This window comes from Streptomyces coacervatus, assembly GCF_029223485.1.
Classification (GTDB): domain Bacteria; phylum Actinomycetota; class Actinomycetes; order Streptomycetales; family Streptomycetaceae; genus Streptomyces; species Streptomyces coacervatus.
Genome location: NZ_JARHTP010000010.1, coordinates 228,587 through 395,589 on the forward strand (window position 1 = coordinate 228,587; position 167,003 = coordinate 395,589).

A 167,003-nucleotide genomic window follows, 5' to 3' on the forward strand; every position below is an offset into this window, starting at 1 on the left:
ACAAGGGCGATGTCTACCGCACGGAGAACGACCCCGGAGTCGTCTTCGAGCAGGTCACGGTCCGGGCCGCCGGGCAGACCGTCGACGGGCCGTACGGGAGGATCAAGAACGCGATCACCGTGCACGAGCTGCACATGGACGGCACGACCGAGGACAAGGTCTTCGCCCCCGGGTACGGCGAGTTCTCCACCGGCTCGGCGGGCGGCGACCTGGAGGCGGTGTCGCTCGCCGTACCGACGGACGCGACGCGTGCACCGGTCCCGGCGGGGCTGGCCGCGCTCGACCGGGCGGTCCGCACGGCCCACGCCGGCCCTGCACCCGCGACGGTCCGCGCGGTGCGCGAGGCCTGGGACGCCTACCGCGCCTCCGACGCCGTACCGGCGCTGCTGGTGCGGCAGATGACCCGGGACCTGGACGCCTGGCGGAAGGCTCCGCAGGACCGGGCGGCGGCGCTGCGGGCCGAGCAGAACACCACGGATCTGCTGCTGCGCCACGAGCCGCTGAAGACCGTCGAACGGGCCCGACTCGACATGTGGGCACGGCAGTTGGGCATCGACGCCCGGGCGCGTGACGCGGGTTCCGTCGCCGGGGACGTGACCGGCCTCGAACTCGTACGGCAGCGGGGCTCCACGCCCAAGTCGGCGGTTCTCACGGCGGACCTGGCGAAAGCCAGGGAGGCGGCGGACCGCAAGGACACGGCGGCGGCCGGACGGATCGCCCGGCAACTGACCGAGGACATCGCGGCGTTGCGGTGACGGCCGGCGCGCGCCTCCGGGGCTCAGGCTCCGATCGGGGCGAGCATCAGCGGCTCGATCCTGCCCTCCAGCATGTAGCCCAGGCCCCGCACGGCACACACGTCGGGCTGTTCGGCGATGTGCACCGGCATCCCGGTGGCCTCCCGCAGCATCTGGTCGAGGCCCGGCAGCAGCGCGCTGCCGCCCACCATCGTGATCCCGCGGTCGACGAGGTCGGCGACCAGATCGGGCGGGCACTCCCGCAGCACCCGCCCGATGCCGTCGAGCACGGCCGTCAGCGGGGTCTCGATCGCGTTGCGCACGGCGGCGGTGTCGACCTGCACGGAACGGGCGAGCCCGGTGACGACGTCCCGCCCCCGGATCTCCGTGGAGGCCGGCCCCTGGGCGGTGATCCCCATGTTGGACAGGGCGATGTGCAGGGGCCGTACGGACTGGCCGGGGAGCGTCAACTCGTGCTGATGGCGCAGATGCTGGACGATCGCATGGTCGACGGCCTCCCCGCCGACGGGAATGCGTTCGGCGGCCACGCTCGACCCGAGCGAGAGCACGGCCACCTGGGTGGTCGTGGTCCCGCACGCCATGATCATGGTGGCCTCGGGCTCCTGCACGGGCAGTCCGCACCCCACGGCGGCGGCGATCAGCGTGTCGACGAGCTCCACCCGCCGGGCACCGAGCCCGACGAGCGTCTCGGTGGCGGCCCGGCGGGCCAGCGGGTCGGCCTCGTGCGGGGTGCAGGCCGCGGCCCGCAGATAGGGCTTGCGGCGCAGGGCGCGACGGACCTTGTCGCCGAGCAGGCCACGGAGCATGCGCTGCGCCATCTCGATGTCGACGACGGTGCCGCCGGACACCGGGCGCACGACACGGATGTAGTGCGGCGTGCGGCCCTTCATCCGCTCGGCGAACTCGCCCACGGCGATGAGGGCACCGGTACGGGTGTTCACGGCGGCGACGGACGGCTGGTCGACGACCAGACCGACGCCCCTGACATAGACGCGGGTCCGGGCCGCCCCCAGGTCAACGGCAAAGTGGCAGCGCCGCAACTGCTCCAGACTTGCGGTCATGCAGGGTCCCTCCAGACAACGCCGACCGTGGGGGCCGCCGGGTGTGGCGGTCCCCACTGGCATCGTGCGGTGCGGGAGCCGGGTGGCGCCTTTTGTGGGGGGCCGGTCGGGGTGCAGGGGCCGGTCGGGGTGCGGCCGAATGGGGGTTCTGTGGTTTATGGCTGTCGGTACGGGGTGCTCTGGGCCGCGCCCTTCGCGATGACCGCGACCGTCTCCCCGCGCCGTGTGGCTTCGCCGGACTTCATTGTCGCGGACGGGCATCGAGGTGTCAGGGGTTCACCGGGCCGACGATGCCCCGGATCACCCCCAGCTCCACCAAGTCCTGCGGGCGGATGCGTAGCTGGTCCGCCGTCGCCTCGACCTGGTCGGCCGGGCGTTTGAGGATCGCGGCCGCGAGCTCCGGAGCGATCACCGAGAAGTAGCTGTCCGGCGTGGCCCAGGTGTTGCCCGCTGCGGCCAGCGCCAGCGCGCCGCCGGAGCCGCCCTCGCCGATCACCAGCGTGGTGACCGGCGTACGGGCGGCCGCCACCGCGCCGAACAGCTCCGCGATGGCGGGTCCGGCGGCCTGGCGTTCCGCCTCCGCGTCGTTGGCCGCGCCCGGTGTGTCGACCAGGGTCAGCACCGGGATGCCCAGGCGGTCGGCGAGGCGGATCAGGCGGGCGGCTGTGCGGTAGCCCGCCGGGCGGGTGGCTGTGCCCGTCTGGGCGGCGTAGGCGACGGTTCGTCCCGCGTGGTTGCCGAAGCCGCAGAGCATGCCCTTGGTGTCGGTGCCGCCTGCGCGGTCGCCGCTGATCGCTGCGCGGTGGGTGAAGTATGCCGACAGGTAGGCCTCTGCACGCGGGCGTTGAGGTGAGCGGGCGTGTTGGACTGCGTCCCAGCCGGTGGCGGGGTGGGCGGCGGTGCCGAGGGCGGCGGGGACGGGGGCGGGCGGACCGGCGCTGGGGGCAGGGGTCGCTTGCCCGCGCGTGCGGGGTGCCGCTGCGCCCACCCGTGCCGCCCCAGCGGCACGACTGCCCGCAGCTACGCCAGCGTGACCGCCCATCAGCAGGCGGAGCCATAGGCCCAGCGTCTCCCGTAGGGCTGGCAGCTGGACCACCGCGTCCGCCGAACCCGCCGTCACCTGTGCCTCTGCCGTGTACGCCGTCGGGTCCGCGTCCGGCGGTCGTACTCGCGACCCGGCGAAGCCCACCTGCGCGCCCGGCAGGGCGAGGGTTACGTCGGCCCCGGCGCCCAGGGTGGCCCAGCCGCCGCCGGTTGTCGGGTCGCGGAGGACGGCGATCTGGGGGAGGCCGGCCTCGCGGGTGAGGGCCGACTGGCGGGCCACGCGCTGGAGTTGGGTCAGGGCGAGCATGCCCTCCTGCATGCGGCTGCCGCCCGTGGCTACCAGTGGGACGACCGGGAGGCGGTGAGTGCGGGCGTGGGTGTATGCCGCTTCCAGGCGGTCGCCGGTGCGTTCGCCGAGGGAGCCGCCGAGGAAGCCGAACTCGAAGGCGATCAGCACGGCTTGCGTGCCGAGCACGCTTGCTGTCCCGCACACCACGGACTCCGACTCACCGGTTCGCTCGGCCGCTCGGGCGCGCGAGGCGTCGTAGCCCTGCCAGGCGAGGGGGCCGTCGGGCGCGGACTCCCCTGCGGGGGCGGGGAGTTCGATGAAGGTCGACGGGTCGGTGACCAGCGCCAGGATCTCGCGGGCGGAGAGGCGTCGCTCAGGCACGGTGGAGTGCCCGCTTCATGATCTTCCCCATGTCGTTGCGGGGGAGGACGGAGAGGTAGTGCACCACGCGGGGGCGCTTGTGCGGGGCGAGGCGGCTCGCCACATGGTCCGCCAACTCATCGGCGCTCGGTGGTGATTGGGGGTCCGCCGGGACCACCCATGCCACGATCCGCTCGCCCAGGTCCTCGTCCGGCTCGCCGGTGACCGCGGCCTCCCGCACCCCCGCGTGCTCCAGCAGGGCGTTCTCGATCTCACCGGCCCCGATCTTGTAACCCCCGCTCTTGATCAGGTCGGTGGCCTTGCGGCCGACGATGCGGACGTAGCCGTCGGCGTCACGCACCGCCATGTCGCCGGTGCGGAACCAGCCGTCCGCCGTGAAGGCGGCCTCGGTCGCGTCGGGGCGGTTGAGGTAGCCGGTGAAGAGGTTCGGGCCGCGTACCTGGATCTCGCCGACCGTCTCGGAGTCGTACGACGTGATCGGCGACCCGTCCTCCTCCACGAGCCGCAGCTCGACGCCCGGCAGCGGTACGCCCACCGTGCCCGCGCGCGGCTCGCCGTCCGCCCGCACGCTCGTGTTCATGAGGGTTTCCGTCATGCCGTAGCGCTCGATGACCCGCCGTCCGGTCGCCGCCGCGATGCGCTCGTGGTCGTGGACGGGGAGGGCGGCGGAACCCGAGACGAGCAGCCGCGCCCGGCCGAGGGCCTTCGCCAACTCCGGTTCCGTTGCGAGCGCTTGGGCGATTCGGTGGTACATCGTCGGAACGCCGAACATCATCGTCGCGCCCTCGTTCAGCTCGCGCGCCACGCCCTCCGTGCTGAACCGGCCCAGGTGGCGGACGGACCCGCCGCGCCGGAGCGGGCCCAGGATGCCCAGCACCAGACCGTGCACATGGAACAGCGGCAGCCCGTGCACGAGTACGTCGTCACCGGTCCACTGCCAGGCGTCGGCGAGCGCGTCCAGCGTGGTCGCGATCGCCCGGCGCGGAAGGACGGCGCCCTTGGGCGGGCCGGTGGTGCCGGAGGTGTAGACGATCAGTGCCGGGTCCTCGTCGCCGGGGGAGGGGGCGGGGGAGGGGCCGCCTCCCGTGCCGGACACGTCCACATCCACATCGATGCGCTCCAAGTCCCGTACGGGATATGGCAGTTCGTCACCGGGAGCCGCCAGCACCACCGACGGCGCGCTGTCGGACAGGATGTGCCCGAGCTCCTTCTCCCCCGACTTCGGGTTGAGCGGCACCGCGGCCGCCCCGGCCCGCAGCGCCGCCACCACGGCCACGGCCGTCTCCAGCGCCGGCGTGGCCCAGACCGCGACCCGTCCGCCGCGCGGGAGCCGGGCCGCCAGGGCGCCGGTCGCGGCGGCGAACTCGGCATACGTCAGGGACCGGTCACCGAACCGCAGGGCGATCAGCCCGCTCGGGCTCTCCAGGGCGGGGAAGAGAGAGGACACGCGATGCACTCCATCCGTAGGGGCAGGAACGTCACCACCGTTCCTACACCAGCCGCCCCGCCGGCGACGATCAGGAGGCTTCCCGCACCACGTCCGCCACCACACAGCTCACGTTGTCCGGGCCCCCGGCCTCGTTCGCCGAGTCCACCAGGGCCTGTACGGCTGCGTCCGGGGTCCCGGTGGTGAGGATCTGCCGTATGCGGGCGTCGGGCACCACGCCCGACAGGCCGTCGGAGCACAGGAGATAGCGGTCGCCGGGGGCCGCGTCATGCAGGCGCAGGTCCGGGGTTCCGATGCCGAGGGCCTTGAGGAGGAGGGCGCGTTGCGGATGCGTCGTGGCCTCCTCCTCGGTCAGGCGGCCCTCGTCGATCAGCGACTGGACCACCGTGTGGTCGTGGGTGATGCGGAACAACTCCCCGTCGCGCAGCAGGTAGGCGCGGGAGTCGCCGATGTGGACGAGGGCCAGGCGGGAGCCCGTCCAGAGCAGGGCCGTCAGGGTCGTGCCGTTCTCGTCGGCGCCGTCCGCCGCGTCCCGGACCGCCTCGGTCGCGCCCTGCACGGCGTCCTCCAGGAGGTTGAGGACGCCGCCGGCCGGCAGCTCCTCGGTGTCCAGGAAGCGCAGGGCCTCCACGGCCGCGCTGCTGACCAGTGCGCCGGCCGGGCCGCAGCCGTCGGCCACCGCCAGCAGCCTTGTGCCCGCGTACGCCGTGTCCTGGTTGGCGGGCCGGACCAGGCCGCGGTCGGAGTGGGCGAAGTAACGAAGTTCCAGCATGGTGGTGTCCTTCCTCGGATCTTCCGTCAGGTGGTCCACGAGGAACGCGGCGAGATCCCGCCGTACCGCCGTCTCGGCCTCCACCCGCGCCCAGTACGCACGGATCTCCCCGGCGGCGGCCGCCGGTTCGAGCGCGCACACCTCCCGGATACGGGCCAGCGGCATGCCCAGCCGTCGCAGCCACGCCACCAGCCGGGCCTGCTCCAGCTGCCCGCGGGCGTAGTAGCGGTAGCCGGTGTGCGGGTCGACCCAGGCGGGGCGCAGCAGCTCCAGCTCGTCGTAGAGGCGAAGGGCTTTCGGTGAGAGCCGGCAGGCCCGCGCGAAGGCACCGATCGTGAGCATGTCCATGTGCGCCTCGCTGGTCTCGTCGTGTTCCCGCCACCGATGCTGGGGCTTCCCCGAAGGGGAAGGTCAATTCGGTTGCTTTGGTTGCGGGCGCCATGTCTAGCCTGCGGAGCAATCCATCGACGTATGAGGTTACGAAACCGGAGGCCACCGTGGTCCGTGTCGCACTCGCCACCTACGACCCCGGCACGAAGCCGAGCAAGGACCGCGATCTTCCCGTGCTGGTGCAGGCGCTGCGGGACGCCGGGGCCGATGCCGTCGCGCTGCCCTGGGACGACGCCGGCACCGACTGGAGCGGGTTCGATCTTGTCGTCATCCGGTCGACCTGGGACTACAGCTGGCGGGCGGACGAATTCGTGGCCTGGGCGGAGAAGTGTGCGTCCGTCACCCGGCTCGCCAATCCGGCGTCGGTCGTGCGCTGGAACACCGACAAGCGGTACCTCGGCGAACTGGCGGAGGCGGGAGTCCCCGCCGTCCCCACCCGGTATCTCGCACCCGGCGACGCGCCCGCCCTCCCCGAGGACCACGAGTACGTCGTCAAGCCGACCTCGGGCGCGGGCGCCCGGTACGCCGCCCGCTACACACCGGGCGACCGCGACACGGCCGTACGGCACCTCGCGCGCATGCACGAGGAGGGGCTGACCGCGATGGTCCAGCCGTATCTGGCCGGCATCGACGTCAGCGGCGAGCGGGCCCTGCAGTTCTTCGGCGGCCGCTTCCTGCACGCCAGCCGGAAGGGCGCCGTGCTGGCGCCGGGCACGGCCTACGACCACGACAAGGTGGCCCACCCGGACCTGGTGCCGTGGACCCCGACCCCGGCCGAACTCGCCGTCGCGGAGCGCGCGTTGGCCGCCGTACCGGATGCACCGGAGCTGCTGTACGCGCGCGTGGACCTCGTCGACGGGGAGGACGGACAGCCGCGGCTGATGGAGCTGGAGCTGGTCGAGCCGAATCTGTTTCTCGATCTGCATCGCGGGTCGGTGGCGGTGGTGGTGGAGGCGATCCTCGCCGCTGCCGGCGGCTGACCGCCGCCCGCCGGGCAGGCAGGTGCCGGGACTGATCTGTGGTGTCGGAGGGCTGTCGGTCGGGTGTCGGGAGCTGTCGGTCGAGTGTCGGTGGCTCGTCGGTGGGGGCTGGGACCTTTGCCGGACATGGTCGGCCGGAGTTCACCGGGCGGCCCGATTCCCAAGGAGCCACCATCATGAACAGCCCTGTCACGATCATCGGCGCCGGACTCGGCGGCCTCACCCTTGCCCGCGTCCTGCACGTCCACGGAATCCCGGCCACCGTTTACGAGGCGGAGCCCTCCCCGGCGGCGCGTACGCAGGGCGGGATGCTCGACATCCACGACTACAACGGGCAGCTCGCCCTCCGGGCGGCCGGTCTGATGGACGAGTTCCGCGCCATCGTCCTGGAGGGCCGCGAGGCGATGCGGATCCTCGACCCGGACGGGAACGTCCTGTTCGACAAGGCCGACGACGGCACGGGCGGGCGCCCCGAGGCGATGCGCGGCGAGCTGCGGCAGATGCTGATCGACTCGCTCCCGGCCGGCACCGTCCGGTGGGGGCACAAGGCCGCCGAGGTCCGTGCCCTCGGCGAGGACCGCCACGAGGTGGCCTTCGCTGACGGCACCACCGTCGTCACAAGCCTGCTGGTCGGCGCGGACGGTGCGTGGTCACGGGTCCGGCCGTTGCTCTCCGACGCTGTGCCCTCGTACGCCGGTACGTCGTTCGTCGAGACCTATCTGTTCGACGCCGACACCCGGCACCCCGCCGCCGCGAAGGCGGTCGGCGGCGGGATGATGATCGCGCCCTCGCCGGGCAAGGAGATCTTCGCTCACCGGGAGAGCGGCGACACCCTGCACATGTACGTGGCGCTGTCCAGGCCGCAGGACTGGTTCGCCGCCATCGACTTCACCGACGCCGCCGCGGCGACCGCGCGGATAGCGGCGGAGTTCGAGGGCTGGGCGCCGGAACTCACCGCGCTGATCACCGACAGCGACACCCCGCCGGTCCTGCGTCCGCATTACGCCCTGCCGACCGGGCACCGGTGGGACCGGGTGCCGGGGGTGACGCTGCTCGGCGACGCGGCCCACCTCACGGCCCCGAACGGCGAAGGCGCCAACCTCGCCATGCTCGACGGCGCCGAACTCGGCGAGGCCCTCGCCCGGCACCCCGACGACACCGAGGCCGCGCTCGCCGAGTACGAGCGGGCCATGTTCCCCCGCAGCGCCGAGGCCGCCACCTTCGACGGCGCCGAGGTCCTGGGGATCGACTCCGACGACAACACAGCCCAACGCCTGATCAACATGTTCGCCGATAACAGCCGATAACAGCCGGTAACGGCCGATAAGTCGCCGCTCAAGCCCCGAAGACTTCGGCTACGGCTACGGCTACTGCTATGGCTCGGACCGCCCGTCCTGACGGGCAACCCGCTGCAGCAGCCCCCACGTGAACTCCGCGGCCACCTGCCGCCGCACCCCGTCCGCATCCGGAGCCGTGAACGCCAGCCCCCACCGTGTAGGTGCCGTCCCCTCCAACGGTCGGGCGGGCGCGAAGGCGCGGGCCGTCTCGTCGACCGTGCAGGACCAAGGGGTGAGGTCGGCGAGGGTCTTCAGGACCGGTGCCTCGGCTCCTGGGGCGCGGATCAGCCACTCGTTCCAGACGGCGCCGTTCGGGGCGAGGAGTACCTCGAAGCGGAGGTCGGGCCAGAGGGGGACGGGCCAGAGCAGGGCCTCGCAGTCCAGGTCGCCGATCTTGCGAGCGATGACCGACTCGGGGGCACCGAGGACGGATCGGTAACGGGAGGCGGCCGCACGGGAGCGCGGGGAGTGGAGCATGGCCTGCCAGCGCTTGTTGGCTTCTCTCATGTCGGCGATGGAGACGCCCAGTTGGCGGCGGGCGTCCTCCACCAGGTCCGGGTTGTGGTCGGCCATGCGGCGCAGCAGGACCAGCTGGAAGTCGAGGGGGGTGAACGGGCTAGCGGGGCGCTTGGCGGACGGCGTGGGAACCATGGGCACCATGGTCGCCCACCCCACTGACACCCGGGTGGCGGCCGTCCGGGAGGAAGAGGACGGAGTTGACGTAGCGGGGGTGCTTGCGGAAGGGCAGGACGCGGCCCAGCAGGCCCTGGGTGGCGACGTGCGAGGCGCTCGCCTGGTGGGCCTCCAAGGGGAACTTCGCAAGGGGCACCCAGCTGTCGCCGGGCAGTACCCAGCCGTCGTAGCGGAGGAGGGAGAGATAGGTGATGACGGGGGTGATCGTCTGAATCCTGGACTCCAGTTCGATGAAGAGGGCCGGGCGGTCCCGGGCCAGCAGGCCCGTTGCGCCGCGGAGCACCGCGAGCTCGTTGCCGTCCACGTCGATCTTGATGAAGCCGACGTCCTGGAGGGCGAGTTCGTCGAGGGTGACGCAGGGGACGTACAGGGCCCGGGCGTGGATGTCGCGGCGGACCAGGGAGGACACTCCCCGGTCGCCCGCGTCGTCCGGCGGGAGCCACAGGCGGGCCGTGCCGGGGCGGTCCGAGGCGGCGGCCTGGACGACGCGGACGTTCGGCGGCGCGGCGGAGGTGAGGAGGCGGGCCAGGTGGGGGACCGGTTCCACGGTCACCACCTGGTGGGCACGGGTGGCCAGGCGCCGTGTCCATGGGCCGTACCAGCCGCCGACGTCCACGGCGGTGCCGCAGCCGGGAGGGCAGAGGTCGGGCAGCCGGGCCAGCTCGGGCTCGAAGCGCGGGTAGACCGCCCGGGCGGCGGCGGCCACCAGGCGGGTGGGGAGGAAGGGGGCCAGGCGGGCGGCCAGGGTGCGGGGTGGAGTCATGGTCACTGGGCCATCCGCTTGAGCAACGCCTCGTGTTCGTCGTCCGTCACCTGCTCCCCGGACGACGGCAGCAGCTGCGGGATGCCGTCGACGATCGGGTAACGGCGGTGCAGGCGCGGGTTGTACAGGGCCTCCGGGGCCGCCGGGCCGCCCGGCTTGAGGAGGTGCAGCGGGCCCTTGTCGAGCGGGCACGCCAGGATCCGCAGCAGCGGGTCGTCGGGGTTCATGGAGGTGTCAACTCCTTGGTGGCAATGGGGGGTTGGGGAGGTGCCTGGGGTGCGGGCCGGTCGTGCTTGGGCATCACAAGCAGGACGGAGACGGCCAGGACCGTCCCCGCCAGGCGCAGGGCGAGCCGCAGCGGGTCGTGCGGGAGCGCCTCGCCGAAGGAGAGGGTGCCGAGTACGGCCGTGTAGAGGCAGGTCACCGTCGTGCACACCGGCACGATCAGCGAGGCCCGGCAGCGCTGCAGCGCCGCCTGCGACATGACCAGGCCGAATGCGCCGGTGAAGAGGAGGAGGTAGGGGTACGGGGACTTGAGCAGGTGGACCACCGCACCGACCGGCCCGCTTGTCGTCAGGTAGCTCGACACGCCCTTGATGGCGAGCGAGCTGACCCCGTAGAGCAGGCCGACCGCCACCCCGTACTCCACGCCCGTGGTCGGTGCCCGGTGCCGGTGCTTGGTGCGGCGCTCGGCGGCCCCGTAGAGCCACACCCCGCCCGCCAGGGACGGCACGCACACCAGCAGGATCAGCGGATACGGCGCGCTGCGGCTGACCGTGTCCGCGCCTGCACCGGCCTCCTTCAGCGACAGCACCACCATCAGTAGCGCGCCGAGGATCGCACCGAGCGCGTACCGCTCCCGGCCGGTCGTCTCCTCGCCCAGCAGCCGGGCCGACAGCAGGACGAGCAGCACCAGGCCGGAGACGAAGATGCCCTGGGCGGCGGCGATCGGCAGGGTGCGGTAGACGACGAGCTGTGCGCCGAAGCCGGAGGCCAGGGCGAGGGAGCCGCCGATCCACAGCGGGCTGCCCAGCACCAGCCGCAGCAGCCGGGCGGGTTGACGGATCGTCACCTCGGGAAGGGAGGTGAGCGCCCGTTTCTCCAGGACGAAACCGAGGCTGTACAGGGTGTTCGCCACCAGGGCTGCGACCACTCCCCACCACATGGTGTGCCCCCCTCTACGTCTTTGTCTTTCGCGCGTGCAGGAGAAGGATCGAGGCGAGCGACGGTCTGGAGCAGGCCAGCCGGTCGAGGGGGCGGAGGGGGCGGGGTACGCCGTGGAAGGGGGCGCCCTTGACGTCCACGATCTCGAAACCGGACGCGGCGACGAACTCCCGTAGCGCACGGGCGGTGTAGAGCCGCAGATGTCCTACGACCTCCGTGCCCGGCCTGCCGTGGATCGCCCGCAGGCTGACCTCGGAGAAGACGGGCTGTACGCCGGCCAGCAGCAGGGCGCGGTTGTACCAGGCGGCCAGGTTCGGGGTGGAGAGCATGAGGTGGCCGCCCGGGCGCAGGATGCGGCGGATCTCGTCGAGCGCCGCGTCCGGGTCGACCAGGTGCTCGATGACCTCGCTGAACAGCACGGCGTCGGCGGAGGCGGCCCGGAACGGGAGCCCGCCGCCGGTGAGTTCGCCGCGGATGGCGTACGACAGGTGGGTGCGGGCCCGTTTCAGGGCGTCCTGGGACCAGTCGACGCCGATGATGCGGTGGCCGGGGAGCAGGGGGGCCGCGGTGGCGGCCGCGGTGCCGTCGCCGCAGCCGATGTCGAGGATGGTGCGGGGCGTGCCGGTGGCGGGGCCGAGGGCGGCGGCCAGCATGCGGGCCTGGCGGAGGCTGCGGGGGGTGCCGGAGGCGACGGGGACGGAGGGGTCCTCGTAGAAGTCGCGCAGGTCGGGGTGGTGTGCGGGGGCGGTGGTGGGGGTGGAGGTCGCGTTCACGGGGTCACCTCCGTGGCGTGCAGATAGTGCTCGAACAGGTCGCGGAGGTGCGCGCCGTCGCCGTGGCTGAGCAGGGCGCGGGACCAGCGCAGGGCGAGGTGCAGGCGGCCCGCGGTGGAAGCGGTGGTGACGGTGAGACCGCGGGGCATACGGGCCGGGGCCGAGAACCAGACCGCGTGCGCGCGGCCCGCCTCCTCGCCGAAGTCCAGGGAGTACGGGATGCGGCCGATGTTGCTGAGGAGTGTGGTCGAGGTCCAGGGCGCGGCGGCTCTGCGCAGGCCGCGGGTGAGGGCGGCTCGCCAGGCTACGGGGGTGAGGGGCGCCGTGAGGAGCGCGGCTCCGTGGCCCAGTTGGGGGCGGGGGAGGGATTTCAGGGCTCGGGTGCGGGTTGCCGTGCGGCGCAGGAGGGCGGGCATGTCGGTGGGGGTGTGTGCCTCCAACTCCCTTGGGGAGAAGGGGACTTCTACCAGGCGGGTGCCGTTGCCTATCGGCATGGTGGTGTCTCGGGGGCGGTCATCGACCGGCATGGTGATGCGGAGGGGGCGGGGGGGTGCGCCGTGTTCTCTGTTCCAGTGGGTGAGGGTGAGGGCGGTGGTGACCATGAGTTGGTCGTTGACCGTGTAGGGGGAGCCCTTGGGGCGGTGGGGGAGGGGGAGTTCGGTGACCAGCAGGCCGTTGCCGGGGGAGGGTTCTGGGGTGCCGGGGGCCACCCTTGCGGGTGGGGACCAATTGGAGGGGGTGTCCTCGGGGGCTTGGGGGGTGTCGGGGGTGCGGATGGGGGGTGCCGTGGGGGAGTTGTTCTTGCCGCCGTAGATTTCGGCCGCGGTGGCCAGGACGCGGAGGCAGGCTGGGCCGTCGAGGGCTGTGTGGTTGATGGTGAGGAAGAGGACGGTGCCTTTGGCTGTTCCGGAGTTGGGGGTGGGCGTGGGGGTGGGGGTCGCTCGCCGGCGCTGGCCGGGTGCCGCTGCGCCCACCCGTGCCGCCCCAGCGGCACGACTGCCCGCAGCTAGGGCGGCTGCGGTGGCTGAGCCGACCGCATCCGTTGCCTCGCTGCCCTCCGCCGGGCCCGCCCCCTCCACCACCTCCAGTCGTATCGGCGGGGACAAGGTCAGTGGCGGTGCAGTCGTCAGGGCTCGTGTCCTCGCGTCCCGCAGTGCGTCCGGCCCCGCCGCCGGGAAGCTGACCACCTCCACGTCCGGCTCCGCCGTCAGCTCCCACTCGTAGCGTCGTCGGTACCAGTGGCCGGAGGCCTCGCGCATCAGGATGCGGGGATGGCGGCGCAGGGCCTCCACAAAGGCCGTCCGGAGCCGGTCCCTGTCCAGTTGCCCTGGCAGGTGGACCTCGATGTGAACCGTCTCCGGCTCCTCCTCTTGGAGGCAGTGGCGGGCGACCTCGTCGACGACGGGGAAGGGGATACGGGCCGGCGGTCGGGGCGGGCCGTCGGCGCGGGCGGGGTGTTCGAGTGCGGTCACGTGGGTTCGTCCCTCCCCCTGTCGGCTTCCGGCTGCGGTGGCTCCTCGGGCGGAGTCGGCCGGAACTTCGGTTTGCGGAGCGGGATCCGCGCGGTCGGCGGGTCGGGATCGGGCCCGCCGGGGCCGCGTGCCGAGACGGTCGGCCCGGCGTCGGGGCGAGGGAGAGGCGTCTTGCTCCGGCGCCGTTGCGGCAGTGGCCCGGTCGGCGGCGCCGCGGAGCCGGGCACCGGCGGCAGCACCGCCGTCGTGCTCGTCCCCTCGTCGGGCTCTCGTACGCTCACCAACGCCGCGAACAGCCCGATCAGCGCCAGGAGTTGGGCCGTGTGGCCGAATGCGCCCTCGCCCGCACCCGACGGCTCCCCGGCCCCCGTGGCCGCCGCGACCCCCGCCCCCGCGAGGGCGACGAACGCGACCGGTACGAGTACCGCGTGCCGCCGGTGTGCCAGCACCGCCAGCGCGGGCACCAGCAGCGCGAACCATCCGGCGATCAGCACACCCACCACGGTCAGTGCCACCGTGCCGAGCCACAGCCCGGGGAGCGGCGGTACCGGCTGCGGCGGGTCGGGGTTGGGCGCGCGGCGGCGCCAGCCGACCAGCCCGACCAGGACCGCCAGTCCCGCCGCGCCGCCGATCAGCCCGCCCTCGTAGGTCGTAGCGGGCTCGTACGACAGCTTGACCGTGCCGCCCGCCCCGGCCGGGATCCGCCAGCCCTGCTGCCAGCCGTCGAGGCGGAGCGGGGTCAGTTCCTTGCCGTTCAGGGTGGCTTTCCAGCCGTCGTTGTAGTTCTCGTACGTCGTCAGGTACGTGGCCGCGCCGGAGCTGACCGTCACCTCGCGGCGGTCGCCCAGCCAGTCCCGAATCGTCAACTGGCGCTCTGTGGCGGTGGGTTCGGTGACCGTGCCGCGGGTCAGTGTCATATCGGTCAGGGTGAGCGGTCCGGCGTCCCCGGCCTCGACGCGGTGGGTACCGGGGGAGAGCTCCAACTCGCCGTCGTTGCGGCCCTGCTGGCAGAGCGTCACATCGACCGTCCGGCGCTCCGTCAGGTCCCGTACGGTGCCCTTCGCGCTGGTCTGGTACAGCTTGCCGTCGACCGCCACGTCCGGCCCCTGTCCGCACGGCAGCGAGAAGGTGCGGGTGCTGCTCGGCTGCGGGGTGCGGTACTGGTCGAGTGCCGGGATGTACGCCTCGGTCAGGCCCACCGGGAGCTGCAGGTCCTCGTCGGCGACGGGGTTGTGCAGGGTCAGGGGCGCGGTCTGGGTGATCGTGATGTCCAGGCGGTCGGTGGTGATCGGGTCGAAGCGGACCACGCCGTTCTCGTCGACGCCGGCGATGGTCGCGCCGTCGGGAGAGCTGATGTCCACCTGGGTGGGACGGGTCGACAGGCCGCCCGCGGGCGCCAGCACGATCTCCCCCACCGGCTGTTTGCCGCTCCAGCTCAGATGGATCGTCGGCCGGTCGCCCGCGATCCACGCCGTCGTCAGATCGCCGTCGGTGAGGTTGCGCGCCGACAGGCCCGCGCCGAGGGTCGCCGTGGAGTCGGCGGTGGCGACGATGCGGTTCTGCTGGTCGGGTGCGACCTGGTAGAGCAGCTTGTCGAGTTCCTCGCCGTTCACCGGCACGGCGCCCGCCTTGACCTCGTACGTCCCTGCCGTGGCCGTGGTGAAGCGCCGGTGCAGGCCCGCCTCGGTGCCGGTCGCGGAGAGGCCGGTGGGGTCGGGGGTGCGGTGCAGGGAGACGAGCTCGGCGGCAGCGTCGGAGTCGTTCGCGTCCGTCGGCAGGCGCAGCAGACGGGTCACCTGTACGTGCGGGAGGGCGATCTCGGAGAAGCCGGCCCCCGTCAGACCCGAGCGGCGCTCCACCGAGCCGACGATCGTCAGCTTCATCCAACTCGTGGCGCCCGCAGGTGCCTTGACGGTCTGCGGCTGGCCGTTCGGCCGCAGGAAACTGGTCCTGGTCCCCTTCTCCGTCTCCACCTTCACCTTCGTCGCCGCAGACCGCACGCTCTCCTGCGGCAGCGGGGTCACCTTGAACGAGGACGGCATGTCGTACGAGTCCGTGAAGCCGATCCGCAGCCACTGCCCGTTCGGCGAGCCGGGCGCGCCCTCCGCCCACGCGGTGTCCGGGTTGCCGTCGAAGGCGTTCACCGGGTCGTACTGCGGGAGGTGGAAGAGCCAGTTGCCGTACGAGGAGGCCGTCACCGAGCGGGCGCCGCGCAGCTGGGCCACCGTCTGGTGGTCGAGCCCCTTGGTCGGCAGGATCTGATGCGGTCCCTTCCCCGCGTCCTGCACGGCGTCCGGTGCGTTCCGCTCCGAACCGGTGTAGGTGTACGAGGTGTTGGCGCCGACCAGCCCGAACCGGGTGTCCGCGCGGCGCAGCCCGTCGCCCACCACCTGGAGCGGCGGGGAGCCGAGCCCGGGGTGGTTGTCGCCGGTCAGCACGGTCGCGCGCCCGCGCAGCTGCGAGGCCAGCGGCAGCAGGGCCTCCGGGCCGCCGGAGACGACCGCGGTGTCGGAGACGGGCAGCAGATGGGCCTGGCCCGGCCGCGGGACGTCCTGGTTCGAGGGCTCGTAGATCTCGACCGCGCGCTGACGCGGATACAGCCCCTCGACCTGCAGCGGAGCGTCGTGCGCGATCCTGCCGCCGGTCATGACCGGCCCGAAGCCCGTCACCCGGACGTACCCCGACTGCTCCAGGGTCCGCTTCACCGTCGTGGTCGGTACGGAGCCGATCTGGTCGGGGTCGAGGTCGTTGCGGACGACGACGTAATACACACCCGCACGGCTCAAGTAGTCGGCCAGGCCCGGGACTTCACTCCCGGAGGCCAGTGCGTCCTGCACCGCGTCCATCGCGCGCCGGTTGCCGGGGGTGCCGAAGGGGACGTAGTCCCGCTGTGCCCAGCGGGACTTGGCGAGGACGTCGAGGGGCTCGTCGATGGGGGAGCCCCAGGTGTAGATGCCGTGCGAGGTGGCCGGGACGACGAGGGCGCGGGAGTCCGGGGAGTACTTCTCCAGCCAACTGGCCGTGGTCTTCCAGTACTTGGGCAATTCCTGGAAGGACCCCGGTTGGAGGATCGAGCCATTGAGATACGGCCACAACAGCCCCGGCAGGATCAGGACCGCCGCGACCAGCGGAGCGAACCGGCGCCCGCGCACCGGCCGGGCACCGCGCGGCTCAGCAGCAACCCCCACCAGATGCGCAAGCCCCAGCACCAACGCCAGAGCAAGCCCCGTCTGGAACTTGTAAATATTCCGGAAGGGGACGAGCCCCCCGTTCAGCCAGTCCTGCACGACCCCGTGGAAGGGCGCACCGAACGCGCCGCCGTACCCGGCGAGCAGCACCAGCACGCACGACACCACGGTCAGCACCAGCCACCGGCGCTCGGGCATGTCCCGTCTGGCGAGCCCCGCGAGTCCGAGCCCGGCAGCGAGCGCCGAACACACGACGACGATCACCGACGCGGCGACCGTCCACCCGGCCGGCAGCCAAGCCTCCCCGAAATGCAGATAGGCGACCCAGTTGCCGGCCCCGCGCAGCGCCTCCGTCCCTGACATGGTGGCCGTGGTGGTCTGCGAAGTCTCCACGTACGGAAGGAAGTTCTCGCCGTAGACCCCGAGCATGACCAGCGGTATCCACCACCATGCCGTGGCCACGATCAGCCCCGGCACCCACCAGCCGATCAGCTTGCGCTGCCGTGGCCCGGCCGGGCGGGACAGGAGGTACAGCCCGACCGGCAGCAGCGAGGCCAGCGTGGAGGCGCCGTTGACACCGCCCATGAACGGCACGATCAGCGCCGAGCGCAGAGCGGCGACGCGGGCGCTGTACCGCTCGTTCATCAGCGGCAGCAGCACCCACGGCAGAAAAGCACCGGGCAGTGCGGCGGCGGACGTAGAGCCGATGACGATGGTGAAGACCGGCCACAGCGCATACGCGACCCCCGCGAGCAGCCGCGATCCGCCACTGCCGATTCCCAGCCGCTCGGCCAGCCGCAGCGCCCCCCAGAAGGCGACGGACACGATGACCGACATCCACAGCCGCTCCGCCAGCCACACCGGCAGATGCACGGCATGCGCCAGCCAGTAGAACGGCAGCATCGGCCACAGATAGCCCGCGTACTGGTCCTGGATGCCCCCGAAGCTGCCCTGGTCGTGCCACAACTGCCCCAGGTCGGAGAAGAACGCCCCCGGGTCGACCGTCACACCCAGCTTGGTGTCGAAGGTCTGCCGCCCCGGGTGCACCACCAGGAACAGTACGAACGCCACGGCCCAGAACCCCGCCAGCCAGCGCCGCGACCGCGGGCCCTCCGGCGGACCCGAGGTGGCCGCGGTGGTGGGAACGGCTGCCGGAGGAGGGGCCTGGACCGTGGTCGTCATGGGGGACACCGCCGGAGGATGAGGAGAAGATTCCAGGTGGCCACCTCACGTATCCCCGGCGCTTTCACGACGGTCTCCGCGAGGAACGGCCAGTAGCGGGAGCGCGCCGAGACGACCGTGACGTCGTCGCGGGCGCGCACCTGCCGCAGGGTGGTACCGATGTGCACGGCGAAGAGGTTCTCGCCGAGGGTGTGCTTGGCGGGCTTTCCGGTACGGCGCCGGTAGCGGGCGCGGGCCCGCTCGGCCCCGAAGTAGTGCCACGGCGCCCACTCGTGACCGCCCCACGGGGACAGCCAGTTGGTGAACGACACATAGATCAGCCCGCCGGGCCGCGTGACCCGGGCGAGCTCACTCAGAAACGTCTGCGGATCGGCGACATGCTCCAGCACGTTCGACGAGAAGGTCACATCGGCGACCCCGTCGGACAGCGGCAACAGATACCCGTCCGCGATCACGGCCCCGTCGGGCGGCTTCTCACCGAGCTCGTGCACGTCCGGCTCGAAGAGGTAGGCGTTCGCGCCGCGCTTGCGGAACTCCTCGGTGAAGTACCCGCCACCACCACCGACGTCGACGACAGTGCGTCCGGAGACGGGTCCGTCGTAGGCCTCGACCTGGTCGACGGCGTCGCGGGCGAGCAGGTCGTAGCAGGTCTGCGGATCGTCCTGCTCGTGCCGAAAGGCACGGAAGAGCGCGAGGGACCGCTGAAAGGAGGGATCTTTAAAACCGCCGGGTACTGGAGCGCCCCGATAGGGGCGCGGGGAACTGCGCGACCAGCCACGACGAATCCGCAGACGAGTCACGACCCCCAGCCCCTCACCGCCTCGGCGGCCACCGCCCGAAACTGTCTGACCGTCCGGTGCCAGCGATAACGCGCCGCGCGATCACGGGCTGCCTTGCCCATGAGCTCACGGCGGTGTCCCGACAGGGCCAGCGTGCACCAGGCAGCCGCAAACGAAGACTCCCCGTGCGCAAGCACACCGGTTTCCCCATCCACGACGGAATCCCGCAACCCCGGCACATCAAAGGCAATGGTGGGCGTCTCCCGAGTCGCGGCCTCGGTGACAACCAGCCCCCACCCCTCCACGGCAGAGGGATGCAGCAACAGCCAAGCCGCGCACAGCAGCCGATGCTTCTCCGCCTCGGAGACATGACCGGCGAACTCCACTCCAGGACCGGCGAGTTGCTCAAGACGCTCGCGTTCAGGCCCGTCGCCGACGATCACCAGCCGACCCCCGGTCACGGGCCGCACCCGCTCCCAGAGCCTCAGCAGCAGATCGATCCGCTTGTACTCGACAAGCCGGCCCACCGCCACGAACAACGGCTCGGCCGACCGCTCGTCCCGCGGCCCGGGCTCCTCCACACCGTTGTGGACCACACGGATCCGGTCCCGCGAGACACCGATCGCACGCAGCGCATGGGCCGTGGACGGCGAAACGGCAACCAGCAGACTGTGACGCTGCGCACCGGTCAGCGCCCAGTGCTCAAGTCTTCGGCCGATCCGTGCGGCCGGCGCGAGGGGTCCGCCGAACCGCATCTTCCACAGGTCGGAATGGACATGGTTGACCAGGCACAGGGTGGGGCCGTGGTGCCAGAGTGGTGCGAGGTACGGCATGCCGTTGCAGACCTCGACCAGCAGATCGGTCTCGCCGACCTGACGGGCGAAGGCGGAACGGGCACGCAGATAGTGGGCGAACTCGCCGCCGGCCGATACGACGCGGTAGTCCCGGAAGGCCGCGGGACCGCCGCAGATCAGGGTGACCTGGTGGCCGAGGGCGGTCAGGCCCTCGGCGAGCCGGTCGACCAGCAGCTCCGAGCCGCCGGCCGCCGGATTGTCCAGATCCCGGTGGGCGAGAAAAACGATTCGGCGCGGTTGTGGGGGGAGCGTCGAAGGGTGCTGCGGAGCCCAGAGGTGCGCGGCGCGCAGCGGGGAGGGCACGTGCTGGGGCATGGGTGCTCCAACTCGTCTCAGGGTGCGGAACTCAGTGGTGGCTTTCTGGACTTGCTGTGGGGGGACTGAGCTCTTCATGGGCGGGAGGTGTGCAGGGGTTGTGCTTGGGTGGGGGTGGACAGTTTTCGCCCAGCCGTTCGCCACGGCTACTCACCGAGGTGACAAATTTCCGCCTTATTAGAACTGACGTCATGTCACATCGTGAGCTAAGCCTGTGAAGTCTGGGATGTCTCCGGCAAATCAGGGCGCTTACGCCCTCGCGCCACCAAAGCCCCACCCACCATCGCCAGTAGGAATCCGGCCACAGCGGCGGTAATCGGCAACGTCTGTCCCACCATGCGCAGCTGGCCACTCTCCTTCTTGGCCAGTTTCACCTGGTCCCTCTGCGTCGCAGTGGTGAACGACAGTTTCTGGCTGTCCAGCAGCACCACCGCGTCCTTCTTGGCGCCCGGCGCCCGCAGGGTGCGCCGCGGGCCGACCTGGGCGTAGAGCACCCGGCCGGTGCGCTGGTCGACGACCAGCTCGATGCCGTGGTTGGAGTACCACTCCTCGGCCAGGACCTGCGGTTTGTTCTTCTGGTCGACGATGGTGCCGGGGACCAGCCGCGTCCCGATCTTCGTCGGGGAGACGGTGCCGGTGAAGCGGTAACCCTGGTAACCCTGGATCTTCTTGGTGCCGGAGTAGTGCAGAGTGACGGTCGAGCCAAGGGAGTTGTCCCACCACTGGTAGGACTTTCGCGCCACGTCGAAGGGGAACTTCAGATAGGCGTCCCCCTCGAAGTACGGGTTCTCCTTGCAGCAGTGCACCGGCTGGTTGGTGTGGCGATCGGTCACCCACCGGTTGAGGAAGAACTCCAGCGCGTCGTGCGGATCGGCGGCCGGCAGCGACTTGTCCGTGTCGACCGTCGTCGTCACGTCCCACACCGCCCGCCCGCTCTTCTCGCTGTCCGCGACATTGCCGCGCACCTGCTGGGTGACGGTGATGCGCTTGTCGTGAACTGTCTCGATCTGATCGGTGTCGAAGTAACTTCCGGTGCCTCTGTAGACGGCTGTGGTGTCGATATCGATCGGGTTCACGGCGGCCCGCGGCTCGACGTACCAGACCAGCATCGGCGCCAGGACCAGCAGAAACGTGCCGAGTCCCAGCAGGATCAACGAAAGGGGGGAGGCTGTACGGCGCATCCGGGCACTCCAGGGGCGAAGGATGACGGAGTTCGGGCCGCTCTTGGGCCGGAGACCGTATGCGCCTCTTGACGGGGTGTCAATGCTTGTCGAGACTGGGGCCGACAGGCAGGGGTGGGGCACCGGGGTGGGACGACCTCCGGACAGAGAGGCTGACCCTGCGATGTCCAGACTGCTCGCTGCAGCGATCACCGTCGTGGCCGCCGCCGCACTTGCCGTGGGCGCCGCCCTCGGCATCGTCGCGCTGCTCGACGCGACGCCCGACCAGCCCAACACCCCGTTGATCACGTATGAGCAAGCCGGGCAAGGGAGTTGACCGGTGGGTCCGACCCGCTCACCCGCCACCGCGACCCGCTCGGCCTGGCACGACGTGCCCCGCCTCCAGGTCCGCCGGTTCGCCGCCCTCGCGATGGCCGAGGCGCCCGCGCTCGCAGAGGAGATCCTGAGCGAGATCCGCCGCGAGTACCCGCACCTGCCCGTCGTACTCGACGAGTCGGGCGAGCCGATGGCCCTGGTCGGCATCCGCCGGGCCATCGAGGTCTTCGTCCAGCACCTGGAGCAGTCGGAGGGCCGCCCGACGGTCCCGCCGGGCGTCTTCCAGGAGTTCGGCCGCGGCGAGGGCCTGCACGGCCGCTCCCTGGACTCCCTCCAGGCGATCTACCGCATGGGCGTACGCCTCGCCTGGCGCCGTTTCGCCGAGATCGGCCAGCAGGTCGAGATCCCGCCGCCCGCGATGTACGAACTCGTCGACGCGGGTTACGAGTACCTGGACGGCCTGGTCGACCAGTCGGTGCGCGGCTACGCGGAGGCGGCGGCGAGGCAGGCCGGGGAACGGCTGCGGCTCCAACGCCGCCTGATGGAGCTGTTGTTGGCCGAATACCACCGGAGCGACCCGGCCGACGCGCTGACCGAACGGGCCGCCCGGGTCGGCTGGCCGCTGCCGCGCAAGGTCGCGGTCGGCGTCCTGCTCCGCCCGGCCCGGGAGGCGGTCGCACCGGCCGTAGGACAGGGCGTCCTGCTCGACATGGAGTACGAGCAGCCCCGTATGGTCGTCCCCGAGCCGGACGCCGCCGGCCGCCCCGAGTTACTGAACCGGGCGCTGACCGGCTGGTCCGGGGCGATCGGCCCGCCCGTACCGCTCGCCGACGCGGCGAAGTCGCTGCGCTGGGCCGAGGCGGCCGTAGACCTGATGGAACGGGGGCTGCTGCCCGCCGGGGACGTCCTGTACTGCACGGAACACACCGAGGCCCTGGTCCTGCTCCAGCCCGAGGAACTGATCGACGACCTCGCCCTGCGCTGTCTGGCCCCCCTCGCCCACTGCGGCCCGACGCACGGACGCCGCCTTGCGGAAACGTTACTGGCATGGCTGGAGACCCGAGGCGGGGCACCGGAAGTGGCCACCCGCCTCGGCGTCCACCCCCAGACCGTCCGCTACCGCCTCCGTCAGATCCGCGAGCTGTGGGGCGACGAGATCGACGACCCCGACCGCCGCTTCGAGCTGGAACTGGTGCTCAGGGCACAGAGGTTGAGGGGGGTGCTGGGGGAGACGAGGCGGCAGAGGCCGTAGCAGCATCACTTCTTGCGCTGCTCGCGCCACGCTTCGTAATGGTCCAGGAGGGTCTCCTCGACGGGCCGGTAGACGATGCCCAGCTCCTTGACGGTACGGCTGTTGTCGACGCGGAACCTGATGCCGAGGTGACCCCGGATGTAGTCCTGGGTGAGCCCGAAGGCGGGGCCCAGGATCCGAACGGGCCAGTGCGGAAGGCGAGTTCGGGGGAGTCGGAGGTCCCTCGGATACCGGGTGCGGATGATGCGCGCCATGTCGTGGAAGGACGTCATCGTCTCGGCGGCGACGATGTAACGGCCGTGCGCGTCGGGCTTCTCGGCGGCGGCGATGTGTGCATCGGCCACGTCCCTCACGTCTGCCGTGGTGAAGCTGAAGTCGGGGGCGCCGTAGAAGAAATACCCCTTGAAGAGCTCTTCGAGGAGGAAGAGGCTGCCGGACTCGGAGGCAGGGGTGAGTGAGGGCCCGAGCACCAGCCCCGGATTGACGGCGACCATGCGCCACCGCGACTGCCCCTTCTCCGCCTCGCGGGCGGCCTGCTCCGCAACGGTCTTGGCGTAGTGGTACGGGTTGTTCTCGACGGTGCTGGTGGTGTTGAAGTACGCCTCGGTCAGGACCTGGCCCTCCATGGCGCGCACGTCCGCGTAGTCGCCGAATATCGCGCCGACGGTGGAGGTGAGGACGAGCCTGTGGACGCTGGGTGTCCTCTCGATGCTCGCGATCACATTGCGGGTACCGGCGAGGGCGGGCTCGACCATGTCCCGCTGCCCGTCCTTGATCTTCTCCGGCATGAAGAAGGGCGAGGCGACATGGAAGACGACCTCGCACCCCTTCACGGCCTCGTCGAAGGAGCCGTCGGAGAGGAGATCGGCCTCGAAGAGTTCGAGTCGGCCGGGGTGGTCGTCCTGCAGGGCGCGCAGGGGCGCCACCTTCGCCGTGTTCGCGGTGCTGCGGACGGTGGTGCGCACGTGATACCCGTGCTCCAGCAGCCGCCCCACCAGATGACACCCGACGAACCCACTGCCTCCGGTCACCAGCACGTCCACGCGCACTCCGATCATTCGGTCAGAACCATTGCCCGGGCAAACGCACTATGCGTAGCCTGTCTTCGTTCGTCATGCCGATCGTCTGTTGAAATTTCGAACAGACAGACTCAGATAACAAGAGAAGGGACCGGTCGTGGGACGCCTCGTACCTGCCGTGACCCGGGCTCTCGACATTCTCGAGCTCTTCCTCGACGGGGACGGGACGCTCTCCGCCCCCGACATAGTGCGCAAGCTGCAGCTGCCGCGCACCACCGTGCACGAGCTGGTCACCACGCTCGCCGCCCGGTCGTACATCGTCCAGGTGCCGGGGCAGCCCGGACGCTACCGGCTGGGTGTGCGCCCGTACCAGCTCGGCAGCCGGTACGCCGAGCAGCTGGACCTCGCGGCCGAGGGACAGCAGGTGGCCCGTTCCGTCGCCGAGACCTGCGACGAGACCGTACACGTGGCGATCCTCGAAGGCACCGATGTCATCTACATCGCCAAGGTGGATTCGACGCATGCGGTGCGGATGGTGTCCGCCGCCGGGCGCCGGCTGCCCGCGCACTGCACGTCCGTGGGGAAGATGCTGCTGGCCTCCCTTCCGGAGCCGGAGCTCACCTCGCGCATCCCGGACGATGCCGAGCTCGTCGCGATGACTCCCAACAGCATCACCGAGCCGTCCGCCCTGCGCGAGGCCCTCGCACAGATCCGTCAGCGGGGGATCGCCGTGGAGAGCCGTGAGTCCAATCCGGACGTGAGCTGTGTGGCCGCGCCCGTGCGGGACCGTACGGGGCAGGTCGTCGCCGCTCTCTCCATCTCCGTCCCCATGATCCGCTGGAGCGACGACCGCCGCGCCGAGCTGGAGCAGCTCGCCGCCAAGGGCGCCGTGGAGCTGTCGGAGCGCCTCGGCCACCGGACCGTCGCATGACGGCGTACGAGGTGGCGGTGCGCGCCGAGGCCACCCTGGGCGAGGGGCCGACCTGGGACGCGGACGCCGGGCGGCTGATCTGGATCGACATTCTGGGCGCGCGTGTATACACCTACGACCCGGTGACCGGCCGTCGCACGGTCCGCGTCACCGACCAGCACGTGGGTGCGGCGAAGCCCAGGGCCGGCGGCGGCCTGGTCCTGAACCTCCGGGACGGAGTCGGCCTCGTCGACCCCGACGGCACCTTCCGCTGGCTGCACCACGAACCCGTCCCCGGCCGCCGCGCCAATGACGCCGCAGTCGCCCCCGACGGCGCCCTGTGGGCCGGCACCATGCGTTACGACGAGGCACCCGGCGGCGGCACGCTCTCCCGGATCACGGGGGAGGGGGATGTCGAGACGGTTCTCGACGACGTCGCCGTCAGCAACGGCACCGGGTGGAGCCCCGACGGGCGGCTGATGTACTACGTCGACTCCCCGACGCGGCAGGTCGACGTCTTCCACCACGAGGACGGCCGGGTCGCCGAGCGGCGCCGGTTCGCGGAGATCGAGGAGGGCGCCGGCTTCCCCGACGGGCTGACCGTGGACGCCGACGGCTGTGTGTGGGTGGCCCTGTGGGACGGCGGTGCGGTACGCCGTTACACGCCCGACGGCGAGCTCGACCGGGTGATCGAGCTGCCGACGCCGCGCGTGACCGCCTGCGCCTTCGGCGGCGCGGACCTCACGGACCTGTACATCACCACGGCTCGGGTGGGTCTTGAGGCCCCGCATCCGACGGCGGGCTCGCTGCTGGTGGTGCCCGGCGCGGGGAAGGGACTGGCTCCACGTCCCTTCGCGGGCTGAGCGGACCGGCGACCGGCCCAGGGGGGACCGGCGACCGGCCCAGGGGCTACTGCAACCCCGCCTTCTTCAACTCCTCGGCAGTCAAAGGCGGTCCGGCCAACGCAGGCTTCAACGGCCCCACCAGCGCCGCCAGCAGAACGGACGGTGCCAGCAGCACCTCCGCCCGCCGCTCCAGGGACGTCACATCCGTCACGCGGCGGGCGATCCGCCCGTTCCCCGTGGCCGTGTGCATGAGCCGGGACACATACGCGGCCACGACCCGGTCCCGCAGCGTCGGCCCGTCCTCCGTCGCCCCCGGATAGAACACGTCCTGTCCTATGGCGAAGTCCCAGGCCGCTCCGACCGGCCGGGCGACCGCCTTCTGGACGCGCCGGGACAGGCCGGACGCACCGAAGCCGTGCCGCCGCGTCAACTCCCGCAGAAGCAGCGCGCTTTGTGCGCCCACGGCCAGCCCATGACCGTAGACGGGGTTGTACGCGGCCAGCGCGTCACCGAGGACCGTGAAGTTGTCGGGCCAGGCAGGCATCCGTTCGTAGAAGTACCGGCGGTTGACGGTGGCGCGGGTGAAGGCGACGTCGGACAGCGGCTCGGCCCGCGCGAGGAGGTCGCCGATGAGCGGGTGGCGCAGCCGCTCGCGGGCGAACGGGAGGAAGTCGTCGCCCGCGGAACTCGGTTCGCCCCCGCGGGTGCCGTTGAGGGTGACGATCCAGCGGCCGTTCTCGATGGGCAGCAGAAAGCCCGCCCGGCCGGGGTTGCCGTCCCGCGGGTCCGGCTGCACGTTGACCACGGGGAAACCGTCGCGGGCCAGGTCGGGCGCGAGGTAGAGCCGGCTGGCGTAGGCGAGACCGGTGTCGACCTGGCGGCGCTCCGGCTCGGGCAGTCCGAGGGCCGCGAGCCAGCGGGGCGCTCCGGAGCCACGGCCGGTGGCGTCCACGACCATGCCCGCATCGAGGGTCCGCTCCCGGCCGTCGCGTGCGCGCACCCGGACGCCGGTGACGGCCTCCGCGCCGCCCGCGAGCCCCAGCACCTCCGTGCCCTCCAGCACCTCGACGCGCTCGTCCGCGAGGACATGCGCCCGGACCGTCGCGTCCAGCAGGTCCCGCCCGGCCAGGACGACATGGTGCGACTCGGGCCAGCGCCGGAACCAGCCGTGCGCCGAGAGCGCGACCACGTCCGTGGTGACCGGCGCCCGGCGCGCCCCGGCGGCCAGGAGCGCCTCGGTGATGCCCGGCAGCAGTTCCTCCATCGCCCGTACCCCGCCCGACCAGAGCATGTGGGCGTGCCCGGCCTGCGGGAGTCCTTTGCGGGGCGCGGGTGCCCTGGGCAGCTCGTCGCGTTCCACGACGACGACCCGGTCGGCGAGGCCGGCCAGGGCACCGGCCGTGAGCATGCCGGTATGGGATCCCCCCAGGACGACGGCGACTCTGGCGGGGGAGGGACGTTCAGTCATGCGTGGACATGCTCTCTGCCGGGACGGCCGCGAGGGTGCGTACCGCCTTGATCTCGTCGGGGTGGCGCAGGACCTCGGAAACGGCCTGGATCTCCTGGAGGAGATACGAGGTGTCGGGCTCGCCCGTGCCGCCGTCGCCGTCCGGAGCGTGCCGTCCGGTCTCCACGGCCTGCAGGATGGTCACGGCGGCGGCGAGGGCCTGCGCCCGGCCGCGTTCGTGGCCGAGGGCGAGAGCGGCCTCGTAGGTCCGGCCGCGCAGGTCCTCGTCGAGGAACCTCGACAGCTGCAGGAGCGCGTCGCGGATGTATGTCTCGCGGCGGATCAGGCGCAGCTCCGCGGTGGCGCGCAGGGCGAGCGGTTCGCGGCTGCCCACGACGGTCCGCATCAGCCGGGCGAGCGGCTTGAGCTCCCGGTGCCGGCGGCGCACCAGCCAGCGGTCCTGAAGGTACTGGCCGGCGTGCGGGACGATGAAGCCGATCGCGACGAACGTGGCGGCGATACAGGCGGCCGACGGTGCGATGTTGGCGTTCAGCCAGTCCAGGTCGTGACCGGTCCAACGGGCCACCACCGCCGTGAACTTCGCCGCGCTGAAGAGCAGGTTCGTCGCGTAACCGATGCCCAGGAACCGCAGCCCCCAGCGCAGCCAGGCGTCGAGGCCGTCGGTGCGGATCCAGTTCCACACAAGCCGGGTCGTGATCGTGCAGGCCACGGTGTGCGCGGTGAGATAGAGCAGGATCTCCTCGCGCATGAACGGCGTACCGGCGTAGTAGGTGTCCAGGTTCCGGGTCTGTTCCACGGGCACGTCGGCGAGCGCGAACAGCACCCAGAGGGCGATGACCACGGCCGCGTAGACGCAGACCACCCAGCGGGTCGCGCGCCGCGTCTGCTCCCGGCGGTCGGTGTGGCCGTTGCGCCAGTGCACGACCAGCAGCAGCCAGGACGCGGACAGCGCGGTGAGCAGGGAGTACACCCAGGGCGCGGCGATGTTCGGCACGCCGGTGACCCGGTTGGTCCAGGCGATGGTGCCCGGAGCCGCGAAGGCGAACACCGCGCAGGCGAACAGCAGCAGGCCGCCGACGGCACGCAGCAGCGGGTCCCGCCACAGCTTGAGGATGCTGGGCAGCTTGATCGCCAGGGCGGTGGTCAGGACGGCGGCGGGGATCCAGAACGAGATGTACACCTCGCCGAGGAGGCCGGAGGGGTCGAGCGCCAGCCGAGTGCTCACCCCGTTGCCCTCCAGCCTCTGCGGTAGCCCAGCGAACGCTGCACGGGGCCGGGCTCCGGGGCCGCGCCGTGCCCCGGCAGCAGCGGCCGGAAGGCGCCGGCGAGCCGGTGCCCGAAGTCGTCGGCCTCCGCCTCGTCCGCGACGCGGGAACCGTCCCGCGCGGCCACCGACAGTGCCATGCCGGTCCACGCCCGCCGGTCGGCCAGCGCCGCGCCCGCCACATGGTGATGGTTGTGCCCGGCGTGCAGATGCCACAACTCATGGCCGAGGATGACCAGTTGCTGCACCGCCTCGGCCCGCTCCTCGACGATGACCAGGTCGAAGTCCTGGAACTCCACCCACAGCCCGGTGACTTCGAGCTCGTCGGGGAACCGCTCGAAGCGCAGCTCGACCGCCCGCCCGCCGCGCAGCACGCCCATCTCCTCGCACAGCGCCCGGCACAGCTCCCGTACGTCGGCCGGAGGGCGAGGTCTGGCCCGCATCGCCGCAGCGAGGGACTTCGTCAGCTTCCGCATCCCGGAGACCCTCCGCGAACGCCGCAGCCCGGCCGCGATGTCCATCGCTCCCCCTTCTGACGCCGCACGACAGGCCGTCCGAGCCTACGCCGTCGTTCAACCTGGAACGGTCTCGTTGGCCGGAAAGTCCTGCCCGACCCATTGACTGGCAAGCGCTTCCTGCCTACGGTCCCGTTCGAAGTTACGAGCATATTTCGATATACCGAACAGGACCCGCAGACAAATCTGAACCCTAGAAAGGAAAAAATGCGCACCGCCCGCTTCACCCTCGACCCCGCCTTCACCACCGGCAAGGTCAACCCCCGTCTCTTCGGATCCTTCGTCGAACACCTCGGCCGCTGCGTCTACACCGGCATCTTCGAACCGGACCACCCCACCGCCGACGAGGCAGGCCTCCGCCAGGATGTCCTGGACCTGGTCCGCGAACTCGGCGTCACCGCCATCCGCTACCCGGGCGGCAACTTCGTCTCCGGCTACAAGTGGGAGGACTCGGTCGGCCCCGCCGAATCACGCCCCCGTAGGCTGGACCTCGCCTGGCGCTCGACGGAGTCGAACCGCTTCGGCCTCTCCGAGTACATCGCCTTCCTGAAGAAGGTCGGCCCCCAGGCCGAGCCCATGATGGCCCTCAACCTCGGCACCCGGGGCGTCGCCGAGGCCCTCGAACTCCAGGAGTACGCCAACCATCCCGCCGGCACGGCCCTGTCCGACCTCCGTGCCGCGCACGGCGACAAGGACCCCTTCGGCATCAACCTCTGGTGCCTGGGCAACGAGATGGACGGCCCCTGGCAGACCGGCCACAAGACCGCCCAGGAGTACGGCCGGATCGCCGCCGAGACCGCCCGCGCGATGCGCCAGATCGACCCGGGCGTCGAACTCGTCGCCTGTGGCTCCTCCAGCCAGTCCATGCCGACCTTCGCCGCGTGGGAGGCGACGGTCCTGGAGGAGACGTACGACCTCGTCGACCACATCTCCCTGCACGCCTACTACCAGCCCGAGGACGGCGACGTCGACTCCTTCCTGGCCTCCGCCGTCGACATGGAGTCCTTCATCGAGAACGTGGTCGCCACCTGTGATCACGTGGGCGCCAGGCTGAAGTCCAAGAAGAAGATCAACCTCTCCTTCGACGAGTGGAACGTCTGGTACATCTCGGAGTGGCACGCGATCGAGAACTCCGGCGCGCGGGACTGGGCGGAGGCCCCCCGCCTCCTGGAGGACAACTACAGCGTCACCGACGCCGTCGTCTTCGGCTCGCTCCTCATCGCCCTGCTGCGGCACGCGGACCGCGTCACCGTCGCCTGTCTCGCCCAGCTCGTCAATGTCATCGCGCCGATCATGACCGAGCCCGGCGGCCCGGCCTGGCGCCAGACGACCTTCTTCCCCTTCGCGCAGGCCTCGCAGTACGGCCGCGGCCAGGTCCTCGACGTCCGCGTGGACTCACCGACGTACGAGACGAAGAAGTACGGCGAGGCCGACCTCCTGCACGCCACCGCCGTGCGCGCCGAGGACGGCACCGTCACCGTCTTCGCCGTCAACCGCAGCCGCACCGAGGCGCTCCTGCTCGAAGTCGCCCTGAACGGCCTGGACTTGAGCTCGGTCGTCGAGCACAGCGCCCTCGCGGACGCCGACCCGGACGCGCGGAACACCCTCGACGACCCCGAGCGGGTCGCCCCGCACACGGTCGAGGGCACCGCACTCGCGGACGGCACCCTCACCGCCGTACTGGAACCGCTGTCCTGGAACGTGATCAGGCTGGCCTAGGGCCTGTCCACCGATCGGCCGGGGGAGGCCACCGGTGCCACCGGTACTCCTCCGGCCGCGGCCCCCAGCAGCGTCAGCCGTACGTCCGAAGGCCCCGACGGTGTGGTCCCGTCGGACAGGACGGCCAGGGCGAGTGTGTTGGAACCACGTGTGCGCAGGATCCCGTTCGGGAGCGCGAAGGTGTGCTGTGGGCCTACGTCGTTGATGTACTGGCCCATGTTCCAGCCGTTCAGGAAGATCTGGACGCGGTAGGCGCGGCCCGGGTCGTCGTCGAGGACCAGCCCGATGGAGGCGTCGGTGCCGGCGTCCACCGCCAGCCGGAAGGACGTCCGGTACCAGGTCACCCCCTGTCCCCGGTCGGCCCGCGGCAGCTGCACGGCCTCCCAGCCGCCGTCGCCGTGCCCCGGCAGATGCCAGCCGCCGCGCTCCCCGTACAGCCCGCCGTTGTTCTGCGGCCCGCGCACCGGATCGGGCGCCGCCTCGCCCTGCAGCCGCCAGCTCACCTGCGGGGCGGCCCCCGCGAAGGTGACCGCCGTCAGCCCGCGTGCCGTCTTGTGCGTGTCCTGCGTCTTGCCGTCCTGGTCGCGCTGCATCCGGCGGACGAGGACGGACAGGACATGCGGTTCGTCCGTGCGCAGTGCCTCCGGGACGGAGAAGACCGCCGTGGCCGCCCAACTCCCTTTCCGTACCGTCTTGTTGTCCGGTACGGGCATCCGGTGCGTGCCCAGCGGCCGCCCGTCCAGCCATGCCATCAGCAACCCCTGCGTGCCCGTGCTGTAGGCGAGCGACACGGACTCGGCGCCGGTCGCGTCGGGGAAGCGGCCGCGGTACCAGACATCGCCGTAGTGGAAACCGTAGTCGTCGGCGAAGAGCACGGGCTGTCCGGCGGGGACGGGTGTGGTGCTGTAGGAGGTGGCCTTGTCGGCGGGCGTCCAGGAGGAGTCGTCGAAGCCGGGCGCGGACTCCGGGTTCTCCGCCTTCCGACGCCAGCCGGTGCGCAGTGCGGGCAGCGCGACCGCCCCGACACCGGCCAGCGGCTGCGCGCCCCGCAGGCTGCCGGAGGAGGTCGTGCCGGCCTTCAACTCCCGTCCGTTCCAAGTGACTTCGCCGATGCCGCGCGGCCCCCACACCTCCAGCTCGGCGGCCTGAATCGTGTCCCCGGTCAGCCGGACCGCCGTCCCGTCGACGGCCGCGGTCCGCAGCAGGGCGGGCCCGTACACCAGCACCTGGCCGGACGGGGTGTCGCGCGGCCACAGCCGTACGGAGGTCTCGTCGTCGGCGAGGAGCAGGAGGAGCGGGGTGGAGCTGCCGCCGCCGCTGACCAACACCCTTGTCAGTCCGTCCAGTTGGGCCTCGATACGCAGCAACCCGTCCTCGTACGAGTGCTCGCCCTCCCCTTCCAGCACCCTGACCGTCGGCAGGCTCGCGCACTCCAGCGCGGTCACCGTCGCCTCCCCCCGCCGCCCGGTGAGCACGGCGATCTCCTGCCGCCCGGCAGTGAGGGCCAGCATGGGCTGGGCGTTGGAGTACCGCAGCCTGCGCCGCCCCAGCCTGATCCCGGCGGCCAACAGCCGCGCGTCCTGTGCCGGGACGGCGATGGGGAGGTCGGTCCCGGCGACGGACAGGACGGAGTCGACCGGCACCTCGCCGTCATTGCGCAGGACGTACACATGGGCGCCGGTGTCGGGATTGGTCAGGTGATACACCTTCAGCCCGTCCGCCGTGACCTCCGCCCCGGCATGCCCCCCGACATGTCCCGCGGCATCCGCCGCGCGGTCCAGCTTGGCGAGGTCCGGCACATACCGCAGCAGATGCCCCAGCTGGTGCATGGGGATCAGCTTGTCGGTCGGCTGCCGGCCCTCGTCGATGGCCGCCCCGTAGTCGTACGACGTGTAGACGACCGGCGCGGGCAGCCAGCCCCACGAGGTGCCGCCGAAGGTCATGTAGACGCTGTGCAGCGTGATGCCGTTGGCGAGGTTGGTGAGGTAGAAGCGCCGCTCGTACGCCGCGTCCCGCAGCCGCCGCGACTCCGCGTACCCCTTCCCCTCGAACCAGGCGCCGCCCCATGGATCGAACCAGCCGCCCCCGAACTCCGGTACAAAACCGGGGGTTCGGGGACTCGCGGTCGCGCCGCCCTTGACCCCGCCGATGCCGAAGTGCCCCCAGTCGGGCGGGGCCAGGGTGGGCGAGGGATAGCCGTCGAAGCCGTACAGCCAACGCCCCTGCTCGCCGCCCGTGTCGAAGGAGTCGGGGATCCAGTACCCGTTTCTGCCCTTGTCGTTGTGGAAGAGCGGTACGTCGATGCCGTCGGCCCGGACCTTCTTGTACAGGTGGGCCATGTAGTCGCGGCCGGTCGGCTCGGTGACGTACGCGTCGTACTCGTTCTCGATCTGGTAGAGCAGGACCGTCCCGCCGCCCTTGGTGTACAGGTGCCGGGCGACGACGGCGTTCACCTGGGTCAGCCACTCGTCGACATGCGACAGATACGTCGGGTCCGAGGTCCGGGCCCTGCCCTCGGTGGCCGTCAGCCAGCCCGGGAAGCCGCCGCCGTCGATCTCGGCGTTGATGTAGGGACCGGGCCGGAGGATGACATACAGACCGGTCTCGCTCGCCATCCGCAGGAACAGGTCCAGATCGCGGATACCGGTGAAGTCGTACCGTCCCGGGGCGGGGGAGTGGTAGTTCCACGACACATAGATGCTGACCGTGTTGTAGCCGTGGGCCCGCATCTTCTGCAGGATGTCGCGCCACAGGGACGGGCTCGGCAGCCGGAAGGGGTGCATCTCGCCCGACCAGACGACCAGCCGTCTGCCGTCGACGACGAGCGAGTACCGGTCGAAGCCGACCGTGTGCCGCCGCCCGTCCGCGCCCGGCGTGCCCGGCGGCGGGCCCGTGGGGGCGGTCTGGGCGGCATAGGCGCAGGTCATGGCGCCGCTGCCGCCGAGTGCCAGGCCGAGGGCCGTGCTGCCGGCGAGGGCGCTGAAGGTACGTCTGCTGAGCCCCAAGGGAGCCTCCCGTCGTGACGGTCGGTCGGCGGCACGTGTGAGGTCATTGTGCGAGGCCATTGTGTACGGCCGCAGCCAGCACAATGGTCGTATGAGGATCTCGGCACGGGCGGATTACGCGGTACGGGCGGTTCTTGAACTCGCGGTCCGGGGCGACGACGGGCCGGTGAAAGCGGAGGCCATCGCGGCCACGCAGGACATTCCGCACAAGTTCCTGGAGGGGATCCTCGGCGACCTGCGGCGCGGCGGCATCGTCGACAGCCGGCGCGGGGGAGGCGGCGGCTACCGGCTGGCCCGCGAGGCCGCGAAGATCACGGTCGCGGATGTGATCCGGGCCGTCGACGGCCCCATCGTGTCCGTGCGCGGGGAGCGGCCCACGGGCCTGGAGTACACGGGGTCCGCACAGCCGCTGCTGCCGCTGTGGATCGCCCTGCGGGCCAATGTCCGCCGCATCCTGGAGGGCGTCACCATCGCCGACATCGCGGCGGACGCCCTGCCGGAGCCGGTACGGGAACTGGCGGCGGAACCGGCGGCGTGGGAGAACCCGTAGCGGTCACTGGGCTGCCAGGCAGCGGGTCGTCTGCCGGACGGGGGCGACAAGGCGGGAAAGGTCGATCAGGGCCGCGTCGGTCTGGCCCGGGCTGTCGAAGACGACCTGGGTGGCCGGGTTGCGGCCGTAGGTGACGACGACCTTCCGGCCGTGGGTGGACTGTGCCTCGTCGTAGACCCAGTCCACGCCGTCGACCGCGAAACAGGGGTTGCCGGTCAGCCCGGGCGGTGTCACTCCGCAGCGCAGGATGATGTCCCGGTCCCCCCAGACGGCGACCCCGGGCAGGCTGCTGTCCCGGCGGGAGAAGCCGCCGAGGGAGGCGGGGGCGCTGTCGGCGATGCGGTGGCAGTGCGGTGCACCGGAGGCCCTGGCGGGGGTGATGCCCGCGTCGGCGTCGGGGGCCGTGAGGACGTAGGCGGTGAGCGCGGCGCCGGCGGCGAGGACGCCTGCGCCCACTGTCAGGGCGAGTCGGGTGGGACGCAGGCGTATCGACGGCATGGACAGAACATTAGGACGGACCGCCGCCGACCCCGGACCCGGTTCCCGGAACGCCGGGGAGCACAATGATCGTGTGGCGGGCCGCAGTTGGGGCCCGCCGACGAAAGGGGGAGTGACGTGACTGTCACTTGGCGGGGTGCTGTTTCGTACGCCCTCACCGTCGTCGTTGTGTCCTGGCTGATCGGCGCGGCCGTCGACCTGGCCTGGTCGGCCGCTTCCGGAGGCCTCGGGATGTGGGCCTCGTTCTGGCTGAAGGAGCCGTGGCAGGGGGTCTTCCTGGGCGCCGCCACCGTGTCCCTCACCCTGGCCCGGCGTCTGATGGATCCCCTGCCTCGCTGGCGCGTGATGCTGGTCGACGGGTCGGTCTACCTGGCGGCGCTGCTGGTCTGCTGGGGCGTTGCGGCCTGGGTCGCCGGCGACGGGGCGCCGGTGGACGCGGCCTTCTTCATGGCGACCCTCGCACTGTTCACGCTCCAGCTGCCCGCCGCGTGGCTGCTGTGCGTATGGCGGTCGGGGAGCCTGGAGGTCGTGCTGGACGAACTGCACGGGGGGCTGGCCGCCCGATGACGAAGCAACACAACACCCGACGCATGTTCATGGTGACCGCGGCGGCCTGTGCCGCCCTCACCGGCTGTACCTCCACGGCGCCGATCAGCGACACCACTCCGGGGGATCCGCTCACGAGGACCTGGAAGGAGGGACAGCGGCCCGCCGTCCCGGACCTCTCCGGGCCCTCGCTGGAGGGCGGCAAGGTCAGCCTGTCCGACTACCGGGGCAAGCTCGTCCTGATCAACGCATGGGCCTCCACCTGCGGCCCCTGCCGGCTGGAGGCACCCGAGCTGAAGAAGATCCAGAAGAAGTACGGCGCCCGTGGGCTGCGCATACTGGGTCTCGACAACGACGGCGACCGGGCCGCGGGCCTCGCCTTCCAGAAGCAGTACAAGCTGGACTACCGGTCGCTGCACGACCCCTCGGGAAGGCAGCTGCTGAGGCTGCCGCGGGGTTTGGTGAACACGCAGGGGATTCCGTTCACCATCGTCGTCGACCGGTCCGGGAAGGTCGCGGCGGCGCGGATGGGAGCGGTGACGGAAGCGCAGCTTACGAAGACCATCGCGCCGTTGCTGTGAGGGATCCCCAGCTCAGCGGGTGCTGACGCCGATGTGAAATCCGCAACTGTGAATGGCTTGAGTTCGCCCTGACTGGTTCGTGTGCGCCTTCCTACGATTCGATCGCCTCGCGCCTTCACAGGATCCCCACTGTTTTCTCAAAGGGTTCTTCGGGTCCTTGGTCGGTCGGGGCGCGCCACCCCCCACTCACAGAACCGGAGAGACCATGCCTGGTGGACTCCTCATGAGCGGCGCGGTTGCCGCTCTGCTCACCACCGCGATACCCGCGCACACCCCGTCGGGCGGGTTCGACGACCCGCCCCCGGACAAGATCATCATCAAGGTCGCCACGGTGAACGGCTCCGGCTGCCCTCAGGGCACCACCGCGGTCGCCGTGTCCCCGGACAACACGGCCTTCACGGTCACCTACAGCGCCTACCTCGCCAAGGCGGGCGGCGGCTCCGACCCCACGGCCTTCCGCAAGAACTGCCAGCTCAACCTGATCGTCCATGTCCCGCAGGGCTTCACCTACGCCATCGCCAGCGCCGACTACCGGGGCTTCGCCTCGCTCCAGTCCGGAGCCAGCGGCACCCAGAAAGCCTCGTACTACTTCCAGGGCTCCCCGAACACGGCGCAGAGGACCCATCCCTTCAGCGGCCCCATCGACGACAACTGGCAGGCCACGGACTCCACCGACTGGGCCCAACTGGTCTGGGCCCCCTGCGGAGTCGAGCGCAACTTCAACATCAACACGGAGCTGCGGGTGGCCGCCGGCTCCACCTCCCCCGACAAGGTCAGCTTCATGACGATGGACTCGACGGACGGGGACATCAGCACGGTGTACCACCTGGCGTGGAAGGAGTGCCCCAGCCACTGACATGCGCGAATGACATGCGCGAATGACATGCGCGAAGGGGTGGCCCGCGTCAGTGCGGGCCACCCCTGTGTGGGGGGAGAGGGTGGTCAGCTCTCGTCGACGCCCAGCGTCAGCGTGCCGGTGTAGCCGGACGAGGTCGAACTGCCCAGGGCGGTGAGGGTCAGGAGGCCGGATGCGGCGCCTCCGCCGTCGTAGATCGAGTCCTGGGAGAGGGTGGTGCGGGTGACCGTGTTCGTCGAGTACGGCGAGATCGCGGCCACCTTGGTGGTGACGGTCTCGGCGAAGAAGAGCTGGCCCGTGTGGAGTTCCGTGCCGCCGGTGAACGAGCCGTCGGAGGTCAGGGTGACGCCCGTGTGCACCTTGACGTGGATGTGGATGCAGCGGCCGCGGTACCAGCCGGGGTAGATCGTGGTGATGTTGGCGACGCCCGAGGAGTTCGTCAGTACGCCGCCGCGCAGGAAGGTCCCGTCGTCCGACTCGTTGTGGCCGTTGCTGCCGACGTAGCCGGAGTACTCGCCGAGCGCGTCGGCGTGCCAGATCTCCACCAGGGCCTTCGGGATGACGGTGCAGGCGGAGTTCACGACGGTGAGGGCGAGCTTGAGGGGGATGCCCGGCTTGCTCTCCGTGATGTCGGAGCGGACGAGCGCCCCGTCGAGGTAGTAGGGGCCTTCGGTCATCTCCTTGGTGAGGGTGCAGACCGCTGCCGCGGCGACGGGGGCGGTGTCGGCCGTGTTCACGGTGGTGGGGGCGTCGTGCGCGGTGGCGGCGACGGCGAGCGTTGCGGCCGTGGCGCCCGTGGCGATGAGTACGGCTCTGCGCCCGATGACGGGCTCGGCCGGTTCTGAAGTGTCTGTCATGGACACGGCACGGTAGGGAGGGCTGCTGTTCATGAGCTGTCAGTTTGGCAAAGTGACGGGTCGTCAAGTTTCTTGCCGGTCACGTCGGCGCGGCGGATTCGATCCAGTTCGAAGGGGCGTGCGTGCAGGGTCGCCCCGGCGGCAGGGTGGTCCTCGTTCGTGCAAGCAACGGGGAAAGGACGAACACCATGACCATCCGCAAGAGCCGTATCGCCCTCGGGCTGGCCGCACTCGTCGGCAGCGCCGCCATGCTCGGCGGCGTGACCGCGCCCGCGCAGGCGGCGCCCGCCTCGGGGGACCCGGCGACCTGTCCTCGCCCGTCCGCGACCAGGTCAGCTCCGTCGAGGAGTGCTGAGACGATTTCTGCTCGACATGGCCATGGCCGGTTCCGAGGATCGGAACCGGCCATGGAACGGGTGGGCGTCAGTGGCCCAGCACGCAGGGGTGCAAGGTCTTGATGAAGTAGTCGTTGTCGCCGTTCCGGTGGATCGTCGCGGCCAGATCCACGTTCTCGCAGATCTTGCCCGTCTGCTCGTCGATCAGGAAGTGGTGGGACAGGGTGGCGTGGTACCCGGTGTTGTGCTGAATGGACAGCGAGGTGTTGTTGTCGGTCGTGGTCCGCCCCGCTCGCTGCTTGTTGCCGCAGCTGCGTGTGTACCCGACCCCGCCGAACCAGCCGGTGCCCGCCGAGAGCTGCCAGTTGTTGGAGCAGCTGTAGTTGTACCAGACCTGGCTCTGGGTGATCTTGCTGAGCTTGACGGCGTGGCTGTTCCGGCCGCAGTTGTTCCAGCTCTGGACATACATCGTCGGCTTGTCGAGCTGAACCTTGTGGACCTGGATCTCGTCGTAGCCGCCGGTCACCACCCTGCTGTAGAAGCGGATGGTCCCGTGTGCGTCGACCAGGATGCACACCCCGAGAGGCGAGGTCGCGGTGTAGTAGACCTCGTAGGGGTGGCTGTGCCACTTGAAGTCGGCGGCCTGCGCGGGTGCGGACAGCCCGGCGACCATCGCTATCGCCGCGATGAAGGGAAGAATGATCTTCTTGAGCATGTACGGAACTTTACGGAAAGCGCTTCCCAACTTCCCTGATATTGCCTCCAGTTGACCTGGGGAGAGTGAAGAAAGAGTGGAGCCCCCGGGCTGAGGGTCGGCTGTGTACGCGCCACCCCATGAACTCTGAGGATGGCAAGCGGCGCCGGACCGCCCAGCATGTGGAACATGGCGGTACGCATTCACTTCACCGACGACGACCTCGCCCGGATCCGGCTGGCACAGGCCCCCGACCCCATGTGGGAAGCGCTGCTCAGCATGCACATGCTGCAGGAGAGGGATACCGCGTCCCTCGTCTTCGGCAGCTGGCGTCATACGGTACGCCGCCAACTGCCCGCCCCCGTCGGCGAGTTGCTCCGTCTCGCGCCACCCGTCGGCTACTCGGCGGACTTCCTCACCCCGGCCGCCGGTACGGACGGACTAGATGCCGGTATCGGCGCCCTGCTGTCCACCCCGCGGCAGCGGCTCGGGCGCGATCTGGCCGAACTGGCCCTCGGTGGCCGCCCGTTGCCCTCCTGGGCTCGGCTCCTAGCTGACGGTGACATGGGCGCCGTCACCTACCTCGGGCGCTTGTACCGGCACTACTTCGCGACCGCGCTGGCCCCCTGGTGGAGCCGCGTCCGCGCCCGCTTCGACGCCGAACGCGCCGCGCACACCCGCCACTTGGCCGAGGGCGGCCTCGGCGGACTGCTCAACACCCTGCATCCTGGGCTCGTCTGGCGGCGACCGGTCCTGGAGGTCAGGGGTCTGGGTGTCGACCGTGACGTCCACCTCGAAGGGCGCGGGCTCCTCGTACTCCCGTCGTACTTCTGCTGGCGCAGGCCGACGTTGCTCAAGGACCCGACGCTGCCGTGCGTCGTCGTCTATCCCATGGTGCACGAGGGCGCGTTGAGCACGGCTCCGGGGCTACGTTCCCTGGACGCGCTCCTCGGCCGCACCCGCGCCGAGATCCTCGAATCGGTGGCCGGTCGCGGCGTGACGACGACCGAACTCGCGCAGGACACGGGCGTCGCCATGGCCACCGTCAGCCACCACGTCGGCATCCTGAGGAAGGCGGGGCTACTCAGCACGTGCCGGGCGGGGCGGGTCGTGCTGCATACGGTTACGCCGTTGGGGCTTGCCCTGCTGGACGGGCGGTGAGGTGGGTGAGGAAGCCTTCCCAGGCGGGGGAGGAGAGGGTGAGGCGGGGGCCCTGCTTGTTCTTGGAGTCGCGGATGTGGATGGTGGTGGGGCAGGTGGCCACCTCTACGCAGTCGCCGGATGCGCTGCTGCTGTAGCTGGACTTGTGCCAGGCGAGGGCCACTTCTACGCAGTCCCCGTCGCCGCTGCTGCTGTAGCTGCTCTTGAACCAGGCCAGTTCGGACGTGCTCATAGCGCTCCTCGCATCCGCTCCAACAGGCTCACGGAGTCTTCGAGGGTGAGAGCCTGCGAACGCATCCTGGCATACCGCCTCTGGAGCACGCTGATCTCTTTTGAGTCGGCGACGAACATGCCCCCGCGCTGGCCCTCGCAATAGGCGAACCACTTGTTCTCCGGAGTCTCCAGCAACTGCATGGGGCCCGCCAGACCTGCATGGGCCTCTTGCACCAACGGCATGATCTGGATCTCGACGTTCCGCAGCGCGGCGATCTCCAGTACGTGATCGATGAGTTCGCGTGTGACTTCCACGCCTCCCGTATGCCGAAGGAACAGTTGCTCTTCGAGGATGAAGCTGAACGTCGTGTTCGGCAGTTCCCGCAGCAGTCGTTGCCGTTCCGCTCGTGCCGTCCACTGTGCCTCGACCTGCTCGTCGGTCAGGGGCGGCAACTGGTTGGTGAACAGCGTCTGCGCGTAAGCCGCCGTCTGCAATAGGCCCGGAACCAACCGGCATTCGTACGTGTACAGCGTGATCGCGGTCGCCTCCAGTCGCGCCCACTGCCGAAACCATGCCGCCAGTCCGGGCTGCCGAGCCAGACACGGCGCGGCCTTCCGTAGCGCACCCGTGTTTCCGAGTACCTTCTCCGCTCGCTCCGCGAAGTCCGGATCCGGCATGCGCCGCCCCTGCTCGATCGATGCCACCGTGTGTTTGGAGAGCCCCACGAGGTCCCCGAACTCCTCCCGGCTCAACCCCTTGTGCTCCCGCAAGGCCTGGACGACAGCCCCGAACGTCCGCAGACTGTCGGAGGACTCCGGCTCGCCACCCGTTCCCACCGCACCATCGACCACCATTGGTCACCTCCCGCGCCCATGGTCACGGCCGGTGACGGGTACTGTCCAGCCCGTTACCGCGTACGCTCCCGCAGCGTACGCGCCGTCCACCTGGTGAACTGCCGTCCCCACCCGCCAAATTGGGCCTATGACAGGCCTCCCCACCCCCCAACCCCCGGTCACCGTACGTGCGTTCGCTCAACGTCTGACCGCCACCCCCCGCGCCGCCCGCCTCGCCCGGCACCTCGCCGTGAACCAGCTGCACGCCTGGGGCATCCCGCACGGCAGTGACCCCTCCGACACCGTCGCGCTGATCGTCGCCGAGCTCGCCGCCAACGCCGTCACGCACGGCCGTGTCCCCGGGCGGGACTTCGAGCTGCGGCTCTCGCTCGTCACGGGCAGCGTCCGTATCGAGGTCACGGACACACGCGCCGAACGGCACCCGCACGTCCTGCCGCCGCCCGCGCACCTCCTCGCCGAGACCGGCCGCGGACTGCTTCTCGTGGACGCGCTCGCCGACCGTTGGGAGGTGCTGGACCGCCAGCCGCCGCCAGGCAAGACCGTCCGGGCGGAGGTCGATCTGCCGGGATGGCTGTCACTTTCGAAAAGCCGCGCGGGTCATTGACGCGCAAGGGGTTCGATTCTACGGTCCGCCCGAAGCTCTGATCGGCGATCGGTATTCGAACAAATCGGACCGAACCCCCACTCAAGGAGCGTCAGCGTGAGCCCCACCTCCCGCACCTCCCGTATCTCCCGCACTCTGCGCAAGAGAACCGCTCTGCTCGCCGTCCCCGCCGCCGTGCTGCTGGCCCTGGTCCCCGGCACGGCGTCGGCGTACCCCAACCCCGGGACGGTCACGGGCGACGTCGTAGTCCACGACCCGACGATGATCCGCACCTCCGCCGGCCGCTACCTGCTCTACTCCACGGGTGGCGGCCTGGCCTACAGGACCTCCACCGACCGGACCGCGTTCACGGCGGGCAGCGACGCCTTCTCCGCCAAGCCGGGCTGGTGGTCGTCGTACGCCACGGAGGCCTGGGCGCCCGACGTCTCGTACCACGGCGGCAAGTTCCTGATGTACTACGCGGTTTCGACCTTCGGCTCCAACAGGTCGGCGATCGGGCTTGCCGGTTCGTCGACCGGTCTGCCGGGCTCCTGGGCGGACTACGGCACCGTCTACACCTCCACCACCTCAAGCGACTACAACGCCATCGACCCGAACCTGTTCGTGGACGACGACGGCAAGTGGTGGCTGTCGTTCGGGAGTTGGTGGACCGGGATCAAGATGATCCAGATCGACCCGAGCAGCGGCAAGCAGCTCGCCTCCGACGCCACCCGGTACTCCATTGCCTCCCGCCCGACGGGCACGAAGGCGATCGAGGCGCCGTACATCGTCAAGCGGAACGGCTACTACTACCTCTTCGCCTCGTACGACGTCTGCTGCCAGGGCACCAGCTCGACGTACAAGGTGAAGGTCGGGCGGGCCGCCGGCGTCACCGGGCCGTACTACGACAAGAGCGGCGTCGCGATGATGAGCAACGGCGGGACGCCGGTGCTGGAATCCCACGGCAGCATCATCGGGCCCGGCGGGCAGTCGATCATGAACGACTCCGACGGCGACCTGATCGTCTACCACTATTACGACGGCAACGACAACGGCACACCCAAGCTGGGCATCAACTTGCTGAGCTGGAGCACGGGTTGGCCTGTGGCGTACTAGACCGTCCCGGCGTATCCACCCATCCGGGGTAATCCATCTGTTTTATGTACCTTCCGTGAAGATCCGGGTGATATGAAACCCCTTGGCCGAGAGCACAACTTCAGAGGCGGGCATGGGGAAACGATTCGACCCGGGGGCACAGGTCGGGGTGGTGATCGTCGGGGCGGGCCCGGCGGGGCTGGTTCTGGGCAATCTGCTGCTCGACCGGGGTGTCGACTGCGTGATCCTGGAACGGCGCGGACGCGAGGCGGTGGAAGGGCGGGCCAGGGCAGGTTTCCTGGCCGCCCACTCCGTACGGGTGCTGACCGAGAACGGCCTGGGCGCCGGAGTGCAGGCCCGGGGCCGGGCGCACGGGACCTGTCTGTTCCGCGGCGACCGCGGGGAGTTCACCCTGGACTACGGGCGGCTGGGGCGTGGCGAGGAGCACACCGTCTACCCGCAGCAGGAGCTGGTACGGGACCTGGTGGCCGAGTATCTGCGGCGCGGCGGCGAGCTCCGGTTCGAGGCCGAGGCCGAGGAGATCTCCGGGGGCCGGGTGCGGGTGCGCGGCGGCGAAGAGGTGACGGGGCGGTACGTCGCAGGCTGCGACGGGCCCCGGGGTGTCGCCCGCCGCGCCCTTGCGGCACGCGGGACGCGAACGGCCCGCTGGGACCACGGAGTCTCCTGGCTGGCGGTGCTGGTCGCGGCCCCGCCGAGCCTCGCGGCCGTCGGATACGCCCTGCACGAGCGGGGGTTCGCGGGACATATGGCGCGTACGGAGTCGGTGACCCGGTACTACCTGCAGTGCCCGCGCAGAACCGATCCGTCCGCCTGGAGCGAGGAACGGATCTGGGCCGAGCTGGCGACGCGGATGCGCACCGCCGAGTTCGGACCCTTGCACGAGGGCGCCGTACTGGAAAGGGCAGTCGTCGACCTGCGCTCCGACGTGCTGGACACCCCCGGCGCCGGACGGTTGTGGCTGGCCGGTGACGCCGCCGGGCTCATCAGCCCGTCGGCCGCCAAGGGCGCCAACCTCGCCGTCCTCCAGGCCGAGTTGCTCGCCCGGGCCCTCGACGGGGCGCTGGCACGCGGGGACGAGCGGGACCTCGCCCGGTACGCCGCGGACTGCCTGCCCCGAGTCTGGCGGGCCCATGAGTTCTCGCACTGGATGAGCGGCCTGCTGCACGGCCCGGCCGAAGACGACGGAGCCGAAGCCCGGTACGGCCGGGCCCTCCAGTACGCCCGGCTGGAGAGCCTGCGCACCTCCCGCTCGCACCAGGACTTCTTCGCCGAGAACTACACCGGCATCTGAGCCACGGCTTCTGAGCCCAGGACCTCTCAGCCCACGACCTTTGGGAACCCCCACATGAACCTCCCCGTCGTACAAGCACGCCTGACCGAGGCCGACCTGGAACGGATCCGGGGTGCGGTCGCCCACGTCCGTGCGCACGACACGGACCAGGTCCTGGCCGACCTGCTACCCGACCTGACCGCCGAGGAACGGGCCGACGTCTCCCGCCACCTGGTGTTCGACCACACCGCCGTGCTCGTCTTCCCCGACTCCCTCGACGGGCTGTGCGAGGAACTGCGCCGGTGCGGGCTGGAGCCGGGTGACGTCACGCCGAGTGTGGTGGTGCGGGGACGGCTGGCCCGGCGCTACGGCGCGCTCATGGGCGAGACCCCGGTCGGCATCGTGCACGCACCCGTCGACGGACGGAGCGTGGAGATCTTCGCCCTGCCCGTGCCGCCGCACTCCCCGCTCCAGGCCGTCGCCGCCGACGAACGCGCCGCCGAGCACGAGGCACACCACGCCTTCGCCCTGGCCTCGCCGGGCGTGGTGGCACCGGCCGGGCTGCGGACGCTGCTCCAGGAGCGGGCCGGCGCGATGCCGGACGGCGGCGGCTACAACGGCCACGAGGACGTCACCGTCCTCTACTTCCGCACCCGACACCACCGTCGCTTCGAACTGCGTCTCCCGGGCCGCCACGAGCCCCTGCCGGACCCCACGCTCTCGCTGCTCGGCGTCATGACGGGCGCCTGGGCCACCCAAGCGATCCGGACGATGGCCGAGTTGGCGATCGCCGACCACCTCGCCGACCACCCCGGCCTGGGCACCGCCGCCCTCGCGGACCTCACCGGTACCGACCCGGACGCACTGCGCCGCCTGCTGCGCTATCTGACCACCCTGGGCCTGCTGACCTCGGCCGAGGACACCTACCACCTCACCGCCCTCGGCCAACCCCTGCGCACCGGCACCGACTTCTCCCTCCACCCGCTCGCGCTGCTGTACGGCGGCCCGTTCTACGACTCGTTCGCGGGCCTGACGCACTCCGTACGCACCGGGCAGGAAGCTTTCGCCCACCGCTACGGGCAGCACCACTTCACCTACTTCGCCGAACGCCCCGAGCTCGGCACGCTCTTCCATCGGTCGATGGCCGCCAGCGCGGAGATGTTCAAGCCGGTGCCCGCACTGGTCGACTTCTCCGGCGTACGGCGAGTGGTCGACGTCGGCGGCGGCAACGGCGCCCTGCTCGCCCGGCTGCTCCGGGCACACGACCACCTGGAGGGCGTACTGCTGGAGCGCCCGGAGGCCCTGGAGGCGGCCCGCACGGAACTGACCGCGCTGGACCTGGCCGAGCGCTGCACCTTCGTCACCGGGGACTTCACGGAGGCGGTACCGGACGGAGGCGACGTCTACCTGCTCTCCCGAGTCCTCCACGACTGGGACGACGACCGCTGCCTGACCATCCTCCGCCGCTGCGCGGAGGCCATGCGCCCCGGCGCCCAACTCCTCGTGGTGGAACGCCTGTTGCCCCAGCACACGGCAGTGGCCTGGGACGTCCACATGCTCTGCAACGTAGGCGGCAGGGAACGAGACGAACCCCACTACCGCCAACTACTGAAGAAGGCAGGCTTTGCGGTCGGGGAATGCCATGGGCTACCCCTGGGGGCGTCACTGATCCACGCCGTGAGGGCAACACCCTGCTTCTAGGGGCGCGGGGAACTGCGCGATCAGCCACAACGCACCCGCACCCGGAAACGCACCGCACCCCTACGACGATTAGCCGGCTTGTCCCATCCCAGCAGCGTTGGGCCAGCTCTGGGCGTTGGGCCACCCGGTCGCCGGGGCCGGAGTCAGCCCTGGCCCGGTGGTGCCCCGTACCTGCGCGGCTGTGAGACCCCCGCGGGCCGGGACGCCGGGTGGCGTCGGGCCGGGCGCCGGCATGGGAGCCGGTACGGGCTGCATCGGCGCCTGGGCCGCCGCCGGCATCGGCTGCGGGAACTCCTGAGGCGCCACAGGCATGGGCACAGGCATGGGCTGCGGAACCGGAACCTGCTGAGGCGCCGCCGGCATGGGCATGGGCATGCCGGTGCCGGCGGCCGGGGCGGCTGCGAGCCCCGGATATCCGCCGCCGGCACCGACGGCCTGAGCGGCAAGGCCTTGCATGCCCGCCCCGTTGGTCGCACCGACCAGTCGGTCCACGGCCGCCGTACCCGAGCTGTAGCTGGTCCCGGTGCCCAGCTCGGGTACGGCGGCTCCCCTCCTGGTCCCGTAGAGCACCTGTTCCAGGCCGGACACCAGGCGACGCACATCCACCTGGGGGCGCACCACGAGTCGCAGGAAGCGGCTGGACGAACCGATCTTGTTGCCGCACTCGCGGACCAGGATCCGGTGCTCGGTGAGCATGCGGTCCCGGACCACGGTGCCTTCGGCGCCCACGGGGAGGCGCACGAAGAGGAAATTGCCCTGGGAGGGGTAGACGGTGAGACCGGGGAGCGCCGAGAGCTGGCTCGCCATGTCCAGGCGGTCACGGCGCACCTGGTGGAGGCTCTGCGCATACTCGGCGCCGTGCTCCTTCAGCATGAACACGACGTACTCGGCGAAGGCGTTGAGGTTCCACTTGGGGAGCATGGAGCGGATCCGGCCCGCGAGCGCAGGGTTGGCGACCAGGTAGCCGAAACGTATGCCGTGCAGGCCGAAGTTCTTGCCGAGGCTGCGCAGCACGACGACGTTCGGGCGGATCATCGCCTCCTGCACCACGGACGGTTCGGCCTCGGCGTCGGCGAATTCGAGGAACGACTCGTCGATGACGACCAGGTCCAGGTCGGCCATGGCGTCCATGAACTGCACCAGCGCCTGCTTGTGCAGAAAGCCTCCGTCGGGGTTGTTCGGGTTGCAGATGACGGCGACCCGGGTGCCCCGGGCCCGGATGAACTCGGCGTACTTGGCGAGGTCCAGGGCGAAGCCGCTGGACTCCTGCAGGGGGAACATGTCGACCCGCTTGCCGGTCTCCATCGGCTGGTCGGTCCAGCGGCCGAAGGTGGGGACGGGGATGGCGAGGGACTCGCGGACCATCAGGTGGTCGATCCAGGTGATCAGTTCGGTCGAGCCGTTGCCCATCGCCACGCACTGCGGCGGCAGCTGGAGCAGGCTGCACAGCTCGGCCGTGATCGTGTCGGCGCTGCTCGGGTAGTACGTGACGATGTCGCGGAGGCGGGTCGCCATCTCCTCGAACATCGCCGGGGTGGGGAAGTACGGATTGCAGGGAATGCAGAAGTCCACGGGCCCGGTCCCGTCGCCGCCCTCACGCGTCAACGCCGCCATCGACGGGCTGTGTGCCGCGTTGCTGCGGAACAGCGAGGTGACGTTGTCGGGCATGGAACCTCCGTATGAGGCGGGCCCGGCAGGGACGACCGGGCCCGTCGTGTTTGGGTGGCCCGCGCGGGGGAGCACGGGCCGCCCTTAGATACGGAGGCTGGAGTGGCGTTGTTCAACGCATGTGAAGAAGAGGTGAGTCAGCGCCCCTTCAGGGGCGCGGGGAACTGCGCGACCAGCCACAACGGACCCGCAGTTCCCCACGACCTCAAGAGCCCACCGTCACGCGGTGAACGTGTGCACCGTACGGGTCCGGTACGTCTGCCCCGGCCGCAGCACCGTGGACGGGAAGTTCGCATGGTTCGGCGAGTCCGGGAAGTGCTGCGTCTCCAGGCACAGGGCGTCACCCTGGCGGTAGGTGCGGCCGCCCGTCCCCGTCAGCGTGCCGTCGAGGAAGTTGCCGGAGTAGAACTGCAGGCCCGGCTGGTCGGTGGCGATCTTCAGGGTGCGGCCGGAGCGCGGGTCGCGCAGGGTCGCGACGTGCTCGGGCTTGGACGTGATGCCCTTGTCCAGGACCCAGTTGTGGTCGTAGCCCTTGGCCTGCACCTGCTGGACATGGGCGGCGCGGATGTCGCGGCCGATCGGCTTGGTCTTGCGGAAGTCGAAGGGGGTGCCGTGCACCGTCGCCAGTTCGCCCGTGGGGATCAGGCCCGTGTCGGTGGGCGTGTAGCGGCCGGCGGCGATCGTGAGCTCGTGGTCCTCGATCGTGCCGCTGCCCTCGCCGGCCAGGTTCCAGTAGACATGGCTGGTGAGGTTGACGACCGTGGCCTTGTCGGTGGTGGCCTCGTAGTCGATGATCCAGGCGCCGTGCCTGGTGAGCGTGTACGTCACCTTGGCCTTCAGGGTGCCGGGGTAGCCCATCTCGCCGTCGATGCTGGTGTAGTGCAGGACCAGGCCGACGTCGGAGCCCTTGGCGAACGGCTCGACGTCCCAGATGTGCTTGTCGAAGCCCTGCTTGCCGCCGTGCAGGCTGTTGACGCCGTCGTTCACGGACAGCTGGTAGCTCTTGCCGTCCAGGGTGAACTGGCCCTTGGCTATGCGGTTGCCGTAGCGGCCGATGAGGGCGCCGAAGTACGGGGTCTTGGCGACGTAGTCGTCGATGTTGTCGAAGCCCAGGGAGACGTTGGTGTAGCGGCCGTGCCGGTCCGGGATCTCCAGGCCCTGGACGACACCGCCCCAGTTCAGGACCTTCAGCCGGGTGCCGCCGTTCTCCAGCGACCAGCGGTAGATCTTCGTACCGTCAGCGAGCTTGCCGAAGAGCTCCTTCACCGGCTTCCTGCCTCCCGAGGCGGACGGGGCGGCCTGAGCGGAGCCCGTGCCGAGGGTGGTCGCGGCGATGCCCGCGGCCGCGGCTCCTGCTCCTGCGATGACTGTGCGTCTGTTCAGTTCCATGTTGTGCGGCTCCCATAAAGGGTGGGGCCCCGCCTTTCGGACGGGGCCCAGCTGGACTTACGAACCTGACTTGCGCTTGTTCCACACGTCGAAGCCGACCGCGGCCAACAGGGCCAGGCCCTTGATGACCTGCTGCCAGTCGGTGCCGACGCTGAGGAGGTTCATGCCGTTGTTCAGCACACCGAGGACGAGACCACCGATGATCGCACCGAGGACGGTACCCACACCGCCGCTCATGGACGCACCACCGATGAACGACGAGGCAATCGCCTCGAGTTCGAAGTTCAGGCCCGCCTTCGGTGAGGCCGCGTTCAGACGGGCTGCGACCACCAGACCCGCCAGGGCCGCGAGCACGCCCATGTTCAGGAAGACAAGGAAGGTGACCTTCTTGTCCTTGACGCCGGACAGCTTGGCCGCCGGCAGGTTGCCGCCGATCGCGTAGATGTGCCGGCCGAAGACCGCGTTGCGCATGACGTAGCCGTAACCGACCACCAGCACACCGAGGACGATCAGGATGACCGGGGCGCCCTGGTAGCTGGCGAGCAGCATCGTCACCGCGATGACCGCCGCGGCGATGGCGGTCAGCTTCAGCAGGAAGGCGTTGCGCGGCAGCACGTCCAGCGAGAACTCCTGCTCGCGCTTGCGGGCGCGGACCTCCTGGAAGAGCACCGAGGCCAGCAGGACGAGGCCCAGCAGCAGCGTGAGGTTGTGGTAGTTGGTGTTCGGGCCGACCGCCGGCAGGAAGCCGTTGCCGAGCTTCTGCAGGCCGTTCGGGAACGGGCCGAGGGTCTGGCCCTGGAGCAGGATCTCCGTCAGACCGCGGAAGAGCAGCATGCCCGCCAAGGTCACGATGAAGGACGGTATGCCGAGATACGCGATCAGGAAGCCCTGCACCGAGCCGGCCACCGCGCCCATCAGCAGGCACAGCACCAACGCGAGCGGCCACGCCATATGGTGATTGACCATCAGTACGGCCGAGAACGCGCCGACGAACGCCGTGAGCGAGCCGACCGACAGGTCGATGTGCCCGGCGATGATCACCAGCATCATGCCGATGGCGAGGATCAGGATGTAGCTGTTCTGCAGTACCAGGTTGGAGACGTTGCGCGGAAGCAGCAGTTTGCCGTCGGTCCAGACCTGGAAGAGGACGACGATCAGGCCCAGCGCGAGCAGCATGCCGTGCTGCCGCATGTTGCGGCGCAGGCCGCCCAGGATCAGCTGCAGCAGGTTGCCGTCGGCGGCGGGGCCTCCGCTCTTGCCGGGCGGCGCCGAGGCCGGGACCTTGTCCGTCACATCCGTGCTCATCGGGTTACCTCTTTGTCCTTCGTCATCTGGCGCATCAGCACTTCCTGCGTGGCCTCGCCCCGCGGGACCTCACCCGTGAGCCGCCCGGCGGCCATGGTGTAGATGCGGTCGCACATTCCGAGCAGCTCCGGCAGCTCGGAGGAGATGAAGACGACCGCCTTGCCCTCGGCGGCCAGCTGGTCGATGACCGTGTAGATCTCGTACTTGGCGCCCACGTCGATACCGCGCGTCGGCTCGTCCAGGATCAGCACCTCGGGACCCGCGAAGATCCACTTGCTGAGGACGACCTTCTGCTGGTTGCCGCCGGACAGCTTGCCCACCGGCTCGAAGACGGTCGGCGCCTTGATGTTCATGGACTTGCGGAAGCGCTCGGCGACCTTGCGCTCCTCGTGCTCGTCGACCACACCGCGCTTCGCGACCTTGTCCAGCGCGGTCAGCGAGATATTGCGGTTGATGGTGTCGATGAGGTTGAGGCCGTAGTGCTTGCGGTCCTCGGTGACATAGGCGATGCCGTGGTCGACCGCCTCCGAGACGGTCTTGGTGCGGATCTCCTTGCCGTCCTTGAGGACCGTGCCGCCCGCGTGCCGGCCGTAGGTGCGCCCGAAGACGCTCATGGCCAGCTCCGTGCGGCCCGCGCCCATCAGGCCCGCGATGCCGACGATCTCCCCGCGCCGCACATGGATCGACACATCGTCGACGACCTTGCGCTGCTGGTCGATGGGGTGGTGCACGGTCCAGTTGCGGATCTCCAGCGCGGGCGCCGCGTCCACCTCGCCCTCGTACGACGTGCGTTCGGGGAAGCGGTGGTCGAGGTCGCGGCCGACCATGCCGGAGATGATGCGGTCCTCGGTGGTCTCCGGCGCCTTCACGTCCAGCGTCTCGATGGTCTTGCCGTCGCGGATGATCGTCACCGAGTCGGCGACCCGACGGATCTCGTTCATCTTGTGGGAGATGATGATCGAGGTGATGCCCTGCTTCTTCAACTCCAGGATGAGATCGAGGAGTTTGCCGCTGTCCTCGTCGTTCAGAGCCGCGGTCGGCTCGTCGAGGATGAGCAGCTTCACCTTCTTGGACAGCGCCTTGGCGATCTCGACCAGCTGTTGCTTGCCCACGCCGATGTCGGCGATCCGGGTCTCCGGGTGGTCGGTCAGACCGACCCGGCGCAGCAGCTCGGTGGCGTGCTTCAGCGTCTCGTTCCAGTTGATGAACCCGCCCGAGGCGTGTTCGTTGCCGAGGAAGATGTTCTCCGCGATCGACAGGAACGGCACCAGCGCCAGCTCCTGATGGATGATCACAATGCCGTGCTGCTCGCTCGCCCGGATGTCCTTGAACTCGACGGTCTCACCCTCGAAGAGGATGTCGCCCTCGTACGTACCGTGCGGATGGACGCCGGAGAGCACCTTCATCAAGGTGGACTTCCCGGCGCCGTTCTCACCGCAGATGGCATGGACCTCGCCCTGACGAACGGTCAGCGTGACGTCCGACAGCGCTTTGACCCCGGGAAAGGTCTTGACGATCGAGCGCATTTCCAGGACGGGTCCCGCCATGGTGTGCCCTTTCAATCCGTAGGAATGGCCAGGACTACTTCAGCTGGTCCGCCGTGTAGTAGCCGGTGTCGACCAGTTCCTTGGTGTAGTTGGTCTTGTCGACGCTCACCGGCTGCAGCAGGTAGGCGGGGACGACCTTGGTGCCGTTGTCGTACGACTTGGTGTCGTTGATCTCGGGCTTCTTGCCGTTGAGGACGTCGTCGATCATGGTCGAGGCGACCTTGGCGAGCTTGCGGATGTCCTTGTAGACGGTCTGCGTCTGCTGGCCCGCGATGATCGACTTCACCGAGGCGAGCTCGGCGTCCTGACCGGTGATGACCGGCAGCGCCTTGCTGCCGGAGCCGTAGCCGTCCGACTTCAGCGCGGCGAGGATGCCGATGGAGATGCCGTCGTACGGCGACAGGACCGCGTCGACCTTGGCGCTGCCGTATGTGGAGGTGAGGATGTCCTCCATGCGCTTCTGCGCGGTGGCACCGTCCCAGCGCAGCGTCGTGACCTGGGTGAGCTTGGTCTGGCCGGACTTGACGACGAGCTGCTTCTTGTCGATGTACGGCTGGAGCACGCTCATCGCGCCGTTGAAGAAGTACTTGGTGTTGTTGTCGTCGTTGGAGCCGGCGAACAGCTCGATGTTGAACGGGCCCTTCTTGCCGCTGTCCAGGCCGAGCTTGTGCACGATGTACGTGCCCTGGAGCTTGCCGACCTTCTCGTTGTCGAACGAGGCGTAGTAGTCGACGTTCTTCGTGCCGAGGATCAGGCGGTCGTAGGAGATCACCGGGATCTTGGCGTCCGCGGCCTGCTGCAGCACGTTGTTCAGCGACTTGTTGTCGATGGCCGCGACGATCAGGCCCTTGACGCCCTGCGTGATCAGGTTCTCGATCTGCGAGACCTGCTGGTCGGGGTCGTCCTCGCCGTAGACCAGCTTGGTCTTGTAGCCCTTGGCCTCCAGGTCCTTGACGACGTTCTTGCCGTCGGCGATCCAGCGCTCGGAGGACTTGGTGGGCATGGCGATACCGATGGTGCCGCCCTTGGCGCTGCCCGCCTTCTCCTTGCTGCCGCCTTCACCGCTCTGCCCGCAGGCGGACAGCGTGAGGGCGAGGGAGGCGGCTCCGGCTATGAGGGTGAGGGCGCTTCTACGAGTGCGCATAGTGATCGTCCCTGTTCTTCTCTTCGTTGAGATGTTTGGCGAGGTCGGTTGAAGCGCCCCGTAAGGGGCGCGGGGAACTGCGCGACCAGCCACGACGGCCCCGCAGTCCCCATTGGTCATCCAGTGGCACCTTCTGCGGGGAACCGGTTCAAAGCCCCCGGCAACCGGGACCCGAGCGGCGCCATATCGCCATCCGCCCCGTGCCGGGCAAGCAGGTCAAGAGCGAGCCGCCCGCGCCGCACCCGCTCCCGGGCGGTGTCCAGGGTCACGTCCCGCAGGTGGGTGCCCCACGGATAGATACCGGGAGCCTTGCTCAGACCGAACTTCAGATAGAGCGGCGCGCCGCGCCGAATCAGCTCGGCGACCTCGTACATCCGGATGTAGCCGCCGAGGTCGTCGGGGGCCTCGATGTACATGTCCATGGGGGCGGCGGAGACCCGCCGGATCTCGGTGAGGTGATCGAGCGTCAGATCGCTGGGCACGTTGAGCGAGTCGGCGCCGAGCTGCTCGTAGACCGCGTACGAGGCCGGGTTGACCGGCCCTATGAGCGCGGACACCTTCAGCGTGGTGTCGGCCGGGATGATGCCGCTCTGCCGCGCCCGGTGCAGCGTCCACAGCACGCCCTCGTCGGCGACGAGCAGGCACTTGACGCCCAACTCCGTTGCGCGGACGGCGTCTTCGAGGCAGCCGGCCACCGCGTCGTGGCCGCGGGCGCGCAGTCCGGCCCCCCGCGAGTCGGAGCGCACGGAGCCGCCGATGTCCCAGGTGCCGCGCGGGCCGGTGAACAGGCAGAGCTCGATGTCGCGCTCGGCGGTCGCCTCGACCATCTCGGTGATCTCGGCGTCGGTCAGCATCCACACGCCGCTGCCCTGGCTGATCCGGTGGATCGGCACATCGAGGCGCGAGGACTCCTTGAGTATGACGGCCAGCGCTTCGGGACCCTCGCACGAGGGGATCTCGGTGCGCCAGCGGCCGCCGCCGGGGAAGGTGTGCGGCGAGGCGTCGGCGGGGTCGAGGGCGGGCGCACCCAGCCCGAGCGCGGTGAGCGCCTGCTCACCCGGTCGGCGGGCCGCCGTGGCGGAAGCGTCGGTCGTCACAAGCTGTCCTTCGTGTTCGATATTTCGGACGAGGTTCGCGGCTCAAGTCATGGGGGGCTTGGGTGTACGCCGGTGCGGAGGCCGTCAGGTCGCCCCCGCACCGGCGCACGTCTAGGGGCGGAGCAGCACCTTGCCCACCTTCGGATCACCGGACCCGACCAGCTCGATGGCCTGCGGGAACTCGCCGAGCGGCAGCTCGTGCGTGACCAGCGGCAGCGGATCGAGCAGACCGGCCCCGAACACCCGCACCGTGTGCGCCCAGGCATCCGGCGGCGCCCCGAAGACGGTGTGCACCTCCAGCTGCCGTACGACGAGGTCGGTCGGGTCGAGCCCCTCGGCGCCCGCAGCCGGGATCCCCGTCAGGACCAGGCGTCCGCCGCGCCTGAGCAGGGAGGCGGCGGTGCGCGCGGCGGACGCGGACCCGGCGGTCTCGATGACGACGTCGAAGTCGTCAGGCAGCTCCTGGTCCTTGGTGCGGAAGTCGGTCGCGCCGAAAGTTCTCGAAAGCCCCGCCCGGTCGGGCCGCGTCCCTACGACGAGCAGCTCGGCGGGCGAGCCCGCCTTCAGGAACTGAACGGCGAACATCCCGAGCGTCCCGGTGCCGACCACCGCGACCCGCTCGCCCGGCAACGCGTTCGCCTTGATCGCGGCGGCCGCGATACAGGCGGCGGGCTCCAGCAGAGCGGCGGCCGTCAGATCGGCGTCGTCCGGCAGAACGTGCAGGAGGCGGGCCGGAAGGGTCAGCGTGGTGGCCATCGCCCCCGGCTGGGTGAACCCGGTCTCCTCGTACCCGGCCGTGCACAGCGTGGTCTCGCCCGCATGGCAGCGATCGCAGACCTGGCAGTTGCGGAAGCCCTCGCCGACGACCTTGCGGCCTACGAGAGTCGAAGGCACCCCGGCGCCGACCGCCGCCACCGTGCCGGACCACTCGTGGCCCGGCGTGAGCGGGTAACGGACGTACCCCTCGGGCCGGTTGCCCTGGTACACCTCGCGGTCGCTGCCGCAGATGCCGACGGCGTGGACGCGGACCAGGGCCTCGCCGGCGGCGGGCTCACGAGGGGTGTGCTCGACGAGCTCGTGCTCGCCGGGCGCCCCGATGACTACGGCGCTGCTCACTTCTGGGTGCCCTTCGGCTTGCGCTGCTCCCAGCCCTCGGCCCACAGGTCGAACCGGGCCTGCTGCTGCGGGAACTCGGCGGCCGCGTCCACGTCCAGCTCGACGCCGAGACCGGGAGCGTCCGACAGGTGGAAGTACCCGTCCACGACCTGCGGCGCGCCCTTCACCACCTTCTTGATCTCCGCGTCGGCGAAGTCGTTGAAGTGCTCCAGGATCTTGAAGTTGGGGGAGGTGAAACCGACCTGGAGGGAGGCGGCGGTCAGCACCGGCCCGCCCACGTTGTGGGGAGCGACGAGCACGTAGTGGGTCTCGGCGGTGGCGGCCAGCTTCCTGGTCTCCCAGATACCACCGATATGGCCGACGTCCGGCTGGATGATGTCGACGGCCTGGCTCTCGAACAGCTCGCGGAACTCGATGCGATCGTGAATCCGCTCACCGGTGGCGACCGGGATGTCGACCTTGGCGGCGACCTTCTCCAGCGCCTTCAGGTTCTCCGGCGGGCAGGGCTCCTCCAGCCAGGCGGGCTTGAAGGGTGCGAGCTCGTGGGCGAGCCGTACGGCGGTGGCGGGGGAGAACCGGCCGTGCATCTCCAGCATCAGCTCGGAGTCCGGCCCGATGGCGTCCCGCACGGCCTCGATCAGCGACACGGCATACAGGGTCTGCTCGTGGTCCAGCTCGAAGTGCCCGGTCCCGAAGGGGTCGATCTTCAGCGCCTTGTACCCGCGCTCCATGACCCCCTGGGCGGCCTTGTGATAGGCCTCGGGCGTCCGTTCCGTCGTGTACCAGCCATTGGCGTACGCCTTGACCTTGTCGGTCACCTTGCCGCCCAGCAGCTGCCAGACGGGCACCCCGAGGGCCTTGCCCTTGATGTCCCAGCAGGCCATCTCGATCACCGCGATGCCGGACATCACGATCTCACCGGCCCGCCCGTAGTCGCCGTACTTCATCCGGCGTACGAGGTCTTCCACGGCGAACGGGTCGGAGCCCAGAATGTGGTTGGCCTCCGCCTCCCGCAGATAGCCGACCAGCGCGTCGGTGTGGCCCAGCATCCGGGTCTCGCCGACTCCAGTGATCCCTTCGTCGGTGTGCACCTGGACGTATGTCAGGTTGCGCCACGGCGTCCCGACCACGTGTGTGCTGATTCCGGTGATGCGCACGGCAGTTGCCCCTTGCTGCGTCGTCGTCTGCTTCGTCTGCTTCGTCGGCCCGGTCGAACGTGTTCGAGATTTCGTCACACGTTCGAAATGCTGGCGTGACAGTAAGGACGGGGCGGCGGGAGTGTCAATGGGTCGAACACATAACGGTTTCGACACTGCTTTCGACGGGCTTTTCGGAGGCGGTTTCGGTGTGATCGGTAGAGATGCCCGGGAGATGCGTGCCGGTGGACTCAACTCGCCACGCCGGAACGGGTGGTTCCCTACACAACTTTCACAGCTGTGACTATGAACGTCACCTGTGCGGAACTTAGTCTTCCCGCGTCATGGACTACTGCCACCCGTGCCGACGGCACCTCAACGGCGCTCTCGCCTGCCCGGGGTGCGGCGCCTCCGTCGAAGAACTCCGCGGCTCCGCGGGGTACGCCGACGCGCCCGCGTACGAGGGCGGATACGGGTTGGCGTACGACGGCCACGGCGACGAGGGCCCCTACGACGACGAGTCCGACGACGAGGACGAGGACGACCGCGACGACGAGGCACCGGTCGGCAGGGCCGCCCGGCGTGCGCAGGAGCGCGGCCGTGGACGTGGGCGCGGCGGCCGGGCCGCCGAGGGCCCCGCGGGCGCTGCGAGCCGCCGCGATCGCAAAGCCGCCGCACACCGACGGCGCCGCCGCCGGGTGCTGCTGGTCACCGCGGCCGCCGTACTCGCGGCTGGCGGCCTCAGCCTCGCCGAACTGGGCATGGACGCCCCCTTCTCCAGCCCCAAGCCGGCCGCGGCCGGGGACGACTCGGCGGAGGGCGCGGCATCGGCGGAGGCCGGCACGAAGAAGCAGGTGGGCGACAAAACGGGTGACGGGCAAACGGGTTCCGCGACCGGCGGCCCATCGGCGTCCCCCTCGGCCTCGAAGTCCCCGAAGGACAAGAAGAAGGACGAGGACAAGCCCTCTGAAGCCGAGTCGACCAAGACGGACACGGCCCCGGGCACAACAACGGCCCCCACCCACACGACCCCCGCGTCGACCCCCACCCCCACATCAAACCCGACGACCTCCGACCCGACCCCGGACCCGTCCCCGTCGGAGTCGTGCAAGCGGTTCCTGTGGTGGTGCACCTGAGGTTCGGGTGCCGTAACCCGGTGTGCCTGGGGCGCTTTTTCGCCGCCGGTCACGACAATCCAGCCCGTCCGGCGTTTGAGGACAAGGCCCCTTAAGGGCCGATAGCGGGGGCCTGGGGGCGGCAGCCCCCAGTACGGCCACCGCAGCCGCACGGTGCAGCACACCCCCGGGCGCCAAACCTCACGCGGCAAGCATCCGCTGAAGCAAATCCCGCAAAGACAACCGCTCCTCCTCCGACAGCCCGGCCAACGGCTCCCGCGCAAAGCGCAACCCGTCCCGCAGCTCCCGAGCCACCCGCAGCCCCTCCTCCGTAGCGGCAGCAAGCTTCACGCGCCGGTCGGCCGGATCGGGGCGCCGCTCCACCAGCCCCCGTGCCTCCAGCCGGTCCACGATCCCCGTGACATTCGACGGCTCGCACTTCAGCTTCTGTGCCAGCTTCCGCATCGGCAGCGGCTCCAGCGACAGCAGACTCAGCAGCCGCGCCTGCGCCCCGGTCAGCGTGTGCTCGCCGGCCGCCTCCTCGTAGTCCGCGTAGAACCGGGCCACGACATCGCCGATGAGCTCGACGACCTCCATGGTCAGAGCGTCGGGGCGGCGGGTCTTTTCGGGTGTGGACATGGCTCCAGGATACCCCGTTACTTGACAACCTGAAATATTCAGGAGCATGGTTGTTTCAGGTACTGAAGTATTCGGTCCTGAAGTTCTTGAAGTACTACCCGCACGCTTGAAAGGCGCTCGTCATGATCAACCGCGAATGGCACCTGCTCAGCCGCCCGGTCGGCTGGCCGAAGCCCGAGGACTTCGCCCTGGTCGAGACGGAGGTCGGAGCGCCGGGCGAGGGCCAGGTGCTGGTCCGTAACAAGTACCTCTCGGTCGACCCGTACATGCGCGGCCGCATGAGCGACGCGAAGTCGTACGCCGCGCCCTTCGAGCTCGGCAAGGTCATGCAGGGCGGTGCGGTCGGCGAGGTCGTCGAGTCCAACGCCGAGGGCATCGCCGTGGGCGACCACCTGTTGCACTTCTTCGGCTGGCGCGAGTACGCGGTCCTCGACCCGAAGACCGCCGTCAAGGTCGACCCGGACGCGGCGCCGCTGAGCACGTACCTCGGCGTCCTCGGCATGACGGGCCTGACCGCCTACGCCGGCCTGCTGCGCGTCGGCGCCTTCAAGGAGGGCGACGCGGTCTTCGTGTCCGGCGCGGCCGGCGCGGTCGGCAGCCAGGTCGGCCAGATCGCCAAGCTGAAGGGTGCCTCGCGCGTCATCGGCTCGGCCGGCTCCGACGAGAAGGTCAAGCTCCTCGTCGAGGAGTACGGCTTCGACGCCGCCTTCAACTACAAGAACGGCCCGGTCCGGGAGCAGCTCAAGGAGGCCGCCCCGGACGGCATCGACGTCTACTTCGACAACGTCGGCGGCGAGCACCTGGAGGCCGCGATCGGCGCGCTCAACCTCAAGGGCCGGGCCGTGATCTGCGGCATGATCTCGGTGTACAACTCGACCGAGCCGACCCCCGGTCCGCGCAACATGGTCAAGATCGTGCAGAACCGGCTCCGCATCGAGGGCGTCCTCGTCGGCGACCACTACGACCTGCAGCAGCAGTTCGTCCAGGAGGTCGGCCCCTGGGTCGCCTCGGGGCAGCTGAAGTACCGCGAGACCGTCGTCGAGGGCATCGAGAACAACCTGGAGGCGTTCCTCGGGGTTCTGCGGGGCGACAACACCGGAAAGATGATCGTCAAGCTCTGACCTCCACGAGAGAACCTCTTCTGCCGGTTTCCGGTATGCGGTAACTTCTTTCCGAAACCGTCGTCGATCGTGGGCGCGAGTCGCGGCGGACCGAGGAGGAGAAGACACCGCATGTCCATCCAGCAGACGGACGTCCTGTACACCGCCGTCGCCACCGCCGAGAACGGTCGCGACGGCCGGGTCGCCACCGACGACGGCAAGCTCGACGTCGTCGTCAACCCGCCCAAGGAGATGGGCGGCAGCGGCGCCGGCACCAACCCGGAGCAGCTGTTCGCGGCCGGCTACAGCGCCTGCTTCCAGGGCGCGCTGGGCGTCGTCGCCCGCCAGGAGAAGGCCGACATCTCCGGCTCGACGGTCACCGCGAAGGTCGGCATCGGCAAGAACGACGACGGCTTCGGCATCATCGTCGAGATCTCGGCCGAGATCCCGAACGTCGACGCGGAGCAGGCCAAGGCCCTCCTGGAGAAGGCCCACCAGGTCTGCCCGTATTCGAAGGCGACTCGCGGCAACATCACCGTGACGCTCGTCTGACGTCGCTCGTTGCGTACGACGAGAGGCCGCACCCTAGGACGTGGGGTGCGGCCTCCGTCATGTCCAGCAAGCTGCTGGGTGGGCCTTGCGGCGCCGTTTTGTTTTTTAGGGGCGCGGGGCTGTGTCGATATGCGGCTCCGCCGCGGGGCGCGACCAGCCACAACGGACCCGCAGGCGAAGTACGGACGCCAGCGAACCGCTAGGCAGCCAGTGCAGCGCAGTGAACCGCTCTCACCAGCCGCTCGTTCTCCGGCGCCGCCCCGCCCGGAAAGGCCATCCGCCGCCGGGTGTAGCCGTACGCCAGCCCGCTGCGCGGGTCCGCGAACGCCTGCGACCCGCCCGCCCCGCTGTGCCCGAAGGTCCCGGCGCCCAGGAACGGGTACCAGGCGTCGGCCGTCGCCTGGAAGCCCAGGCCGAAGGCGCGGTGGGTGCGGGCCACCAGGTCGTAGCCGACCGAGTGGATCTGGCCGACCTCGGCGATGGTGTCCGGCTTCAGCAGCGGTGGCCGCCCGGCCACCTCGCTGATCGCCGCCGCGTACATCCCGGCGAGCCCGCGCGCCGCGGCCACGCCGCCCGCCGATGCCGGCCCCTTGGCGCGCACGGTACGGGAGTTGGGGTAGTCCACCAGCTCCCCCGGGTCGGGCACATGCGTGTTGAACGCGATCGAGGCGAGCGTGTGCGGCCCCGTCGGTGTCGCGTCCAGCAGGGCCTGCTGCGTCGCCGTCGGAGCCATCGGCTGCACCGACCGGAAGCGGGGCTCCAGCCCCTCGGGCAGCCCCAGGAAGAAGTCCAGCCCGTACGGCGCCCGCACCCGCTCCTCGTAGACCTCCTGGAGGGTGCGACCCGTGGCCCGCCGTACCACCTCACCGGTGAGCGCGCCGATGACGAGCGCGTGATAGCCGAAGGCCGTGCCCGGGCGCCAGAACGGCCGCTGGTCCGCGAGCCGTTCGGCGATCGCGCGGTCGTCGGCCAGCTCGTCCCTGGTGAACCCGGCATCGAGCCCGATCAGCCCGGCGCGGTGCGTGAGCAGGTCCCGCAGGGTCAGCGCCGCCTTGCCGTCGGTCCCGAACTCCGGCCAGTAGTAAGTCACTTTGCGGTCCAGCTCCAGCGTGCCGTCCTGCACGAGGAGCGCGACGACCAGATGGGCGGCGCCCTTGGTCGACGAGAACACGCCGTGGAGGGATTCGGCGTCATTGCCTTCCCCGGCCCACAGATCGACGACCTTCCGGCCGTGCACATACGCGCACAACTGGCCTTCGTAGTCGGGCAGTTCCCCCGCCGCGAACGCGGCGAACTCCTCGCGCACCATCTCGAAGCCGTCCGCGACGGTGCCGTGGATCTCTCGCGTCATCCGTACTCCTCGATCTCAGCCGCTGCTCGCGTGTGCCATGGTGATCAATGCCCGTCCGACCTGCGGTAATTCCGTCTGTCCGGCCGCGATAGCCGGACATCCCGAGCCGTCGTCGAGCGGCCGCCGGCGCCCGGAGACGAGCGGGTCGCCGGTCGCGTACGGCTGCTCCACCCGCACCACGCCGCCCGCGTCCCCGTTGCCCTCGACCCGTTGCACCGCCAGCAGCCCGGCCGCCGAGCCGAGCGCCGCACCGGCGAGCAGGAACGATCCGGTCAGGGCGAGGGTGGCGATCGGTGCGGGTCGCGCAAGGACGGTTCTCGTGGTGCGCACGCGTACCTCCTCCGGGGCTTCCTGAGATCCGGGGCTTCCTGAGATCGGTACGGCGAGATGTACCTGTTCGACTCAACCGCAACAACAGGGAGTTCATGTCACGGATGGCCCGGATGGCGCATCGCCGACCGAGGTACGGGGGCATGCTGAGGGCGACCGTCGGCACACAGGCTCCAGCCGAGGAGAGCCCATGGCAACGATCCCCTCACTCCCCAGCAGGGACGACGTGCTGCGCATGGCACGCAACACCACCGACATCACCGGCCAGCTCCTGGACACGGCCGGGAACATCACCAGGATCGCGATCAACACCTTCGACCCACGGGACGGCTCGGGCGCGGAGGTGCTGCGCGTGCTGCGCGAGACCACCGCGGAACTGGCGGAGGCGAGCGCGTCGCCGCAGGCGCAGGAGGCCTTCTACCGGATCGTCGACACCCTGACCCGGCTGGGCACGAGCGGGGCGCCGCTCGCCGTGCACCCGGTGAGCGAACCGGCGCAGGCGCTGCTCACCGCGCTCGGCGACAGCCTCCTGCCGGTGCTGGATGCGGTGGAACCGGCCGTGGAGGAGTTCGCCGACGCCCTCGGCGACCTGGTCGAGGCAACCTCCCCGCTGCTGCCCGCGGCGGCGGGCGTGGCCGCCGGAGCGCTGCTCGCAGTGACGCCGATACTGCGAGCAGCAGCGGACGTACTACGCGAATCCTCCCCCGAACTCCGGCGCGTGGCCGACGCGTTGACCGCGGCCCTGGCCCCGCTGATGCCCCTCCAGGTCGCCCTCGCGGAACGCGCCGCGGCCGCCGGAGCGGGCGTCGTCCGAGCAACACTGCCCCCACTGGCCGACCTCGCGGAGGCGACAGCGGCAACGGCAAAGGCGGCCCGACCGATGCTGGTAGCAGGCGAGGAACTGCTGGTCTCCGGCCTGGAACAACTCCAGCCCCTGCTGCTGGCCGCGGCGTCCCGGACGGGCCGGGTGGCGCGGGCGGCGGCGGTACGGGTGTCGGCGGCCGTTTCGCCGGCGGCGGAGCGGGGGGTTGTGGTGTCCGTTACGCCGGTGTAGTCCCAGGTGTTGGCGGTGCCGTCCGGCAAAACAGGGCCCGATAGGGTTTCGCCATGCGCGATCTCGGGGCGGGTTTCACTTACCTTCTGCAGGGTCAACGATGGGTGGCCAGGCACGGCAAGCAGTACGGCTTCGGCCTGCTCCCGGGCCTGATCACCCTCATCCTGTACGCGGCCGCGCTCGTCTCCCTGGCTGTGTGGGGCGAGGACTTCGTCGGCTGGGCCACCCCGTTCGCCGACAACTGGTCCACCCCCTGGCAAGGCCTCTTCCGCGGCTTCCTCACCGCCGTGCTCTTCGCCCTGGCCCTCCTCCTCTCCGTCCTCACCTTCACCGCGGTGACGCTGCTGATCGGCCAGCCCTTCTACGAGAACCTCTCCGAGAAGGTCGACGCGGACGTGTCGCCCGACGGCACCGCCCCCGAGTCCGGCCTCCCCCTCTGGCGGGAACTGTGGATCTCGGCCCGCGACAGCCTCCGTATCGTCGTGCGCGCACTGCTCTGGGGCGTCCTGCTCTTCGCCTGCGGCTTCATCCCGCTCGTCGGCCAGACGGTCGTCCCGGTGATCGGCTTCTTCGTCACCGGCTTCTTCCTCACCGAGGAACTGACCGCCGTCGCTCTCCAGCGCCGCGGCGTCGAACTCCGCGCCCGCCTCGCCCTGCTCCGCTCCCGCAAGACCCTGGTCTGGGGCTTCGGCACCCCGCTGGGCCTGGCCTTTCTGGTCCCGTTCGTGGCGGTGTTCCTGATGCCGGGCGCGGTCGCGGGCGCGACGCTGCTGGCACGGGAGCTGCTGGGCGAGGAGACCGGCGAGGGCGCGGAGGCGGACGAGGACGAGCAGGTCACTTTCTGAACGTCGCGTCCGCCGCCACGGTCAGGATCGCCCGCACCTGAGCGATGATGTCCACCCGGTTCCGCACGAACTCGGGATCGGTCACCGTCCCCGTCGCCGGATCCGTGTTGCCCGTCCCGAACTGCAGCACCGGCGTGTGCACATGCCCGCCCGGCAGGGTGTCGTGCAGCCCGAGCCGGTCCCGCAGCAGGGTCGCTCGGTAGGCGATCTCGTTCGACAGATAGTTCCCGCCGCCACCGGCACGGGCCGTGGACCCCGCAGTGGGCCCGTCCGGCCGTACCACCGCATCCGTACCGCCCGCCGGGATCTCGGTGACCTCGGTGTGGTCGTACACGGGGAAGCGACCGGTGTTCGCGGCGACAATCTCCTTGTACGGCAGGGTCGTCGTCGTCCACTGCGGCTGCGAGGCAGGATCGCTCACCGGGACGGTCTCGGTCCGCCCGATGTTGTCGTTGTCGGGGAACCCGCCCCGCCAGGCCCCGTTGGTCCGCTCCACGTCGAACCGCCCGACCCGCCCCTGGCTCACGGTCATGAAGAGATCGACCTTCTTCAGATACGGCCGCAGCGTCCGCTCCACGGTCCCCTCCGCGAAGTCCTGCCAACGCACCGGGAACACGACCGTCTCGACCCGGGCCGGCCCGTCCGCCGTCCGGATCACCGTGCCGTCGAGCGCGAGCGCGGTCGCCCCGGAGGGATTGGAGATCCGGATGTCCCGGTCGAGCGTGAACGGGTCGAAGCCTGTGACCAGCACGCGCCTCAAGCCCTTGCCGCCCTGCGGGTAGCGCACATCGGTCTGCCCACGTGAGGTGCGCTCCAACGCATCGATCAGCGCGGCCCGTTGCTGGTCACTCAGCCCGAACTCGGGCTCCCAGGTGCGCACTTCCCGCGTCATCCCCAGCCGGGCCCAGTACAACGGCCGGTCGTCGTCCCGGGTGAGATCCCCACCCGCCGGCCCACGCCCCTGCGCCCGCTCCACGGCCCGCCGCCACAGCGCGGACCCCTCGTGTACGACGATGCGGCGGGCCTGCGCATAGGAACGGACCCCGTCCAGCGAGCGGGCAAGCCCGGGTGCCGCATCGTCGAACCCGGACCGTTCGAGGATCTCCTGCGGCACGGCCTTGTCGAGCCGCTGCTCCTCGACGGTGGGGGAGGGCGCCGTCCCGGCGGCGGTCGCCGTGGTGGGTGCGGCGAACCCGGCCAGCAGAGCCACCGCGAGTACACCGATCCGAACGCGTATGGAATTCAAGGGAGTTCAGGTCCTTCCGTCGCCGTCGTGGGGGAGCGTGGTGCGGACGGCCGCAGTATCGCTCGACGGAAGTGGTCTACGCCATGGTGCCCGTGTGTCGGGTGTGCATCATCGGCCGATCGAAATCATGGCGGCGGCGCGGGCCGGCAGGTGATACTTCCGCTGTGAAGACAGCGAAGGCAGCGAACCTGGGCGTCCTCTTCCTCATCGAACTCGGCGCCCTCGCAGCCGTCGGCTACTGGGGCTTCACCCGGGACGTCGCGACCCCGCTCGCCTGGCTGCTGGGCCTCGGTGCCCCGGCCGTACTCATCGTGCTGTGGGCGTTGTTCGGCTCGCAGAAGGCGTCGCACAAGACGCGCGGCGCGGTCCGTGTCGGCTTCGAACTGCTGTGGTTCGGGGCCGGGGTGGCCGCGCTCCTCGCCGCCGGTGCCGCCGGATGGGCCATCGCCTTCGCCGCCGTCTGCGCCGTGAGCAAGACCCTCGCCGTCATCTGGCGGCAGTAGCGGGGGAGTTCAGACCTCCTCGCCCAGCAGCGCCAGAAAGTCCCGGAACGCCCCCGGCATGTCCACCGACTCCGGGTCCAGCAGCCACTGGTACTGCAGACCGTCCATCACCGCGACCAGCAGCGGGGCCGTGCGCTCCGGCGTCAGGCCGTTCGGCAGCCGCTCCCCGTACTCGGCGCGCAGCACCGACGCCATGCTCTCCCGCACCTGCCGGTACCGCTCGGTGAAGTACGCCCGCGCCGGATGCCCCTCCGTCACGCTCTCGCCCAGCAGCGCCGAGAAGGTCTGGATGATGCCGGGCCGCATCGCGTTGTACTCGACGAGGGAGGCCAGGAGGTCGATGCGCCACTGTGTGGCCGGGACGGCATCCCACCGGTCCCGGTCCTTCAGTACGGCGACCAGCAGCGCGTCCTTGGTCGGGAAGTAGTGCAACAGCCCCTGCTGGGTGAGCCCGACGCGCTCCGCGACCGCGGCCAGGCTCGCACCCCGGTAACCGCGCTCGGCGATCACCTCCAGCGCCGCCCGCACGATCTCCGCGCGCCGTTCCTCGCTCCTGAGCCTGGCGTTCATGGCGTCACCGTACGACATCCTCGTACAGCAAATATTACGGAATCATCACGAAACCTACCGCGTTACAGGTAGCGAGGTGCACGATTGGCGCAGGACGACAGGACTCGACGAGGAGGCACCGCGATGGCGACAACCCCGGGAAACAGCGGCGACCGGGCCCGTGAGGCAGCCGTGGAGGCGGCGCTCGGCAAGCTGGACCTGGACGCCAAGGCCCGGCTGCTGTCCGGTCAGGACATGTGGTCCCTGCCCGCCCTGCCGGAGATCGGTCTCCGGTCGATCGTCATGTCCGACGGGCCGATCGGGGTGCGCGGTGTGCGGTGGACCGCCGACGACCCGTCCATCGCCCTGCCCTCCCCGACCGCCCTCGCCGCCACCTGGGACCCGGAGCTCGCCCGCCGCGCCGGCGCGCTGCTCGCGCAGGAGGCGCGCCGCAAGGGCGTGCATGTGCTCCTCGCCCCGACCGTCAATCTCCATCGCTCCCCGCTCGGCGGACGCCACTTCGAGGCGTACAGCGAGGACCCGTATCTGACGGGCGCCATCGGCGCGGGCTATGTGCAGGGGGTCCAGTCGGGCGGCGTCGGCACCACCGTCAAGCACTTCGTCGCCAACGACGCCGAGACCGACCGCTTCACGGTGAACAACCTGGTGGGCCAACGCGCGCTGCGCGAGCTCTACCTGGCCCCCTTCGAGCTCATCGTCGAGAACGCCCACCCCTGGGGCATCATGACCGCCTACAACACGGTCAACGGCACGACGATGACCGAGCACCGGTATCTCGTGAACGAAGTCCTGCGCGGCGAATGGGGCTTCGACGGCTACAACGTCTCCGACTGGATGGCCGCCCGGTCGACGGTCGCGGCGATCGAAGGCGGCCTCGACGTCGCCATGCCCGGCCCGCGGACCGTGTACGGCCCGCCCCTCGCGGGGGCCGTCCGGGACGGCAGGGTCGAGGAAGCCGTCGTCGACGAGGCCGTCCGCAACGTCCTGCGGCTCGCCGCCCGCGTCGGCGCCCTGGAGAGCGCCGAGCCGGCCGTCACCGAACCGCCCGAGACCGTCGACGGCATCGCACTGGCCCGCGAGATCGCCCGCCGCGCCTTCGTCCTCGTGAAGAACGACAACGGTGCCCTGCCCCTCAAGCCCGGCACGGTGGCGCTGATCGGCGCCGCCGCCCGCGACGCCCGCGTCCTCGGCGGGGGTTCGGCGACGGTCTTCCCGGCCCGCATCGTCTCCCCGCTGGACGGCCTCACCGCCGCCCTCCCCGAAGACACCCTCACCTACGCCGTCGGCGCCGACCCGAACACCGAACTCGCCGTGGCGGACAAGGGCTTCGAGCTGCGGGCCGTCTGCCGGGACGCCGACGGGAACGTCATCGGCACGGGCTCCGCACCGGGCGGCCAGATCCAGTGGATGGGTTCGGACCTCCCCGAGGGCGTCACCCACGACCGCCTGCACACCGTCGAGCTGACCGGCACCTTCACCCCGCGCGACACCGGCCCGCACACCTTCGGCATCAAGGGCACCGGCCCCTTCACCCTCACCGTCGCGGGCACGACGTACTACGACGACGTCCAGCGCCCCGCCGACGACAGCGACCCCTTCGAGGCGTTCTTCGGCTCCCCGGTGCCCCGCGCCCAGCCCGAACTGACCGCCGGCGAGCCGGTCGACGTCTCCCTCACCCATGTCTTCGCGCTCCCCGAGGAGATCCCCTTCAAGGTCGTCGCCTTCGCCCTCGCCCACCAGGAACCGCAGCGCGACGGCGACGAGCTGATCGCCGAGGCCGTGGCGGCCGCCCGCGCCGCCGACACCGCCGTCGTGGTGGTCGCCACCACCGACCGCGTGGAGTCCGAGGGCTTCGACCGCAAGGACCTCACCCTCCCGGGCCGCCAGGACGAACTGGTCCGCGCCGTCGCCGCCGCCAACCCGAACACCGTCGTGGTCGTCAACTCCGGCTCGCCGGTCGAGCTCCCGTGGCGCGAGGACGTCGCCGCCGTCCTGCTCAGCTGGTTCCCCGGCCAGGAGGGCGGCGCGGCCCTCGCGGAGGTGCTGACGGGCGCGTACGAGCCGGGCGGCCGCCTCCCCACCACCTGGGGCTCCCTGTCCGACGCCCCGGTCACCCAGGTGGTCCCGGAGAACGGCCAACTCCCTTACGACGAGGGCGTCTTCATCGGTTACCGCGCCTGGGAGAGGGAGGGGCGGACCCCCTCGTACCCCTTCGGCCACGGCCTCGGCTACACCGACTGGACGTACGAGTCCGTCGAGGTGGACGGCAACGGCACCACCGCCAGGATCCGCGTCCGCAACTCCGGCGAGCGCCCGGGCCGGGAGGTGGTGCAGGTCTACCTGGCGCCGGCCGAGCCCGGCCCCGACCGCCCGGCACGCCGGCTGGCGGGTTTCGCGGGCGTCGAGGCGGGACCGGGGGAGACGGCCGAGGCCGTCGTCGACATCCCCCGCCGTGCCTTCGAGGTGTGGGACGAGGCGGTCGGCTCATGGTCATTTGTGAAGGGTTCGTACGAAATCCAGGTGAGCCGCTCGATCACCGACCGTCGTCTCACCGCGACGATTAACGTCTGATCGGGGACGAGTCGCCCCACGAACAGCCCCGGTCCGGGACCTGACCCCTGGACCGGGGCAGTGCGCTCCGCGGGTTGTGCCGTGACGGGGCGTCTGTCGTCTGCCGGTGCGTCGTGGCTGGTCGCGCAGTTCCCCGCGCCCCTTTGGGGCGCCTGCTCAGCCGGTGGTGAACCCGTACACCGTCTCCGACCGGAACACCCCGCCCGGCCGCAGCACCGTGCTCGGGAAGTCCGGCCGGTTCGGGGAGTCGGGGAAGTGCTGGGTCTCCAGCGCGATGCCGTCGCCGGGGGCGAAGGGGGCGGACAGATGGTCCGCGGTGTACAGCTGGAGGCCGGGCTCGGTGGTCGCCACGGTCAGGACGCGGCCGGACGCCGGGTCGTACAGCTCGGCGACCTCCCGGGCGGCCTCCGTCACCCCGCCGTCGAGCACGAAGTTGTGGTCGTACCCGGCGCCGACCTTCCGCGCCCGACGGAAGTCGAAGCGCGTGCCCGTCACGTCGGCGGGGTCACCGGCCGGGATCAGATCGGCGTCGACCGGGGTGCAGCGGGAGGCGGCGAGCCGCAGTTCGTGGCCGCCCGCGTTGCCCGAGCCGCCGAGGTTGAAGTAGCTGTGGTTCGTCAGGTTCACCACGGTCGGCGCGTCCGTCACCGCCTCGTACGCGATCCGCAGCGCGCCGTCGGCGTCCAGCGTGTACGTCGCCGAGACCTCCAGCCGCCCCGGGAAGCCCTCCTCCCCGTGCGGGCTCACCCGGCTCAGCCGCACCCCGTGCGCCCCGTCCGGCGTCACGTCCCACACCCGCTTGTCGAAGCCGCGCGGGCCGCCGTGCAGGGAGTTGGGCGCGTTGTTCGGCTCCAGGGCGTACGTCACCCCGTCCAGCGGGAAACGGCCGCCCGCGATCCGGTTGGCGTACCGGCCGATGAGCGCGCCCAAGTACGGCTCCGGGTGGGTGAGATAGCCGTCCAGGTCCGCGAACCCCAGCACCACGTCCCCGGTACGCCCCTCCCGGTCCGGGACCTCCACCGACTGCACGATCCCGCCGTACGACAGGATCCGCACCCGCACACCGGCCCGCTCCAGCGTCCAGCGGTGGACCTGGGTGCCGTCGGAAAGTGTGCCGAAGAGTTCGTTCATGTGCGGAACTTTAGGTCACCCCTTCTTGCCGGTGACGGCTCGGTAGGCGATCTCCGCCAGCCGCGCCTGGCCGTTCACACTCGGGTGGAACCAGTCCCAGTGGCTCAACTGGTCGGTCCCGAACCGGTAGTCGTACACCGCGCCCCCGTCGAACCGGCACCGCCGGTCCTTCGCGCACACCTCCCGAAGCACCTTGTTGTACGCCTCCACCCGCTTCTGCACCGTGTCCCGCCGCAGCGTGGCCGCCGAGTCCAGCGCGTCCGCGTCGCCCAGCATGGAGGGGCAGATGCCGAGCTTCCACACCTGCTTGCCGAGCGGGTTGGTGCGGCCCTGGGACCACAGCCGCTTCAGGTTCGGCACGCTCGCCACGTACACCTGCGTCCTGGGCAGCGACCTGCGCAGGGTGCCCAGCGCGTCCTCGAAGTCCGCGCGGAAGCTGTCCACCGAGGTCATGGCGGAGGTGCTGTCCCGGCAGGCGTCGTTCGCCCCCGCCATCACCGTCACCAACTGCGGCCTGCGCGTCGCCGCCTGCGCCATCTGGCCCGGCAGGTCCGCCATCCGAGCCCCGGTCACCGCGTAGTTCCAGCTGCGCGTCGCCGCCTGCGCCCTGCCCAGCAGCCGTACGGCGAGACTGTCCACCTTGGCGCTGCTGCCGGTCGCCCAGGACACCTCGGGGCAGTCCGACAGGACCGTACAGGCGTCGAAGCCGCGGGTGATGGAGTCACCGACCGCGGCGATCGAACGGGGGCTCACATCCCAAGTCGGTGCCGGCTTCGCGCTGTGCGCCGTGGTGCCCGTGGGCCCGGCGGAGTTGCCACCGACTGCGTCGCAGCCGGCGACGCCCAGGACGGTCACCGCCGCGGCGGCGAGAACGGCCCGTGAACGGTGGCTTGGCTTCCGCATACGCCGGCGATCCCCTCGGTCCAGTCCCACTACGTACAGATGTGTCCCCCCATAACAACGCGCGAGAGTTCCCGATCCACGCACCATGCAACGGTTCACACCCGTACAAGCGTCCTGCCGGGTGAATGGCGGACGTTTCAGCGCACCGGGACCGACGGTACGTCACACTCCTTGCGCCGCCGCACGGTAGCCTCGCCCTCAACGTGGCCGCCCGGCCACATCGTCCGCCAGTTCGCCAGATTGTCCTGCTCTGCCCGGAGGTCCCGGTGACGACACGTGGGGTTCTGTACGTGCACTCCGCACCGCGCGCGCTGTGCCCGCACGTCGAGTGGGCCGTCGCCGGGGTGCTCGGCACGCGCGTCAACCTCGACTGGATCCGGCAGCCCGCCGCGCCCGGCACCTGGCGCTCGGAGTTCTCCTGGCAGGGCGAGGTGGGCACGGCCTCCAAACTGGCCTCCGCACTGCGCGGCTGGCACCTGCTCCGCTTCGAAGTCACCGCCGAGCCCTGCCCCACCGCAGAGGGCGAACGCTACAGCTGCACCCCCGACCTCGGCATCTTCCACGCAGTCACCGGCATCCACGGCGACATCCTCATCCCCGAGGACCGGTTGAGGGCAGCCCTGGTCCGCTCACAACAGGGCGAGACGGAACTGGAGTCCGAGATCACCAAGCTGCTCGGAAAGCCGTGGGACGACGAGTTGGAGCCTTTCAGGTATGCGGGTGAGGGAGCACCGGTTCGTTGGCTCCACCAGGTCGTGTAGGTGCTTTTAGGGGCGCGGGGAACTGCGCGATCAACCCCCACCGGCCCGCAGACAAACAAACAACATGTGGCCCGCCCCCAACCCGGGGAGCGGGCCACACGCCGTTCACGGCAAAAAATCAGACCGTACGGAACGCCAGCACCACGTTGTGCCCACCGAACCCGAAGGAATCATTGAGGGCCGCAATACGGCCCTCAACGGGCAGCTTCCGGGCCTCGCCACGGACGATGTCCGCAGCCGCCTCCGCCTCCGGGTCGAGGTTCTCGACGTTGATGGTCGGCGGAGCAACCCGGTGGTACAGCGCCAGGATCGTGGCGACGGACTCGACACCGCCCGCACCACCCAGCAGATGGCCGGTCATCGACTTGGTGGCGGAAACCGCCATGTGGTCGGCCTCGTCGCCGAACACCTTCCGCAGCGCCTTGAGCTCGGCCACGTCACCGGCCGGCGTCGAGGTCGCGTGCGCGTTGACGTGCACGATCTCGGCCGGGTTCAGGTCGGTGCGCTCCAGCAGGTTCTGCAGGGCGTGCGCGATGCCGCGGCCCTCGGGCTCGGGCTGCACGATGTCGTGGGCGTCGGAGGAGACGCCCTGTCCGACCGCCTCCGCGTACACGCGGGCGCCGCGCTTGGCGGCGTGCTCGGCGGACTCCAGGACGAGAACGCCGGCGCCCTCGCCGAGGACGAAGCCGTCACGGGCGACGTCGTAGGGACGCGAGGCGCCCTCGGGGTCGTCGTTGTTCTTGGACATCGCCATCATGTTGCCGAACGCGGCGATGGGGAGGGGGTGGATGGCCGCCTCCGTGCCACCCGCGACGACGACGTCGGCGCGGCCGGTGCGGATCATCTCGATGGCGTAGCCGATGGCCTCGGCGCCCGACGCGCAGGCGGAGACCGGCGTGTGCACGCCCGCACGGGCGCCCACGAGCAGGCCCACGTTGGCGGAGGGGCTGTTCGGCATCAGCATGGGGACGGTGTGCGGGGAGACGCGGCGGACGCCCTTCTCCTTGAGCACGTCGTACTGGTCGAGGAGGGTCGTCACACCGCCGATGCCGGAGGCGATGACGGCACCGAGCCGGTCCGGGTCGATGCTGGCGTCCTCACCGGCCTTGTCGGTGAAACCGGCGTCCGCCCAGGCCTCCTTGGCCGCGATCAGCGCGAACTGCGCCGAGCGGTCCAGGCGGCGGGCCTGCGGCCGCGGGATGACCTCGGAAGGGTCCACGGCGACGGGCGCGGCAATGCGGACCGCCTGCTCGGCGGCCCACTCCTGCTCCAGGGGCTTCACACCGGACTTGCCGGCGATCAGGCCCTCCCAGGTAGAGGCTGCGTCGCCACCCAGCGGTGTGGTTGCGCCGATACCGGTGACGACCACGGTGCGATTGGTCGGGCTCACGGGAATTCTTTCTCCAACGGATCGGGATTCAGCGGCGCCACCGCCGGGTGGCGGGGCAATGCAGCCGGGCCTAAAAGGCTCAGGCCTGGTGCTTGAGGATGTAGTTGGTCGCGTCGCCGACCGTCTTGAGGTTCTTGACATCCTCGTCCGGGATCTTGACGTCGAAGCGCTCTTCAGCGGCGACGACGACCTCGACCATGGACAGCGAGTCGACGTCCAGGTCGTCGGTGAAGGACTTGTCCAGCTGGACGTCCTCAACCGGGATGCCGGCGATCTCGTTCACGATGTCGGCGAGACCGGCGACGATCTCTTCCTGAGTGGCGGCCATGTCAGGCGCTCCTTCGTAGTAATCCAGAGGGTGTGGCTGTGTTGAATCCCGTGCCGGATCCGATGATGATCCGGCACGGAGTGCCTAGGGGAGGGTAACGACCGTCGCGGCGTACACGAGACCCGCCCCGAAGCCGATGACGAGCGCGGTGTCGCCGCTCTTCGCCTCGCCGGTCGCCAGAAGCCGCTCCATCGCGAGCGGAATCGAGGCGGCCGAGGTGTTGCCGGTGGTGCGTACGTCACGCGCGACCGTGACGTGCTCCGGCAGTTTCAGCGTCTTCACCATCGAGTCGATGATCCGCTCGTTGGCCTGGTGGGGAATGAAGACGTCCAGGTCGTCCGCGGTGATTCCGGCCGCGTCCAGCGCCTGCTGGGCGACCTTCGCCATCTCGAACACGGCCCAGCGGAACACCGCCTGGCCCTCCTGCGTGATCGCAGGGAACTTGGCGACCTCGCCGTCGCGGTAGTCCGTCCACGGCACGGTCTGCTTGATCGTCTCGGACTTGTCGCCCTCGGAACCCCAGATGGTCGGGCCGATCTCGGGTTCCTGGGACGGGCCGACCACGACCGCGCCCGCGCCGTCGCCGAACAGGAAGGCCGTGGCCCGGTCCTCCAGGTCGGTGAGGTCGGACAGCCGCTCGACGCCGATGACGAGGACGTACTCCGCGGAGCCCTCGACGATCATGCCCTTGGCGAGCGTGAGGCCGTAGCCGAAGCCCGCGCAGCCCGCCGAGATGTCGAAGGCGGCGGCCTTGTTCGTGCCCAGCTTGTCGGCGATCTCCGTCGCCACGGCGGGGGTCTGCTTGAAGTGCGAGACGGTCGAGACGATCACGCCGCCGATCTGCTCGGCGGAGATGCCGGCGTCGGCGATCGCCTTGCCCGACGCCTCGATCGACATCGCGGCGACGGTCTCCTCGTCGGAGGCCCAGTGCCGGGTCTCGATGCCGGAGCGCGAACGGATCCACTCGTCGGAGGAGTCGATCGTCTCGAGGATCACCTCGTTGGGCACCACCCGGGTCGGGCGGTAACCGCCCACGCCGAGGATGCGCGCGTACGGGGCGCCCTTGCTGGGCTTGATCTTCGACATGTTCGTACGGCTCCTTGGTGTCAGGCGTTGGCGTGCTCGGCGATGAGCTCGCGGGCCGCGTCGAGGTCGTCGGGGGTCTTGAGCGCGAGGGTCTTCACGCCCGGCAGCGCGCGCTTGGCGAGGCCGACCAGCGTGCCGCCGGGGCAGACCTCGATGATCGCGGTCGCGCCGAGCTCCTTGAAGGTCTCCATGCACAGGTCCCAGCGGACCGGGTTGGCGACCTGGCCGACCAGCCGCTCCAGCACCTCGGCGCCGGTCGTGACCGTCTGCCCGTCCTTGTTGGAGACGTACGTGAACTTCGGGTCGGCGGGGGCCAGTTCGGCGGCGGCCTTCGCCAGCGCGTCGACCGCGGGCGCCATGTGGCGCGTGTGGAAGGCGCCGGCGACCTTCAGCGGGACGACCTTGCGGACGCCCTCGGGCTTGTCCTCGTTCAGCGCGGCGAGCTGCTCCAGCGTGCCCGCGGCGACGATCTGGCCCGCGCCGTTCACGTTCGCCGGGGTCAGACCCAGCTTCTCCAGGTGCGCGACGGAGACCTCCGGGTCGCCGCCGAGCAGCGCCGACATACCGGTCTCGGTGATCGCGGCGGCGTCGGCCATGGCCAGACCCCGCTTGCGTACGAGGGTCAGCGCGGCCGTGTCGTCGAGGATGCCCGCGAAGGAGGCGGCGGTGATCTCGCCGACGGAGTGGCCCGCGACGGCGCCCGGCGTGATGGCACCGAGTGCCGCGGCGGACAGGATGCCGGCGGCGACGAGCAGCGGCTGGGCCACGGCGGTGTCGCGGATCTCATCCGCGTCGGCCTGGGTGCCGTAGTGGGCGAGGTCCAGTCCGATGGCGTCCGACCACGCGGCGACGCGGTCTGCGGCACCGGGGAGGTCGAGCCAGGGAGTCAGGAAGCCGGGCGTCTGGGCGCCCTGGCCGGGAGCGACGAGTACGAGCACTCTCACACTCTCTCTTGTGGACGGCCACTGCCGCCCGTGAGGACAGGGACGAAGAACACGAAGGGGTTTTGTAGGCCCCCGACAAAACGCTAGGCCGGGAGATCTCCATCGGCCAGACGCCCCAGGATCAGCGCGATCCGCAGCGTGAACGCGGAGCGTACATCGGAAGGTGACCAGCCGGTGACGTCAGTCACACGTCGGAGCCGGTAGCGCACGGTGTTCGGGTGAACGAAGAGCATCCGGGCCGCCCCCTCCAGACTGCTCGCCTGCTCGAGATAGACGGAGAGCGTCTCCAGAAGCGCCGAGCCGGCCTCCTCCAGCGGTCTGTAGATCTCCTCCACCAGCTGCTCGCGCGCGCTCGGGTCGCCGGCGATCGCGCGCTCCGGCAGCAGATCGTCCGCGAGCACCGGCCGCGGGGCGTCCTGCCAGGCGGAACACGCCTTGAGCCCGGCGGCCGCGGCCTGCGCGGACCGGGTCGCGGCCAGCAGATCGGCCACCACGGGCCCGGCCACCACGGGCCCGGCCGCATACGGCCCGATCAGCGACTTGGCCACGGCGATCGGGTTGTCGCTGCCACCGGCGATGACGACGAGCCGGTCCCCGAGCACCCCGGTGAGCACCTGCAGCTTGGCGTGCCGGGCGGCCCGCCGGATCGCCTCGACGGTCAGCTCGGAGTCCCCGTCGGGGGCGGTCCCGAGGACGACACACACATGCTCGGGGGCGTTCCACCCCAGGGCGGCGGCCCGGCTCACCGCCCCCTCGTCGGCCTCACCGCTCAGCACGGCATTGACGACGAGGGACTCCAGCCGCGCGTCCCAGGCACCGCGTGCCTCGGCGGCCTGGGCGTACACCTGGGCGGTGGCGAAGGCGATCTCGCGGGCGTAGACGAGCAGCGCCTCGCGCAGCACTCTCTCGTCGCCGGGAGCCGCGACCTCGTCGATCGCGCTCTCCATGACCTCGATGGTAGTGCGCACCATCTCGACGGTCTGCCGCAGCGTGATCGCCCGGGTCAGCTCGCGCGGCGCGGTCCCGAACACGTCGGTCGAGATGGCCTGCGGGGCATCGGGATGCCGGAACCACTCGGTGAACGCGGCGATACCGGCCTGGGCGACCAACCCGATCCAGGAACGGTTCTCCGGGGGCATCGCCCGGTACCACGGCAGCGTCTCGTCCATGCGCGCGATGGCCTGCGCGGCGAGAGAGCCGGAGGACTTCTCCAGTCGCTTCAGGGTCGCGGCGTGCGAGTGGACGCCGGACGCGGCGGCTTCGGGCTTGCTCGTTTCGGGTTCGGGCACGGGGACAAGACTGCCTTATCCGGACGGGAGTGTGCGTCGCCGGGTACAGCCCCTCAGGTCTACCGTGGTGTTCGTGATGGACGTACGGCGCGCCGTGGAGCGCTATTCAGGGGGCGACCCGGCAGCCGGTATCGAGTCGTGGCACGCCTTCTCCTTCGGCCCGCACTACGACCCCGACAACCTCCGCTTCGGCGCGGTGATCGCCTGCAACGAGGAGCGCCTCGCCCCCGGCGCCGGCTTCGACGAACACCCGCACAGCCACACCGAGATCGTGACCTGGGTGGTCGAGGGCGAGCTGACCCACCGTGACTCCTTCGGCCACGAGACGACGGTCCGGCACGGGGACGTCCAGCGGCTGAGCTCGGCGGCGGGCGTGCGCCACGTGGAGCGCAACGACGGCCCGACCCCCCTGACCTTCGTCCAGATGTGGCTGGCCCCCCGCGAGCCCGGCGGCGACCCCGCATACGAGATCGTCCACGGCATCGCGGACTCGACGCCGTACGCGGTCCCGGAGGCGGGCGCCATGCTCCACGTGAGGCGTCTGGGGGCGGGGGAGCGGACGGCGGTGCCGGACGGGCCGTACGTCTACGTCCACGTCGTAGGCGGCGAAGTGCGGCTGGACGGCGAGGAGTTGGGGCCGGGGGATGCGGCGCGGATCACGGACGCCAAGGACGTGGAGGTCGTGGGGGTGACGGAGGCGGAGCTGCTGATCTGGGAGATGGCGGGATTTACCAGCCCGTCCGGCGTTTGAGGACGAGGCCGTTCAGGCCGAAGCGGGGGTCTGGGGGCGGCAGCCCCCAGGGACGGGAAGGGCAGGGGCGGCGGGGGCGAAAAACCCTCGGTGTCCCCGCCGACCTCAGCCCCGCAGCTCCGCCAGCACCGCATCCGTGAACACCGGCCACACCTCGACCGCCCAAGGCCCGAACGCCCGGTCCGTCAGCGCCACGCCGGCCACCCCCGCATCCGGGTCGACCCACAGGAACGTACCCGACTGACCGAAGTGCCCGAAGGTCCGCGGCGACGAGGAACTCCCCGTCCAGTGCGGGGACTTGGAGTCGCGGATCTCGAAGCCCAGGCCCCAGTCGTTCGGGTTCTGGTGGCCGTACCCCGGCAGGACGCCCTTCGTGCCCGGGTACTGGACCGTCATCGCCTCGGCGACCGTACGCGGGTCCAGCAGGCGCGGCGCCTGCACCTCGGCCGCGAAACGCAACAGGTCCTCGACCGTCGAGACGCCGTCCTTGGCGGGGGAGCCCTCCAGGGACGTGCCGGTCATCCCCAACGGCTCCAGCACCGCCTGCCGCAGATACTCCCCGAACGGGATGTCCGTCGCCTTGGCGATGTGGTCGCCGAGCTGCTCGAACCCGGCGTTGGAGTACAGCCGCCGCTCCCCGGGCGGCGCCGTCACCCGGTGCTCGTCGAACGCCAGCCCCGAGGTGTGGGCCAGCAGATGGCGGACCGTCGAGCCGGGCGGCCCGGCCGGTTCGTCGAGCTCGATCGCCCCCTCCTCGTACGCGACGAGGGCGGCGTACGCGGCGAGCGGCTTGGTGACCGAGGCGAGCGGGAAGCGGTGGCCTGCCGGGCCATGGGTGCCGAGGACCGTGCCGTCGCCACGCACCACACCCGCCGCGGCGGTGGGAACCGGCCAGTTTTCGATCAGCGCAAGGCTCTGCAAGGACATGCGGACGAGCCTAAGCGCTCACAACCTGAGCTCCAGCAAAGGGTCCGGCTTGGGCTTGAAACCGAGGGAGACGTACAGCGGCTCGGCCTCCGCGGACGCGGTCAGGTGCACCCGCGCGGCACCGCGCTCGCGGAACCAGTCCAGCAGTGTGTCCATGCACGCGCGCGCGTAGCCGCGACGGCGCGCGTCCGGGTCGGTTGCGACGCTGAACACGTAACCGACCGTCCCGTGCGGATCGCCCGCCTTCCCGATCCGGTAGTCGACCGTCCCGGCCACCAGCGCCGCCAGCGCCCCCGGCCGCTCCGGATGGTCGACGACGAACGCGGCGAAGCTCCCGTCCGCCTCGCCCAGCCGCTCCCGCAGCCCCGGCAGTGACTCCTCGTGCCAGTCCGTGGCAGGATCCGACCCCGGCATCGAATCGATCATCACCTGGCGCAGCCGCAGCACTTCCGGCGCGTCCTCGGGCACGGCCCGGCGTACAAGACTCATGACCCGCACGCTAGTCACCGCCATCGCGCCATGTCCCGCCGATTTCTTACCGGTTCCGCTTGCTTGGAGTGCACTCGAAGGCCATAGCGTTGAGGCCATGACGGTGATGGAGACCACGCCCACCAGGACCGACAGCTGCAGCGCCCCACCCCAGGCGCACCGGCGCCCCGAAGGCCAGGACAGTTACACGATCAGCGAGGTCGTCGCGTTCACCGGCCTGACCGCGCACACCCTGCGCTGGTACGAGCGCATCGGCCTGATGCCGCACGTGGACCGCTCGCACACGGGTCAGCGCCGCTACAGCAACCGCGACCTCGACTGGCTGGACCTCGTCGGCAAGCTCCGGCTCACCGGTATGCCGGTCGCCGACATGGTGCGGTACGCGGAGCTGGTGCGCGAGGGCGACCACACGTTCGGCGAACGGTTCGAGCTGCTGGAGCAGACCCGCCGGGACGTGCTGACCCGGATCGCGGAGCTGCAGGACACCCTCGCGGTGCTCGACCGGAAGATCAGTTTCTACGCGGACGCCGACCGCGCCCGTGCCTACGAGGCGGAGAAGGCGCGATGACGGACAGCAGGATCCCGACCGTACGACTCGGCGCGGACGGCCCCGAGGTCGGCGTACAGGGCCTCGGCTGCATGGGCATGAGCTTCGCCTACGGCCCCGCCGACGCGAAGGAGTCGCGGGCCGCCCTGGAGCGGGCCCTGGAGCTGGGCGTCACGCTGTACGACACGGCGGAGGGCTACGGCGACGGCGACAACGAGCGCTTCCTGTCGCCCTTCTTCAAGGCGCACCGGGACGACGTCGTCATCGCGACCAAGTTCGGCGTACGGGTCCCGGCGGGCGACCGCACCAAGCGGGTCATCCGCGGCGACGCCCCGTACGTCCGCCAGGCCGTCGAGGGCAGCCTGCGCCGCCTCGACGTCGACGTCATCGATCTCTACTACATGCACCGGCGCGATGTGAACGTGCCGATCGAGGAGACCGTCGGCGCCATGGCCGAGCTGGTCGGCGAGGGCAAGGTCAAGCACCTCGGCCTCAGCGAGGTCACCGCCGACGAACTGCGCGCCGCGCAGGCCGTGCACCCGATCGCCGCCGTCCAGTCGGAGTGGTCCCTCTTCAGCCGGGACATCGAGACCAACGTGGTGCCGGCCGCCCGCGAACTGGGCGTGGCCCTGGTCCCCTACTCCCCGCTCGGCCGCGGCTTCCTCGCCGGCTCCTTCTCCAACGCGGAGAAGGACCTGACCGACGGCGACGTCCGCCGCACGATGCCCCGCTTCCAGGGCGACAACGCGGCCACCAACGCAACCCTCCTGGAACCGATCCGCACGGTGGCCGCAGCACACGGTGCCTCGCCGGCTCAGATCGCCCTGGCCTGGGTCCAGCAACGAGCGGACGTACACGGCCTCGCGGTGGCCCAGATCCCGGGCACGACAAAGCGCCACCGGGTGGAGGAGAACGCGGCGGCGACGACGATCCTCCTGACGGAGGACGAGCTGGCTGCGCTGGAGCCAATCGCGTCAAAGGTGGCGGGAACGCGGTACCCGGACATGCGGTTCGCTTCTGCCGGGCGCGAGTAGCGGCTATTCGCTTTTAGGGGCGCGGGGAACTGCGCGACCAGCCACACTCAACCCGCACCAGCCAACGAACCGAACCCGGCAGACGCTAAAGCTCCGCCAACAACTCCGCCTTCTTAACGGAGTACTCCTCATCCGTCACCAGCCCCGCCTGATGCAGTTCCCCCAGGTGACGGATCCTTTCGGCGATGTCGGCGGGGTCGCGGCGCGGCGCGGAGGCCGATACGGCAGCCGCCGCTCCACGGCCCCGCACAGCTGCAAGCACGGCCGCCGCAAACGGCAACGACTCATGCACCGGGCCGTACCCCAGCCCGAACACCACAGCCCCCGGATCCTGATCCACCTGCGTAGCCGCCGCAGCGTCGCGTCGAAGCAACCGCAGATGCCCCTCGAACACCTCGGGTGACCGCCACTCCACCCCGCTCAGCTCACCGACCGGAAAACTCTGGTCCCCGGCCTTCCACTTCGCCGAGGACGCCCCCGTCCAGAACCACCGGAAGTGCACGGTCTTCCCGTCGAAGGACGCCTTCGCGTCGTACGCCTTGAACTGCCGGGGTGCCTCGGGCGCGGCCACCAGATACCGCTCGGCCGCCTCGCCGTCGCCTTTCAGCTGCGCCCGCAGCTCATCGGCGTAGTACTCGGCGAGAGTGTCCCGCTCGGCGGGCAGCACCAGCCGGTACGGGTCGCACCCTTCCTTGAGCTGTCCCGCCGCGGCCTCCAGCAACGGATCGGCCCCGGGCCGCACCTCGGCCCGCAGTACGACGGTGCCGCGCTTCCCGGGGGTCAGCGTCACCCCGGAGATCGCCTCCAGAGGCACTCGGCGTTCCCCCAGCGCCTGGAAGAGCTTGGGTGTTCGAATCCCCCGTTCGTAACGGATGAGCACGGAGTCGGACTCGAACTCCCAGGCGGCATGAAATCCGGCCAGTACATCACCCATGCGGCTCATCGTAGGCATGACCCGCTCCTTCGTCTCCACCCCGCGCAGACCGCAGTTTCTGCGCCTCTACGCGCGTCGGGCCGCGGTCGATCCGGACAAACCCTCCTGGCACACGCTCTCCTCGCGTGCGCAGTGCACCGACTGGTACGCGCCAACACCGATCTCCGCGAAGTTCAGCACGCTCTCCGTGCCCGGTTCGAAGTAACCGGCGTGCCCCTTCGCGCCCCGCGCGGACAGCACCCGTGCCCCGAACGCGGCCGACACCGGGTCGGCCCCGTGGCCCAGCCCGCCGACCTCCAGGTGCGGCACGTCCTGGACCCAGTCCGTGGCGTCCCGCATCGCCCACACCTGGGCGGAGGTGCGCAGATGGGAGGCCTTCTCGACGCGCATGCCGGGGCTGGCGGCCACCGCTATGTCGGCCACCCGGCGCGGCAGTGAGGGTGCGGCGATTCCGCACACCACGGAGCCGTAGCTGTGGCAGAACAGCGACACCGGCGCGCGGCCGGGCAGACCGCGCAGCATCGCGTTCAGCCGCAGCGCACCCTCGGCCGCGCGCATCGCCGTAGCCGAGTCGATGCCGAGCCCGGCGGGCGCCGTGTAGTCGGCCCAGGCGATCACGGCCGTACGCGTCGTCGGGCTCGCCGCCTTCTCCGCCGCGTACAGCGACTTGGCCATGCCCACGGGCGCCGAATACGGGCGGTTGGTCTTCTGGAAGGTGAGCAGGTCGGTGTCGACGCCGGGGACGACGACCGACACGCGCTCGGCCTGCTCCAGGTTCCCGATCACCTCCGCGACCCGCCCCGAACCCTCGGGGTCGAAGGCGAGGATGTGCCGGCCCTTGTGCAGCAGCGACTCATAGCGGTGCATACGGCGGCCCGCGTCCTGCTGCCCGACGGGCGAGAGCCGGCTGTCGTGCATGCGCCCCAGCTCGACCTTGCGCTGCTCAGCGAGTGCAACACGGTTGGCGCGGTAGCGCAGCGCGACGGGCGCGCCGTTCATGTTGCCGACCGCGAGGGGATAGCGGCGGGCGAGGTGGGCGCGTTCCTGAGCGGTGAGCGAGGCGAAGAAGCGGGCGAGGCGGGCGGGGGACGCGTCGGGGTCCGGCAGCCGGTGTCCGTGGATGCGGCCGTGCTCCCAGGAGGAGATCGAGGCCTGCAGCGGAGTCACCAAGCGGTGGCTGTGCAGGGCCGTCCACCCGGTGGTCGCCAGCATCACGAACACGACGGCCAGGGCGAGCAGTGCGCGCCAGACGTTCAATTGCGGGGAGGTGTCGAAGGAAGTCACTGGGAGGACACACTAGGAGAACGAGAGGGTCTCGCGTGAGTCGAGTGACGGGGATCACGTTTCGATAAACGTGCTGATGACCTCAGCGTGTCTCATTTGTGCCCCAGCGTGTCTCACATGTGCCTCAGCGTGTCCGCCAGCTCTCCGTGAGTGCGGGGCCCACCTGTTCGAGGTACGAAATCGTCAACGCGCGCATCGCCTCGACGCTGAAGTCCTCCCCGGTGCTCCACTGCCGTTCCGTCACCCGCATCACCCCGCCGAAGACCGCCACCGCCAGGCGTGGCCGGGGGTCGGCGGCCACGTCGAGGCCCTCGCGCTCGGCGAGCACGCGCGCGATGGTGTCCTCGGTCTCCTCGTTGCGCCGCAGATGCGCGGCGAGCAGGACGGGCGTCGACTCGATCACCCGGTACATACGCAGATACAGCTCGATCGGTACGACGGCCTCGATGACCTCGTGGAGGGTGTCCCAGCCCTCCAGGACCGCCTGGCGCAGCGCCGCCATCGGCGCCTCCTCGGCCGGCCGCTCGCGCACGGCCTCGACGAACCGCACCACCGCCAGCTCCTGCAGGGCGAGCGCGGCCTCCTCCTTGCCGGCGAAGTAGCGGAAGAAGGTGCGCTGCGAGACGTCGACGGCCTCGGCGATGTCGTCGACGGTCGTGCGGTCGTACCCGCGGGTGGTGAACAGTTCGACGGCGGCCCGCAGCAGCGCGTCCCGGGTGCGCTGTTTCTTGCGTTCGCGGAGTGTTTCCATATACGTCAGTTACTGACTTGTGAATTGGTTTGTCAATTGTCAGCGACTGTCACTAGCCTCGAACACATGACTAGTCAGACCACCATCGACACGACGGGGCCGGGGGACAAGGCGCCGGCAGCCCCGTCGGACGCGCCGCCGGCCGCCGGGCTGCGCGGCCACCCGTGGTTCACCCTCATCACCGTCGCCGTCGGGGTCATGATGGTGGCCCTCGACGGCACCATCGTGGCCATCGCCAACCCGGCCATCCAGAAGGACCTCAAGGCGAGCTTCGCCGACGTCCAGTGGATCACCAACGGGTACTTCCTCGCCCTCGCGGTCTCGCTGATCACCGCCGGCAAGCTCGGCGACCGCTTCGGCCACCGGCAGACCTTCCTGATCGGCGTGACCGGCTTCGCGGCCGCCTCCGGCGCCATCGGCCTGTCGAACAGCATCGCCGCGGTCGTCACCTTCCGCGTCTTCCAGGGCCTGTTCGGCGCGCTGCTGATGCCGGCCGCGCTCGGCCTGCTGCGTGCGACCTTCCCGGCCGAGAAGCTCAACATGGCCATCGGCATCTGGGGCATGGTCATCGGCGCCTCCACCGCCGGCGGCCCGATCCTCGGCGGCGTCCTGGTCGAGCACGTCAACTGGCAGTCGGTGTTCTTCATCAACGTGCCGGTCGGCGCGATCGCCCTGGTCCTGGGCCTGCTGATCCTGCTCGACCACCGCGCCGAGAACGCTCCGCGCTCCTTCGACCTCCTCGGCATAGCCCTGCTCTCGGGCGCGATGTTCTGCCTGGTCTGGGCCCTGATCAAGGCCCCCGCCTGGGGCTGGGGCGACGGGAAGACGTGGACGTTCATAGCCGTCTCGCTCGTCGGCTTCGTCCTCTTCTCCTTCTGGGAGACGAAGGTCAAGGAGCCGCTGATCCCGCTCGGCCTCTTCCGATCGATCCCGCTCTCGGCGGGCGTCGTGCTGATGGTGCTGATGGCCATCGCGTTCATGGGCGGCCTGTTCTTCGTGACGTTCTACCTGCAGAACGTGCACGGCATGAGCCCGATCGACGCCGGCCTGCACCTGCTGCCCCTCACCGGCATGATGATCGTCGGCTCCCCGCTCGCGGGCGCAATGATCACCAAGCTGGGCCCGCGCATCCCGCTGGCCGGCGGCATGGCGGCCACCGCGATCGCCATGTACGGCATGTCCACGCTCCAGACGGACACCGGCAGCGCAGTCATGTCGCTCTGGTTCGCCCTCCTCGGCCTCGGTCTCGCGCCGGTCATGGTCGGCGCCACGGAGGTCATCGTCGGCAACGCGCCCATGGAGCTCTCCGGCGTCGCCGGCGGCCTCCAGCAGGCGGCGATGCAGATCGGCGGCAGCCTCGGTACGGCGGTGCTGGGCGCCGTCATGGCCTCCAAGGTCGACGGCGACCTGGCCGGCAACTGGAAGGACGCCGGACTCCCGCCGCTCACGCAGCCCCAGCTGGACCAGGCCTCCGAGGCCGTCCAGGTCGGCGTGGCCCCGGTCGCCAAGGGCACCCCGGAGGCGATCGCGGCGAAGATCGCGGACGTCGCGCACGACACGTTCATCTCCGGCATGAGCCTGGCGTCCCTGGTCGCCTGCGGCGTCGCGGTCGTGGCGGTCTTCGTCGCCCTGCTCACCAAGCGCGGCGAGAATGCGGAGGCGGGTGCGGGCGCGGCCCACATCTGACGCGGGGACAACCCGGCGAACCTGACGGGTTTTCAACGGACTTCGCCTATCAGGGTGAAGACGCTAAAGATTCCTCGCATCCGGTGCGCGCCGCAGGCCACAGTGGTCAAGCCCTCAACACGGCATGTTCCTCGGGCAAGTTCGTACGGGGTGGAGGGCGACCGGTGCTGCGGCGCGCTGACGGAGGGGGTCAGCGCGCCGGCAGTCCGCCGGTCACGGTCTGCCCGACGGCTCCCGCAGCGCCGCAACCTCGGCCCGAAGCGCCCGCACCTCCTCCGTCAACGCCTCGATCGCCTCCGTCTGCCGCCGCTCCTCCACGTCGTCCTTCTCGAACCGTGCGATGAACCAGGCGGCGATGTTCGCGGTGACCACACCCAGCAGGGCGATTCCGGACAGCATCAGCCCGACGGCGATCATCCGCCCGAGTCCGGTCGTCGGCGCATGATCCCCGTACCCCACGGTCGTCATCGTCGTGAACGACCACCACAGTGCGTCACCCAGCGTGCGGATGTTCCCGTCCGGCGAGTCGCGCTCCACGGACAGCACGGCCAGCGACCCGAACATCAGCAACCCGATGACGGCGCCCGCGACATACGTCGTCAGCTGGATCTGCGACGCCATCCGCGCCCGGCGCCCGACGAGTATCAGCGTCGACACCATCCGCAGCAGCCGCAGCGGCTGAAGGACCGGCAGCACGACAGCACAGAGGTCTATCCAGTGCGTCCGCACGAACTCCCGTCGGCGCCGGGCCAGCCCCACCCGCACCAGATAGTCGACGGCAAACGTCCCCCACACCACCCACTCGACCCATGTGCACACGGCCGTCAGCAAGTGCCCCGCCGAATGATCCACGATCGGCACGGCATACGCGCCGGCGAACAACACGGCCAACGCCAGCAAGGGCCGCTGGGTGACCTGCTCCCAACGACCCTGAGCCGTTCGTTCCTTCATGCCCGCATCGTAAAGACAACGGACAGGGGCTACGCGCCCCTTAAGGGGCGCGGGGAACTGCGCGACCAGCCCCCACCGACCCGCAGACGGCTACGCGTCCCCGCCCGCAGCCCCAGGGTCCGCCGCGGAAACATCCAGCAACTGATACCGGTCAATGGCCTGCTTAAGCACCGACCGGTCGACCTTCCCCTCCTTCGCCAGCTCCGTCAGCACCGCCACCACGATCGACGCCGCGTCGATGTGGAAGAACCGCCGAGCGGCCCCCCGGGTGTCGGCGAAGCCGAACCCATCGGCACCCAGGGACTGGTAAGAACCCGGCACCCACCGCGCGATCTGGTCCGGAACCGCCCGCATCCAGTCGGACACGGCGACGAACGGCCCCTGCGCACCCGACAGCTTCTGCGTCACATACGGCACCCGCTGCTCCTCCTCCGGGTGCAGCAGGTTGTGCCGCTCGACGTCCACGGCCTCGCGCCGCAGCTCGTTCCAGGAGGTCGCCGACCAGACGTCGGCCTTGACGTTCCACTCCTCGGCGAGGATCTTCTGCGCCTCGATCGCCCACGGGACCGCGACACCGGACGCCATGATCTGCGCCGGAATCGATCCCGAACTGCCCTCGGAGAGCCGGTGGATGCCCTTGAGGATGCCCTCGACGTCCACGTTGTCCGGCTCGGCCGGGTGCTGGATGGGCTCGTTGTAGACGGTGAGGTAGTAGAAGACGTCCTCGCCGTGCGGGTGTTCGGCGTCCCCGCCGTACATCCGGCGCAGACCGTCCTGCACGATGTGCGCGATCTCGTACGAGTACGCCGGGTCGTAGGCGACACACCCCGGGTTGGTCGAGGCGAGCAGCTGCGAGTGGCCGTCGGCATGCTGCAGACCCTCACCGGTCAGGGTCGTACGGCCGGCGGTCGCACCCAGCACGAAACCGCGCGCCAGCTGGTCGGCCATCTGCCAGAACTGGTCACCGGTGCGCTGGAAACCGAACATCGAGTAGAAGACGTAGACCGGGATCAGTGGTTCGCCGTGCGTGGCGTACGCCGAACCCGCCGCGATCAGCGAGGCCGTACAGCCCGCCTCGGAGATGCCGTCGTGCAGCATCTGGCCGGTCGGCGACTCCTTGTACGCGAGCAGCAGATCGCGGTCCACGGCCTCGTACTGCTGGCCGAGCGGGTTGTAGATCTTCGCGCTCGGGAAGAAGGAGTCCATGCCGAACGTGCGGTACTCGTCCGGCGCGATCAGCACGAACCGCTTGCCGAGCTCCTTGTCCCGCATGAGGTCCTTGAGCAGTCGTACGAAGGCCATGGTCGTGGCGATCGACTGCTGACCGGAGCCCTTCTTCACGCTTGCGTACGTCTTGTCGTCCGGCAGCGCGAGCGGCTTGGAGCGCACGACGCGCGTCGGGACGTACCCGCCGCACTGCTTGCGCTGGTCGTGCATGTACTGGATCTCTTCCGAGTTCCGCCCCGGGTGGTAGTACGGCGGAACGCCGCTCTCCAGGTCCTTGTCGGAGATCGGCAGGTGCAGGCGGTCGCGGAAGCGCTTGAGGTCGTCGACCGTCAGCTTCTTCATCTGGTGCGTGGCGTTGCGGCCCTCGAAGTTCGGGCCCAGCGTCCAGCCCTTGATGGTCTTGGCCAGGATCACCGTCGGCTGGCCCTTGTGCGCCTTGGCCGCCGAGAACGCCGCGAAGATCTTCTTGTGGTCGTGACCGCCGCGGCCCAGGTGCAGGATCTGGTCGTCGGTCATGCCCTCGACCATCGCGCGCAGCCGCTGGTCGTCGCCGAAGAAGTGGTCGCGGATGTACGCGCCGGACTCGGTGGCGTACGTCTGGAACTGGCCGTCCGGCGTCGTGTTCATCTTGTTGACGAGGATGCCGTCGCGGTCCTGGGCGAGCAGCGGGTCCCAGGAGCGGTCCCAGATGAGCTTGATCACGTTCCAGCCGGCGCCGCGGAAGACCGACTCCAGCTCCTGGATGACCTTGCCGTTGCCGCGCACCGGGCCGTCCAGGCGCTGCAGGTTGCAGTTGACGACGAAGGTCAGGTTGTCCAGGCCCTCACGGGCGGCGATGGTCAGCTGGCCGAGCGACTCCGGCTCGTCCATCTCGCCGTCGCCGAGGAACGCCCACACATGGGACTTGCTCGTGTCGGCGATCCCGCGCGCGTGCATGTAGCGGTTCATCCGGGCCTGGTAGATCGCGCCGATCGGGCCGAGGCCCATCGACACGGTCGGGAACTCCCAGAAATCCGGCATCGAGCGCGGGTGCGGGTACGAGGACAGCCCGTGCGGGGCCTTCGACTTCTCCTGCCGGAAGCCGTCGAGGTTCTGCTCGCTGAGCCGGTCGAGCAGGAACGCGCGCGCGTAGATGCCCGGAGAGGCATGGCCCTGGAAGAAGACCTGGTCGCCGCCGTCGCCCTCGTCCTTGCCGCGGAAGAAGTGGTTGAAGCCGACGTCGTAGAGCGACGCGGAGGAGGCGAAGGTGGCGATGTGGCCGCCGACGCCGATGCCGGGGCGCTGGGCGCGCGAGACCATGACCGCCGCGTTCCAGCGGGTCGCGTTCAGGACCTTGCGCTCGATCTCCTCGTTGCCCGGGAAGAACGGCTCGCTCTTGGTCGGAATCGTGTTGACGTAATCCGTGCTGCGCATCTCGGGCACGGCCACGCGCTTCTCGCGGGCCCGCTCGATCAGCCGCAGCATCAGATAGCGGGCCCGCTCACGGCCGCGCTCGTCGACGGCGGCGTCCAGGGAGTCGAGCCACTCCTGGGTCTCCTCGGGATCGAAGTCAGGAACCTGACTCGGAAGGCCGCCAATGATGATCGGGTTGCGATCGGATCCGGAAGCCACGCTGTTCCTTACCTGTCAGAGGGCTGCAATGAGCTGCTTTTCGGTACGCCTGCACCGTTCCCCATCGTGTACCTCGGGGAAGCAAACGTCATCTCTACTGAGAGGTAACCGAGACCTGCGTCAGCTCCATCTGATTCCCAATGCCGCAAAGGGGGCAGAAAGGTGTGGTGTAGGTCACTTGTGGCGCGGGTCGCATGCCTGGAGTTGGGGTGACACGGCCAGGATCGTCACCGTTTCGGCGGTCTGAACGGCCGGGTACTTGCGCGATCCGCCCCGTCCGTGTGGACTACGGCCAACGCTTCGCGCACGCGCGTGGCTGAGACAATCATCAAGACATGATCAGGAGGCAACCCGTGAGCGCGACCGCGGACCACGCGGAGACGAGCCCTGCCGTGAGGCTGGGGTTCCAGCCCGAGCAGGTGGTCCAGGAGATCGGCTACGACGACGACGTAGACCAGGAACTCCGCGAGGCCATTGAGCAGGTCATCGGTACCGACCTTGTGGACGAGGAATACGACGACGTCGCCGATGCCGTGGTGCTCTGGTTCCGCGACGAGGACGGCGACCTGACCGATGTGCTGGTGGACGCCACCACGTACATCGAGGAGGGCGGCTCGATCCTGCTGCTGACGCCGAAGACCGGCCGCGACGGCTATGTGGAGCCGAGCGACATCTCCGAAGCCGCGACGACGGCGGGGCTGTCCGCCTCCAAGAGCGTCAGCGTGGGCAAGGACTGGAGCGGCAGCCGGCTGGTGACGCCGAAGGCCGCGAAGTCCAAGAGGTGACCCTCGGCTGCAGTAGCCGTCTCTGGGGGCTGTGCCCCCGGACCCCCCTTTCGGCCTGAACGGCCTCGTCCTCAAACGCCGGACGGGCTGAGTTCGCTCAGCCCGTCCGTCGGCTTTCGGTGATCGCTGCGTAGGGTGGAAGCCACCCGAACAGCCCCCACCGAAGGGACAGAAACGACCATGGCGATCCAGGTCGGCGACAAGGCCCCCGACTTCGAGCTCAAGGACAACCACGGCGCCACCGTGAAGCTCTCCGACTTCCGTGGCAGCAAGAACGTGGTCCTGCTCTTCTATCCCTTCGCCTTCACGGGCGTGTGCACCGGTGAGCTGTGCGAGGTGCGCGACAACCTGCCGCAGTTCTCCGACCGCGACACCCAGGTGCTCGCCGTCTCCAACGACTCCATCCACACCCTGCGCGTCTTCGCCGAGCAGGAGGGCCTGGAGTACCCGCTGCTGAGCGACTTCTGGCCGCACGGCGAGGTCTCCCGTGCCTACGGCGTCTTCGCCGAGGACAAGGGCTGCGCGGTGCGCGGCACTTTCGTCATCGACAAGGAGGGCGTCGTGCGCTGGGCGGTCGAGAACGCGCTGCCGGACGCCCGCGACCTGAACGAGTACGTGACGGCGCTCGACACCCTGTGATTCTTCGTCTCCAAGCCATGCGTGGTGCGGGAACCCGTCACTAGGATCGACTCGTTGATCCGGTATCAAACGCACGGCGGGGCTCCCCGCCCCTGGACACCAATGGAGGACTCGTGGGAGTCAGCCTCAGCAAGGGCGGCAACGTATCGCTGACCAAGGAGGCCCCGGGCCTGACCGCGGTCATCGTCGGTCTGGGGTGGGACGTCCGCACCACGACCGGTACCGACTTCGACCTGGACGCCAGCGCACTGCTGCTGAACTCGTCCGGCAAGGTCGGCAGCGACGCCAACTTCGTCTTCTTCAACAACCTCAAGAGCCCCGACGGCTCGGTCGAGCACACCGGTGACAACATCACCGGTGAGGGCGAGGGCGACGACGAGCAGATCAAGATCAATCTCGCCGGGGTTCCGGCCGAGATCGAGAAGATCGTGTTCCCGGTCTCGATCTACGACGCCGAGAACCGCCAGCAGTCGTTCGGCCAGGTGCGCAACGCGTTCATCCGCGTGGTGAACCAGGCGGGCGAGGCGGAGATCGCGCGCTACGACCTCTCCGAGGACGCCTCGACGGAGACCGCCATGGTCTTCGGCGAGCTGTACCGGCACGGTGCGGAGTGGAAGTTCCGCGCCATCGGCCAGGGCTACGCCTCGGGTCTGCGCGGCATCGCGCAGGACTTCGGCGTGAACGTCTGAGACGCGTCGGCACGTCTCATCAGCCGGCGCCGCACCGTTTGCGTGCGGCGCCGGTCGCGCAGGACAACCAAACAAGCACCATCTCGGGGAGGACCAGCATCATGGGCGTCACGCTCGCCAAGGGGGGCAATGTCTCCCTGTCCAAGGCCGCACCCAACCTCACGCAAGTGATGATCGGGCTCGGCTGGGACGCGCGCTCCACCACCGGAGCCCCGTTCGACCTCGACGCCAGTGCCCTGCTGTGCAACGGCGGGCGGGTGCTGGGCGACGAGTACTTCGTCTTCTACAACCAGCTCAAGAGCCCCGAGGGCTCGGTGGAGCACACGGGCGACAACCTCACCGGTGAGGGCGAGGGCGACGACGAGTCGATTCTGGTCGACCTCGGCCAGGTGCCGGCTCAGTGCGACAAGATCGTCTTTCCGGTCTCGATCCACATGGCCGACGAGCGTGGGCAGACCTTCGGCCAGGTGAGCAACGCCTTCATCCGCGTCGTCAACCAGGCCGACGGCCAGGAACTCGCCCGCTACGACCTCAGCGAGGACGCCTCCACCGAAACCGCGATGATCTTCGGCGAGCTCTACCGCTACCAGGGCGAATGGAAGTTCCGGGCGGTGGGACAGGGGTACGCGTCGGGACTGCGGGGCATCGCTCTGGACTTCGGCGTCAACGTTTCGTAAGGCCACCGGCGCGGCAGGCCAGGACCTGCGGTTTTCCGGCCCGTGGGCCCCGCCCATGCGGGCCGGGGGGTCCGCCCTCTAGACTCCGTGGTCAACAGTGAGTAAAGCCGGGTACGGCGCGGGGGAGACCCGTACACACACGGATTGGGTAGCCAGTGCTTCTGAAAACCTTCGGCTGGTCGTTCGCGATTACCGCGCTCGGCCTGGCCGCGGCGGTCTTCTACGGGGGGTGGGAGGCCTTCGGCATCGTGGCGATCCTCTCCGTCCTCGAGATCTCGCTGTCGTTCGACAACGCGGTGGTCAACGCCGGAATCCTGAAGAAGATGAATGCCTTCTGGCAGAAGATCTTCCTCACGGTCGGTGTCGTCATCGCGGTCTTCGGCATGCGGCTGGTCTTCCCGGTCGTCATCGTCGCCGTCACGGCCAAGAAGAGTCCGATCGAAGCGGTCAACCTGGCGTTGACCGACAAGGACCAGTACCAGCAGCTGGTCACCGACGCCCACCCGGCGATCGCCGCCTTCGGTGGCATGTTCCTGCTGATGATCTTCCTCGACTTCATCTTCGAGGACCGGGACATCCAGTGGCTGCGCTGGATCGAGCGCCCGCTGGCCAAGCTCGGCAAGGTCGACATGCTGGCGGTCTGCATCGCCCTGATCGTCCTGCTGATCACGTCGTTCACCTTCGCCACCCACGCCCACCAGCACGGCGGCGCGCACGTCGACAAGGCGCAGACCGTCCTGATCTCCGGCATCGCGGGTCTGATCACTTACATGGTCGTCGGCGGTCTCTCCGGCTACTTCGAGGACAAGCTCGAGGAAGAGGAAGAGCGGGAGCACGAGGAGGAGGAAGAGGCCGCGCGCAGCGGCAAGCAGCGCTCCGCGGTCGTCCTGGCCGGCCAGGCCGCGTTCTTCATGTTCCTCTACCTCGAGGTCCTCGACGCGTCCTTCTCCTTCGACGGTGTGATCGGCGCGTTCGCCATCACCAACGACATCGTGCTGATGGCGCTGGGCCTCGGTATCGGTGCCATGTACGTGCGGTCGCTGACCGTGTACCTGGTCCGCCAGGGCACCCTCGACGACTACGTCTACCTGGAGCACGGCGCGCACTACGCGATCGGCGCGCTGGCCGTGATCCTCATGGTCACCATCCAGTACCAGATCAACGAGGTCATCACCGGCCTCGTCGGCGTCGTCCTGATCGGCTGGTCCTTCTGGTCCTCCGTGCGCCGCAACAAGGCGCTCGCGGAAGCCGAGGGAAAAGCGGCGGGCTCGGACGAGAAGACTGAGATCTCGTCCGGGGTGTGACGCGCCTTCGGGCGAGGAACGCTCTGAGCGGGGCGGCCGGTCTCCGGCCGCCCCGCCGGTTTTTCAAGTGAAGCCGGGTCCAACGGGACCCGGGTGAATCTGGGGGCGGGAATGGGCTTCTTGGACGGACTCTGGCGTGGACGCGAGGCCGACTTCGACTCGGGCAGCGCCGCCACCAACTCCATCGAGCTGACCAAACGGCACCACCAGGTCTCCCTCACCAAGCAGGGCGCGGCCACCGGGCATCTGCGCGTCAACCTGAGCTGGCGGATGCGGACATCCGACATCGGCGGTTCGCAGCGGGACTCACTGTTCCGGCACCCCTTCAAGGCGCTCAAGCCCGCGGAGGTCATGGGGCACGGCCAGAGCATGGTCAATGTCGACCTCGACCTGGCGTGTCTGTACGAGCTCCAGGACGGCACGAAGGGGGTCGTACAGCCGCTCGGCAACTACTTCGGGGACGTCAACGCGCCGCCGTACGTCAAGCTCAGCGGCGACGACCGGTTCGGGTCGGCGTCCGGCGAGACGATGTACGTCAACCTCGACCACCGGGACGAGATCAAGCGGCTGCTGGTGTTCGTGTACATCTACGACCAGACGCCGGCGTTCGACCGTACGCACGCGATCGTGACGCTGTATCCGAGCAATGGGCCTCGGATCGAGATCCATCTTGATGAGCGGCATCCGCAGGCTCGGTCGTGCGCGGTGGTGATGATCGAGAATGTGAAGGGGGAGTTGGTGGTGCGGCGTGAGGTGAAGTTCGTCTACGGGTTCCAGGCGGAGTTGGATCGGTTGTACGGGTGGGGGTTGCAGTGGGGGCGGGGGTACAAGTCCCAGGTGGAGCGGTAGTCGGCGGTCGCCTATGAGCTCGGGGGGCGGGTGAGTGGGGGCTTGTCGCGCAGTTCCCCGCGCCCCTTGAGGCGTTGCCCCTACCGCCCGATGAATTGTGGCCCTTGCGGCGGCAGGCGGAAATCCGGGTTCGGGGCCGGGACCGTCACCGGAGGCGGGTAGCCGTAGCCGGACGGGGCTCCCGCTGTGGCTGCTGCTGCGGGCTGGGGGTAGCCGTAGGCGGGTTGGGTGGCGGGGGGCTGCTGGGGGTAGCCGTAGGCCGGCTGGGTGGGGACCGCGGTGGGCTGTTCCGGGGGGAGCGGCTGGGAGACCTCGGGGGCGGGTTCCGCCGCGGCCTCGGACTCGTCCACCGAGATGCCGAACTCCGTGGCCAGGCCCTTCAGGCCGTCCGAGTAGCCCTCGCCCAGGGCGCGGAACTTCCAGGCGTCGCCCCGGCGGTACAGCTCGCCGCAGATCAGGGCCGTCTCCGTGCCCGTCTGGGGCTTGATGTCGAAGAGGACGATCGGTTCGTCGCCGGCGCCCGCCGCGTCGTACAGCAGGATGCGCAGTCCCTGTACACGGTCGAAGGTGACGTCGTCCGCCGATGCGACCAGGAGAATCCGGCTGACATCGGCCTCGACTCCGGCCAGATCTGTCTGGATCGTGTCGGTGAGGCCGTCGGCGATGCGTTTCTTGCCGAGCCACCTCGCCTTCCCGGAGGGGTGCCGGGGCTGGTTGTAGAAGACGAAGTCCTCGTCGGAGCGCACACGACCGTCGGGGCCGAGGAGCAGCGCCGAGGCGTCGACGTCCGGGACCCCCTGCCCGGGGGTCCAGCGCAGCACGGCGCGCACCGTGGTGGCTTCCAGCGGGACGTTCGACCCCTTCAGCATCGCGTGCGTCATGCGGTCATCCTGCCCTCTCGGTCCTGATCACGACAACGCGGGGGTGGGGAGACCCACGGCCGTGTCGACGACTCGCCGACGGCTTGTCGAATCGCCGTCGACATGGCCGAGTTACCAGAAATTCATGCCCTGCGGGAACCCCTGACATGGGTCTCTACGTACTATTACCGGCCACCTGTTTACCGAATCCATAGCCTTACCTGGCGTCACGGGGGAGTTCTATGCGTCATTTCGGGCACATCGCCCCTGAGGTGCGGCAGCGCCTCTTCCATCAGGAGCCGTGCGAGTTCGGCACGGACTCCCCGGCCCGGGTGCTCTCCGCGGCCCTGGGCGCCACGCTCTACAGTCCGGCCACCCGGCCGCGGCTTGCCGACGACATCGTCAAGCAGGCCGGACTCGGCGTGGTCTCGATGGTGCTGTGCCTGGAGGACTCGATCGACGACGCGGACGTGGTGGCGGGGGAGGAGAACCTCGTCCGCCAGTTCGCCGACCTGGCCGGGCGGGACGGAGCCGACCTCCCGCTGCTGTTCGTCCGGGTCCGTACGCCGGAGCAGATCCCCGATCTCGTGCAGCGGCTCGGGGCGAGTGTCCGGCTGCTGTCCGGATTCGTGATGCCCAAGTTCACCGAGGAGCGCGGGATCCCCTTCCTGGAGGCTCTGTCGAGCGCCGAGACCGCGAGCGGGCACCGGCTGTTCGCCATGCCGGTGCTGGAGTCGCCCGAGCTGCTCTACCGCGAGTCGCGGGTGGAGAGCCTGGAGGGCATCGCCCGCGCCGTCGACAAGTACCGCGACCGCGTGCTCGCACTGCGCCTCGGCGTGACCGACTTCTGCTCCTCGTACGGCCTGCGCCGGGCCCCCGACATGACTGCGTACGACGTCCATGTCGTCGCCTCCGTGATCTCCGACGTGGTGAACCTGCTGGGCCGGGCCGACGGCACCGGGTTCACGGTGACCGGGCCGGTGTGGGAGTACTTCCGGGTCCCGGAGCGCATGTTCAAGCCGATGCTGCGGACCAGCCCCTTCCTCGAGGGGCAGGCCGTGGAGCTGCGCGAGAAACTGATTGAGCACGCCATGGACGGGCTGCTGCGGGAGATCTCCCTGGACCAGGCCAACGGCCTGCTGGGCAAGACCTGCATCCACCCCTCCCACGTACTGCCCGTACACGCGCTGTCCGTGGTCAGTCACGAAGAGTTCGGCGACGCCGCGGACATCCTGCGGCCCGAGCGGGGCGGCGGGGGTGTACTGAGGTCGGCGTACACGAACAAGATGAACGAGGTGAAGCCGCACCGCGCATGGGCCGAGCGGACCATGCTGCGGGCCGAGGTGTTCGGCGTCGCCCGCGAGGACGTCAGCTTTGTGGACCTGCTCGCCGCCGGAATCCCCGGCTGAACCCGGCTCACGGGGAACCACTTCACCATCTAGGGACGCATGAACAACGCAGTGAACAACCCGGTCTGGTCCGGCACGTGGGTCGCCGAGCGGCTCGGTGTCGAACTCGTGGGCGACGACAAGCTGACCGACCTGCTGGGGCTGGCCCTGCGGCGCAACCCCAAGCGGGCACATCTGCTGGTCTCCAACGTGCTGGGCAAGCATGTACCGCAGTCGCCGTCCGTGGTGTACGGCTACGGGTTCGCGCTCGGCCGCCGGGTGCGGGAGCTCCTGGGCACCGAGGAGGCGGCCTCCGCGGTCGTCCTCGGGTATGCGGAGACGGCGACGGGTCTTGGCCACTCGGTCGCCGACGGTGTGGGGCTGGCCCCCTATCTGCACTCCACCCGGCGCCCGGTCGCGGGCGTGGCGGCAGCGGGCGGCTTCGAGGAGTCGCACTCGCATGCCACGTCGCACCTGCTGCTGCCGGAGGACCCCGCGCTGCTGGTCGGTGACGGTCCGTTGGTGCTGGTCGACGACGAGTTCTCCACCGGGAACACGGTGTTGAACACCATCCGGGATCTTCATGAGCGCTATCCGCGGCGGCGGTACGTGGTGGTGGCTCTGGTCGACATGCGGTCGGCCGCGGATGCCGGACGGCTGGAGGAGTTCGCGCGAGAGATAGGTGCGAGGGTCGAACTCGTGGCGGCCGCTTCCGGGACGGTCCGGTTGCCGCCGGGGGTGCTGGAGAAGGGGCAGGAGTTGGTTGCGCGGTACGAGTCGGGTGCGGGTGAGTGGGGGCTGGTCGCGCAGTTCCCCGCGCCCCAAAAGACAAAAAACGGCGGTGCCGTAGCCGCCCCTATAGGGGTGCGGGGAACTGCGCGACCAGCCACAAACAACCCGCACCCGACCGACGGCCGCATCCGCCGCGTAGAGCTCTGCTGGCCCCGCGGCCTCCCCGACGGGGGCCGCCACGGCTTCACCCCCCAGCACCGCATACGCCTGGAGAACGCACTGCCCGCCATGGCGGCGAGGCTCGCAGAGGCACTCCCCGAAGACGCGCACCGCGTGCACATCCTCGGCTTCGAGGAGCTGATGTACGCACCCCTGCGCCTCGCCCGCGAGCTGGAGCAGGTCGTCGACGCCGAGGTGCGGTACTCGACGACCACCCGCTCACCCGTCCTCGCGGTCGACGACCCCGGTTACGCGATACGCAGCCGCATAGTCTTCCCCGCCCACGACGACCCGGCCGACGGCCCCGGCGAGCGCTACGCCTACAACGTCGCGGGCGCCGGCTTCGACGCGGTAGTCGCCGTCGTCGACTCCGCCGCCGACACCCCCGAACTGCACGCGCCGGACGGCCTGTTGGCCCAGCTGGCCGCGCACGTCCCGCAGGTCCTGCTGGCGGTCGTGCCCTCCTACGTCCCCGAGCCCCTGTACGTCCCCGAAAGGCCCGCCATGCTGCCCGAGCCCCTCCGCGGCCCCGCCTTCTCCTCGTATCCGCCCGAGGAGGTCGGCTGGCTGCTGCAGGACCTCTCGGACGTGACGCTGGAGGCGCCGACCGAGGAGCGGGAAGAGGCCATCCAGAGCGGCGGCGCGCACTACGCGGAGTCGCTGCCGGTGGAGTACCAGCCCAGCGAGCAGTACCAGGAGCTGTTCCACACGGCGCTGAAGGAGTCCGCGGCGCGTCTCGCCCTGGCGGTCGGTGCCGTGACGGAGATCGTGCTCGCCGAGCGTTCGCCGCGACCGGTGCTCGTCTCGCTGGCCCGCGCGGGCACCCCCGTCGGCGTCCTGATGCGCCGCTGGGCGCAGTTCCGGCACGGCCTCGACCTTCCCCACTACGCCGTCTCCATCGTCCGCGGCCGCGGCATCGACGCCAACGCGCTGCGCTGGCTGGCCGCCCACCACGACCCGTCCGACGTCGTGTTCGTCGACGGCTGGACCGGCAAGGGCGCCATCACCCGCGAACTCGCCGACGCCATCGAGGAGTTCGAGGCCTCCGACGGGATCACGGGCTTCGACCCGGAGATCGCGGTACTGGCCGACCCGGGCTCGTGCGTGCGGACGTACGGCACGCGAGAGGACTTCCTCATACCCTCCGCCTGCCTCAACTCGACCGTCTCCGGCCTGATTTCGCGGACCGTGCTGCGCGCCGACCTCGTCGGCCCGCACGACTTCCACGGCGCCAAGTTCTACCGCGAACTCGCCGGCACCGATGTCTCGGTGGACTTCCTGGACGCCGTCGCCGCACGCTTCCCGGAGGTCGCGGACGCCGTCACCGCGCAGGTCAAGGAGCTGCTGTCCGGCGACCGCGAGCCGACCTGGGAGGGCTGGGCGGCCGTCGAGCGGATCAGCAAGGAGTACGGCATCCACGACGTGAACCTCGTCAAGCCCGGCGTCGGCGAGACCACACGCGTGCTGCTGCGCCGGGTGCCCTGGAAGATCCTGGCGCGGCAGGGGGCGGGCGCCGACCTGGACCATGTACGCCTGCTGGCCGAACAGCGAGGAGTTCCGGTCGAAGAGGTCACCGAACTGCCTTACACCTGCGTGGGGTTGATCCACCCCCGCTTCACTCGCGGTGCGACCGGTGCCGACGGCAAGGCGGTGACGGTCTGATGCCGGTGCTGGTGGCGAGCGACCTCGACCGTACGCTCATCTACTCCTCCGCGGCCCTCGCGCTGACCATGCCGGACGCGCGGGCGCCCCGGCTGCTCTGCGTCGAGGTGCACGAGAGCAGGCCGCTGTCGTTCATGACGGAGACGGCGGCCGGGCTGCTGACCGACCTGGGCGACGCGGCGGTCTTCGTACCGACGACGACCCGGACCCGCAAGCAGTACCAGCGCATCAACCTGCCGGGCCCGGCGCCGAAGTACGCGATCTGCGCCAACGGCGGCCACCTGATGGTCGACGGCATCTCCGACCTCGACTGGCACGCACAGGTGACGGCACGGCTCGCCGAGGAGTGCGCCCCGCTGGACGAGGTGCGCGAGCATCTCCTGGCCACGGCGGACCCGGAGTGGGTACGCAAGCACCGCGTGGCCGAGGACCTCTTCGCCTACCTCGTCGTAGAACGCGAGCTGCTCCCCGAGGAATGGGTGAAGGAACTCGCGGTCTGGGCGGAGAACCGCGGCTGGACGGTCTCACTCCAGGGCCGCAAGATCTACGCCGTCCCGAAGCCCCTGACCAAGAGCGCGGCGATGCGCGAGGTGGCCCGACGCACGGGCGCCGACCTCACACTGGCAGCCGGCGACTCACTGCTGGACGCCGACCTGCTACTGGCAGCGGACCGAGGCTGGCGCCCCGGCCACGGCGAACTGGCGGACGCGGACTGGGCGGCGCCACAGATCAGCGCACTGCCGGAGCGGGGGGTACTGGCGGGCGAGCGAATCTTGCGGGAGTTCCTGAAAGCGACTCGCACGGCACCGTCTTAAGGGGCGCGGGGCTGTATCAATATGCGGCTCCGCCGCGTGGGCGCGATCAACCCCCACAAACCCGCAGCCAACAACGCACCGTGTACGGCTAGCCGCAACACCCTCCACCACAACAACCGCCCCCGCCGCCGCCCCCTCGCGGAGCGGCGGCCGGGGCGGACGCAGTACCCCCCACGGCCACCGTCGACAACAGCTTCACCGTGTCCCCATGCCCGGCAGGGCAACTCGCGGGGGCGGACGACTCCGCCATGGGCCGGCTCAGTTCAAACGCGTCGCCGCACGTCCGGCAGCGGTACTCGTAACGAGGCATGCGACCAGATTAGCCACCGCTCAGCCACCGCGTTCTTCCCGGATCTGCGCGACCACCCTCGCCACCGTCTGCCGTACCCCCTCCGTCTCCGTGAGGAAGTGCCAGTAGTCGGGGTGGCGGCCCTGCAGTGAGGCGATCGCCCGGTCCAGGCGGCCCACGGAGTCATCCAGTGGCCGGGCATGCCGCGGATCGGGCATCGACCGCCCGGTCATCGCCAGCCGCTGCGCATCCCGGATCGCGAACCGCGTGCGGTCGATCTCCTGCTGGGGATCCTTCTGCACGGCGTTCAGCCGCTGCAGCCTGTCCCGTGCGGCCGACACCGACTCGTCGGTCGTGTTCAGCAGCGCCCGCACCGTCGAGAGCAGGGAGGTCGCGTCCGGCCAGCGCTGGGCGTCCCGGGCGGCCTGCGCCTCCTTCAGCTTCAGCTCGGCCTGCCGTACGTTCTCCGCGGCCTGCTCCGGGACATGCTGCAGGTCCTGCCAGCACGCCGCCACGAACCGCCGCCGCAGCTCGCTCAGCACCGGATCGACCTGCCCGGCACGGGTGGTCAGCGCCTGCGCGCGCGTACGCAGCGAGACCAGCCGGTGATCGATCTCGGCGGCCTTCGCCGGCAGCCGCCCGGCCTCCACCCGGATGGCCTCGGCCTCCCGCGCCACCCGCTCGGCCCGCTCCAGCGTCTGCGGCACCCCGTGCTGCCCGGCGCCCTGGTTGAGCTTCGTCAGCTCGGGGCCGAGGGCGGCCAGCCGGGCGGCGAGATCGTCCGCCTTGAGTTTTGTCTCCCGTACGGCATCGAGGGCGTTCGAAGCGGCGAGCAGCCCCTGCCGAGCGCGCTCGACCGCCGGGGCCAGCCGGGCCAGCTGCGTCTCCGCCTTGCCGAGCAGCGGCCCGAGACCGTCGCCGAAACGATCCAGCTCCCGCTTGACGTTCGCCAGCTCGTCCTTGGCCCGGGTGAGCTCGGTACGCGCGTGTGCCGCGACCGACGCCTCCAGCTCGTCGCGGTCGAGATCATGGGCATCGACGGCCTCGATGTACCGCTGGCTGGCCTCGTCGATACGGCGGCCCAGCGCCGCGAAGTCGGAGACCGCGCGCCGGGCGGCCGGGGTGTCGTCGACGGCCGTGATCGTCTCGATCGAGATCCGCAGGTCGCGCTGGGCGGTGTCCAGCTCGTAGAACGCGGCCGCCGCGGCGTCCTTCGCGGCCTGCGCCTCGGCCCGCTGACTCTCGGCCCGCCCGCCGAACCAGCGCCGGGTGCCGCCGCCGGCGAACGCGGCGGGCAGCGCGAGCGCGGCGACGAGGGGCAGGGCGGCGAGGAAGAGAGCATCCCTGAGCGCCTGGCGGTGTGCACGCGGCACCGACGGCGAGTACGGCTGCGAAGGTGTCGCCGTCACATCCCTCTCCCGTGCTGTCATCCGTCCTGGCCGGTGCCCCGGTTCATTCTCCCACCGGTTAAGGACGAACACACGGGCCGGTTAGTTCGCGGTCCTGAGGGTGACTTTGCCGTCACCGGTGCGGGCCGACACCACATGCGAGCTGGAGTCGGACCGGGGCACGGACACATCCACCGAACCGTCGCCCGTCCTGGTCGTCACACGGTACGTGGCCTTGGGCAGCGCGATGGTGACGGAGCCGTCGTGACTGCGGGAGTCCACCAGGTCGGGCACGGCGCCGAGTTCGAGATGCACCGAACCGTCGCCGGTCTCGGCGCGCACCCGGCGCGAGGAGACCTCGGCCCGCACGGACCCGTCCCCGGTGTGCAGTTCCAGCGGCCCGGTCGAGTCCGTGACATGCACGGACCCATCCCCCGTACGAATACTCAGCGCATCCTCGAACCCCCGCGCCCGCACACTCCCGTCCCCGTCCTCGACCTTCACCGTGACCCCGCGCGGCACCTCGATCCGGTGCTTGGCCGAACAGTCGGCGACGACACCGGAGCACTTCATGCGCAGCGTCAGCCGGTCGTCCTTCATGGACCAGGTCACCTTCGGATCCTTCCCGATGGCGACCGACCCCTGCCACCACCGGGTGACCTCGACCTTGCCCGCCGGGTTCCCGTCCGCGGCGACGATCTCCAGCGCCGAGTCGTCGGAGTCGACGGTGAGGGTGTGCCCCTTCAGCGCGAACGACCGGTGATCGGGGTCCTTGTCGTCCCCGGCGGAGGCGCCGCAGGCGGTGACGGCCCCGACGAGAACCACGACGGCCCCGGCGGCGAGGGCGGTGCGGGCGGTGACGGGACGGGTGTGGATGCGGGCCATGTCGGTTTCCCCCTGGACGGTTGGTGAAGGCTCTTCGACCGTACGGAGGGAGGGGCTGCGGGGGGATCCGGGCCGCTCCCGGATCCGGGGTGGGGAAAACCCCCGCACGGGTCGGCTCCCGATACGGGTTTGCAGGGCACCGCCTCGGGCAAGGTACGCTGTCGACTCGTCCCGGGTGCGTAGCTCAGGGGTAGAGCGCCTGCCTTACAAGCAGGATGTCGGCGGTTCGAAACCGTCCGCGCCCACACCGGAAGAAGACCCCGGCCGATCACGGCCGGGGTCTTCTTGTGTCACGCCTCCTTGTGTCACGCCTCGCGCGTGTGCTTCAGCATCGTGCGGGCATCCACTCGCTCCCCGGCCGCGACCTCCGCCCAGAAGCGATGCGTGCTGATGAAGACGGCGAGTTCGTGCTCGCGCTGCCGGAGCTTCTCCACCTCGGCCTGTTCGTCGGCCGTCCAGCCGGGGGAGGCGGGGCGTTCCACCTTGCGCCAGCCGCCCGTGTCGCTGAAGGCGTCCAGGGGCTCGACCGACCAGGGCAGCCGCTTGAGCAGGGCCGACAGCTCGGACCGGACCTGATGCAGCTCCTCCTGACCGGCGAGGAGGTCACTCGGAAAGTCATAGGTCGTAGCCACGGCACAATGCTACGCCTGTTCGAATTTGGGATGCGAGTTCCTTCTGGGGGTTCATGCGAATGTGTGAGGCACGGTCGAGGACGCGCACACCGGCCCCGTTTGACCTTGACACGGTGACAAGGCCTTCACTGCTTGCCGAGGAGGTGGTCCCGATGACCATGACCAGGCAGGACGCGGATGCGATACGAGCGCTCCGGGGGCTGGAGGACGACCGTTCGTCCGTGCGGCTGCGGGCGGCCCTGGCGGTCGGTACGACGCCTGACCCGCGCTTCGTCGGCAAGCTCGTCGAGCGGTGCGGGATCGAGCCCGAGTTCTTCGTCCGGGACATGCTGACCTGGGCGCTCACCCGCCACCCGGTGTCCGACACGCTCCCCGAGCTGCTGCGCGAAGTCCGCTCGGAGCGTGCGCAGGCACGGAGCCAGGCGCTGCATACGCTGTCCAAGATCGGGGACCGGCAGGGGTGGCCGGCGATCACACGGGCGCTGCTGTCCGACGCCGACGACGAGGTGGCGCGGAGCGCCTGGCGGGCCGCGGTCGTGCTCGTACCGCAGGGCGAGGAGTCCGCCCTGGCCGCGGCGCTGGCGACCCAGCTCGGGCGCGGTGGGCGGGAGACGCAGCTGAGTCTCAGCCGGGCCCTGGTCGCGCTGGGTGAGGCCGTTCTGCCGGCGCTGCGTCCCGCGACGGCGGCCCCCGACCCGCGCGTGCGCGCGCACGCGCTCGCCACGCAGCGGCTGCTGCGCGACCCGGACACCGGATTCGAGTTCGCGATCGAGGAGGCGAAGCGCATCCTGGCGCTCGGCGGCTCCGCCCAAGAGGGATGACAGGAGGGACGACAGGAAGTGTTGATCGGTGAGGTGGCGCGACGGTCCGGGGTCAGTGCCCGCATGCTCAGGCATTACGAGTCGCTCGGCCTGGTGCGGCCCTCGGGCCGTACGGGCTCCGGCTATCGGGAGTACTCCGGCGAGGACATCCGGCGGGTCTTCCATATCGAGAGCCTGCGGTCGCTGGGGCTGTCGCTGCGTGAGATCGGGCGCGCGCTCGACGATCCCGGCTTCACGCCCTCGGCGCTCGTCGACGACCTCATCCGGCAGACACGCGAACGCCTGGCGGCCGAGACCGAGTTGCTCACGCGGCTCCGTCGGATCGATGCCGCCGAACCCGCCGACTGGGAGGACGTCCTCCAGGTCGTTGCGCTCCTCCAGGCACTTGGGTCGAAGAGCGCCGACGCGCGCCAGCGGGCGGCCCTTTCCTCGGCCGACGAGGTTCCGGTTCCGGTGGAGGCCCTGGTCGAGGCGGCGCTGCGCGAGACGGAGCCGAATGTCGCCGGAGCCCTTAGATGGGCGCTGGCGCGATCGGGCGACGGCGCCCCGGCCCTGCTCGCGGAGGGCCTTGCCGCACCGGTGGCCGCGGTGCGGGAACGTGCCGTTCGGTCCCTTGCCGAGCTGCCCGGTGAGGAGGCTGACGCGCGGCTGCGCGACGCCCTGGCGAACCCCGACGTCGCGGTCCGCGGGTACGCGGCTCTGGCACTCGGCACACGTGGAGTGGCCGATGTGTTCCCGACACTCATCGACATGATCGTGGACGGCAGGAACGACACCGATGCCGCCGATGCACTGAGCGTCCTGGCGAGCGACACCGCGACGGCCGACCGGATCGCGACCTGCCTCGTCGACCGCCTCGCCCGCGACACCACCGAAGCCCCTGCACGCGGACGTCTGACCCAGGCGCTGGCGGACATCCCGGGGACCACGGCCTCACGTGCCCTCGTGGAGCTGTCGCAGGACGGGGACCGTGCCGTTGCACTGACCGCGACGTACCTTCTTCGGCTGCGCGATGCACGGTGATCTGCTGGGCCGAGGGATTGTCAGACCCTCGTCCTAGTCTGAGGAACATGGACATCGCGGACGGGGACAACGACGTCGGGGCCGTTCGGCTGGAGCCTTGGGGCGAGGGGGACTTCTGGCTGTTGCGAAGGACCAACAGCCCTGAGATGACCGATCACTTGGGCGGGCCCGAGAGCGAGGCCAAGCTGAAGGCCCGGCATCGGCGGTACCTGGCGGTCGAGCCGGGGTGCACGTACCGCGTCACGCTGGCGGGCAGCGGGGAGACCGTCGGCTCGATCGGGTTCTGGGAGCGGGAGTGGCGCGGGGAGACGGTGTGGGAGACCGGGTGGGGGGTGCTGCCTGAGTTTCAGGGCCGGGGACTCGCGACCGAGGCCGCCCGCGCCGTCATCGAGGCGGCGCGGGCGTACGGGGGACACCGGTGTCTGCATGCGTTCCCGAGCGTCGATCACCCGGCGTCGAACGGGGTCTGCCGCCGGGCCGGGTTCACCCTGCTCGGGGCCGCCGACTTCGAGTACCCCAAGGGGCACTGGATGACGTCGAACGACTGGAGGGTGGAACTCACCCAGGCCGACAGCAGACGTACCGTCACCTAGTGGTCGTCTCCAACTCCCTTACCACCTCTGCCGTTACGGGCACGGGCACCCCATGCCGCTCCGCCGAGCGCAGCAACGCCCCGCCGATCGCGTCCAGTTCGAGCGGGCGCCCCGCCTCGGCGTCGCGCTGCATGGACGACTTGGTCCGGGGTGGGAAGGCGTCGTAGCGGGCAAGCGCCTGCGCGGGATCGGCAGGGCCTCCGCAGGCGCGGCTGACCGCGGCCGTCTCCGCCACCAGGGCCGTCAGTTCGTCGCGGTGCTGGGTGCGTACGTCACCCAGCGGGACCCCGTACCGGGTGGTGAGCAGCGCGAACGGTGCCAGGAACGACATCTTCGCCCACAGTGCGGACGCCTCGTCGTCGAGTACGCGGGTCTTCGGCCCGGCGGCGTCGAGGGCCGGCGCCAGCGAGTCGAGCCGGGCCCGGTCCACTCCGTCACCGGTCAGGTCGATCTCGGCGAACGGGCTGCCGTGCTCGATCACCCCCGCCGCGACGCGGGTCGACTCGACGCGGATGACGGCCGGGGCGACCAGGTCGGGGCGGTAGCGGGCGCGCAGGGCCGCCGGGTGTTCGACGCCGTTCAGGAACGGTACGAGGAGGGCGTCGCCGAGGGCCGTGGGCGGGACGCGGTCGAGGGCGGCGTCCAGGGCGGTGTGCTTGACCGCGACCAGGCACGCGTCGACCGGCTCGCGCAGGACGGTGTCCGCGTCGACGCGGGCCGTGAAGTCGCCGAACAGCCCGCTGCGGACACGGATGCCGTCCGTGCGCAGCGCCTCGGCGGTCTTCTCGCCGGACAGGCAGATCACCCGGTGACCGGCGCGCGCCAGCAGCCCGGCGAGCAGGCCGCCGATGCCGCCGGGGCCGAGCACGGCCACGGTGAGTTCGTCATTCGCCATGATTCATTTGTCCCTTCGTCGGTCGGCCCCGGGGAACGGTGGCCGCCTCGGAAAGGATCATCGCAGGCGCCGGGGAGTTGGGCGAGACTGGTCTCATGTGCCGGAGCATCAAGACACTTCGCCCGCCCGCGTTGCCCGAAGAGGCGACGGAGGAAGAGATCAGGGCCGCCGCCCTGCAGTTCGTACGGAAGGTGTCCGGGTTCCGGGCGCCCGCCGCACACAACCGGGAGGTCTTCGACCACGCCGTCGACGCGATCGCCGAGGCCACGGCGGCGCTGCTCGACGGTCTGGAGATACGGGGGCAACAGCAGGCACAGAAGGCGCCCGCCTGAAACGCCCGGCCGGCGTCAGGTCGCCCGGCCTGCGTCATCGCCCGGCCCGCGTCAGGACGTCCAGCCTGCGTTACGACGTCCAGCCTGCGTTACGACGCCTTCGCCGGGCGCCGCATCACATACGCCGCTCCCGCCCCCGCCCCGAACAGCGCCAGCACCGACACCCCCGTGGCCAGCCAGGTCGTACCCAGCCACTGTCCGCCGTAGTACCCGAGCGCCACGCTGTATGCCGCCCAGGCCAGCCCGGCGAGGGCGGACCAGGGGAGGAAGTCGCGGGCGCGGCGGTGGGCGGCGCCCGCGCCGAGGGAAACGACCGAGCGGCCGGCCGGGGCGAAGCGGGCGAGGATGACCAGGGCCCCGCCGCCGCGGGCCAGTGCCGCGCCGAGACGTTCCTGCGCGGTGGTCAGGCGGCGTGAGCGGGCGATCGCGCGGTCCAGCCGGTCGCCGCCGCGCCAGGCCAGCCGGTACGCCACCAGGTCGCCGAGGACGGAGGCGGTGGCCGCGCAGAAGGTCAGCGCCAGGATGTCGGGGACGGTGTGCCCCACCTGGCCGGTCGCCGAGCCCGCGGCCGCAGCCGTGGCGGCCGTGATCACCAGCACCCCGCTCGGCAGCACGGGCACGAACACATCAAGCAGGACCGACAGCGCCACCAAGGCGTAGATCCATGGGCCGCCGGTCAGCGACCCCACACTCTCCAGCACTGCGAACTCCCCGTGACTCCCCCGTGGGCCAGACCGTGCCGCGACGTCGCGAGGGAGCGGCAAGGGCGGCCATGACAGCCATACAGCGTACGCCTGGGGTGTGACAGGAGTTTCAAGGGGGGCGCGTGTGATCGCCACAGGACGTTCACTCGGGCGCCGGTCCCTTGGGTTCAAGGGACCGGCGCCCACGATCAGGCAGCGACCGGCGCCTGCTCCGCCGTCGTCCTGCCCTGTGCCGTCGAGCGCCTGGCGAAGAGCCGGTCCAGGCCGAAGGCGCCGGAGCCGGTGAAGACCAGCAGCAGAAGGGCCCAGCAGAACATCGCCGAGGCCTCGCCGCCGTTCTCCATCGGCCACAGGGCGCCCGGCTGGTGCACCTTGAAGTAGGCGTACGCCATCGAGCCCGAGGCTATGAAGGCCGCTACGCGCGTAGCCAGGCCGAGCAGCACGAGGACGCCGCCGACCAGCTGGATGACGGCCGCGTACCAGAACGGCCAGGTGCCGGCGGGGACCGTGCCGCCGTTGGTGCCGGCCGCACCGCCGAGGACGCCGAAGAGCGCGGCGGCGCCGTGGCAGGCGAAGAGCAGGCCGACGACGATGCGGAACAGCCCGAGCGCGTACGGCTGGGCGTTGTTGAGGCGAGCAGTCATGTGGGGGGTACTCCTTCGGTCGGGCCGGTCCGGAGCGGACCGGTCTGGGGACGAGCCGAGTGAGTCATCTACGTTAGGTCTACCTAATCGATGCTTGCAAGTTCAACATTCGGCCATCGGGCTCCCGGGCGTCGGATTCCGCTTCCGGTTCCGCTTCCAGCTCTGTTTCGCCCGCAGCCGCACGTAGCAGCGCTCTGGCCACCGCATCCGCGTCCGAAAGTGTGACCGAATCCACTCCTGGCCGGGCCCCTGCCGCGGTCACCCAGTGCACGCCCTCCGTGGGCACCCCGAAGGCGAACCGCCTTGAATGCGCGCGGCCTTGACGGTCCGTCAGACGATACGGCCGCTCTGTTACGTCCAGCCCTCCGGTTTCGTAACCGTCGACGGTGTGCGGCCGGCACTGTCCCGTCTTCAGCAGCCGGGCGAGGAGTTCATCGGCCGTGCGTCGCAGATCCGGTTCCGGAAGGCGGGCCTCTATGAGGGTTGTCACACGCACCGACGACCCCGGCACCTCGGGGGAGCGCGCCACCCACGCCCCCTGCTCGGGCCGTACCTCCAGCCGCGGCCCGAGCACCTCCACCACGCCCGCCTCCACCAGCGCGGCCAGCTCCTCGATGCGCCGCCGGGGCGGGCCGATGGAGAGGAAGGCGTTGAGCGGGGTGTACCAGCGGTCCAGGTGCTCGCGGCGGGAGGCGCCGGTGAGCCCGCCGTGGTCGACGATCAGCCGCAGCTCGTTGCGCAGGTCGCGCAGCACGTCCAGGGCCGCCTTGAGCGGACCGTCCACATTGCCCAGGGCGGCCTGCGTCGCGTCCTCGCGCAGATACGCGAGCAGCCACTCCCGCCACTGCCGGGGGCCCTCGAACTCCCCTTCCGTATACGGTCGCGAGATGCGATCCCAGCTCCAGCGCTCATCGCCCGCGACCCCGAACTCGTCGAGTACGTACGCCTCTTGGGGATCGCGATGGGGCACGGCGAGGAAGCGGTCCGCGAACTCCGGACTGCCGGTCAGCGCCGTGTAGTAGACCGTCTCCACCTCCTTCGCCACCAACGGCCATATCTCGGCCAGGAAGTCGGGCGCCTCGCCGGAGTCCGCGCGCTTGCGGAAGCCCGCGATCACCTCCGGGGTGAGGACGAGCGGGGTGTGCCGGCCGTACGGCCCCTTCGCGTTGTCGCCGCGCGCCTGGTACGGGATGCCGCGCCGGGAGCCGGCGTAGAGACGCGGTTCGCGGCCGGAGGGCACATAGCGCAGGCCGTGGCGGCCGGAGACGAACCGGCCTCCCCGGCCCGTGGTCAACAGGGCCGTGTGGTCGAAGAAGTTGAGGCCCAGGCCGCGCAGCAGCACCGGTTCGCCGGGGGCTATGGGGGAGAGGCCGACGTCGGCCGGATTGGCGGGCGGGAAGTGGAGCAGGCCGTGGCGCTCGGCGTAGTCCGCGAGGCGGCGCTGCTCCGCGTCCGCGGCGGCCGGGAGGTGGCCCTGGGCGAGGACCACAGCGGACAGGCCGGACAGGGTGCCGCCGTCGTCGAGGGTCAGGGTCTGGCGGCCGTCTTCGGCGTCGTCGAGCCGTACGGCACGCGCCCGGTGCGTCTCGACGCGTACGGCGGGCGGGGCCTCGCGCACGACCTTCGCGAACACCCACTCCAGGTACCGGCCGTACTGGGCGCGGGTCGGGTACTCGTCCGCCCCCAGCCCGCCGCCCGCCCACTCGTACAGGCTCGGGCCCGGCCGGACCGGCCCCGAGCAGTCCACGCTGTCGTCGGTGAACAGGGTCACCTGGCAGGCCACGGTGTTCATCAGCAGCTCGGGCGACTGGGCGGTGCGCCACACGTTGCCGGGGCCCGGCGGCGCGGGGTCGACGACATGGACGGTCAGTCGCCCGCCCGGCGGGAGGAGCTCCTCCGCGGAGGCGCAGAGGCGTTCCAGCACGCTCGTGCCGCGCGGTCCGGCGCCGACCACGGCAAGGCAGACGGTGGGGGTTTCCGTGGTCGGTGCAGACAAAGGGGTGACTCCCGGGCGTGTGGGGCGCTTGGCAGCAAACCGCCCGCTGGAAGCGGACGGTCCGCCTCATCATGCCGTCGGGAGTAACAGAAGCCAACGCGAGTCTCAGTCACCCCGTTTGTCACTCATGTGTCGCTCATGTGGGGGTCAGGGCGGACTCCTCCACCGTCTTCAGCACGCTGTCCGGCTGCGCCTGCTCCAGCCGTAGCCGCGCCGAACGGCCCCGCAGCGTCAGCGTCATGATCTGGTTGCCGAACCAAGGCCCGCCCTTCTTGCGCCAGTCGACCGGCGGCCGCCCGCACCGCCCGTGCCGGGCGAACCGTCGGCCGAGAGCGCGGGCCGCCGCACTCCAGCCGAAGCGGAAGCCGAGCCGTATGGACAGGGGGATGGAGTTGTGGACGGGGGAGCAGGTCAGCTGCAGCACACGGGCGTCCGGGGCGCCGGACGGCCAGGCCGGTTCGGCCACGTACGCATGGTGCACGTCTCCCGACAGGACGAGCACCGAAGCCGGCGCCTCCGCCCCCGAACCTGCCTCGGCGATCAGCTCGGTCAGCGCGGCGAAGGAGGCCGGAAAGGCCGCCCAGTGCTCCAGGTCCGCCCGCCGCCGCAGATCCTCCCCGAACCGCGCCCAGCGCGCCCCGCGCTCACCCCGGCACAGGGCCGCGTTCCACGCCTCGGCGTCGTGCACCAGGTGCGGCAGCAGCCAGGGCAGGGAGGTGCCGATGAGGAGGTGGTCGTACGACCCGCGTTCCTGGAGGGCCTGTTCGCGCAGCCACTGGGCCTCCCCCGGGTCGAGCATCGCGCGGCTCTCCTCGTCCAGGACACGGGCCGCCCGGGTGTCCACCATCAGCAGGCGTACGCGGCCGAAGTCGCGCCGGTAGCTCCAGCGCACGGAGGCCGGGTCGCCGTCGGCCTTGCAGGCGAAGGCGCGCAACTCGTCGGTGGCGTCGGGGAGTTCGCGTACGACGGCGTAGAGCGGGTCGGCGGCCAGCTCGGCCGGCGACAGGTTCCCCAGATGCTGGTGCACCCAGTACGACATCAGCCCGCTGAGCAGCCGCTCCCGCCACCAGGGGGTGGCCCGCATGTCGTCGAGCCAGGCGGCGGAGGTGTTCCAGTCGTCGATGACGTCGTGGTCGTCGAAGATCATGCAGCTCGGCACGGTGGACAGCAGCCAGCGCACCTCGGGGTCGAGCCAGGACTCGTAGTAGAGGCGGGTGTACTCCTCGTAGTCCGCGACCTCGTTGCCCGGCGGGTCGCTCAGGTCGCGGCGGGCGGCCAGCCAGCGGCGGGTCGCCTCCGAGGTCTCGTCGGCGTACACCTGGTCGCCCAACAGCAGCAGCACGTCCGGCCGTTCGCCGTCCGGGTCGGCCGCGATGCGCGCGGCGAGGGTGTCCAGGGCGTCGGGGCCGACGGGGTCGTGTTCGTCGGCGGGCGGCGCGGCCCAGCGGCAGGAGCCGAAGGTGACGCGGACGCCGTCGTCGCCGTCCGCGGTGCGGATGACGGAGGGCGGGAACCTCTCCGAGGAGCCGGGCAGCGGCCACACGCGCGTGCCGTCGAGGAGGACGTCGTACGGCGTCGTCGTGCCCGGCGTGAGGCCGCTGACCGGCACGAGGGCGTAGTGATGGCCCGCGACCTGGAAGGTGCGGGTCTCGCCGCGGGCGCCGTCCGCGCAGCGCACCTCGGCGGTGCACGGCCGGCTCGCCTCGACCCAGACGGTCGCGGACGAACCGTCGGCATACCTCAGCAGTGGACCCAGGCGCAGTTCGGCCACGGTGACGCCCTCCTCCGTCGCCCCGTACGGTACGGAACGACGGAGGTGGAGGGGGAGGTTCCTTTACAGAATCCGCCGGATCATCCGCGAGATCAGCAGCCGCTGAGGACCGAGCTCAGCTTGCTCTTCTCCGCCGAGTCGACGGAGAGGTCGTAGTAGTACTTCACCTGGACCCAGGCGCGGACGTAGGTGCAGGCGTACGAGCTGAGCGGGGGCATCCACTCGGCCGGGTCCTTGTCGCCCTTGGACTGGTTGACGTTGTCCGTGACGGCGAGGAGCTGCGGGCGGGTGATGTCGTTGGCGAAGCCCTCGCGCTCGGACGTGGTCCACTGGCTGGCGCCGGAGTCCCAGGCCTCGGCGAGCGGCACGAGGTGGTCGATGTCGACGTCGGAGGCGGCGGTCCAGGTGGCGCCGTCGTAGACCGAGTACCAGCTGCCGCTGGTGGCGGTGCAGGCGGAGTTGGTGACGACGTTCGAGCCGTCCCGCTTGAGGATCCACTCACGGGTGTTGCAGGTGCCGCTGATGGTGTCCCACGTCGGGAACAGGGACCGCTGGTAGCCCGTGCGGTCCTCGGTCGCCACGGTCAGCGAGGCGAGGTAGGTGCGGGCGGTGGCGGCGCTGACCGGGGTGGGGAGCGCGGCGGAGGCGGTCGGGCTGTTGAAAAGTCCGACGGAGGCTATGAGTCCGGTAAGAGCCGCGAGTATGCTGAGCCGTCGACGCGCGTAGAACTTCGGCATGCGAACTCCCTGGGGGTGTGGGGGCGTTGAGGTGCGGGCGATGGAATGCTCGCCGCGTCGTGTTGCCGGAAGGTGAGTGTTCGGTAAGAAGCTAGTGACGTGTTCATGACACGACAAGCTTTACGGTCGAACTTTCTCTCGCGTACCCTGGGTGGCGCAGAAGGGGAGTAGCTCTTCGCCGGACCGTCGACATACTGCTCAGCTCGTCTGAGCCGGCGCCCGGAGGCGGGTCCCTGTGGACCTCGCCAGCGAGACCTTCGGCAAGCAGTGCACCCATGTGTGCTGCCATGCCGAGGTGTCCGCGCACAGCAGTCACACTCTCGGTGGGGCAGCCCCGACCGATTGAGGAACCTTGATCAGCTTCACCGTCACGGCGCTCGTCTTCGGCGTCGTCTTCCTTGCCGAACTGCCGGACAAGACCGCGCTCGCCGGGCTGGTGCTGGGCACCCGCTACCGCGCCTCCTACGTCTTCGCCGGCGTCGCCGCCGCCTTCGCCCTGCATGTCGCACTCGCCGTCGCGGCCGGCAGTGTGCTGACGCTGCTGCCGCAGCGGATCGTGCACGCGTTGACCGGAGTGCTGTTCCTCGGGGGCGCTGCGGTGCTGCTCATGAAGAGGGGCGAGGACGAGGGGGAGATCCGGCGGCCCGAGAACCAGTCCTTCTGGAAGGTCGCCGGTACCGGATTCATGCTCATCCTGGTCGCCGAGTTCGGGGACCTGACCCAGATCATGACGGCGAACCTCGCGGCCCGTTACGACGACCCGCTCTCCGTCGGCCTGGGGGCGGTGCTGGCGCTGTGGGCCGTGGCCGGGCTCGGGATCGTCGGCGGGAAGGCGCTGATGAAGCGGGTGCCGCTGGCTCTGATCACGAAGATCGCGGCGCTGCTGATGCTGGCGCTCGGCGGGTGGAGTCTGTGGGAGGCCGTGAGCGGCTGAGCTGAACGGTCGGTGAACTGTTGCCGGATGCGGTGGCGGATGACGGCCTGGTTTTGTACCGTGTAGGAACAAAGTGGCTCCCGCCCGTTTTCCCTGACCGGCGGGCGGGGCCGCCTTGTCTCCTCATCTCTGCCCTGGAGCTGCCGATGACGGTCACCACCGTGCCCACCGTCCTCACCGCCCGCGCCCTCCTGCTGGACATGGACGGCACCCTCGTGAACTCCGACGCCGCCGTAGAGCGCATCTGGCGGCGCTGGGCCGAGCGGCACGGGCTGGACGCCGTCGAGATCATGAAGGTGGTGCACGGACGCCAGGGCTACGCCTCCATGGCGCTGCTGCTGCCCGACCGCCCCATGGAGCAGAACCTCGCCGACAACGCGCGGATGCTGGCCGAGGAGACCGCCGATCTGGACGGCGTGGTCCCGATCCCGGGTGCTCCCGAGTTCCTCGCCTCCCTGCAGGGCCTTCCGCATGCCCTGGTGACCTCGGCGGACCTGGCCCTCGCCACGGCGCGGATGGGGGCGGCGGGGCTGTCGCTGCCGGATGTGTGTGTGACCGCCGAGTCTGTCGGCGCCAGTAAGCCGGATCCTGAGGGGTTCCTCAAGGGGGCCGCTGAGCTGGGGGTCGACCCGGTCGACTGCATTGTCTTCGAGGACTCCGCGGCCGGGATCCAGGCGGGGCGCTCCGCGGGGATGCGGGTTGTCGGGGTTGGTGCGCGGGCGGATCTTCATGAGCCGGATGTGGTGGTGCGGGATCTGACGCGTGTGCGGGTCGAGGCTGTGTCGGGCGGGGGGATTCGGCTGTACGTCGGGTGACCGGCGCCGGCGCTGGAGTGCGGGGGTGGGTTCGCTCGCCCGCGCTGGCGGGGTGCCGCCTGCGCCCACCCGTGCCGCCCCAGCGGCACGACTGCCCGCAGGCTACGCACAGTCAGGGCTCCGTCGTCTCCGATTCCAGCCATGCTCGCGTCTCGGCGCCGTACACGCCCAGTTCGTCGCCCTGGATCCCCCGCGCCCACTGGTATCTGCTGACCGCGTCCTCGACGCCCTCGTTGTAGTGCCCGGTCGCCTGTCGGGTGTAGAGGCCGAGCTGGGTCAGGCGCAGTTCCAGTTCCTTCACCTCGGGGCCCTGGGAACCGCGGCGCAGGACGGGTGGTGCAGTCGTGGCGGTGTCGGTCGTCCCGATGCTGCCGCTGGCGGTGGCAGTCGGCGGGGTCGTCGTCGGCTTGGCCGAGCGGGACGGGCTCGGTGAGGCGCTTGTCGCCGACGGGGACGGGGAGAGCGACGGGCTTGCGCTGACCGCCGGTGCCGGCGGTGCGGACGGCCGTACGGACGTGGTGTTCCGCGAGGGCGGCACGGACGCCTCGCTCGACGATGCGTCGGGCACGCTCGCCCGTACGTCGTCGGGCAGCGCGGTGTCGTGCCGTGAGGGCGTCTCGTAGGAGAAGAGTCCGCTCGCAAGTCCGGCCGCCGCCAGCACCGACACGACGGCCCCGCCGGCGCCGAGCAGCACGGTACGGAGTCTGCGGCGCTTCCGGTGCGCTGCGTCGTCGTATTCGTAGTCCTCGTAGTGCTCGTGGTCCTCGAAGTCCTTGGCGTGCGTGTCCGCCGGGCCTCCGCTCTCGAACAGGCGCAGGTCGTCGGTGTTCGGCACCACGGGGCTCACGGGCTCGGGCGGCACCGGCCGCAGCGGCATCGTCGCCTCGACGGGCGGCACCGCCGGCTGCTCGGCAGCGGCCCCGTCGCCCTCCAGCTCCACATACGGCCGTATTCGCAGCGGATCGAAGTCCTCCGCCGCGGCCTGCTCGGCCGTACGGGCGTCGCGCAGGGCGTCGGACGCCCGTTGAGTGCAGCCGCAGGACGGGGTGTTGTCCGCCTCTCTGGGCGCCCCGCACTCCGGGCACTGGTGACCTTTCGGGTCTGTCACGTGTTCATCCCTCCCTTCACGCTCCCCTCGCGAACTCCAGAGGTTATCCAGATCGTCTCCACGCCGTGGCCGTAGCCCCCGGAATATCGGCTTCCAACAGGACTCAACAGGCCATAACCGGTCACACCGATCACCATGGACGTGTAACGAGAGCCGCGGGAGGTCTTCATGGCCGGGGATGCGCACGGTATGACAGGGAATGTGCGTGACGCACAGCCGCCCTCGAAGCCCCCGCAGCGGGGCAGTGCCGCCCAGGAGCATGTGTCCGGGAACGTTCTCGTCTCGATCGGTGCCCTGCTCCTCGGGATGCTGCTCGCCGCTCTCGACCAGACCATCGTGTCGACCGCGCTGCCCACCATCGTCAGCGACCTCGGCGGTCTGGAGCACCTGTCCTGGGTGGTCACCGCGTATCTGCTGGCCTCGACCGCCGCGACCCCGCTGTGGGGCAAGCTCGGTGACCAGTACGGACGGAAGCGACTGTTCCAGATCGCGATCGTGATTTTTCTCGCCGGCTCGGCTCTGTGCGGAATGGCGCAGAACATGCCCCAGTTGATCGCCTTCCGGGCGGTGCAGGGGCTGGGCGGCGGCGGGTTGATGGTGCTGTCGATGGCGATCGTCGGGGATGTCGTCGCGCCGCGTGAACGCGGGCGTTATCAGGGGCTGTTCGGAGCCGTCTTCGGTGCGACGAGTGTCCTGGGGCCGCTGCTCGGCGGGCTGTTCACCCAACACCTCAGCTGGCGCTGGGTCTTCTACGTCAACCTGCCCGTCGGAGTCGTCGCCCTCGCCGTGATCGCGACCGCACTGCGCATCCCGCGCAAGGCCACGAAGCATGTCATCGACTACCTCGGCACCTTCCTGATCGCCGCGGTCGCCACCAGTCTGATCCTGGTCGCCTCCCTCGGCGGGACGACCTGGGGCTGGGGTTCGGCGCAGATCATCGGGCTGATCGTGCTCGGCGTCGGACTGACCGTGGCGTTCGTGGCCGTGGAGCGCAGGGCCGCCGAACCCGTCCTCCCGCTCAAGCTGTTCCGCATCCGAACCTTCGCCCTCTCCGCGGTCATCAGCTTCATCGTCGGCTTCGCCATGTTCGGCGCGATGACCTATCTGCCGACCTTCCTCCAGGTCGTCCAGGGCGTGACGCCCACCATGTCCGGTGTGCATATGCTGCCGATGGTGTTCGGCATGCTGCTGTCGTCCACCGCCTCCGGCCAGATCGTCAGCCGCACCGGCCGCTGGAAGGTGTTCCCGATCGCGGGCACCGGCATCACCGCCCTCGGTCTGCTCCTCCTCCACCAGCTCGACGAGAACAGCTCCACGGCCGTGATGAGCGTGGACTTCTTCGTCTTCGGCCTCGGACTCGGCCTGGTCATGCAGGTGCTGGTCCTCATCGTGCAGAACGCCGTCTCCTACGAGGATCTCGGTGTCGCCACCTCGGGCGCCACTTTCTTCCGCTCGATCGGCGCCTCCTTCGGCGTGGCGATCTTCGGCACGGTCTTCGCGAGCCGCCTCGGCGACAAGCTGACGGCCGCCTTCCGGGGCGTCCGGCTCCCCGCCGGCGTCTCCGCGGACTCGCTCAAGTCCGACCCGCGTGGCATCGCCTCACTGCCACCCGATCTGCGCGGACCCGCCCTGCACGCGTACGCCGCGGCCATCACCGACGTCTTCCTCTACGCCGCCCCCGTCGCCCTCCTCGGCTTCGTACTGGCCTGGTTCCTCAAGGAGGACAAGCTGCGCGGCTCGGTCACCGCGCCCGACGTCACGGAGACCCTTGCCAGCAATCCGGTCGAGCGGTCCTCGTACGACGAGGTGTGCCGCGCGCTGTCCCTGCTCGGCACCCGGGATGGCCGGCGCGAGGTCTACCGGAAGATCACCGAACGGGCGGGCTACGACCTGCTGCCCGCGGCGAGCTGGCTGCTGCTGCGGATCAAGAAGCACGGCTGGGCCGAGCCCGGCGTGCTCGCCGAGCGCAGCGCGGTGCCGCTGCAGGTCGTCATCGCCGCCGCTCGGCAGATCGAGGAACGGCGCCTGGCCACCCGTGAGGGCCTCGACCTGATCCTCACCGAGCAGGGCCGCGTGGTCGCCGAACGGCTTGCACAGGCCCGTGAGGAGTCATTCGCGCAACTGCTCGGCGACTGGTGGGGCCCGGACCGCCCGACCGACCTGAACCGCCTGGTCAAGGAGCTGACCGACGAGATGTGCGGCTCGGACCGGGAGCAGCCGCACAACGGATCGGTGGAGCGGGTCAGTTGAGCAGGTCCTTGCGGAACCAGTGCTCGGCGTACTTGTCGTCGTTGTGCGGCTCGGTCTCGCTGTAGCCGAGCCGTGCGTACAGGGCGCGGGCCTCGACCAGGTCACCGCGGGTGTCGAGGAGCAACTGCCGGGCGCCGAGGGCTCGGGCGGCCTCCTCGGCGGCGCGCACGAGGAGCGGGGCGCCGCCCTTGCCGCGCATCCCCTCGGACACGAACACCCGGGTGAGCTCGGCCGTCGCGGCATTCAGCAGCCGTACGCCCGCCGACCCGGCGGCCTCACCCTCGTACCGCCCGACCAGCAACTGCCCGCTCGGCGGGGCGAGTTCGGCACCGGTGCGGGCCGCGATCTCCCGCTCCAGCTCGCCCGGATCCGTCCGCCGCCCCTCGTGCAGGAGGTACCAGCGGTCGCTGACCTCCGTGTAGTACGCCCGCCAGAGGGCTGCGGCGACGGGGGAGTCGTAGGGTTCCGGGGCGATCGTCCAGGTCATCCGCTCATTCTGCGGAGACGGTGTGCGGGGAACGCAACCGGATATGTGTGCCCGGGACCTGGCGGAACGACTCCTACGCGGTTGATCCGCCCTAAGCTGAAGCCGAAGCCGAAGCCGTCCGGCGCTCCCGCCACTCCCGTGCGACCTCGTCGACGTCGTACGGCTTCATACCGAGCGGAGGGCCGGGCGGCGGCTTGAACATCATGTCGCGGATCTTGACGTTGACGTCCGTGACGATCTTCCGTGCGATCCGCTCCGAGGGTGCCGCATACGCCGCCGCGAGCGCGTCCTCGGCCTCCTTGCGCAGGGCGAGCGTGGGCGGCAGCACGGAGAGGCCCTCGCGGGCCATCTTCTGTTTGATCCACCACAGTTCGTCGTACGAGGTGTCGGTGCCCGGGGGCAACGGCTTGCCCGCGCCGGAAAGGTGGGTGAATTCGCCGCGCCTCTCGGCGTCGCGGATCTGTTTGTCGACCCAGGACTCGAACGGCACACCCGGTGGCTTTCGCTCGGTCATGACTCCATTGTGCCGGACGCGGCAGGCCCGGGCGATTTATCATGCGGCCGCTGTGTAAGGACACTTCAAGAGGAGCAGCGCGTGCTCGAACTGACCATGGCCACCGTCTCCGGGGCGGAAGAGGGGGCCACGGCCGGCATGCTCATGGCCGACGCACCCAGTGAGCCCGGCTCCGTGCTGCGGGTGGGGCGGGACAAGTCCGTGTGCCGTCTGGTGACGCCCGACGACTGGCTGTTCATCTCGCGGGTCCATCTGGAGTTCCTGTGCGGCCCCGAGGGGACCTGGCAGGTGACCTGGCTGCGCGGCTCGCAGGCCGACCCGTCCTCCGAGGTCCGGCTGATCGTCGGGGAGTACGCGCAGCCGCTCGTCTACGGCGGGACCGTGGCCCTGCCCAGGGGCGGCAACGGCGAGATCGTCGTCCAGGACCGCACCGCCCCGCGCAGCGTCAACGTCGGCTTCTACCACGAGTTCTGATACGAGTTCCGATACGAGAAATGCCCGCAGGGGCTACGCCAGCACCCGCGCCAGCGCGAAGCCGTCGTAGCCCTTGCTGCCCACCGTCTGGATCGCCGTGCCGCTCAACCGCGGGTGCGAGCCGATCAGTTCGATGGCGGCGCGGCTGCCCAGCACGTCGGGCGACTTGCTGTCCGCGTCGGCGACCCGGCCGCCGCGTACGACGTTGTCCACGACGATCAGGCTGCCCGCGCTGGTGAGCCGGAGGGCCCACTCCACGTAGTTCGGGTTGTTGACCTTGTCGGCGTCGATGAAGACCAGGTCGAAGGGGGGCGGGTTCTCGTCGGCCAGCTTGGGCAGCGACTCCAGGGCGGGCCCGACCCGCACCTCGACGATCCGGTCCAGGCCCGCGCGGGCGATGTTGCGGGTGGCGACCTCGGCGTGCTTGGCGCTGTACTCCAGCGAGATCAGACGGCCGTCCTCGGGCAGGGCGCGGGCCAGCCAGATGGTGCTGTAGCCGCCGAGAGTGCCGATCTCCAGGATGGTGCGGGCGCCCTGGATCTGGGCGAGGAGCTGCAGGAACTTGCCCTGGGACGGGGTGACCGCGATGGCCGGGAGCCCGGCCGCCTCGCTGTCGCGCAATGCGGCGTCCAGGACTGCGTCGTCCGGCGAGAGGTGGGTGGTGAAGTAGTCGTCCACGTCGTCCCAGAGCTGCGACTCGCTCATTCACCTGTGCCTTCCGTGTAACTAGTTAGCGTTTCTAACTAGCTGCCCTAATGAATATAGCCACCTGCCGGTTCTTCGTCAGGGAGATCATGACGGCCGGATTCCGCTGATCGGTGGAGGCGCGGGCACCGGCGGCGGAGGCAGCACCGGGCGCCGGGAGCGGCGTACGGCGAACACGGTGACGGCCGTGACGGCCAGGGCGAAGGTGCCGACGACGGTCAGCAGCCACGCCGGGATCCCCGCCACCTTGCGCAGCCGGTCCTCGTAGATCACCTGCTGGAACGGGGTGTCCGCGGACGCGCGGCGCAGTTCGTGGTCGCCGGAGATCGACGAGGGGTGCGGGAACTCCTGGCCGATCGCGGTCAGGAACGGTGTGCCCGCGGCCAGCTCGGCCAGCGGGCCCGACTTCGCGCCGACGCGTCCGGCGTAGGTGACCCGGGGGCTGTCGCCGCCGATCGCGGAGCGGGTCTCCATGCGGTGCGCGGCGAGGACGTACAGGCCCAGGGACTGCGGCGTGCGGGCGAGGCGGGACAGGCGCATCGGGTAGACGGGCTGCCCGGACGCGAAGGTGAGGTGCAGCGGGTCGAGCCTGCCGCTGAGCGGGGTGCCCGCGGTGCCGGGGGCGAGGCGGACCGCGACGTACTCCCAGCGGCGGCTCACATACGGCTGGAGGGCGTCCTCAAGGCGGGGCGGCATGGCGAAGCCGTTGCTGTCGAGCCAGCCGTTCAGGGCGGCCGGGTCGGTGGCCGTCAACCGGGCGACGTCGAACGGGCCGAGCTTCTGGCGGCCGACCACACCCACGCCCGGCGCGGCGGCGCCGGCCCCCGGCGGGCCGCCCGCGCTTCTGTCGCCGCCGGTGACCAGCGGCCAGTCGCCGTCCTCGGGCCAGAAGTGGTAGCGGTCGCGGTGCACGGGGGCGGTGGCGGCGGCGAGCTCGGTGAACAGCGCCGGGTCGCCGAGCTGGACCGTTGCACGGTGCGGGACCGGCATGACCCAGGCGGCGCGGTCGGCGTCCCCGTCGACCGTCAGGCTCATCACGATCTGTTCCCGGCTGCCGTCCCAGCGGACGACGGACTCCTCACGGCCGACGGCCAGGCGCTGCTGCCCGTCGGGGATCATGGCGCCGCAACCGCATGCGTACGCAGGTGCGATCAGTGACCCCAGCTGGATTCCGAGCAGTGCCAGAACGAGCGTCAGTAAGCGCACACGTGTGCATTTCCGCAGGTAACAGCCCATTCCCAGAAGCCTCCGTGATGCCGTGGACAGGGCTTCAGACGGTACGGGGGTGAGGGTGGTTCCGGGAGACAACCCAAGCCGGGTCGCACTAGGGTCAATCCGACTGAGCCAGGGCGTACGTCAGGTAAAGGAGCGAAGGGGCGGGAGGCCGACGAGGCGTGGCGAACGTGGATCACAGGGGGCAACCGGCACAAGCCTTCGGAGCGACGGCCGTCGGAGGAGCCGGCGGGCGGCTGCACGTGGCGCGCCTGGGCCTGTGGCTGATCGCGACCGTGCTCGCCGTACGCCAGGTGCTCGTCGTGCTGCGGACGCCGAGAGCGGAGCGGCTGACGGATCTGGAGACCTGGGTCGGGCCGAACGGCGTCCTGCATGTGAAGGGCTCGCTCTACGACTCGACGCAGTTCACCGGCACCCCATTCGGCGGAATGGTCCTCAAGCCGCTCACCCGGGCGGCCGAGCAGGCCCTCGGCTGGGGCTGGACCTTCGGCACGCTGCTGCTGGTCGTCGCGCTCGGCCTGATAGCGGCCCGTGCGCTGCCGCAGCCGGTGAGCCGGCGGACCTCGCTGCTCGCCGCACCGGTCGCGGTCAGCCTGCTGATGCTCTCGCTGCCGGTGCGCAACACGCTGTGGCTCGGACAGACCAGCATCATGCCGGTCCTGCTGGTGCTCGTGGGCTGTTTCGTCGTCCGCGGCGAGCGCACCAGCGGGCTCCTGATCGGTCTCGCCGCCGCCCTCCAGCCGACCGTGCTGCTGTTCGCGCCGCTGCTGTGGTTCACCGGGCGCCGCCGCGCCGCCCAGTCCACCGGGGCCACGTTCGCCGCGTGCACCGTGCTCGCCTGGGCCGCGATGCCGCACGACTCGGCCACCTACTGGGTGCATCACATGGCGGGCGCCGGTCTCGGCGGCAGGGCCGACGGCCTCGCCAACCAGTCCCTGCACGGCGCACTGCTCCGGCTGGGGCTGTACGGCCCTCTGGAGATCGCCCTCTTCTTCGCACTGGGCACGGCGGTCGCGGTCCTCGGCGTGCGCCGCGCAGTCCCCTACGCACACGACGGACAGCTGCTCCTCGCGGTCGCCGTCACCGGCTGCGCGGCGATCGCCGTGCAGCCGGCCGCCTGGCAGCACCAGCTGCTGTGGGTGCTGCTCGCGGTCGTCGGGCGGGTCGGCAGGCGGGCCTCCGACCGGTGTGTGTGGCCGGTCGCCGTCGTCCTGGTGGTGACGCTGCCGGCGAAGATGATGCTGCCGCACATGCAGCAGCTGTACCCGCTGCGCGACGACCTGGTGCTGATCGCGGCCCTCGCCGCGGCCACCGTCGTGCCGTTCCTGCCCCGCACCTCGCCGTACTACCGCTCCGCGATCCCGGCCCGGTACGCCGCCCCGGTCCCGGCCCGCTTCAGGCACGTACCGCTGGTCCCGTTCCTGCGCCGGGTCCTCACCCGCCCGAACCTGCTCCTCGAACTCCTCCTGATCCGCGTCACCTACGCCGCCTACCAGCAGATCCGGCTCACGGTGACCGCCGACCGGGCCACCGCGGAACACCACGGGCACCAGATCCACCGGATCGAGCAGTGGCTGTCCATCGACATCGAGAGCTGGGCCAACCACGCCCTGGTGCAGGTGCCCCTGCTGCGCGGCTTCCTCGACCTCTACTACGTGTCGTTCCACTTCGCCGTCCCGCTCACCGTCCTCGCCGTGCTCTACGTCCGCCGCCCCGCGGACTACCGCTGGGCGCGCTCGGCGCTGGGCCTCGCCACCGTGATCGGTCTGCTCGGCTTCTGGCTGTACCCGCTGGCGCCGCCGCGGCTGATGCCGGGGCTCGGCTTCATCGACACGGTGCACGGCGTGCAGGACTTCTCCAAGCCGGACTACGGCGCACTGACCGCGGTCACCAACCAGTACGCGGCCATGCCGTCGCTGCACTTCGCCTGGGCGCTGTGGTGCGGCCTGGTGATCGCCGTGCTGACGCCCAAGTGGTGGATGAAGCCTCTGGGGCTGCTGCATCCGCTGTTGACGGTGTCCGCGATCGTCGCCACCGGCAACCACTGGATCCTCGACGCGGTCGGCGGTGCCGCCGTGGTCGGGGCGGGCTTCGGGCTGCAGTACCTGCTGTCGGGTCCGCGGGCGGCTGCCGCGACCGCCGCGAAGGACGAACCCCCGCGGCCGTACGACCACTCCCATCTCAGGAGGAATCATCAGCCAGCACGTGGACCCGCTGGACCCGGTACGGACGCTTCCGGCTGACGCCCGCCGTACCTCCGTGGCCCCCACGGAGGTACGGCGGGGCAGCGGACCGGGACGGACCCTGCCGCAGGCCGTCCCGGCCGTGGCCGCACTCACCCTGGGCCTGTGGGGGATCGACCGGCACAACAGCATGTGGCGCGACGAGTCGGTCAGCTACCAGGTGGCCCACCGGTCCCTGGGCGACCTGTGGGGCCTGCTCGGCAACATCGACGCCGTGCACGGCCTGTACTACCTGCTCATGCACGCCGTGTTCGGCCTGTGGGACGGCGGTCTCGTGGCGTTACGGCTGCCCTCCACGCTGGCGACCGCCCTGGCCGCGGCCGGCGTCGCGGCGATCGGCGCACGGCTGGCCGGACGCCGGGCCGGCACCCTCGCAGGCCTCGTCTTCGCACTGCTGCCGATGACACAGCACTACGCGCAGGAGGGCCGCTCGTACGCCCTGGTCACCGCGGCGGTCACCTGGGCCACGTATTTCCTGGTACGCGCGATGTCCGCATCCCGGGCCCGCTGGTGGACGGCGTACGCCCTCACCCTCGCCCTCGCCTGCTGGCTGCACGAGTTCGCCGTCTTCGCGCTGGTCGCCCATGGCCTGACGCTGTGCCGGCTGCGGGTGCCGCGGCAGGTGTGGCGGCGCTGGGGCGTCGCCGCGCTCAGTGCCGGGCTGAGCCTCCTGCCACTGGTGGCCGTCAGCGCGGGACAGGCGGACGAGCAGCTGACCTGGCTCACACGCCCGAGCCCGAGCCAGTGGCTGCAGTACGCGGCGATCGCGGTCACGGGCATCCTGCTCCGGCAGTTCCTCGTCCGCGGACCCGCCGCCGCACAGCGCGGCGGAGCCCGCGAACTGACCGCTCTCGCCCTCCCGTTACTGGTGGTCCCGGCCGGACTGCTGATGACGCTCTCGTACGTCAGGCCCTGGTACGTCGACCGTTACGTCCTGTACGGCATGGCGGGACTGGCGCTGCTGGTCGGCGCCGCGCTGAGCCGGGCGGTCGGGCAACGGCACCGGCTCCCTCCTGTCCTGCAGGCGCTGACGGTCTGCGTGGCGGCCACTGCCGCCGTCGCCGTCCTGCTGCCCTGGGCGCTCCTGATCCGCTCGCCCGAGAGCCGCAAGGACGACGTCGTCGCCGTCACCCACGCCGTGCAGCGCACCGCGCACCACGGCGACGGAGTCCTGTTCATGCCCGGTCGCCGCCGCGAGTGGCTCCTGTCGTATCCCCAGGTCCTCCACCGGCTCGACGACCTCGCCCTCGCCGAGTCCCCGGCGGCCTCCCGCACCCTCCAGGGCACCGAACTCCCCGCCGACGAGATCCGCCGCCGCATCCTGGCGCAGCACCGCATCATCGCCCTGAGCGATCCCGCCGGACAGCCCCTCGACCCCTTCCCCCGGGAGGAGGTCAAACGCCGGACGCTGGGGGCCTACTTCGAGGAGTGCGGGCGCACCCGCGTCCACGGCGCCCGGATCACCGTCTACGTCCGCCGCGGCCACTGCACGCAGTAACCGCTTTCGGTTTTCCTCCGATTGCTGCGTTGTTTCGCTGTTTTGAGGTTTCGATGCAGCTCGAATGTCCCTTATGCGGCGCCCGGTTCAAGGAAATGACCTGGTGTGATTCCGGTGCCTGTGTGAGGATCCGAGCGACGGCGACGGGGGCCGTTCCTCTTGGTGTCCGTCGTGTCCCGCTGCCGGCCGTTGACCTGGCTCGGTGGCGTGCCGAAGACGAACGGGGGAACAGTGATTTCAATCTGCTTAGGCGCCGATGTCCTGATGACTGCGACGTTCGTTATTTCACCGCTTGCGCAAATGGGATGGCAACTCAGGCAGACCGCGGTCAGGGAACTCCAGGCGCGCCGTGACCTGCCCTTGCTCACGGCGATCCGCAGTGAGCCGGAAAACCATGTGCCGGGTTTCCTCTTCTCCCAGTCGGCCGCCCAGGATTCCCTGGAAGCCGAACTGCAAGCAGTGGCCTCGACGCCGGGCGAGGTCGTAGCGCGCCAGCTGGAAGGGTTTCCGGAATCCCGCAGAATCAGGACTTTCCTGGCGGCCGGGGAACGGTCCTTCGCCCAACGGGCGGCATTGGAACTCGGCCGGTTCTGGTCGGAGTTCATGGCGGACCGCTGGAATTCCGTCCGCTCCCGGATCGAGGAGGACATCCGGCACCGGTCCGCCTCCCTGGCCCGGCGCGGCCTGAGCGCCACGCTCAACTCCCTGCACCCCGCCTTCTCGTACGACTCCGGGGTCCTGTCCATACGCGACGAGCGCACCTGGAGCCTGGTCGAGTCCAGACGGATCGTGCTCCATCCCTCGCCCCTGGTGACGACCTGGATGGTGCAGGACGACCCGTGGGGCGAGAGCGGCACGCATCTCGCCTACCCCGTCGGTGCGGACCTGTCGGCCGACCGCCCCGAGGAGCAGCCCCCGCTGACGGCACAGCTGGGCCAAGTCATCGGCGAGGCACGCCAGTTGCTCCTGGCCGACCTGGGCGACTCCCGCACCACCACGGAACTCGCCGAGCGGCACCACATGAGCGCGTCGACCGTGTCGTACCACCTGCTGCGGCTGCACCGCGTGGGCCTGCTGCACCGGACCCGGGAGGGCAGCCGGGTGTACTACCGGCGGACACCGGAGGCCGACCGCCTCGTGGCCCGCCGCGACCGCCGGACGGCAGGACGGGCCGGCGGCGCCGGGATGCCGCCGGCCCGAGACCGTCAACCGACCTGTGCCTGACCGTCGACCGGCCTGTACCTGACCGTCAACCGACCTGTAGTTGACCGTCAACCGGCCTGTACCTGAAGGTGCTTGACGCCGTTGATCCATGCGGAGCGCAGCCGGGACGGGTCGCCGGACAGGGTGAGGTTCGGCAGGGCGTCGGCGATCGCGTTGAAGATCAGGTCGATCTCCAGGACCGCCAGGGACTTGCCCAGGCAGTAGTGCGGACCTCCGCCGCCGAAGCCGAGGTGGGGGTTGGGGTCGCGGGTGATGTCGAAGGTGTCGGGGTCGGTGAAGACGTCCGGATCGTGGTTGGCGGAGGCGTAGAAGATGCCGACCCGGTCGCCCTTCCTGATCAACTTCCCGCCCAGTTCGGTGTCTTGGGTGGCGGTGCGCTGGAAGGAGTTGACCGGGGTCGCCCAGCGCACGATCTCCTCGGCCGCCGTCTCCGGACGCTCCCGCTTGTACAGCTCCCACTGCTCGGGGTGGGTGAGGAAGGCGTGCATTCCGTGGGTGATGGCGTTGCGGGTCGTCTCATTCCCCGCCACGGCCAGCATCAGCACGAAGAAGCCGAACTCGTCGGAGTTGAGGTTCCCTTCGTCCTCCGCCGCCACCAGCGTGGTCACGATGTCCTTCGCGGGGCACTGCTTGCGGTCGGCGGCCATGTTCATGGCGTAGGCGATGAGTTCGGTGGCCGACTCGGCGCCGACCTCCTCGGTGATCGCGTACTCCGGGTCGTCGTACGAGATCATCTTGTTGGACCAGTCGAAGATCTTGGTCCGGTCGTCCTGCGGGATGCCGATGAGCTCGGCGATGGCCTGCAGGGGCAGTTCGCAGGCGACCTCGGTGACGAAGTCGAAGGGCCCGGGGTGTGCGCGGGCCTCCTGTGCGATGGCGTGGGCGCGGTTGCGCAGGCGTTCTTCGAGGGCCCGTATGGCGCGGGGCGTGAACACGCGCTGCACGATCTGCCGTACGCGCGTGTGCTCCGGCGGGTCCATGTTCAGCAGGATCAGCCGCTGTGCGTCGATCGCATCGCGCTCGATGTGCTCGTTGAAGCGGATGATCGCCGTGTTGAGGTACGACGAGAACAGCTCCGGGTGCGTGGAGACGTACTTGACGTCGGCGTGCCGGGTCACGGCCCAGTAGCCCTCGTCCTGGAAGCCGGCGATGTTGCCCGACTGGGGCACCCAGCGGACGGGTTCGGCCCGGCGCAGCTCGGCGAACTCCGGCAGGGGCACACGCGCTTGCAGCAGATCGGGGTCGGTGAAGTCGAACCCCTCGGGGAGAGCTGGACAGGACATGGGCTACTCCAGCTGACGATCCATCAGAAATCAGGGCTGCCGTGAAGGTAGTAACGGGTTCTACAAGGTGCAAGGGGCGCGACAAGCCCAATTGCATGCAAGCCTCTTGCGGTTATGGACGCAGTGTCAGCAGACTGCTGGCAGAACTAGAACACGTACTAGTTCAGCGTGGCGGGGTCGGCCGGGACGCCCCCGCGCCGCGCGGGTACCGGAGGAGAGGATCCCCCCATGGCCGCGGAACCCGTGATCGTCGAAGCCGTCCGCACCCCCATCGGCAGGCGCGGCGGACTGCTCGCCAACCTGCACCCCGCCTATCTCCTGGGCGAGACCTACCGTGAACTCCTCGGCCGCACCGGCATCCCCGCCGACGCGGTCGAACAGATCGTCGGCGGCACGGTGACGCACGCCGGCGAACAGTCCATGAACCCCGCGCGCACGGCCTGGCTGACCATGGGCCTGCCCTACGAGACGGCGGCGACGACGGTCGACTGCCAGTGCGGTTCCTCGCAGCAGGCCTCGCACATGGTGGCCAACATGGTCGCCGCGGGCGTGATCGATGTCGGTATCTCGTGCGGTGTCGAGGCGATGTCGCGGGTGCCGCTGGGGTCCGGGTCCAAGCACGGGCCCGGGAAGCCGTTCCCCGACGAGTGGAACGTGGACCTGCCGAACCAGTTCGAGGCGGCGGAACGGATCGCGCGTCATCGGGGGCTGACGCGGGAGAACGTCGACTCGCTCGGGCTCATCTCGCAGGAACGGGCGGCGGTGGCGTGGAGTGAGGAGCGCTTCAAGCGCGAGACGTTCGCGGTCCAGGTCCCGACCACGGAGCAGGAACAGCGCGCCGGACAGGGCATGTGGCGGCTCGTCGACCGCGACGAGGGTCTGCGCGACACGACGATGGAGGCCCTCGCGGGCCTGAAGCCGGTCATGCCCACAGCCATCCACACGGCGGGCAACTCCTCGCAGATCAGCGACGGTTCGGCGGCCATCATGTGGGCGTCGAAGCGGATGGCACGCGCGCTGAAGCTGAAGCCGCGGGCGCGGATCGTGGCCCAGGCGCTGGTGGGCGCCGACCCGCACTTCCATCTGGATGGGCCGATCGACGCGACGCGGGCCGTGCTGGGCAAGGCCGGGATGTCGCTCAAGGACATCGACGTCGTCGAGATCAACGAGGCATTCGCATCAGTGGTGTTGAGCTGGGCGCAGGTCTTCGAGCAGGACCTGGAGAAGGTGAACGTGAACGGCGGCGCGATCGCTCTCGGACACCCGGTGGGGGCGACGGGGGCCCGGCTCATCACGACCGCGCTTCACGAACTGGAGCGGACGGACAAGGAGTTCGCGCTCATCACCATGTGCGCGGGGGGTGGGCTGGCCACCGGGACGATCATTCAGCGGCTGTAGGCAGCTGTACGTAGCTGTAGGTAAATGCTTGCGGGGGATTGACGCGAACTGGTCAACTTACCCAATGCTGATCAATGTAATCCTCCGCGTCCTGCCCTTCTATCTCCGCGAGCCGATCATCATCACCATCTGCCTGTTCTTCTCCGGCCTCGCCCTCTACTACTTCGTGCAGGTAGGGGGCTGGGGCCGGGGCGGCTTCGGGCTGCTGTTCCTGGCGATCGCGATCCTGCGCGGCTACTTCTTCCGCAAGGAATGGAGAGCCCACCGGGCGGCGAAGGCAGGGGGTGTCACACCTGCGGCGTAGTACCGCTCCAGGAGACGAAACGGCGGAACGCGTCGGGCCGGAAGGAGAGGACCGGTCCGGCGGGGGTTTTTGAATCGCGGATGGCGATGGTGGTGCAGGGGGATTCGGCGACTTCGACGCACGAGCCGCCCTGGTCGCCGCTGTAGCTGGACTTACGCCACTGAGTCGCCTTGTTCTCCATAGCGTTCCTCCATCACTCGCCGGATCAGCTCCGCCGAGTCCTTGAGGGAGAGCGCGGCGGCTCGGAGATGATCGTAACGGAGCGAACAGTCCTTGATGGTGTCCGGGTTCGCGGTTGGATGCCCGCTTCCGTAACCCTCGGTATAGACAATGGTTGGGTCGCTGGCGAAGCGGAAGAGGTCGAACGAGCCCTGCATGCCCGCGTGTGCTCCGGACGAGAAGGGCAGGATCTGGATGTTGATCCGGGGGTTGTCCTCGAAGGCCAACAGGTGGGCCAGTTGGCTCCGCATGATCTCCGGCCCGCCGATCTGCTGGCAGAGGGCGGCCTCGCTGATGACAGCCCAGAAGACCGGCGGCTCCTCCTTCTCGAAGATGCGCTGACGCGCAAGGCGCACCTCGGTGCGGTCATCGAGGTTGGCCCGGTCCAGCACACCGAGCACGGCACGCGCGTACGCCTTCGTCTGCAGAAGGCCGTGGATCAGGTGGGTATGGAAGGTGCAGATCTCGATCGCCTTGGCTTCCAGCTCGGCCACCTGCCTGAACCAGCCCGGCAGTTGGCTGCGCATCACAAGCTCGACGAGCCGCGTCAACGCCCCGCCCGTCCCCAGCGCCACGTCCGCCCGCTGGCTGAAGTCCAGCGTCGGCAGTTTTCTGGCCGTCTCGATCTGGCCGATCATCGAGCCCGTGTAGTTGACGATGTCGCCGAGTTGACGCTGCGTCAGGCCCGCGGCCTCGCGGTAGCGGCGCAACTCGTAGCCGTAGTAATCAAGCGGCGAGGCGCCCGGGTCGAGGGTGTGGGTCTGGGTCACTTGTACGGCCCCCTTGAGTGCAACGGCAGCGGCCGACTGCGGGACTGGTTGTATCTGCTCCGTAGCCGAGGGTAGTTGGGGCAGGTCAAGCTCGTCCTGTGAACCAATACATTCCCCCCACGTACCGCATGAGCCTCACCGTGGGCGCGCATTCGGCCCGGCACATCCGCCGTATCGTCCGTTCGCTGCTCGACGAGTGGCAGTTGGCGGAGCTGACCGATGCCGTGGAGCTCGGTGTGACCGAGCTGGTCGCCAATGTCGTACGACATGTTCCGGACCGGCGGTGTGTGCTGCTGGTGTTGCGGTCGGCGGCCGGGGTCAGGGTGGAGGTGGCGGACGGGTGTCCTCAACTGCCGTCGATTCCGGCGGAGTTGGAGCCGGAGGCGGAGGGTGGGCGGGGGCTGGTGCTGCTCGATGCCGTGGTCGACAAATGGGGCGTGGGTCCGGCGGTCGGCGGCGGCAAGACGGTGTGGTTCGAGTGTGTGACGTGAGGGAATCGGTACGGACGTCGCGGGCCGCCGGATCGAGGAGGCTGCGACTCGCCGACCGATGAGTTCCACCTGCCGCTGCCGTCTCCTTCGGTGACAGTGAGAAGTACGCGGAGTGACCGCAGTGACTGCAGTGACAGTGAGGAGCGGGCGATGGATGCCATTGCACGGCAGGAGACGCTGAAGCGGTTGGAGGTCCTGGTCGGCGAGTGGGAGGTCGAGGCCGAGCTGCCCGGTCAGCCGCCGATGACCGGACGCAGTGTGTTCGAGTGGACCTTGGACGGGCAGTTCCTGGTGCAGCGGACGCAGGCGCCGAACCCCGTCCCGGACAGCATGGCGATCGTCGTGGTCGACTCGGAGACGGGCTGTACGTACCACTACTACGACGCCCGGGGCGTCGTACGGGTGTATGCGATGAGCTTCACCGACGGGGTCTGGCGGCTGCTGCGCGAGGTGGCCGACTTCTCACCGCTGGACTTCCGGCAGCGGTTCACCGGACAGCTGAGCGAGGACGGCGACACCATCCGCGGCGTCTGGGAGAAGGCGAGCGGCGACACGGCCGAGTGGGAGCCGGACTTTCCCCTCACTTATCGCAGGAGCCGCTGATCGTGAATCAGCGGTGACCGGACTCGGGGTATACAAATATCTGTATAGTTCGAGGTGTGGGTGAACTGTGGCAGATCGAGATTGAACCGGAGGTCCGGCAGTGGCTGGAGCTCCTCTCGGACCAGCAGTAGCGCGCTGCCGACATGCTCGCCGCTCAGCCCACGACTCTCGGTGAGTCGTACTCGCGTCATCTGGGCGGCAAGCTCCGTGAACTGCGTTTCACCATGGACGGGAACGCGGTCCGCATCACCTACTGGCTTGGTCCTGAGCGGCGCATCGTCTTCCTGACAGTGTTCCGCAAGACGAGGCAGCGAGAGGGCGCCGAGGTCGAGCGTGCGCACCAAGCGCAGAAAGTGTGCGAAGCGGAACATGGCCTCGCCGAGCACAGCTACGACCGGACGGAGGAGAGTTCGTGAACCACTCGCAGTGGAAGACGCGTCGGACCCGGAAGCTCCTGGGCGAACGGGTCGAGGATTCGCCGGCCTACGTGGAGGCGGGCTATGCCTTCGCTCTCGGGCAGGCTGTCTACGACCGGCGTACGGCGCTCGGGCTGTCGCAGAGTGAGCTGGCGCGGCGTGCGGATATGACCCAGCCGCAGATCTCCAACATCGAGGGAGGGGACTCCGTACCTACTCTGCCGCTGCTCACTCGGCTTGCGAAGGCGCTGGACGCGTCACTGACCATCGACCTGGACGGTGACAGTTCGACCTTCGTTTTCACCGCGCACGACGGTCACGGGTCGGAGTCGGACGGGGTGTCGCGGGGCGGCGACCCTTCGGCGGCATGACGACGGCGGCGCCCCGGGGATTCGGGGCGCCGCCGTCATTGCGAGGGGCTTGGGTGAGGCGTGGCTCAGTACCAGCCGTTGGCCTGCCAGAAGGCCCAGGCGGCGGTCGGGCTGCCGTAGCGGGAGTTCATGTAGTCCAGGCCCCACTTGATCTGGGTCTTGGGGTTGGTCTTCCAGTCCGCGCCGGCGGTGGCCATCTTGGAGCCGGGCAGGGCCTGGACCAGGCCGTAGGCGCCGGAGGAGGAGTTCGTGGCGGTGACGTTCCAGCCGCTCTCGTGCTCGACGATCTTGCTGAAGGCGTTGTACTGGGCCGCGCTCGGGATCATCTTGTGCGCGATCGCCTGAGCGCTGGCGGCCGAGTCGGCGGTCGCGGCGTGAGCGGGCGCCGCGGTCAGCACCATGCCGGCGGTGGCGGCTGCCACGGCGGCGGAGGCGAGGGCCTTCTTCGGGGACGCGATGCGGCGGGCGATGCGGGAGACGAACACGGAGAACCTTTTTCTTCGGGGACAAGGAGTCGCACGAGTCGCACGCAGGGCCGGTGCGAACCGGGGGCATGCGTCGGCGCCGTGGCCCTGAGGGCACATCGGCGCCGTGCGACGTCATCCAGAGAAGCAGGCTCGGAAGGGGTCCGCAATGACCCTATTTGCTAGTTGTGGTCGTATGCGGGTGGGATGGGGGTGGTGTGACCCGGCTCTCAATGTGCAGGTCAGGGGTGGTTATGGCGTGGACATGGCGTCCGTTTTGCACTACTAGGGTGGGTAGTGGGTGATGTGAGTCATGTGGGGTGCTTCACCGGTGGGCGGGGCTCGAATGTGACCGCGGTCTCGAACGCCGCCCGGCGGGTGGCTCTGCGTAGCGCCTTGAGCACCGCCGGGCCGAGAGTCAGTGTCAGGACGACGGTGACGACGGCCCGGCCCAGGTCCCAGCCCAGCGAGGTGGCCGCGCAGTACGCGAGGAAACGGGCCAGATTGGCGGGGACGGCGGCCTGCGGGTCGAAGGCGATGCCCGAGGAGAGCGCGCCCATGAAGGGCCAGCCGGCCAGGTTCATGATCGTGCCGTAGGCGAAGGCGGCAAGGAAGCCGTAGGCGGCGAGGAGGGCGAGTTCGCCGCGGCCGCGGAGGCGTTCCGGGCCGGGCAGCAGGCCCGCCCCCATCGTGAACCAGCCCATCGCCAGCATCTGGAACGGCATCCACGGGCCCACCCCGCCCGTGAGCAGCGCGGACGCGAACATGGTGAGCGAACCGAGCGTGAAGCCGAAGCCCGGGCCGAGGACGCGGCCGCTCAGCACCATCAGGAAGAACATCGGCTCGATGCCCGCGGTCCCGGCACCGAGCGGCCGCAGGGCGGCGCCGGTCGCCGCGAGCACGCCGAGCATGGCGACCGCCTTCGGGCCGAGCCCTGACTCCGCGATGGTCGCGGCGACGACTGCGACCAGCAGCCCGAGCAGGCCCGCGAAGAGCCAGGGCGCGTCCTGGGCGTGGGCGCTGAGCTGTGAGGTCGGCGGGGCGAGGAAGGGCCAGCCGAAGGCGGCTGCGCCAACGGCGCTGACGAGGGTGAGGGCGGCGACGGAGCGGGGGCCGAGGCGGATCGCTTTTGTGGTCATCCGAGGGCCTCGCGGACTTGGGCGACCGTGAGCCACTGCTGTGGGGCGAGGATCTTTGTCACCTGTGGGGCGAAGGACGGGGAGGAGACCACCACGTCGGCGGTCGGGCCGTCGGCGATCACCTCGCCGTCCGCCAACAGGACGACTCTGTGGGCGAGTTCGGCTGCGAGCTCGACGTCGTGTGTGGCGAGGACGATCGCGTGTCCTTCGGCGGCGAGGGTGCGGAGGTGGGTGACGAGGCGGGCCTTGGCCGCGTAGTCCAGGCCGCGGGTCGGTTCGTCGAGGAGGAGCAGGGGTGGGCGGGCGGTCAGGACGACGGCGAGGGCGAGGGTGAGGCGCTGGCCCTCGGAGAGGTCGCGGGGGTGGGTGTCGTCGGGGATGCCGGGGAGGAGGGTCGAGAGGAGGGTGCGGCAGGTGCCGGGGGTGGCCTGGGCGTCTTGGTCTGCCGCGGTGCATTCGGTTGCGACTGTGTCGGCGTAGAGGAGGTCTCGGGGTTCCTGGGGGACCAGGCCTACGTGGCGTATGAGGTCGGGGGGTGGGGTGCGGTGGGGGGTTCTGCCGCTGACTTGGACTGTGCCGGTGGAGGGTTCTATCAAGCCTACGAGGGTGTTGAGGAGGGTGGATTTTCCGGCGCCGTTGCGGCCCATTAGGGCGATGGTTTCGCCTGGGGTGACGGTTAGGTCGATGTGGCGGAGGGCTTCGATTCGGGCTCGGCGGACGGATAGGGCGTGAACTTCGGCCGGGGGTGCGGGAGTTGGGGATGGTGTGAGGGTGGGGGGTGTGTGCTTGCGGAAGAGGGGTCGCCAGCGGTGGGTGGGGGCTGGGGTAGGGGTGGTGTCGCTTGCCCGCGCTTGCGGGGTGCCGCCTCTCTTTGGGTCGGGAGCCGCCCCAGCGGCACGACTGCCCGCAGGCTCGGTCAGTGACAGCTGCTCGCGGACCTTCCCCGCCCGGCGGCGGGCGTCTCTCACCGTCAGCGGCAGTGGGGACCAGCCCGCCAGGTGGCCCAGGGCCACCACCGGTGGATACACCGGCGATACGGCCATCATGTCGGCCGGAGCGCCCAGTTGCAGCGGTGCTCCGGGAGTCGGCAGGAGCGCGACCTGGTCCGCGTATTGGATGACGCGTTCCAGGCGGTGTTCCGCCATCAATACTGTCGTGCCGAGGTCGTGGACCAGGCGTTGGAGGACCGCCAGGACTTCCTCTGCTGCTGCCGGGTCCAGGGCCGAGGTCGGTTCGTCCAGGATCAGGGCCTTCGGGTGTGGGGTGAGGACCGAGCCGATTGCGGCGCGTTGCTGCTGGCCGCCCGAGAGGGTGGCTATGGGGCGGTTGCGGAGGTCGGTCAGGCCGAGGAGGTCGAGGGTTTCCTCGACGCGGCGGCGCATCACGTCCGGCGCCAGCCCCAACGACTCCATTCCGTAGGCGAGTTCGTCCTCGACCGTGTCCGTGACGAAGTGGGAGAGCGGGTCCTGGCCCACCGTGCCCACGACGTCGGCGAGTTCGCGTGGTTTGTGGGTGCGGGTGTCGCGGCCCGCCACCGTGACCCGGCCCCGCAGCGTGCCGCCCGTGAAGTGCGGGACGAGGCCGCTGACGGCATTGAGGACGGTCGACTTGCCGACCCCCGACGGGCCGACCAGGAGAACCAGTTCGCCTTCCGGGACCTCGAAGTCCACGCCCCGCACAGTGGGTTCGGCCGCCCCGTCGTACGTCACGGAGACATCCTCGAAGCGGATCATGACGGCTCCTTGGGGGCGATGAGGGAGGGGAGCAGGCCGAGGAGTACCGCTGCGGCCGGCCACAGGGGGAGGGTTGGGGCGACCAGTGGGACTGCACCGGGGTGCAGGGCCGCCGGGTCGGCCTCGGCTGCGAGGGTGAGCAGCGCGGCGACCGCGGCGCCGGAGGCCGCGACCAGCCAGGCGCGGGCGTCCCAGCGGTCGGGACGGTAACGCGTGCGCAGACTGCGTCGGCCGCCCAGGCGGAGACCGGCGAGGGCCGCGGCGAGACCGGCGAGGAGGAGCGGCAGGCCGTAGGTGCCGCCTTCGGCGGTGAGCAGTCCGTACGTTCCCGCACAGACGCCGAGCAGGCCGCCGAGGGTGAGGGCAGCGGTCGTACGGCGGACGGTGGGAGGGACGTCGGCGGTACGGCCGTAGCCGCGGGCGTCCATCGCGGCGGCGAGGGCGACCGAGCGCTCCAACGCGCCCTCCAGGACCGGGAGTCCGACCTGCAGCAAGCCGCGCACGCCGCGGTCGGGGCGGCCGCGCAGCCGGCGGGCGGCGCGCAGGCGGTGGACGTCGGCGATGAGGTTCGGGGCGAAGGTGAGGGCTACGACCGCCGCGACGCCCGTCTCGTACAGGGCACCCGGGAGGGACTTGAGGAGGCGGGACGGGTTCGCGAGGGCGTTCGCGGCGCCGACGCAGACGAGGAGCGTGGCCAGCTTCAGGCCGTCGTAGAGGGCGAAGAGGAGTGATTCGGCGGTGACTCTGCCGCCGAGGCGGATGCCCTGCGCCCAGTGGGGGAGCGGGAGTTCGGGGAGGGTGATGATCACGTGGGTGCCGGGGATGGGGGAGCCGAGCGCTACCGCGAAGACCAGGCGGATGAGGAGGACTGCGAGGGCGAGTTTGAGGAAGGCGGAGTAGGAGTGGGAGGAGGGGGTTTGGGGGCGGCAGGTGGCTACTACGTAGGCGGATGTCGCGATGAGGAGGGTGAGGAGTAGGGGGTTGGTGGTGCGCGTGGCTGCGGTGCCTAGGCCCAGGGACCAGAGCCACCATGCGCCCGGGTGGAGCTGTGCGGGGCGGTGGGGGTGCCGGAGGGTGGCTTCGCTTGCCCGCGCTTGCGGGGTGCCGCCTCTCTTTGGGTCGGGAGCCGCCCCAGCGGCACGACTGCCCGCAGGCTCAGCGGGTTTGGCAGAGTGACTACGCATGCCTGCGTCGCCGTGACTGCCACACCGCTGCCGTGCCCAGCAGCGCAACCGCCCCCGCCCCCACGAACAGCCCCACGGAAGGTCCGCCCTCCTGGTGGCCCTTCTTCTCCGCAGCCGTCGGCCTCTTCCCCGCCGCAACCTGCTCCCCGCACCCCTTCTCCGGGTACCCCCCGATCGCACACAGCAGCGCGTTCGTGTCGTATCGCAGAGGCTTCGCCACGGACGCCAGCGCTTCCGCCGTCGTGCCGTCGGACGACACCCGTGCGCAGGCCGTACGGCGGGTCGGTGGCGTCTCGCCGGGCGGGGCGTCCGTCGCCGTACCGAAGTCGATGACCAGAGCCACCCGTTTCTTGCCCGGCTCCGCCGGCGTCCGTGCGCAGATGGCCGGGAACGACACCGTCCCGCGCGGCTTCGCCGAGTCGGCCGAGTCCTCGCTCACCGAGAAGCGGAAGCCCTGGACGTCGCCGTCGGAGGGGCGGGCGGTCGAGGGGCCCTGGGTGGCGTAGGTCCAGCGGCCGTTGTCGTAGCCCCAGAAGGACCAGTAGCGGTAGCCGACGGCTTGCGCCTGCCCGCTGCCGGCCAAGGTGAGGAACAGCACCGTCAGCAGGAGGATGCCCCTGCGGATCACGGCTGCTCCTTCTTCTTACGGCCGCTGATCAGGAACCCGACCCCGATGCCCCCGACGAGCCCCACGCCGACGATCCACCACACGCTGACGCCGGAGGAATCGTCCTTCGTGTCTGCCTTGTCTGCCTTTTTCGAGTCGCTGGGGGTGGGGGAAGCGGGCTTGGGGCCGGTCGCGTCGAGGAGCTTCACCAGGTCCTGGCCGCCGAAGTCATGGACGTCGAACGTCTCCGCGTTCGCCGCGAGGATCAGCTGTGCGTATGCGGCCGGTCCGCCCTGCTGTGCCCATGCCTTGGAGTTGGCCTCCAGCCAGCGCATGGCGTCGGCCGCCTTGTCGCCGTGGCCCGCGGTCGCGAGGGCGAGGACCGCGTCGGCTGTGTTGCCGTAGTCGGGCTGGGGCTTGGCGCCGGGGAGAGTCGACGTGAGGTGTTTGTCCTTGGCCAGGGCTTTGACGAGGTACGCGGCGCCGTTGTGCGCCGCCTGGTCGGGGGTGGTGGCGTCCTTGCACGTCAGGGTGGTGTCGGTCGGCTTCACGGCGTTCCCGGCCAGGCCCTTGCCGAGCGCGCCCACCACTGCCGCAGCCGTCGCGTCCGCGTTGGCGGCCAACTTGCCCTTCTTGTCCGGCTGGTAGGCGAAGGCGCCCGCGCCGTCCCCGTCACAGGGCAGCGCCAGCTTGAGCAGGGCGTCGTACGGAGACCGGCCGCCCTTGGTGACCTCGCCCGGCTTCTCGCCCACGGCGGTCAGCGCGCCGATGACGACGGATGTGGAGTTGGCGTCGCTCGCCCCGCCCGGGGCGTAGCCCCAGCCGCCGTCCTTGTTCTGCACGGACTTCAGCCAGGTGACCGCCTTGCCGGTGGCGGTGTCGTGTCCGCCGAGCGCGGCGAGGGCCTGCACGGCGGCGGCCGTGCTGTTCGTGTCGACCGTGACCTTGGCGTCGCAAGCCCTCGCGGCTTCGGCGCGGAACGCGGCGAACGATCCGTTCGCGCACTGCTGGCCCGCCAGCCAGTCCACCGCCTTCGCCGCGGGCTTCACACCCACGGTGTCCTGGGCGAGCAGCGCCAGCGACTGGCGCCAGACGCCGTCCCACTTCGGGTCGGACGTGCCGTACAGCCCGTCGGGTATCGACGGGGACGGGGGCGCGGCGACGGCGGGGACGGCGACACCCAGTACGGTGGTGACGGCGGCCAGGGCCGCGGCGCTGCGGCGGACGACGTTCATGACGGTTGGGACCCTCTCCCTGGGGGAGCGGGCAGCACGGGACACCCCGGGCGGCTCGGCTCCGTATGCCTCGACGGTGCCGTGCACCGGCGGGCTGCCGGCACACGTGAGCCGGTCACAACCGTGCGGGGCAGTCCGGCTGACCGCCGTTTGTGGGCGGCTCACGGTTGCGGGTCAGCGCCGGAATTGCACCGGCTTCCCCCCGTACGGTGTGATGACGACCCCGCCATGCTACCGGCCCGTAGGAATGGGCTGGGAGCCGCCTGTGAGGCGTGCGCGCGGCTTCACGTCACCATCGGCACCCGTACCGCTGCCTCCGTCGGCTGGCACAGGACCAGGGCCAGGTCGTCGACGGGGTGGCTGCCGGCGTGGGCGTGGGCGCTGGAGCACAGGTGGGCGAGTACCTCCTCGGGGAGCGGTTCGCTCAGGGCGCGGGCTGCCACCGGGAGGAGGGGCAGGGGTGTGCCGTCCGGCGCGCGGGTCTCGGTGAGGCCGTCGGTGTAGAGGAGGAGCCGGTCGCCCGGCTGGAGCAAGGCGCGCTGCAGGCGTGGCTCGGGGTGCAGTCCGAGCGGGGTGGTCGGGGCGAGGGGTTCGAGGAGCTCCACGCGCCGCCCGGACCGCAGCGGCGCCGGATGGCCGCAGTTGACCAGGCGGACCTCGCCGGGCACGAACTCGGCGAGTACGGCGGTCACGAAGTCCTCCGGGCCCAGCTCCGGGGTGAGCCGTCCGTCCAGGGCGGTGGCGAGCTTGGGCAGATCGGGGGTCGTGTAGGCCAGTTCGCGGAACGCGGTGAGCGTCTCCGCGGTCAGCCGCAGTGCGGTCAGGTCGTGGCCGCGGACGTCGCCGACCAGCACCCGCAGTCCGTACGGCGTCACCGCGACGTCGTACAGGTCGCCGCCGATCGACGACTCGGGGGCGGCAGAGTGGTATCGCGTGCAGACGTGCGTACCTGCGAGATTGCGGGAGATCGGCCGCAGGATCACCCGTTGCGTGATCCGGGCCACCTCGCGGGCCGCGCCGAGAGCCGCCTCAAGGGTCGTGCGCCGGTGTGCCGCGTAGACGGAGATCGCACTGCCCAGCAGCAGGCCGCCGAGGCGTACTAGAAAGTCCCCGTGCGACAGCACGCCATGGCCGATGCCCGTAGTCATCGCGAGCGCGGCGGTCGCGCAGGAAACGGCGGCGGTGGCCCGGGCGTTCAGCCACACACACGCCACCAGAGGCACGATCAGCAGCAACAGGACCAGGGGAAACAGCTGCACGGTCGTCCCGGTGTCCATGGCGCCCATGGGCAGCCCCTTGTTCCCTCGCCCCGCACAGTGAGGTCCGAATATCCCCCATCAATCCTTCACGGAGAGTGAGTTGTCAGACATCGACTGAATGCGTTCGTGACTGACATCTGTTGGCTTCATTGCTTCCGTGTGGAGGTGATCGCTCCTTCCGGGCACGGGATCGCGGCAGACTTTCCCGCGTGCCTGGGAAGACGGTCGGGGGCGGCCTCGGCAACCTGCCTCCGGAGAACCGCAGCTTCATCGGCCGGGAGATCGAACTCGCCCGGCTGGTACGGGAGTTGGGCGATCCGGCGGGAAGCCGGACACTGACCCTCGTGGGGGTCGGCGGGGTCGGCAAGACCCGCCTCGCCCTGCATGCCGCCGCCCGGGCCCGGGCGGCGTACCCGGACGGCGTCTGGCTGGTGGAGCTCTCCGCACTGCACACCGCCGGCCTGGTGCCCCTCGCCGTCATGGAGGCGCTCCGGCTCGCCGACCAGACGACGGACTCGGCGACCGCGGCGGTCGCCGCCTGGGCCCGGGACAAGCGGCTGCTGCTGATCCTCGACTCCTGCGAATTCCTGCCAGACGACTGCGCGGCCCTCGCCGCGGACCTGACGGCCGCCGCGCCCGGGCTGCGGGTCCTCACCACCAGCCGGGCCCGGCCGGCGCTGCCCGGGGAGCGGCTCCTGACGGTGGATCCGCTGCCGGTGAGCGACCCGGAGGACGAGAAACAGGCCGACGCCGACACCCTGTTCGCCGAGCGGGCCAGGTCCGTCGTGCCCGGCTTCGAGCTGGGCCCGGCCACCCGGCGGCAGGTCGCCGCCGTCTGCCGGGGCCTCGACGGCATACCGCTCGCCATCGAACTCGCCGCCGCCCGTCTGTCCGAGCTCACCCTCGACGAACTGCACACCCGACTGGGCGCACGAGCGTCCGGCACCGACCGGAACCCGGCCCCCGGCAGCCGCACCGCCCGCCTCGACCTGCTGACCTCCGACACGGACGAGGGCCAGCCGCGCCACCGTGCCCTGCGCACCACCATCGGCTGGAGCCACGAGCTGTGCGCCCCGCTGGAACGCCTGCTCTGGGCCAGGCTGTCGGTCTTCGCGGGCGGCTTCCGCCGGGACGCCGCCACCTGGGTCTGCTCGGGCGGCCCGCTGCCCGCCGACCGGGTGGCCGGGCTGCTCGACCGGCTTGCGGCCCGGTCGATCGTGCGGCACGACGGCACCGCGCGGGCCCGCTACCGGATGCTCGACACCGTCCGCGAGTACGGCGCCGACTGGCTGCGCGAACTGGGGGAGGAGCAGGCGGTACGGGACCGGCACCGCGACCACTACCGCCGGCAGGCCCGGCAGGCATGGGCCGAGTGGAACACCGGGCGGCAGGCCGGCTGGTCCGCGTGGGTCCTCACCGAGCACGCCAACCTGCGCGCCGCCATGGACTACGCCCTCGACGGCCCGGACCGCGGCCCTGCCCTGGAGATGGCGGGCGACATCGGCTTCCTGTGGCGGCACTGCGACCATCTGCGGGACGCACAGCACTGCCTCGACCGGCTGCTCGCCGAGGAGCAGCCGCCCGGCGAGGCCCGCACCCGCGCGCTGTGGGTGCGGGGCGCGGTGGCGATCATGCAGGGAGACCTGCGGACGGCGGCCGACCACGCGGTCCTGTGCGCCGACTCGGCACGGGAGGACGAGGACCCCGTGGCGCAGGCCGCCGCGGAGTACCTCCGGGGCACGCAGCTTCTGCTCAGCGGACACCTCGCCGAGGCGGTCGACGTGCTCGCCGCCCCACCCCGGCTCCCCGTCCGGGACGACGGCTTCGGGGCCGTCCAGTTCCAGACGACGCTCACGCTGGCCATGGCACACCAGTTGCGGGGCGAGAACGACACCGCGCGCGCCCTCGCCGTCGAGGTGCGCACGGACTGCGCCGAGCGCGACGAGCACTGGTCGGGCTCGGTGGCCGAGTACCTCATCGCCCAGGACGACCTGGCCCGGGGCGATGCGCGCGCGGCCGCCCGGAACGCCCGTACGGCGATCGCCAAACAGGCACCGATGCGCAACATCGTCGCAGCCGCCGCGACCCTCGACCTGCTGGCCGCCGCACTCGCCGCGGCCGGAGAGCCCCGCCGCGCGGCCCGCCTCCTCGGGATCGGCAGCCGCATCTGGGAGCTGACCGGCGGCGACCGCCTCAACTCCCCCGACCTCATCGCCGCCCGCCGGACGAACGAACTCCACATCCGCAACGGGATCGGCGACGAGGTATACGCGCGGGCGTACGCCGAGGGGCGCGCGATGTCGTACGAGGAGGGCCTGGCGTACGCGGCGAGTGACGGTTGATCGCGAACCAGGCCCGCCGTATCGCGATCCAGGCCTGCCGTATCGCGATCCAGGCCTGCCGTATCGCAATGCCCGTCATGTCACGACGGCCATCGCGTCCACCTCGACCAGCACCCCTTCCCTGACCAACTGCGCCACCACCGTCGTACGAGCGGGCAGCGGTGCGCAGTCCGCGAAGAACTCCCGGTAGACGCGGTTGAATTCGGCGAAGTGGCCGCGGTCGGCCAGATAGCAGGTGCAGCGCGTGATCGACCGCCGGTCGCCGCCCGCCGGATCCAGCGGCCCCTGCCCGCAGGTGAACAACAACGGCCCGCTGCGCACGCCCTGGGAGAGCGGCGGCGCGCTGCCGTCGGGGCAGGGGATGAAGGGCGCGCGGTCGGTACGCATGGCTTCGAGGCGCCGCGGCCGACGCGCGGGGTAAGTCCGCTGCGGTACGACAGCGCCCTGAAGGGGCGAGGGGAACTGCGCGACCAGCCACGATGGCGCTGCAGACGGCCGACGGCACATCGCGGCCCCGTGGCGGAGCCGCAAATCGGCACAGCCAGTGGAGCGCTTAGCGCATGTCAAACGGCCACGTACGTCACCGGATCGCCCCCCGCCACCGCCTCCGCCCGCCCCAGCTTCACCAGCCGCCGCAGATGCGCCTCGGCCTCCGAGACCGCGATGTTCCTTGATCCGTAAGGGATTTGGGCCCAGGGGCGGTTCCACTCCATGCGCTCGGCGACCTGCCACGGCGTGAGCGGCTCGACCAGCAGCGACTGGAGCCCGGTGAGCCGCTGCTCGTGGTGGTCGAGCAACTCGCGTACGCGGGTGGATGCGTCGGCGAACACGTACTGGTGGGCGGGGAGCACCTCGGCCGGGGCGAGACGGCCCACCCGCTCCAGGGAGTCGAGGTAGTCACCGAGGGGGTCCGTGACCGTGGCGTCGTCGGGATCCTCGTAGAGACCGATGTGCGGGGTGATCTCGGGGAGCAGGTGATCGCCGGAGAACAGCCGCCCGTGGCCGGGGAGTTGGGCCGGGTGCTCCTCCTCCAGGTGGAGGCAGACGTGGCCGGGGGTGTGCCCCGGCGTCCAGATCGCCCGCAGTCGCCGCCCCGGGAGGTCGAGGAGCTCGCCGGGGACGATCTCCCGGTCGGGCAGGGCGGGGGAGAAGCCCGGCAGGGTGGTGCGGGGGGCGGCGTCCCGGAGCGGCGCCACATGCTCCTCGGGCGCGCCGGCGGCGACGAGCTTGGCGGTCATGTACGAGAACCAGCGCCCGGGCCGGGTCTCCCGGGTGCGCCGCACGATCGCGGTGTCCGCGGCATGCATGGCGATCCAGGCCCCGGACGCCTCGCGCACCTTGCCGGACAGGCCGTGGTGGTCGGGGTGGTGATGGGTGATCACCACACCATGGATCTCCCCGATCGAGGTGCCGCAGGCCGGCAGGCTCTCGGCGAGCGTGTCCCAGGAGCCGGGATCGTCCCACCCGGTGTCGACCAGCACCGGCCCACGGTCGGTGTCGACGACGTACACGAGCGTGTATCCGAGGGGATTGTCCGGAATGGGGACTCGGACGGACCGTACGCCGCCGCCGTGGTCGCTGACCTGTGTCCTGGACTCCGTCATGGACTCCCCTGTCGCCGCGTTCCGGCCACTATAACTAGAACGGGTTTCGATGGGAGCCCAAGTCACCCTTCCGGGCTGCTGTGAGGTCTGTGGACTCCTCCCAGTGGAACTGGTATCAGTTCCGTATCTGATGAACCGTCAGAGTCAGCTCCCGGGAAGGCAGTCGGCCATGACCGAGCTCGTGGAACACGGACAGCTGTTCATCGGCGGGGAGTTGACCGACCCCCTGGGCAAGGACGTCATCGAGGTGATCTCGCCGCACACGGAGGAGGTCATCGGGCGGGTGCCGCACGCCGCGCGGGAGGACGTCGACCGGGCGGTGGCGGTCGCCCGTCGCGCCTTCGACGAGGGGCCCTGGCCGCGGATGTCGCTGGACGAGCGGATCGAGGTCGTCACCCGGATCAAGGACGCGATCGCCGTACGGCACGAGGAGATCGCCCGCGTGATCTCCTCCGAGAATGGTTCGCCGTACTCCTGGAGCGTCCTCGCGCAGGCCCTCGGCGCGATGATGGTGTGGGACGCGGCGATCACGGTCGCCCGGAACTTCACATACGAGGAGACACGCGACGGCGTGCTCGGGAAGATCCTGGTGCGGCGGGAGCCGGTCGGGGTCGTGGCGGCCGTAGTCCCTTGGAACGTCCCGCAGTTCGTCGCCGCCGCCAAGCTCGCGCCCGCGCTGCTCACCGGCTGCACGGTGGTGCTCAAGCCGTCGCCCGAGTCGCCGCTGGACGCGTACATCCTCGGCGAGATCACGCGTGAGGCCGGCCTGCCGGAGGGCGCGCTGTCGATCCTCCCCGCGGACCGCGAGGTCAGCGAGTACCTGGTCGGGCACCCGGGGATCGACAAGGTCGCCTTCACCGGATCGGTGGCGGCAGGCAGGCGCGTGATGGAGGTGGCGTCCCGCAATCTCACCCGCGTGACACTGGAGTTGGGCGGCAAGTCGGCGGCGGTCGTCCTGCCGGACGCGGACGTGGCGACCACGGTCGCGGGTGTGGTCCCGGCGGCCTGGATGAACAACGGCCAGGCGTGCGTGGCCCAGACCCGCATCCTCCTGCCTCGCTCGCGTTACGACGAGTTCGCGGAGGCCTTCGCGGCGGCGGCGGGCGCGCTGGTGGTCGGCGACCCGCTGGACCCGGCGACCCAGGTCGGCCCGCTGGTCGCACAGCGCCAGCAGCGCCGCAACCTCGACTACATCCGCATCGGCCAGGAGGAGGGCGCCAAGATTCTCACCGGCGGCGGCCGCCCACCGGGCCTCAGCCGCGGCTGGTACGTCGAGCCGACGCTCTTCGGCGACGTCGACAACTCGATGCGGATAGCCAGGGAGGAGATCTTCGGCCCGGTGATCTGTCTGCTGCCCTACGGCGACGAGTCCGAGGCCCTGAAGATCGCGAACGACTCGGAGTACGGGCTGAGCGGCAGCGTCTGGACGGCGGACGTGGCACACGGCATCGAGGTGGCACGGCAGGTCCGTACGGGCACGTACAACGTCAACACCTTCAGCCTGGACATGCTGGGCCCGTTCGGCGGCTACAAGAACTCGGGCCTGGGGCGGGAGTTCGGCCCCGAGGGGTATGGGGAGTACTTGGAGCACAAGATGATCCATCTGCCCGCCGGCTGGGAGGGCTGAGAGACCATGGGCGACCGCTGGCACGTCGAGGTCGACCGCTCCGTCTGCATCGGCTCCGCCCAGTGCGTCCACCGCGCGAACGGCGCCTTCCGCCTCGACTCCGCCATGCAGTCCCACCCCGTCGAGCCGGACACCGACGCCAACGAACGCATCCTGGAGGCGGCGGAGAACTGCCCCGTGGAGGCGATCGTGATCACCCTGCTGGGGAGCGGGGAGCCGGTGTTCCCTCCGGAGGAGTAAAGCCAGTACCTGCCCGAAAAAATCTCCCTTTCGGCGGGTTCATCTTCCCTTGGGCGTTCTATTCTGGTATTGGCCTACGGGACGAGTGAGGGAGTCCGAACCGGAGTAGCCGACTCTGGCGTGAAGCAGTCAGTCCGCTGGTGCCGACGTCGACGGTCCGGGCTGAGAGGCCGGAAGGCCGTGGATCGAAAGATCCGCGACCGGAAGGCGACCTCCACTACCTGATCCGGGTAATACCGGCGCAGGGAACCCGTCTCGTAGGTCCTTTGCGTGTCCAGGTCCCTTTGCGTGTCCAGGTCCTTTGTGTGCCTAGGCTCGCGCTTCCGGATCCGTGAGGTCGATCAGCCGGCACACCGTCTCGATGTCGATCTTCACCTGGGCGATCGACGCCCGGCCCGACAGCCAGGTGATCAGCGCCGAGTGCCAGGTGTGCTCGATGACCCGGACCGCGGACAGCTGCTCGGGAGTCGGGTTCTCCAGGCCCATCGCGTCCAGGATGATCACGGTGGTCTGGCGCGAGACCTGGTCGACCTCGGGCGAGACGCTGCGGTCGGCGAAGGTGAGGGCGCGGACCATCGCGTCGGCGAGGTGCGGCTCGCGCTGCAGTGCGCGGAAGGCCCGCATCAGGGTCTCGGCGACGCGCTCGGCGGCCGTGGCACCCTGCGGCGGCTTCTTCCGGAGGGTGCCGTGCATGTGCTCCAGCTGGTCCTGCATCGTGGCCACCAGCAGATGGATCTTGGACGGGAAGTAGCGGTAGAGGGTGCCGAGGGCCACCTGCGAGGACTCCGCGACCTCACGCATCTGCACCGCGTCGAAACCGCCCCGGCTGGCCAGCTGCGCGCTCGCGTGCAGGATGCGCCGACGACGCGCTTCCTGCCGCTCGGTCAGCGGCGCAGAGGCAGGCTGCGAGGTACTGGCTTCCACCTTGGCCACCTTGGCTTCCGCAGGCATGGGTCCCGTTCCGTGGTCCGTGTTCCGTGTTCCGTGACAGTCCGTGAGGGCCAGGGCGGGCCCTGGTGATCGGACCGAGCATGGCAGGGTGGTCGTCGTGGCGCGAATCACCTGATCCACTGCTCACCGTGCCCCTACCTGCCGGTAGATTCAGAGCCTCCTGGACGATCAAGTCTGAAACTTGTTCTAGATTAGCGTCCCGGCGTAATCTCGCGGGACAGTGCACGCAGAAGGGGGCCCAGAGTGACCGCTGAGGCCAGTCAGGCGGGTCCCCAGGAGGACCTCGCCGCCGACGGCGAGCGACCGCTCCACATCGCGCTCCTCACCTATAAAGGGAACCCGTTCTGCGGCGGCCAGGGCGTCTACGTCCGCCACCTCTCGCGCGAGCTGGCCCGCCTCGGCCACCGCGTCGAGGTCATCGGCTCCCAGCCGTACCCCGTCCTCGACGAGGGCGCGGACTACGCGGGCCGCCTGACCCTGACCGAACTGCCGAGCCTCGACCTCTACCGCTCGCCGGACCCCTTCCGCACCCCGAAGCGCGACGAGTACCGCGACTGGATCGACGCGCTGGAAGTCGCGACCATGTGGACCGGCGGCTTCCCGGAGCCGCTGACGTTCTCGCTGCGCGCCCGCCGTCATCTCCGCGCCCGGCGCGGCGAGTTCGACGTAGTGCACGACAACCAGACCCTGGGATATGGGTTGTTGGGGGATGTGGGCGCCCCTCTGGTCACCACGATCCACCACCCCATCACCGTGGACCGGCAGCTGGAGCTGGACGCCGCCGAGAACTGGAAGCAGCGGTGGGGCAAACGGCGCTGGTACGCCTTCACCCGCATGCAGAAGCGCGTCGCGCGCCGCCTGCCCTCGGTGCTCACCGTCTCCGGCACCTCCCGCCAGGAGATCGTCGACCACCTCGGCGTACGGGACGACCGTATCCACGTGGTCCACATCGGCGCCGACACGAACCTGTTCTCGCCCGACCCGTCGGTGCCCGTGGTCCCGGGCCGGATCGTGACGACGTCCAGCGCGGACGTCCCGCTCAAGGGCCTGGTGTTCCTGGTGGAGGCGCTGGCGAAGGTGCGCACCGAGCACCCGGACGCCCATCTCGTCGTGGTCGGCAAGCGGCCCACGGAGGGCCCGGTGGCGGGGGCCGTCGAGCGCTACGGCCTGGAAGGCGCCGTCGAGTTCGTGAAGGGCATCTCGGACGCCGAACTGGTCGACCTGGTCCGCTCGGCGGAGGTCGCCTGCGTCCCGTCCCTGTACGAGGGCTTCTCCCTCCCGGCGGCCGAGGCGATGGCGACGGGCACGCCGCTGGTCGCCACGACCGGCGGCGCGATCCCCGAGGTCGCCGGCCGGGACGGGGAAACGTGTCTTGCGGTGCCGCCGGGCGACCCGGGGGCGCTCGCGGCCGGTCTGAGCCGCCTGCTGGGCGACCCGGAGCTGAGGGTGCGGCTCGGCCGCGCGGGACGCGAGCGGGTGCTGCGGCACTTCACCTGGGCCCGGGCCGCCGAGGGAACCGTGGCCCGGTACCGCGAGGCCATCGGCCGTCCTGCGGGTGCCGCAACCGAAGCTTCGACAAGTGTTACCGGCGTCTATTCCGAAAGCAGGGCCACGTGCTGACCGTCGACTTCTCCCGGTTCCCGCTCGCCCCGGGCGACCGTGTCCTGGACCTCGGATGCGGGGCCGGCCGGCACGCGTTCGAGTGTTACCGGCGCGGCGCGCAGGTCGTGGCGCTCGACCAGAACGGCGAGGAGATCCGCGAGGTCGCGAAGTGGTTCGCGGCGATGAAGGAGGCCGGGGAGGCGCCGCAAGGTGCCACCGCCACCGCCATGGAGGGTGACGCGCTCGCGCTGCCCTTCCCAGACGAGTCCTTCGACGTCGTGATCATCTCCGAGGTCATGGAGCACATCCCGGACGACAAGGGCGTACTCGCCGAGATGGTCCGGGTGTTGAAGCCCGGCGGCCGCATCGCGATCACCGTCCCGCGCTACGGCCCCGAGAAGGTCTGCTGGGCGCTGTCCGACGCGTACCACGAGGTCGAGGGCGGCCACATCCGCATCTACAAGGCGGACGAACTGCTCGCGAAGATCCGTGAGGCGGGCCTGAAGCCGTACGGCACGCACCACGCGCACGCGCTGCACTCGCCGTACTGGTGGCTGAAGTGCGCGTTCGGCGTCGACAACGACAAGGCGCTGCCGGTGAAGGCGTACCACAAGCTGCTGGTCTGGGACATCATGAAGAAACCCCTGGCCACCAGGGTCGCCGAACAGGCCCTCAACCCCCTGATCGGCAAGAGCTTCGTTGCGTACGCGACCAAGCCCCACCTGCCGAAGCTCAACGAGGCCGGGGCGGACGCCAAGTGACGACCCCCCGGACAGAACACCTCGTCCTGCCCGGGGTCCTCACCGCCGAGCAGGCTGCCGCCACCGTGCGCGGCATCCTCGCCGTGCAGCGGGAGGACGGCGCGATCCCATGGTTCCGAGGACACCACCTGGACCCCTGGGACCACACCGAGGCCGCCATGGCCCTGGACGCGGCGGGCGAGCACGAGGCCGCCGAGCGGGCGTACGAATGGCTCGCGCGGCACCAGAACGAGGACGGCTCCTGGTACGCGGCCTACGCCGACGGCGACTTCGCGGAGGTCACCGACCGCGGACGCGAGACGAACTTCGTCGCGTACATCGCGGTGGGCGTGTGGCACCACTACCTGTCGACGGGTGACGACACGTTCTTGGACCGCGTGTGGCCGTCCGTCTACGCGGCGATCGAGTACGTCCTCCGACTCCAGCAGCCCGGCGGCCAGATCGGCTGGAAGGGCGAGGACGACGGGACGTTCACGAAGGACGCGCTGCTGACCGGCTCCTCGTCCGTCCACCACGCGCTGCGCTGCGCGCTCGCCGTGGCCGAGCAGCGCGAAGAGCCGCAGCCGGACTGGGAGTTGGCGGTCGGAGCCCTGCGGCACGCGATCCGTCGTCACCCCGAGCGGTTCCTCGACAAGGACCGCTACTCGATGGACTGGTACTACCCGGTACTGGGCGGCGCGTTGACGGGTACGGAGGCCAAGGCCCGTATGGAGGAGGGCTGGGAGCGCTTCGTCGTGCCCGGCCTCGGCGTCCGCTGCGTCGTCCCCAACCCGTGGGTCACGGGCGGCGAGTCCGCCGAACTCGCCCTCACCCTCTGGGCGATGGGCGAGTCGGACCGCGCACTGGACGTTCTGCAGTGGATCCAGCACCTGCGGGACGCGGACAGCGGTCTGTACTGGACGGGCTACGTCTTCGAGGACGAGGCGATCTGGCCGCGCGAACTGACCACCTGGACAGCGGGATCGCTGTTGCTGGCGGTCGCCGCCCTCGGCGGCCATGAGGCGACCTGCACGGTGTTCGGCGGTGAGCAGCTGCCGAGGGGGCTGGATCCGGACTGCTGCGCCTGAGACCGAGAGGTCAGCGGTTCAGTGGCGCTGCATCCGTCCGGCAATCGCGTGGCCGACGAACAGGTAGACCACCGCGGCGAGGCCGTAGCCTGCGATCACGCGGGCCCAGGCCTTGTCGAAGGTGAACAGGTCACGCGACCAGCCGGCCAGCCAGTCGGCCGCGTTGTGGACGAACTGCACCAGGTCGTTGGCACGGTTGGCGTCCAACAGGTACATGAGGATCCACAGGCCCAGGATGAGGGCCATGATGTCGGCGACGATCGCTACGACCGCCCCGGCCCGATTGCCGCTGCTATATCGAGACATACCTTGCGGATTGCCGCCGAATCCTTGATGAAACCTGAACGAGTTCCGTGCCTATGAGTTCAGCTCCGCCAGCACCCGCAGTGACTCCCGGTCCGGAGACAGGGCCAGAAGATCCGTCACCGGCCCCTTCCGCCACAACTCCAGCCGCTCGGCGATCCGTTCACGCGGCCCGACCAGCGAGATCTCGTCGGCGAAGGCGTCCGGCACGGCGAGCACGGCCTCCTCGCGCCGCCCCGACAGGAACAACTCCTGGATCCGGCGGGCTTCGTCCTCGTACCCCATGCGTGCCATCAGATCGGCGTGGAAGTTGCGAGCCGCGTGGCCCATTCCGCCGATGTAGAAGCCGAGCATGGTCTTGACGGGCAGCAGGCCTTCGGCGATGTCGTCGCAGACCTGGACGCGGGCCATGGGGGCGACGAGGAAGCCCTCGGGAAGATCCTCAAGTGCCGGTCCATAGACGTCCGGTCGGGTCGGCGACCAGTACAGGGGAAGCCAGCCGTCGGCGATACGGGTCGTCTGCGCGACGTTCTTGGGACCTTCGGCGCCGAGCAGGATGGGGAGGTCGGGACGGACGGGGTGCGTGATGGACTTCAGGGGCTTCCCCAGGCCCGTGCCGTCCGCCCCGCCGTACGGATGCGAATGGAACCGCCCGTCGAGCACGACCGGCGCCTCGCGCCGCAACACCTGCCGTACGACGTCGACGTACTCCCGGGTCGCGGTGAGCGGCGACTTGGGGAACGGCCTTCCGTACCACCCCTCCACCACCTGCGGCCCCGACAGCCCCAGCCCGAGCATCACGCGCCCGCCGGAGAGGTGATCGAGGGTGAGGGCATGCATGGCGGTGGTGGTCGGCGACCGGGCGGCCATCTGAGCAACGGCCGTACCCAGCTTGATCCTTGACGTCTGGGCGGCGATCCAGGTCAGCGGTGTGAAGACGTCGGATCCCCACGACTCGGCGGTCCATACGGAGTCGTATCCGAGCCGTTCGGCTTCCTGCGCCAGCGGTACGTGGTCGGGGGAGGGGCCGCGGCCCCAGTAGCCGAGGGCGAGACCGAGTCGCATGGCGCCTCCATCAGGTATCTGACGGTAAGTCAGTTTCGGGGCTGCGACTGTACGACAACGGCCCCCCGCCCGGAAGGGCGAGGGGCCGGTCGTGAAGCGGGTGTGGTGTCAGCCGCGCTGGATCCCGGAGGTGTCCTGCAGCACGCCACGGCGGCCGTCCTGCGTCTGGGCGACCAGACCCGGGCCGCGCTGCTCGACGGCCAGGTACCAGGTGCCCGGCGCGAGTTCGGCGATCGGGGTGGGCGAACCGTCCTCCGAGAACAGCGGCCGCGGCACCGGAACGGCGAACCAGAACGGCGAGAAGTCCCCGGCGGGCGCCTGCGGAGCCTGCGCCTGCTGCGGCTGCCCGGGCTGCGGCTGCGCCCCGTAGGGCTGCCCGGCCTGCGGCTGGCCGCCGTACTGCGGCTGCTGCTGTCCGGCGCCGGGGTAGCCGTAGCCACCGGGGGGCTGGGCGCCGTAGGGCTGGGGGGCGGCGGGCTTGGGGGCGGGGATCAACGCGGCCTGGAGGGCGGGGACGAGGGGGGTGGCGATGGCGGCGCCGGCCATGATCAGGGTGGCGACGAGCGCGAGGATCAGGCCAATGCCGGCGTCGGGGCCCGCGGAGGAGGTCTCGCCTACGTTGTTCGCGCCACCGGCCGGGTCGAAGACGTTGCCGAGCGCGCTCCAGGCGGCGAAGACCGTGAAGGCGACGCCGAACTGGCCGAGGTCGAGACCGGCGACCTTGGGGGCCTGCGGCAGTCCTCGGGCGACGACGATGAGCGCGGCGCCGATGAGGCCTGCCAGGGTGACACCCAGCAGGAGCGGTCCGCTGCCCCAGGCGTTCGGCATGCTGACGCCCGAGGCACCGTCGACGGAAAAGATGTCGAGGAACGACGCGATGAACAGCAACACCGCTGCCCCGATCACCACGCCGTCGCCTCGAGTGAGGGAGCGGATATTCACTTCAGGTCCTTCGTCAGTCGTCTCGTCGTCGGTAGACACTACCGTTCGCCCGACCAAGGCGTCCGCCGGGATCAGCCCGCTGATCACGAACCGTGCAGGAAACTCACGATTCCTTCAGAGATTCCTTGTGCCGCCTTCTGTCGCCAGGCCCCGCTGGTGAGCAGTGCCGCGTCCTTGCTATCGCGCATGTTCCCGCATTCGATGAACACCTTGGGAACCGTTGACAGATTGAGACCGCCCAGGTCCGTGCGCGTGACGATGCCGGTGCCGTTGCCGACGTAGTTGGAGGGCGCGCTGCCCGTGACGCGGACGAAGTAGCCCGCGATGTGCGCGCCGAGGTCGGCGGAGGAGGCGACGATGGGGCGGGTGTCGGCGGCGCCCGCGTGGACGGAGCCGGGAAGGATGACGTGGAAGCCGCGGTTGCCGGTGGCGGAGCCGTCCGCGTGGATGGAGATCGCGGCGTCGGCGTGGGCCTTGTTGCCGATCTGCGCCCGCTGGTCCACGCAGGGGCCCCAGGCGGGGGAGTTGCCGTCGTGGGTCAACTTCACCGTGGCGCCCTGTTTCTCCAGGAGCGCCTCCAGCCGGTGGGACACGTCCAGCGTGAACTGGGCTTCCGTATAGCCCGAGTTGGTGGACGTACCCGTGGTGTCGCATTCCTTCGAGTTCGTACCGATGTTCACCTTGCGGTTGATCTCGGTCGTGTGCTGGAAGTTGCCGGGGTTGTGGCCGGGGTCGATGACGACGACCTTGCCCTTGAGGGGGCCGGAGGCGGCGGGTGCCGACGAGGTGGGGGAGGCGAGGGTGGGCGTAGAGCTGCCGGTGTTCCTGGCGTCGTCGGCGGGGGCGCTGGACGTCGCCGTCGCGGAGGTCCGTACGGTCGCCTGACTCGCCCCGCCGTCACCGCCCGCCCCTCCCACTGCCTCGTACACCAGCCACCCCAGCAACGCGCCCGGCACCAGCGCGGCGACCGCCACGGTCAGGGGGCCGCGACGGGGGCGGCGCGGCTGGGGATGCTCGAATTCCGGGCCTACGTACGACACGTCTGCGACTCTAACCGGGCCCTCAGATCCCTGCTCCCGTTCGCCGCAGCACGCGCAGCGAGTCGGTCACCGAGACCTCCGTGAAAGCGCCGGAGCCGAGGGCCCGGAGGTAGACGCGGTAAGGGGCCTGCCCGGTGAACTCGTCCTTCGGGTCCGGAAAGACGTCGTGGATGAGAAGCAGGCCGCCTTCGGCCACATGGGGGGCCCAGCCCTCGTAGTCGGCGTTCGCGTGCTCGTCGGTGTGGCCGCCGTCGATGAAGACCAGGCCGAGCGGAGTGCCCCAGAACTTCGCGATCTGCGGGGAACGGCCGACCAGCGCCACCACGTGCTCCTCCAGCCCGGCGCGGTGCAGCGTCCGCCGGAACGTCGGCAACGTGTCCATCAGCCCGATCTCCGGGTCCACGGTCTCCGGGTCGTGGTAGTCCCAGCCCGGCTGCTGCTCCTCGCTGCCGCGATGGTGATCGAGGGTCAACGCGGTGACGCCGCCCTCGCGGGCCGCGTCGGCAAGCAGGATCGCGGAGCGCCCGCAGTACGTCCCGACCTCCAGCAGCGGCAGCCCGAGCGCGCCTGCTTCGACGGCGGCGGCGTAGAGCGCGAGCCCTTCGTCCACAGGCATGAACCCCTTCGCCGCTTCGAAGGCAACCAGGATCTCGGGCTTGGGGGCGGCCGCGGCCATGGGGTTCCTTCCGGTCGTACGTGGGTCCGGCCACCATGCTGCCGCACCCCCCGTCACTTCTATGACAGGGGGTGCGGCAACACTTTTGCTTTTCAGGGGCGCGGGGAACTGCGCGACAAGCCACGACGAAGCCGCACACGCCAGACGGCCTGTCGAGGCACCCCACTAGGCGCTACGCGCTGACCGTCTCCCCCGGCAACGGCAGATCCAGCTCAACCGCCCCCTCCTCACCGTGGTGAGTCGCGGACGATGCAAGCGGCCCATGCCCGGAGGCCCGTGCGGCCAGCACATAAGCCCCCTGTGCCGGCACGGCCAGTGCATAGCTGCCGTCCTCGTCGGAGAGCGTCGCACCCGCCTGGCGGCCCCGGCGGTCGATCAGCGTGACCTTGGCCCGGGCGACCGGAACGCCGTCGGCACCGAGCACACGCCCCCGGAAGCCCCGCAGAACCTCCTCGGCCTGCTCCACGACAGCGGCGTCGTCCTCGCTGCTGGCGCGCAGCTGCGGCGCACGGTTCGGCTTGGGCAGGAACAGCGCCATCACCAGCCCGATGGCAACCGCACCGGTAGCAATGAGGAAGGACACCCGGAATCCGTGCATCGTCGGGATCTCGACCCCGCCGACGTTGTTCGCCGTGTTCGCCAGCACCATGCCGATGACGGCGCTCGACACGGACGTACCGATGGAACGCATCAACGTGTTGAGACCGTTGGCCGCACCCGTCTCGGACGCAGGCACCGCACCCACGATCAGCGCGGGCAGCGACGAGTACGCAAGGCCGATGCCCGCGCCCAACACCACCGCGATGACAAGGCTCTGCCAGGCCGCGCTCATCAGGCCCAGCCCCGCGCCGTAGCCGATCGCGATGATCAGCATGCCGAGGATCAGGGTGACCTTGGGGCCGTACTTCGCCGACAGGCGGGCGTAGACCGGCGCCGTGAACATCATCGTCAGGCCCAGCGGAGCGACCAGCAGGCCCGCGACGACCATCGACTGGCCGAGGCCGTAGCCGGTCGCCTTCGGGAGCTGGAGCAGCTGGGGGAGGACGAGGGAGACGACGTAGAAGGAGACACCGACCATGATCGACGCCAGGTTGGTGAAGAGGACCGCCGGGCGGGCCGTGGTGCGCAGATCGACCAGCGGAGCCTTGGAGCGCAGCTCGAACACGCCCCACAGGACCAGGACGACGGCCGACGCGGCGAACATGCCCAGCGTGGAGCCGGACGTCCAGCCCCAGTCGCTGCCCTTGGTGATGGGCAGGAGGAAGAGCACCAGGCCCGCGGAGAGGCCGAGCGCGCCCAGCACGTCGAAGGAGCCCTCGGCGCGCATCGGGGACTCCGGTACGACGAGGAGGGTGAGGAGGATCGAGAGGGCGCCGAGGCCTGCGGCGCCGTAGAAGAGGGCGTGCCAGTCGGCGTGCTGCGCGATGAGAGCCGCGAGCGGCAGGGCGAGGCCGCCGCCGACGCCGATCGAGGAGCTCATCAGGGCCATCGCCGAGCCGAGCTTCTCGCGGGGCAGCATGTCCCGCATCAGGCCGATGCCGAGCGGGATGGCGCCCATCGCGAAGCCCTGGAGCGTACGGCCGGCGATCATCGGGAGCAGGGTGCTGGTGAGCGCGCTGACCAGCGCGCCGACCACCATCACCGCGAGGCTGAGTATCAGCATCCGCCGCTTGCCGTAGAGGTCGCCGAGGCGGCCCATGATCGGGGTGGCCACGGCGCCCGAGAGCAGTGTCGAGGTCAGGACCCAGGTGGCGTTGCTGGGTGCGGTGTCCAGCAGCTGCGGCAGGTCCTTGATGACCGGGACGAGCAGGGTCTGCATCACCGCGACGACGATGCCCGCGAAGGCGAGCACCGGGACGACGGCCCCGCTCGCCCGCCGGGCGGGCTGTTCGGTCGTTGTGTGCGTCATTGAGTGAGGCCTCCAGGCCGTACAGAGTGAAGAGCTGTGCGAGATAAGTGGTGGGTAAACCTCGTATGCACAGGCAACTATTCCGTTGCTTCGGGTCTCTAATGAATTCTTGACCCGGACATGGGAATCTGATCGGCCGTCAGGCCTGGCGGGTTGGTGGAACGTGTTCTAGTCTCGCGCGCCATGAAGCCAGTGAGGGCCATGAAGGCGTACGTCGTCGGGGTCGGGATGACCCGGTTCGAGAAGCCCGAGACCCGTGAGTGGCAGTACTGGGACATGGTGCGGGAGGCGGGGAGTGCCGCTCTCGCGGAGGCCGGGGTCTCGTACGGAGACGTGGAACAGGTTCCTGTCGGTTACTGCTTCCAGCCCTCGACCGCCGGTCAGCGCGCCGCGTATGAGCTGGGTCTCACCGGCGTGCCGGTCTACAACGTCAACAACAACTGCGCGACCGGCTCGACGGCGCTCATGCTCGCGCGCCAGCTCGTCGAGGGCGGGGCCGCCGACTGCGTACTGGCACTGGGCTTCGAGAAGATGAAGAAGGGCGCGCTGGGCGGAGGGGCGGATGGAGGGGATTTCTCCACATCTCCCGTCGCCCGGCACTACGGCATCATGGCCGCCCGCCACGGCTTCGAGATGACCCCGCCCACCGCCCAGATCTTCGGCGACGCGGCCCGTGAGCACATGGAGCGGTACGGCACGACCGAGTCTCAGCTCGCCGCCGTGGCCGCCAAGAACCACCGGCACTCGGCGCACAATCCGTACGCGCAGTTCCGGGACGTGTACGAGGTCGACGACATCCTCGCCGCGCGCACGGTCCACCGGCCGCTGACCAAGCTGCAGTGCTCGCCGACGTCGGACGGGGCGGCGGCCGCGGTCGTCGTCTCCGAACGGTTCGTGGAGCGGCGGGAGTTGAGCGGGAAGGCCGTCGAGATCGTTGCGCAGGCGATGACGACCGACACGGAGGAGTCCTTTGCGTCGGGGTCGTGTATCGACGTCGTGGGGCAGCCGATGTCCCGGGAGGCGGCGCGGCAGGTGTACGAGCGGGCCGGGCTCGGGATCGGTGACGTGGACGTCGTAGAACTGCACGACTGCTTCTCGATCAACGAGCTGCTGACGTACGAAGCCCTCGGGATGTGCGGGGAGGGGGAGTCCGGGAAGCTGGTGGAGTCGGGGGCGACGACGTACGGCGGGCGGTGGGTGGTGAACCCGTCCGGCGGGCTGATCTCCAAGGGGCATCCGCTGGGGGCGACCGGGATTGCTCAAGTGGCCGAGTTGGTATGGCAGTTGAGGGGTAAGGCGGGGGAGCGGCAGGTGCCGGGGGCTCAGGTCGGGCTCGCGCACAACATCGGGCTGGGCGGGGCGGCAGTGGTGACGCTGGTGCGGGCGGTGTAGGTCCTGCGGAGGAGGACCCCGTGGGGCGAAATCCCGATGCAAGGGGCGTAACCCGGTTGAGAACATGACAGGCATGCTGGAAGCCGCTGACGTCACCCGGATATCCCCTCGTACTGCTCCTCCCACCTGGCTGGTCGTGGCGCTCGCCTGCGCCGGGCAGTTCCTGGTGGTGCTCGATGTGTCGGTCGTCAATGTGGCGCTGCCGTCGATGCGGGCCGACCTGGGGCTGAGTGCGCCGGGGCTGCAGTGGGTGGTGAACGCGTACGCGATCGCCTTCGCCGGGTTCATGCTGCTCGGCGGGCGGGCCGGGGATCTGTACGGGCGCAAGCGGATGTTCCTGGTCGGGCTCGGGCTGTTCACGGTGGCCTCGCTGGGCGGCGGGCTGGCGCAGGCGGGCGGTCAGCTGCTGGTGGCGCGGGCCGTGCAGGGGCTGGGGGCGGCGGTGCTTGCGCCCTCGACGCTCACCATCCTCACCTCCGCCGTCCCGGAGGGTGCGGCGCGGGCGCGGGCGATTGCGACCTGGACCGCGGTGGGTGCCGGCGGTGGAGCCGCCGGTGGGCTGGTCGGCGGGGCGCTGGTGGACGGGCTGTCGTGGCGGTGGGTGCTGCTGATCAACGTGCCGATCGGGGCGGTCGTGCTGGCCGGGTCGGTGCGGTGGCTGGCGGAGAGCCGGAACGGGGACGGGCGGCGGCTCGATCTGCCGGGTGCGCTGCTGGTGACTGCCGGGCTCGCGACGCTCGCGTACGGGATCTCGCAGACGGAGGCGGAGGGGTGGACGGCGGCGGCCACGGTCGTGCCGTTGGCCGCCGGGCTTGCGCTGATCGCGCTGTTCCTGCTGGTCGAGGCGCGTACGGCGGCCCCGTTGATGCCGCTCGGGCTGTTCCGGGTGCGGGCCGTGTCGTCCGCGAACGCGGCGATGTTCGTGAACGGGTTCGCGATGTTCTGCATGTGGTTCTTCATGACGCTGTACGCGCAGAACGTGCTCGGATACACGCCGCTGGAGGCGGGGTTGGCGCTGGTGCCGAGCTCGCTTGCGGTGCTCCTGGGCTCCAAGTCGGCGCCCCGTTTCATGCCGGTGTTCGGCGCCCGCAGGGTGGCGGTGTTCGGAGCGGTCGTGGCGGCGGTGGGCTTCGGCTGGCAGTCGATGATGACGCCGGAGGGCAACTATCTGACGGAGATCATGTTCCCGGGGATCCTGATGATGCTGGGGGCGGGTCTCACGGCGACCCCGCTCGCCGCGCTGGCGACGTCGGGGGCGGCTGCGGGGGAGGCCGGGCTGGTGTCGGGGCTGGTCAACACCTCGCGCACGATGGGCGGTTCGCTGGGGCTCGCGGTGATGTCGACGATCGCGGCGACGCGTACGGCAGGGATGGCCGGGATGGCAGGGAGCGATGCCCCGGGGGCGCTCACTGATGGGTACGCGCTGGTGTTCCGGACGGCCGCCGGGGTGCTGCTCGCGGGGGCGGTGCTGATGCTGGTGTGGCTGCCGCGCAGAATTTCCGCGAAGTCGGCGAAGTAGTCGGGGGAGCGAGGCAACGATCCGGGCTGCCCATGGACTCCTTTAGACATCTAGGAGGTGCCCATGGGGGATCGCAAGGAGGCTCGGGACAAGGAGTTCCAGAGCTTTGTCACCGGCCGCTGGCCGCGGCTGCTGCGCACGGCATTTCTCCTCACGGGGGAGCAACACGCCGCGGAGGACCTGGTCCAGTCGACGCTCGAGCAGGTCTACGTGGCCTGGCGCCGCGTCGGCTCGGCGGACAACCCGGAGGCGTATGTACGGCGCGTGATGATCAACGCGCATGCGCGCAAACACCGCAGAAGGCTGCGGGAGTTCCTGGCGCCGAAGGACGACTCGGGGCTGGTGCACGAGGTCGCCGACACCGGTGACCGAATCGCCCAGGCCGACGACCGGGGCGTCCTGCTGAAGGCGCTCGCCCAACTGCCCGTGCGGCAGCGGGAGGCGGTGGTCCTGCGGTACTGGGAGGACCTCACCGAGACACAGACGGCCGAGGCGATGGGCTGCAGTGTCGGCTCGGTGAAGAGCAATGCGGCCAAGGGGATCGCGAAACTTCGTGCCATACCGGGACTGGCGGACATGGTGAGCAGTGGGGGAGGGCGTAAGTGATGAGCGCAGACCGGGAGACGGGCCACGAGATGACGAACACCGACATCGCTCTCCTGCTGGCCGACGCCGCGGACGGGGTCGAGATCGGTATAGCCCCCACCCAGGCGGTGATCCGCGGCGGGCGGCGGCGCAGGGCCCGGCGCTGGGCGGTGGCCGCGGGGGCGGCACTGGCGATCGTCGGGACGACGGGGACGGTGGCTCTGGCGGGCCTGCCGGGCGGGGACGGACATCGGGTGGCGGCGACGCAGCCGCCGACGACGCTGCCAAATTCGTTCCAGGCCGAGCCGCACAACACCACGCTGGCGAGCGGGTTCGAGGACGGCAAGGCGTGGAATGTCTCCGTCGACGTGTGGGGCGCGCCGCGCAATGCGGCTGAGGCGCAGGCCCAGTTGACGGTCATGACCGAGTACGGGGAATACCCCGGGGAGATCAGCGAGGCCTCCGACCTGATCGGCAAGAGCGCCATCTTCGTGTCGAAGAGCTACGACGGGAAGGCGTCAATGATGATCCACCAGATGCTGTCCAAGGGGGACAGGCAGAGGGGCACGGACCTCGTTTCCGGGGCGAGCGGGCTGAAGTCCAGCTCCGAGCCCGCGCGCCTCGTGGTCGGCCGGATCGCCAAGTCAGCCCAGCAGGTCACCTGCACCTGGAAGGACGGCACGAGCACAGTCCTGCACAGGGATCCGGCGAACACCATCGTCAACAACACCCTCCTGCAGGGCATCCGGCCCGCCGAAGGCTCCCCGGACGCCTGGTTCGTGTGCCTGGCGCCGAAGGGCACGAGCTACGACAAGGCGGAGGTGACCGGGTAAGGGGTCACAGCCACCCCTGCTGCCGGGCCTCCCGCATCGCCTCCATGCGGTTGCGGGTGCCCGTCTTGCCGATGGCGGACGAGAGGTAGTTGCGGACCGTCGACTCGGACAGGTGCAGCTTGGCGGCGATGTCGGCGACCGTCGCACCGTCCACGGACGCCTTGAGGACGTCGCACTCGCGGGCGGTGAGCGGGTTGGGCCCGGCGCTGAGCGCGGCGGCGGCGAGCGCGGGGTCGATCACGGTCTCGCCGGTCAGCACCCGGCGGATCGCCTCGGCCAACTCCTCCACGGGGCCGTCCTTCACGAGGAAGCCGGCCGCTCCGGCCTCCATCGCGCGGCGCAGATAGCCGGGCCGCCCGAACGTGGTGAGGATCAGCACCCGGCAGTCCGGGACCTGCTCGCGCAGTTCGGCCGCCGCGTCCAGGCCGCTCATGCCCGGCAGTTCGATGTCCAGCAGGGCCACGTCCGGCCGGTGGATCAGCGCGGCGTCCACGATGGCGTCGCCCGCCGCGACCTGGGCGACGACCTCCAGGTCCTCCTCCAAGCCCAGCAGCAGGGCGAGCGCGCCCCGCATCATTCCCTGGTCCTCGGCGAGCAGAACCCGCACGCTCTTCGACGGCCGGTGATCCCGGGGCATCTCGTTCACGGGACAAGAGTAGGGCGCGGGGCGGGACGGGGGCCCGTTTAAAGACTCGTCTAAAGACTTGTCATTGTTCCGTTCCGCGAGTCTTGACGGCCCCCGGCTTCGGCCCAACAATCGCCTCTGCATTGGGAGTTCGCCTTTGCAATTCCTGTGCCGCACCCCCACCCGCAATTGTTCGGCATTTCGATCGCAGAAATAGGTTCGGTATTTCGGTCGAACGTTGTTCGGTATGTCGGACATGAAGGAGCCCGCCTTGCCCACCTTGTTCTCAAGACTCAGAACCGCGACCCTGGCCGCGCTCTCCGCGCTCATAACCGTCCTGGCGCTCGCCGTCGGCGTACCGCAGGCACAGGCCGCGAGCTCGCTGCCCTGCGACATCTACGCCGCCGCGGGCACCCCCTGCGTCGCCGCGCACAGCCTCGTCAGGGCGCTCTACTCGTCGTACAACGGCTCGCTCTACCAGGTGCAGCGGGCCTCGGACAGCGCCACCTCGAACATCGGGCTGCTGTCCGCCGGAGGGTACGCCAACGCGGCCGCCCAGGACTCCTTCTGTTCCGGCACCACCTGCATCATCACCAAGATCTACGACCAGTCCTCGCGCCACAACGACCTGACGGTCGAGGGGGCCGGTGGGGCCGGTGCGGCCGATGTCGGCTCGCCCGCCGACGCCCTGCCGGTGACCGTCGGCGGGCACCAGGTCTACGGCCTGGAGATCTCGGCGGGCATGGGCTACCGGGACAACTCCACCTCCGGCGTCGCCGTCAACGGGCAGGCCGAGGGGATGTACATGGTGACCTCCGGCACCCATGTCAACGGCCGGTGCTGCTTCGACTACGGCAATGCCGAGACGAACAACAAGGACACCGGCAACGGCCACATGGACGCGATCAACTTCGGCACCGAGTGCTGGTTCTCGCCGTGCTACGGCGGTGGCCCCTGGGTGCAGGCCGACCTGGAGAACGGCCTGTTCCAGTCGGACGCCGGCTACAGCAAGAACACGTCGAACACCGGCACCGGGGCGACGCCGTTCGTGACCGCTTTGCTGAAGAACAACGGTCAGGACCACTTCGCGCTGAAATACGGCAACGCACAATCCGGCAGCCTCACCACGACCTATTCCGGCGGTGAACCCACCACCGGCAGCGGCTACTCGCCCATGCACCAGGAGGGCGCGATCGTCCTCGGCACCGGCGGCGACAACAGCAACGGCTCCATCGGGTCCTTCTTCGAGGGCGTCATGACCTCGGGCAACCCGACGGACGCCGCCGACAACTCGGTGCAGGCGAACATCGTCTCCGTCGGCTACGGCGGCTCGACCGGCTCCACCGGTTCACTGAACCCGGGTTCGGAGATATCCCTGCGCGCGACGACCTCGTGCTGCACCGGCGACTACATCCGCCACCAGAACAACGCGGCGGTCATCTCCTCGATCACGTCGAGCAGTTCGACGCTCGACAAGAACGACGCCACCTGGATCGTCCGCCGCGGTCTGGCCAGCAGCTCCTGCGTCTCCTTCGAGTCGCGCAACTACCCCGGTGACTTCCTGCGGCACTACAACTTCCAGCTGCTCCGCCAACCCATGGACGGCACCGCGCAGTTCAGATCCGATGCCACCTTCTGCCCGACGACCGGCAAGAGCGGCACGGGGACCTCGTTCGCCTCGTACAACTACCCGACCAAGTTCATCCGCCACTACAACCTCAACGTCTACATAGCGAGCAACGGCGGCTCCAACACCTGGGACAGCTCCACGTCCTGGACGGACGACGTGAGCTGGGTGGTCAGCTCGCCCTGGGCGCCGTAGCCGCCACGGGTTCGCACGCATCGCCGGCCTCCACGGGGAGTTCGGCGGTGACCGTGAAACCGCCTCGCGGCGACGGGCCGGCCTTGAGGGAGCCGCCGGCCGCCGCGAGGCGCTCGGTCAGCCCCTTGAGGCCGGTGCCGCCGATGCCCGGCAAGGACGGCGCGGGCGACTCACCGCCGCCGGTGCCGTTGTCGGTGACGGTGAGGCGGACATGCTCGAAGGCACTGTTTACGGTGATCTCGCAGCGCGTGGCGCCGGCGTGCCGTACGACGTTGGTGACCGCCTCCCGGACCACCCACCCCAGCAACGCCTCGGACTGCGGGGCGAGGGGCGGGCCCGAGCGGTTCACCACCGGCTCGACGCCGGCCGCGGTCAGCACCGAGCGGGCCCGGTCCAGTTCGGTGGCGAGACTGCCCTCGCGGTAGCCGGTCACGGCCTCGCGGATCTCGGTCAGCGCCTGGCGGCCGACGGCTTCGATGTCGGTGATCTGGTCCAGGGCGGCGTCCATGTTCCGCGGGGCCAGCCGCCGGGCCGCCTCCGACTTCACCACGATCACCGACAGGGTGTGCCCGAGCAGGTCGTGCAGGTCGCGGGAGAAGCGCAGGCGTTCCTTCTCGACCGCCTGGTGCGCCAGTTTCTCGCGGGCCGCCTGCAGTTCACGTACCGCCTCGGACAGGGACAGGATCGCGGCGGTGACCATCGTCGAGAGGAAGGTGCCGTAGGCGACGTTCAAGGCGTCCCAGCCCGCCCGGAACGCGGAGACCGCCGCCGCGAGCGCGGTCAGCCCGAGCACGGTCTGGCCGAGCCACGGGCCACGCAGGACCGAGCCGGTGGCCAGGCCGAGCAGGGGGAAGAAGTACAGCCAGCTGCCGCCGTACCCGATGGCCAGTCCGCAGGTGATCGCGGTCATCAGGCCGAGCGCCAGCCGGGTCGGGGGCGCCTCGCGCTTCGCCTTCACGAAGGAGCGGAACGTCACATAGATGTAGAGGGAGTTGAAGGCGAACAGCCCCAGGCCGCCGATCCAGGGGTTCGGGGTCTTGCCCTGCCACAGATTGGAGAACGCGCCCATACCCATGAGCAGCCACGGCAGCAGCGCGAAGCCGGTCGGCGGCGGACCCGGGTCCCGGGGCATCTTCCCGGTCCGACGCGCTTCCTTTTGCGCGGCCTTGAAAGCGTGCGCGTCCGCGCGCCACTGTGCCCGCGCCGCCCGCCACTGGCCCACCTGGCAGGTGACCTCTCGCATCCAGGACATGTCTCTGCTCCCCCGTTCAGACGGTCCGTCCGGACCGCCGGTACGACAGCACAGCGTACGAACCGAAGGCCAGCAGCCAGAGGGCCAGCACGGTGATCGCGCTCAGTGCCGGAGCGCGGCCCTCTGCCGCCGATGCACCGAGCTGGGCGAAACGGTAGGTGGGCGTGTACGCCGACAGCGCGCGCAGCCAGTCCGGGAACAGGGTGACCGGGAACCACAGGCCGCCCAGCACCGCCAGGCCCAGGTTGCATGCCATGTTCGTGACGCCGGTGGTCGGTCCGGTCAGCCGGTAGCCGTTGCCCAGGCCCAGCAGGGTGAAGGGCACCGAGCCCAGCCACAGCAGCGCCGCGACCGCCGCCCACTGCCAGGCGTCCAGCCGTACGCCGTTGACCAGGCCGCCCGCGGCGAGCACCGCGAGGATGGCCGGCAGCACCGTCACCGAGCCGGTCAGAGTCCGGCCGACGACGACCTGGCGCGGGGTCATCGGGGTCACCCTCAGCTGCCGCAGCCAGCCGATCGCCCGGTCCTCGGCGACCCCGCCGCCGGTGTTCAGGGCGCAGCCGACGGCGCCGTACCCGGCCATGCCGACCATTGCGCCCGTCCTCCAACTCCCGTCGTCCGCACCGAGGTTGGTGAACAGCAGATACATCAGCACCGGCATCGCGATCCCGCCGATCACAAAACCCGCGTCGCGCAGGGTCCGGCGCACTTCGAGCCGCAGATAGTCCAGCATCAGGCCGCCTCCTCCACACGTGCGGTCAGGGTCAGGAACGCGTCGTCGAGCGAGGCGGGTGCGACCTCCAGGCCGCGTATCGCGCCCAGTTCCGCCAGTGCGACCACGGTCGCGTCCGGCTCGTCGGTGCGCAACCGCGCCCGGTCCCCGCGCACCTCCACCGACCGCACGCCGGGCAGCAGCTCCAGGCCCTCGGTGCCCCGCCCCGCGAGGTCGAAGGCGACCAGGCTGCCGCCCACCGACCGTTTCAGCTGCTCACCCGTGCCATCGGCGACGATCCGGCCCCGGTCGATGACGAGGATGCGGTCGGCATGGGCGTCCGCCTCCTCCAGATGGTGGGTGGAGAACAGCACGGTGTGGCCGAGACGGGAGTACGACCGCATCGACGCCCAGAAGGCCTGCCGCGCCGCCACATCCAGGGCTGCGGTGGGTTCGTCCAGGACGATCACCGAGGGGTTCCCGGCCAGGGCCACGGCGAACCGCACACGCTGGGTCTGCCCGCCGGACAGCCGGTCCACCCGCCGCCCCGCCAGCTCGTCGATCCCGGCCAGCTGCAGGGCCCGCGCGACGGGCATCGGGTTCGGGTAGCGGCGGGCCACGAACGACACCAGTTCCCGCACGGTGACCCTGGGCACCGCGCGCCCCTCCTGCAGCATCGCGCCGACCCGCCCGGCGCGCACCGACTGCTCCGGGGGAGCGCCGAAGAGCCGCACCGTGCCCTCGTCGGGGTCGTCCAGGCCGAGCAGCAGCGAGATCGTCGTCGATTTGCCGGCGCCGTTGCGGCCGAGGAGGGCGACCGTCTCGCCCTGCTGGATCCGCAGGTCCACGCCTTGCAGGGCACACACGGTGCCGAAGGTCTTGACCGCCCCCGTGAAGGACACGGCGGCGCATTCCGTCTGTGTCATGCCTACGACGCTACGAATCCGGGGCGTCCGTCCGGCAGATGCGCATGTACGGACTCGGGCAGGACAAATGTCACGGGTGCCAAGCGCCCGCCGGCCGACCCGAAGGCACTGAGCTGACACAGCGTCAGGAGCCTTCACAAGTGCGGAGCGCTGGGCTATACAGAGGGCGCCGGACTGGAACGCGTTCTAGATCGGCACTCATGACGACCTCGGCCGCGGCCGACGGTGCGGACGGCCGCGCCGAGGTCTTGAGCCACCAGAGACAGCAGATCCACCAGAGCCACCAGGAGCCGTATGCCCATCGACGCAGCGAAGGCCCTCGCCGCCGAACCCCGTTCCGGCGAGATCACCTGGGACCGCAAGGACGTCCAGCTCTACCACCTCGGCATCGGAGCAGGCATCCCGGCGACCGACCCCGACGAGCTGCGCTACACCCTGGAGTCCCGGCTGCACGTCCTGCCGAGCTTCGCCACCGTCGCGGGAGCCGGCTCGCCCGGCGTGATCAGCGGCTTGTCCATGCCGGGCATCGAGGTCGATCTCGCCAAGGTCCTGCACGGCGGCCAGAACATCGAACTCCGCCGCCCCATCCCGGTGCAGGGCACGGCCACCGCCACTTCCCGCATCGCCGCCGTCTACGACAAAGGCAAGGCGGCCGTCCTCGTCCTGCGCACCGAGGTCGCCGATGCCGACGGCCCGTTGTGGACCAACGACGCGCAGATCTTCGTACGAGGGGAAGGCGGCTGGGGCGGCGACCGCGGACCGTCGACCCGCCTCGAACCCCCCACCCGTGATCCCGACCGGACCGTGGAGCGGAGCATCCGCGAGGACCAGGCCCTGCTCTACCGCCTCTCCGGCGACTGGAACCCACTGCACGCCGACCCCGACTTCGCCAAGACGGCCGGGTTCGAACGGCCCATCCTGCACGGGCTGTGCACGTACGGCATGACGCTCAAGGCGGTCGTGGACACGCTGCTCGGCGGCGATGTGACGCGGGTACGGTCGTACGCCACCCGGTTCGCCGGGGTCGTGTATCCCGGGGAGACCCTGCGCATCCGCATGTGGCACACGCCCGAGGCCACACGGGTCGCCGTCAGCGCCGTCGAGCGGGACGACGCGCCCGTCCTCGCCGACACCGTCGTCGAACACTCCTGAATCTCCGTACGCCCCGAGGGGAGCCGCACCATGCGCGCAGCCGTACTGCACGAGATCGGCCAGGACAAGCTGGAGGTCCTCGACGACGTCGAGGCGGTGGGCTTCGGGCCCGGCAAGGTGAGGATCCGGGTGCGCGCCACCGGGCTGTGCCACTCGGACCTGTCCGCGATGAGCGGGGTGCTGCCGCAGCCGGCGCCGTTCGTGCCCGGGCACGAGGGTGCGGGCGAGATCGTCGAAGTCGGGGAGGGCGTAAGCCACTTGAAGGCCGGTGACCGGGTCGTCGTCTGCTGGCTGCCGGCCTGCGGCGTCTGTCCGGCCTGCAAGCGCGGGCAGACCGAGCTGTGTCTGGCCGGGTTCATGAACGCGGGCACCCCCAACTTCAGGCGCCCCGGCGGAGACCTGTTCGGCTTCGCGGGCACCGGCACCTTCGCGGAAGAGGTCGTCGTGGATGCGGGCTGCGCGGTGCCGATACCCGACGACGTGCCCTTCGACATCGCCGCCCTGATCGGCTGCGGGGTGACCACGGGCCTGGGCGCCGCCCTCAACACCGCCGACGTGGAGGCCGGTTCGTCGGTCGCCGTCATCGGCTGCGGCGGCGTCGGGATCTCCGCGATCCAGGGGGCGCGGCTCAAGGGCGCCGCCGAGATCGTCGCCGTCGACCCGGTCGCCTCCCGCCGCGACTCCGCGCTCAAGTTCGGTGCCACGAAGGCGGTTTCGCCGGACGAGCTGGCCGACGCCAAGCAGCAGGTCACCGGCGGCGAGGGCTTCGACTACGTCTTCGAGGTCGTCGGCAGGTCGGCCACCGCCCGCACGGCGTACGAGAACACCCGGCGCGGCGGCACGCTCGTCGTCGTCGGCGCGGGCGCCATGGACGACTTCCTGCAGCTCAACATGTTCGAGCTGTTCTTCGACGAGAAGCGGATCCTGCCGTCGATGTACGGCGGCGGCGACGTCCTGCGCTCCTACGAGCGGACCATCGCCCTGTGGCGGGCGGGCCGCGTCGACCTGGAGGGCCTGATCACGCACCGGGTGCCGCTGGCGGACATCAACGAGGCGCTGGACCAGATGCGGACCGGCGCGGCGCTTCGTACGTGTATCGAGATCTGACGGGAGAGGCGGGAGTGTCCGTGTCGCTGCCACTGGAAGGTCTGTCCGCCGTCGTGACCGGTGCCGGTCGCGGCCTGGGCCGGGCCGAGGCGCTCGAACTCGCCCGGCTCGGCGCCGCCGTCGTCGTCAACGACTTCGGACAGCCGGGCCGGGACGGCTCGGGGGAGGCCTCGGCGGGCCCCGCCGAGGAGGTCGCCGCCGAGATCCGCAAGGCCGGAGGGCGGGCGCTCGCCCACACCGGGGACGTCGCCGACTTCCAACAGGCCCGCGCACTCGTCGAGTTGGCGATCACGGAGTTCGGCAGGCTGGACATCCTCGTCAACAACGCGGGCATCCTGCGCGACCGGATGGTCTTCTCCATGACCGAGGGCGAATGGGACTCGGTGATCCGGGTCCACCTCAAGGGCCACTTCAACACGACCCGCTTTGCGGCCGCGCACTGGCGCGAGCGGTCCAAGGCCTCGGGAGCGCCGGTCTACGGGCGGATCGTGAACACCTCCTCGGAGGCCTTCCTGGCCGGTTCGGCCGGACAGCCCAACTACGCGGCCGCGAAAGGCGGAATCGTCGGCCTGACCACCTCCACGGCCCTCGCCCTCGCCAAGTACGGCGTCACGGCCAACGCGATCTGTCCGCGTGCCCGCACCCGCATGACCGAGGACGTCTTCGCCGGCTTCGAGCAGCCGGCAGACGCCCTCGACCCGCTCGCCCCTGAGCATGTCGCCCCGCTCGTCGGCTACTTGGCCTCGCCTGCCGCCGCGCGCGTCAACGGCCAGCTGCTCGTCGTGCACGGCGGCATGGTGGCGGTCGTCGAACGGCCAAGGGTGCAGGCCAAGTTCGACAGCAAGCAGGACACCTTCACCTACGACGAGCTGGACGCCGTACTCACTCCGCATTACGCGGAGCGGCCGACGGGGGAGACGTTCGGGGCGGCGGAGGTGCTGGGACTTCGGCGTGGATAGAGAGTGGGACTTCGGCGCGGGTAGAGAGACGGAAGGGGCCCGCACACCGGTCGGTGTGCGGGCCCCTTCCCTGCGTGCCGTCAGGCAGCAGCCACTTCGGCGTCCTCGGCCGGCTTGCGGTGCCGGCCGTGGGGGGCCGTGTCACCGCCCTGGACCGAACCCGGACCCCGGTGCCGGCCGTGGCCGGCGTCTTCCTGGGCCTCGGCGGACAGCGGCTGCATGGTGATTGCGTCGCTCATCGGAAGGATTCACCCCGTCAACATGATCTTTCTTACAGCGGGGCGAGTTTAACCGGCCACCCTCCGTTCGATTCCAGACGGGCACGCCCATCGGCACTATTTCGTTACAAGACGTCCCAAGGGCGCTTGCTGCAAGGGCACAGGGCGTGGTGCGCCGGGCTCCGGAGGATCCGGCTGGACCGGATCCTCCAGGCCCGCGCCCCCCGCGCCC

The 167,003-nt window shown here is 70.3% G+C and carries 159 protein-coding genes, 1 tRNA gene, 1 pseudogene and 1 riboswitch (1 of these 162 cut by a window edge); of the genes and pseudogenes, 70 read left to right on the top strand and 91 right to left on the bottom strand.

From position 1 onward, the window contains the following. On the top strand, positions 1-755 hold the 3' portion of the coding sequence (locus tag P2Q00_RS25390; protein ID WP_275775018.1) for a hypothetical protein. 547 nt of this gene lie to the left of the window's left edge; the window shows 755 of its 1,302 coding nt (coding positions 548-1,302); its start codon lies beyond the left edge, outside the window; the stop codon is at positions 753-755. A 23-nt stretch (positions 756-778) separates the two neighbouring features. Here the strand turns inward: P2Q00_RS25390 and P2Q00_RS25395 are convergent, their stop codons facing one another. The 4 genes from P2Q00_RS25395 to P2Q00_RS25410 all read right to left on the bottom strand — a co-directional run bounded on the left by P2Q00_RS25395 (position 779) and on the right by P2Q00_RS25410 (position 6,097). Next, positions 779-1,816, bottom strand: a complete 1,038-nt coding sequence (locus tag P2Q00_RS25395) for a rod shape-determining protein (protein WP_275775019.1) — start codon at positions 1,814-1,816, stop codon at positions 779-781. A 268-nt stretch (positions 1,817-2,084) separates the two neighbouring features. Then, positions 2,085-3,530 carry a carboxyl transferase domain-containing protein gene (locus tag P2Q00_RS25400; RefSeq protein WP_275775020.1) on the bottom strand — a complete coding sequence of 482 codons (1,446 nt, stop codon included), beginning with the start codon at positions 3,528-3,530 and terminating at the stop codon, positions 2,085-2,087. Next, complete coding sequence (locus P2Q00_RS25405) at positions 3,523-4,977, bottom strand: acyl-CoA synthetase (RefSeq protein ID WP_275775021.1); 1,455 nt, start codon at positions 4,975-4,977, stop codon at positions 3,523-3,525. Before P2Q00_RS25405 ends, P2Q00_RS25400 begins: the two co-directional genes overlap by 8 nt. A 70-nt stretch (positions 4,978-5,047) precedes the next feature. After that, positions 5,048-6,097, bottom strand: coding sequence for a MerR family transcriptional regulator (locus P2Q00_RS25410; RefSeq protein ID WP_275775022.1), 1,050 nt, complete (start codon positions 6,095-6,097; stop codon positions 5,048-5,050). Positions 6,098-6,246: 149 nt separating this feature from the next. On the opposite strand from P2Q00_RS25410, the gene P2Q00_RS25415 reads away from it, so the two are divergent. Continuing rightward, complete coding sequence (locus P2Q00_RS25415; protein ID WP_275775023.1) at positions 6,247-7,119, top strand: ATP-grasp domain-containing protein; 873 nt, start codon at positions 6,247-6,249, stop codon at positions 7,117-7,119. Positions 7,120-7,295: 176 nt separating this feature from the next. Next, positions 7,296-8,426, top strand: a complete 1,131-nt coding sequence (locus P2Q00_RS25420) for an FAD-dependent oxidoreductase (protein ID WP_275775024.1) — start codon at positions 7,296-7,298, stop codon at positions 8,424-8,426. Positions 8,427-8,492: 66 nt separating this feature from the next. Here P2Q00_RS25420 and P2Q00_RS25425 read toward each other — a convergent pair whose 3' ends face one another. From P2Q00_RS25425 to pgfA, 10 genes are all read right to left on the bottom strand, one after another. Next, positions 8,493-9,107 (bottom strand): hypothetical protein, encoded by a 615-nt coding sequence (locus P2Q00_RS25425; protein WP_275775025.1) that lies wholly within the window; start codon positions 9,105-9,107, stop codon positions 8,493-8,495. Beyond that, positions 9,073-9,912: an FkbM family methyltransferase gene (locus P2Q00_RS25430; protein WP_275775026.1), complete on the bottom strand. Its 840-nt coding sequence runs from the start codon at positions 9,910-9,912 to the stop codon at positions 9,073-9,075. Before P2Q00_RS25430 ends, P2Q00_RS25425 begins: the two co-directional genes overlap by 35 nt. Positions 9,913-9,914: 2 nt before the next feature. Continuing rightward, complete coding sequence (locus tag P2Q00_RS25435; RefSeq protein ID WP_275775027.1) at positions 9,915-10,139, bottom strand: Trm112 family protein; 225 nt, start codon at positions 10,137-10,139, stop codon at positions 9,915-9,917. Further along, positions 10,136-11,065, bottom strand: coding sequence for a hypothetical protein (locus P2Q00_RS25440; RefSeq protein WP_275775194.1), 930 nt, complete (start codon positions 11,063-11,065; stop codon positions 10,136-10,138). Before P2Q00_RS25440 ends, P2Q00_RS25435 begins: the two co-directional genes overlap by 4 nt. A 25-nt stretch (positions 11,066-11,090) precedes the next feature. Continuing rightward, the gene (locus P2Q00_RS25445; protein WP_275775028.1) at positions 11,091-11,849 is read right to left on the bottom strand and encodes a class I SAM-dependent methyltransferase; all 759 of its coding nucleotides are present in this window, start codon (positions 11,847-11,849) and stop codon (positions 11,091-11,093) included. Then, a complete protein-coding gene (locus P2Q00_RS25450) occupies positions 11,846-13,321 on the bottom strand; it encodes a condensation protein (RefSeq protein WP_275775029.1) in 1,476 nt (491 codons plus the stop codon). The genes P2Q00_RS25445 and P2Q00_RS25450 overlap by 4 nt, the downstream gene beginning before the upstream one ends. After that, positions 13,318-17,691: an alpha-(1->3)-arabinofuranosyltransferase domain-containing protein gene (locus tag P2Q00_RS25455; protein ID WP_275775030.1), complete on the bottom strand. Its 4,374-nt coding sequence runs from the start codon at positions 17,689-17,691 to the stop codon at positions 13,318-13,320. The genes P2Q00_RS25450 and P2Q00_RS25455 overlap by 4 nt, the downstream gene beginning before the upstream one ends. Then, complete coding sequence (locus tag P2Q00_RS25460; RefSeq protein ID WP_425579628.1) at positions 17,688-18,482, bottom strand: class I SAM-dependent methyltransferase; 795 nt, start codon at positions 18,480-18,482, stop codon at positions 17,688-17,690. The genes P2Q00_RS25455 and P2Q00_RS25460 overlap by 4 nt, the downstream gene beginning before the upstream one ends. Before the next feature lie 5 nt (positions 18,483-18,487). Beyond that, positions 18,488-19,639 carry a glycosyltransferase family 4 protein gene (locus P2Q00_RS25465; RefSeq protein ID WP_275775032.1) on the bottom strand — a complete coding sequence of 384 codons (1,152 nt, stop codon included), beginning with the start codon at positions 19,637-19,639 and terminating at the stop codon, positions 18,488-18,490. A gap of 206 nt (positions 19,640-19,845) precedes the next feature. Further along, positions 19,846-20,820, bottom strand: a complete 975-nt coding sequence (pgfA, locus tag P2Q00_RS25470; protein WP_275775033.1) for a cell envelope lipid trafficking protein PgfA — start codon at positions 20,818-20,820, stop codon at positions 19,846-19,848. A gap of 163 nt (positions 20,821-20,983) precedes the next feature. On the opposite strand from pgfA, the gene P2Q00_RS25475 reads away from it, so the two are divergent. Together P2Q00_RS25475 and P2Q00_RS25480 are read left to right on the top strand one after the other, a co-directional pair. Further along, the gene (locus P2Q00_RS25475; RefSeq protein WP_275775034.1) at positions 20,984-21,136 is read left to right on the top strand and encodes a hypothetical protein; all 153 of its coding nucleotides are present in this window, start codon (positions 20,984-20,986) and stop codon (positions 21,134-21,136) included. A 3-nt stretch (positions 21,137-21,139) separates the two neighbouring features. Further along, positions 21,140-22,387: a PucR family transcriptional regulator gene (locus tag P2Q00_RS25480; protein ID WP_275775035.1), complete on the top strand. Its 1,248-nt coding sequence runs from the start codon at positions 21,140-21,142 to the stop codon at positions 22,385-22,387. 5 nt (positions 22,388-22,392) lie between these two features. On the opposite strand, the gene P2Q00_RS25485 is transcribed toward P2Q00_RS25480, so the two are convergent. After that, a complete protein-coding gene (locus P2Q00_RS25485) occupies positions 22,393-23,445 on the bottom strand; it encodes an NAD-dependent epimerase/dehydratase family protein (protein ID WP_275775036.1) in 1,053 nt (350 codons plus the stop codon). Positions 23,446-23,563: 118 nt separating this feature from the next. Between P2Q00_RS25485 and P2Q00_RS25490 the strand changes: the two genes are divergently transcribed. Together P2Q00_RS25490 and P2Q00_RS25495 are read left to right on the top strand one after the other, a co-directional pair. Further along, positions 23,564-24,337 carry an IclR family transcriptional regulator gene (locus tag P2Q00_RS25490; RefSeq protein ID WP_275775037.1) on the top strand — a complete coding sequence of 258 codons (774 nt, stop codon included), beginning with the start codon at positions 23,564-23,566 and terminating at the stop codon, positions 24,335-24,337. Continuing rightward, positions 24,334-25,179, top strand: a complete 846-nt coding sequence (locus tag P2Q00_RS25495) for an SMP-30/gluconolactonase/LRE family protein (RefSeq protein ID WP_275775038.1) — start codon at positions 24,334-24,336, stop codon at positions 25,177-25,179. The genes P2Q00_RS25490 and P2Q00_RS25495 overlap by 4 nt, the downstream gene beginning before the upstream one ends. 46 nt (positions 25,180-25,225) lie before the next feature. Here P2Q00_RS25495 and P2Q00_RS25500 read toward each other — a convergent pair whose 3' ends face one another. From P2Q00_RS25500 to P2Q00_RS25510, 3 genes are read right to left on the bottom strand one after another with little or no spacing between them, the layout of a single operon-like run. Further along, a complete protein-coding gene (locus P2Q00_RS25500) occupies positions 25,226-26,629 on the bottom strand; it encodes an NAD(P)/FAD-dependent oxidoreductase (RefSeq protein ID WP_275775039.1) in 1,404 nt (467 codons plus the stop codon). Then, complete coding sequence (locus tag P2Q00_RS25505; RefSeq protein WP_425579627.1) at positions 26,622-27,842, bottom strand: MAB_1171c family putative transporter; 1,221 nt, start codon at positions 27,840-27,842, stop codon at positions 26,622-26,624. The genes P2Q00_RS25500 and P2Q00_RS25505 overlap by 8 nt, the downstream gene beginning before the upstream one ends. Before the next feature lie 8 nt (positions 27,843-27,850). After that, positions 27,851-28,414 carry a toxin-antitoxin system, toxin component family protein gene (locus P2Q00_RS25510; protein ID WP_275775041.1) on the bottom strand — a complete coding sequence of 188 codons (564 nt, stop codon included), beginning with the start codon at positions 28,412-28,414 and terminating at the stop codon, positions 27,851-27,853. Positions 28,415-28,615: 201 nt separating this feature from the next. Here P2Q00_RS25510 and arfA point away from each other — a divergent pair, with 201 nt between their 5' ends. Further along, positions 28,616-30,127: an arabinosylfuranosidase ArfA gene (arfA, locus tag P2Q00_RS25515; RefSeq protein ID WP_275775042.1), complete on the top strand. Its 1,512-nt coding sequence runs from the start codon at positions 28,616-28,618 to the stop codon at positions 30,125-30,127. Here arfA and P2Q00_RS25520 read toward each other — a convergent pair. Continuing rightward, on the bottom strand, positions 30,124-33,132 hold the full coding sequence (locus P2Q00_RS25520; RefSeq protein ID WP_275775043.1) for a glycoside hydrolase family 35 protein: 3,009 nt from the start codon (positions 33,130-33,132) through the stop codon (positions 30,124-30,126). The genes arfA and P2Q00_RS25520 overlap by 4 nt on opposite strands. Positions 33,133-33,223: 91 nt before the next feature. Between P2Q00_RS25520 and P2Q00_RS25525 the strand changes: the two genes are divergently transcribed. Further along, a complete protein-coding gene (locus tag P2Q00_RS25525; RefSeq protein WP_275775044.1) occupies positions 33,224-33,682 on the top strand; it encodes an RrF2 family transcriptional regulator in 459 nt (152 codons plus the stop codon). Positions 33,683-33,685: 3 nt separating this feature from the next. Here the strand turns inward: P2Q00_RS25525 and P2Q00_RS25530 are convergent, their stop codons facing one another. Further along, positions 33,686-34,180, bottom strand: a complete 495-nt coding sequence (locus tag P2Q00_RS25530; protein ID WP_275775045.1) for a DUF3515 family protein — start codon at positions 34,178-34,180, stop codon at positions 33,686-33,688. 117 nt (positions 34,181-34,297) lie between these two features. Between P2Q00_RS25530 and P2Q00_RS25535 the strand changes: the two genes are divergently transcribed. The 3 genes from P2Q00_RS25535 (at position 34,298) to P2Q00_RS25545 (ending at position 36,163) form a co-directional block, all read left to right on the top strand. Beyond that, a complete protein-coding gene (locus tag P2Q00_RS25535) occupies positions 34,298-34,747 on the top strand; it encodes a hypothetical protein (protein WP_275775046.1) in 450 nt (149 codons plus the stop codon). Continuing rightward, on the top strand, positions 34,744-35,307 hold the full coding sequence (locus P2Q00_RS25540; protein ID WP_275775047.1) for a TlpA family protein disulfide reductase: 564 nt from the start codon (positions 34,744-34,746) through the stop codon (positions 35,305-35,307). The genes P2Q00_RS25535 and P2Q00_RS25540 overlap by 4 nt, the downstream gene beginning before the upstream one ends. 205 nt (positions 35,308-35,512) lie before the next feature. Further along, entirely contained in the window at positions 35,513-36,163 is a 651-nt protein-coding gene (locus P2Q00_RS25545; RefSeq protein ID WP_275775048.1) for a DUF4360 domain-containing protein, read from the top strand. A gap of 86 nt (positions 36,164-36,249) precedes the next feature. Here P2Q00_RS25545 and P2Q00_RS25550 read toward each other — a convergent pair whose 3' ends face one another. Both P2Q00_RS25550 and P2Q00_RS25555 read right to left on the bottom strand, forming a co-directional pair. Further along, positions 36,250-37,020, bottom strand: coding sequence for an intradiol ring-cleavage dioxygenase (locus P2Q00_RS25550; protein ID WP_275775049.1), 771 nt, complete (start codon positions 37,018-37,020; stop codon positions 36,250-36,252). Between the two features lie 423 nt (positions 37,021-37,443). Continuing rightward, positions 37,444-38,070 (bottom strand): hypothetical protein, encoded by a 627-nt coding sequence (locus P2Q00_RS25555; RefSeq protein WP_275775050.1) that lies wholly within the window; start codon positions 38,068-38,070, stop codon positions 37,444-37,446. Between the two features lie 168 nt (positions 38,071-38,238). On the opposite strand from P2Q00_RS25555, the gene P2Q00_RS25560 reads away from it, so the two are divergent. Continuing rightward, entirely contained in the window at positions 38,239-39,210 is a 972-nt protein-coding gene (locus P2Q00_RS25560) for an ArsR/SmtB family transcription factor (protein ID WP_275775051.1), read from the top strand. Here the strand turns inward: P2Q00_RS25560 and P2Q00_RS25565 are convergent. Continuing rightward, positions 39,173-39,442 (bottom strand): DUF397 domain-containing protein, encoded by a 270-nt coding sequence (locus P2Q00_RS25565; protein WP_275775052.1) that lies wholly within the window; start codon positions 39,440-39,442, stop codon positions 39,173-39,175. The genes P2Q00_RS25560 and P2Q00_RS25565 overlap by 38 nt on opposite strands. Continuing rightward, positions 39,439-40,278, bottom strand: a complete 840-nt coding sequence (locus P2Q00_RS25570; protein WP_275775053.1) for a helix-turn-helix domain-containing protein — start codon at positions 40,276-40,278, stop codon at positions 39,439-39,441. The genes P2Q00_RS25565 and P2Q00_RS25570 overlap by 4 nt, the downstream gene beginning before the upstream one ends. Before the next feature lie 127 nt (positions 40,279-40,405). On the opposite strand from P2Q00_RS25570, the gene P2Q00_RS25575 reads away from it, so the two are divergent. From P2Q00_RS25575 to P2Q00_RS25590, 4 genes are all read left to right on the top strand, one after another. Then, the gene (locus P2Q00_RS25575) at positions 40,406-40,882 is read left to right on the top strand and encodes an ATP-binding protein (RefSeq protein WP_275775054.1); all 477 of its coding nucleotides are present in this window, start codon (positions 40,406-40,408) and stop codon (positions 40,880-40,882) included. Positions 40,883-41,005: 123 nt separating this feature from the next. Beyond that, positions 41,006-41,977 (top strand): arabinan endo-1,5-alpha-L-arabinosidase, encoded by a 972-nt coding sequence (locus P2Q00_RS25580; RefSeq protein WP_275775195.1) that lies wholly within the window; start codon positions 41,006-41,008, stop codon positions 41,975-41,977. A gap of 112 nt (positions 41,978-42,089) precedes the next feature. After that, positions 42,090-43,268, top strand: a complete 1,179-nt coding sequence (locus P2Q00_RS25585; RefSeq protein ID WP_275775055.1) for a 4-hydroxybenzoate 3-monooxygenase — start codon at positions 42,090-42,092, stop codon at positions 43,266-43,268. A gap of 54 nt (positions 43,269-43,322) precedes the next feature. Then, positions 43,323-44,948 (top strand): methyltransferase, encoded by a 1,626-nt coding sequence (locus P2Q00_RS25590; RefSeq protein WP_275775056.1) that lies wholly within the window; start codon positions 43,323-43,325, stop codon positions 44,946-44,948. Positions 44,949-45,017: 69 nt separating this feature from the next. Here P2Q00_RS25590 and P2Q00_RS25595 read toward each other — a convergent pair whose 3' ends face one another. The 8 genes from P2Q00_RS25595 to P2Q00_RS25630 form a co-directional block, all read right to left on the bottom strand. Then, complete coding sequence (locus P2Q00_RS25595; protein WP_275775057.1) at positions 45,018-46,616, bottom strand: pyridoxal phosphate-dependent aminotransferase; 1,599 nt, start codon at positions 46,614-46,616, stop codon at positions 45,018-45,020. 219 nt (positions 46,617-46,835) lie between these two features. After that, on the bottom strand, positions 46,836-48,005 hold the full coding sequence (locus P2Q00_RS25600; protein WP_275775058.1) for an aldose epimerase family protein: 1,170 nt from the start codon (positions 48,003-48,005) through the stop codon (positions 46,836-46,838). Positions 48,006-48,062: 57 nt separating this feature from the next. Then, positions 48,063-49,310, bottom strand: a complete 1,248-nt coding sequence (gene mmsB / locus P2Q00_RS25605; protein WP_275775059.1) for a multiple monosaccharide ABC transporter permease — start codon at positions 49,308-49,310, stop codon at positions 48,063-48,065. Continuing rightward, entirely contained in the window at positions 49,307-50,857 is a 1,551-nt protein-coding gene (gene mmsA, locus P2Q00_RS25610; protein WP_275775060.1) for a multiple monosaccharide ABC transporter ATP-binding protein, read from the bottom strand. Before mmsA ends, mmsB begins: the two co-directional genes overlap by 4 nt. Before the next feature lie 34 nt (positions 50,858-50,891). Next, positions 50,892-52,001 carry a multiple monosaccharide ABC transporter substrate-binding protein gene (gene chvE, locus P2Q00_RS25615; protein ID WP_275775061.1) on the bottom strand — a complete coding sequence of 370 codons (1,110 nt, stop codon included), beginning with the start codon at positions 51,999-52,001 and terminating at the stop codon, positions 50,892-50,894. A 116-nt stretch (positions 52,002-52,117) separates the two neighbouring features. Further along, a complete protein-coding gene (locus P2Q00_RS25620; RefSeq protein ID WP_275775062.1) occupies positions 52,118-53,098 on the bottom strand; it encodes a hypothetical protein in 981 nt (326 codons plus the stop codon). A 111-nt stretch (positions 53,099-53,209) separates the two neighbouring features. Continuing rightward, positions 53,210-54,214 carry a zinc-dependent alcohol dehydrogenase gene (locus P2Q00_RS25625; protein WP_275775063.1) on the bottom strand — a complete coding sequence of 335 codons (1,005 nt, stop codon included), beginning with the start codon at positions 54,212-54,214 and terminating at the stop codon, positions 53,210-53,212. Beyond that, positions 54,211-55,371, bottom strand: coding sequence for a mandelate racemase/muconate lactonizing enzyme family protein (locus P2Q00_RS25630; RefSeq protein ID WP_275775064.1), 1,161 nt, complete (start codon positions 55,369-55,371; stop codon positions 54,211-54,213). The genes P2Q00_RS25625 and P2Q00_RS25630 overlap by 4 nt, the downstream gene beginning before the upstream one ends. Before the next feature lie 323 nt (positions 55,372-55,694). On the opposite strand from P2Q00_RS25630, the gene P2Q00_RS25635 reads away from it, so the two are divergent. After that, a complete protein-coding gene (locus tag P2Q00_RS25635; protein WP_275775065.1) occupies positions 55,695-56,486 on the top strand; it encodes an SCO2400 family protein in 792 nt (263 codons plus the stop codon). A gap of 180 nt (positions 56,487-56,666) precedes the next feature. Here P2Q00_RS25635 and P2Q00_RS25640 read toward each other — a convergent pair whose 3' ends face one another. Beyond that, complete coding sequence (locus tag P2Q00_RS25640) at positions 56,667-57,104, bottom strand: MarR family winged helix-turn-helix transcriptional regulator (RefSeq protein WP_275775066.1); 438 nt, start codon at positions 57,102-57,104, stop codon at positions 56,667-56,669. A 122-nt stretch (positions 57,105-57,226) separates the two neighbouring features. Between P2Q00_RS25640 and P2Q00_RS25645 the strand changes: the two genes are divergently transcribed. Both P2Q00_RS25645 and P2Q00_RS25650 read left to right on the top strand, forming a co-directional pair. After that, positions 57,227-58,225, top strand: coding sequence for an NADP-dependent oxidoreductase (locus P2Q00_RS25645; protein WP_275775067.1), 999 nt, complete (start codon positions 57,227-57,229; stop codon positions 58,223-58,225). Positions 58,226-58,336: 111 nt separating this feature from the next. Beyond that, positions 58,337-58,756, top strand: a complete 420-nt coding sequence (locus P2Q00_RS25650; RefSeq protein ID WP_275775068.1) for an organic hydroperoxide resistance protein — start codon at positions 58,337-58,339, stop codon at positions 58,754-58,756. A gap of 199 nt (positions 58,757-58,955) precedes the next feature. Here P2Q00_RS25650 and P2Q00_RS25655 read toward each other — a convergent pair whose 3' ends face one another. Then, a complete protein-coding gene (locus P2Q00_RS25655; protein WP_275775069.1) occupies positions 58,956-60,107 on the bottom strand; it encodes a serine hydrolase domain-containing protein in 1,152 nt (383 codons plus the stop codon). 15 nt (positions 60,108-60,122) lie between these two features. Next, complete coding sequence (locus tag P2Q00_RS25660) at positions 60,123-60,437, bottom strand: hypothetical protein (protein WP_338059339.1); 315 nt, start codon at positions 60,435-60,437, stop codon at positions 60,123-60,125. A 190-nt stretch (positions 60,438-60,627) separates the two neighbouring features. Here P2Q00_RS25660 and P2Q00_RS25665 point away from each other — a divergent pair, with 190 nt between their 5' ends. Both P2Q00_RS25665 and P2Q00_RS25670 read left to right on the top strand, forming a co-directional pair. Further along, complete coding sequence (locus P2Q00_RS25665; RefSeq protein ID WP_275775070.1) at positions 60,628-61,491, top strand: hypothetical protein; 864 nt, start codon at positions 60,628-60,630, stop codon at positions 61,489-61,491. Between the two features lie 53 nt (positions 61,492-61,544). Next, positions 61,545-62,336: an EI24 domain-containing protein gene (locus P2Q00_RS25670; RefSeq protein WP_275775071.1), complete on the top strand. Its 792-nt coding sequence runs from the start codon at positions 61,545-61,547 to the stop codon at positions 62,334-62,336. Here P2Q00_RS25670 and P2Q00_RS25675 read toward each other — a convergent pair. Continuing rightward, entirely contained in the window at positions 62,326-63,582 is a 1,257-nt protein-coding gene (locus P2Q00_RS25675; protein ID WP_275775072.1) for a pyroglutamyl-peptidase I, read from the bottom strand. The genes P2Q00_RS25670 and P2Q00_RS25675 overlap by 11 nt on opposite strands. 164 nt (positions 63,583-63,746) lie before the next feature. Between P2Q00_RS25675 and P2Q00_RS25680 the strand changes: the two genes are divergently transcribed. Continuing rightward, the gene (locus tag P2Q00_RS25680; RefSeq protein WP_275775073.1) at positions 63,747-64,085 is read left to right on the top strand and encodes a YrdB family protein; all 339 of its coding nucleotides are present in this window, start codon (positions 63,747-63,749) and stop codon (positions 64,083-64,085) included. Positions 64,086-64,094: 9 nt separating this feature from the next. Here P2Q00_RS25680 and P2Q00_RS25685 read toward each other — a convergent pair whose 3' ends face one another. Next, complete coding sequence (locus P2Q00_RS25685; protein ID WP_275775074.1) at positions 64,095-64,673, bottom strand: TetR/AcrR family transcriptional regulator; 579 nt, start codon at positions 64,671-64,673, stop codon at positions 64,095-64,097. A gap of 105 nt (positions 64,674-64,778) precedes the next feature. Between P2Q00_RS25685 and P2Q00_RS25690 the strand changes: the two genes are divergently transcribed. After that, positions 64,779-67,226 carry a beta-glucosidase family protein gene (locus P2Q00_RS25690; protein ID WP_275775075.1) on the top strand — a complete coding sequence of 816 codons (2,448 nt, stop codon included), beginning with the start codon at positions 64,779-64,781 and terminating at the stop codon, positions 67,224-67,226. A gap of 156 nt (positions 67,227-67,382) precedes the next feature. Here the strand turns inward: P2Q00_RS25690 and P2Q00_RS25695 are convergent, their stop codons facing one another. Further along, a complete protein-coding gene (locus tag P2Q00_RS25695) occupies positions 67,383-68,357 on the bottom strand; it encodes an aldose epimerase family protein (protein ID WP_275775076.1) in 975 nt (324 codons plus the stop codon). A gap of 15 nt (positions 68,358-68,372) precedes the next feature. Then, positions 68,373-69,260: an SGNH/GDSL hydrolase family protein gene (locus P2Q00_RS25700; protein WP_275775077.1), complete on the bottom strand. Its 888-nt coding sequence runs from the start codon at positions 69,258-69,260 to the stop codon at positions 68,373-68,375. Between the two features lie 266 nt (positions 69,261-69,526). On the opposite strand from P2Q00_RS25700, the gene P2Q00_RS25705 reads away from it, so the two are divergent. Further along, positions 69,527-70,021, top strand: a complete 495-nt coding sequence (locus tag P2Q00_RS25705; protein WP_275775078.1) for a DUF3145 domain-containing protein — start codon at positions 69,527-69,529, stop codon at positions 70,019-70,021. Between the two features lie 118 nt (positions 70,022-70,139). Here the strand turns inward: P2Q00_RS25705 and fabF are convergent, their stop codons facing one another. From fabF to fasR, 5 genes are all read right to left on the bottom strand, one after another. Next, positions 70,140-71,411 (bottom strand): beta-ketoacyl-ACP synthase II, encoded by a 1,272-nt coding sequence (fabF, locus tag P2Q00_RS25710; protein WP_275775079.1) that lies wholly within the window; start codon positions 71,409-71,411, stop codon positions 70,140-70,142. Between the two features lie 79 nt (positions 71,412-71,490). Next, the gene (locus tag P2Q00_RS25715) at positions 71,491-71,739 is read right to left on the bottom strand and encodes an acyl carrier protein (RefSeq protein ID WP_030931809.1); all 249 of its coding nucleotides are present in this window, start codon (positions 71,737-71,739) and stop codon (positions 71,491-71,493) included. 84 nt (positions 71,740-71,823) lie between these two features. Next, a complete protein-coding gene (locus tag P2Q00_RS25720) occupies positions 71,824-72,825 on the bottom strand; it encodes a ketoacyl-ACP synthase III (RefSeq protein ID WP_275775080.1) in 1,002 nt (333 codons plus the stop codon). 20 nt (positions 72,826-72,845) lie between these two features. Beyond that, positions 72,846-73,763 (bottom strand): ACP S-malonyltransferase, encoded by a 918-nt coding sequence (locus tag P2Q00_RS25725; RefSeq protein ID WP_275775081.1) that lies wholly within the window; start codon positions 73,761-73,763, stop codon positions 72,846-72,848. Between the two features lie 89 nt (positions 73,764-73,852). Next, positions 73,853-75,058: a fatty acid biosynthesis transcriptional regulator FasR gene (gene fasR / locus P2Q00_RS25730; RefSeq protein ID WP_275775082.1), complete on the bottom strand. Its 1,206-nt coding sequence runs from the start codon at positions 75,056-75,058 to the stop codon at positions 73,853-73,855. 73 nt (positions 75,059-75,131) lie between these two features. Here fasR and P2Q00_RS25735 point away from each other — a divergent pair, with 73 nt between their 5' ends. After that, positions 75,132-75,809: a pirin family protein gene (locus P2Q00_RS25735; protein WP_275775083.1), complete on the top strand. Its 678-nt coding sequence runs from the start codon at positions 75,132-75,134 to the stop codon at positions 75,807-75,809. Between the two features lie 105 nt (positions 75,810-75,914). Here the strand turns inward: P2Q00_RS25735 and P2Q00_RS25740 are convergent, their stop codons facing one another. Beyond that, a complete protein-coding gene (locus P2Q00_RS25740; RefSeq protein WP_275775084.1) occupies positions 75,915-76,736 on the bottom strand; it encodes a serine hydrolase domain-containing protein in 822 nt (273 codons plus the stop codon). 18 nt (positions 76,737-76,754) lie between these two features. Continuing rightward, positions 76,755-77,225 carry a GNAT family N-acetyltransferase gene (locus tag P2Q00_RS25745; RefSeq protein ID WP_275775085.1) on the bottom strand — a complete coding sequence of 157 codons (471 nt, stop codon included), beginning with the start codon at positions 77,223-77,225 and terminating at the stop codon, positions 76,755-76,757. 97 nt (positions 77,226-77,322) lie between these two features. Here P2Q00_RS25745 and P2Q00_RS25750 point away from each other — a divergent pair, with 97 nt between their 5' ends. Continuing rightward, on the top strand, positions 77,323-77,793 hold the full coding sequence (locus P2Q00_RS25750) for a MerR family transcriptional regulator (protein ID WP_275775086.1): 471 nt from the start codon (positions 77,323-77,325) through the stop codon (positions 77,791-77,793). Then, complete coding sequence (locus P2Q00_RS25755) at positions 77,790-78,806, top strand: aldo/keto reductase (protein ID WP_275775087.1); 1,017 nt, start codon at positions 77,790-77,792, stop codon at positions 78,804-78,806. Before P2Q00_RS25750 ends, P2Q00_RS25755 begins: the two co-directional genes overlap by 4 nt. Positions 78,807-78,891: 85 nt before the next feature. On the opposite strand, the gene P2Q00_RS25760 is transcribed toward P2Q00_RS25755, so the two are convergent. From P2Q00_RS25760 to P2Q00_RS25770, 3 genes are all read right to left on the bottom strand, one after another. Beyond that, entirely contained in the window at positions 78,892-79,749 is an 858-nt protein-coding gene (locus tag P2Q00_RS25760) for a DUF4429 domain-containing protein (protein ID WP_425579626.1), read from the bottom strand. Positions 79,750-79,806: 57 nt separating this feature from the next. Continuing rightward, a complete protein-coding gene (locus tag P2Q00_RS25765; RefSeq protein WP_275775089.1) occupies positions 79,807-81,024 on the bottom strand; it encodes an alpha/beta hydrolase in 1,218 nt (405 codons plus the stop codon). A gap of 124 nt (positions 81,025-81,148) precedes the next feature. Beyond that, positions 81,149-81,775, bottom strand: coding sequence for a TetR family transcriptional regulator (locus P2Q00_RS25770; protein WP_275775090.1), 627 nt, complete (start codon positions 81,773-81,775; stop codon positions 81,149-81,151). Positions 81,776-81,841: 66 nt separating this feature from the next. Here P2Q00_RS25770 and P2Q00_RS25775 point away from each other — a divergent pair, with 66 nt between their 5' ends. Then, complete coding sequence (locus tag P2Q00_RS25775) at positions 81,842-83,461, top strand: MFS transporter (protein WP_275775091.1); 1,620 nt, start codon at positions 81,842-81,844, stop codon at positions 83,459-83,461. A gap of 213 nt (positions 83,462-83,674) precedes the next feature. On the opposite strand, the gene P2Q00_RS25780 is transcribed toward P2Q00_RS25775, so the two are convergent. Beyond that, complete coding sequence (locus tag P2Q00_RS25780) at positions 83,675-84,412, bottom strand: potassium channel family protein (protein WP_275775092.1); 738 nt, start codon at positions 84,410-84,412, stop codon at positions 83,675-83,677. A gap of 90 nt (positions 84,413-84,502) precedes the next feature. After that, positions 84,503-87,250, bottom strand: coding sequence for a pyruvate dehydrogenase (acetyl-transferring), homodimeric type (gene aceE, locus P2Q00_RS25785; protein ID WP_275775093.1), 2,748 nt, complete (start codon positions 87,248-87,250; stop codon positions 84,503-84,505). Between the two features lie 353 nt (positions 87,251-87,603). Between aceE and P2Q00_RS25790 the strand changes: the two genes are divergently transcribed. From P2Q00_RS25790 to P2Q00_RS25815, 6 genes are all read left to right on the top strand, one after another. Beyond that, entirely contained in the window at positions 87,604-88,035 is a 432-nt protein-coding gene (locus P2Q00_RS25790) for a DUF3052 domain-containing protein (protein ID WP_275775094.1), read from the top strand. Positions 88,036-88,215: 180 nt separating this feature from the next. After that, complete coding sequence (locus P2Q00_RS25795) at positions 88,216-88,674, top strand: peroxiredoxin (protein WP_275775095.1); 459 nt, start codon at positions 88,216-88,218, stop codon at positions 88,672-88,674. Positions 88,675-88,787: 113 nt separating this feature from the next. Beyond that, positions 88,788-89,363: a calcium homeostasis/redox stress adaptation protein gene (locus P2Q00_RS25800; RefSeq protein ID WP_275775096.1), complete on the top strand. Its 576-nt coding sequence runs from the start codon at positions 88,788-88,790 to the stop codon at positions 89,361-89,363. Positions 89,364-89,464: 101 nt separating this feature from the next. Then, entirely contained in the window at positions 89,465-90,040 is a 576-nt protein-coding gene (locus P2Q00_RS25805; RefSeq protein WP_275775097.1) for a TerD family protein, read from the top strand. 155 nt (positions 90,041-90,195) lie between these two features. Next, entirely contained in the window at positions 90,196-91,344 is a 1,149-nt protein-coding gene (locus tag P2Q00_RS25810) for a DUF475 domain-containing protein (protein WP_275775098.1), read from the top strand. Positions 91,345-91,455: 111 nt separating this feature from the next. Continuing rightward, positions 91,456-92,193, top strand: coding sequence for a TerD family protein (locus tag P2Q00_RS25815; RefSeq protein ID WP_275775099.1), 738 nt, complete (start codon positions 91,456-91,458; stop codon positions 92,191-92,193). A gap of 80 nt (positions 92,194-92,273) precedes the next feature. Here P2Q00_RS25815 and P2Q00_RS25820 read toward each other — a convergent pair whose 3' ends face one another. Beyond that, positions 92,274-93,074, bottom strand: a complete 801-nt coding sequence (locus P2Q00_RS25820; protein ID WP_275775100.1) for a TerD family protein — start codon at positions 93,072-93,074, stop codon at positions 92,274-92,276. A 221-nt stretch (positions 93,075-93,295) separates the two neighbouring features. Here P2Q00_RS25820 and P2Q00_RS25825 point away from each other — a divergent pair, with 221 nt between their 5' ends. From P2Q00_RS25825 to P2Q00_RS25835, 3 genes are read left to right on the top strand one after another with little or no spacing between them, the layout of a single operon-like run. Continuing rightward, a complete protein-coding gene (locus tag P2Q00_RS25825; protein WP_275775101.1) occupies positions 93,296-94,462 on the top strand; it encodes an HpcH/HpaI aldolase/citrate lyase family protein in 1,167 nt (388 codons plus the stop codon). Positions 94,463-94,501: 39 nt separating this feature from the next. Then, positions 94,502-97,054 (top strand): phosphoribosyltransferase, encoded by a 2,553-nt coding sequence (locus P2Q00_RS25830; protein ID WP_275775102.1) that lies wholly within the window; start codon positions 94,502-94,504, stop codon positions 97,052-97,054. Further along, a complete protein-coding gene (locus P2Q00_RS25835; protein ID WP_275775103.1) occupies positions 97,054-97,869 on the top strand; it encodes an HAD family hydrolase in 816 nt (271 codons plus the stop codon). Before P2Q00_RS25830 ends, P2Q00_RS25835 begins: the two co-directional genes overlap by 1 nt. 88 nt (positions 97,870-97,957) lie before the next feature. On the opposite strand, the gene P2Q00_RS25840 is transcribed toward P2Q00_RS25835, so the two are convergent. The 3 genes from P2Q00_RS25840 to P2Q00_RS25850 form a co-directional block, all read right to left on the bottom strand. Then, positions 97,958-98,179, bottom strand: a complete 222-nt coding sequence (locus P2Q00_RS25840; RefSeq protein WP_275775104.1) for an FmdB family zinc ribbon protein — start codon at positions 98,177-98,179, stop codon at positions 97,958-97,960. Positions 98,180-98,199: 20 nt separating this feature from the next. Beyond that, complete coding sequence (locus P2Q00_RS25845) at positions 98,200-99,567, bottom strand: hypothetical protein (protein WP_275775105.1); 1,368 nt, start codon at positions 99,565-99,567, stop codon at positions 98,200-98,202. 81 nt (positions 99,568-99,648) lie between these two features. Beyond that, the gene (locus tag P2Q00_RS25850) at positions 99,649-100,431 is read right to left on the bottom strand and encodes a DUF4097 family beta strand repeat-containing protein (protein ID WP_275775106.1); all 783 of its coding nucleotides are present in this window, start codon (positions 100,429-100,431) and stop codon (positions 99,649-99,651) included. Positions 100,432-100,604: 173 nt separating this feature from the next. Between P2Q00_RS25850 and P2Q00_RS25855 the strand changes: the two genes are divergently transcribed. Further along, positions 100,605-100,676 (top strand) — tRNA-Val (locus P2Q00_RS25855). Positions 100,677-100,736: 60 nt separating this feature from the next. Here P2Q00_RS25855 and P2Q00_RS25860 read toward each other — a convergent pair. After that, positions 100,737-101,063, bottom strand: a complete 327-nt coding sequence (locus P2Q00_RS25860) for a DUF8825 domain-containing protein (RefSeq protein ID WP_275775107.1) — start codon at positions 101,061-101,063, stop codon at positions 100,737-100,739. A gap of 152 nt (positions 101,064-101,215) precedes the next feature. Here P2Q00_RS25860 and P2Q00_RS25865 point away from each other — a divergent pair, with 152 nt between their 5' ends. Genes P2Q00_RS25865 through P2Q00_RS25875 form a run of 3 tightly spaced genes read left to right on the top strand, consistent with a single transcriptional unit; the run spans position 101,216 to position 103,500 of the window. Next, positions 101,216-101,884 carry a HEAT repeat domain-containing protein gene (locus tag P2Q00_RS25865; RefSeq protein WP_275775108.1) on the top strand — a complete coding sequence of 223 codons (669 nt, stop codon included), beginning with the start codon at positions 101,216-101,218 and terminating at the stop codon, positions 101,882-101,884. An 18-nt stretch (positions 101,885-101,902) separates the two neighbouring features. After that, positions 101,903-102,907, top strand: a complete 1,005-nt coding sequence (locus tag P2Q00_RS25870) for a MerR family transcriptional regulator (RefSeq protein ID WP_275775109.1) — start codon at positions 101,903-101,905, stop codon at positions 102,905-102,907. A 47-nt stretch (positions 102,908-102,954) separates the two neighbouring features. Beyond that, the gene (locus P2Q00_RS25875; RefSeq protein WP_275775110.1) at positions 102,955-103,500 is read left to right on the top strand and encodes a GNAT family N-acetyltransferase; all 546 of its coding nucleotides are present in this window, start codon (positions 102,955-102,957) and stop codon (positions 103,498-103,500) included. On the opposite strand, the gene P2Q00_RS25880 is transcribed toward P2Q00_RS25875, so the two are convergent. Further along, complete coding sequence (locus tag P2Q00_RS25880; protein ID WP_275775111.1) at positions 103,493-104,395, bottom strand: ketopantoate reductase family protein; 903 nt, start codon at positions 104,393-104,395, stop codon at positions 103,493-103,495. The genes P2Q00_RS25875 and P2Q00_RS25880 overlap by 8 nt on opposite strands. Positions 104,396-104,490: 95 nt before the next feature. Between P2Q00_RS25880 and P2Q00_RS25885 the strand changes: the two genes are divergently transcribed. Then, positions 104,491-104,727, top strand: coding sequence for a DUF2277 domain-containing protein (locus tag P2Q00_RS25885; RefSeq protein ID WP_275775112.1), 237 nt, complete (start codon positions 104,491-104,493; stop codon positions 104,725-104,727). A gap of 89 nt (positions 104,728-104,816) precedes the next feature. Here the strand turns inward: P2Q00_RS25885 and P2Q00_RS25890 are convergent, their stop codons facing one another. The 5 genes from P2Q00_RS25890 to P2Q00_RS25910 all read right to left on the bottom strand — a co-directional run bounded on the left by P2Q00_RS25890 (position 104,817) and on the right by P2Q00_RS25910 (position 110,579). Further along, complete coding sequence (locus tag P2Q00_RS25890) at positions 104,817-105,428, bottom strand: DedA family protein (RefSeq protein ID WP_275775113.1); 612 nt, start codon at positions 105,426-105,428, stop codon at positions 104,817-104,819. A gap of 191 nt (positions 105,429-105,619) precedes the next feature. Continuing rightward, a complete protein-coding gene (locus P2Q00_RS25895) occupies positions 105,620-106,075 on the bottom strand; it encodes a DoxX family protein (protein ID WP_275775115.1) in 456 nt (151 codons plus the stop codon). A gap of 79 nt (positions 106,076-106,154) precedes the next feature. Then, entirely contained in the window at positions 106,155-108,071 is a 1,917-nt protein-coding gene (locus P2Q00_RS25900; RefSeq protein WP_275775116.1) for an FAD/NAD(P)-binding protein, read from the bottom strand. Positions 108,072-108,207: 136 nt separating this feature from the next. Beyond that, positions 108,208-109,842 (bottom strand): alkaline phosphatase D family protein, encoded by a 1,635-nt coding sequence (locus P2Q00_RS25905; RefSeq protein ID WP_275775117.1) that lies wholly within the window; start codon positions 109,840-109,842, stop codon positions 108,208-108,210. A 92-nt stretch (positions 109,843-109,934) separates the two neighbouring features. Further along, a complete protein-coding gene (locus P2Q00_RS25910) occupies positions 109,935-110,579 on the bottom strand; it encodes an HNH endonuclease family protein (RefSeq protein WP_275775118.1) in 645 nt (214 codons plus the stop codon). Between the two features lie 352 nt (positions 110,580-110,931). Here P2Q00_RS25910 and P2Q00_RS25915 point away from each other — a divergent pair, with 352 nt between their 5' ends. Then, on the top strand, positions 110,932-111,513 hold the full coding sequence (locus tag P2Q00_RS25915; RefSeq protein ID WP_275775119.1) for a TMEM165/GDT1 family protein: 582 nt from the start codon (positions 110,932-110,934) through the stop codon (positions 111,511-111,513). Between the two features lie 146 nt (positions 111,514-111,659). After that, positions 111,660-112,328 carry an HAD family hydrolase gene (locus P2Q00_RS25920; protein ID WP_275775120.1) on the top strand — a complete coding sequence of 223 codons (669 nt, stop codon included), beginning with the start codon at positions 111,660-111,662 and terminating at the stop codon, positions 112,326-112,328. A 112-nt stretch (positions 112,329-112,440) separates the two neighbouring features. Here the strand turns inward: P2Q00_RS25920 and P2Q00_RS25925 are convergent, their stop codons facing one another. Then, positions 112,441-113,436 carry a peptidoglycan-binding domain-containing protein gene (locus P2Q00_RS25925; RefSeq protein ID WP_275775122.1) on the bottom strand — a complete coding sequence of 332 codons (996 nt, stop codon included), beginning with the start codon at positions 113,434-113,436 and terminating at the stop codon, positions 112,441-112,443. Between the two features lie 168 nt (positions 113,437-113,604). On the opposite strand from P2Q00_RS25925, the gene P2Q00_RS25930 reads away from it, so the two are divergent. Continuing rightward, positions 113,605-115,686 (top strand): MDR family MFS transporter, encoded by a 2,082-nt coding sequence (locus P2Q00_RS25930; protein ID WP_275775124.1) that lies wholly within the window; start codon positions 113,605-113,607, stop codon positions 115,684-115,686. Here P2Q00_RS25930 and P2Q00_RS25935 read toward each other — a convergent pair. Continuing rightward, complete coding sequence (locus tag P2Q00_RS25935) at positions 115,679-116,173, bottom strand: GNAT family N-acetyltransferase (protein ID WP_275775125.1); 495 nt, start codon at positions 116,171-116,173, stop codon at positions 115,679-115,681. The two genes, P2Q00_RS25930 and P2Q00_RS25935, sit on opposite strands and share 8 nt — an antisense overlap. 91 nt (positions 116,174-116,264) lie before the next feature. Further along, positions 116,265-116,687: a DnaJ family domain-containing protein gene (locus tag P2Q00_RS25940; protein WP_275775126.1), complete on the bottom strand. Its 423-nt coding sequence runs from the start codon at positions 116,685-116,687 to the stop codon at positions 116,265-116,267. Between the two features lie 81 nt (positions 116,688-116,768). Here P2Q00_RS25940 and P2Q00_RS25945 point away from each other — a divergent pair, with 81 nt between their 5' ends. Next, positions 116,769-117,161 carry an FHA domain-containing protein gene (locus P2Q00_RS25945; protein WP_275775127.1) on the top strand — a complete coding sequence of 131 codons (393 nt, stop codon included), beginning with the start codon at positions 116,769-116,771 and terminating at the stop codon, positions 117,159-117,161. 33 nt (positions 117,162-117,194) lie between these two features. Here P2Q00_RS25945 and P2Q00_RS25950 read toward each other — a convergent pair whose 3' ends face one another. Both P2Q00_RS25950 and P2Q00_RS25955 read right to left on the bottom strand, forming a co-directional pair. Then, positions 117,195-117,866 (bottom strand): O-methyltransferase, encoded by a 672-nt coding sequence (locus tag P2Q00_RS25950; protein ID WP_275775128.1) that lies wholly within the window; start codon positions 117,864-117,866, stop codon positions 117,195-117,197. A gap of 87 nt (positions 117,867-117,953) precedes the next feature. After that, positions 117,954-119,102, bottom strand: a complete 1,149-nt coding sequence (locus tag P2Q00_RS25955) for a DUF2330 domain-containing protein (RefSeq protein ID WP_275775129.1) — start codon at positions 119,100-119,102, stop codon at positions 117,954-117,956. 158 nt (positions 119,103-119,260) lie between these two features. On the opposite strand from P2Q00_RS25955, the gene P2Q00_RS25960 reads away from it, so the two are divergent. The 3 genes from P2Q00_RS25960 to P2Q00_RS25970 all read left to right on the top strand — a co-directional run bounded on the left by P2Q00_RS25960 (position 119,261) and on the right by P2Q00_RS25970 (position 124,064). Further along, positions 119,261-121,342, top strand: coding sequence for a bifunctional glycosyltransferase 87/phosphatase PAP2 family protein (locus P2Q00_RS25960; protein WP_275775130.1), 2,082 nt, complete (start codon positions 119,261-119,263; stop codon positions 121,340-121,342). A 16-nt stretch (positions 121,343-121,358) separates the two neighbouring features. After that, complete coding sequence (locus P2Q00_RS25965) at positions 121,359-122,840, top strand: glycosyltransferase family 39 protein (RefSeq protein WP_275775132.1); 1,482 nt, start codon at positions 121,359-121,361, stop codon at positions 122,838-122,840. A 300-nt stretch (positions 122,841-123,140) separates the two neighbouring features. Continuing rightward, complete coding sequence (locus P2Q00_RS25970) at positions 123,141-124,064, top strand: ArsR family transcriptional regulator (RefSeq protein WP_275775134.1); 924 nt, start codon at positions 123,141-123,143, stop codon at positions 124,062-124,064. Positions 124,065-124,111: 47 nt separating this feature from the next. Here the strand turns inward: P2Q00_RS25970 and P2Q00_RS25975 are convergent, their stop codons facing one another. Continuing rightward, complete coding sequence (locus tag P2Q00_RS25975) at positions 124,112-125,347, bottom strand: cytochrome P450 (protein ID WP_275775136.1); 1,236 nt, start codon at positions 125,345-125,347, stop codon at positions 124,112-124,114. A gap of 228 nt (positions 125,348-125,575) precedes the next feature. Between P2Q00_RS25975 and P2Q00_RS25980 the strand changes: the two genes are divergently transcribed. Next, a complete protein-coding gene (locus tag P2Q00_RS25980; protein WP_275775138.1) occupies positions 125,576-126,745 on the top strand; it encodes a steroid 3-ketoacyl-CoA thiolase in 1,170 nt (389 codons plus the stop codon). Positions 126,746-126,809: 64 nt separating this feature from the next. Continuing rightward, the gene (locus P2Q00_RS25985; protein ID WP_275775140.1) at positions 126,810-127,049 is read left to right on the top strand and encodes a hypothetical protein; all 240 of its coding nucleotides are present in this window, start codon (positions 126,810-126,812) and stop codon (positions 127,047-127,049) included. On the opposite strand, the gene P2Q00_RS25990 is transcribed toward P2Q00_RS25985, so the two are convergent. Beyond that, positions 127,033-127,230 (bottom strand): DUF397 domain-containing protein, encoded by a 198-nt coding sequence (locus P2Q00_RS25990; protein ID WP_275775141.1) that lies wholly within the window; start codon positions 127,228-127,230, stop codon positions 127,033-127,035. The two genes, P2Q00_RS25985 and P2Q00_RS25990, sit on opposite strands and share 17 nt — an antisense overlap. Continuing rightward, positions 127,202-128,038, bottom strand: coding sequence for a helix-turn-helix domain-containing protein (locus P2Q00_RS25995; RefSeq protein WP_275775143.1), 837 nt, complete (start codon positions 128,036-128,038; stop codon positions 127,202-127,204). The genes P2Q00_RS25990 and P2Q00_RS25995 overlap by 29 nt, the downstream gene beginning before the upstream one ends. Before the next feature lie 98 nt (positions 128,039-128,136). On the opposite strand from P2Q00_RS25995, the gene P2Q00_RS26000 reads away from it, so the two are divergent. The 4 genes and pseudogenes from P2Q00_RS26000 (at position 128,137) to P2Q00_RS26015 (ending at position 129,919) form a co-directional block, all read left to right on the top strand. After that, positions 128,137-128,529, top strand: a complete 393-nt coding sequence (locus tag P2Q00_RS26000) for an ATP-binding protein (protein WP_439145903.1) — start codon at positions 128,137-128,139, stop codon at positions 128,527-128,529. 150 nt (positions 128,530-128,679) lie between these two features. Further along, on the top strand, positions 128,680-129,132 hold the full coding sequence (locus tag P2Q00_RS26005; RefSeq protein ID WP_275775145.1) for a hypothetical protein: 453 nt from the start codon (positions 128,680-128,682) through the stop codon (positions 129,130-129,132). A gap of 56 nt (positions 129,133-129,188) precedes the next feature. Beyond that, a pseudogene (locus P2Q00_RS26010) lies at positions 129,189-129,548 on the top strand (type II toxin-antitoxin system RelE/ParE family toxin). Next, complete coding sequence (locus P2Q00_RS26015; protein ID WP_275775146.1) at positions 129,545-129,919, top strand: helix-turn-helix domain-containing protein; 375 nt, start codon at positions 129,545-129,547, stop codon at positions 129,917-129,919. Before P2Q00_RS26010 ends, P2Q00_RS26015 begins: the two are co-directional and overlap by 4 nt. Before the next feature lie 65 nt (positions 129,920-129,984). Here the strand turns inward: P2Q00_RS26015 and P2Q00_RS26020 are convergent, their stop codons facing one another. From P2Q00_RS26020 to P2Q00_RS26050, 7 genes are all read right to left on the bottom strand, one after another. Further along, positions 129,985-130,404, bottom strand: a complete 420-nt coding sequence (locus P2Q00_RS26020) for an aggregation-promoting factor C-terminal-like domain-containing protein (protein WP_275775147.1) — start codon at positions 130,402-130,404, stop codon at positions 129,985-129,987. 290 nt (positions 130,405-130,694) lie between these two features. Next, positions 130,695-131,522 carry an ECF transporter S component gene (locus tag P2Q00_RS26025; protein ID WP_275775149.1) on the bottom strand — a complete coding sequence of 276 codons (828 nt, stop codon included), beginning with the start codon at positions 131,520-131,522 and terminating at the stop codon, positions 130,695-130,697. Then, entirely contained in the window at positions 131,519-133,255 is a 1,737-nt protein-coding gene (locus P2Q00_RS26030) for an ABC transporter ATP-binding protein (protein ID WP_275775151.1), read from the bottom strand. The genes P2Q00_RS26025 and P2Q00_RS26030 overlap by 4 nt, the downstream gene beginning before the upstream one ends. Beyond that, positions 133,252-134,439 carry an energy-coupling factor transporter transmembrane component T gene (locus P2Q00_RS26035; RefSeq protein WP_275775152.1) on the bottom strand — a complete coding sequence of 396 codons (1,188 nt, stop codon included), beginning with the start codon at positions 134,437-134,439 and terminating at the stop codon, positions 133,252-133,254. Before P2Q00_RS26035 ends, P2Q00_RS26030 begins: the two co-directional genes overlap by 4 nt. Continuing rightward, on the bottom strand, positions 134,432-135,067 hold the full coding sequence (locus tag P2Q00_RS26040) for an SCO2322 family protein (protein ID WP_275775153.1): 636 nt from the start codon (positions 135,065-135,067) through the stop codon (positions 134,432-134,434). The genes P2Q00_RS26035 and P2Q00_RS26040 overlap by 8 nt, the downstream gene beginning before the upstream one ends. Then, positions 135,064-136,281: an SCO2321 family membrane protein gene (locus P2Q00_RS26045; protein ID WP_275775154.1), complete on the bottom strand. Its 1,218-nt coding sequence runs from the start codon at positions 136,279-136,281 to the stop codon at positions 135,064-135,066. Before P2Q00_RS26045 ends, P2Q00_RS26040 begins: the two co-directional genes overlap by 4 nt. 112 nt (positions 136,282-136,393) lie before the next feature. Then, positions 136,394-136,522: riboswitch (cobalamin riboswitch) on the bottom strand. A 43-nt stretch (positions 136,523-136,565) separates the two neighbouring features. Beyond that, the gene (locus P2Q00_RS26050) at positions 136,566-137,567 is read right to left on the bottom strand and encodes a PP2C family protein-serine/threonine phosphatase (RefSeq protein ID WP_275775155.1); all 1,002 of its coding nucleotides are present in this window, start codon (positions 137,565-137,567) and stop codon (positions 136,566-136,568) included. Between the two features lie 182 nt (positions 137,568-137,749). Between P2Q00_RS26050 and P2Q00_RS26055 the strand changes: the two genes are divergently transcribed. Further along, the gene (locus P2Q00_RS26055; protein WP_275775157.1) at positions 137,750-139,882 is read left to right on the top strand and encodes an ATP-binding protein; all 2,133 of its coding nucleotides are present in this window, start codon (positions 137,750-137,752) and stop codon (positions 139,880-139,882) included. Positions 139,883-139,957: 75 nt separating this feature from the next. Here the strand turns inward: P2Q00_RS26055 and P2Q00_RS26060 are convergent, their stop codons facing one another. Together P2Q00_RS26060 and P2Q00_RS26065 are read right to left on the bottom strand one after the other, a co-directional pair. Continuing rightward, positions 139,958-140,269: a RidA family protein gene (locus tag P2Q00_RS26060; RefSeq protein WP_275775159.1), complete on the bottom strand. Its 312-nt coding sequence runs from the start codon at positions 140,267-140,269 to the stop codon at positions 139,958-139,960. A gap of 176 nt (positions 140,270-140,445) precedes the next feature. Next, positions 140,446-141,486 (bottom strand): Strvi_7410 family MBL fold metallo-hydrolase, encoded by a 1,041-nt coding sequence (locus P2Q00_RS26065; protein ID WP_275775161.1) that lies wholly within the window; start codon positions 141,484-141,486, stop codon positions 140,446-140,448. 169 nt (positions 141,487-141,655) lie between these two features. On the opposite strand from P2Q00_RS26065, the gene P2Q00_RS26070 reads away from it, so the two are divergent. Next, positions 141,656-143,113 carry an aldehyde dehydrogenase gene (locus P2Q00_RS26070; protein ID WP_275775162.1) on the top strand — a complete coding sequence of 486 codons (1,458 nt, stop codon included), beginning with the start codon at positions 141,656-141,658 and terminating at the stop codon, positions 143,111-143,113. Between the two features lie 6 nt (positions 143,114-143,119). Next, entirely contained in the window at positions 143,120-143,353 is a 234-nt protein-coding gene (locus P2Q00_RS26075) for a ferredoxin (protein WP_275775163.1), read from the top strand. Positions 143,354-143,662: 309 nt separating this feature from the next. Here the strand turns inward: P2Q00_RS26075 and P2Q00_RS26080 are convergent, their stop codons facing one another. Then, positions 143,663-144,304 (bottom strand): TetR family transcriptional regulator, encoded by a 642-nt coding sequence (locus tag P2Q00_RS26080; protein ID WP_275775164.1) that lies wholly within the window; start codon positions 144,302-144,304, stop codon positions 143,663-143,665. A gap of 243 nt (positions 144,305-144,547) precedes the next feature. On the opposite strand from P2Q00_RS26080, the gene P2Q00_RS26085 reads away from it, so the two are divergent. From P2Q00_RS26085 to P2Q00_RS26095, 3 genes are read left to right on the top strand one after another with little or no spacing between them, the layout of a single operon-like run. After that, a complete protein-coding gene (locus tag P2Q00_RS26085) occupies positions 144,548-145,924 on the top strand; it encodes a glycosyltransferase family 4 protein (protein WP_275775165.1) in 1,377 nt (458 codons plus the stop codon). Continuing rightward, positions 145,918-146,667 carry a class I SAM-dependent methyltransferase gene (locus tag P2Q00_RS26090; RefSeq protein ID WP_275775166.1) on the top strand — a complete coding sequence of 250 codons (750 nt, stop codon included), beginning with the start codon at positions 145,918-145,920 and terminating at the stop codon, positions 146,665-146,667. The genes P2Q00_RS26085 and P2Q00_RS26090 overlap by 7 nt, the downstream gene beginning before the upstream one ends. Next, the gene (locus tag P2Q00_RS26095; RefSeq protein ID WP_275775167.1) at positions 146,664-147,734 is read left to right on the top strand and encodes a prenyltransferase/squalene oxidase repeat-containing protein; all 1,071 of its coding nucleotides are present in this window, start codon (positions 146,664-146,666) and stop codon (positions 147,732-147,734) included. The genes P2Q00_RS26090 and P2Q00_RS26095 overlap by 4 nt, the downstream gene beginning before the upstream one ends. Before the next feature lie 18 nt (positions 147,735-147,752). On the opposite strand, the gene P2Q00_RS26100 is transcribed toward P2Q00_RS26095, so the two are convergent. From P2Q00_RS26100 to P2Q00_RS26125, 6 genes are all read right to left on the bottom strand, one after another. Continuing rightward, positions 147,753-148,040 carry a hypothetical protein gene (locus tag P2Q00_RS26100; protein WP_275775168.1) on the bottom strand — a complete coding sequence of 96 codons (288 nt, stop codon included), beginning with the start codon at positions 148,038-148,040 and terminating at the stop codon, positions 147,753-147,755. 51 nt (positions 148,041-148,091) lie between these two features. After that, entirely contained in the window at positions 148,092-149,102 is a 1,011-nt protein-coding gene (locus tag P2Q00_RS26105; protein ID WP_275775169.1) for an LLM class F420-dependent oxidoreductase, read from the bottom strand. Positions 149,103-149,210: 108 nt separating this feature from the next. Beyond that, complete coding sequence (locus P2Q00_RS26110) at positions 149,211-150,044, bottom strand: DUF5336 domain-containing protein (protein WP_275775170.1); 834 nt, start codon at positions 150,042-150,044, stop codon at positions 149,211-149,213. An 83-nt stretch (positions 150,045-150,127) separates the two neighbouring features. Further along, positions 150,128-151,084, bottom strand: a complete 957-nt coding sequence (locus P2Q00_RS26115; protein ID WP_275775171.1) for an N-acetylmuramoyl-L-alanine amidase — start codon at positions 151,082-151,084, stop codon at positions 150,128-150,130. Positions 151,085-151,106: 22 nt separating this feature from the next. Next, the gene (locus tag P2Q00_RS26120) at positions 151,107-151,760 is read right to left on the bottom strand and encodes a class I SAM-dependent methyltransferase (RefSeq protein ID WP_275775172.1); all 654 of its coding nucleotides are present in this window, start codon (positions 151,758-151,760) and stop codon (positions 151,107-151,109) included. Positions 151,761-151,932: 172 nt separating this feature from the next. Continuing rightward, positions 151,933-153,669 (bottom strand): MFS transporter, encoded by a 1,737-nt coding sequence (locus tag P2Q00_RS26125; protein ID WP_275775173.1) that lies wholly within the window; start codon positions 153,667-153,669, stop codon positions 151,933-151,935. A 201-nt stretch (positions 153,670-153,870) separates the two neighbouring features. Here P2Q00_RS26125 and P2Q00_RS26130 point away from each other — a divergent pair, with 201 nt between their 5' ends. The 4 genes from P2Q00_RS26130 to P2Q00_RS26145 all read left to right on the top strand — a co-directional run bounded on the left by P2Q00_RS26130 (position 153,871) and on the right by P2Q00_RS26145 (position 157,998). Beyond that, positions 153,871-155,061 carry a lipid-transfer protein gene (locus tag P2Q00_RS26130; protein WP_275775197.1) on the top strand — a complete coding sequence of 397 codons (1,191 nt, stop codon included), beginning with the start codon at positions 153,871-153,873 and terminating at the stop codon, positions 155,059-155,061. A 73-nt stretch (positions 155,062-155,134) separates the two neighbouring features. Next, positions 155,135-156,580 carry an MFS transporter gene (locus P2Q00_RS26135; RefSeq protein ID WP_425579609.1) on the top strand — a complete coding sequence of 482 codons (1,446 nt, stop codon included), beginning with the start codon at positions 155,135-155,137 and terminating at the stop codon, positions 156,578-156,580. 63 nt (positions 156,581-156,643) lie between these two features. Further along, positions 156,644-157,186 carry a SigE family RNA polymerase sigma factor gene (locus P2Q00_RS26140; RefSeq protein WP_275775175.1) on the top strand — a complete coding sequence of 181 codons (543 nt, stop codon included), beginning with the start codon at positions 156,644-156,646 and terminating at the stop codon, positions 157,184-157,186. Beyond that, positions 157,186-157,998 (top strand): hypothetical protein, encoded by an 813-nt coding sequence (locus tag P2Q00_RS26145; RefSeq protein WP_275775176.1) that lies wholly within the window; start codon positions 157,186-157,188, stop codon positions 157,996-157,998. The genes P2Q00_RS26140 and P2Q00_RS26145 overlap by 1 nt, the downstream gene beginning before the upstream one ends. A 4-nt stretch (positions 157,999-158,002) precedes the next feature. On the opposite strand, the gene P2Q00_RS26150 is transcribed toward P2Q00_RS26145, so the two are convergent. Beyond that, complete coding sequence (locus P2Q00_RS26150; protein WP_275775198.1) at positions 158,003-158,635, bottom strand: response regulator transcription factor; 633 nt, start codon at positions 158,633-158,635, stop codon at positions 158,003-158,005. A gap of 244 nt (positions 158,636-158,879) precedes the next feature. On the opposite strand from P2Q00_RS26150, the gene P2Q00_RS26155 reads away from it, so the two are divergent. Continuing rightward, complete coding sequence (locus P2Q00_RS26155; protein WP_275775199.1) at positions 158,880-160,445, top strand: alpha-L-arabinofuranosidase B; 1,566 nt, start codon at positions 158,880-158,882, stop codon at positions 160,443-160,445. Here P2Q00_RS26155 and P2Q00_RS26160 read toward each other — a convergent pair. Genes P2Q00_RS26160 through P2Q00_RS26170 form a run of 3 tightly spaced genes read right to left on the bottom strand, consistent with a single transcriptional unit; the run spans position 160,423 to position 163,335 of the window. Next, positions 160,423-161,697 carry a sensor histidine kinase gene (locus P2Q00_RS26160; protein ID WP_275775177.1) on the bottom strand — a complete coding sequence of 425 codons (1,275 nt, stop codon included), beginning with the start codon at positions 161,695-161,697 and terminating at the stop codon, positions 160,423-160,425. The genes P2Q00_RS26155 and P2Q00_RS26160 overlap by 23 nt on opposite strands. Before the next feature lie 16 nt (positions 161,698-161,713). Then, positions 161,714-162,430 (bottom strand): ABC transporter permease, encoded by a 717-nt coding sequence (locus P2Q00_RS26165; RefSeq protein WP_275775178.1) that lies wholly within the window; start codon positions 162,428-162,430, stop codon positions 161,714-161,716. Further along, a complete protein-coding gene (locus P2Q00_RS26170) occupies positions 162,430-163,335 on the bottom strand; it encodes an ABC transporter ATP-binding protein (RefSeq protein WP_275775180.1) in 906 nt (301 codons plus the stop codon). Before P2Q00_RS26170 ends, P2Q00_RS26165 begins: the two co-directional genes overlap by 1 nt. 294 nt (positions 163,336-163,629) lie before the next feature. Here P2Q00_RS26170 and chsH3 point away from each other — a divergent pair, with 294 nt between their 5' ends. The 3 genes from chsH3 to P2Q00_RS26185 are packed head-to-tail and all read left to right on the top strand — an operon-like array spanning position 163,630 to position 166,553. Next, positions 163,630-164,487 (top strand): enoyl-CoA hydratase ChsH3, encoded by an 858-nt coding sequence (gene chsH3 / locus P2Q00_RS26175; protein ID WP_275775181.1) that lies wholly within the window; start codon positions 163,630-163,632, stop codon positions 164,485-164,487. A gap of 30 nt (positions 164,488-164,517) precedes the next feature. Next, positions 164,518-165,594, top strand: coding sequence for a Zn-dependent alcohol dehydrogenase (locus P2Q00_RS26180; protein WP_275775182.1), 1,077 nt, complete (start codon positions 164,518-164,520; stop codon positions 165,592-165,594). A gap of 20 nt (positions 165,595-165,614) precedes the next feature. Continuing rightward, on the top strand, positions 165,615-166,553 hold the full coding sequence (locus P2Q00_RS26185; RefSeq protein ID WP_275775184.1) for a 3-oxoacyl-ACP reductase: 939 nt from the start codon (positions 165,615-165,617) through the stop codon (positions 166,551-166,553). Between the two features lie 80 nt (positions 166,554-166,633). On the opposite strand, the gene P2Q00_RS26190 is transcribed toward P2Q00_RS26185, so the two are convergent. Beyond that, on the bottom strand, positions 166,634-166,792 hold the full coding sequence (locus P2Q00_RS26190) for a hypothetical protein (RefSeq protein ID WP_275775185.1): 159 nt from the start codon (positions 166,790-166,792) through the stop codon (positions 166,634-166,636). Positions 166,793-167,003: the final 211 nt, after the last annotated feature.

Excerpts from the sequence above, each read along its gene's own strand:
- P2Q00_RS25395 (WP_275775019.1), bottom strand. The coding sequence starts at position 1,816 with ATGACCGCAAGTCTGGAGCAGTTGCGGCGCTGCCACTTTGCCGTTGAC.
- P2Q00_RS25410 (WP_275775022.1), bottom strand. The coding sequence starts at position 6,097 with ATGGACATGCTCACGATCGGTGCCTTCGCGCGGGCCTGCCGGCTCTCA.
- P2Q00_RS25420 (WP_275775024.1), top strand. The coding sequence starts at position 7,296 with ATGAACAGCCCTGTCACGATCATCGGCGCCGGACTCGGCGGCCTCACC.
- P2Q00_RS25425 (WP_275775025.1), bottom strand. The coding sequence starts at position 9,107 with ATGGTTCCCACGCCGTCCGCCAAGCGCCCCGCTAGCCCGTTCACCCCC.
- P2Q00_RS25430 (WP_275775026.1), bottom strand. The coding sequence starts at position 9,912 with ATGACTCCACCCCGCACCCTGGCCGCCCGCCTGGCCCCCTTCCTCCCC.
- P2Q00_RS25435 (WP_275775027.1), bottom strand. The coding sequence starts at position 10,139 with ATGAACCCCGACGACCCGCTGCTGCGGATCCTGGCGTGCCCGCTCGAC.
- P2Q00_RS25455 (WP_275775030.1), bottom strand. The coding sequence starts at position 17,691 with ATGACGACCACGGTCCAGGCCCCTCCTCCGGCAGCCGTTCCCACCACC.
- P2Q00_RS25465 (WP_275775032.1), bottom strand. The coding sequence starts at position 19,639 with ATGCCCCAGCACGTGCCCTCCCCGCTGCGCGCCGCGCACCTCTGGGCT.
- pgfA (WP_275775033.1), bottom strand. The coding sequence starts at position 20,820 with ATGCGCCGTACAGCCTCCCCCCTTTCGTTGATCCTGCTGGGACTCGGC.
- P2Q00_RS25475 (WP_275775034.1), top strand. The coding sequence starts at position 20,984 with ATGTCCAGACTGCTCGCTGCAGCGATCACCGTCGTGGCCGCCGCCGCA.
- P2Q00_RS25485 (WP_275775036.1), bottom strand. The coding sequence starts at position 23,445 with ATGATCGGAGTGCGCGTGGACGTGCTGGTGACCGGAGGCAGTGGGTTC.
- P2Q00_RS25495 (WP_275775038.1), top strand. The coding sequence starts at position 24,334 with ATGACGGCGTACGAGGTGGCGGTGCGCGCCGAGGCCACCCTGGGCGAG.
- P2Q00_RS25500 (WP_275775039.1), bottom strand. The coding sequence starts at position 26,629 with ATGACTGAACGTCCCTCCCCCGCCAGAGTCGCCGTCGTCCTGGGGGGA.
- P2Q00_RS25510 (WP_275775041.1), bottom strand. The coding sequence starts at position 28,414 with ATGGACATCGCGGCCGGGCTGCGGCGTTCGCGGAGGGTCTCCGGGATG.
- arfA (WP_275775042.1), top strand. The coding sequence starts at position 28,616 with ATGCGCACCGCCCGCTTCACCCTCGACCCCGCCTTCACCACCGGCAAG.
- P2Q00_RS25525 (WP_275775044.1), top strand. The coding sequence starts at position 33,224 with ATGAGGATCTCGGCACGGGCGGATTACGCGGTACGGGCGGTTCTTGAA.
- P2Q00_RS25530 (WP_275775045.1), bottom strand. The coding sequence starts at position 34,180 with ATGCCGTCGATACGCCTGCGTCCCACCCGACTCGCCCTGACAGTGGGC.
- P2Q00_RS25540 (WP_275775047.1), top strand. The coding sequence starts at position 34,744 with ATGACGAAGCAACACAACACCCGACGCATGTTCATGGTGACCGCGGCG.
- P2Q00_RS25545 (WP_275775048.1), top strand. The coding sequence starts at position 35,513 with ATGCCTGGTGGACTCCTCATGAGCGGCGCGGTTGCCGCTCTGCTCACC.
- P2Q00_RS25550 (WP_275775049.1), bottom strand. The coding sequence starts at position 37,020 with ATGACAGACACTTCAGAACCGGCCGAGCCCGTCATCGGGCGCAGAGCC.
- P2Q00_RS25555 (WP_275775050.1), bottom strand. The coding sequence starts at position 38,070 with ATGCTCAAGAAGATCATTCTTCCCTTCATCGCGGCGATAGCGATGGTC.
- P2Q00_RS25560 (WP_275775051.1), top strand. The coding sequence starts at position 38,239 with ATGGCGGTACGCATTCACTTCACCGACGACGACCTCGCCCGGATCCGG.
- P2Q00_RS25565 (WP_275775052.1), bottom strand. The coding sequence starts at position 39,442 with ATGAGCACGTCCGAACTGGCCTGGTTCAAGAGCAGCTACAGCAGCAGC.
- P2Q00_RS25570 (WP_275775053.1), bottom strand. The coding sequence starts at position 40,278 with ATGGTGGTCGATGGTGCGGTGGGAACGGGTGGCGAGCCGGAGTCCTCC.
- P2Q00_RS25575 (WP_275775054.1), top strand. The coding sequence starts at position 40,406 with ATGACAGGCCTCCCCACCCCCCAACCCCCGGTCACCGTACGTGCGTTC.
- P2Q00_RS25585 (WP_275775055.1), top strand. The coding sequence starts at position 42,090 with ATGGGGAAACGATTCGACCCGGGGGCACAGGTCGGGGTGGTGATCGTC.
- P2Q00_RS25590 (WP_275775056.1), top strand. The coding sequence starts at position 43,323 with ATGAACCTCCCCGTCGTACAAGCACGCCTGACCGAGGCCGACCTGGAA.
- P2Q00_RS25595 (WP_275775057.1), bottom strand. The coding sequence starts at position 46,616 with ATGCCCGACAACGTCACCTCGCTGTTCCGCAGCAACGCGGCACACAGC.
- P2Q00_RS25600 (WP_275775058.1), bottom strand. The coding sequence starts at position 48,005 with ATGGAACTGAACAGACGCACAGTCATCGCAGGAGCAGGAGCCGCGGCC.
- mmsB (WP_275775059.1), bottom strand. The coding sequence starts at position 49,310 with ATGAGCACGGATGTGACGGACAAGGTCCCGGCCTCGGCGCCGCCCGGC.
- mmsA (WP_275775060.1), bottom strand. The coding sequence starts at position 50,857 with ATGGCGGGACCCGTCCTGGAAATGCGCTCGATCGTCAAGACCTTTCCC.
- chvE (WP_275775061.1), bottom strand. The coding sequence starts at position 52,001 with ATGCGCACTCGTAGAAGCGCCCTCACCCTCATAGCCGGAGCCGCCTCC.
- P2Q00_RS25635 (WP_275775065.1), top strand. The coding sequence starts at position 55,695 with ATGGACTACTGCCACCCGTGCCGACGGCACCTCAACGGCGCTCTCGCC.
- P2Q00_RS25640 (WP_275775066.1), bottom strand. The coding sequence starts at position 57,104 with ATGTCCACACCCGAAAAGACCCGCCGCCCCGACGCTCTGACCATGGAG.
- P2Q00_RS25645 (WP_275775067.1), top strand. The coding sequence starts at position 57,227 with ATGATCAACCGCGAATGGCACCTGCTCAGCCGCCCGGTCGGCTGGCCG.
- P2Q00_RS25650 (WP_275775068.1), top strand. The coding sequence starts at position 58,337 with ATGTCCATCCAGCAGACGGACGTCCTGTACACCGCCGTCGCCACCGCC.
- P2Q00_RS25655 (WP_275775069.1), bottom strand. The coding sequence starts at position 60,107 with ATGACGCGAGAGATCCACGGCACCGTCGCGGACGGCTTCGAGATGGTG.
- P2Q00_RS25665 (WP_275775070.1), top strand. The coding sequence starts at position 60,628 with ATGGCAACGATCCCCTCACTCCCCAGCAGGGACGACGTGCTGCGCATG.
- P2Q00_RS25670 (WP_275775071.1), top strand. The coding sequence starts at position 61,545 with ATGCGCGATCTCGGGGCGGGTTTCACTTACCTTCTGCAGGGTCAACGA.
- P2Q00_RS25685 (WP_275775074.1), bottom strand. The coding sequence starts at position 64,673 with ATGTCGTACGGTGACGCCATGAACGCCAGGCTCAGGAGCGAGGAACGG.
- P2Q00_RS25690 (WP_275775075.1), top strand. The coding sequence starts at position 64,779 with ATGGCGACAACCCCGGGAAACAGCGGCGACCGGGCCCGTGAGGCAGCC.
- P2Q00_RS25695 (WP_275775076.1), bottom strand. The coding sequence starts at position 68,357 with ATGAACGAACTCTTCGGCACACTTTCCGACGGCACCCAGGTCCACCGC.
- P2Q00_RS25700 (WP_275775077.1), bottom strand. The coding sequence starts at position 69,260 with ATGCGGAAGCCAAGCCACCGTTCACGGGCCGTTCTCGCCGCCGCGGCG.
- P2Q00_RS25715 (WP_030931809.1), bottom strand. The coding sequence starts at position 71,739 with ATGGCCGCCACTCAGGAAGAGATCGTCGCCGGTCTCGCCGACATCGTG.
- P2Q00_RS25720 (WP_275775080.1), bottom strand. The coding sequence starts at position 72,825 with ATGTCGAAGATCAAGCCCAGCAAGGGCGCCCCGTACGCGCGCATCCTC.
- P2Q00_RS25740 (WP_275775084.1), bottom strand. The coding sequence starts at position 76,736 with ATGTCCTTGCAGAGCCTTGCGCTGATCGAAAACTGGCCGGTTCCCACC.
- P2Q00_RS25745 (WP_275775085.1), bottom strand. The coding sequence starts at position 77,225 with ATGAGTCTTGTACGCCGGGCCGTGCCCGAGGACGCGCCGGAAGTGCTG.
- P2Q00_RS25750 (WP_275775086.1), top strand. The coding sequence starts at position 77,323 with ATGACGGTGATGGAGACCACGCCCACCAGGACCGACAGCTGCAGCGCC.
- P2Q00_RS25755 (WP_275775087.1), top strand. The coding sequence starts at position 77,790 with ATGACGGACAGCAGGATCCCGACCGTACGACTCGGCGCGGACGGCCCC.
- P2Q00_RS25760 (WP_425579626.1), bottom strand. The coding sequence starts at position 79,749 with ATGAGCCGCATGGGTGATGTACTGGCCGGATTTCATGCCGCCTGGGAG.
- P2Q00_RS25770 (WP_275775090.1), bottom strand. The coding sequence starts at position 81,775 with ATGGAAACACTCCGCGAACGCAAGAAACAGCGCACCCGGGACGCGCTG.
- P2Q00_RS25775 (WP_275775091.1), top strand. The coding sequence starts at position 81,842 with ATGACTAGTCAGACCACCATCGACACGACGGGGCCGGGGGACAAGGCG.
- P2Q00_RS25780 (WP_275775092.1), bottom strand. The coding sequence starts at position 84,412 with ATGAAGGAACGAACGGCTCAGGGTCGTTGGGAGCAGGTCACCCAGCGG.
- P2Q00_RS25795 (WP_275775095.1), top strand. The coding sequence starts at position 88,216 with ATGGCGATCCAGGTCGGCGACAAGGCCCCCGACTTCGAGCTCAAGGAC.
- P2Q00_RS25805 (WP_275775097.1), top strand. The coding sequence starts at position 89,465 with ATGGGCGTCACGCTCGCCAAGGGGGGCAATGTCTCCCTGTCCAAGGCC.
- P2Q00_RS25815 (WP_275775099.1), top strand. The coding sequence starts at position 91,456 with ATGGGCTTCTTGGACGGACTCTGGCGTGGACGCGAGGCCGACTTCGAC.
- P2Q00_RS25820 (WP_275775100.1), bottom strand. The coding sequence starts at position 93,074 with ATGACGCACGCGATGCTGAAGGGGTCGAACGTCCCGCTGGAAGCCACC.
- P2Q00_RS25825 (WP_275775101.1), top strand. The coding sequence starts at position 93,296 with ATGCGTCATTTCGGGCACATCGCCCCTGAGGTGCGGCAGCGCCTCTTC.
- P2Q00_RS25830 (WP_275775102.1), top strand. The coding sequence starts at position 94,502 with ATGAACAACGCAGTGAACAACCCGGTCTGGTCCGGCACGTGGGTCGCC.
- P2Q00_RS25835 (WP_275775103.1), top strand. The coding sequence starts at position 97,054 with ATGCCGGTGCTGGTGGCGAGCGACCTCGACCGTACGCTCATCTACTCC.
- P2Q00_RS25840 (WP_275775104.1), bottom strand. The coding sequence starts at position 98,179 with ATGCCTCGTTACGAGTACCGCTGCCGGACGTGCGGCGACGCGTTTGAA.
- P2Q00_RS25850 (WP_275775106.1), bottom strand. The coding sequence starts at position 100,431 with ATGGCCCGCATCCACACCCGTCCCGTCACCGCCCGCACCGCCCTCGCC.
- P2Q00_RS25865 (WP_275775108.1), top strand. The coding sequence starts at position 101,216 with ATGACCATGACCAGGCAGGACGCGGATGCGATACGAGCGCTCCGGGGG.
- P2Q00_RS25875 (WP_275775110.1), top strand. The coding sequence starts at position 102,955 with ATGGACATCGCGGACGGGGACAACGACGTCGGGGCCGTTCGGCTGGAG.
- P2Q00_RS25880 (WP_275775111.1), bottom strand. The coding sequence starts at position 104,395 with ATGGCGAATGACGAACTCACCGTGGCCGTGCTCGGCCCCGGCGGCATC.
- P2Q00_RS25885 (WP_275775112.1), top strand. The coding sequence starts at position 104,491 with ATGTGCCGGAGCATCAAGACACTTCGCCCGCCCGCGTTGCCCGAAGAG.
- P2Q00_RS25895 (WP_275775115.1), bottom strand. The coding sequence starts at position 106,075 with ATGACTGCTCGCCTCAACAACGCCCAGCCGTACGCGCTCGGGCTGTTC.
- P2Q00_RS25910 (WP_275775118.1), bottom strand. The coding sequence starts at position 110,579 with ATGCCGAAGTTCTACGCGCGTCGACGGCTCAGCATACTCGCGGCTCTT.
- P2Q00_RS25920 (WP_275775120.1), top strand. The coding sequence starts at position 111,660 with ATGACGGTCACCACCGTGCCCACCGTCCTCACCGCCCGCGCCCTCCTG.
- P2Q00_RS25930 (WP_275775124.1), top strand. The coding sequence starts at position 113,605 with ATGGCCGGGGATGCGCACGGTATGACAGGGAATGTGCGTGACGCACAG.
- P2Q00_RS25935 (WP_275775125.1), bottom strand. The coding sequence starts at position 116,173 with ATGACCTGGACGATCGCCCCGGAACCCTACGACTCCCCCGTCGCCGCA.
- P2Q00_RS25940 (WP_275775126.1), bottom strand. The coding sequence starts at position 116,687 with ATGACCGAGCGAAAGCCACCGGGTGTGCCGTTCGAGTCCTGGGTCGAC.
- P2Q00_RS25950 (WP_275775128.1), bottom strand. The coding sequence starts at position 117,866 with ATGAGCGAGTCGCAGCTCTGGGACGACGTGGACGACTACTTCACCACC.
- P2Q00_RS25955 (WP_275775129.1), bottom strand. The coding sequence starts at position 119,102 with ATGGGCTGTTACCTGCGGAAATGCACACGTGTGCGCTTACTGACGCTC.
- P2Q00_RS25970 (WP_275775134.1), top strand. The coding sequence starts at position 123,141 with ATGGGATGGCAACTCAGGCAGACCGCGGTCAGGGAACTCCAGGCGCGC.
- P2Q00_RS25975 (WP_275775136.1), bottom strand. The coding sequence starts at position 125,347 with ATGTCCTGTCCAGCTCTCCCCGAGGGGTTCGACTTCACCGACCCCGAT.
- P2Q00_RS25980 (WP_275775138.1), top strand. The coding sequence starts at position 125,576 with ATGGCCGCGGAACCCGTGATCGTCGAAGCCGTCCGCACCCCCATCGGC.
- P2Q00_RS25985 (WP_275775140.1), top strand. The coding sequence starts at position 126,810 with ATGCTGATCAATGTAATCCTCCGCGTCCTGCCCTTCTATCTCCGCGAG.
- P2Q00_RS25990 (WP_275775141.1), bottom strand. The coding sequence starts at position 127,230 with ATGGAGAACAAGGCGACTCAGTGGCGTAAGTCCAGCTACAGCGGCGAC.
- P2Q00_RS26005 (WP_275775145.1), top strand. The coding sequence starts at position 128,680 with ATGGATGCCATTGCACGGCAGGAGACGCTGAAGCGGTTGGAGGTCCTG.
- P2Q00_RS26025 (WP_275775149.1), bottom strand. The coding sequence starts at position 131,522 with ATGACCACAAAAGCGATCCGCCTCGGCCCCCGCTCCGTCGCCGCCCTC.
- P2Q00_RS26030 (WP_275775151.1), bottom strand. The coding sequence starts at position 133,255 with ATGATCCGCTTCGAGGATGTCTCCGTGACGTACGACGGGGCGGCCGAA.
- P2Q00_RS26035 (WP_275775152.1), bottom strand. The coding sequence starts at position 134,439 with ATGCGTAGTCACTCTGCCAAACCCGCTGAGCCTGCGGGCAGTCGTGCC.
- P2Q00_RS26045 (WP_275775154.1), bottom strand. The coding sequence starts at position 136,281 with ATGAACGTCGTCCGCCGCAGCGCCGCGGCCCTGGCCGCCGTCACCACC.
- P2Q00_RS26050 (WP_275775155.1), bottom strand. The coding sequence starts at position 137,567 with ATGGGCGCCATGGACACCGGGACGACCGTGCAGCTGTTTCCCCTGGTC.
- P2Q00_RS26060 (WP_275775159.1), bottom strand. The coding sequence starts at position 140,269 with ATGCGTACCGACCGCGCGCCCTTCATCCCCTGCCCCGACGGCAGCGCG.
- P2Q00_RS26065 (WP_275775161.1), bottom strand. The coding sequence starts at position 141,486 with ATGACGGAGTCCAGGACACAGGTCAGCGACCACGGCGGCGGCGTACGG.
- P2Q00_RS26070 (WP_275775162.1), top strand. The coding sequence starts at position 141,656 with ATGACCGAGCTCGTGGAACACGGACAGCTGTTCATCGGCGGGGAGTTG.
- P2Q00_RS26075 (WP_275775163.1), top strand. The coding sequence starts at position 143,120 with ATGGGCGACCGCTGGCACGTCGAGGTCGACCGCTCCGTCTGCATCGGC.
- P2Q00_RS26080 (WP_275775164.1), bottom strand. The coding sequence starts at position 144,304 with ATGCCTGCGGAAGCCAAGGTGGCCAAGGTGGAAGCCAGTACCTCGCAG.
- P2Q00_RS26100 (WP_275775168.1), bottom strand. The coding sequence starts at position 148,040 with ATGTCTCGATATAGCAGCGGCAATCGGGCCGGGGCGGTCGTAGCGATC.
- P2Q00_RS26105 (WP_275775169.1), bottom strand. The coding sequence starts at position 149,102 with ATGCGACTCGGTCTCGCCCTCGGCTACTGGGGCCGCGGCCCCTCCCCC.
- P2Q00_RS26120 (WP_275775172.1), bottom strand. The coding sequence starts at position 151,760 with ATGGCCGCGGCCGCCCCCAAGCCCGAGATCCTGGTTGCCTTCGAAGCG.
- P2Q00_RS26125 (WP_275775173.1), bottom strand. The coding sequence starts at position 153,669 with ATGACGCACACAACGACCGAACAGCCCGCCCGGCGGGCGAGCGGGGCC.
- P2Q00_RS26130 (WP_275775197.1), top strand. The coding sequence starts at position 153,871 with ATGAAGGCGTACGTCGTCGGGGTCGGGATGACCCGGTTCGAGAAGCCC.
- P2Q00_RS26135 (WP_425579609.1), top strand. The coding sequence starts at position 155,135 with ATGCTGGAAGCCGCTGACGTCACCCGGATATCCCCTCGTACTGCTCCT.
- P2Q00_RS26140 (WP_275775175.1), top strand. The coding sequence starts at position 156,644 with ATGGGGGATCGCAAGGAGGCTCGGGACAAGGAGTTCCAGAGCTTTGTC.
- P2Q00_RS26145 (WP_275775176.1), top strand. The coding sequence starts at position 157,186 with ATGAGCGCAGACCGGGAGACGGGCCACGAGATGACGAACACCGACATC.
- P2Q00_RS26150 (WP_275775198.1), bottom strand. The coding sequence starts at position 158,635 with ATGCCCCGGGATCACCGGCCGTCGAAGAGCGTGCGGGTTCTGCTCGCC.
- P2Q00_RS26155 (WP_275775199.1), top strand. The coding sequence starts at position 158,880 with ATGAAGGAGCCCGCCTTGCCCACCTTGTTCTCAAGACTCAGAACCGCG.
- P2Q00_RS26160 (WP_275775177.1), bottom strand. The coding sequence starts at position 161,697 with ATGTCCTGGATGCGAGAGGTCACCTGCCAGGTGGGCCAGTGGCGGGCG.
- P2Q00_RS26165 (WP_275775178.1), bottom strand. The coding sequence starts at position 162,430 with ATGCTGGACTATCTGCGGCTCGAAGTGCGCCGGACCCTGCGCGACGCG.
- P2Q00_RS26170 (WP_275775180.1), bottom strand. The coding sequence starts at position 163,335 with ATGACACAGACGGAATGCGCCGCCGTGTCCTTCACGGGGGCGGTCAAG.
- chsH3 (WP_275775181.1), top strand. The coding sequence starts at position 163,630 with ATGCCCATCGACGCAGCGAAGGCCCTCGCCGCCGAACCCCGTTCCGGC.
- P2Q00_RS26180 (WP_275775182.1), top strand. The coding sequence starts at position 164,518 with ATGCGCGCAGCCGTACTGCACGAGATCGGCCAGGACAAGCTGGAGGTC.
- P2Q00_RS26190 (WP_275775185.1), bottom strand. The coding sequence starts at position 166,792 with ATGAGCGACGCAATCACCATGCAGCCGCTGTCCGCCGAGGCCCAGGAA.